The following is a 230,686-nucleotide window of genomic DNA, read 5'->3' on the forward strand; positions in this document are numbered from 1 at the left end:
CGGCGTGGAGTTCCCGACCTTCGCGATGCCGACGGTCGTCGGCGAGATCAAGCGGTTCTTCCGCGACACCTCGTGGTCGGTCCGCGTACCGCGCCGCCTCCAGGAGCTGCGGCTGGCCCTCACCAAGGCCAGCGACGAGCTCTCGCAGAAGCTGGACCGCTCCCCGACGGTCGGCGAACTCGCTGCGGTCCTGGGCGTGTCCGAGGAGGACGTGGTCGACGGCCTCGCCGTCGGCAACGCGTACACGGCGTCGTCGCTCGACTCCCCCGCCCCCGAGGACGACGGCGGCGAGGGCTCCCTCGCGGACCGCCTCGGCTACGAGGACACGGCCCTGGAGGGCGTCGAGTACCGCGAGTCGCTCAAGCCGCTGCTCGCCAAACTGCCGCCCCGCGAGCGCCGGATCATCATGCTCCGCTTCTTCGCGAACATGACCCAGTCGCAGATCGGCGAGGAGGTCGGCATCTCGCAGATGCATGTCTCCCGGCTGCTGACCCGCACGCTGGCGCAGCTGCGGGAAGGGCTCATCTCCGACTGACCGTCCCACGCAGGGTTCATAATTGACGGAGCGTCAGCCACACTGGCGCGATGCGTCGAGAGTCGATACGTGGTCGCCGAGGTGCCCTTGTGGGTGCCTCGGCGGCTGTGCTGTGTCTGGGTGGCGTGCTGGCCGCGTGCGGGAGTGGCGGGGGTGGGGACGGATACGTCGCCGTCGGGGCCGCCGGCGGTTCGCCCGGGGCGCCGGGGGCGGTGGTGGCCCCCTCGGGAGACGTGTCGCTGATGCCGCTGGAGGGCGGGGGCGACGCTGCTGCCGGCTCCAAGGGGGCGGGGACTTCGGGGAGTTCGGGCCCGGCTTCGGATCCCGGCTCAGGCTCGACCTCCGACTCGACTTCCGGAGAGACGGCTTCGGGATCCGGTGATCCGGCCGACGGGAGTGGTACGTCGACGCCCTCGTCCGGTGGCGGCAACTCCGGGCGTACGAGCGGAGGTTCTGACGGTGGTTCGGGGCACGCGTCCGCGTCGCCGGCTCCGACGGCACCCGGGTCCACGGCGAGCCCCCGGCCCGCCGTGCTCAGCGTGGGCGCCCCCGCGCGCGCGGCCACCGATCAGCGGTGGTGCGAGAAGGTGACCGTCTCCTTCCGCAACACCGGTGGTACGGCGGTGCGTTCGGGCACGGTGACCTTCGGGACGCACATCATCGGGGCGCTCGGGATCGACTGGGCGACGATCGAGTCCACCGAGGACCTTCCCGCGCCGATCGCCGCCGGCGCGAAGAAGGACAAGACCTGGACGGTGTGCGTCGACGCGTGGCGCGTGCCACTGGGCATGCACATCGAGACGCGGGACGTGTCCGTCCAGTGGAAGTAGGGCTTCGCCCCACGCCCGTAGCCGTAAGGTTTCGCCCCGCCGGTGCTACTTGAGCGCGAGCCAAGCCACCGCGGCCACGACCACCACGGCGACGACGAAGCCGACGATCAGACCGATACGGGGCCCCGCCGGGGCGGCCGCCTGCTGCTGTCGGCCCTGGGGGGCCTCGTCCACGAACGCACGGAACATCTGGGTGCTACCCGCGGGGTCGTAGTTGCCCTCGGGGCCCTGGGTGTTTGCCATGGAGCAGGACACTAGCGAATGCGCCGGGGCTGCCCAAGTGCGGGGCCCACGGGGACTCGGTGATCCCGGCCATGGCTTCCCAGCGATCTCCCAGCCAGGCCACCCCTCCCACCTGCAAGTTTACGTTTGCCAATACTTGCCTTTGCCAAGTTTTTAGCCCTTCACACCCTTTTTAGTTTGCCTGCGGCAACCAACTTATTTATGGTTGCCCTAAGCAACGAATACGGGAGGTGCGATGGCCGAGCAGGCGCAGTACGAGGAATTGGCTCGTCAGCTCAGCGCCATCGGTGCCGTGAAGAGGGGCATGGGGCGGATCCTGCCGCCAGACTGCCCCGGGGGCTCCGCCGCCGTGCTGACACTGCTGGGCCGGTACGGCGAGATGCGGATGAGCAGGCTCGCGGAGCTGCTCTCCGTGGACATGTCCGTGACCAGCCGCCATGTCGCGCACGTCGCGGACCGGGGCTGGATCGAACGGTCCCCCGACCCGGCCGACAAGCGCTCACGCATCCTGCGTCTCACCGCCGCGGGCCAGGAGCAGCTCGACGAGCTCTCCCGGCGCACGTCGCGGCTCCTCGCCGACCGGCTGAGCGACTGGTCCGACCACGAGGTCGGGCTGCTCATCGCACTCATGGACCGGCTGCGCGAGAGCTTCGGCGACTGCCGTGCCACACCGCGACCGCCCCACCCGCACCCGTATGCGGCAGCGCAACCCGAACCGACCACCCGTACACCCGCGTAAGCACGTAAGAAAAGGAAGCCCATGCCAACGACCACACCAGCCGGTGTGCGGGGCTCTCACGCCAAGCACGGAGGCGCCGCCGACGGCGCTCCGATGACGCACCGGCAGATCATGGAGGCGCTCTCCGGGCTGCTGCTCGGCATGTTCGTCGCGATCCTGTCGTCGACGATCGTCACCAACGCACTCCCCGAGATCATCGGCGACCTGGGCGGCGGCCAGTCCGCCTACACCTGGGTCGTCACGGCCTCGCTGCTGGCCATGACCGCGACCACGCCCCTGTGGGGCAAGCTCTCCGACCTGTACAGCAAGAAGGCGCTCGTACAGATAGCCCTCGTCGTCTACGTGCTGGGATCGGCCGCCGCCGGTCTGTCCCAGAACCCCGGAATGCTCATCGCATGCCGTGTGGTCCAGGGCATCGGCGTCGGCGGTCTGTCCGCCCTCGCGCAGATCGTGATGGCCGCGATGATCTCCCCGCGTGAGCGCGGGCGCTACTCCGGCTACCTTGGCGCGACCTTCGCCGTCGCGACCGTCGGCGGTCCGCTGCTCGGCGGTGTCATCACCGACACCTCGTGGCTCGGCTGGCGCTGGTGCTTCTACGTCGGTGTGCCGTTCGCGATCATCGCGCTGATCGTGCTGCAGAAGACCCTGCACCTGCCCGTCGTGAAGCGGGACGTGAAGGTCGACTGGGGCGGCGCGTTCTTCATCTCCGCCGCGGTCTCGCTGCTGCTCCTGTGGGTCACCTTCGCCGGTGACAAGTACGACTGGATCTCGTGGCAGACGTACGCGATGGTCGGCGGCGCGGTCGTCCTCGGGCTGCTGTTCATCCTGGTCGAGTCCAAGGCGAGCGAGCCGATCATCCCGCTGCGGCTGTTCCGCAACCGCACCATCACCCTCTCCTCCCTCGCGTCGCTCTTCGTGGGTGTCGCGATGTTCACCGGCACGGTCTTCTTCAGCCAGTACTTCCAGCTGGCCCGCGACAAGTCCCCGACGATGTCGGGCGTCATGACCATCCCGATGATCGGTGGCCTGTTCATCTCCTCCACGGTCTCCGGGCAGATCATCACCAAGACCGGACGGTGGAAGTACTGGCTGGTCTCCGGTGGCTTCCTGATCACCGCGGGCCTGGGCCTGCTCGGCACGATCCGCTACGACACGGCCTACTGGCACATCGCGATCTTCATGGCGCTGCTGGGTCTCGGCGTCGGCATGATGATGCAGAACCTGGTGCTGTCCACGCAGAACCAGGTGGCCCCGGCCGACCTCGGCGCGGCCAGCTCCACCGTGACGTTCTTCCGTTCCCTCGGCGGTGCGATCGGCGTCTCCGCGCTCGGCGCGGTCATGGCCAACCGGATCACCGACTACGTCAAGGACGGTCTGGCCGATCTCGGCCCCAAGTACGCCAAGTTGGCGTCCGGTTCCAGCTCCGGCATCCCGGACATGGACAAGCTGCCCAAGCCGCTGCGCACCGTGATGGAGAGCGCGTACGGCCACGGCATCGCGGACGTCTTCCTGATCGCCGCCGGCATGGCACTGATCGCCTTCCTCATCGTGCTGTTCATCAAGGAGGTCCCGCTGCGCACCTCGGGCGCGCTGGCCCAGGCCGCGGAGGCCAAGGCGGAGGCCGCGGCTCCGGCCGTCGCCGAGACCCCGGCCGCCGTCGAGGAGAAGGTCCCGAGCTGGGCCGTCGCCGTGACCGAGCCCGGTCCCCAGGGAACGCAGCCGCTGGCGGCAGTCGCCACGGCGACGAAGGAGAGCGTCCCGATGCCCTCGTCCGGCGGAATCCCGGTACGCGGCTACGTCCGCGGCGCCGAGAGCGCGCCCGTGCCGCAGGCCGCGGTCACGCTGATCTCGCTCGCGGGACGGCAGCTGGGCCGCTCGGTCGCGCAGGCCGACGGTTCCTACGCGCTGGACGCGCCCGGCGTCGGGTCGTACGTCCTGATCGCCTCCGCCGACGGCTTCCAGCCGCAGGCCTCGACGGTCGTCGTGAACGACGAGCCGGTCGCGTACGACATCCTGCTGAGCGGCACGAGCGGGCTGAGCGGTGTCGTCCGGGCCGCCGGGACCGGCATCCCGGTCAAGGACGCCATGGTCATCGTGACCGATGTACGCGGCGATGTGCTGGCCACCGGAACCACCGGTGAGCAGGGCGAGTTCACCTTCGCCGAGCTGGTGCCGGGGGTCATGACGGTCGCGGTGAACGCCGCGGGTCACCGGCCGCGGGCCCTGCCCGTCGAGGTCGGCGGCGCCGGAGTCACCCGCGTCGAGGTCGAACTCGACTCGGGCGCCCAGCTCCAGGGTGTCGTACGGGCACCGCACGGCCCCCTCGCGGACGCCCGCGTGACGCTGGTGGACGCGGCGGGCAACGTGATCGGCACGGCCAGGACCGGCACGGACGGGGCGTACGCCTTCACCGACCTGGACACCGGCGAGTACACGGTCATCGCGACGGGCTACGCGCCGGTGGCGACGGCCCTGACCGTGGGCGCTCGCGGAGTCGACGACCACGACATCGAACTCGCCCACCCCGGCGAGTAGTTCGAGCCCCGGCCCGTGGGACGCGCGCACTCTGAGCGGAGGTGCGCCCCCACGGGCCGGTTTCATTGCGACCAATTTTTCATGCATTGCAGGGAGAAAACGGGATGGGACTGACCGCACGCATCCGCACGCGGGACGGGTGGGCCGTGTCGCACGCGGTCGTCACGGTGACCGACATGACCGGTACGCAGGTGGTGCGCGCCGAGGCGGACAGCGAAGGAGCCGTGCACGACACGACCGCCCTCGCGCCCGGCGCGTACACCGTGATCGTCACCGCGGTCGGGTACGCCCCCGCCGCGTCCAGCGCGATCGTCACCGCGAGCGGCCGCGCCGAGATCGGCAATGTGACCCTCGCCCGCCAGGGCGGCACCGAGCTTCCGCCGCCCGGCCCCTGGACCATCGACCCGGCGCACTCCTCCGTGGGCGCGGTGGCCCAGCACCTGGGCATCTCCAGCGTGCACGGCCGCTTCACGGACTTCGCGGGCTCGATCGAGATCGCCCCGGACGAGGCGTCCAAGTCCCGCGTGGCGGCGGTGATCCAGGCCGCCTCCATCGACACCGGCAACGGGATGCGCGACGGGCACCTGAAGTCCCCGGACTTCCTGGACGTGGAGACGTACCCGCAGATCACCTACCGCTCGACGGGCCTGACCCCGGCCGGTTCCGACCGCTGGACGGTCCACGGCGAGCTGACCATGCACGGGGTGGTGCGGCCGGTCGACCTGGATCTTGCCTACCTCGGCACCGGCGCCGACCCCTGGGGCGGCACTCGCGCCGCGTTCCGCGCGACCGCCGAACTCCACCGCGAGGACTTCGCCATGAACTACAACCAGGTGGTCCAGGCGGGCATCGCGGCCATCGGTACGACGCTGAAGGTGGAGCTGGACATTCAGGCGGTGCAGGGGGAGTCGTTGCCGACGGCGTAGGCGTAGGCACGGCAGGGTCAGTCGGGGCGGGCCGCCGTGCCCCTAGGCTGCACCCATGGCACCGAATATCGCGACGAACACCTCCGTATCCCGCGACGATCTGCTGGACTTCGTACGCCCCCGGCACCGCGCCATCCTCCTCACCCGCCGTGCCGACGGCAGCCCCCAGGGCTCGCCCCTGACCTGCGGAGTCGACGACTCGGGGCGCATCGTGGTCTCGACCTATCCCGAGCGCGCCAAGACCCGCAACGCCAAGCGGGACGAGCGTGTCAGCCTGATCGTGCTGAGCGACGAGTGGAACGGTCCCTGGGTCCAGATCGACGGTACGGCGGAGGTCATCGACTCCCCCGACTCGGTCGAGCCGCTCGTCGAGTACTACCGCAACATCGCGGGCGAGCATCCGGACTGGGACGAGTACCGCGAGGCGATGCTCAAGCAGGGCAAGTCGATCATCCGGGTCACACCGGAGCGGTGGGGCCCGGTGGCAACCGGGGGCTTCCCGGCCCGGCTCGCTCCGCAGGAGTAGGCGGTCGCCTCGCGGCTGCGGGCCGGTGGGGGCTTGTCGCGCAGTTCCCCGCGCCCCTTCAGGGGCGCGGGGAACTGCGCAGTCTTTTAGGGGGGTCTGGGGGCGCAGCCCCCAGAAACGGGACGGGCAGGGGCGGAGGGGGCGAGAAACCGCTCCTCAGCCGCGCTCCACCATCGTCTCGATCCCCGCGATCAGCATCTCCAGGGCGAAGCCGAAGTCGCGCTCGCGCATCTCCTCGACGGTGTCGCCGCCCCGCGCCGCCATCAGATCCGCCGCGCTCTCAAGATTCGCGGCGAACTGCGGCTGCTCGCTGATCGTGCTCATCGCCTGGCGGAAGTACTCGTCCTGGGACATGCCCGCGGAGGCACACCGCTGCACGAAGTGCCCCTCGATCGTGCCGAAGCCGTACACGAACTGGAAGACGGCGGAGAGCGCGCCCATCTGGCCGTGCGGCGGCAGCCCCGTGTTGCGGACCACCTGCTGCACGCGGAGCGAGAAGGCCATGGAGTGCGGGCCGATGTTGAGAAAGTTGCCGATGAGCGGTGACACCCAGGGGTGGCGCACCAGCAGCGCCCGGTAGCCGACTGCCAGGGAGCGCAGTTGGTCGCGCCAGTCCTCGCCGGACTCCGGGTCCGGCAGCTCCAGTTCGCCGAAGACCGCGTCGAGGGCCAGCTCGAGCAGGTCGTCCTTGGTGTCGACGTACCAGTACACGGACATCGCGGTGACGTTCAGTTCGGCGGCCAGCCGGCGCATGGAGAACTTCGCCAGCCCCTCCGCGTCCAGCAGCCGCACCGTGACCTCGGTGATCCGCTCCCGGTCGAGCCCCGACGGCTGGCCGCCACCACGGGCCGCACCGCCCCGGGGGGCCTTGCCCTCCAGCCAGACACTGGTCCGCGCCGGACGCTTGGCCCGGTCGGCTGCCCTCACCATGGCGCACCTTCCTCGGAATTCGGACTGCGGGGCGGGCCGGAATTCCCCGGTCCGCCTCCCTGATGATGCTAAGCGGGCGCTACACGGAAACCGCCATCGCGGAGTCTGCCCTCTCCGCCCGCCGCAGCAACGCCGCCGCGACCAGTCCACCGAGAAGCACCGCCACCGCACCCACCAACTGGCTGGTCTCCAGGCCCGACGAGAACGCGTCCGTGATCCGTCCCCGCTCCTCGTCCGAGCCCGCCGAGGCGAGCGCCGCGGGAAGCGAGCTCGCCGCCATCGGAATCAGCGCCGCGAACCGGGAGTTGGGGACCGCGCCGAGGACCGCCACGCCCAGCCCGTTGCCGAACTCGGCGAGCGTGCCGTTGATGCCCGCGCCGACGCCCGCCTTCTCCCGCGCTATCGCGCTCATGATGGCGTGCGCCATGGCGAGGTTGGCCACGGCACACCCCGCGCCGATCAGCAGCAGCCCGAGCAGCGTGCCGGCGTACCCGTGCGCGGCGAGCGTCGCGATCGACACAAGGCCGGCAGACATCAACACCATCCCCAGCGCGATCGACACCGGCGTCCCCAGTCTCGCCGTCCACTTCGCCGACAGGCCGGAGAAGTTCAGCGCCACGACCGACAGCGCGAGCGGCGCCGTACGCAGTCCGGCCTCCAACGGGCCGTACCCCAGCACGAATTGGAGGTGCTGGGTGAGGAGGAAGAGTGCGCCGCCCATCCCGAAGGTGATGAGCACCGCGCCCGCGACCGCGCCCGTGAAACGCCGGTCCCGGAAGAAGTGCAGGTCGAGCATCGGGTACGGAATCCGGCTCTCCCAGTAGGCGAACGCGGCCAGCACCACCAGCGCGACCGCCGCCGTGAGCAGGACCCGTCCCGACGTCCACCCGTGCTCGGGGCCCGAGATGATCGCGTACACGAGCGCGGTCATACCGATCGTGGAGAGCAGCGCGCCGAGGAGATCCGGACGGTCACTTCGCGGATTTTTCGACTCCGGTACGAGGGCCACGACCGCGCCCAGTCCCAGCGCCGCCACCGGCAGATTGACCAGGAAGATCGCGCCCCACCAGAAGTGGTTCAGCATGAAGCCGCCGAGCAGCGGACCGGCCGCGAACCCGAGCGCGTTCACGGCGCTCCAGATACCGATCGCCTTCGGGTGCTCGTCGGGCGTGAAGATCTGCATCGCGACGGCGAGGGTCGTGGTGAGCAGCAGCGCACCGCCCACCCCCATGCCCGCCCGCGCGGCGATCAACTGCCCAGTGGAGTCGGCGAGTCCGGCGACCAGCGATCCGAGCCCGAAGAGCACGAGTCCCGCGATCAGCATTTTCTTGCGGCCGATGAGGGTCCCCCCGAGCCCTTCAGGCGTGGGGGAGGTCGGCCGCGCTGCCCGCCGTCAGCAGCAGCCCCGACTGCACCAGCGAGTACGCGTTGATCATCCACTGGACATCCGAGGTGGCCGCGCCCAGCTCCCGGGTGAGGGAGGGGATCGCGACGTTCAGAACGGTGTTGTCGAGCAGCACGGTGAGCTGCGCCAGACAGATGACGCCGAGGATCAGCCAGCGCTGGGGGTGTCCTTGGGGAGCTTGGGGAGCTTGGGTGAGCTGCGCCAGACAGATGACGCCGAGGATCAGCCAGCGCTGGGGGTGTCCTTGGGGAGCTTGGGGAGCTTGAGGGGTCGACATGCTTGGCATGTTGTACACCGTAGAACAGTTCCTATACGGCGTACAACGCGGTAGTCGGCATCGCACGAACGCGGTATTCGACACCGCACGAAAAGGGCGGTGGCCCGGAACGGGATCGCCCCGGGCCACCGCCCTGTGAAAGGAACCGTCAGCTGCCGCTCGTCGGCTGCGTCAGGTCGTAGAAGGTGGCCGAACCGACCGTCACCTTCTTGAAGTTGGCCGTGACCCACGAGCTGATCTGCGACGAGGTGCCGGTGTTGCCGCCACCGCCCATGCCGCCGCCCGAGATGAAGTAGTGGATCTTGCCGTCCTCCACGTACTTCTTGAACTGGGCCAGCGTCGGAGACGGGTCGCTGCCGTTGAAGCCGCCGATCGCCATCACCGGGTCGCCTGTGGAGAGCTGGTAGCTCGCGGCGTTCTGGGCGCCGATGGCCGCGGCGACCCAGGTGTACTTGCCGGAGTCCTTCTCCAGCAGCTTCTTGGCCTCGGAGCCGACGGTCGCGCCGTTGAGCAGACCGCCGACGCCGCCACCGCCCATGCCGCCCTCGCCCTGGGTCATACCGCCGGGCATTCCGCCCTGCTGTCCGTTCTGGCTCTGGCCGTTGCCCTGCTGGTTGGTGCCGCCGCCGGGGAAGCCACCGGTGCCGCCGGTCGGAGGCTGGCCCATGCCACCACCCTGCTGAGTGTTGCCATTGCCGTTCTGCTGGTTCTGGCCGGGCATTGCGCCGCCCATGCCGCCTCGCATGCCACCGCCACCGCCGGGCCCGCCGCCCCGGCCGCCCATCATGCCGGCGCCCGCCGGACCGGCCGTCACGATGGAGCCGGTGTGCCCGGTGTTCACGGTGGACAGCGTGTACGCGGTCGGACCCGCGATCGCGGCCACAAAGCTCAACCCGACAGCCGCGAGAGCCAGTTGGCGCCCCAGCCTGGCCGCGAAGATCAGGCCGAGCGCGCCGACAAGGCCGCCGATGAGGACCAGCCACTTCAGCCAGGGCAGGTAGTCGGGGGTGCGGTTGAGGAGGACGTAACCCCAGGCAGCGGTCGCGGTGACCGAGGCGGCGAGGGTGAGCGAGGCCCAGATCTTGGACCGCTCCTCCCACAGGACCGTCGCGCCCATGCCGACCACGGCCGCGATGTAGGGGGCCAGGGCGATCGTGTAGTACTGGTGGAAGATGCCGGCCATGTAGCTGAAGATGACCGCGGTCATCAGCAGCGCGCCGCCCCAGGCGAGGAACGAACCGCGGGCCAGATCGGTCCGCTTGGCCTTCCGGGTGAGTACGAGCCCCGCGACGAACAGGATCAGCGCGGCCGGCAGCAGCCACGAGATCTGGCTGCCGATCTCGGAGTTGAACATCCGGTCCCAGCCGGTCTCGCCCCACTGGCCGGTGCCACCGGCGCCGCCACCCCCGCCGACGCTGCCGGTCTCGTCGCCGTTGATGCGGCCGAGCCCGTTGTAGCCGAAGGTCAGCTCCAGGAAGGAGTTGTTCTGCGAGCCGCCGATGTACGGGCGGGACGACGCGGGCCACAGCTCCACGATCGCGACCCACCAGCCGCCGGCGACGACCATCGCGACCGCCGACAGGGCCAGCTGGCCGAACCGCTTCTTCAGCTTCACCGGCGCGCAGACCGCGTAGAGGACCGCGAGCGGCGGCAGGATCAGGAAGGCCTGCAGGGTCTTGGCGAGGAAGGCGAAGCCGACCGCGACACCCGCCCAGACCAGCCACTTCGTCCGGCCGTCCGCCAGGGCGCGGATCACGCAGTAGACGGTGACGGTCATCAGCAGCGCGAGCATCGCGTCCGGGTTGTTGAACCGGAACATCAGCGCGGCGACGGGAGTGAGCGCGAGCACGGCGCCCGCGATCAGACCGGCCGCTGGGCTGAAGCGGCGCCGGACGGCCGCGTACAGGACGCCGACCGTGGCCACGCCCATGAGCACCTCGGGGACGAGGATCGCCCACGAGTTGAGGCCGAAGATCCGCACCGACAGGGCCATCGGCCACAGTGAGGCCGGGGGCTTGTCGACGGTGATCGCGTTGGCCGAGTCGAGCGAGCCGAAGAACATCGCCTTCCAGCTCTGACTGCCGGCCTGCACGGCCGCCGAGTAGAACGAGTTGGCGTACCCGGAGGCGCTCAGGTTGTACAGGTACAGCACCGCGGTGGCGAGCAGCAGACCGAGGAAGGCGGGGCGCGCCCAGCGCGGGTCCTCGGGCCGGCCGCGCCAGACCCGGCGGGCGAAGGGCTGCCTGGGCTCACCGGACCGCGGGGCCGCGGCGGGCAGGACCGGCTCCCGCACGGGCGCCGATGTCGGCGGCCCCCAGGAAGGACTCCCGCCCCCCTGATAGCTCGTATCGGACTGAGTCGTCATCGTGCGTTCCTCGGATCGTGATCGTATGGGCGCACCGCCTGCAACTGCATGGTCGAGTCCCCCCAGGTGCGGTCCGCGGCTTCACCGGCGCGGAACTGGGCTGTGTCGTAGGAAGAGGTGTCGTACGAGGAGGTGTCGTACGAGGACGGGGGCGCCGTCGGGCGCTGGGGCAGCGGCGGGTGCGGGTGCTGGTGCCGGTCCTGGTACTGATGGGCCGCCGTCGAGTAGGTGGGCGAGGCCGGGTTGTGCGAGGCCACGACCTGCGAGGGCGTCTCGCCCTGCCGGTCCGGGAAGACCCAGGCCCGGAAGAGCAGGAACCGCAGCACCGTCGCCGCGAGGTTGGCGGCGATGAGGACCGCCAGCTCGGTGGAGTGCGAGGGGTCGGTCGTCGCCGCGTTCAGGGCGGCGAGCGAGCCGCTGGTGAGGGCGAGACCGATGCCGAAGACGACCAGGCCCTGCGCCTGGTGCCGGACGGCGCCGCCCCGGCCGCGTACGCCGAAGGTCAGCCGCCGGTTGGCCGCCGTGTTGGCGACCGCCGACACGAGCAGGGCGAGCGCGTTGGCGACCTGCGACCCCGAGAACGAGCGGAAGGCGCTGTAGAGCAGCAGGTAGAAGAGCGTGGACAGAGCGCCCACCACACAGAAGCCGACCAGCTGACGGGCGAGGCCCTTGGGTACGTCCGTCAGGTCGCGGTCGCGCGGGTCGTCCCCGAAGGGCCGGGCGAGCCGGTCGAGCGGCAGCGAACCGGTGGCGAGAGCGCGTCCCACCCTCCACACCCCCTTGAGGTCGTCGGTCGCGGTCTTCACGATGTGCACCGTCGAGTCCGGGTCGTCGACCCAGTCGACCGGCACTTCATGGATCCGCAGTCCGGCGCGCTCGGCGAGCACCAGCATCTCGGTGTCGAAGAACCAGCCGGTGTCCTCGACCAGGGGCAGCAGCACCTGGGCGACATCACGGCGGATCGCCTTGAAGCCGCACTGCGCGTCCGAGAAGCGGGCCTGCAGCGAACCGCGCAGGATCAGGTTGTACGTGCGGCTGATGAACTCCCGCTTGGCGCCGCGCACGACGCGCGAGGAGCGGGACAGCCGGGAGCCGATCGCGAGGTCCGAGTGACCGGAGATCAGCGGCGCCACCAGGGGCAGCAGCGCGTTGAGGTCGGTGGACAGATCCACGTCCATGTACGCGAGGATCGGCGCGTCCGAGGCCGACCACACGGTCCGCAGCGCCCGGCCGCGGCCCTTCTGCTCGAGCCGGAAGGAGGTGACCTCCGGGATCTCCGCCTCCAGCCGCGCGGCCACCTGTGGGGTGGTGTCCGTGGACGCGTTGTCCGCGACGGTGATGCGGAACGCGTACGGGAACGTGCGCTTGAGGTGCTCGTGCAATCTGAGCACACATGGCTGGAGGTCCTTCTCCTCGTTGTAGACGGGGATCACTACGTCCAGGACAGGCGTACCGGCGTCTCCGGCCGGGAGGTGCTCCCGCGCCGGCAGGTTGCCGGGAGAAGAGTCGGTTCGCATGCGAACGACTCTCGTCAAGCGCCCTGTTGCACCCATGTGGTGGCGCTGTGCTGTGCCTGTGAGTGCGATTGCCAGTTTGTTTCGAGGGCGAGCGCCGGCAAATGGAGCGTGAACACGGTCCTGCCGGGCACGCTGTCCACGGTCACGGCACCCCCGTGCGCGGCAGCGACGGCCTGCACGATGGCGAGCCCGAGTCCGGTCGAACCGGAGGCACGCGAGCGCGACGAATCACCGCGCGCGAACCGCTCGAAGACGCGCGGGAGCAGATCGGCGGGAATGCCGGGCCCGTCGTCCTGGACGTCCACGCAGAGCCACGGCCCGTGCCGGTGCACACGCGCCGTGACGGTCGTACCCGGTGGTGTGTGCGTGCGTGCGTTCGCGAACAGATTGACCATGACCTGTTGCAGGCGCGCGGCGTCGGCCGACACCAGGGCCGGCTCGTCCGGCAGTTCCAGCCGCCAGTTGTGGTCGCGTCCGGCCGCCCGGGCGTCGCTCACGGCGTCGATGACGAGCGGTACGAGGTCGGTCTGCTCGTACTGCAGCGGTCGCCCGGCGTCGAGCCGCGCGAGCAGCAGCAGATCCTCCACGAGCAGGGTCATCCGCCCGGCCTCGGACTCGATCCGCCCGAGGGCGTGCCGGGTGTCGGGCCCGGTCTCCTCGCGTCCGCGTCTGGTGAGCTCGGCGTATCCGCGAATGGACGCCAGCGGCGTACGCAGCTCATGGCTCGCGTCCGCGACGAACTGCCGTACGCGCATCTCGCTCTGCTGCCGCGCGTGCAGGGCGCCATGGATGTGGTCGAGCATCCGGTTGAGCGCCGCGCCGACCTGCCCGACCTCGGTGTGCGGATCGGACTCCGACTCGGGGACCCTCTCGTAGAGGGTGACCTCGCCGGTGTGCAGGGGGAGTTCGGAGACACGGGTGGCGGTGGCGGCGACCTTGCGCAGGGGGCGCAGGGCGAGGGTCACGATGGCGGCACCCGCGAGGGAGGCGGCCACGAGACCGGCGCCGGTGACGCTGATCTCGACGTAGATCAGCGTGGTGAGGGTGTTGGTGACGTCGCTGGTCGGGAGCGCCACGTAGAAGGTGCCGTTCTTGCCTTCCTGGTACTGCACGCGGTACTCGCCCCGGCCGGGGATCTCCACGGTGTGCGGGCGCTTGTCCTTCGCGACGGAGGCGAGGACGGCCAGCTGACTGTCGCTGAGCTGGACCGCGGTGGGTTGCCTGACCCCGCTGGAGTCCTTCTTCCCCACGCTGACGATGCCCTTGGTGACCTCGCCGTTCTTGACGATCGCGCCGATGGCGCCCATGCCCTGCGGGCCCCGGGTGACGAATTCGAGGGGATCCTTGACGATTGCGTCGTTCGGGAGGTGCACGGGCCCGTCGTCGCCGCCCACCGGGCCGCCCGCCGCGCGCATCGACGCCTCGCGCAGGTTGCCGTCCAGCTGGGCGTACAGGTGCGAGCGCAACGCGATCGTGGTCACGGTGCCGATCACCGCGCACACGACCGCGATCAGCACCACGGACGCGACGACGAGCCGCGTCCGCAGCGTGCGCGGCTGTCGTCCTCGCCTCTTCTGCGTACGCGGTCGTCGTCGCCCGCTCATGACGCCGCGGGCTTGATCAGATAACCGGCCCCACGGCGGGTGTGGATCATCGGCTCACGACCGGCGTCGATCTTCCGCCGCAGATACGAGATGTACAGCTCGACCACGTTGGCCTGGCCACCGAAGTCGTACGACCACACGCGGTCGAGTATCTGCGCCTTGCTCAGCACCCGGCGCGGATTGCGCATCAGGAAGCGCAGCAGCTCGAACTCGGTCGCCGTGAGGTGGATGTTCTCGCCGCCCCGCGACACTTCGTGGCTGTCCTCGTCGAGGGTGAGGTCCCCGACGACCAGCACGGAGTCGGAGCGCCGGTCGGCGGCACCGGAACGGCGGATCAGCCCGCGCAGCCGGGCCACGACCTCTTCGAGGCTGAACGGCTTGGTGACGTAGTCGTCGCCACCGGCGGTGAGCCCGGCGATCCGGTCCTCGACGGCGTCCTTCGCGGTCAGGAACAGCACCGGCACGTCGGGCAGCTCACGACGCAGTCGGCCGAGGACGGTCAGCCCGTCCATGTCGGGCAGCATCATGTCGAGAACGACGGCGTCGGGCCGGAACTCGCGGGCGGTCTGCACCGCACCCTGTCCGTCTCCCGCGCTGCGGATCTGCCAGCCTTCATAGCGAAGGGCCATGGACAGCAGCTCGGTGATCGACAGCTCGTCGTCCACCACCAGCACTCGGACGGGGCTCCCGTCCGGCCTCAGCAGTTCGGTGCGCCCCTGGGGCGAGGTCGTGGTCATAGCGGACACCTTGATAGGCGCCGCTGAGAGCATCCTTTCGGGAACCTGTGTTTTTCCTGAGAAACACACAGGCGCCTCTCAGGGAACTCCTTGGAAGATCACGCGGGCGCGGAGCCGGGTGCGGTCTCGGAGCGGGTCTCGGAGCCGGTCGCGGAGCCGGTTTCGGAGACGATCTTGAACAGGCGTGCCCCGTTCTCGTAGCAGACCGCCCGGAGCCAGTCGTCTCCCAGCCCGAGCCGTCCCAGCGCGTGCAGCTGGTGGACGTACGGGTACGGGATGTTCGGGAAGTCGGTGCCGAGGAGAACGCGGTCGCCGAGGTCGGCGAGCCGGGGAAGCGCCACGCGCGGGAACGGGGCGAGGCGCTCGCTGAAGTCCGTGAACGCCATCGTCGTGTCGAGCCGCACCTCCCCGTACCGCTCGGCGAGGTCGAGGAAGTCCTCGTACTCGGGCATCCCCATGTGCGCGACGACGAGCCGCAGCCGGGGATGCCGGGCGAGTACGTGCGCGATCGGCCCGGGGCCGGTGTGCTTGCCCGGCGAGGGACCGGACCCGCAGTGGATCACGACGGGGACCCCGGCCTCGGCGAGCAGCCCCCACACCGGGTCGAGGAGTTGGTCCCCCGGGTCGTACGCCCCCACCTGCACATGCGCCTTGAAGACCCGTGCCCCGGCCTCCACGGCCCCCCGTACGTACGTCTCGACGCCGGGCTCGGGGAAGAGGGTCGCGGTGTGCAGACAGTCGGGGGTCCGGGCGGCGAAGTCGACGGCCCAGGAGTTGAGCCACTGGGCCATGCCGGCCTTGTGCGGGTAGAGCATGGCCGTGAAGGCCCGCACCCCGAACTCCCTGATCACCGCGAGCCGTTCGTCCTCGTCCGCGCGATAGGTGATCGGCCACTCGACGCCGCCCGTCAGCGGTCCGAGCCCGTCGAAGTAGTCCCACACCTTGCGCAGCACGCGCTCGGGCATGAAGTGCGTGTGCACGTCGACGAGCCCGGGGAGCCCGAGCCGCTCCCAGAACGCCTGGCCCTCCGCCGCCTCAGCCAGGTCCGCCCGCTCAGCCACGTTCACGCTCGAAACCGTGGCTGCGCTCGACCTTCGCGATGTGCAGGGTGTAGCGCTCGTACCACTCGGCGCGGCCGCGCTTCTGCGCCGCGCGGTGCTCGGCATGCGCGCTCCACTCCTTGATCGCGTCCTCGTCCCTGAAGTACCCGACCGTGATGGACAGCCCGCCCGGCGTACGCGCGTGATCCATGCCCAGGTAGCCCGGGATGTCCTTCACCAGCTCCTCCATCCGCTCGGCGGTCTCGCCGTACCCTCCGTCGTCCTCGGTCCTCATGGAGGTGAACACGGCGGCGTAGTACGGGGGTTCATGGGCTGCGACGGGTGCGACAGGCGCAATGGGGTGATCGCTCATGTCCGCCACTCTCGACTCGGGCCCACGGGTCCGTCCAGCACCTTTCCCAACGGGATCCGAAAGGGATCCAAGTCTTGACCATCCTGGAGACGATTCCCCCTCGTCAGAAGACCCCTTGAGACGTGCTCTCCAGACGTGCTCTTCAAAAGAGCCCGTCCTGCACGTTGCTGTTGCTGTCTCTCAACTCCCTTACTGGAACGGTGAGTCCGGGATCCCCGTCCCCGGCGGCGGCCAGGTCCCACCCGGTCATCAGCCGTGTATCGAGTACGACGACTCCACGCCCGGTGAGGAGATGGAGATCGGGACCGGCGGCGGCGCACAGCTCCCCGCTCACCACGCCACCGGCGACGAGCTCGCTCACGACGCCCACCGCGGGCGGCAGCCCGGCGAGCCCGAACACCTCGGTGTGGTCGACGGGTTCGAACGGCGCGCGCCGCAGCGACTCGGGCCAGGCATCGAGCCGCCCGACGCGCGCGTGCAGCTCCGCGATCTCGGCCACCCGCTCACCGGGCCCCGGCAGGTCGGCCCGCACGACCCGCTTGTCGGCGTACGGAATCCGATCCGGCACCTTGAGCGCGGCCCGCAGCAACTCCTCGGCCCGCCGCGCGGCCATCAGCGGCCCCTGCCCCAGCCAGCTGAAGGTGACGGCACCCTGCTCCAGGAGCCGCGCGGACCCCCGCTCGACCGCGGTGATCCCGACCTTCACCATCCCGGGCCCGAACCACGCCAGATACACGTGGTACGGCCGCGGGTCGTCGGCCATCGTGTCGGCGGCCACGGAGTGCGCCCGGTCCAGCCGCGCGCACTCTTCGCACCGCGCGCCCGTACTCCGCCCCGACACGACCGCCTGCACGGCACACGCATGCCCCCGAGCCCCCACACATGTCCGCACACCCCCGTTCACAACCCCGAACACCACCCGCTTCCCCCCGGCCAGCGAGCTGCCCCGCCCGTCACCCCACACCAACACGGGGCCGTCGACCGACCACCGCAGCCCCGAACATCTCCAGACCCGCCGCACACCAATGACATTAAAGGGCGGCACGGACAACCCGGTCTGACCAGCGATGTTGCACGAACCGTCGCCAGGATCGACGGTTCGTGCAAGATCGCCCCACTAAGCCAAGTGGTCCGGTACCGTACGGCGAGGCCCGAAGCCGCAACTTGGATTTGCGACTTCGGGCCTCTCTCACTGCGTTCCTAAGGCACTACGGCAGCACGTACACCGGCGCCCCCTCCGAAGTGCAGCCCTCCTGTCGCATACAACCCCGCTTGAGCAGCATCCGTACGCAGTCGTGGACGCGCGCCTGCGCCAGTCCCGTACGGGCAGCGATCTCTTCCAGTCGGTACTGAGCCCCGCCCCGCAGCAGCGCCGGGGCCAGGTAGGCCGCGACGGCGTGGACATCCTCTGTGACGACGAGGTTCTTCGCCTTCCAGGTGGTGAGGAGTTCCTGGGGCGTCTCCTCCGGTACCGCAGTGGGGCGGGGCCGGGCGGCGGGGCGATTCAGCGCGTTGGCGATCTGCTGCAGAGCCTCGGCGATGACCCTCTGGCTATTGCTGATCTCCCGCTGACTGAGACTGATCTCCTGCTGGCTGCGGCTGATCTCCCGCAACAGCTCGCCGCGCTCCTCCTGGAAGGCGAGCAGCATCTCGTCGGCCCGGACGTTCCGCTCTTCGAGCCGCACGATGGCGTCGGCGACCTGCTGAGGCATGACGTACGCGGTGCCGCCGCTGGGGGCGGGCTGGACGGGAGCCGGCGCAAGGGAGTACGAGCCATCGCGCTGGACGGTCTCGATGACCTCGGAGACCCAGTTCTTGAACGGAGCGCACTCGGGCTTAGTGCAACCGTTGACAAGCCTGATGAGCCCCCTGAGGCTCACCATCTTCATCGACTTCTTAAGCCCGTGACCTGCAATCTTGCTCAAGGCGTCTACTCCATAGACGCTTCGCGCAAGATCACCCAAGTTCCGCTGGCAATCTGCTGCAACATGCCAGAGCAGTGCCTGGCGTGTGTTCGCGTAGCCGAGATCCGAGGCCACGTCCGCCGCCGGGAACCAGTGCTCCCCACCCGGCAACGTAAGCCTCCGCACCCGCGCCCCCGTGGCCGCGAACACGAAATCGTTGATGTCGATCGCGTCCTGCCGCTGTCCCGCCGACTCGTCCGGCGGCGTGTTCTGCTCGTACATCGAGCATCACCTCCGCTCCGGAAAATAGGCACGCGGAAGGTCAACTCCGTTCGATGGCAAGGATGTTCACCCGATAGGTGACGGAGGTATCGATTCTGCCGCTTTCGGGCCGCTGACGAGGAAGAACGGACCCGAAGAGCTCAGCCGACGGACTCGGTCACCGGCTCGCCCGTGCCCGACTCCGCGGTCACCCGTACCGGAAGCTCGGCAGGCCGCCCCCGCCCCGCCAGCCGGCAGCCGAGGCACCCGGGGTGCCCCTCTCGGGCGGTGAGGTCCTTGACCCGCATGCCCCACTGTCCGACGGGCCGGCGCCCGGGCGGCTTGCCCCAGCCGGCGAGGTGCAGCACCCAGGTGACCAGGGCGCTGATCACCACGACACCCAGCCCACCCCACACCGCGAGCGCGTTCCCGGCGCAGACGCCCAGTCCGATCCCCGTCACTCCGACGGTGGCGATCCCGAACCCGGTCCACCCCGCGACGGTGTGCCCTTCGTCGTACAGGCTCATGTACGGCCCCCTCCTGTGCTGACGACTAGACTTCTCCCAACCCCTCACTACCTAAGAAATTAAGCACCGAAACCTCTCACGTACTAAGGGAAAACGATGCAGCAGGGCGGCCCACCACGCTCACGCGCCCACCCGCCCGTGACGTCGGCCCAGGTGATCTCCACCATGGACCATCTGATCGCGACGAACATGCGGGCCCAGCAGGAGATGGCTCAGCGGCTGAACCTGAACCTCACCGACCTCATGTGCTTCACCTGTGTCCTGAAGGCGGGCGACAACCTGCTCACCGCCGGGGACCTCGCGGAGCACGCACGCGTGACGACCGGCGCCGTCACGGGCATCCTCAACCGCCTCGAACGCGCGGGCTACGTCACCCGCCGCCCCGACCCCACGGACCGCCGCCGCGTTCGCATCGCGGCGCAACCGGCCGCGGTCACCCGCGTCCTGGCCCTCTACGAGCCGTACTACGCGCGCCTGACCGAACTCCTCGCCGGCTACACCCCCACCGAAGTCGCCGTCCTGCACGACTGGTTCACCCGCACGGGCAAGCTGACGAGCGACTATTTGGAAGAGCTGCGCGAGAGGAGCCAGGCCTCGAGGAAGTCGACGTAGGTCACGCAGGCCTGTCCCCATGACACGAACGCCTCGCCCCGATGCCGTACTCCCCTACTGCACAGCACGAAAGAGCCCCGTTCCGAAGATCGAAACGGGGCTCTTGACCGTGTGCACTCGGCAGGATTCGAACCTGCAACCTTCTGATCCGTAGTCAGATGCTCTATCCGTTAAGCTACGAGTGCTTGTTTTGTTTTTGTCCCGCTCCTGGGCTTTCGGCCCGCTCGCGGCGACAGGAAGAACATTACATGACTGCCGCCGCCATGTGAAATCCGTTTGCCGTACCCCTTGTGAGCTGGGCAAACGCGCTACAGCGCCCCGAAACGCCGAAGCCCCGGTCCTGGTGGACCGGGGCTTCGGATCTTGGCGCGGAGGCGGAGGGATTTGAACCCTCGATGGGCTTTAAGGCCCAAACCGCATTAGCAGTGCGGCGCCATAGACCGGACTAGGCGACGCCTCCCGCACAGCCGCCCGCGCGAGCGCGAGTGGTGCGTGCAGATGATGACACAGCCGAGCGTGGTGTCACCAATCGCCCCCCACGGTACTAGGCAGGCGGGCCGCAGAGCAAAGTTCATCGGCCGCGTCGCAACCAGGCGGGGCGCCTGGCGTTAGTCAGGTCATGCTGCACCGTCTCGTTCTCACCGCCGCCGCGTCCGCCACGGCCGCGCTGTCCGCCGTACCGAGCGCGTCCGCCGCGCCCGCCGGCCCCGTGTCCGCCGTACCCGCCACCGCGTCGGCCACCGGGCTCGCCGCCACCACCGCGTACGGCGAACCGGTTCTCCGGAGCCTGCCGCGGATGCCCCCGCCGGCCTCCGTCGAGGACTCCGGGGACCGGCTGACCGTGACCGTCCACCACACGGGAGGCGATGCGGACGGGACGTACGAACTGCGATGTCATCCCGATGGCGGCGGTCACCCCGATGTCAGCGGGGCCTGCCAGAAGCTGGACCGGAGCACCACCTGGGGCAAGGACCCCTTCGCTCCGATGCCGCCGGGCACCATGTGCACGATGCTGTACGGCGGTCCGGCCACCGCGCATGTCACGGGGACCTGGGCGGGGCGACCCGTCGACGCGACGTTCGACCGCGCGGACGGGTGCGAGATCGCGCGATGGGACGCGCTGGTGCCGCTGCTGCCGGACACCTACGCATAGCGAAGACAGAGAAGACATGGTGGAGTCACGGCGACCCCGTTCCGGGGTGGAGGCGACCCCATGGTTCGGCGATGGAGGCGACCCCATGGTTGCGCGATGGATCCGAGGGCGAAATGCGCGGTCACAGGTTCTACGTCTCTTCTGCGTCCTTTCCGCGTCACTTCCGCGTGCGACCTCCCTCTCATCCGGCGTCGCGAGCGCAACCACTGCCCGTAGACTCCCTCGCGTGACACGCTGCGGACCGATTGGCAAGATGGCATCCGCGGTCGGCAAGGTGCGGTAACAGGGAGGAAGCGTCTCGTGAGCAGCAGGCCATCCCGAGGCGCTGCTCGCCTCGCAGCCATACTGGACGCGCTGCCCGATGCGTTGGTGCTGGTCAACGCCAATGGGACCGTCGTCAACGCCAACACCATCGCCCTGGAGGCCTTCGAGGCCCCGGGCACGGCTCTGGTGGGCCGGGGGCTGCTCGATCTGCTGCCGCAGTTCGACTCCCGGCTGATCCCCGGGTCGATGCGGCGGCCCGACACCATCGACGAGCGCGGGCGGACCAAGCCGACCAGGATGATCGCGCGGCGGACCGACGGCACCGAATTCCCGGTCGAAGTCACCAGTGCGAATCTGGAGAACGGCCAGCAGGCCTACGACAGCTACGGCCCCACCCCTGACGAGCTGCTCATGCTCGTCGTACGCGATCTGTCGGGCACCGTCGACACCGAGGCCGAACTCGCGCGTTCGCAACGACAGACCGAAATGATTCTGCGGGCCGCCGCCGAGGGTGTCGTCGGGACGGACACGGAGGGGCGGGTCGTTCTCGTCAATCCCGCCGCCGCTCAGATACTCGGTTACCGGGCCAGCGATCTCGGCGGCCAGGATCTGCACGCGCTCATCCTTCACTCGCGCGCGGACGGCGAGCCCTTCGCGTACGAGGAGTCGCCGCTCGCCGACACCCTGCGCTCCGGGCGCAAGCACCGGGTGCGCGGGCAGGTGCTGTGGTCGAAGTCCGGGAACAAGGTTCCGGTCGACCTCACGACCGCGCCGGTGCGGGACGGCGACCAGCTCGTCGGCGCCGTGATGACCTTCACCGACCGGCGGCCGTACGACACCCTCGCCGAGGAGAAGGACGCCGAGGCCACCCGGCACGCCGAGGAGCTCGCACGCCTCGCCGACGAGCACGCCGAGGAGCTCAAGACGCTGCGCGAGCGGCACGCGGCCGAGCTGGCCGAGCTGAGCGAGCGGCACGAGGAGGAACTCGCCGCCGGCGACGAGCGGTACGCGGCGCTCGGCGAGCGGGAGAAGGACCGGTACGAGGCGCTGACCGCGCGGCACGAGCAGCTGCTCGCGGTGCTCGGCCAGTCCCTGCGCGGGCCCCTCGACCAGCTGCGCGCCGAACTCTCCAAGCTCGCGGCCGACGACGCCGGTCAGCTGTGGCCCGAGGCCAACCAGGTCCTCCATCACCTCGCGGCCGGCTACTCGCGGATCACGACGCTCGTCGACAACGTCCTCGGCTATCAGCGGCTCGACTCCGGGGCCGAGCAGATCTCCCGTACGAAGGTGATGCTCGACGCGGTCGTCGCGGCCGGTGTCGACGGTGCCGTCGAGCTGATCGGGCCCGGACGCGTCCAGTTCGCCGTGCACGCGCCGCCGATCGAGGCCGAGGTCGACCCGACGCGGCTCGCCAACGCCCTCGCGCATCTCATCGCGGACGTCGCCGGAGTCGACGCGACCGGCAACGCGCCGGTGTCGGCGGGCGGTTACATGGACAACACCGTCGTCGTGGCGGCGGCGCAGCGCGGTGAGGGCGTCCGTATCGAGGTGCGCGGCCCGTACGCCGGGGGAGACCCGGTGCACGAGCCGATCGTGCGCGGGATCGTGCGCGCGCACGGCGGTGTTCTGCAGACGCACGAGGTGCCGGGGATGAGCGGCAGCGCGTTCGTGCTCGAGGTGCCGATCGGGGGTGGGGCCGGGACGGTTCCCGCTCCCGAGAGCACCCCCGGTACCGAGGTCGCCCTTTCCGAGCAGGGCTCGCACCAGAGCGGTGGCAGGCGGCGGGCCCGGCGGTCCTCCGTGGACGCCTTCCTGGAGAGCGAGGTCGCGGGGGAGTCCGACACCACGGCTGTCGAGACGGGCGGGGCCGCTCCCACGGGGCGGCGCCGCCGGCGTGCGGGGGACGGCGAAGTGTCGGTTCCCGCGCAGGCGTCGGGAGTCGAGGGTCCCGGTGACGGCGGTGCCTCCGGTTCCGGTGGCACCGGACGGCGGCGGGGACGGCCGAGTCCGGCCGAAGACACGGCCTCCGACGCGAGTGGCGGTGTCTCCGAGGGCGCGGTCGTCATGGCGGGCGAGCACGCGGCCGGGACCGCGGCCGTGGGTACGGGGCTTGGCGGGACGGTGCCTCCGCAGGGGGTGCCGGTGCCCTCCGGCCGGCGCGCGCGGCGGGACGGCGAACAGCATGCGCTGCCGCCCGCGTTGCCCGCGACGCCCAGTGCGCCCGTCGCACCGGATGCGCCGGACGCCAGTGGCTCCGCCGACGCGGGGCAGCCGACCGGGCGGCGTCGCCGTGCGCTGGCCGCCGCGGCCGAGCGTGCCGCCGCGCAGGAGGCGGGCGCCCGTACGGTGTTCGCTTTGCCGCCCGCGGAGGCGGACCGTTCACCCGAGTACGTCCAGGCACAGGCGCAGGCTCAGGCCCATCAGGCCCAGGCGCAGGTCCAGGTTCAGCAGGCCGACGGCGGTCTCGTCGGGCACGACCAGGGCGACGGCGGCCGTCATGACGTCATGCTCCACGACCCGGCCGACGATCACACCCCGCCGCAGCCGCACCCCGTTTCCGCCCCGACGGGACGGCGGCGCGCTCGCCGTACTCCGGGTGCTCCGGGTCAGCCGGACGCGGTGGGGACGCCCGCACAGGGGGTTCCGGCGCAGGGGGTTCCGGCGCAGGGGGTTCCGGCGCAGGGGGTTCCCGGCCAGACCGTGCCCGCGCAGGGTGTTCCCGCGCAGGGCGTTCCGGGTGCGGCCGTCGCCGGTCAGCCGGTTCCCGCGCAGTTGACGCAGACAGCGCAGGCACCACAGACGCCGCAGACCGCTGCCGCCGCCCAGGCCGCCCAGGCCACGCCGGCCGCCGGCACCCCGGCCCAGCCCCAGCCGACCACCGCTGCCCCGGCACCGGTCCCGGCCGCGGCTCCGGCGCCGCAGCCGTGGCCGAACGCGAACACCGCCGCCAACGCCAACGACACCTCGGGCGCGGGCACTCCGACCCCCGTACCTCCCGGAGCTGCGCCCGCACAGCCCGGAGCCCCGGCGCAGAGCGCGCCCCCCGCCGCCGGTCGGCCGACCCCCGCCCCGGGCACCCCGCTCCCCCCTGAACTCCCGGCGCAGCCGCGGGTCGCGCAGCCCCTGCCCGCCGAGGCCGCGACCCCCGTCGACCCCAACTCGACGCAGGGACGCGCGATCAGTGTGCGGACGCTCGGCCAGGGCGTCCCGTTCGCCCGCCAGCCCGCGCCGAACCAGCCCGCGCTCAACCAGTCCGCGCCGAGTCGGCCCGCACCGCAGGCCCAGCCCCAGGCCCCCACACCTCCGCCGCATCCGACGAACGGCGGCGGCCGTCGCCGCAAGCTCGGTACGCCCCCCGAGCCCGCCGCCGAGCGTCCGGAGACGGCGGCCCGTCCGCACCCGCAGGCGGGGCAGGCCCCCACGGCTTCCGGGCCCCGGCTGCCCGGAGCCACCGAGGGCGCCGGCCGGTCGTACGCCATAGGAGCACCGGACGAGAACGCCGACGAGGGCCCCGAGCCGCTCGACGGTCCCGGCGGTGCCGTCGAGGTCGCCGACCAGCCGCAGCCGCGGCCCCTGGACGACGAATTGCCCCCGGAGCCGCTGGACAACCCGCGGCGGCTGCTCGTCTGGCCCGCGCCGGACGTGACGACCCAGCAGGCGCTGAGCGACCGCGGCTACCGGCCCGTCATCGTGCACTCGCGCGAGGAGGTCGACGCGCAGATCGCCGCCTTCCCGGCCGCGCTGTTCGTGGACCCCCTGACCGGACCGATCACGCGCACGGCGCTCCAGTCGCTGCGCCAGGCCGCCGTCGCCGCCGAGGTGCCCGTCCTCGTGACAGCGGGACTCGGCCAGGCGACGCGCGAGGCGGCGTACGGCGCCGACCCCGCCGTACTCCTGAAGGCGCTGGCGCCGCGGGACTCCGAGCAGCACCCGCCGCGCGTGCTGCTCATCGAGGAGCACGCGGAGATCGCGCTGGCGCTGACCGCGACGCTGGAGCGGCGCGGGATGCAGGTCGCGCGGGCGTCGACCGACGAGGACGCCGTCACGCTGGCCTCGCAGATGCGGCCGAACCTGGTCGTGATGGACCTGATGCAGGTACGCCGTCGGCGCGCCGGAATCGTGGACTGGCTGCGCGCGAACGGCCAGTTGAACCGCACGCCGCTGGTCGTCTACACCGCCGCCGTCGACCACACCGAACTGCCGCGCCTGGCCGCGGGGGAGACGGTGCTGTTCCTCGCCGAGCGCTCGACCAGCGCCGAGGTGCAGGACCGGATCGTCGACCTGCTGGCACGCATCGGCACGAACTAGTCGGCACGCACCGGCACGAACTAGTCGGCACACACCGGGACGAACTGGTTGGCACGCACAGGTGCCAACCAGCCGTACGTCACTTGGCGGTGAGCCGTCGTGCCGCCGCCAGGATCGATGCCCGTACCCGCTCCCTGCCCGGGTCCTCGCCGCCGACCAGGATGCGGCGCATCTGCGGTACGAACGTGGACCACGTCCGTACGGCGGTCATCGGCGTCCGTACGGCGGTGACGTGAGGTACGTCGGGGATGTGCGCGTACGCCGGGTGGGGAGCCGTGGGGCGCCCCACCCGGCGTACCTCTGTGCCGGTGTTGATGCTGTTGTTGGTGACGGTGTTGGTGTCGGTCAGAGCTTCGTCACGTCCAGCTCGCCCTCCGCGTACTGCCTGCGGAGCACCTTCTTGTCGAACTTGCCGACGCTCGTCTTCGGGACCGACTCGATGATCGTCCAGCGCTCGGGGAGCTGCCACTTGGCGATCTTGCCCTCGCCGGCGAGGAAGGCGCGCAGTGACTCGAAGTCGGCGGTGGAGCCCGCCTTCAGGACGACGGTGGCCAGCGGCCGCTCGCCCCACTTCTCGTCGGGGACGGCGACGACGGCGGCCTCGGTGACGTCCGGGTGGGACATGAGGGCGTTCTCCAGGTCGACGGACGAGATCCACTCGCCGCCCGACTTGATGACGTCCTTGGCCCGGTCGGTGAGCGTCAGGAAGCCGTCTGCGCTTATCGTGCCGACGTCACCGGTCTTGAGCCAGCCGTCCTCGCTGAACTTGTCGGCGGGGCGCAGCGGTTCGGCGCCCTGGCCGCCGTAGTAGGCGCCCGCGATCCAGGGGCCGCGGACTTCCAGCTCGCCCGCGGACTCGCCGTCCCAGGGGAGCCGCTCGCCGCCGGGGCCGGTGAGGCGGGCCTCGACGCCGGCCGGGAAGCGGCCCTGCGTCAGCCGGTACGCGAACTCCTCGTCCGTGCCCACGGCGTGGGCCGGCGGCCGGGCGATCGTGCCGAGCGGCGAGGTCTCGGTCATGCCCCAGGCGTGACAGACCCGCATGCCCAGCTCGTCGAAGGCCGCCATGAGCGAGGGCGGGCAGGCCGAGCCGCCGATGGTGACCTGAGTGAGAGAGGAGACATCACGGGGCTTGGCATGCAGCTCGGCGAGCAGTCCCTGCCAGATGGTGGGGACGGCGGCGGCGTGCGTCGGGCGCTCGCTCTCGATCATCTCGGCGAGCGGCGCGGGCTGCAGGAAACGGTCCGGCATCAGCATGTTGATGCCGGACATGAAGGTCGCGTGCGGCAGACCCCAGGCGTTGACGTGGAACTGCGGGACCACCACGAGGGAGGTGTCGCGGTCGGTCAGCCCCATCGACTGGGCCATGTTGACCTGCATGGAGTGCAGGTAGATCGAACGGTGGGAGTACACCACGCCCTTGGGGTCGCCGGTGGTGCCGGAGGTGTAGCACATGGCCGCGGCCTGACGCTCGTCGATCTCCGGCCAGTCATACGTCGTCGGCTTCCCGGCAAGCAGCTCCTCGTACTCGTGCACCCGCACGGCCGTGCCGTCGAGCAGCGAACGGTCACCGGGGCCCGAGACCACCACATGCTCGACGGTCGGCAGATGGGGGAGGAGCGGCGCGAGCAGCGGAAGCAGCGATCCGTTGACGATGACCACGCGGTCGGCGGCGTGGTTGACGATGAAGACGAGCTGCTCCGCAGGGAGGCGGAGGTTGAGCGTGTGCAGGACCGCGCCCATGGAGGGAATCGCGAAGTACGCCTCGACATGCTCGGCGTTGTTCCACATCAGCGTCGCGACCCGCTCGTCGCCCGTCACCCCGAGGTCGTCGCGCAGGGCGTGGGCGAGCTGGACGGCGCGCACCCCGGCCTCCCGGAAACTGCGCCGCTGCGGCTCGCCCTCCCCGGTCCAGGTCGTGATCTGCGACGAACCGTGCACGAGCGCTCCGTGCACGAGAATGCGGGTCACAGTCAGCGGTACGTCCTGCATCGTGCTCAGCACAGCGTCCTCCCGGGGCGACATTGCCTACGCGGCAGTAATGGGCTGCGCTGATTCTGCGCACATACCGCTCGGTATGTCACTAGGGACCGAGATGATCGATCAGGTCAGGACGCGCATTCCACTCCGGCCGACCTGAGAGCCGAGCCGGAGTTCGGCGCGAGCCGGGCGTGAGCTTGGCCTGTGTGGGGCGTGCGTGGCGGAAGGGGGGCGCAGGGCAGGTGTGCTTGGGGTGGGAAGCAGGGCGTGAGCCGGGCGAGAGGCGGTGCGACCTACCTCACAGGGCTCAGCTCAGGATCCTCACGCAGCTTGCTCAGCGCACGCGACACCGCCGACTTGACCGTCCCGATGGAGACCCCGAGCACCTCCGCCGTCTGAGCCTCGCTCAGGTCCTCGTAATACCGCAGGACGACCATCGCCCGCTGCCGCGCCGGCAACTTCGTGATCGCTCGCCACATCGCGTCGTGCAGCGCCTGCTGCTCGGCGGGGTCCGAGGCGGGCAGCCCCTCCGGCTCCGGCAGCTCGTCGCACGCGAACTCGTCGACCTTGCGCTTGCGCCACTGCGACGTACGCGTGTTCAGCAGCGCCCGGCGTACGTAGCCGTCCAGCGCCCGGTGGTCCTCGATCCGGTCCCATGCGACATACGTCTTCGTCAGCGCGGTCTGCAGCAGGTCCTCGGCGTCGCTCGGGTTCGCGGTGAGCGACCGGGCGGTACGCAGCAGCACCGGTTGGCGGGCCTTCACATACGACGCGAACGATGAGTACGGCGCGTACGGAAGGGTCCGCGTCGCGACGTTCGAAGCGCTGGTGCAGACGGGTGTGGTCATGGCTCCACGCTAGGTTCGCCCCCTACTCTCGCGGATCGGCCGCAGGTCCCGAAGCGATGTCCCCCTCAGGTTGTAGGAGGGGGGTTGCCCCCACCTCCTGAGGGTGGACGAGCAGCGCCTGCACCCTGAGGGTTCATCCCTGAGGGACGACTACCGGGGTAGTACGCGGGGACAGTAGACGGGACCTGGGGACAGTGGACGAGACCTCGGGGGCGGCACACACGGGACCTCGGGGAGGTACACGGGACCTCCTCGGAGAGGTACAGGAGGTACAGGGGGCCTTGGGGCAAGTGGGCGGGACCCCGAGGGCGGTACACCGGACCTCGGGGCACTGAGCTGTACCCCGGACCCACTCGGACACCCTCACCCGTCCGTCCCGAGAATCAACCCCGAGGTAGGAACCCCGGTGCCCGCGGTGACGAGGACGCGGCCGGCCCCCTGTATCTGGTTCACGGACGTGCCCCGCAGCTGCCGTACCGCCTCCGCGATCCCGTTCATCCCGTGCAGATACGCCTCCCCCAGTTGCCCTCCGTGCGTGTTGAGCGGCAGCCGCTCCTCGGCGACGAAGTCCGCGGCCTCCCCGGGCTTGCAGAACCCGAACTCCTCCAGCTGCATCAGCACGAACGGCGTGAAGTGGTCGTACAGGATCCCCACGTCGATCTCCGCCGGGGTCAGCCCGGCCGTCCGCCACAGCTGCCGGGCCACCACGCCCATCTCCGGAAGCCCCGTCAGATCGTCCCGGTAGAAGCTGGTCATCTGCTCCTGCGCCCGGCCCGCGCCCTGGGCGGCGGCCGTGATCACCGCGGGGGGACGCGGCAGATCGCGGGCCCGCTCCACCGAGGTGACCACCAGTGCCTGGCCGCCGTCGGTCTCCTGGCAGCAATCCAGCAACCGCAGCGGCTCGACGATCCACCGCGAGGCCGCGTGCTCGGCGAGGGTGATCGGTCTGCCGTGGAAGTACGCCGCAGGGTTCGTCGCCGCGTACTTCCGGTCGACCACGGCGACATGGCCGAACGCCTCGGGCGTCAGTCCGTAGGTGTGCAGATACCGCTGGGCCGCCATCGCCACCCAGGACGCGGGCGTGAGCAGCCCGAACGGCAGGGACCAGCCCAGCGCCGCCCCTTCCGCCGACGGCTCCCGCTGCTGCACGCCCGAACCGAATCTCCTGCCCGACCTCTCGTTGAACGCCCGATAGCAGACCACCACCTCGGCCACCCCGGTCGCCACCGCGAGTGCCGCCTGCTGGACGGTCGCGCACGCAGCCCCGCCCCCGTAGTGGATCCGCGAGAAGAAGGACAGCTCCCCCATGCCGGCGGCCTGGGCGACCGTGATCTCCGGGCTGGTGTCCATCGTGAACGTGACCATCCCGTCCACGTCCCCCGGCGTCAGCCCGGCGTCGTCGAGCGCGGCCCGCACCGCCTCCACCGCCAGCCGCAGCTCACTGCGCCCCGAGGCCTTGGAGAACTCGGTGGCCCCGATCCCGACGACCGCCGCCCTTCCGCCGAGGCGGTCCCTCGTCCGTACGCTCATCGGGCACCTCCGGGCGGCAGGGTGACCGTCACCGTCCCGGTCACATGTCTGCCGATGCCGTTCGCCCCGACCACCCGCACCGTCGCCGTGTCGCCCGCGATCTCCTCGACCGAGCCGGTCAACACCATCGTGTCGCCAGGGTAGTTGGGCGCGCCGAGCCGTATGGCCACCTTGCGCAGCACCGCGCCGGGTCCGAGGCAGTCCGTGATGTACCTCCCGACCAGGCCGTTGGTGGTCAGGATGTTCATGAAGATGTCGGGTGAACCCTTCTGCCGCGCCAGCTCCGCGTCGTGGTGCACGTCCTGATAGTCCCGTGACGCGATCGCCCCGGCCACGATCAGCGTGCGCGTGACCTCGATCTCCAGCGGCGGCAGTGCGTCGCCGACTCTCATGTCTCCACCTCCCCGCTCACGATCAACTCCCCTAATTCCTGCAGCACTTCGCTCCCGCACCCCAGATACGCGTCCAGCTGCCGCCCCCACAGAAAGTGCCGGTGCACGGGGTGCTCCAGGTCGGCCCCCGTCCCGCCGTGCAGATGCTGGCCCGTGTGCACGACCCGCTGTCCCCCTTCAGACGCCCACCAGGCGGCGGTCAGGGCGTGCGTCGCGTACGCCAGCCCCTCGTCGCGACGCCACGCCGCCTCGTATGTCGTCACCCGTATCGCCTCGGTGTCCATGTACGCGTCGGCTGCCCGGAGTTGAACCCCCTGCTTGGCGGCGAGCGGACGCCCGAACTGCTCCCGTGCGTTGGTGTGCTCCACGGCCCGCGCCAGCGACCCCGCGCACACCCCGGCCTGCAGCCCCGCGAAGGCGGTACGCGCGAGAGCGAGCACGTCGTCGTACGCATCCACGGAGGCCTCCTCCCTCCCGGCTGACGTGCCCGCGAAAGCCTCCCCCCGCCCAGCCGACGCGCCCGCAGAAGCCTCTTCCTGCCCAGCCCCCGCACCCAGCCGCTCGCCCGGCGTCCCGTCGAGCGTCAGCCGTCCCGCCGACCAGGGCGCCGTCAGCTCCACCGGATCGCACCCCGCCTCGGCTGTCCGCAGAAGCCAGAGCCGGCGTCGGTCGTCCGCGACGAGCACATGGGTGGCGTCGCGCAGCCAGGGCACCACGGGGACCACACCGCTCAGCCGCCCCGCCGCTTCCTCCCGCACGGCCCCCGGCTCGGAGATGGCCCCGCTCACCACCACCGTGCCGTCCCCGATCCCCGGCAACAGCCGCTCCCGCTGTTCTCGTGAACCGTGCGCCGCCACCGCCAGCAGCCCGTACACACAGCTCGCCGCGAACGGCACCTGGGCCGTGGTGCGCCCCTGCTCCTCCAGGACGAGCACCAGGCCGAGGAGTCCTATGTCCGCCACGGCCGCCACGAGCCCGGCCGCGCAGAGCTCCTTCCACAGCTCGGCGTCGCTGCCGGTCCCGGCCGCCGCGAGCCGCTCGTGCGTGGAGAGGTCGCCGAAGATCCGCGCGGCCAGATCACGGGCGGCCGCCTGCTCCTCGGTCGGCGTGAAGTCCATGTCAGCTCCCCCCGCCATCGATCTCACCGGCCCGGAAGACCGGAAGCACCAACTCCTCGTCGTAACGCTCGAATTGGAGTCGTACGGGCATCCCGATCCGCACCTTGTCGTACGGCACCCCGACCACGTTGCTCACGATCCGCACGCCCTCCGCCAGCTCGATCAGCCCGACCGCATAGGGAGGGTCGAAGGCCGGGAAGGGCGGGTGGTGCATGACGACGTACGAGTAGACCGCCCCCTCGCCGCTCGCCTCGACCGTGTCCCACTCCAGGCAGCCGCACGCGCCGCACCCCGGCAGCCAGGGAAACCGCAGGGTCCCGCACGCGCCGCAGCGCTGGATGAGCAGCTTGTGCCGCCCTACGCCCTCCCAGAACCCGGCGTTGTCCCGGTTGATGACCGGCCTGGGTCGCCTGGCCTTCGGCTTCCCGCGTGCCGGCGCGTACTTGAGGATCCGGAACCGGTGCGTCCCGGCGAGTTCCCCTCCCGAGCGCACATTCATCCGCGTCGTGACGAAGTGCCCCGTCCCCAGCTTGGTCGTCTTGCGCTCGGAGACCGACTCGATCACAGCGTCGAAGGTGATCTCGTCGCCGGGGCGCAGGGGGCGTACGTACTCCTGCTCGCAGTCGGTGGCGACCACCGAGATGTACCCGGCGTCGTCGAGCAGCCCCAGCAGCTCGTCGTACGCGTCGGAGCGGCCCGCGTGGCCGGAGAGACCGCCCATGGTCCACACCTGGAGCATGGTGGGCGGCGCTATGGCATCGGGCCCCGCGTACGCCGGATTCGTGTCGGCCATCGCCTCGCACCAGTGCCGGATCATCGGCTCGTTGACCGGGTCCTTGCCCACGCCCGCGACGGCGGCGGGCTGCCCCTCGTACGCCTTCAACCGCACTGCCAGTTCGTCCAATTCGTCGCTCACCGCCGCCCCCTTTTCATCCCGAGCCGCATCGTCGCCACGATCTCCCGCTGCACCTCGCTCACCCCGCCCCCGAACGTGTTGATCTGCGCCGCCCTGTTCATCCGCTCCAGCTCGCCGTCCCCGAACACCCCCGGCGAACCGGAGCGGACCAGTGCGTCCGCTCCCACAATTTCCTGACACATTCGGTACACCGCGACCGCGGATTCGGTTCCCACGACTTTCACGCCGCTCGCGTCGCCGGGTGCCGGCCGACCGGCCCCCACATCCCCCACCAAACGCCAGTTGAGCAGGCGTGATGCCGCCAGCCGGGCATGCGCTTCGGCCAGCCGGAACCGCACCCACGGCTCGTCAATCCGGCGCCGACCCGTCACTGGATCAGGTGTACGCACCGCCTCCAGCGCGGCCGCGTAGAAGTCCTCGGCCTGCATCCCGATCGCAGCGAGCGCGACCCGTTCATGGTTGAGCTGGTTGGTGATGAGACCCCAGCCGCCGTTCTCCTCGCCGACGAGGTTCGCGGCCGGGACGCGGATCCCGTCGTAGTACGTGGCCGTGGTCGTCAGCCCGCCCACCGTCTCGATCGGCGTCCATGAGAAGCCCGGTGCGTCCGTGGGCACGAGGAGGATCGAGATGCCCTGGTGCTTGGGCGCGTCCGGGTCGGTGCGGCAGGCGAGCCAGATCCAGTCGGCGTTCTGGGCGTTGGAGGTGAAGACCTTCTGCCCGTCGATGAGCCAATCGCCGCCACCCTCCCGCACGGCGCGCGTCCGCAGGGAGGCGAGGTCCGTCCCCGCGGAGGGCTCCGAGTACCCGATGGCGAAGACGAGGTCCCCGCTCAGGATGCGCGGCAGGAAGAAGTCCTTCTGCTCCTGGCTCCCGTACTTCATGAGCGTCGGCCCGACGGTGTTCAGCGTGACCATGGACACCGGTGCGCCGGCCCGGTACGCCTCGTCGAAGAACACGAACTGCTCGTCCGCGCCGCGCCCTTGGCCCCCGTACGCGACCGGCCAGCCGAGCCCGAGCAGCCCGTCGGCGCCGATGCGGTGCAGCAGGGCGCGCTGAGTTCCGTGGTCGCCGGTTGGCGGCGGGCCGTCGGGCATCAGGTCCCGGAAGTACCTGCGGAGCTCGGCGCGCAGCCGCTGCTGGCGCTCGGTGGGGGCGAGGTGCACGGCGGCGGCCCTCCCGGACCTCGTACGAACAAGGGTTTCTGACTGTCCGTCAGATACCTTCGACTGTCAAGGTCGTCGGAGCCACCCCGCGCCACCTGCCCGCAAGCACGTGAGCCCGTCTCGCGAACACGTCTGCGCGGCGGCACCGAAGTACCGCCGCGCAGACGCGTTACCACCCCACAGAGCACAACCCCGCACGGGAGTTTCCGGGCCGATGTGAGCGCATCGGCCCCCGGCTCACCAGAGGTTGGTGAAGTTGACGACGGTGTTCGACTGGTCGATGGCCGTGAAGGCGGAGCCGTTCACCTGAGCCGTGTTGCTCTGGTTCGAGGCACCGGAGCCGACCGCCTGCTGCTGAGTGGTGGAGGAGTTGCCGTAGTTGTCGTGTCCGACCCCGCTGCCGCGGCTGGTCGCCACGCCCGCGTTCGATCCGTCGTCCGCGAAGGCGCCGTTGTCCGCTGCCGCGACACCCGTGAAGAGGGTAGCCGCGAGGGGCAGGGCTGCGACGGCGGCGAGAACGCGGGCGGTACGGATGCTTGCCATGTGAATTCCTCCATAACCGGTTGTACGCACCGGCGGTGAACCGGGATGTACGTGAAATACGGCTTGTTCCAAGGCAGTTGGCCGACCGCCTCGGAGTTGTTCACGACGTCGCGAGTCCAGAGTTGCCCACCGAATCCCCGGCGAACCACCCCGGAAGCCGTGATTCGCCCTCAAGCGTGAGGACATGTCGATAAACCCCCTTCACGCCCACTTCGCCCCCACAAACCCCCTGGTCAGTCCCCGGCGGGCGACTCAACCCAGGCGCCGCAAGGGCTGAAGCGTTCCGGCACATTTTCGGCCAATCTCACCCGCCGCCCACCCCGCACCCTCGCATGTCCGGTGGGCCCTTCCTTTTTTCGAACACTCGTACGAACATAGATGCATGGCCACCATCGACCGGCAGGCCACGACCCTGGCCCTGGCCCACGCCCTGTCCGCAGCCGAGCGCGGACTGGCGGTGATCCCGCTGTCCCGAACGAAGCTCCCGGCTCTGCGCTCCCCCCACCGCGACGACCCCGATCCCTCCCCCTGCCACGGCGAATGCGGCCGCTTCGGACACGGTGTGTACGACGCCTCGACCGACCCCCGGCGCATCCGCGAACTCTTCACCGCCGCCCCCTGGGCCACCGGCTACGGCATCGCCTGCGGACTGCATCCGCACCACCTCATCGGCATCGACCTCGACACCAAATCCGGTACGGACTCCTCGGCGGCCCTCCGCGAACTCGCGCTCCGCCACCTCTTCACGATCCCGGCCACGGTCGTCGTCATGACCCCCAGCGGCGGCCGCCACCTCTGGCTGAGCGGACCGCCGGACGTGGTCGTGCCCAACTCGGCGGGCCGCCTGGCCCCCGGCATCGACATCCGCGGCGCCGGCGGCTACCTCGTCGGCCCCGGCTCACGCACCGAGCACGGCGTGTACGCCACGGCTCCCGGCACCGCGCATCTGGCACCGGCACGCTGCCCTCGCGAACTGCTGCGCCTGCTCATGCCCCCGCCCCGTTCGCACCACCCCACGCCCCCCGCGACCGGCCAACAGGGCCAGGGGCTGGTCCAGTTCGTGCTCGCCGCCCACGAGGGTCAGCGCAACACCCGCCTCTTCTGGGCCGCCTGCCGCGCCTACGAGAACGGCATCGGCCCTCAACTGACCGACCCCCTTGTCGAAGCCGCCGTCCAGACGGGCCTCACCGAACGCGAGGCACGCTCGACGATCGCCTCGGCGGCCCGGATGACGACCCCATCGCCCCGGCACCGCGCATGACCGACCACCGGCCGGGGCCGGCGCGGCTCAGTGCCGTGTCGGCCCCGGCCGGTGCCATGGGCCGGCCGGTGATTCAGCCAGTGGGTCAGCCTGCGAAGCGGTAGCCGAAGTTGCCGCCGCCGGCGGGGCCGCCGAGGGTGCCCAGGTGGAAGCTGGTGGCACCGGTACCTGTGACACCCGACGCGCCGGTCGCCAGTTTCCAGACGCGGCCCTTGTAGCCGTCCTCGCCGTTGCCGCCCACGTAAACCTCGGGGGCGCCGTTCCCATCGGTGTCGATCACGGCCGTCGCGGCACCGAAGTGGTCCTCGTTCTCAGAGGTGCTGGGTATGCCCTTGGCGTTCTGAGTGAACGACATGGCACCGCTCGTGGTGACCCCGGAGGCACTGCCCCGCAGCACGGTGATCGCACCCGACTGCGCGGTGGTCGCCGCGTCGGAACCGGTCTCGTACGCGGCACCGATGACCACATCGGGGTATCCGTCCTGATCGGTGTCGCCGATCGCCACCGCCGAACCGAACTTGTCGCCCGCCTCGTCCGTGCCCGGAACTCCGGCGCTCGCCTGGGTGTACGAACGGGATCCCACCGTGTCGCTGACGCCGTTCGGGCCGCCGTAGGTCACGTAGATCTTGCTCGCCTTCGGCCCGCCGGTGACCAGGTCCTGGTAACCGTCCTTGTTCAGGTCGCCGAAGGCGGCGGGGTGGTTGTTGTCGCTGTACTCGTACGGGCCCGGGTATGCGCTGCCCTTGACGAAGCCGGCGGCGGAGCCCTTGAGGACCACGCCGTCTGTCGCGCCGTTGCCCAGCACGCGGTAGCCGCTCACCACGACGTCGGGGGTCCCGTCCCCCGTCATGTCGCCCACGTAGAGCGTGGAGGTCGAGACGCCGTCCAGACCCGGGGTGTCACGGTGCCACACCCCGGCCGGCTTGCCCGTGGACCGGTCGAGCGGGCCGAGCAGAACGGAAACCCCGTAGGAGCGGCCGTTGTTGCCGCGGCTCACGAAGTCGTCGATCCCGTCGCCGTTGACGTCCCCCACACCGGCCCCGCCGCCGAGCAGCTTCGGGTCGGTGGCGGTGTAATTGCCGGTGGGCAGGGTGGTGCCCGCGCCCGTGATGCCGTTCGCGCTGCCCCAGAGAATGGTGTTCTTCTCGATCCAGTGGAGCACCAGATCGTCGTACTCGTCCCCGTCCAGGTCGCCGAAGCTACTGGCTTCCCGCCATCTGTCGTCCTCCACGGGGTCACCGGGAACGCCGTCCGTGGCCTTGCTGACGACCGAGGCGGTGTCGTACTTCAGACCCGTCGCGGAGCCGTAGGCGATGCTCACGACGCCGGCCCGCTTGACGTCGCCCACCGTCGCGGTGTGCGCCCCGATGGCGAGGTCCGCGTACCCGTCGCCGTTGAAGTCGGCGGCCCTGCCCGTCACGGCCTGCGGCGCGGCGACCGCGGCCGGGCCGACGACGCCAAGCAGGGTGGCCGCGCAGACGGCAGCCGTGATCAGCGCTCTCTCACGCATGAGAACCCCCCCAGGTTCACAGGCGGCCCCTGGGACCGCGTGAAGATCGTGCTCCTGGAGGATACGGGTCAGCAGTGACAGAAGGGATGGATGCGACCCCCGACGAATCGCCCCTACCCCGGCCGGCCCTCGGTCACAGGCGCGGAAACGGCGAGGCCCCTGACCGGTCTTGCTGGTCAGAGCGGTGGTGCAGGTGAATCATCGGCTGCGGGAGTCGGCAAGCCATGCGCGCCAGACGTATCCGGTGTTGGGTATCTGAGGACGGTCGAGCAGCCAAAGCACGTAACTTGCGTGAAGCCGTGCCCACGGGTTGTCCGAGCGGTGAGCCGTGTCGAGTCTGCCGCGCAGGTCGTCTCCGTCTACGGCCCGTGCCACACGCACATACTCACGGTCCTTGCACCGGTAAGCACGCTGGACAACGAGATCGACAAGATCAACGAGTTTGGCTCTGCCCACTTCCCCAGGGTCGCCGGCGGCCAGCTCCCGTATGAGCCTCTGCTTCGTACCCCACGCTTTGGCGTGTTGTGTCCACTCCTGCGGATATCGGGCCTCCCACTCCAGGAACAGCAGCGCGAAGGGCAGCCCCGGCCACCTGCTGATGCCCCCAGAGATCGGCGTATTCCACAGCGCTTCCGGCAGACAATGACTCGCGGCTTCGTCGTAAGCCCCTCGAGCGGCTACGAACACCGGCTCCCGGTACTGTGCCTCGTGCCCCAAAGCTGAGGTCAGGTGCCAGGCCTCGTTGAACCGAGCACGAGCACTCCGAACCTCGACGCGAGCGCTGGCCAGGCGGACAAGCGCAGCAGATCGTTCGACAGGTTCCGCTGCTACCAAGCCGTAAGCCCACGCCAAACGATCAGCCCACCCCTGGTCGTCGTCGGCGCCCGAGCCTGCCACCTTTGTCATGGGCCAGATCATCCCTTGCTCGGTACACCGGAGGCGATCCGAATACAGCGGCTCCAAGGGGTGCGATACAGCATCGAAGTACAGCAACCCCCAGGTGTGCGCCCCCGTCCGGCGTCGTGGATCGAACTCCTGAAGCGGTGCTCCTCTTCTAAGGGGTTCAGTGACCGGTTCTAAGGGGTTCAGTGACCGGCCCGTGTGAACGCGGCCCCCGGCGTGTCCCGAGGACACGCCGGGGGCCGCTCAGCAACGGTCCGCCGTCAGCCGAAGAGGTTGTACTGCTGCCAGCCGGTGCCGATCGTCACAGGGGTGCTGAAGATGTCGGACGTGGCCTTGCCCGTGCCCGGGTACAGATAGAGCGTGCCGGCCGAGGTGCGGGCGACAAGGTCGGCCCTGCCGTCCCCGGTGATGTCGCCGACGGTGTCGAACGCGTTGAACTGGCTCCACGTACGGACCTGGATCCGGGCGCCGAACGCCCCTGAACCGGACTTGCCGGTGCCCGGGTAGAGGTAGACGTAGGAGTTGCTGCTGCTGCGGGCGATCAGGTCGGCCTTGCCGTCGCCGGTGAAGTCGCCGTGGCCGAGCAGCTGGTTGTACTGGTTCCAGCCGCTCCCGACCGCGACCGGCGAGCCGAAGGTGCCATTGCCAAGGCCCGGGTAGATGTAGAGGATTCCGCTCGCCGTCACCGACAGCAGGTCGGGCAGCGCGTCGCCGGTGACATCGCCCGGTGCGACGATCTTCGTACGGGTGGACCAGTTGCCGAAGACCAGGGTGGTGGTCCAGCTGTCGCTCGCCGGTATGTAGTGCCGCCAGTAGACGGCGCCGGTGGAGGCGCGGCGGATGATCTGGTCCTGGTAGCCGTCCCGGTTGAGGTCGGTCTGCAGGACGACGTTCTTGTCGCTGTAGGAGCCCCAGGAGATCCGCGTGGCGAAGGACGTGCCCTTGGAGTCGTACTCGAAGCCGGTGTTGTCGGACGCGCGGCGCACGAACGGGTCGGCCATGGCGTCGCCGCTCAGGTTGGTGTCGTCGAGGCGCGGGTAGGTCGCGCCGACGTACGTGCTGACCTTCGTGAAGACGCTGTACGAGCCGGAGGCCACGCAGTCCTCGACACCCCAGGAGACCACGCCGACGATCTTGCCGCCGACGATCAGCGGGCCGCCCGAGTCACCGTTGCAGGCAGCGACGGTGCCGCTGTCCGAGCCGGTGGCCGGGGTGCCTGCGCAGACCATGTGGCCGGCGACGAAGTTGGTGGTGTAGGTGCTGGAGCAGGTGGCGTCAGCTGCCATGGGCAGGGTCGCGGTGCGCAGCGTCTGCGCGATGTCGCCGCTGGTGGAGCTGGTGCGGCCCCAGCCGTACAGGGTGGCGTTGGTGCCCGCCGTGTAGGAGGAGGTGTCGTTCGACGTGGTGATGTTGATGGGCTTGGCGCTGACCGGGTTCGGCAGCGTCAGGACCGCGATGTCGTTGTCGACCGTGGTCGTGTTGAACGAGGGGTGGTTCCACTGCCGCCATACGCTGGAGACGGTGCCTCCGTGCAGGTCGACCGAACCGTCGCTGTTGTCGGTCGGCAGCTGGTCGGTGCCGGTGACGATGGTGCCGTTGGCGTACCAGTCGTAGCCCTTGACGCAGTGCGCGGCGGTGAGGATCTTCGTCGGCGATACGACCGAGCCGCCGCAGAAGAAGCCGGTGTCGTCCGAGGTATCGCTGGTGCCCTTGTCGTCGTAGTACCAGAGCTGCGCCATCCACGGAGCCTTGGCGATCGTGGTCTCCGTACCACCGATGATCTTCGGGTCGACGGTGGACGTCGCGGAGGCGGAGGACGTGGCGGTCGGCGTCGCGGTGGTCGGCGTCGCGGTGGTCGCGGACGGCTTGGACCGCGTCTGCGAGGCCTGGTCGGTCCGCAGTGCGCCCTTCACACGGGCCGTCAGCTGGGCCTGTGAGGGGACCGCCGCCCTCGTCGGCGCGGGAGCGGCAGCGGAAGCGGGGGAAGCGTGGGCGGACGCCAAGGTGAGGGCGCCGGCGAGGGCGGCGGCAAGCGCCACGGCGGCGGGAACGACTCTCCGCGCCCGTCGCCTGCGTCTTACGCCCCCGTTGGCCCTGTGGGCAGAGAACACTCAGGTCTCCCGTCGGTGAAAGGGGTTTTCTCGCACGCGGACGGGAGAGAGCCGCCGGCCGACGGCGGCTCGCGGATACCGCCAACTGGTTCGGTACCAACACGTTCCCGAAAGTCTGTTCCCCGCCCGGCGGCCGCCCGATCGTACGACCGATCAGGAATTAACCCCGGGACCAGCCAGGAAACGAACGCGGAACAACCGCACATGAATTCGCAAAGTCGCCGAAGTCTGCGTCGCCGTGGACCGCCCTGCCCGTTCCCCTCCGGCAGGGGTGGCGACAGCGCCGTCGGCGCCCGGTGGAAGGTGGATTCCGGTACGGCTGTCCGTGCGCTGGGAGCAGGGCTACGGGCTCTGCACGAACGGCCACCTCCCGCCACTGACAACGGCCTTGTGGCCACGGTTGGCGCCGACGACGGACGTCCCAGATCCGTGCCAGGTCGTGCGGGGAACAGAGCGCGAGTTCGGCGTGGACGCCGGATGACTCGTCTTGATCCAATGGCGGATGACTTCGTTCTGGAAGAGCAAGCGGATACGCCTGCGTGGTGTCGAGCCCGACGACTGGACCGCGTTCATGCGCTTCGCCGCTGATGAGGAGCGGTTGGGGGACCTGCTGCACCCACCCCGTTCCGCCGAGAGCTACCGCGCCTGGGCGAAGGAGCAGGCGGCCGCCAAGTCCGACGGCGACCGCTTCCAGTTGGGAATCGAAGCCACCGACACAGGAGAACTGGTCGGCTCTGTCGGCTCTCACCGCGCTGACCCACATGCGGGCTGGTTCGAATACGGCATCACGATCGGTGCTGATCACCGGCGGAAGGGCTACGCAGCCGAAGCCGTGGTGCTGCTGCTTCGCTTCATGTTCACCGAGCGGCGCTATCACAAGTGCGAAGCGAGGGTCTTCGCACACAACGAGGCATCACTGGCTCTCCACCGGGGGCTCGGTTTCGTTGAAGAGGGCCGCCTCCGCGATCACGTGTACCTCGCCGGCCGACACCACGATCTTGTGATTCTGGGGATGCTCGCAGACGAGTTCGCCCGGCTGCACCCTCTGAACGAGCTCTGATCGCTGGCCCCGTCGGGCACTGCAAGGCTGGCGGCGTACAGCAGCGAAATACAGCAACCACAGCAACCGACCATGACCGTCAGTCGCTCTGAGAGACCTCACAGCGACCCCGATGGCCCCTGTCGACCGATCTCTGTAGAGCTACGGATCAGGATCTCTGTAGAGCTACGGATCAGAAGGTCCCCGTGCCCCTGCCGTGCCCGATCTACCGGGAACTGACGGGGAACCACGGTGGTTGACGGACAGCACGGACGAGAACGACCCCCGACCGATCTACCTGGTCAGGGGCCGTTCATCTGCGGTGGGTGTGGGATTTGAACCCACGGTGACTCGCGCCACGACGGTTTTCAAGACCGTTCCCTTAGGCCGCTCGGGCAACCCACCTTCGCCCCGCTCACCTGGGGCGGGGCGGGTACAGCGTACCGGCACCGAATGTTTCGCGGGGGCCGTGGTCCACACGGGGTCCACTGGCTCTGCTTTCGCTCGCCGACGCCTTCGCCCCGCTCAGCACCCCATCGCCACTCCGAGCCGGCGCGCGGAAGTTATTACCTGCAGAGTTCTTAACTGACTTCCGGTGCGGCACACGAGAAGTCGTACGCGGCCCAGTCGGTGAGCGTGCGATAGCCGAGGCGCTGGTAGAGGGCGTTGCTGGTGGGGTTGGACAGGTCCGCGAACAGCACGACCTCCCTCGCGCCCGCGGCCAGCGCGGCCCGGCTCACCTCCGCCGTCACGGCGCCCGCGTAGCCGCGACCGCGCAGGTGGGCCGGGGTGTAGACGATGTCCACCTGGACCTGGCCGCCGACCATCGGGTTCATGCCCGCGATGGAGACGGGAGTGCCGTCCGGGGTCTCCCAGAGCGTATAGCGCTTGTCGGCGAAGCGTGTGTCGGCCCACGAGTCGGCGTCCATGGAGACGACTTCCCCGACGGCCTTGGCGAACTCGCCGCACCAGAACATGACTTGATCGAGGTCCTGCTCGCCCAGGATGCGGCCCCGGCCCGCCGGCAGCGGCTCCGGTGGGGTGAGCGTGCCGAGGCGGTACAGACGGAGCCGCGTGTCGCGGAGTCTCGGCGTCGCGCCGGTGTGCCGCTGCCAGGCCTCGGCGAAAGCGGTGGCGGTGCTGTGGTCAGCGCTGACGGAGGGAAGGGAGTGCCCGACGGCGGCCAGGTGGGCAGCGAGGGTGTCGGCCTGCCCAGGCGTGAGCGGGGTGAGGCCCAGAGCACGGGGTGGGAGGCGGTAGAAGGTGGCGTGGACCTCACCCGCTCGCTCCAGCACGCCGAAGACGGGAGCTTCGGTGCCGAACGCGTCCGCCCCACGTGCCCGCAGTCTCGCGGCCCACGTCAGCGGCATGACGTGCAGGCCGGGCCGCGAGCGCAGGAAGTCTCCGGCTCGGGCCAGGAAGTCGTCGACGTCTTCGGTGAGGTGCCAGTCATCCGGTCGCATGCTTCATGTTTTCCCATGCTGCAGGCGTGCGCCCATGGTTCTTCTTCAACGGACCTGCGGCGTAGGACACTCGTCCATATCCAGGCGACAGAGGATCGCTGACCAGCAAGTATGCGGGTCCATTTCGCCGAATCCTGGTCCACGCCCGGTCCACACGCAGGGATCCACAACGCGACAGATCCGGATCAAGGTGAGACGGGCTCCATGCAGAAGGGGTGCCGCTCATGGAGCGGCACCCCTTCTGACCAGCACGTCTGTGACCTGCGGACGTGGTGGGATTCGAGCCCACGGAGACGCCTTCACGTCCTCACGTTTTCAAGACCGTTCCCTTGGCCGCTCGGGCAACCCGCCCGCGCCGCCCACGACCGCCGGCGGCGCGGGGACAGGACCAACCGGTCAGCTGTCGCCCTTGCGCTCTCCCAGGGTGACGTCAACGGTGTGGGTCTTGCCGTCGCGCGTGTAGGTGAGCTTGACGGTGTCGCCGGGCTGGTGGGTCCAGATCTCGCCGATCAGGGTCGGGCCACTGTCGATCACGTGGTCGTCGAGCTTGGTGATGACGTCGCCGGGCTTGAGGCCGGCCTTGTCGGCGGGCCCGTTCGGGGTGACCGCGTCGGAGCCGCTCGCGCCCTGCTCGGTGATCTTCGCGCCGCCGGTGCCCTCTTCGAGAGAGACCGACGCGCCGATCACCGGGTAGACCGGCTCGCCCGTCTTGATCAGCTGCTGGGCGACGTGCTTGGCCTGGTTGATCGGGATCGCGAAGCCGAGGCCGATGGAGCCGGACTGGCTGGTGCCGCCGAGGCCGCCGCCGCTCGACGACTGAATCGCCGAGTTAATGCCGATGACCGCGCCCTGCGCGTCAAGAAGAGGGCCACCGGAGTTGCCCGGGTTGATCGAGGCGTCGGTCTGCAGGGCGCTCATGTACGAGGCCTTGCTGCTGGCGCTGCCGTCGCTGGAGGCCACCGGGCGGTCCTTGGCGCTGATGATGCCGGTGGTCACCGTGTTGGAGAGACCGAAGGGCGCGCCGATCGCGATGGTGGAGTCGCCGACGGCCACCTTGTCGGAGTCGCCGAGGGCGAGCGGCTTCAGGTCCGACGGGGCGTTCTTGAGCTTGATGACCGCGACGTCGTAACCCTGCGCGTGGCCGACCACCTCGGCGTTGTACTTCTTGCCGTTGGGGAAGGTCGCGGTGAGCTTGCCGCCGTCGACCGCGTCCGCCACGACGTGGTTGTTGGTGAGGATGTGGCCCTGAGTGTCGAACACGAAGCCGGTGCCGGTGCCGCCCTCGCCGCTGGTGCTCTCGGCCTCGATGGTGACGGTGCTCGGCAGCGCCTTGGCGGCCACGTTCGCGACCGTGCCCGAGGCGCGCTTCACATCGCCGCTGTTGCTCGGGGCGGAAACCGTCGTCGAGTCGGTGGAGTTGTTGTCGTTGTTCCTGGCCAGCGAGTAGCCGATGCCGCCGCCGACGCCGCCCGCGACCAGCGCGGCCACCAGGATCGCGGCGACCAGGCCCCCGCGACCGTTCTTCGGCTTCGGCGCGGGCTGCTGGTAGGAGGAACCCCAGCCGCCGGCCCCCGAGCCGCCACCGTCCGCGTACGACGGAACGGCGGGCGGCGGAGGCGGCCAGCCCGCCTCGGCGGCGGAGCCGGGGGCTCCGGTGCCCTGTCCGTGCGGATCGGCGCCCTGTCCTGCTCCGACGGACGCGTACGCCGGCTGCTCCGCGAGCGCCGGTGCCTGCTCCGGGGCGCCGGGGGCGCTCGGAGGCACCGCCGGGATCGGGGCGGTCGGTGCGCCCCCCTCGGGCGCAACGTTCTGCGCGGAAGCAGCGGGAGTTTCCACCGGCACAGGAGGTGCGGACGGGGCCGGGGGTACTGCAGTGCCCTCGTTCTCGGTGCTCACAGCTCTTCTCCTCGATCCACGGCTGTTGTTCTCGGTCGCACTCGGTCACGCTCATTCACGCTTGTCGACGGTCCGGCGCGATTCAGCTGTGCATGTGCTTTTGTACGCCGTCAGCTTTTCCCACCGGACGTCAGAGCACCATAAGCGGTGGCTGTGGGTCCGGGGCCATCCTTTATAACGGACCTATCCGGCGCAACAGATGAATTCCTGACGTCTCCGACCTCACGTCTGCCCCGCGACGGTGGCACCATGACGCGGTGACCCTCGCACGACAGCACCCGATTCAGGTCGTCGCCCACCGAGGTGCCTCCGAAGAGGCCCCCGAGCACACCCTGGCCGCGTACAAGAAGGCGATCGAGGACGGTGCGGACGCCCTCGAGTGCGATGTACGGCTGACCGCGGACGGCCATCTCGTCTGCGTTCACGACCGCCGCGTCAACCGTACGTCCAACGGCCGCGGAGCGGTCTCGGCCCTGGAGCTCGCCGAGCTCGCCGCACTGGACTTCGGCGCCTGGAAGAACCGCGACGAGTCCCCCGACTGGGAGTACGGCCCCGGGGACCCGGAGGACACCTCCGTCCTCACCCTGGAGCGCCTGCTCGAACTCGTCGCCGACGCGGGCCGCCGCGTCGAGCTGGCCATCGAGACGAAGCACCCGACCCGCTGGGCGGGCCAGGTCGAGGAGCGACTGCTGCTCCTGCTGAAGCGTTTCGGCCTGGACGCCCCGGAGTCCGCCGCCGAGTCGCCCGTACGCGTCATGAGTTTCTCGGCGCGCTCGCTGCACCGCGTCCGCGCCGCGTCCCCGACTTTGCCCACGGTCTATCTGCTGCAGTTCATCTCGCCCCGGCTGCGCGACGGGCGGCTGCCGGCGGGTGTCCGGATCGCGGGCCCCTCGATGCGGATCGTACGCAGTCACCCCGCGTACATCGAACGGCTGAAACGAGCCGGACACCAGGTGCACGTCTGGACCGTGAACGAACCCGAGGACGTCGATCTCTGCGTTGAGCTGGGCATCGACGCCATCATCACCAACCGCCCGCGCGCGGTGCTGGACCAGCTGGGCCGCTGACTTCGGGGCACCCCTTCCGGGAAGCCACCTTCGGAACCCCCGAATCCACCGGGCCCCGGCGTCGAATTCAGGCCACACGATTACAGGGAGTGCACCGGCGCGTTCGTTCCGTATTCGATCGTTACGAGTGCGTCAGCAGACGTGGATTGGCCGGTTTCCGGTCCAGTCCAGAGGGGCATCCACACCGTGGCGTGGGGCAAAGGAGGTCTCGGGGGTGGCGTTGGTGGTGGCACAGGAGGTGCCCACGTCGTCGAGCATGGCCGTACCCCATGGCCCTGCGGGCGTGGGGACAGCAAGACACCGGATGCGTGATCAGCTGCGTTCCGGTGGCGTGGCGGAATCGGTCATCGACGATGCCGTACTGATCCTTTCCGAACTGCTCAGCAACGCGTGCAGGCACGGCAGGCCGCTGGGCGACGCCCTGGCCGGGGACGGCGACGTCCGGGCCGCGTGGCGCGTCGATCCGTCCGGAAGACTCACCGTCGAGGTGACGGACGGCGGTGGTCCGACCCGCCCGGTTCCGGCCACGCCCTCGGTCACCGCACACGGTGGCCGCGGGCTGAACATCATCACGGCGCTGGCCAAGGACTGGGGTGTGCGGGACGACGCCCGCGGCGAGGTCACGGTGTGGGTCGTCGTCCAGGAAGACGTGGACGACACGGCAACCGCGCGTCGGCGTGACGATTTCGCTACGCGCGTCGCGTCACCGACCGTATCGGGGATACCCGACCTGGACTTCGCGGACGCCTTCGACGACCTGGACTGAACCCGACCGCGCCGCACCGAGCGGGCTCCGCCGGCTGCGACACCGACCTGGACCGACGCGTCCGTTCCGGGACGACTCGGTGCGTTGTCCACAGGGTCCCGTCGGCTCTCGTACGAACGGCTAGGCTCGCGCCCGTACGAGACGAGCCGTGATCGGGAGACACCCACGATGGCCAAGAAGCGACCCCAGACGAAGGCCAAGCAGCCGCAGCTGAAGGACGGCGGCGAGATCCCGGTTGTCGGCGCTCGCGAGCCCTGCCCCTGCGGCAGTGGCCGCCGCTACAAGGCCTGTCACGGCCGAGCGGCCGCGCACGCCGTGACCGAGCTGGTGCACCGCCCCTTCGAGGGCCTGCCGGGCGAGGGCGACTGGGTCGCACTGCGCGAGCTGGTGCCCGCGGCGACGGTCGAGCTGAAGCTCAAGGAGAAGCTCCCCGAGGGCGTCCCCTCGGTCACGCTCGCCACCGTCCTGCCGATGGCATGGCCCGCGCTGCGCCGCGACGACGGCTCGGTCCTGCTCGGCCTGCAGAACGACACGGCGTCCGGTGACATCAGCCGCGACCTGGCCGACACGCTCCAGCGCGCGCTCGTCGCGCAGCCCGGCACTCCGGTCGAGGGCCGGCGCGCCCCGGCCGACGGTCCGCGCCTGCAGGACCTGCTCGACCCCGAAGGCGCCTTCGAGCCAGTTGTCCACGCGGGCTTCGAATTCTGGGTCCCGGACGCGGAGAACGCGACGCCGGAGGTGACCGCTTCCCTGGAGCGGGCCAACGCCGCCGCCATCCCGACCGTGAAGCTCTCCGGGGTCGACGCCGCCTACTGGTGCGAGACCCCCGACAAGAACCACCTCCGGTGGGTCATGCCACACCCGGAGGAGCAGCTTCTGGACGCGCTGGCGCGGCTGCACGCGGCCGGGCGGTCGAGCCTCGGGGAGGGCACCCGGCTGGTCGGCTCCTTCCGTGCGCACGGGCTCACGGTGCCGGTCTGGGACCTGCCGACGGGCGTCACGGCGGACGACATCGAGAAGCCGGCGGCCGAGTTCGCCGAGCGCCTCGCCACCGCTCTGGCCACGGACTCACCGCTCACCGCGGACGAGCGGCGCGCGCGCGGCGGCCTCACCAACCGACAGGTGACTCTCAGCTGACGCACAGACGGGGAAACTGACCGACTGGTCAGCTCGTCAGGACCTCACAAACGGGTGACTCCTGTCACAACTCCCCGTCATGACAGGTAAATCCGTGTCCGAATAGCCGAGATCGAATTTGCGAACCGCCGATCTCTTGTTACCGTTCGAGTAGCCCGGTTGCTGGTGCATCCCCCGTCGCCAGCAACCGGGTCTTTCCATGCGCGGAACCCCGTGAGACGTCAACGGCCTTGCTACAGGCCCGAGTTGCTCCCCGAGCGCAGCAACAGCGGCCCATGGACCCCGGCGCCTTTCGCGAACTCCGCGACCGCCGTGTAGGCCCCCGCATCGCCCGTCGCACGCTCCCTGGGCGTCTCGCACACCCCTGGATCGTCCTCCGCGCCCACCGCGCAGTTCATCTGCACCGCGCGGCCACCGGGCCCCATGAGGCTCAGTACGGAGCTCAACTCGTCACCGGTCGCATTGCGGTAGTAGGTGCGCGCCCAGGTGTCCTCACCCTGCGTGAGGACACAGGTCTGCGCCTCGATACCGTCGGGCGAGGAGAGTTCGGGTCCGCACCGGACGGCGGTGGAGAGGCCGAGACCGAGCAGCAGGGGGGAGCGTGTGGGTTCGGGAGCCTGCGGTCGGCCATCGGCACGCGCGGACCTGCGTACGCCTCCGGGGTCCGCGTCGCCCACAGGGCCGGCGGACGCCACAGCAAGCGGCAGGGCGACGATGAACGCCACGACGCCTGCCAGCGCCACAAGGCGAATTCTTCGGGGGTCTGGGGGGTTCCCCCCAGAATGACGCAGCATAGGGCGGACGATAACGAGCGGGAGCGGGCGTACGGTTCGCCGCGCGCCCGACACCCCTACAACTCGGGCGCGCTCACACCCGTACGAGTGAGGGCCTCCACCACGGCGTCCACGACGGCCTCGACATCGGGCACCCAGGGGGCGGCCGAGCCGGGCAGCGGGGCGCGCTCCCAGCGGATCTGGCCCTGGCCGGTCTCGGACGGCGGCAGCGCGATGTAGCCGCCCTCGCCGTGGAAGCGGAGGGAACCGGGAACGAAGTCCTTGGCGTAGAGCAGCTCGCCGAGCTGCTCCATGGAGTAGGGCGCGACGAGGATCGACCAGCGCGTGGGGGACGCGACGACGGGGCCGAGGCGCATGCCCTTGCGGTCGAGGGCGTCGAGGGCGCGGGCCGCCGCGAGGGCGGGCAGGCTCACCGCGCAGGGGGCCATGCCGCCGGTGGCCAGCACGATGGGTGCCGACGGTCGGTTGGTCCACCACCAGCGCACCATGCGCTCGTCGGTGGTGGCCGCGAGGAGACCGGGGTCGAAGGGATGGGCGCCGGGCACCGTGCACTCCGGGTCGGGGCATCCGCAGCGGGCGCGCCCCTGCGGGTCCGCCGCCACACCCGGGAGTACGGGCCACCGCCATTCGGCAGCGAAGGTCAGGGCCGCGCCGAGCACCTCAGGCCTCCCGTTGTTCCGCCGGGACAGGAGCCTGCGTCGCCTTCCGAGGATCTCGCGCATGAGCGCTCGTTCCTTTCCGTTGCACGCCTGGCAACACCGAGGACCACATCACACCATGTGTCGATCACTTCACTGTGCGTACCTGCTGGCGCATCACACCCCTGCTGGAGGCAAGGGGAACCCATCTGGGCCGAGCGTTTGGCTGCGTCCGCGTCCATACTGCGTCTATCTAAAGCATGGGCATGGCGTGGGGTGGCGGCGCCTGGCGTTTTGCTGTCCCGCGTATTTCTTGCCGCCTCCACCACGGGAGGATGGGGCACGGTCGTCGGTGGTTAAGACGCCCGGGTCCATTGCCAGGTTCCGGGCTGATCTCAACCACCCCTGGCCTTCTCCGAGTACGTACCCATCACGACCGCTGTGACGCTCCGTCGAACTAGGCCAGTCGACCTCAATAAGCCGTTGCCCGAGTCAGTTTTAAGCCAACTTTGCTTTCCCGCAAGGGTTACCGACAGTCTCACGGACACCAGGAATCCCAGCAGGACAATGCTGGACATCCCCTCACGAGTGCGTGTACATGTGGAGACACTGCTAGCGGCGCAGAACGACATGGGGGTTTGCGATGCTATTGAGCAATACGCACCGGTCGGAAAGCCGGACGCCATGAACGCCCCTCACCTTCCGAAAGTGGCTGGAATCGATTCAACGGTTCCCTCGCCCGCACACACTGTCGCGCCGACGCCTGCAGCCACGGGTGTCTCTTCGGCCACCTCTTCCACCGGCCCCGGAGCCGTTCTCCAGGATCGGCTCGCCGGCTGGGTCTCGGATCTCACCACGCTCCACGAACTCACCGAGCGCCTGGCGCGCACCGCCACACTGAGCGACGCGCTCCAGGAACTGCTGCGCGCCGGAGCCGCCCTCGTCGGCGCCCGGCGCGGCCTTGTCGTCATGGAACCGGGCGACGGACTCGGCCCCGAGACCACGATCGGCCTCGGCCTCGCCCGGGCGGATCTCGGCCACATCGAGACCGTGCCGCGCAGCTCCATGTCGTACGGGAAGATCCTGGACGGGCTGCCGGGCGGCGAGGGTGAGATCGCCCAGCCGGATCTCTTCTCCGAGGACGGGCTCGACCCCCGCCACCGCGAGGTGGCCGCCCGTCTCGGCTACGCCGCGAGCTACGCACTCCCCCTGGCCACCGAGGCGGCGGGCCGCCTGGGCGCCGCCGTGTGGCTCTACGACGAGCCCGCCGAACCGGTCGAGCGCCAGCGCCACCTCATCGGCCTCTACGCCCGGTACGCCACCGAGCACTTGGCACGGCTGGTGGACCTGGAGCGCACGCGCGCGTGCATGACGACGATCTCCGAGGAGCTGCTCCCCCCACGGCTTCCCCGGGTCTCCGGCGTCCAGCTCGCCGCACGGCACCGCACAGGCCCGCGCGGCGGCGGCGACTGGTACGACGCACTGCCGCTGCCCGACGCCGCGCTCGGCCTCGCGGTCGGCTCGGTCACCGGGTCCGGGCCCAGCGCGATCGCCGCGATGGGCCGGCTCAGGGCGTCCCTGAGGGCGTACGCCGTGATGGAGGGCGAGGACCCCGTCGCCGTCCTGTCCGATCTCGAACTGCTGCTGCGGCTGACCGAGCCCGCCCGTTCCGCGACCGCCCTCTTCGCGTACTGCGAGCCCGCGCTGCGCAAGCTCACGCTCGCCGGTGCCGGACACAGCCCGCCCCTGGTGATCGGCGCGCGCCGCACGGAGTTCGTGGAGACCTCCCTGTCGGCCCCCCTGGGCATGCTCGCCTGCTGGGAGGCGCCGAGCGTCGAACTGACCGCCGGCCCCGGCGAGACCGTGCTGCTCTACACCGACGGCCTGCTGCACCGCACCGGTGACCCCATGGACCGCGCCTTCGCCCGACTGCACGCGGCGGCGGCGAGCGTCCCCAGGGCGCTGCGCGAGGACCCCGGCGCGATCGCCGATCACGTCCTGCGGAGCGTGCTGCCGGACGGACTCGACGAGGCCGACAGCGAGGAGGACGTCGTACTCCTGGCGGCGCGTTTCGAGTGAGCTGTACGTAACAGGTCTTCCGGCCCTGGGCCCCCTTCAGTACGACCGTACGATGGTGGGGGTCCAGAGTCGTATCTAGGAGGCAGACCGTGTCGGAGGCGCTCAACCCGGAGACCCCGGAAGCCGTACTCGACGACGCCGCTGACGAAGCGGGCGAAGAGGAGCCGATCAAGCAGCGCAAGAACGGCCTGTACCCGGGCGTGTCCGACGAGCTGGCCGAGAGCATGAAGTCCGGCTGGGCCGACACCGAGCTGCGCGGCCTGGAGCCGATCGCACAGGCCGAGTACACCGCCGCCCGCCGCGCCGCGCTCTCCGCGCGCTTCCCGGGCGAGCGCCTGGTGATCCCCGCGGGCAACCTGAAGACCCGCTCGAACGACACGGAGTACCCCTTCCGCGCCTCGGTCGAGTACGCGTACCTCACCGGCAACCTGACCGAGGACGGCGTCCTGGTCCTGGAGCCGATCGCCGAGGGCCACAAGGCGACGATCTACCTGCTGCCGCGCTCCGACCGCGAGAACGGCGAGTTCTGGCTGTCCGGCCAGGGCGAGCTGTGGGTCGGCCGCCGCCACTCCCTCACCGAGGCCGAGCAGCTGTACGGCATCCCGGCCTCGGACGTGCGCGAACTGGCCGACAAGCTGAGGGAAGCCACCGGACCGGTGCGTGTCGTGCGCGGCTACGACGCCGGTATCCAGGCGGCCCTGACCGACAAGGTGACCGCCGAGCGCGACGAGGAGCTTCGGGTCTTCCTCTCCGAGGCGCGGTTGGTCAAGGACGAGTTCGAGGCCGGCGAGCTGCAGAAGGCCGTCGACTCGACGGTGCGCGGCTTCGAGGACGTCGTACGGGTCCTGGACAAGGCCGAGGCGACCAGCGAGCGCTACATCGAGGGCACCTTCTTCCTGCGCGCGCGGGTCGAGGGCAACGACATCGGCTACGGCTCGATCTGCGCCGCGGGGCCGCACGCCTGCACCCTGCACTGGGTGCGCAACGACGGCCCGGTCCGCTCCGGCGACCTGCTGCTGCTCGACGCGGGCGTCGAGACGCACACGCTCTACACCGCCGACGTCACGCGCACGCTGCCGATCAGCGGCACGTACACGGAGATCCAGAAGAAGATCTACGACGCCGTGTACGAGGCCCAGGAGGCCGGTATCGAGGCCGTGCAGCCGGGCGCCAAGTACCGCGACTTCCACGACGCCGCGCAGCGCGTGCTGGCCGAGAAGCTCGTCGAGTGGGGTCTGGTCGAGGGCCCGGTCGAGCGTGTCCTGGAGCTGGGCCTGCAGCGCCGCTGGACCCTGCACGGCACGGGCCACATGCTCGGCATGGACGTCCACGACTGCGCCGCCGCGCGGACCGAGACGTACGTCGAGGGCACGCTGGAGCCGGGCATGTGCCTCACCGTCGAGCCGGGCCTGTACTTCCAGGCGGACGATCTGACGGTGCCGGAGGAGTACCGCGGCATCGGCGTCCGCATCGAGGACGACATTCTGGTCACCGAGGACGGCAACCGGAACCTGTCGGCGGGGCTTCCGCGCCGCTCCGACGAGGTCGAGGCCTGGATGGCATCCCTGAAGGGCTGACATAGTGCCCCGCGAGGGCTGATACGAGACTCATGGCCGGGTGCCCTTCTGGGCACCCGGCCATTGGTGTGTCCAGGGGTGTCCGGTGGCCCCCGGGTTTTTGGTTTGCCCAGGGAGCTTCCGGTGGCTCCTGGGGTTCTGGTGTGCCTAGGGGGGCGGCTTTTCGTGGACGGCTTGGACGACTTCTGGTCCGGCGTCGGAGTGGACCTGCATCTGGAACCGGACGCCGCGGCGGGGCGCAGGGCCGGGCTCGAGCGTGCCCTGCGCGACGCCGTGCGCGACGGACGGCTCGCTCCGGGCACCCGACTGCCCGCGACCCGGCGGCTGGCAGCCGAGCTGGGCGTCTCGCGAGGCACCGCGAAGGGGGCGTACGACCAGCTGATCGCCGAGGGGTATTTGACGGCGCGGCAGGGGTCGGGCACCGAGGTCGCCCGATTGCCGGCCACTTCTTTGGAGGCGCCGGACGGGCGGGCACGCGCGCGTGCACCCCGTTTCGATCTGCGCCCCGGCAGCCCGGACGTCGGTACGTTCCCGGCGGCGGCCTGGTTGCGGTCCCTGCGCCGCGCGATCGCGACGGCGCCCTCCTTGGCGTACGACTACGGGGATCCGCGTGGCCGGATCGAACTGCGCACGGCGCTGTCGGGCTACCTGGGGCGGGCGCGGGGGGTGATCGCGCCGCCCGAGCGGATCGTCATCACATCGGGGTACGTGCAGGGGCTCGCGCTGCTCACGCGGGTGCTGGACGGCGGGACGGTCGCCATGGAGGACCCGGGGCTGCCGTTCCACCGGGATGTGGTGCGCAAGAGCGGCGGAACCGTGGCGCCACTGCCGGTCGACGAACGCGGCGCCTTTGCGGACGAGTTGGATTCCGCCCGCGCGGACGCGGTCGTCGTCACGCCCGCGCACCAGTACCCGACCGGCGTGACCCTGCACCCCGAGCGGCGGCGGGCGCTCACCGACTGGGCACGCGCGCGTGACGGGCTGATCGTCGAGGACGACTACGACGGGGAGTTCCGCTACGACCGGCAGCCGGTCGGCGCCCTCCAGGGGATGGCGCCGGGCCACGTCGTGTACCTGGGCACGGCCTCCAAGACGCTCGGGCCGGCGCTGCGCCTCGGCTGGATGGTGCTGCCGCCGCACCTGGTCGACGCGGTGGCCGACATCAAACTGCACAGCGACCATCAAACCGAGTCCATCGGCCAGTTGGCGCTCGCCGAGATGATCGACAGCCACGCCTACGACCGCCATGTGCGCGCGTGCCGTCTGCGGTACCGGCGGCGCAGGGACCAGCTCCTTGACCGGCTGGGGGCGCGCAGGAGCGTACGAGGGATCGCCGCGGGACTGCACGCGTTGGTGGAGGTGGCGGACGAGGCGGAGGTACTGGCGCGGGCGGAGGAGGAGGGGCTCGCGGTCGGGCATCTCGGGGACCACTGGCACGCGCCCGGTGAGGGGCGGCCGCAGGGGCTGGTCGTGGGGTACGGGACGCCTCGGGAGCGGCTGTATCCCGAGGCGTTGGAGATGTTGGGGCGGGTGCTGGACGCGGTGTGAGCCTGGGCCGGCGCTGACAGATGTCATGGGACGACCATGAATTGGGTCATGAAAAGGCGTGAGGAATGGTCCTGTTGAGCGGTCCACCCGGCCCGTAGCGTCGAAGACATGACGAACCCGGCAGCACCTCTCGAGTCGAGCCGCCTTGTCCCGCCCGCCGGCCCGCAGCGCGTCCTCGCCCTCGCCCAGCTGGGCAACTCCGTGGGGGACGGCGCCTATTACGTGACGTCCGCTCTGTATTTCACCCACGTCGTGGGACTTGCCCCCGCGCGCGTGGGGCTCGGGCTGACGATCGCGTGGGCGATCGGCTCGCTGGTCGGCGTGCCGCTGGGCCGGCTTGCCGACCGGCGCGGGCCGCGCGGCACGGCGGTGCTGCTGGCGCTGGCGACCGCGGCGGCGGTGGCGTCCTTCCTGGTCGTCCGCGGCTTCGTCCCCTTCGTCCTCGCCGCGTGCGCATACGCGTCCGCGCAGTCGGGGCTGGCGGCGACCCGGCAGGCACTGCTCGCGGGGCTGGTGCCGGCCGGGGAGCGGACCGGGCTGCTCGCCCATCTCCAGTCGACGCTCAACGCCGGTCTGGCGGTGGGCGCGGGCCTCGGCGGGCTCGCGCTGCACGCCGGGACACGGGCCGCGTATCTCGGGGTGTTCGCGCTGGACTCGGTGAGCTTTCTGCTGTGCGCGGCGCTGCTGCTGCGGCTGCCGTCGGTGCCGGCCGTGGCACCCGTGGCCGTGCGCCGGGGACAAGGACTCGGCGTCCTGCGCGACCGCCCGTACGTACTGGTCACGTTCCTCAACACCGTGCTGCTGCTGCGGATGCCGCTGCTCAGCCTCGGCATCCCGCTGTGGATCACCGAGCGCACCGAGGCGCCCGCCTGGCTGGTCTCCGCGCTGTTCGTGCTCAACACGGGTGCGGTGATGGTCTTCCAGGTACGGATGGCCCGCGGTGTCACCGGCCTCGCGACCGCCACGCGCGCGATACGCCGCTCCGGACTCGTCATGCTGGCGTCCTGCGCGGTCTTCGCCCTGTCGTCCGGCGCATCCCCGTTCGTCGCCGCCGGGATCCTCGTGATGGGCGCGATCCTCCAAGTCGTCGCCGAGATGCAGCAGTCCGCGGGCTCCTGGCAACTGGCCTTCGACCTCGCCCCGACCGACCGGATGGGCGAATACCAGGGTTTCTTCGGCACCGGCGTCACCGTGGCCCGCACGATGGGGCCACTCGTCCTGACGACCCTGCTGGTGAGCTGGGGGACTCCGGGGTGGCTGCTGCTGGGAGGCTTGATGGTGGGGGCGTCGTACGGAATGGGACCGGCGACGCGGTGGGCGACCACGAGGCGCGTCGATGAACTGCCGTACATGGGCGCGGGCATGCGTGCCGCCGAGGCGGCAACCCACCCGCTCTGACTGCGGGCAATCGTGCCGCTGGGGCGGCACCCGTCCCAAAGAAAGCGGCACCCTGCAAGCGTCGGTAAGCGCACCCAGCCCGAGCTCGGCACCGTCGCCGGGTTCCTCAGGCAACCCGCGCCACAGAGTTGACCACCACCGGCAGCGAGTCCACGAACAGCGCCCCCGCAAGAAGCACGCCGCTGCCCCGCGGGCTCCACGCGCACGCGTGAAGGTCGTCGTCGAGGGCGGACAGCGCCTCGCGCCCCGCCTCCGTGAAAGTCCCGCCCGCTTCCAGCACCCCACGGGCGCCCGCCTGAACATGGCGAAGCCCGAGGGGGCCGACGGTGTACAGCAACTCCGTGTCCTGGAGGGTCGACATGACGGTGAGAAGGGCGTCGAGCCGTGCGTACGGTTCGGGCGCACCGGCCTGGCGGGCGCGGGCGAGCGCGTCCAACGCCCGCCGCACGTGCGGAAATCCCGCTCGCGCCTCGCCTCGCGCCCCCGCGGCACCGTACTTCGCCGACACGGACGACCCCCGCGAGGGCCGCCGCGGCGCCCGCCGGTCGGCGTGCGCCGCGATCCGCTTGGCGGCCGCGGCGACGTCGTTCCCGGTGGCCCGGGGATTCAGGGCCGCGCCCGCGACCAGGAGCCCGAGGGCCCACAGGGCGCCGCGGTGGCCGCCGCCCGCCAGGGCCACCGAGTGCTCGGTGCACCGGCCGATCGCGCCCAGCTCCGCACGGAGTTCGGGCGTGGGATGACCGGTGCGGCGGGCGGCGGCCGCCATGGCCGCGAGTCCGGGCGCCAGCGCCTTGGCCGACCAGCGCAGGGAACAGTGGTCCTGGCGGGTGGTCCGGGCGCCGAGATCGCGCGGGTCGGGCAGTCCGGGCTTGGGGGCCAGCTCCAGCTGCCACGTCAGCGCGGCCACGGCGGCCTGCGCCAGCGTCTCGTCCTCGCGGCTGCTCATCGGCGTACCTTACGAGGACGCCGAGGCGGACGGGGAGGCGCTGTCGCTCGGGGCGTCGCTCGGCGGCGTACCGGTCGGAGCGCCGCTCGGAGCGCCGCTCGGGGGCGTGCCGCCACCGCCGCTGCCCGCGCCGGTGTTCTCCGCGTCCGGGTCGATGCCGAGGGTGATGAACCCCTTGTAGCCCTTGGACGGGTCCTTCTTGTGCACGGCCTTGAGGGTGAGCAGATCGCTGGCGGCGCCACCGCCGTCGTACACCATGTCGTCGGCGAGCTTGGTGTAGCTGCCGCTGTGCTTGGAGTAGGGCTCCAGCGCGAAGATCTCCTCGGCGACGTCGTCGTCGAAGAAGAGCTGGCCGGTGTAGTTGACCGTGCCGCCCTCGTAGGTGCCGTCCTCCTTCTCGCCGCCGGTGTGCACCTTGACGTGGATGTGGCAGGTGCGCGGCGTGTACCAGCCGGGGAAGATCGTCTCGAACTTGACGACCCCGTTGGCGTTGGCGATCTGGTAACCGCGCAGGTAGGTCTGGTCGTTGGCGGTGGAGCCGTCCTCGCTCTCGGCGGGCGCGGAGCCACCGGGGTTGGCGGTGGTGTAGCCGGAGTAGTAGCCCCAGGCGTCGCAGTGCCAGATCTCCACGGCGGCGCCGGAGACCGGGTTGCAGGAGTCGGTGGTGTCCTGAACGGTGATGCGCAGCGTCAGTGGAACGCCGCTCTTGCCCTCGGTGATGTCCTTCCGCACCAGGGCGCCATCCAGGTAGTACGGGCCCTCGGTGACGCTGGACATCAGCACGCAGGTGCCGCTGCTCGAGCTCGCCGAGGCCGACGCCTCGGCGTCGGTGGTCGTGGTCTCGTCGGCGAAAGCCGCCTGGTATCCGGCGACCGCGAGGCCTCCGGCGGCGACCGTGCCTCCGGTCACCGCGATCGCGCGGCGCCGGGTGATCGACTTGTCTTTGTGGCTTCCCGTCATGCTGGGAAAATTAGGAACGTCAGCCCTCAAAGACATGGGGGTGCACTGTGATTGACCTGTGGACTCTGAGAAAGCTGAGGTAGGCGGGAGACCGTCCCAAGGCCTGTCCTAGAACTCCAGGCCGTTCGACAGCAGCGGCAGATGTCGTTCGTACAGCTCCGCCAGGTCCTCCGTGCCGCCGCCCTCGACCCAGTGCCGTACGAGGGTCGTGAAGACGGCGATGATCGCCGCGGCCGCGCACTTCACATCGAGGTCCGAGGCGTTCCGGCCGCTGCGCTCCGCGATGATCGCGGCGATCTCCTGCTCGCTGCGCTCCTGCTCGCCGACCGAGCGGGCCCGGATCGCGGGGTCCGTGAAGGTGATCCGGGTGCGCAGCAGCAGTTCCTCGCGGTCGTGGTCCAGCATCTGGCCCAGGGGGCCCCTCAGGGCCTGCAGGATCGCGTCGACGATCGGTTCGTCGGCCGGGCGGGCGCGCAGTGCCTCGGCGAGCGCGGGGTCGTACTCGTCCTGGATGACCACGTCCTCTTTGGTGGGGAAGTACCGGAAGAACGTGCTGGGGGAGATCTCGGCCGCCTCCGCGATCTGGTCGACCGTGGTCGCCTCGTACCCGTGTTCGGCGAACAGGCGGTACGCCTCGCGCCGGACCCGGTCGCGGGTCTTCTGCTTCTTGCGCTCCCGCAGACCGAGTGGCGCGGCCGAGGTCTCCTGCGTCGTCATGCCGTTTTCTCCTGCGTCGTCATGCCATCGATTCTGCGTGCTCGGGCTCGGCCTCGGCCACCTTCCGGGACGCCGTGGACCGGCTCGGCAGATAGATCGCGGCCAGTACGGCGGCCAGCAGGGAGATGATCCCGCAGGCCGTCAGGACCAGGTTCATGCCGTGGACGAAGGCCTCGTGCGCGCTGCCGGCGAGGCCCGTGTCGTGCAGCCGGCGGGCGACCTCGTCCGCGCCGGACACCGAGTCGCGGGCCGCGTTTGCCGCCGTCGCCGGGAGCCCGTCGGTGGTGAGCCGGGCCAGGTAGCCGTAGCCGAGCAGGCTGCCGAGGCCGGCCACGCCGAGGACGCCGCCGAGCTGTTGGACGGTCTCCAGGAGGCTGGTCCCCTGCCCCGTGTTGCCGTCCGGCAGTGAGCCCATCACCAGGCTGGTCGCGGGCACGACGGCGAGGCCGAAGCCCAGTCCGGTGAGGGAGAGCCAGAGCGCGGTGAAGCCGTAGCCGCTGGAAAGGTCCGTGGTCGCCCCGAGGAAGACCCCGCCGGCGAGGATGGCCATGCCGAGCGGGACGACGGTGCGGGCGCCGAGCCGGGGCACGAGGGCCTCGCTCGCCGTGGCGGCGGCCATCAGCCCGCCGATCAGGGGCAGTACGCGGATGCCGGTGCCGAAGGAGTCGTGGCCGAGCACGGCCTGCAGGTACTGCGGGACGACGAACAGGATGCCCATCACCGCGAAGTTGACGAAGACCGCGATCAGCGTGCCCCACAGGAAGCGGCGGTCGGCGAACAGTTTCAGGTCGACGAGCGGGTGCGGGTGGCGTCGCTCGCGCACCACGAACCCGGTGAGCAGGGCGGCCGCGGCGACGAGGGTGGCGAGGACGGCCGGGTCGGTCCAGCCGTCGCGCGGGATCAGGATCGTGCCGTAGACGAGTGCGGTGATACCGAGGGCGCTCAGTACGGTGCCGAGGGCGTCGAAGGGGGTGGCGGCGCGCTCCTTGTCGGCGGGCGAGCGCTGCTTGTCGGCCGCCGCGTACTCCTTGTCGGCGGCCGTGCGCTTCTTCTCGGCGGCCGTGCTCTTCTTCTCGCTCGGCAGCAGCCACAGCCCGGCGGCCAGGGCGAGGACCGTGACCGGCACGTTGAAGAGGAAGACCGAACCCCACCAGAAGTGGTCGAGCAGCCAGCCGCCGACGAGCGGGCCGACCGGCATACCCAGGGCGGTGGCGGCGGTCCAGACGGCGATGGCCTTCGGCAGCTCCTCCTTGGCGAAGACGCGCGGCAGGATCGCCATCGACAGCGGCATGATCGTGGCGGCGCCGAGGCCGAGGACCGCCCGGGCAGCGATGACCGTCGCGGGCGACCCGGCGAACGCGCCGCCCAGCGAGGCGAGTCCGAACAGCGCGATCCCCCAGAGCAGCAGCCGTTTGTGGCCGTACCGGTCGCCGAGCAGCCCGACGGGAAGCATCGCCACGGACAGGGCCAGCAGATAGCCGCCGCCGATCCACTGCAACTGCGCGCTGTCGGCATGCAGATCACCGGCGAGGGTCGGCAGGGCGACATTGATGATCGTGCCGTCGAGCCCGACGATCAGCACGCTCAGCGTGAGGGCGGCCAGGGCCAGCCAACGGCGGGGCGACACGGAAGAGTACGAAGGCAGGGCAGGCAGGTTGGGCAAAGACATGCGGACCTCCAAGAGGGGGCAACCTGATGAGAGGCTACCCCCAAATGAGAGTCCACTACCAATATAAAGTTCGCTTCCATTTTGAGCAGCGGCGCCGGTGAGGGTTCCGCCGCTGCTCAGAGCCCTAGGCCGTCAGCAAAGAGGGGTCCTTCTTCCACTTGAGGATCTTGTCGAAGCTGACCACGGCGCCGCCCCGCCCCGGCTCGTTGCCGATGTGGACGTGGTCGGCGAGCTCCTGGATCAGACACAGGCCACGCCCGTGCTCGGCATCGCCGCGTGCCGGACGCAGCGGGGTGCGGGCACGGCCGGCCGGGAAACCGGGGCCGGAATCGATGACTTCGATGCGGCACTTCTCGCCGTCGAGGTAGGCGGTCACCCGGTAGGCCTCGGACGATGCGCCGTGCATCGCGTCCCCGCCGTGCTCGACGGCGTTCGCACAGGCCTCACTGAGGGCGACGGAGAGGTCGTAGGAGACGTCCGGGTCGACGCCCGCGCTCTCCATCGTGCCGAGCAGCAGGCGTCTGGCGAGCGGAACGCTCGCAGCTTCGCGCCGCAAATGGAGTGACCACCAGATGCTCATGCTCCAGCCTCCTGGCCGCGGCTCGACATACCGTTACGTATTGCCGCAAGGACCCGTGCGCAATCGCCCACTTGACGTGATACCGCCCATACGGCGGATGCGCGCGCGACAAAGATCGGTGTATGTGCGTTCGGCTTGCCCCAAATGGTGATCTTGTGGGTCGTACGTCACCTTGCGGACCTGCCGTAAGAAGCGGGTAGGGCCAGTGCGATGATGAGCCCGCCATGACTGCCCCCCACCAGCGCGCGGCGCGCTCCGGACTCGGTCTCCGGATGGTGCCCTCCGGATGCGATCTCCGGATCCTGCGGGCCGCGGTGTTCGCCGCGGTCTGCGTCGTGCTGGCCGCGGCCGGTCATGGGCTCGCCTCCTGCACCACGGTCCCGCTGTGGACACTGGGCGCCGGATTCCTCGCGGTCTTCGCCGTCGCCGCCGCGCTGGCGGGGCGTGAACGCGCGCTGCCGGGCATCGTGGCGCTTCTCGCGGTCGGGCAGACCGTGCTGCACACACTCTTCGGGCTCGGCCTGTACGGCGGTACGTCGTCCATGGGGTCCATGGCCTCGGGCATGTCGATGTCCGACGCCTCGCTCGTCGAGCGGGCCGCACGCCTCGTGTGCGGCACGACCGCGGCGGCCATCAGCCCCGCGCAGGCCCAGAAGATCCTCGCCGACGCGCGGATCGACACGGGCATGGCACAGTCCATGCACCACCCCGCGGACGCCATGTCGGCCACCGCGGGCTCCTCGATGCCGGTGCTGCCCTCCCTGCCGATGCTGCTCGCACACGTCGTCGCGGCCGTCGCCGCCGGATGGGTGCTGCGCCGCGGGGACATGGCGCTGCTGCGTCTCATGCGGCTGTCCGCGCACGGGGTTGCGGAAGGGGCGCTCGTACGGTCTTTGCGCGCCGCGTTCGCTCTCGTACGCGCCCTGCGCACGGGACTTCCGGGTGCGCCCGACGTGGCACGCACCCCGCGCACCGCGCTCCTCGCGCCCCCGAAGCCGCGTACGACCGCGCTTCAACACACCGTCATCCGGCGCGGGCCGCCCTCCTCCACCGCACTCGTCCTCGCCGCCTGACACGACGCGCCACTCCACCGAGGGGCTGCCGTCGTGCGGCACGCGCGCGTGCCTGGCTTTTTCGGTGCCCCGCTCAGGGAGCGTTTCCGTACGCCCCAGAGGCACCGTTTCGCACGCGCACCCCTCTTTCTCACCGGACTCATCGCTCAAAGTGGAGTGTTCCCTGCCATGAAGGCTTCCCGTATCGCCGCCGCCGGTGTCGTCGCCGCCTCGACCGTGTTCGTCCTGTCCGCCCCCGCCTTCGCGCACGTCAGCGTGCAGCCGGAGGGCACGGCCGCCAAGGGCGACTACGCGGTCATCGACTTCAAGGTCCCGAACGAGCGCGACAACGCCTCGACCACCAAGCTCGAGGTGAACTTCCCGACGGACCACCCGCTGGCCTCGGTGATGCCGCAGCCGATCAACGGCTGGACCGTCGAGGTCACCAAGTCCAAGCTGGACAAGCCGCTGGAGATGCACGGCGAGAAGATCTCCGAGGCCGTCACCAAGGTCACCTGGACCGCCGACGGCAAGGGCGTCGAGCCCGGCTACTTCCAGAAGTTCCCGCTCTCCGTCGGCGCGCTCCCCGAAGACACCGACGAGCTCGTCTTCAAGGCGATCCAGACGTACTCCAACAAGGAGGTCGTGCGCTGGATCGAGCCGCAGAAGGAAGGCGCCGAGGAGCCCGAGAACCCCGCTCCGGTGCTGACCCTGTCCGACGCCTCCGAGGGCGGCCACTCGCACGGCTCGTCGACCGCCGAGGACACCGCCGACGACTCCAAGGCGGCCGCCAAGGACACCACGGAGGCCGCGTCCTCCTCCGACAGCAGTGACACCACCGCACGCGTACTCGGCGTCGTGGGCATCGTCGTCGGCGTGGCGGGCGTGGCGTTCGGCGTCGTGGCCGGCCGTCGGCGCACCAACACCTGAGGCCCTACCGCTTTCGGTGCGCACCGGGACGTCGTACGACATCTCCGCGACTCGCGGCGTACGACCTCGCCGTTCGGGCGTCGTACGACCCCGGTGCGCACCGGAGTTCTCACATCTGGGACATTTTTCTATGCGCAAGAAGACGTATGCCGCGGCCGCCCTGTTCGCCGCCGCCGCTCTGACCCTCTCCGCCTGCGGCAGCGGCGACGACAGCAACAAGCCGATCGCCGACGTGTCCGCCGAGGCCGACTCGGGCAAGGCCGCGACGATCCTCGACAAGCCGTTCGAGAAGCCGGACCTCGTGCTGACCGACACGAACGGCAAGAAGTACGACCTGCGCGCGCAGACCAAGGGCCGGCCCACGCTGATCTACTTCGGCTACACCCACTGCCCCGACGTCTGCCCGCTGACGATGAACAACCTCGCCGTGGCCAAGAAGCAGCTGCCCAAGGTCCAGCAGGACAAGCTCCGCGTCGTGTTCGTCACCACCGACCCGGGCCGTGACACGCCCTCCGCGCTCGGCAAGTGGCTCAAGGGCATCGACTCCGACTTCGTCGGCCTGACCGGCGACTTCGCCACGATCCAGGCCGGTGCCCGCACCCTGGGCATCTCGATCGAGCCGACGTCGAAGGACAAGAACGGCAAGCTCGTCTCCGTGCACGGCACCCAGGTCATCGCGTTCTCGCCGAAGACCGACGGGGGCTATGCGCTGTACGGCGAGGACGCCACCGTCGACGACTACACCAAGGACCTCCCCAAGATCATCAAGGGGGAGAACCCGTGAGGCGTCCCGGCCGTGCTTCGCGGTCTGTCGCCGGATGCGCGGCGGTCATGGCCGCGGCGGTGACACTGGCGGGCTGCGGCTCGGACGACAAGGACTCCTCGGCCAAGCCCGAACTGAAGGTCACCGGCGCCTACATGCCCGCCCCGAGCATGGACTCCATGGCGGCCGGCTTCTTCACCGTCACCAACTCCGGTGGCGCCGACACTCTGACCTCGGTCACCAGCGACCTCTCGAACGACGTCACACTGCACTCCACCAAGGGCGGCGCGATGGAGGAGGAGAAGTCCTTCGCGATACCCGCGGACGGCGCGCTCGACTTCGCCAGCGGCGGCAACCATCTCATGTTCGAAAAGCTCACCCACAAGCCGAAGCAGGGCGAGAAGGTGTCCGTGGAGCTGCACTTCGCCAAGTCCGGCACGGTGAAGATCTCCATGCCGGTGAAGTCCGCGACGTACACCCCGAAGACCGGGCACTGAGGGAGGGATCACCTTGACGCAGACCACCGCCTCCCGCATCCGGAACTTCCAGAGCTTCAGGAACCTCCGGACCCTCTTGCTGCTGTTCCTCGCCGTCTCCGGCGCGCTTCTGGCCGGCGCGGCGCCCGCCTCCGCGCACGCCGCGCTGACCGGCAGCGACCCGAAGCAGGGGTCGGTGGTCGACAAGGCGCCCACCCAGGTCTCGCTCACCTTCTCCGAGAAGGTCGCGATGAACGACGGCTCGCTCCGCGTGCTCGACCCCAAGGGCAAGCGGGTCGACACCGGCAGGGCGACCAACCTGAGCGGCACCACGTACGGCGTGAAGCTGCACTCGGGGCTGCCCGACGGCACGTTCACCGTCACCTACCAGGTGGTGTCGGCGGACAGCCACCCCGTCTCGGGCGCCTTCACCTTCTCCATCGGCGCGCCCTCGCAGACCTCCGTCTCGCTGTCCGGCCAGGCGGTGGGCGGCGGAGTCGTCGGCGTGCTCTACGGGACCGCGCGCTACGTCTCGTACGCGGGATTCATCCTCCTCGTCGGCGGCGCGGCCTTCGTGCTGGCCTGCTGGCAGCGCGGCGCCGGGGTCCGGCCGGTGCAGCGGCTCGTGGTCGCCGGATGGCTCGCGCTGACCGGCGCCACGCTCGCGCTGCTGCTCCTGCGCGGTTCGTACGTCGGTTCCGGCAAGGTCGGTGACATCTTCGACCTGACGCTGCTCGGGCAGGTGTTGCAGACCAAGTCGGGCGCGGCCCTGGTGTCGCGACTGCTGCTGCTCGCCGCGGCGGCGCTGTTCATCGCTGTGCTCTTCGGGGCGTATGTGAAGCGGGACGAGGCCGATGCGTCCGGCGGCTCCGACGGGTCTCACGAGTCCGCCGAGGACGCCGCCGAGGCCGCCGCCGCTGAAAAGAAGGACCTCACCTTCGGGCTCGCGATCGGCGGTGCCGTCGTCGCGGCGGGCCTGGCCGCGACCTGGGCGATGGCCGAGCACGCCTCGACCGGCCTTCAGCCGGGCGTCGCGATGCCCGTCGACGTGCTGCACCTGCTGGCCGTCGCGATCTGGCTGGGCGGTCTTTCGGCGCTGCTGACGGCCCTGTTCCGGGCGCCGGTGGAAGCGCAGATCGACGCGGCGGCCGTACGCCGTTTCTCGCGCCTCGCGTTCGGCAGCGTCCTCGCGCTGGTCGCGACCGGGATCTACCAGTCGTGGCGCCAGCTCGGCTCCTGGTCGGCGTTCACCGACACGACGTACGGGCAGCTGCTGCTCGTCAAGATCTGCCTGGCGGCGGTGCTGGTCGGCATCGCGTCGATCTCGCGCCGCTGGACCGCGCGGTTGTCGGAGGTCGCCGCTCCGGAGTCCGTGGCGGCGGCCGTGGTCGCACGGCGCGAGAAGGCACGGACGACCGTTCCGGCGGACTCCCGGCGCGCCGCCCAGCTCGCCCGGCAGCGGGCCGCCGTGGCCACCGCCCGCGAGAAGCGCGTCCGCGACGCCGACCCGCACCGCGCGGGGCTGCGCCGCTCGGTGCTCGCCGAGGCGGGCGTCGCCATCGTCCTGCTGGCGGTCACGACCGTGCTGACGACCACCGAGCCGGGGCGTACGGAGGAGGCCGCCCAGCAGGCCACCGCGACTGCCTCCCAGCGCTCCGGACCGCTGTCCCTGAAGATGCCGTTCGACACGGGCGGCGAGGACGGCAAGGGCACCGTGGAGCTCACCCTCGACCCGGCCCGTGTCGGCGGCAACGAGATGCACGTCTTCGTGGAGCGGCCGAACGGCAAGGCCTTCGACGTCCCCGAGGTGAAGGTCGCCTTCACGCTCGCCGCGAAGGACATCGGTCCGCTGCCCGTCACCCCCGACCGCATCGCGACCGGACACTGGTCCGCGAGCGGGGTGCAGATCCCCATGGCGGGCGACTGGAAGATCGCGGTGACCGTGCGCACCTCCGACATCGACCAGACGACCGTGAACAAGAACGCGCAGATCGGCTGAACCTCACGATGGCTGACCACTCCACTCCGGAGACGTCCTCTCCGGAAGCGTCTTCTCCGGAGACACCCTCTTCGGAGACGTCCTCTCGGAGGGCGTCCTCTCGGGAAACCTCTCCCAAGGTGGCCTCTCCTAGGGAGGCCGGTTCGGAAAGCGCCTCTCCCAGGGACGACGTTTCCCAGGCCCCCTCCCCCAAAGGCGTCTTTTCGCGGCGCCGACTGCTCGGCACCGCGGGTGCCACCGGTCTCGCCCTGGGCGCGGCGGGAGGCGCCGCGGGATACGCGGCGGCGCCCTCCGCGGAGAAGGCCACACCGTTGACCTCGCTCGGCGCGGACGCGGTGATGTTTCACGGGAAACATCAGCCCGGCATCACCACCGCTCTCCAGGCCCGTGGCCACCTCGTCGCCTTCGACCTGGCGGCGGGCGCGGGCCGCAAGGAGGCCGCCGCGCTGCTGCGCCGCTGGTCGGCGACCGCTCGGCGGCTGATGGCGGGCGAGGCGGCCGCGCAGGACGACACGGACGTCGCCCGCGACGCGGGCCCCTCGTCCCTGACGGTCACCTTCGGCTTCGGGCACAGCTTCTTCGCGCGTACGGGTCTGGAGAAGCAGCGCCCGGTCTCCCTGGACCCGCTGCCCGATTTCTCCTCCGACCACCTCGACAAGGCGCGCAGCAATGGCGACCTGTGGGTGCAGATCGGCGCCAACGACTCCCTGGTCGCCTTCCACGCCCTGCGCGCGATCCAGAAGGACGCGGGCAGCGCGGCCCGCGTGCGCTGGCAGATGAACGGCTTCAATCGCTCGCCGGGCGCCACGGCGCAGCCGATGACGGCTCGCAACCTGATGGGCCAGATCGACGGCACTCGCAATCCGAAGCCGACCGACTCCGACTTCGACAAGCAAATCTTCGTGCCCGCGTCGGGTTCGGCCGACCCGGCGTGGATGGCGAACGGCTCGTACGCCGTCGTACGCCGTATTCGCATGCTCCTCGACGACTGGGAGAAGCTCTCGGTCAAGGCCCAGGAGGACGTCATCGGGCGGAAGAAGTCCAGCGGGGCACCGCTGTCCGGCGGCACCGAGACGACCGCGATGAACCTGGACAAGACCGACGCCGACGGCAATCTGGTCGTCCCCATCAACGCGCACGCCCGGATCACCCGGCCCGACCAGAACGGCGGCGCCGCGATGCTGCGCCGCCCGTTCTCCTTCCACGACGGCATCGACACGGACGGGGTGCCCGACGCCGGCCTGCTCTTCGTCTGCTGGCAGGCCGATCCGCTGCGCGGCTTCGTCCCCGTCCAGCGCAAGCTCGACCGCGGCGACGCGCTCTCCACGTTCATCCGCCACGAGTCGAGCGGACTGTTCGCGGTGCCGGGCGGGGCGGCGGAGGGGGAGTACGTGGGGCAGCGGTTGCTGGAGGGCTGAGGGTCACCTTGCGAAGCCGGGGTTGCCGGTCGGCCGAGGGTCACCCTGTGGGGGCAGCGGTTGCCGGTCGTCCGGGGGGCATCCTGCGGGGCAGCGGTTGCCGGTCGTCCGAGGGGCGCCTTTCGGGACCTCGGTTTCCACAGGCGTGAGCCGGGTTGTGCAAGGCCCATTAGGGTGAGGTCATGCCAGCCAGCTATGCGTATCTCGGTCCCGAAGGCACCTTCACCGAAGTCGCCCTGCGCACGCTTCCGGAGGCCGCCACCCGGGAGCTCGTCCCGATGGTGTCGGTTCCCGCAGCGCTGGACGCCGTCCGTAACGGCGAGGCGGAGGCCGCGTTCGTACCGATCGAGAACTCGGTGGAGGGCGGAATCACCACGACCCTCGATGAGCTGGTCGCGGGCGCGCCGCTGATGATCTACCGCGAGGTGCTGCTGTCGATCACCTTCGCGCTGCTGGTCAGGCCCGGCACCAAGCTGTCGGAGATCAAGACGGTGACCGCGCACCCCGCCGCACAGCCGCAGGTGCGCAACTGGCTGAAGAACAATCTGCCGGACGCGCTCTGGGAGTCCGCCGCCTCGAACGCGGACGGCGCACGGCTGGTGCAGGAGGGCCGGTACGACGCCGCTTTCGCGGGCGAGTTCGCGGCGGCCAAGTACGGGCTGGAGCCGCTGGAGACCGGGATCCACGACGCGGAGAACGCGCAGACGCGCTTCGTACTGGTGGGCCGCCCCGCCCGGCCCGCGGCGCCGACCGGCGCGGACAAGACGTCCGTGGTCATCTGGCAGCGCGACGACCACCCGGGCGCCCTGCTGGAGCTGCTCCAGGAATTCGCGGTGCGCGGCGTCAACCTGATGCTGCTGCAGTCCCGTCCGACCGGCGAGGGCATCGGCAACTACTGCTTCGCCATTGACGCCGAGGGCCACATCTCGGACCGCCGCGTGGGCGAGGCGCTCATGGGGCTCAAGAGGGTCTGCCCACAGGTGCGCTTCCTCGGCTCGTACCCCCGCGCGGAGGTCGACCCGAAGGACGTACGCGCGCCTCGGGCCGGCACCTCGGACAGTGAGTTCTCCGCCGCGTCGGACTGGCTGGCGCGCTGCCAGGACGGCCGATTCTGAGCAGGCGGCTTGTCTGAGTGGCCCGGCCGGTTCTGAGCAGGCGACTCGTCCGACTAGCTCGGCCGGTTCTGAGCGGCCGGTCCGAGTCGCACGGCCGGTTCGAGTCGCACGGCCGGTTGCCAGCAGGTCTCACGCTGCTGACGCCGCCGATTTCCACCAGTCCTACCTGCTGATTTTCGTCATCCACAGGCGTTATCCACAGGTGTGCTTCTCGACCTGGGGACAAGTCGACAACGAAGCACTACATCGTCGACAAATCGGCCTACAGGCCCCAACTTCGTCCACAGCCGCGCACGTCACCCCTCGTCCACTCTTTTCCCTTGATCAATCCTTTGGAGCGAAGCATTTCCACTCGAACGTGGGTGTAGGGATGGTTTGATCCGGGAATTCTTCGCCCCACATGCCGCTTTCGGAATGATCACTTCCGAAGTCCACAGATCTTCCGCACAGCCTGTGGATAACTTTGCGAGGGTGTGGATCCCTGTGGACAACCCCTTCTCAAGTCCCGCTCTCCACAAGGAAATCAAGTCAACCCGTAGACTCCCCTCTGCCCCGTTTCAGGGAGTAGCGCCCTTTTTATTGACGCCTCTCGGCCGCCCGCCCAGGCTTGATTGGTGATCAAGAGATTCACTCCGGCATTTCACTCATAACGTGACAGAACCGACGGACCGGAATATCGAGTCGTTGGCCGGAACCGCGCACCGGTAGCCTTGAGGGGTGATTGACCTTCGCCTGCTCCGTGAGGACCCCGACCGTGTTCGCGCCTCCCAGCGCGCCCGTGGAGAGGACGTCGGCCTTGTCGACTCCCTCCTCTCCGCCGACGAGCGGCGCAGGTCGTCCGGCGTCCGCTTCGACGAGCTGCGTTCCGAGCAGAAGGCGCTCGGCAAGCTGATCCCCAAGGCCTCGGGTGACGAGAAGGCCGAGCTGCTGAAGAAGGCGAGCCAGCTGGCCGCCGACGTCAAGGCGGCCGACGCCGAGCAGCACGAGGCGGACGAGGAGACCAAGCGCCTCCTCCTCCAGCTCGGCAATCTCGTGCACCCCGACGTCCCGGTCGGCGGCGAGGAGGACTTCGTCGTCCTGGAGACGCACGGCACGATCCGCGACTTCGGTGCCGAGGGCTTCGAGCCCAAGGACCACCTGGAGCTCGGTGAGGCGCTCGGCGCCATCGACGTCGAGCGCGGCGCCAAGGTGTCCGGCTCGCGCTTCTACTACCTGACGGGCGTCGGCGCGCTCCTGGAGCTCGCCCTCGTCAACGCGGCGATCGCGCAGGCCACCGAGGCCGGCTTCATCCCGATGCTGACCCCGGCGCTGGTCCGCCCGCGCGCCATGGAGGGCACCGGCTTCCTCGGCCAGGCCGCGGAGAACGTGTACCACCTGGAGAAGGACGACTACTACCTGGTCGGCACCTCCGAGGTCCCGCTCGCGGCGTACCACATGGACGAGATCCTCGACGCCGACAAGCTGCCGCTGCGCTACGCCGGCTTCTCGCCGTGCTTCCGCCGCGAGGCCGGCACGTACGGCAAGGACACCCGCGGCATCTTCCGGGTGCACCAGTTCGACAAGGTCGAGATGTTCTCGTACGTCGCTCCCGAGGACGCGGAGAACGAGCACAAGCGGCTCCTGGAATGGGAGAAGCAGTGGCTGACCGGCCTCGAGCTGCCCTTCCAGGTCATCGACGTGGCCTCGGGCGACCTCGGCGCCTCCGCGATCCGCAAGTTCGACTGCGAGGCGTGGATCCCGACCCAGGGCAAGTATCGCGAGCTGACCTCGGCCTCGAACTGCGAAGGCTTCCAGGCCCGCCGTCTGTCCGTGCGCATGCGCGACGGCAAGAAGGTCCAGCCGCTCGCGACGCTGAACGGCACGCTGTGCGCCGTCCCGCGCACGATCGTGGCGATCCTGGAGAACCACCAGCTGGCCGACGGCTCCGTGCGGGTACCGGAGGTGCTGCGTCCGTACCTGGGCGGTCGTGAGGTCCTGGAGCCGATCTCCAAGTGACCGGCACCGCAGAGCCGGCCGGGTCGACTGGGCCGACCGGGTCGTTCCCCTACAAGCTCATCGCGACCGATCTCGACGGAACGCTGCTGCGCTCCGACGAGACCGTCTCGGAGCGTACGCGTGAGGCGCTCGCCGCGGTCACCGCGGCGGGCGCGGCACACATCGTCGTGACCGGGCGCGCGGTGCCCTGGACCCGGCACATCCTCGACGATCTCGGCTACGAGGGCCTCGCGGTGTGCGGCCAGGGTGCGCAGGTGTACGACGCGGGGGAGCACCGGCTGCTCACCTCGGTGACCCTGGACCGGCAGCTGGCCGGTCTGGCGCTCGCCAAGATCGAGGCGGAGGTCGGCCCGCTGCTGCTCGCCGCCAGCCGCGACGGGCTCGACGGCGAGGTGCTGGTCGGGCCCGGTTACCGGCGGCTGGACGGCTCGCTCCCGGTCGTCCAGATCAGGGACGCGGCGGACCTCTGGTCGGCGCCCCTGAACAAGGTGTATGTACAGCACCCGACGCTCTCCGACGACGAACTGGCCGCGGTGGCCATGGAGGTCGCGGGCGGGCTCGTCGGCGTCACGATGGCCGGCGCGGGGATAGTGGAACTCCTCCCCCTCGGCCTCTCCAAGGCGACGGGGCTGTCCCTGGCCGCCCGCCGCCTCGGCGCGAAGGCCGCGGACACCATCGCCTTCGGCGACATGCCGAACGACATCCCGATGTTCGCCTGGGCCGCCCACGGCGTGGCCATGTCCAACGCCCACGACGACCTCAAGACGGTCGCGGACGAGGTGACTTCCTCGAACGAGGAGGACGGCATCGCGGTCGTGCTGGAGCGGTTGCTCGGTTAGGCGCCTGAGCTGCCGGCCTTCCGGGGTGCGGCAACTTGGCCATATGTATCTTGGGCTCGGACATACGTGTCTTGAGGAGGATGCGCGGATCGAACGCGCGCGGGGTTTCACCCCCGACCGCGGCTTAGCAAGCCGGTGCCTTACCTCTCGGCCAATCCTCCGGGTGGGCGGCCCGCGCGAGATGCGCGCTCGAAGCGGCCGCCCCGGGCAGCCCCCCCGTGCGGGCGGGTTCGACGGAGGAGTAACTACTCCGGAACCCGCTGCGGGCTGCCCTGTCGGGAGCTCGACGGACTGCTACTGATGGGCATCGTCGCGCTCCTCTCCCAGAACGTGGCGCCGGCTCGATGCGGCGGCGTGGACAGAACTACTGTGCCCGTACGCCCACTTGGGCGCCACTGATTAAAAGCCGCCTCCGTAGGCGTTCACCGGCGGCGCCACCTGCGCCGACGTCCCTTGCTGAAGAACCACCCCGCGGGCGGCTCGTCGGACCGCCAGGGCTGCGGATCGGGTCCACCCTCGCGCCAGCGGGCGGCGAGCATGCGCGCACGGGCCGACGGCTCGGTCGTCTCCGCGGAGCGTATGAAGTTCTCGTCCAGTACGAGCTCGTCCCAGGCGTCCCCGACGTCCCCGGACTGCTCGCGACCGTCACCTCGTGGTTCCTCGGATGCCATCCCCGTTCCTCCTGGCCGTGCGTCCCCGTTTGCCCAGTGTGCCCCGACACACGTGAAGCCGCTGTCAAGAAAGAGGGGCTCCACGCGCGCGTGCGTGGCGACGACCGGCACGTGCGCGTGGAGCCCCCGCTCACTCCTCGCCCGCCAGCGTCAGCGACCGCAGCCGCTGTCCGGCGTACCAGGTGGCGAGCACGGTGACCGCGGCCAGCAGCACCGTCGCGGTCGGCAGGCCCACGTCCGAGGTGACGAGGTCGCCGCCGGTGACCTTGTGTCCCACCGCGAGCGCCCACTGCTGGACGCTCAGCGTGCGCGCGCCGGACACCAGGGACCCGAAGAGGGCCTCCCAGACCAGCGCGTAGACGAGCCCGAAGACCACCGCGTGCCGGGTGACCGTCCCCAGGAGCAGGAACAGCGCGGCGTACGCGATCGAGGCGACCAGCGCGGCGACGGTGTAGGCGACGGCGATCTGCTGCCCGTTGCCGTTCAGGATCATGCCCGCGATAAAGGTGGGCACCGCCGAGAAGGCCATGGTGACGGCGACCGCGACGATCAGCTTGGTGAAGATGATCGTCGGCCGCCTCAGGGGCTTGGCGAGCAGATACACCACCGAGCCGTCGTCGATCTCGGGCCCGATCGCGCCCGTTCCGGCGATGACGCCGATGATCGGGACCATCGTGGCGAGCGCGAATCCGCCGAGTACGTCCGAGGCCACCTGGTCGTCGGCTCCGGAGAAGCTGCGGACGGCCGCCGAGATCACGATGAGCAGAACGGGCAGGGCGCCGAGGATGAGAGCCCGGCGGCGGCCGAGCAGGCCCCGATAGGTGAGCCGGGCGACTGTGGGGTCGTACATCTTGGGCCTCCTACGCCGCGACGAGATACGAGAAGACGGACTCGAGGGACTCGTCTGACGGCGAGACCGTGAGCAGCCGGATGCCGTGCTCGCGCGCGACGCGCGGGAGCAGGGCGGTGAAGCGGCCGAAGTCGACCGCCTGGATGCGCAGCGCGCCCTCCGCCAGGTCGACCTCGATGCCGGACGTCGACGGGTCGGCGATCAGCGCGGCGGCCAGCGTCCGGTCGTCACTGGAGCGCACGAGGTAGCGGTGCGGGCGGTCGGTCATCAGGCGGCGGATGCGCCGGAAGTCGCCGCTCGCCGCGTGCCGTCCGGCGACGATCACCTCGATGTGCGCCGCGAGTTGCTCGACCTCTTCGAGGATGTGGGACGAGAACAGCACCGTGCGGCCCTCGTCGCCCATGCGCCGCAACAGATCCATGAGCTGCATGCGCTGGCGCGGATCCATGCCGTTGAAGGGCTCGTCGAGCAGCAGCAGGGAGGGGTCGTGGACGAGCGCGGACGCCATCTTCACGCGCTGCCGCATGCCCTTGGAGTACGTCGAGATCTTGCGGTCCTGCGCGTACTCCATCTCGACCGTGGCGAGCGCCTTCTGGGCCGCCTTCTTGCCGAGGCCGTGCAACTCGGCGTTGGCGACGACGAATTCGCGGCCCGTGAGGAAGTCGTACATCGCCTCGCGCTCGGGGACGATGCCGATGTGCCGGTAGATCTGCTCGTTGCGCCAGACCTGCCGGCCGTCGAGGGTGACGGTGCCCGTGGAGGGGGCGAGGAAGCCGCCCATCATGTTGATCAGGGTGGACTTGCCGGCGCCGTTCGGGCCCAGCAGGCCGGTGACGCCGGGGCCGATCGTCATCGTGATGTCGTTGACCGCCACCACGTTGCCGAACCAGCGCGAGACGTGGTCGATGTTGAGCGTGGTCACAGCCCGACCTTTCGGTAGCGGCGCATCAGCAGGCCGTAGCAGCCCGCGATGAGACCCAGGACGACGATGAGGTAGACGACGCCCTGCCCGGACGAGGGGCCTTCCCCTCCGGGGAAGGCGGAGGTGGCGCCGAGGAAGGCCGTCTGCACTCCGTCGATGAGCGTGATCGGCGAGAAGAGGCCGAGCCACGGGACGGCTCCCGTACTGGACTGATCGAAGGCGATGGCCTGGACGGTGGAGACCGCTCCGTAGGAGATGGTCAGGGCGGCGATGACGGCCGCGATACCGAAGCCGCGGCGCGGCGTGACCGCCGAGATGACCAGGCCGATGCCTGCGAAGAGGAGCGACAGCAGTGCCACGGAGACGAGCCCCTGTCCGAATCCCTTCGTCTGGTCGGCGAAGTCGAGCTTGGCCAGCAGCGCGCCTACGTAGAGCACGATCAGCGGCGCTGCCGTGAGGACGAACAGCGCCGAGGCCAGGGCCGCGTACTTGGCGCGTACGTAGTCGACGGTCTCGATGGGCCGCGAGAAGTACAGCGGTACGGTCTTGAAGCGCAGGTCGCGCGAGACGGACTGGGGTCCCTGGGAGGCGACGTACAGGCCGATGACGGCCTGCATGATGACCGCGTAGCGCGTGTAGTCGACGGGCAGGTCCTTCGCCTTGGTGGCGACCGCGACCGCCACCATGATCAGCGCGGGGACGCACATCACCACGAAGAGCAGCATCGGCAGCACCTTGGACTTGACCGAGCGGCCGAGTCCGTAGGCGCCGCGCAGGGACTGCGAGTACAGCGAGCGGCGGGCGTAGGCGCGGCCCAGGCGCGGGCCGTCGTAGTTGCGGTAGCCGATGTTGTGGATACGGGTCTGCTCACCGGGCTGGGTGAGGGGCTGCTCAATTGCCATGACCGACGGCCTCCTTCCGCTGTGCTTCGCTTTGCGCGTCGCTGTCCTTGAAGACCTCCGCGATGTGGTGCCGGCGCTGTTCCATCCGGACCAGGCCGAGGCCGAGGTCGGCGACGACGTCGCGGACGAGGTCGTACATCTCTTCGCCTTCGGCGGTGAGCAGGAGGATGTGTCCGGCGCCGGGCAGGCCACTGCCGTCGTGGGTCTCGATCCCGCGCGCGTGGAGCACGTCGCGCACCGCGCCGGTGCCGTCCGGGTGCTCGTCGGTGTCGGTGACCTCGATGGCGAGGGTCGTGGTGGTCTGGGTGAAGTCCGTGGTGGAGCTGGAGCGCAGCAGCTTGCCGCCGTCGATGACGACGACGTGGTCGCAGGTGCGCTCCAGTTCACCCAGGAGGTGCGAGGTGACCAGGACCGAGATGCCGAAGTCGGTGTGGATGCGGCGGATCAGGCCGAGCATCTCGTCGCGGCCGACCGGGTCGAGGCCGTTGGTCGGCTCGTCCAGGAAGACCAGCTGGGGGTCGTGGACCAGGGCCTGCGCAAGCTTCACGCGTTGCTTCATGCCCGTCGAGTAGCCGCCGATGGGGCGGTAGCGCTCCTCGTACAGGCCGACGTGGCGCAGCGTGTCCGCGGTGCGCTCGCGGGCCGCGGCAGGCGGGAGCCCGGCCATGCGCGCCATGTGGACGACGAACTCGGTGGCCGAGACGTCGGGCGGCAGGCAGTCGTGCTCCGGCATGTACCCGACGCGCTCACGGATGGCGCCGCCCTCGGTGGCGACGTCGAGGCCGAGCACTTGTGCGCGGCCCTCGGTGGCGGGGGACAGACCCAGCAGGATCTTGATCAGTGTGGACTTGCCGGCTCCATTGGCTCCGACGAGTCCGGTCACACCGGGCCCGACGTCCACGGAGAGCCGGTCAAGAGCGGTCACCCTGGGGAACCGCTTGCTCAGGCTTTCGGTCGCGATCACAGTCACGCTTCGAAGGTAGTGGCGCACGCCACAGCGGTCGTCAGACCAGGGAGCTGTATCGGTGTCCCTCTCCAGTCGTACGGGCCCGTAGGGGTCCCCCTGAGGTCGAACAACCGGCCGCGGTTCATCCACGTCGGTTCGGTCGCCTCATCCACATCGGCTCGGTTGTCCACAGGCGTCATGCGGGTCTATTGACGCAGCCTCTAACAACTGTCACATTCACCAGTGTCAAGTTACGAGCACGTACCGCAGTCAGCGTGGACACAGGGTGGGGCGGTGGCATGACGACGGCAGTGGCAGGCGAACTCTCCGCGGAACTGCGGGGGTTCAGAGAGGTCCAGCGTCTCGCGTACGAGTGCGCGGAGGCCGTGGCCGCGCAGCTGAGGCCCGGCGTGACCGAGCGCGAGGCGGCACGCATGCAGCGCGAGTGGCTGCGCGAGCGCGGGGTGCGGGACTGGTTCCATCTGCCCTTCGCCTGGTTCGGGGACCGCACGGCGTTCGTGAACTTCCGGATCCCGCTGCAGTTCTTCCCCACCAACCGCCGCCTGGAGCCGGGGATGCCGTTCATCCTCGACATGGCCCCGGTCCTCAAGGGCTTTACGGCGGACATCGGTTACTCGGGCTCGCTCGGGCTGAACCCCGTGCAGGACAAGCTGCTCGCCGACCTGGAGGCGCACCGCGAGCTGATCCTGCGCGAGGTGCGCGAGCGGCGGCCGCTGCGCGAGATCTACGAGGACGTGGACCGGCTCATGGTCCGCCAGGGCTATGCGAACCGCCACCGCGCGTATCCCTTCGGCGTGATCGCCCACAAGGTGGACCGCGTGAAGGAACGCCCCTGGTCGCCGCATCTGTTCGGGTTCGGCACCCAGTCCCTGAAGGGGCTGGCGAGCGACGCGATCCACGGGCACCGCGACGGCTGGTCGCCGCTGTGGTCGCCGTACAGGTTCTCCGACCATCCGCCCCAGCCGGGACTGTGGGCGGTCGAACCGCACCTCGGCTTCCGGGGTACGGGCGCGAAGTTCGAGGAGATCCTGGTCGTCACCGACTCCAAGGACCCTGAGGCGAGCGCGTTCTGGCTGGACGACGATCTGCCGCATGTGCGGCGCTGGGCGGAGGACAAGTGAGTCTCGAAGGCGCGCGCGAGCGCTGGGTACGGACGGGCGGAGTCGAGCTGTGCGTAGCCGAGTTGGGCGACGAGACGCAGCCCACGGTGGTGCTCGTGCACGGCTATCCGGACTCCAAGGAGGTGTGGTCCGAGGTCGCGAAGCGCCTTGCCGGCCACTTCCATGTCGTGCTGTACGACGTACGGGGACACGGCAGGTCGACGGCGCCGCAGCCGCTGCGCGGCGGGTTCACCCTGGAGAAGCTGACCGACGACTTCCTGGCCGTCGTGGACGCGGTCAGCCCCGACAAGCCGGTGCACCTGGTGGGGCACGACTGGGGTTCGGTGCAGTCGTGGGAGTTCGTCACCGTCCAGCGCACCGAGGGCCGGATCGCGTCCTTCACGTCGATGTCCGGGCCGTCCCTGGACCACTTCGGGCACTGGATCAAGCAGCGTATGAAGCGGCCGACCCCGCGCAAGGTCGGCCAGCTCCTGGGCCAGGGCGCCAAGTCCTGGTACGTGTACCTGCTGCACACGCCCTTCCTGCCCGAGCTGGCCTGGCGCGGCCCCCTCGGCAAGCAGTGGCCGAAGATCCTCCAGCGGGTCGAGAAGGTGCCCGCGGGCGACTACCCGACCCCGTCGCTGCCGACCGACGCGGCGCACGGCGCCTGGCTGTACCGGGACAACGTACGGGCCCGGCTGAACCGGCCGCGCGAGGACGCGTACGCGCACGCGCCCGTGCAGCTCGTCACGCCCCTGGGCGACGCGTTTCTCTCCGAGCGGCTCTACGACGAGCTGGAGCAGTGGGCCCCACAGCTGGTGCGCCGTACGCTCCCGGCCAAGCACTGGATTCCGCGCACACGCCCGGATCAGCTCGCCGCCTGGATCACTGAGTTCGTCCACGCCAACGAGGACGGAGTGCCCCTGCAGGACATTGTGGCCACCGGCAAGTACGCGGACCGCTTCGGCGGGCAGCTGGTGCTGGTCACCGGAGCGGGCAGCGGTATCGGACGGGCCACCGCCTTCGCGTTCGCCGAGGCCGGCGCGCGTGTGATCGCCGTCGACCGGGACGCCGAGAGCGCGGCTCGCACCGCGGAGATGTCCCGGTTGATCGGCTCCCCCGAAGCCTGGGCCGAGACGGTCGACGTCTCCGACGAGCAGGCCATGGAGAAGCTCGCCGAGAAGGTCGCCACCGAGTACGGCGTGGTGGACGTGCTGGTGAACAACGCCGGGATCGGCCTGTCGGGGTCCTTCTTCGACACGACCGCCGAGGACTGGAAGAAGGTCCTCGACGTCAATCTGTGGGGCGTGATCCACGGCTGCCGGCTCTTCGGGAAGCAGATGGCCGAGCGCGGTCAGGGCGGCCACATCGTCAACACCGCGTCGGCGGCGGCGTACCAGCCCTCCAAGGCGCTGCCCGCCTACAGCACCTCCAAGGCGGCCGTCCTGATGCTCAGCGAGTGCCTGCGCGCGGAGCTGGCGGGGCAAGGCATCGGCGTCTCGGCGATCTGCCCGGGCTTCGTCAACACGAACATCACCTCGACCGCGCGCTTCGCCGGGGTCGACGCCCTGGAGGAGAAGCGGCGCCAGAAGAAGTCGGCGCGGCTGTACGGGCTGCGCAACTACCCGCCGGAGAAGGTGGCCGACGCGATCCTGCGCGCGGTGGTCCGCAACCAGGCGGTCGTGCCGGTCACCCCGGAGGCACGCGGCGCCCACCTCATGTCGCGCTTCACGCCGAAGGCGCTGCGCGCGATCGCGCGATTGGAGCCACCGTTGTGAGCGAGACGCCGAGTGACTCGACGGGCGCCTCCTTGGGCGACGGCCACTACACGATCAACCCGAGGCGCGTGTCCTTCGACTGGGAGGAGACCCCGCTCCACTGGATACCGGACGAGCCCACCGCCACCCACGTCATCAACGTGCTGCATCTGCTGCTGCCCGCGGGGGAGCGGTGGTTCGTGAAGGTCTTCAAGGAGGCGCTGCCGCTCGTCGGCGACCCCGAACTCCTCAAGGACGTCAAGGGATTCATGGGCCAGGAGGCGACGCACAGCGTGCAGCACGCGTACGTCCTCGACCACCTCGCGGCGCAGCACCTCGAGACCGCGGACTTCACGAAGTACGTCGACTTCCTCTTCGAGAGGCTGCTGGGCGAGAAGCCGCCCCTGGGGGCGCCGATACCGGCCCAGGAGTGGCTGCGCTTCCGGCTGTCGGTGATCGCGGCGATCGAGCAGTTCACGGCGGTGCTCGGCGACTGGGTATTGGCGGCCGAGGGCCTGGACCTCGCCGACGCCGACGAGGTCATGCTCGATCTGCTGCGCTGGCACGGCGCGGAGGAGGTCGAGCACCGCGCGGTCGCCTTCGACATGTACCAGCACTGCGGCGGCGCGGGCCTGCCACGCTACGCGCGCCGGATCGCGGGCATGGCGGTCACCGCGCCCATGATGCTGTACCTGTGGGCGTGGGGCGCCGCCTATCTGCTGCGCCACGACCCCCAGGTCGCCGGCCGCCCGCGCTACTCGCTCGCCGCCCACAACAGGGCCGTACGCAAGGGGCTGTTGCCCACCTGGAAGGAACTCGGCGCGGCCATACCCCGCTATCTGCGGCGGTCGTACCATCCGTCGCAGGAGGGATCACTGCGCAGGGCCGTGGAGTATCTGGCGCAGTCGCCGGCGGCGCGGTCGGCAGCGGGGGCGATCGGTCGGGCGGCGATCGCGTAGCGATGTCGCCCGACGCTGCAGGAGGGCAGGAAGCGTGAACGACGAATCGGTCGGTGTCGCCTACCGGATCGAGGATCTGGCACACCACAGCGGTGCCACGGTCCGGACGATCCGCGCCTATCAGGACCGCGGGCTGCTCCCCCGCCCGGAGCGGCGCGGCCGCGCCAACGTGTACGCGGACGCCCATCTGGCCCGGCTGCGGCAGATCGCCGATCTCCTCGACCGCGGCTACACGCTGGCCTCCATCAAGGAGCTCCTGGAGGCCTGGGACACGGGCCGGGGCCTCGGCGGCATCCTTGGCCTGGTCGCGGAGGTCGACGGGCCCTGGACCGACGAGGAGGCCGCCCGGATCTCGCGGGCCGAGCTCGACGAGCGGTTCGGCGGCAGCCCGGACGACGCCGCGGTCGCCGACGCCGTGGAGCTCGGCGTGCTGGAGCCGATTCCCGGCGACGAGGACTCCTTCCTCGTCCCGAGCCCTCAAGAGCTGGCCGTAGCCGCCGAGTTGCACGCGGCGGGCGTTCCGCTGTCCGCGATCTCCGGTCATTTGCGGGAGTTGAGGGGCCAGGTCGAGCACATCGCCTCCCGTTTCCTGGAGTTCACGACCGAGCACGTCTTCGCGCGGTATCTGGGGGAGCACCCGCCGACCGACGCGGACGCGGCCGAAGCGGCCTCGCTCGTACGACGGCTGCGACCGCTCGCGCAGCAGACGGTCGACGCCGAACTGGCCCGTGCCATGCGGCTGTTCGCCAACCGGTACCTGCATCATCACCTTGGCGCGGGGCAACCGATGGAGCGCAGGGACGAGACGCATACCGTGGAGATTCCTCTGGACACAATGCGGGCTGTGGAGCGGCTGGTTGGCGCGGAGCAGGTGGCAGTCTTCATCACGGCCGCCGCTGAACGGGAAGTACAGGCCCGGACCTTGGACCGTCTCACCTCAAACCACAGCAATACCAGCAAGATTGACGAAACAGCATAAATCGCCTGCGAGTTGTCCACAGAATCGCCAATTCCCCTGTGGATAACAGGACTTGGCTGTGGATCAAACCTCCGAATCAAAATCAAATGCGTGATCCGTCTCTCGCCAGGCACGCTGGAGAGATGAACGAACAGATGGATGAAAGACGCACCGTCAAGGTGTCGAAGTACCTCTCGAAGCATCTGCGGCACCAGCCCGAGCGGATCGGGCTCACGCTCGGCGAGGGCGGCTGGGTCGAGATCGAGACGCTGATGGCCGCGGCGGCCGCGCACGGATTCCGGTTCACGCGCGAGGAGCTCGATCATGTAGTGGCGCACAACGACAAGCGGCGCTTCGCGATCGAGGGGACCCGGATCCGCGCAAGCCAGGGCCACTCCGTCGAGGTCGACCTCGGACTGCCCCCGGCGACCCCGCCCGCGTACCTCTACCACGGGACCGTGGCCCGCAACCTGGACGCGATCCGCGCCGAGGGCCTGCGGCCCATGAACCGGCACGACGTGCACCTCTCGCCGGACCGGGAGACCGCGACCCGCGTCGGCGCCCGCCGCGGCCGGCCGGTCGTGCTCTGCGTGGACGCCGCCGCCATGCACCGCGACGGCCATGTCTTCCGGGTCAGCGCGAACGGAGTCTGGCTCACCCAGGCCGTACCCCCGCAGTACCTGCGGTTTCCCTCGGCGCACTGACCGGGCAGGCAAGAGGGGGTGATCACAGGCAGGCAGCGCGGGTGATCACGCGGTGGCCGCGACCACTCCGCGGCTCCCCTTACGCTCGATGCATGAGTCTGCGTCTGAGCACCGTGATCCTGCCGTACGTCCGCTGGCACGAGGGCGGGCGTTCCGCCTGGCAGCGTGCGGAGCAGCTCGGCTTCCACACCGCGTTCACGTACGACCATCTGTCGTGGCGGACCTTCCGCGACGGCCCCTGGTTCGGGGCGGTCCCGACGCTGACCGCCGCGGCCACCGTCACCGAGCGCCTCCGCCTCGGCACGCTCGTGACCTCGCCGAACTTCCGGCACCCGGTGACCCTCGCCAAGGAACTGATCTCCCTCGACGACGTCTCGAACGGCCGGATCACCCTGGGCATCGGCGCGGGCGGCACCGGCTTCGACGCCACCGCGCTCGGCCAGGACCCATGGACCCCGCGCGAGCGCGCCAACCGCTTCGGCGAGTTCGTGCCGCTGCTCGACCGGCTGCTCACCGAGGACTCCGTTTCGTACGGCGGTGACTACTACTCGGCGCACGAGGCGCGCAACATCCCTGGCTGTGTCCAGCGCCCCCGGCTGCCATTCGCGGTGGCCGCCACCGGTCCGCGTGGACTGAAGCTCGCAGCTCAGTACGGGCAGGCGTGGGTGACGACCGGCGACCCGAAGCTGTACGAAACGGGCACCCCCGCCCAGTCGGTTCAGGCCATTCGCGAGCAGGCCGACAAGCTGGCCGACGCATGCGCCGCGATCGGCCGGGACGCGAACGAGCTCGACAAGATCCTGCTCACCGGCTTCACCCCGGACCGCGGCCGTCCGCTGGAGTCCCTGGACGCATTCGTTGATTTCGCGGGCAGGCACGCGGAGCTGGGCTTCACCGACATCGTGATCCACTGGCCGATCCCCGACTCGGATTTCGCGGCCGATGTGAAGGTCTTCGAGCGCATCGCCATGGATGCGTTGGCACAGCTGCCTTGAGATACGGCACGGCTCACCCGAGATCCGGTACAGCTGTCCTGAGCCCATGGCCGAGCCGTCCTGAGTGTTCGGCCCAGCAGTCTCTGGTTCGACGGGGTGTAACGGTGCTGGTGAGGACGGTAACCACTCAAGTGTGCGGACCGCCGCACGGCCGTGCGCGCATATGCGGGAGAATGGGCCCGTGACCTCAGCGACTCGACGGCCCGAGACCCCGGCCTCCACCGTTCCGCCGCGGCTGATCGCCACGGATCTCGACGGCACCCTGTTGCGCGACGACAAGTCGGTGTCCGAGCGCACGATCGCCGCGCTCGCCGCCGCCGAGGAGGCGGGCGTCGAGGTCTTCTTCGTCACCGGCCGCCCGGCCCGCTGGATGGACGTCGTCAGCGACCATGTCCACGGGCACGGCCTGGCGATCTGCGGCAACGGCGCCGCCGTGGTCGACCTGCACGGCGGCCCCGGCGCCCACCGCTTCGTCAAGATCCGGGAGTTGGCGCCCGACATCGCGCTCCGCGTCGTCCAATCGCTGCGCGCCGCCGCACCCGGCACCGTGTGCGCCGTCGAACGGACGTACGGCCTGCATCTCGAACCGGGCTACCCCTCGCTGCACATGGAGCCCCCGGAGACCGTCGCGCCCGCCGAGAAGCTCCTCTCCGAGGACGCCCTGGACGCCGATCAGCCGGTGCTCAAGGTGCTCGCGTACCACCCCGAGATGGACCCGGACGACTTCCTCACCGTCGCCCGTCACGCCATCCTCGACCGGGCCAACGTCACCCGCTCCAGCCCCAGCGCGCTCCTTGAGATCAGCGGCCCCGGCGTCTCCAAGGCCAGCACCCTCGCACTGTGCTGCGCCGAACGCGGCATCTCCCACGAGGAGGTCGTCGCCTTCGGTGACATGCCGAACGACGTCGAGATGCTCACCTGGGCCGGCCAGTCGTACGCCATGGGCAACGCCCACCCCGAGGTGATCGCGGCGGCCTCCGGGCGCACGGTCGCCAACAACGACGACGGGGTGGCGGTCGTGATCGAGCGGATACTCGCGGAGCGGTTGTAGGAGCAGGGGCTGCCGGGTGCTTGTACGGGAGTAGCTGCCGCTGGTGCTCGTGCAGGAGTGCCTGCTGGGGTGCTGGTGCGGAAGGCGGTGCTTGTAAGAGGCGGTCTCCAGGAACGTAGGGGGCGGTCTCCAGGAGCGCGCCTCTTACTGGGCGACCCCGCCCACCGACCGCTGGACGTCCACCCTGTGCTCCGCGGGCCATAGCACAGGGTCCAGGGGCTGCCCGCGAGCAGAATCTCCGCGGTGTATGGGAGGTCGCCGCCCTGCCGGTACTGTTCGCGCGCGATCCGGCCCAGGTCCTCGCGCCGTGCCACGACCTCCCGCCGCTCACGCGCGAGGAGTTGCTCGGCCCGCCGCGCCTTGGTCCGCTGCGCCTCGGCCTCCCGCCGTCCCGCCTCGTACTGCCGCGTCGCCACGGAGACGTCCGCGTACAGCCGCCCTACTGGGCGCCGATGCCGGGGTCCTCGCCACGGCCGCGGTGGGCCGGGCCGCGAGGACGCGAGCGCGCACAACAGCACCGATACGAGCAGCGGACGGCGGCGGGATGAGCGCATGACGGCGATCGTGTCGCGCGCCGTCGGGCACGGTCTTGTTCATGTCGTACCCCTGGGGACCGGTGGCCATGGATGGGTCACTCGGCTGGGCCGAACAGGTGCCTGGCCTCGGCGCGTCGGCCACGCCACTCGGCGGACTTGGGGGACCCGCGCGACTTGGGCAATTTGGGCGACTCGGGGACCCCAGGGACTCAGTGGGGCGCCTGCCACACCACCGTCGTGCCGCCGCCGATCCCCGGCCCGTACCAGCTGTCGCCGCCCAGGGACTCGGCGCGCCGCTTGAGGTTCCGCAGACCGCTGCGCCGGCCGCCGTCGGGGATGCCGACGCCGTCGTCCGCGACAGTGAGCCGTACGGCCTGCCGCCCGTCCGGCAGTTGGACGGTCGCGTCGACGACGACGTCGATGCGGGAGGCCCCTGAGTGCCGGAAGGCATTGGAGAGGGCCTCGCGCAGGGCGGCGATGAGGTTCTTGCCGGCGAGTTCGCCGACCACCGTGTCGACGGGGCCGATGAAGCGGTGGCCCGGCTTGAAACCGAGAGGTACTGCGGCCATGTTGATCTCGCGCAGCACGCGAGTGCGCAGCCCGGACGGCACTTCGGCGGGGCCCTGGCGGAGCGCGAAGATGGCGGTGCGGATCTCCTGGATGGTGACGTCGAGTTCGTCGACCGCCTTGCCGACGCCCTCCTGAACCTCGGGCACGACCGACCGCCGCTGCGCGCTCTCCAGCAGCATTCCCGTCGCGAACAGCCGCTGGATGACGAGGTCGTGCAGGTCACGGGCGATCCGGTCGCGGTCCTCGTACACCGCGAGCCGCTCCCGGTCCCGTTGGGCCTCGGCCATCATCAGCGCGAGCGCGGCCTGGGAGGCGAACTGCGCGGCCAGGGTGCGCTCGGCCTCCGTGAACGAACGCTCTCCTTGGGCGCGCGGCAGGACGAGGGCTCCGAGCAGTCGGCCGTCGCTCTGCAGCGGCAGCATCATGACCGGCCCGTAGTCGCGCGCGAGATCTGTGAGCATGCGCGCGTCGGTGGTCGCGTCCTCGACGAACACCGGCTCTCCGTCGAGGAGTTCGGCGACGACCTCGCTCTCCGGCGGGATCACGAAGCCGAGCGCCTTCGACCGGCGTTCCGATGCGACGGCGACGATCTCCAGGCCGCCCTCCTCCGCGGGAAGCAGCACGATCCCGGCCGCTGAGCCGGAGAGCCGACGGGCCTGTTCGGCGACAACCTGAAGGGCGTCCTCGGCATCGCTGCCCGACAACAGCGCCCTCGTGACGGCCACCGAGCCGTCGATCCAGCGCTCGCGCTGGTGGGCGGCCTCGTACAGGCGGGCGTTGCCGATGGCGATACCCGCCTCCGCTGCCAGCACCCGGACCATGTTGAGGTCGTCGTCGTTGAACGGGCCGCCGCCGCGCTTCTCGGTCAGGTAGAGATTCCCGAAGATCTCCCCATGCACCCGGATCGGAACCCCGAGGAAGCTCCGCATCGGCGGATGGTGCTCGGGGAATCCGCAGGAGCGCGGATCGTCGGCCACGTTCGCGAGCTGCACCGGCTCCGGATCGTGGATGAGCGCCCCGAGCAGACCCTTGTGCCCGTCGGGCAGCCGCCCGATCAGCCGGGCGGTCCCCTCGTCGACCCCGTGGTAGACCAGGTCTGCTATGCCCTTCCCGTCCTCCGCCACGACCCCGACGGCCGCGTACCGGGCGTCTGCCAGCTCGGCCGCCGTCTCGCAGATCCGGTTCAGCGTGGAGTGCAGTTCCAGCCCCGTCCCGACCGACCGCATCGCCTCCAGCAGCTGCGGCACCCGCGCGGTCACCTCGGTGGACAGCCCGTGCAGGCCCCGGGTCGTCCGAGTCGCCGCGTCCGGACTGCCGACCGGGTCGGGCGAGGCAGGAGCTACTGACATGCCTTGAGCGTAGTTAGTCCTATTTGCCAGGGAAAGTCGGACTATGCAGCCTGGACCAGCAGATCCCCCGCCGCCTCACGCTCCACCATCTCCCGCAGCGGACCTGCGACAGCCGCCAGCTCCGCGTACGCGCCTCGCTGGACCACACGCCCCTGCGCGAGCACGATCACCTCGTCCACCGCGTCGAGCCCGGCCAGCCGGTGCGTGATCAGCAGCGTCGTACGGCCCTCGGTCGCGGCCAGCAGATCCTCCGTGAGGGCGTCGGCCGTCGGCAGGTCGAGGTGTTCCGCGGGCTCGTCGAGGACGAGGACGGGGAAGTCGGCGAGCAATGCCCGGGCCAGTGCGAGCCGCTGGCGCTGGCCGCCGGACAGCCGGGCCCCGTGCTCCCCGATCAGCGTGTCGAGCCCGTCGGGCAGCCCGTCCGCCCAGTCGAGGAGCCGGGCCCGCGCGAGCGCGTCGCGCAGCTCGGCCTCGGGCGCCTCCTTCCGGGCCAGCAGCAGGTTCTCGCGGACCGTGCTGTCGAAGAGGTGGGCGTCCTGGGCGCAGAGCCCGACCAGGCGGCGTACGGCGTCTCCGTCCATCGCGTACGCGTCCACACCGCCCAGCGTGTACGACCCGGCGCCCGCGTCCAGGAATCGCAGCAGCACCTGTGCCAGCGTGGTCTTGCCGGACCCGGAGGCGCCGACGACGGCGATCCTGCGGCCCTGTTCGAGGGTCAGGTCGAGCCCGGCGAGCGCGTCCCGGTCCTGTCCGGTGTGACGGGCCCGGAGCCCTTGCACACGCAGCGGGAACGGCGAGGCGGGGGCCGACTGCGGAAACTCCGGTTCGCGTACGGGATCGGGGGCGTCCAGCACCTCGTACACGCGCTCCGCGCTCTTGCGCACCCGCTGCCGGTACTGCACGGCGAGTGGCAGCCCCATGACGGCCTCGAACGCGGCCAGCGGGGTGAGGACCACGACGGCCATCGCCACGCCGCCCAGCCGTCCCGCGGCGACCGCCTGGGCGCCCACGAGGGCGGTGGCCGCGACGGTCAGCCCGGACGCGAGTGCCGTGAGCCCGTCGCCGAGCGCGGTCGCGGTGGCGGCCCGGGAGGCGATGCGGGTGAGTACCGTGTCGGCCCGCCGTGTCTCGGCGGTACGGGCGGGCAGGGCGCCCGCGACGGTCAACTCGGCCGTTCCCGTGAGCAGGTCGGTCACCCGGGTCGCCAGGACGCCGCGCGCGGGAGCCAGCCGCCGCTCGGCGCGGCGCGCCACGGCGCCGGTGACGAGCGGGACGCCGACCCCGGCCGCCAGCAGTCCGGCGGCGAGTGCGGCACCGGCCTCGGGCAGCAGCCAGGCCGTGAAGCCGACGGAGGCGGCGGACACCACGACCGCGGCACCCGCGGGCAGCAGCCACCGCAGCCAGTAGTCCTGCATCGCGTCCACGTCGGCGACGAGCCGCGACAGCAGATCGCCGCGCCGGGTCGTCCGCAGCCCCGCGGGCGCGAGGCGTTCGAGGCGCCGGTACACGGCGACCCGGGCGTCGGCCAGCATCCGCAGCACCGCGTCGTGCGACACGAGCCGCTCCGCGTACCGGAACACGGCCCGGCCGATCCCGAACGCCCGCGTGGCCGTCACGGCCACCATCAGATACAGCACCGGCGGCTGCTGGGACGCCCGCGAAATGAGCCACCCGGAGGTGGCCATCAGGCCGACGGCACTGCCGAGCGCGAGGCTGCCGAGGAGCAGAGCGAGCGCGAGCGGCCCGCGCCGGGGAGCAGCCATGGCCCGGACTCGGGCGAGCACGCCGCCGCGCTGCCGCGGAGCCGGAGGAGGCTCTTCCCCCTCGGTCAGGGGCACGCCTTCCGGCTCGGCCGACGGCCGGAGCGGCTGGGTGGGGCCGGGTTCGGAAGGGCTGGACACCTCGTCGGGCACCCTGAGTTCCAGTCGCACCACCCGGTCCGCCACCCCCAGCAACGCCGGCCGGTGCACCACCAGCAGCACCGTCCGCCCCACGGCGAGCCGCCGTACCGCCTCCACGACCTCCGCCTCCGTCGCTCCGTCCAACGAGGCCGTCGGCTCGTCGAGGAGCATCACGGGCCGGTCCGCGAGGAACGCCCGGGCGAGGGCGAGGCGTTGGCGCTGGCCGGCCGACAGCCCGGCACCGTCCTCGCCGAGGACCGTGTCGACCCCGTCGGGCAGCGCGTCGACGAAGCCGGCCGCACCCGCGTCGACGAGCGCCCGGCGCAGCGCCGCGTCGTCCGCGTCGGGCCGCGCCAGCCGTACGTTCTCGGCGATGGACCCGGCGTAGAGGTGGGGTCGCTGCGGCACCCAGGCCACCTGTGAGCGCCACTCCGCCAGGTCGGCCTCGGCAAGATCGACTCCCCCGACCCGTACGCGGCCCGCGGCGGGCTTCACGAAACCCAGCAGGACGTTCAGCAGGGTCGACTTGCCCACGCCGCTCGGCCCGACCAGCGCCACCGTCTCACCGGGCTCGACCGCGAAGGAGACGTCCGAGACCGCGGCACCGGAGCGCCCCGGGTACCGCACGCTCACACCCTCGAAGCCGATCTTCCCCGTCGGCGCGTGCAGCGAGCCGGAGGTCGGCACCGGGGCTTCCAGCACGGAGAAGATTTCCTCGGCCGCCGCGAGCCCCTCGGCGGCGGCGTGATACTGCGCCCCCACCTGCCGCAGCGGCAGATACGCCTCGGGCGCGAGGACGAGGATGACGAGCCCCACGTACAGATCCATCTCGCCGTGCACGAGCCGCATCCCGATGGTCACCGCGACCAGCGCGACCGAGATGGTGGCGAGCAGTTCCAGCGCGAAGGAGGACAGGAAGGCGATCCGCAGCGTCCGCATGGTCGCCTGCCGGTACTCGCCGGTGATCTTCCGGATCGACTCGGCCTGCGCCTTGGCCCGCCCGAACACCTTGAGCGTGGGCAGTCCCGCTACGACATCGAGGAAGTGCCCCGAAAGACGGGACAGCAACCGCCACTGCCGGTCCATCTGGGTCCGCGTGGCCCAGCCGATCAGAATCATGAAGAGCGGGATCAACGGCAGCGTGCCGACGATGATCGCCGCCGACACCCAGTCCTCGGTGACGACCCGGGCGAGGACGGCCACCGGAACCACCACCGCGAGCCCCAGCTGGGGCAGATAGCGCGAGAAGTAGTCGTCGAGTGCGTCAACTCCGCGCGTGGCGAGGGACACCAGCGAGCCCGTCCGCTGCCCGCTCAGCCACCCGGGGCCGAGCAGCGCGGCCCGCTCCAGCAGCCGCCCCCGCAACTCCGACTTGACCGCCGCGCTCGCCCGGTGCGCGGCAAGCTCGGTGAGCCAGGAGATGACCGCGCGTCCGATCGCGACCATCGCCAGCAGCACCAGCGGCGTACGGAGTTCGCCGGCCGAAAGACCGTGCTGGAAGGCGCCGACCACGACTTCGGCAATGAGCATCGCCTGAGCAATGACCAGGGCCGCCCCAGCAACCCCTAGCCCAACGATGGCCGCGAGAAAGAGGCGAGTGGCGCGGGCGTACCGAAGCAGACGCGGATCGATCGGTTTCACGTGAAACACACCCTTGACTCATCCGGCGTGTTTCACGTGAAACGACCGTTTCACGTGAAACATGCCCTGCGATTCAGCGGACCTCAGTGCGCAGCGCGCACCCTCGGCCCAGCGGACTCAGTGCGCCACATCCGGGGCGATGTGATGCGTGCCGATCCGCTTGCGGAACACCCAGTACGTCCACGACTGGTACAGCAGAACGATCGGCGTGGCGATCCCCGCGCACCAGGTCATGATCTTCAGGGTGTACGGGCTCGACGACGCGTTGGTGACCGTCAGGCTCCAGTCGTCGTTGAGCGAGGACGGCATGACGTTCGGGAAGAGCGTCAGGAAGAGCATCGCGACAGCGGCCACGATGGTGATCCCGGACAGCGTGAACGCCCAGCCCTCACGGCTGCCGTTGACCGCCACGAGCGCCGCGACCAGCGCGACCACCGCGACGACCAGCGCGACCAGCGACGTGCCGTCGCCGTTTTCGACCTGGGTCCAGAGCAGGAAGATCAGCGCCAACACTGCTGTCGCCAGCCCGAGTTGCAGCGCCAGCTTCCGTGCTCGCTCCCGGATGTCCCCGACGGTCTTGAGCCCGACGAACACCGTCCCATGGAAGGTGAACAGCGTCAGTGTGACCAGGCCGCCGAGGAGCGCGTACGGGTTGAGCAGGTCCCAGACGTTGCCGACGTACTCGAAGTTCTGGTTGATCTTCACTCCGCGCACGATGTTGCCGAAGGCCACACCCCACAGGAATGCCGGGATCAGCGACGTCCAGAAGATCGCGGTCTCCCAGTTGCGCTGCCAGTTCTCCTCGGGCCGCTTCGCCCGGTACTCGAAGGCGACACCGCGCACGATCAGGCAGACCAGGATGATCAGCAGTGGCAGATAGAAGCCGGAGAAGAGCGTGGCGTACCACTCGGGGAAGGCGGCGAAGGTCGCACCGCCCGCCGAGAGCAGCCACACCTCATTGCCGTCCCAGACGGGACCGATCGTGTTGATCAGCACCCGCTTCTCCGTACGGTCCCGGGCCAGCAACTTGGTGAGGATGCCGACTCCGAAGTCGAAGCCCTCCAGGAAGAAGTAGCCGGTCCAGAGGACCGCGATGAGTACGAACCAGACGTCGTGAAGTTCCATGACTCAGCAGCTCCCTGGGCCTAGTAGGAGAAGGCCATCGGCTTGTCGGCGTCACGGGAGTCGCCGCCGATCTTGGTGGGCGGGTTGAGGTCGGCCTCGGTGAGCTCGGGCGGTCCGGCCTTGACGTACTTCACGAGCAGCTTGACCTCGATGACGGCGAGGATCGCGTAGAGCGCCGTGAAGACGATCATCGACGTGAGGACCTCACCCTGCGAGACGCCGGGGGAGACCGCGTGCCGGGTCTGCAGCACGCCGTAGACGACCCACGGCTGGCGGCCCATCTCGGTGAAGATCCAGCCCCAGGAGTTGGCGATCAGCGGGAAGCCAAGGGTCCAGATCGTGATGAGCCAGTACCACTTGGTGAGCTTCGGGCCGAGCGCCTTGTTCTTGAAGAGCACGAGATGCGGCACTTCGTCGTCACCGACCCTCAAGTGCTGCGGCAGCATGAACTTCTTGCGGGTCAGCCAGAGTCCGACCAGGCCGATGGCGAAGGACGCCATGCCGAAGCCGATCATCCAGCGGAATGCCCAGAAGGTGACGGGAATGATGGGCCGGTAGTCGCCGGGACCGAACTTCGCCTGCTCGGCCTTGTTGGTGTCGTTGATGCCGGGGACGTACGAGCTGAAGTCGTCGTCGGCGAGGAACGAGAGTATTCCGGGGATGGACAGCTCGACGGTGTTGTGCCCCTTGCTGACGTCCCCGTACGCGAAGACCGAGAACGGCGCGGAGTCCTGGCCGTCCCACAGCGCCTCGGCGGCGGCCATCTTCATCGGCTGCTGCTTGAACATGACCTTGCCGAGGGTGTCACCGCTGATCGCGGTGAGCAGGCCGGCAATGACGACAGTGACCAGCCCCAGCCGCAGCGAGGTCTTCATCACGGGGATGTGCTTCTTGCGGACCAGGTGGAAGGCGGCGATACCGACCATGAAGGCGCCGCCGGTCAGGAAGGACGCGGAGAGCGTGTGGAACGCCTGGGCCAGGGCGGTGTTCTGGGTCAGCACGTGCCAGAAGTCGGTGAGTTCGGCACGCCCCTTCACCTTGTTGATCTTGTAGCCGACGGGGTGCTGCATCCACGAGTTGGCCGCGAGGATGAAGTACGCCGACAGGACCGTGCCGATCGAGACCATCCAGATGCAGGCCAGGTGGATCTTCTTGGGCAGCTTGTCCCAGCCGAAGATCCACAGGCCGATGAAGGTCGACTCGAAGAAGAAGGCGATCAGGGCCTCGAAGGCGAGCGGGGCACCGAAGATGTCACCGACGAACCGCGAGTAGTCCGACCAGTTCATGCCGAACTGGAACTCCTGCACGATGCCGGTGACCACACCCATCGCGATGTTGATCAGGAAGAGCTTGCCCCAGAACTTGGTGGCCCTGAGGTACTTCTCCTTCTCCGTGCGCACCCAGGCCGTCTGCAGGCCGGCGGTGAGCGCGGCGAGCGAGATCGTCAGGGGGACGAAGAGGAAGTGGTAGACGGTGGTGATACCGAACTGCCATCGCGCCAGAGTCTCCGGCGCCAAAGCCAATTCCACGTCGTCAGTCTCCTTACGTCGCCGTGGTACAGCGGCAGTTTGCCCCCTTTGTCACGTACATCACGGGAGCAACCGGGACACGTTTGTGAACGCGTTCACATTCACAAGCAATTATGACGCATGGCCGTTCGAGGGTTGACGGGCGGGGGTGCCTAAGCGTGGCCCGACGGGTCCCGGGCGCGACTGTCTCCAGAGAGAGACCGGGCGAACCCCTTGGCAAGAACTTCAACATCTTGTTGAATTCGCGGCATGCAGATACGGATCTCCTGGCCCGCGGGGCATCTCACCGCGACCCTCGACGACACCCCGACCGCCCAGGCCCTCGCCAAGGCGCTGCCGCTCGCCTCCACCGCCCGCACCTGGGGCGAGGAGGTCTACTTCGACACGGGCGTCTCCGTCGCCCTCGAGGAGAGCGCCCAACAGGTCGTCGAGTCCGGCACAGTGGCCTTCTGGACCGACGGCGACGCCCTCGCGCTCCCCTACGGACCCACACCGATCTCGCGGGGCGACGAGTGCCGCCTCGCCAGCCCGTGCAACGTCCTCGGCCACCTCGACGGGGACCCCCGCACGCTCGCCACCGTGCGGGACGGCGACCCGGTACGCGTAGAACTCGTGGCGGACTAGAGCTCCTTGCGGAACGTCTCCGTCGCCTTCAGGAAGATGTCGTTCGCCTCGGTCTCGCCGATCGTCACCCGGACGCCCTCGCCGGCGAAGGGGCGTACGACGACCCCGGCCTGCTCGCAGTGGGCGGCGAAGTCGAGCGTGCGCTCCCCCAGTCGCAGCCACACGAAGTTGGCCTGCGTCTCGGGCACCGTCCAGCCCTGACCGTGCAGCGTCTCGACCACGCGCTGGCGCTCGCAGACCAGCGAGCCGACCCGGCCGAGCAGCTCGTCCTCGGCGCGCAGGCTCGCGACCGCGGCGTCCTGGGCCAGCTGGCTCACGCCGAAGGGCACCGCCGTCTTGCGCAGCGCGGCGGCGATCGGCTCATGGGCGATCGCGAAGCCGACGCGGAGACCGGCGAGCCCATACGCCTTGGAGAAGGTGCGCAGCACGCAGACGTTGGGCCGGTCGCGGTAGATCGCCACGCCGTCCGGCACCTCGACGTCACGGATGAACTCGCGGTACGCCTCGTCCAGCACGACCAGCACATCACTGGGCACTCGGTCGAGGAAGCGCTCCAGCTCGGCCCGGCGCACCACGGTGCCCGTCGGGTTGTTGGGGTTGCAGACGAAGATCAGCCGGGTCCGGTCGGTGATCGCGTCCGCCATCGCGTCGAGGTCGTGCACCTCGCCCGGCGTCAGCGGCACCTTCACCGAGGTCGCCCCGCTGATCTGCGTGATGATCGGGTACGCCTCGAAGGACCGCCAGGCGTAGATGACCTCGTCGCCGGGGCCGCTCGTGGCCTGCAGCAGCTGCTGGGCGACCCCGACCGAGCCGGTGCCGGTCGCCAGATGTGCGAGGGGGACGCCGAAACGGTCCGACAGCTCGCTCATCAGCCCGGTGCACGCCATGTCCGGGTAGCGGTTGAAGGATCCGGTCGCGGCGGTCACGCTCTCGATCACACCGGGCAGCGGCGGATACGGGTTCTCGTTGGAGGACAACTTGTACGCCACCGGACCGGCGGCCGCGGCAGGCTTGCCGGGCTTGTAGGTGGGGATACCCTCCAGCTCGGCACGCAGCTTGGGGCTCGTCTCGCTCACCGCAGTCCTCCTCGTGACCACCAGCGGCTCATGACCACCACCGGCTACCAATGCTTCTCACCTTATGAGGATTCGGCGCCGCTGCGAATGGCCTGTGGACAACCGAACGGCAACCGGGCCGATACCGGCCGCGCCCCAGCGATCACTCACGTGCGGCCCGGCGGTGATCCTCGTACGTCCCGGTGATCATCCTCGTACCGCCCGACGGTCATCCTCGTACGAAGGCGTACGAATTGGGGGGCGCGCCATCCGGCCGCGCACGCGCCGGTGGCTCACGCCGTAGCGCGCATCCCTCGTGAAGGTGAGTTGAGACCTCTTCGAAACATGGCCCACTTGGCAGGCCCATGCGTGCCGACAAGTCACGTACTACCGTAGAATCCTTCAACTGCCTTTATTTCCAAGGACGTTGACCGTCTTCGACCATGCAGAAACGTGCCTGTCAACGAGTGCATATGCGTCCGCACTACCCCACCGCATGAGCCCTACTATCGGCTCGCCATGACAGCAGCAGGGAAGCACCAGGTGAGCCGGGCGGAGACCTCCCGCCGAGGCGGTCGACCGGGCCGGGCGGGTATCAGAGACGTGGCTGCGGCCGCAGGGGTCTCCATCACGACTGTGTCAGATGCCCTCAACGGCAAGGGCCGGCTCCCGGACGCCACCCGACGCCACGTCCGCGAGGTCGCCGACCGACTGGGTTATCGCCCGTCGGCCGCGGCCCGAACCCTCCGTACCGGCAAGTCGGGCCTCATCGGCCTGACCGTGACGACGTACGGGGATGAACCTTTCACCTTCACGGAGTTCGCGTACTTCGCGGAGATGGCCAGAGCCGCCACTTCGGCCGCGCTCGCCCGGGGCTACGCCCTGGTCATCCTCCCCGCGACCTCGCGCCACGACGTGTGGTCGAACGTCGCCCTGGACGGAACCGTGGTCATCGACCCGTCCGACCAGGACCCGGTCGTCAGCGAGCTGGTCCGGCAGGGATTACCGGTCGTCTCCGACGGCCGCCCGGCCGGCTCGCTCCCGGTCACCGCCTGGGTGGACAACGACCACGAGGCCGCGGTCCTGGGCATCCTCGACCACCTGGCCGCCGCCGGCGCCCGCCGGATCGGCCTCCTCACCGGCACCACCACCGACACGTACACCCACCTCTCCACCACCGCATACCTGCGCTGGTGCGAACGAGTGGGCCAGGATCCGGTGTACGAGGCCTACCCCGCGCACGATCCGTGCGCGGGAGCCGTCGCCGCCGACCGGCTCCTCGCCCGGCCAGACCGCCCTGACGCCGTCTACGGTCTCTTCGACCCGAACGGCACCGACCTGCTCGCCGCGGCCCGGCGCTACGGCCTGCGCGTACCGGACGACCTGCTGCTGGTCTGCTGCAGCGAGTCCACCGTCTACGCCAACACCGAGCCGCCCATCACGACGCTCTCCCTCAAACCGCGCAGGATCGGCACAGCCGTGGTCCAGCTCCTCATCGACGCCATCGAGGGGGTCGAATCGGACCAACCGGTCGAGCAGGTGATACCGACGGAGCTGATCGTGCGGACGTCTTCCGAACGCCGTCCGCCCCGTACGACAGTCAGCCCGCCCCGATCACCCGAGGAGGGTTGACGCCCGGTGCAGAAAGGGCGGGGAAAGCCCCGCCCAATTCGGGCGAAAACCGCGGTGAACCGGTCTCCTCCTCCGATTCACCACCCCTGGGTCATCACATGGCGCGATCCGCATTCCTATGATGGGCGCACGACACCGCGGGCCGCTGCGACCAGGCAGTCCGATCCGGTGCAGATGCGGCGCGATGGTGGTGGAGGGGTCGATGACTCAGGGGGCCGGTCAGGGACCCGAGGCGGTGCGGACGGCGACGTTGCGCGACTTCCGGGTGCCCGCGTACGTCCATGAGACCGGTCCGTATGCGCAGAGCACGCCCCCCGGTGGGGGCACCAGACCCGCCGAGGAGTCCCCTGCCTACTCGGCGGACTCTTCGGAGGCGTACACCCCCACCCAGCGCGATCTGCCCGTCATCAACCGGGGTGACACGCTTCAGGTCGCTGTTGACCCCGCCGCCGTGGCCGCCCCGCAGCCGATCGACGGGCCCGGTCCGCTGTACGTCGTCGGTGACGTGCACGGCTATCTCGACCAGCTGGTCGCCGCGCTCCAGGAGCAGGGCCTCATCGACGCCGCGGGCAACTGGTCCGCCGGGACCGCGCGTCTGTGGTTCCTCGGCGACTTCACCGACCGCGGCCCGGACGGCATCGGCGTGATCGACCTCGTGATGCGGCTGTCCGCCGAGGCTGCCGCGGCCGGCGGCTACTGCAAGGCGCTCATGGGCAACCACGAGCTGCTCCTGCTCGGCGCCAAGCGATTCGGCGACACCCCCGTCAACTCCGGGGCGGGCACCGCCACCTTCCAGGCGGCCTGGCTTCTCAACGGCGGCCAGAAGACCGACATGGACCGCCTGCAGGACCACCACTTGCAGTGGATGGCCCGCCTCGACGCCATGGAACTGGTCGACGGACACCTCCTGGTGCACTCCGACACCACCGCCTACCTCGACTACGGCGACTCCATCGAAGCGGTCAACGACACCGTCCGCGAGACACTCACCCGCAACGACGCGGACGAGTGCTGGGACCTCTTTCGCAAGTTCACCAAGCGCTTCGCCTTCCGCGACGACGGGGGCGCCGAGGCCGTCCGCGAACTGCTGGGAGCGTACGGCGGCGCCCGCATCGTCCATGGTCACAGCCCCATTCCGTATCTCCTGGGGGAGGTCGGCTCGGAGGACGACGAGGACGGCGCGGGCCCGGTGGTCGAGGGGCCGCATCTGTACGCCGACGGGCTGGCCATCGCGATGGACGGCGGCGTGACCATGGCCGGAAAGCTGCTGGTCCAGCAATTGCCCCTGGATACCTGAGCGTTCATCGGGCAGGCGTCCCCCACGGAGGACTGCGCTGGCCAGGGGGCAATTTCTGGAAACCCCCTGTCACGGCGTGCCGTCACCGCTCTACCATCGGCTTATCCGTAGCAGGCTCCCCTCCGTTTCTGCCCGACGGCTCGTCAGCGTGCGAGCCACCAGCCCTACGGAGCATCGGGGGATGCACATGAACAGCGTTCCGCAGCACCTGCTGAGCGAGGACCGCCAGGAATACGAGCGGATCCTCGATGAGGCGCTGCGCTCCGCACCACACCGTCCGGAACTCGCCGCTGTCGGCCAGCGGCTCAACCCCGAACAACTGCGCACCATGGCGCTCAACGCCACCGCACTCATCACGGCGGCCGCGGCGAGCGAATACCAGCATTATGTGAGGGTCCGCGAGGAGCTGCGCCAGCCGGCGCCGTCCACCCCGGTCGTGAGCGAGGAAGCCGGCTCCGCGGAGCCGGGCGCGACCGCGATGGGGCTCGCCGCCACCGTGGGGGAGGTGTCCGAGACCGCCGGGGCCGGCGCCATCGCCGTCGTCGCGGTGCTCGCCCCCGTCCTCGCCGGGACAGCGGCGGCGATCTTCCTGCTCGTGGGGTACCTCCTGAAGATGCTCGACCCCGAGCAGACGTTCGCCAAGACCCTCCTCACCACCGGATGGGTCTTCGGCGCGGTCACGGCGGCCGCGATTCTGGTCGCCGCGGTCGGGCTGCTGCTGACCGCACTGCGCAACAGTTCCTCCTCGCTCCAGGCCGGAGCGCGCGGCGAGCTGAACGAGCAGGTGGCCCGGGCCAGGGAAGCCTGGCGCGAGGCCCTGCTGGAACGCGGCATCCTGCCGTTCCTCCGGGAGGCCCTCGCCGATCCGGGCTCCGCGGCACTGGGCCGTCCGGCACCGGCGCCCAGCCGCATCCCGCAACTCGGCTACAACCGACCGGGGTTCAGCAGCCCTGACGGCGGACCCGCGGCCGGCCCGCGCCCGAGCTTCTCCAGCCCGGACTTCACGAGCCCGGACTTCGGAGGGCCCGAGCACCAGCCGGAGTGACGCCCGGGCCGACCGGGTGCTTCATGTCCGGGGGCGACGGCCTGATGCGGAAAGGAAACCGGGGCCCGCGCTGATGGGGCGCGGGCCCGAACCGGTGGGTGGTGTACGCCCGTACGCTCTCCGGCAGGGCGCGTCCGAACGCCCCCCTGGCCGGGCTCCGTCCGCCGATGCCCGGCCCGACAGGGCCCCGTGTCGGGTCCGGCCGCGCCAGCAGGGCCCGGTCAGATGATGCCGAGCTGGCGGGCCGCGGTCATCCAGGCCGGGAACTCGGACAGCAGCCGGTCGTAAAGCTCCGGGTCCGGGATGCTGCTGATGTCGTCGACGGCGAAGAAGCCGACGTTGTCGACGCGTCGGCCCGGCAGCGTGTCGAACCGCTCCAGCACGCCGTAGTTGGACCGTCCCAGGCCCACGAACTGCCAGAAGATCGGCTCCTCCACCGCCTCCCGCAGCTCCTTCTCGATCTCCTTGTTGCGATAGACACCTCCGTCGGAGAAGAACAGCACCAGGGTGGGATCGGCGGCCGGGTGCTCACGCACATATGTCCGGACCTCGGCGATCACCTTCTGCTCCTCGTTCTGGATCCCGACCGCGCGCATGTCCACCTGCCCCGGCCGCAGGCCCTTCCGCGGCTTCTTGCTCCGACGGAACAGGCTCAGCTCACCGACCCGGACATGGAGCTCCAGCCACTCGGGCAGTTCCCCCAGACCGAGATCCGGCAGCCGGGCCGCATGGGACGCGAACGTCCAGGCCTGCATCACTCCGTCGTCGTCCAACTGCGCGGCCACCGCGGCCATCCGCTCCACCACATCGGCCACGACACCCTTCGAGTACAGGAAGGACATCGACCCGGAGGCATCTAGAACCAGGACGACACGCGCTGTGACCCCCTCCGCCCCGCGCTTTCGCAGACTGACCGCCACCTGCTCCTTGCGCAGGGAGAGCCGCTTGCGCATGTCCACGGGCAACTGCTCCTCGCCCTTGGTGAGGCGAGGCGCGGAGCCTGGGGGCGCCGGCGGAACCTGCGGGGCGGGCGGGGCCACAGGCGGCGCGATGGGCGGGCCCGCGGACGGCACCACCGGTGGGCCCGCGGCGGTCACCGCAGGCGGCACCGCCGACGCGGCACCGGTCCCGGGCGCGGAGCCGGCGGCAGACGCGGAGCCCCCGGCCTCGTCGTCCACGCTGATCCCGAAGTCGGTCGCCAGGCCAGCGAGCCCGGACGCGTAGCCCTGTCCGACCGCGCGGAACTTCCACTGGCCGCCGCGCAGATACAGCTCACCACCGATGAACGCCGTCTCCGTCGTGGCCTCCATCTCGAAGCGCGCGAGCTCCTGCCGCGTCCCGGCGTCGAGCAACGTGAGCGTCAGGCCGGACAGCTCGCCGAAGGTGCCGCCGTCGGCCGAGGCGCACAGGACAACCCGCTCGATGCCCGGCTCCAGGGCGCGCAGGTCCACTCCGACCGTGTCCGTCGTGGCTCCGCCGTCCCGCCGCTTCCCGAGGTGCCGCACGGCCCCGGAGGCATGCTGCGGCTGGTTGTAGAAGACGAAGTCCCCGTCGTCCCGCACCCGTCCACCCGCACCCAGCAGCAGCGCCGAGGCATCGGCGTCCGGCGCACCGGACCCACCGGACCCACCGGACCCACCGGACCCACCGGACCCACCGGACCAGCTCAGCACGACCTGCACGGCCTCGGCGGCCACGGGAAGGTTGGCGCCCTTGCTCATGGATGTCGCTGTCATGCGCCCAGTCTGCCGACAGAACCCGGCCCTGAAGCCGTCCGATGCACATATACGAGCCTCGGACGGCTCCGAACACCACGCACTCGTGCGCGCCTCAGTCCGCCAACGGCAGATAGACCCGGTTGCCCGCCGCCGCGAACTCCTTGGACTTCTGCGCCATACCCTCCTCGATCTCCGCCTGCGAACCGCCGTGCTCACGCCGGATGTCCTGCGAGATCTTCATCGAGCAGAACTTCGGCCCGCACATGGAGCAGAAGTGGGCCGTCTTGGCGGGCTCGGCCGGCAGTGTCTCGTCGTGGAACTCCCGTGCCGTGTCCGGGTCGAGGGCCAGGTTGAACTGGTCCTCCCACCGGAATTCGAAGCGGGCGTCGGACAGCGCGTCGTCCCATTCCTGCGCACCTGGGTGCCCCTTGGCGAGGTCGGCTGCGTGGGCGGCGATCTTGTAGGTGATGACGCCGGTCTTGACGTCGTCACGGTTGGGCAGGCCCAAGTGCTCCTTGGGCGTGACGTAGCAGAGCATGGCCGTGCCCCACCAGGCGATCATCGCGGCACCGATGCCGGAGGTGATGTGGTCGTACGCCGGCGCGACGTCCGTCGTCAGCGGGCCGAGCGTATAGAACGGAGCTTCATCGCAGATCTCCTGCTGAAGGTCGATGTTCTCCTTGATCTTGTGCATCGGGACATGTCCCGGGCCTTCGATCATGGTCTGTACGTTGAAACGCTTGGCGATCGTGTTGAGTTCCCCGAGCGTCCTCAACTCCGCGAACTGGGCGGCGTCGTTGGCGTCCGCGATGGAGCCGGGCCGCAGGCCGTCGCCGAGCGAGTACGTGACGTCGTACGCCGCGAGGATCTCGCAGAGCTCCTCGAAGTTCTCGTACAGGAACGACTCCTTGTGGTGCGCGAGGCACCAGGCCGCCATGATCGAGCCGCCGCGCGAGACGATGCCGGTCTTGCGGTTCGCGGTGAGCGGCACGTACGGCAGGCGTACGCCCGCGTGGACCGTCATGTAGTCCACGCCCTGCTCGGCCTGCTCGATGACCGTGTCCTTGTAGATCTCCCAGGTCAGCTCCTCGGCGCGGCCGTCGACCTTCTCCAGTGCCTGGTAGAGCGGCACCGTGCCGATGGGGACGGGGGAGTTGCGCAGCACCCACTCGCGGGTCGTGTGGATGTTGCGGCCGGTGGACAGGTCCATGACCGTGTCGGCGCCCCAGCGGGTCGCCCAGGTCATCTTCTCGACCTCCTCCTCGATGGAGGACGTCACAGCCGAGTTGCCGATGTTGGCGTTGACCTTCACCAGGAACCGCTTGCCGATGATCATCGGCTCGATTTCCGGGTGGTTCACATTCGCGGGCAGCACCGCACGGCCCGCGGCGATCTCCTCGCGTACGACCTCGGGGTCGACGTTCTCGCGGACCGCCACGAACTCCATCTCGGGCGTGATCTCACCGCGGCGGGCGTACGCGAGCTGCGTCACCGCCTGTCCGGGGCGGCCCCGGCGCGGCTGGCGCGGCCGTCCAGGGAAGACCGCGTCGAGGTTGCGCAGCCCCCCGCGCGGTGAGGTGTGCTTGATCCCGTCGTCCTCGGGGCGGACCGGACGGCCCGCGTACTCCTCGGTGTCGCCGCGAGCGATGATCCAGTTCTCGCGCAGTGGTGCCAGACCCCTGCGTACATCGGTATCGACGGTCGGATCGGTGTACGGGCCGGAGGTGTCGTACAGCGTGACGGACTGCCCGTTGGTGAGGTGCACCTGACGGACCGGCACTCGTAGATCGGGGCGAGAACCGCCGACATACGCCTTGTGCCAGCCGATGGACTTCCCGGCCTCGCCGTTCTCGGTCGGGGCGGATGCCCCACCGTTCTCGGCCGGAGCAAGCGCCCCGTCCGTCTGGCTGGAGGCAGGCGTGCGTACGTCCTTGTTGGTCATGAGACCTACTCCCTACGCCGGCATTACCCGGTAACAGGTTCGGCGGTCGACGCAGCGGCTTCCGTCCGTCGATGTTTCATGTGAAACATCGCTGAGACGAAGGTCAGCGCCCTCTCAGCCCGGTGCTCCGAGCTCCCGCGTGTGCAAAGGTGCCTCCACGCTAGCGTCATATCTGGCGCGCTGAACAGAGGGCCCCCTCCGTTCTTGCGATGATCGGTCGGTGACCACAATGCAGCAGCCCCCATATCCACCGTCCGAGCCGCCTCGCGGACCCGGCTCCGGTGAGGGCCATGGACATGGTTCCGGCGACGGCCGCGGACATGGACCGGGCGGTGGTGGCCATGGCCCCGGACCAGGCGACGGCCCTGGCGGCGGGCACGGCCACTCGCACAGCCACGGCCCCGCAGTCCCCGTATCCAAGCACCTGCGCAAGGTCATCGCCGCGGTGCTGATCCCCTTCACCACGGCGGTCGTCGTGGGTCTCGTGGTGCTCTGGCCCGGCGGCGCCCCGTCCCACGAGCGCACCGGCGTCGGCTTCGACCGGCAGACCCAGCAGGCGACGGTGACCAAGGTCGACAAGGTGGACTGCAAGTCCGTGAACGCCTCGGGGGAGACCCCGACCGGCGACACCTCCACCGCCGAGGGCTCCTCCGCGCAGCAGCAGGCGACGGGCGACTGCAAGAAGGCGACGATCCGGATCGATACCGGCAAGGACAAGGGCCGTACGTTCACCGAGATCGTCCAGCCGGACCAGTCGCGGCAGTTGCATCAGGGCGAGAAGGTCGTGGTCGCGTATGAGCCCTCCGCGCCCAAGGATTTGCAGTACTCGGTAACCGACGTGAACCGGAAGTTCCCCCTGGCCCTGCTCGCCGGGATCTTCGCACTGGTTGTCGTGGTGGTGGGCCGGATGCGCGGCGTCATGGCGCTCATCGCGCTGGCCATCAGCTTCCTGATCCTGAATTTCTTCATCCTGCCCGCGATCCTGCATGGCTCGGACCCACTGATCGTGGCGGTCGTCGGGGCCAGCGCCATCATGCTGATCGCGCTCTACATGTGCCATGGCCTCTCGGCCCGCACGTCGGTGGCCGTCATCGGCACACTGCTCTCGCTGGTGCTGATCGGTGTGCTCGGCTCCGTCTTCATCGGCTGGGCGGCGCTGACCGGGAACACCGACGACAACACTGGCCTGATCCACGGCTTGTATCCGTCCATCGACATGAGCGGTCTGCTGCTCGCGGGCGTCATCATCGGTTCGCTCGGTGTGCTCGACGATGTGACGGTGACGCAGACGTCCGCGGTCTGGGAGCTGCACGAGGCGAATCCCACGATGGGCTGGCGTAGCCTGTACCGCGCGGGAATCCGCATCGGCCGCGACCACATCGCATCCGTCGTCAACACCCTCGTCCTGGCGTACGCGGGCGCTGCGCTGCCGCTGCTGCTGCTCTTCTCGATCGCGCAGAGCAGTGTGGGCACGGTCGCCAACAGCGAATTGGTCGCCGAAGAGATCGTGCGCACCCTGATCGGCTCGATCGGCCTGGTCGCCTCGGTGCCGGTGACCACCGCGCTGGCCGCTCTCGTGGTCTCCGCGGACCGTCCGGAGACCGCGGCCGGCCCTGTGGAGCCCACGGGAGCCAGGACGCCTGTACGCAGCGGAAAGGGCCGCCGCCGCAAGCGCTGAAACCATCCGGCACCCGCGCCCCTTGTGAGGAAGCGTTACTCCACTTGGGGGGTAGCGGTGCGTCAGCCCGCGCTCTGCTCCTCCGCCAGAATGCGGTCCAGCGCCTCGTCGAGGTGCGTGTCGAAGTCGGCGAGGGAACGCTCCTGCCCCAGCGGCACGAGCTTGTCCGTGCGGTCGAGGAAGGCCACGAGCGGCGCCGCCCCGGACCGGAACAGCGCGTGGTCGCCGCCCACCTGAAGCCGGATCAGCACCTCGCCGAACGCCTCCGGGTCGGCGGGCGCGATGTGCACATCGCCGTCACCGCACGGCCTGCCCACGCCGTCGATCAGCAACTCCCGCCCGAACGCCCAGGTCACAGGAGCGTCGCCGGGCAAATGAAAGGTCAGCCGCACGGCGTACGGATCACAGGTCTCGTATCGCAGCTCCACCGGAATGCGGAAGGACAACTCCTCCGACACGAGGAAGCTCATCATGACCTCGGCCTGTACCGACTCGCGCATCGCCTACCCCGTCGTTTGCCGTCGACTGGCCAGGAATCGTCCCCCTGACACTGCTGAAATCTTGCTCAAAGTGCACACGAGATCACAAGGAGTGAGTTTTCAGATACTGATAGAGATGGCGAGTGTCCCTAGCAGCCTGCCGATTTCGCCCTGCAATTGGCGTGCGGCGGGCAGCAGTCGCTCGGCCTGGTGAGAAGGCAGAGAAATGGCCATCGTCCCGGCAGTTGTGCCTGCCGTGATGGGGATCGCGGCGCAGACGGTGCCCAGCGCGTACTCCTGGCGTTCGATGACGGGCTCCATCCGTCCCGTCCGCTCCAGGCGCCGCAGCAGGCTGTCGTTGTCACGCACCGTGTACGGAGTGATCGACTGCACCGGGTAGCGGTCGAGGTGGTCCCGGCGGGCCTTCTCGTCCAGCTGGGACAGCAGACACTGGCCGATCGCGTGGGCGTGCCCGGTCTCCCGGAAGTCGGCCCACTCCTCGACCGCCGGATTGCCCGGGGTGTCGGCGATGCACATGACCTCGATCTCGCCGTCGCGGTAGATCGCGTAGTACACCGGTACGCCGATCGAATCGCGCCAGTGCGCGAGCGCGTCGCTCACGGTGCTGCGACGTTTCTGCTGTGCTCCGCTGCTGCTCAGCCGCTCGGCGGCCTCACCAAGGAAGAACAGCCCCTTGTCGCGGCGCAGATAGCCCTCATGGACCAGGGTGCGCAGCAGGTGGTACGCCGTCGGCAGCGCGAGCCCGGCCTCGCGGGCGAGCTGCTTGGCGGGCGCACCGTGCTCGCGCGCAGCGACAGCCTCCAGAAGGCGCATTGCCCGCTGCACGGAGCCGATCAGGGTCGTGGCGTGCGGCTCCAGGGACGCAGCCTCCGCGGGAGGGGTGCGCGGAGCACATGTCTCCCCGGGCGTGGTGCGCGGCTGGGCGGGCGGGACGCGTGATCCCGCGGGCACGCCCGATCGCTGGAGGGGTGGAGTGGGGGAATCTGTGGGTGCGGTGTCAACCGTGGCCAAGGGGCACTCCCGAAGCGCGAGGGGGACCGCCCGTGCGGGGGAACACGGGAGGGGGCTGTGCGCTGCCCGCGCGGGGTCGACCCCGCGTCGAATTCCGGACTTTAACCGCCTGCCACCGCTCGCAGACGGCCTCGCCGGAAAACTTCCCTCGCCCGAGGGAACCTCAGGTTCCCTTTACCGGCCTGCCCGTTACCGATCGCTCACCCTCATGCGCCCCACCCGTCACTGCGGGACCGCCTCACCAGTCGCTGCGCGACGACGAGTTCGACATGAACTTCCGCACGATGTAGATCAGTCCGCCGACCAGCGCGACGAAGACCAGGCCCTTGAAGAGCAGGCTGATGACCACACTGAGCACGCTGACTATCACCGTGCCGAAGACGACCAGGGCGATGACCGGCACCGCGACCCACTTCACCCACCACGGCATACCGTTGAAGATCTCTCGCATCGCCCTCGTCCTTACCTCTCCGCCCGTTGCCCCAAGTACGGGGCGTTGACTACGGGTTCTCTGATGTCCTGCATTGATGTCCTGCATTCGATGCTAGGGCCGAGAGGGGCCCGGCGGGGTCCTGGCACCCCTTGTCCTCCCCTGACCGTTCCCCTAGGGAACCCTGAGGCGGAGGTCAGCTCTCCGGCGGAGAGAACACCACCAGAACCCTGAGGTCCTCCGTGATGTGGTGGAACTTGTGGGCGACGCCCGCCGGTACGTAGACGACGCTGCCTCGTGCAACCTGGGTGGTCTCCAGACCAACGGTGATCGATGCGCGCCCACTCACCACGAAGTACACCTCGTCCTGCTGGTGCGGCTTCTGCGGGTCGAGTTCGCCCGCGCCGAGCGCGTAGAGGCCGACCGACATGTTCCGCTCACGCAGAAACTGCAGGTAGGCGCCGTCGTTGGCGGCGCGTTCCGCCTCCAGTTCATCCAGCCGGAATGCCTTCATCGCCCTCGTCCGCTCTCGTACGCCGCAGGCTGTATCCACAGCCTGGTCCGCTATTCGATCTCTTCTGCCACGATCAGACACATGAAGAATTTCGTAGTCAAGACGATCGCCAACGCGGGGGCCCTCGCCGTCGCCGTGTGGCTGCTCGACAAGATCACCCTGACGGGCGACAGCACCGGCAAGAAGGTCGGCACTCTGCTGATTGTGGCGCTGGTCTTCGGCCTGGTGAACTTCCTGGTCAAGCCGGTCGTGAAGGTGCTGACCTTCCCGCTCTTCATCCTCACGCTCGGCCTGATCACCCTGGTGGTCAATGCGCTGATGCTGCTGCTCACCTCGTGGCTGGCCGACAAGCTCGACCTGAGTTTCCACGTCGAGGGTTTCTGGACCGCGGTCCTCGGCGGCCTGATCATCTCCATCGTGTCCTGGGCACTCAACGTCGTGCTCCCCGACGGCAAGGACTGAGTCCACCCATGCCCTATCGCGTCTGCTTCGTCTGCACCGGCAACATCTGCCGCTCCCCAATGGCCGAGTCCGTCTTCCGCGCCCACATAGAAGAGGCCGGGCTCGACGGCCTGGTAGAGGTCGACAGCGCGGGCACGGGCGGCTGGCACGAGGGCGACGGCGCCGACTCCCGCACCGTCGCCGTGCTGGAGGCGGGCGGCTACGAGAGCGACCACGCGGCCCGGCAGTTCCAGGTCTCGTGGTTCTCCCGCCTCGACCTCGTCATCGCCCTCGACTCCGGCCATCTGAAGGCGCTGCGCCGGCTCGCACCCACTTCGGAGGATGCGGCCAAGGTCCAGCTCCTGCGGTCGTACGACCCCTCCGCGGGCGACGATCTGGACGTCCCCGATCCGTATTACGGACATATGGAAGGCTTCGAGGAGTGTCTTGAGATGGTGGAAGCGGCGAGCCTCGGACTGCTCGCCGCGATACAGGAGCAAGTGGAGGGACGGGCGGCATGACATCAGGGGATTTCGTCACGGGAACAGGTGACGGCACCCGCGCGGTGCGGGCCGGACTGCCCGAACCCGTCAAGTACGAGCCGACGCTCCCGGGCCCGGTCTTCGCCGCGCACTTCCATCTGCCGGGCGAGCCCACCGGCCCGTACACCTACGGCCGTGACGAGAACCCGACGTGGACGCTCCTGGAGCGTGCCATCGGCGAGCTGGAGGCCCCTGGACAGGATGGCATCGAGACGCTCGCCTTCCCTTCGGGCATGGCTGCCATCTCGGCGGTGCTCTTCTCCCAGCTGCGCGCCAGCGACGTCGTGGTCCTGCCCGACGACGGCTATCAGGTGCTGCCGCTGGTGCGCGAACAGCTGACCGCGTACGGCATCGAGGTGCGCACCGCCCCGACCGGCGGCGACGGCCAGCTGGAGGTGCTCGACGGCGCGAAGCTGCTGTGGATCGAGACTCCGTCGAACCCGGGCCTCGATGTGTGCGACGTACGGCGACTCGTCGCGGCGGCACACGCGCAGGGCACCCTCGTCGCGGTCGACAACACTCTGGCGACCCCGCTCGGCCAGCGCCCGCTGGAGCTAGGCGCCGACTTCTCCGTGGCCAGCGGCACCAAGATGCTCACCGGGCACGGCGACATCCTCCTGGGATACGTCACCGCACGCGACGCCTCCCTGATGGCTCCCGTACGACGCTGGCGGAAGATCGTCGGTGCGATCCCCGGCCCCATGGAGGCCTGGCTGGCACACCGCTCGCTCGCCACACTCCAGCTGCGAGCCGACCGGCAGACGGCCAACGCCCTGGCGATCGCCGAGGCGTTGCGGGAGCGGCCCGAGGTCACCGGACTGCGCTATCCGGGACTGGCCGAAGACCCCTCGTACAAGATCGCTTCACGGCAGATGCGGCGCTTCGGATGCGTGGTGTCCTTCACGCTGCCCACGCGCGCGCGTGCCGACCGTTTTCTCGACGCGCTGCGTCTGGTGGACGACGCGACGAGCTTCGGCGGCGTGCGGTCCACGGCCGAGCGGCGCGGCCGGTGGGGTGGGGACGCGGTACCGGAAGGCTTCATTCGATTCTCGGCCGGCGCGGAGGATCCCGAGGACCTGGTGGCGGACGTGCTGCGGGCACTCGACGAATCCGCTGAGTGAATGCCTCCTGAGCGACCGGTGAGTAGGCGACGGCGCGCGTCCGCGCCGCCGGTTTAGTACCCCGCTACGTACAACGGACGGTCCGAGCCTCCCCCCTCGTGGCTCGGACCGTCCCGGTTCTGCGCGCGAAGAACCGCGCAAACAAGGCTAGTTGACTCTGTGTCAGTGTCCAATCACGGTAGCGACAGAGACCTATCGACTTATTTATAGTTGAGGCTCGCGCGGGGGTGCTGGGAGGGGAGGGGCACCATGGACTTGGCCTTGCTGCGCACCTTTGTGACTGTGCACCGGGCCGGTTCCTTCACCCGCGCCGCCGCGCTGCTCGGACTCTCACAGCCCGCCGTCACCTCGCAGATCCGCACGCTGGAGCGGCAGTTGGGGCGTCCCCTGTTTCTGCGCCAGGCCCGCGGCGTGACTCCGACCACCATCGGCGACGAGCTCGCCCACAAGGCCGCTCCGCATCTCGACGCCCTGGTGGAGATCGCCGAGGCCGGGCTCGACGAGGACTCGTCCTTACGCACCCTGCACCTCGCAGGGCCGCCGGAGTTCACCGCCGAACGGGCCCTGCCCGCGCTGACGGAGCTGACGGGCGACGGCGGCCAGGGCTTCGCACTGCGCGCATCCTTCGGAAACGCCGAGGAGACGCTGGAGGGGCTGGCTGCCGGACATCATGATCTGGCCATTACGACGGCCCGCCCACGGGGTGCGCTGCTCACCGCGACTCCGCTCTGCGACGAAGAGCACGTCCTGGTCGCCGCCCCGCGCTGGGCCGCCCGCGTCGGCCCGGGCAAGCTGCGCCGCAAGGGCGCCCACGCGCTGGAGAACTTTCCCGTGGTCGAGGTACACGAGTCGCTACCGCTCGTCGCCCGCTACTGGGCCTCCGTCTTCGACTGCCGCCCGGCCGCCTCGGGCACCGTCGTCGTCCCCGATCTGCGCGCGGTCCTCGCCTGCGCCGCCGCGGGCGCCGGCCTGGCCGTGCTGCCCCGGTATCTGTGCACCGACGCCCTGGAGCGCGGCGACGTCGTGGCGCTCCTCGACCCGGCGGTGCCTCCCCTGCGTACGTACTTCCTGGTGGTCCGCACCGGAACGCTGGCGATGCCGCATATAGCGCGGGCGCACGAGTGGCTGCTGAGGGCGGCCACCGACTGGAGCTGAGGCCACCGAGGCGTCGACTGGAGCCAAGGCCGGGAGGCCTCGGCCGGTGTTGAGGCCCGTTCTGAAGCTCTTGGGGCTTTGCGATGTTTCACGTGGAACCAGCCGGGCCACATTTCTCCCATGACCGTCCGACCCGTGGTCAAGCGCACCGCCCGCGCCATCCTGCTCGATGGCGACGACCTGATCTTGATCAAGCGCACCAAGCCCGGCGTCGATCCCTACTGGCTCACACCGGGTGGCGGGGTCGAACCGGAGGACACGACTGTCGTCGACGCACTCCACCGTGAAGTGCACGAGGAGCTCGGCGCAAAGATCACCGATGTGGTGCCCTGCTTCGTTGACACCGTCGAGCACATCGGCGACGACGGCGGCGCGACCGGCGTGAAGGTGCAGCACTTCTTCGTCTGCCGCCTCGAGTCCATGGACCCGGCCCTGCGGCATGGTCCCGAGGTGGACGAACCGTGCGGCGAGTACGAGATCGTCCGCGTGCCGTTCACGCGGGTCGGGATCGCGTCCGTCCACCTCGTACCGCTGTCCCTGCGGCACTACCTCGACGGGAACATCGAGGGCGTACGGGCGATGCACGCGCCCGACCTGGGCTGACTTACGCGGCTGGGGCTTGTCCGCAGGAGCCTTGGGCCCAGGTCAGTCCCCGGCCGCGACGAGTTCCTCCACCGAGTCGTGGCGTATGCGATCCGACGGAATGCCGATGTCTCGCAGCGCGTCCACACCGCTGCGGATCATCCCGGGCGGACCCGAGAGATACGCGTCGTACTCATTCCACGGCCCGTATTCGCGTACGACGTCCGGCAGCTGGAGATGGGCCTGCTGGTCGACGACCGGACGCACCGCGAGCCACGGGTGGCTCTGCTGGAGCCGCAGCATCGTGTCGATGTCGTACAGGTCGTGATCGGTGCGAGCACCATAGAAGACCTCGACCGGGCGGCGCTCCCCGTGCTCGGCGACATCCTCGACCAGGGCCTTGATGGGCGCTATGCCGGTGCCACCGCCCAGACAGAGCAGTCCGCTGTCGGTGGTGTGGTCGACGATCATCGAGCCGGCCGGCGGTCCGAGCCGGATGATGTCGCCGGGCCGGGCTCGGTGCACCAGCGCGTTGGACACCCAGCCCGCCGGAACCGCCTTCACGTGGAACGACAGCAGCCCGTCGGAGCGGGGCGCCGAGGCGAACGAGTAGTGCCGCCAGATCCGCGGCCACCACGGGGTCTCCAAGCTCGTGTACTGCCCGGCGAGGAAGGGGTACGGCTGGTCGGGGCGGACGGTGATGACCGCGACGTCCGGGGTCCTGAGGTCGTGCGAGACCACCTCGGCGTACCACCAGGCCGGCGCTCGCAGCTCGTCGGCGGCCGCCGCGTCGATCATGACCTGGGAGATGGTCGTGTACGCCCGCACCCAGGCCGCCTCCATCTCGGGGTCCCAGATCGCCGAGGCGTACCGGCTGAGCGAGCCGATGAGGCACTCACCGACGGCCGGGTAGTGCTCGGGCCGCGTGCCGTACTTGCGGTGTCCACGACCGAGGTTCTGGAGATACGCGACGAGGACCTTGGTGTTGTCGATGTGCTCGGCAGCCGTCAGCAGCGCCTTGAGCAGCCGGTCCCGCTGGGTGTCCATCGCGGCGGGGAACAGTGAGCGCAGTTCCGGGTGGCGCACGAAGAGCAGCGCGTAGAAGTAGGAGGTGACCTTGTCGGCGACGGGACCGACCTCGGCCATGGTCCGGCGGATCAGCACGGCGTCGGGGGACGCCTTTGGAGCAGGGGGTGTTTCAGGAGCGGGCCTTTGGGCGGGCACACGCGGCTGCGGGCCGGGATCAGGCTGCGGAGAGCCGTACGGGGGCCGCTCGGGGCCCGACTGCGGTCGTGCGGCTTCGTGGGCGCCGTGGGCGGGGTCGGGCTCCGGATGTCGCGCCTCGGGCTGTGGTGCCTGGTGCAGGCGCGCCTGAGCCGGTGCGGGCTCGTGGGGTCGTATCTCAGTGGGCGCCGCATCGTGGGGTCGCGTCGCAGCCTGTGGCGTCTCGTGGGGTCGCGTCCCAGGCGAAGGCGCGTCGTGCGACGTCGGCGCCGCATCGTGCGGGGCGGGTGGCCCTTCCACGGCCGGGGATATTCGTTCCTGCGCCGACGCTCCCTGCTCCGGCGCTCCGTGCCCCGTGGCGGACCGTCCGACCGGACGCATCGCGGCCAGTCGACGGCCGTCGGCTGCCCCCTGGTCCCCGCCGGAAGGCGCCGGCTCCTTGCGCGGCGTGAACCAGCCGCCCCCGCCGTTGCCGCCGGAAGTACCGTTGTCGGCCGACGTGGTGGTCGGAGCGTCCATGGTGTGCCTCGCCTCGAACATCTTTCGGTCGGTCTGCGCACTTCCGCGGTCGGAAAGTGCCTGCTTTCCCCCGCAGACGGCTTGCTTGCTTTCCCCGTTCAGTCCCCGTCGGGCAATGCGGCCACATTGAACCCGGATTCCCGCTCCGTACGGACAAGTAAGGCGAGAATGTGACATTGGCCGCAGTACTCTCACCGCAGCATCCCACCCCGAGCCAACGCCCGGCCGCGTAACGGAAAATGCGGGTCTTCGATCTCTCCGTCCCGTTAGGCTGCATTGGCCTGCGTTCGTGCCCCCACGGGACATGCGCACATCTCGGCGGACGCGAACCGGACTCGACCATACCGGCAGTGGCTGCATGCACAAGTCCCCCCTCGCGTCACCACGAATTGGCAGGGGGCCGCTCCATCAATTGCCTCAATTACCGGGCGCGACGGACCAATTCATAGGCATCCCACAGATCCCGGCCCACGTAGGCGTGGGTGGCGAGACCCCGCAGATGCCGATCCGCATTGACCGCGACGGATACCGGCACGGCACCGAACAGGTCCTTGTCCGACAATGAGTCGCCATACGCCACGCAGTCAGCCCGGCTCACCTCGAACTTTTCACAGAGCCGGTCCGCGATCTGCACCTTGGCTGCACTGCTGAGAATCCCCGCCGGATCGACCGGCTCGGTGAACGGCACGGCGGGAAAGCGCGAGCCATGTGCCTCATGCGCCCCCCACGCCGTCAGCCGTTCCACGAAGAAGGAGGGTGACAGCGAGATGACGGCGCAGTAGTCGCCGTCCCCCCGGATCTCCGCCCAGACGTCCTCGATGCCGGACATCCAGGGCGCCCCCTCGAAAGCCGCCATCACATGGGCCTCGGTGAGTTCCGTCCACAGGGCGTGCACCCGCGTCGCATACTCCGGCGGGCCTATGCGCCCCGCGAAGATCGCCTGATCGAGCGCGACGGTCTCGGCTTCCAGTCCGAGCTGTCGCGAGATCTCCACCGGTGCGGTGCTCCCGTGCAGCAACGTCCCGTCGAGATCGAAGAGATGAAGTCGTGCCATGCCCGCCGAGGCTAGCGGTGCCGGCTGTCCCTCCATCGGTGCGCCCAGCGGTTGATCGGCGCCGTTTCACGTGAAACATCTGTCCGGGCGCTGTGCGGTTGTGCACGACATGGCCAAAAGCGCGTACGTGTGCCCGCAAACCGGTGGACGTCAGTGGTGCGTGTCAGACAGCCTGACGTGCGTGTCGACATCTTCCCCCGCCGCTCTGCCAGTCCGCCGTCTGACGCCTCGCGATCTCACCGCCTGCGCCGACTTGTCCGAGAATCGGGGCTGGCCCCGTGAGGAACACAAGTGGGGTCTGCTCCTCGCGGCGGGAACCGGTTACGGCATCGATGACCCCGACGGAGGTCTTGTCACCGCCTGCGTCGTGACCGAGTACGGACCGCGGGAGTGCCCTGATCTGGGTGCGATCGGCATGGTGCTCGTCGCCGAGCGGCATGCCCGCCAGGGCCTCGGCCGCCGACTGATGCGCCACGTGGTCGCGGAGATGGGGACCACCCCGCTGACTCTGCACGCGACTCCGAACGGCCGCCCGCTCTACGAGGAACTGGGATTCAAGGTCACCGGCCGGGCCGAGATGGTCCGTGGGCACTTCGTCCCCGGCGGGGTGGAGCCCGGGATCTTCACCCGTCCGGCCACCGCGGAAGACCTCGCGGCCATCCTCCGGCTCGACGAGGAGATCTTCGGGGTCGATCGCACCCACGTGATCACGCGGCTGCCCGCCTTCTCCGACCAACTGCGTGTCGCCGAGGAGAACGGCCGGATCATCGGATACGCCTGCGCCTGGCCCAACATGGACAACCATGTCGTGGGTCCGCTGATCGCCCGTGACACGGAGACCGCGAAGGCGCTCATCGCCTCGCTGGCCGACCACACCGACCGCCTGCTGCGCACTGACATCGACGTACGACACGAGGAGCTGCTGTCCTGGCTGAAGGACCGTGGCCTGGCGTCCATCGCCTTCAACTCGGTCATGATGTACGGAATCTCGGAGCTGCCTGGAGACTGGACACGACGGTTCGCTCCACTGACGGTGGCGGCGGGGTGAGACACCTGTAGACGCCGTAGACGTCCGTCGACGCCCGTAGACGCCCGTCGCGATGCCCGTTGACGCCGTAGACGAAGGTAAGCGCCTGTAGAAAAGCGCCGGACCCCCAGGGGCCGGCGCTTCTCTACTGAAGTGCACTCAGGCGAGCGACTCCACAGCGGCGACAGCGAAGCCGTGGTCCTGGTCCGGCGCACCGCCGCCGACCCCGATCGCTCCGATCAGGCGGCCGTCGCGGTGGACCGGCACGCCGCCCGCGATGAACAGCAGGGGCCGGTCGAGCGCGGTGGGCAGGGTGTGGAAGAGGCCGCCGGGCTGGACCGCGTCGACGAGGTCGGCGGTGGCGGAGTCCAGCTGGAGCGCCGTGTAGGCCTTGCGGGTGCTGGTCTCGCCGGAGATCAGCACGGCCTGGTCGTCGCGCCGGAAGGCAAGCAGGTGACCGCCCGCGTCGAGGACGGTGACGCTGACCCTGACTCCGGCGGTCGTGGCGGCGCGGCGGGCCGCGGTGACCAGAACTTCGGCGTCCTCGGTGGTCAGCGGGGCGACGGCGGTGGTGGTGCTCATGAGGGGGTTTCTCCTTGTGAGGGTGCGTGCTGAGTCGGTTGCAGGTGGCGCCGAGTCCAGACGGTGCGGGGACGGCCCTGGCCCCGCGCCGTCTCGACCCCGGTCAGTGGTGGACGGCCGTCCGCTGTTCCACGGGCGCGCCGCCGGTGACGACGGTGCTGGGGGCATCCGCGCGGCGCTCCAGGGCGGCCGAGAGGACAGCGAGGACGAGCGCGCTCGCGGCGAGGACGGCGCCGACCCAGTTGGGGGCGGTGTAGCCCAGGCCCGCGGCGATGACGATGCCGCCGAGCCAGGCCGAGAGGGCGTTGCCGAGGTTGAAGGCGCCGATGTTCACGGCCGACGCCAGTGTGGGGGCGCCGTGCGCCTGGTCGAGGACCCGCTTCTGCAGCGGCGGCACGGTCGCGAAGCCCAGAGCGCCGATGAGGGCGATCGTGACGGCCGCGAGGATCTTGTTGTGCGCGGTCACGGTGAACAGGGCGAGCACGACGGCGAGGCCGCCCAAGGACACGTACAGCATCGGCATCAGCGCGCGGTCGGCGAACTTGCCGCCGATGAGGTTCCCGCCGACCATGCCGAGGCCGAAGAGGACGAGCAGCCAGGTGACGGAGCCGTCGGCGAAGCCCGCGACGTGCGTCATCATCGGTGCGATGTAGGTGATGGCCGCGAAGACGCCTCCGAAGCCGAGCACGGTCATCGCCATGGCCAGCAGCACCTGGACGTTCTTGAAGGCGGCCAGCTCGTGACGGAGGTGTACGCCTTCGGGCTTCGGCAGCTCGGGCACCAGCTTGGCGATGCCCAGCAGCCCGATCAGGCCGAGCACGGCGACGCCCGCGAAGGTGACACGCCAGCCCGCGGACTGCCCGATCAGCGTGCCCAAGGGAACTCCGACGACATTGGCGATGGTGAGCCCGCTGAACATCATGGCGATGGCACCGGCCTTCTTCTCGGGCGCGACCAGCTCGGCGGCGACCACCGAACCGATGCCGAAGAAGGCGCCGTGGGCGAGGGAGGCGACCACTCGGCCCGCCAGCATCAGCCCGAAGACCGGAGCGACGGCGGAGAGCAGGTTGCCGAGGACGAACAGCCCCATCAGAAGCATCAGCATCCGCTTGCGGGACACCTTTGTGCCGAGTGCCGTCATGATCGGAGCACCGATCACCACGCCGAGGGCATAGCCGGTCACCAGCAGTCCGGCGGTAGGGATGGAGACACCGAAGTCACCGGCGACCTCAGGCAGCACACCCATGATCACAAACTCGGTGGTTCCGATTCCGAAGGCCCCGATCGCGAGGGCCAGAAGCGCGAGAGGCATGGTGGGGTACACCTTCCCAGACGATTGCAGGAGCGCTTTGCGTGCGTCCACAATAGTTGCAGACGCGGGCTATATGCAAGAGCAGGCTATTGCGCTCGTGCTCTATCCTGGTCTCAGCCGCTCCGGGACGGAGGAAAACGCCATGACAGCCACGGACCCCGCGCTCACCGCCCTCGCTCAGGGCTGGTGTGCTCTCTCCCTTTTGCACGGGAGGATCGAGGCCCACATCGAGCGCGAGCTGCAGGCCAAGCACGGCCTGAGCGTGCGCGAGTACTCCCTGCTCGACGTGCTCAGCCGACAGCACGACGGCGAGGGTGGTCATCTGCAGATGAAGCAGGTCGCGGACGCGGTCGTCCTCAGTCAGAGCGCCACCACGCGACTTGTCACCCGCCTCGAGGACCGCGGGCTGCTCTCCCGGTATCTCTGCCCGACCGACCGTCGCGGCATCTACACGAACGTCAGCGAAGCGGGCCTCAAGCTCCTCGAAGAGGCACGGCCCACCAATGACGCCGCCCTGCGCGAAGCCCTCGACGAAGCGGCCAAGAACCCGGAGCTGGCCCCGCTGGTCCGGGTCGTGGAATCGGCGAGCGTGCCCGTTTAGACCGTGCGCCCCATGAGCGTGCCCTCATAGGGTGCGGTCATGGGAGATCTTGAAATACGAGCCGCTGTCGCCGAAGACGTGCCCGCCATCGTCGCGATGCTCGCGGACGATCCGCTGGGCGCCCAACGCGAGTCGCAGGACGACCTGACCCCGTATCTGGCCGCCCTGGAGCGCCTGAGCGCCGACCCGAACCAGCATCTGGTCGTCGCCGTGCGCGAAGGCCGCGTCGTCGGCACCCTTCAGCTCACGGTGATTCCCGGGCTGTCCCGCAAGGGAGCGACTCGCTCCATCATCGAAGGCGTACGCATCCATGCCGACGAGCGCGGCAGCGGCCTCGGCACCCAGCTCATCGAGTGGGCGATCGACGAATCCCGGCGCCTGGACTGCCAACTGGTCCAACTGACCTCCGACGTCACCCGCACCGACGCCCATCGCTTCTACGAGCGGCTCGGCTTCACGGCCTCTCACGTGGGCTTCAAGCTGCCGCTCTGAGGCGTGCCACCCTGCACGGGGCGAGGGGCGGCCTGTTTCACGTGAAACAGGCCGCCCCTCACGCTGACGCGGTCTACTGAATCCCCCGCCAGCCCTCCGGATCCACCCCACCCGGCACAGGAGCCCCGTCGTCGTAGGGCTGGCGCGTGAAGACGAACGACCCGAGGTCGAGATGGCTCACGGAGCCGTCCTGGCGCCGTACGGCCCGCAGCAACTCCCCCGCGTAGTAGCCGTCGAGCCCCGTCCAGGTCCCGTCACCGTTCGCCCGGAACCGGGCGCCCCGACCGATGCCGGACAGCGGCCCCAACGCCACGTCCCTGCCGGCCACCAACCGCAACCCGAACGCCTGAGTCCCCCAATACCACTGCCCCACCAACTCCAGTACGGAGCTGTCGGCTTCAGTCATGGGACGCCAGGGTTCGGGGATCCTGGGCTCGGCCTCCGCAACGATCCGTACGAGATCGGCGGCGACGGTCAACACGGGTGGCCCCGAGGTGCAGTTGGACAGCACGACCGCCGCCACGTCGTCCTCCACACCGATCACCAGGCCGGCCAGGAAGCCCGGCAGGGAGCCGGAGTGTCCGACGAGCATCCGACCGTCTCGGTGCAGGATCTGCATGCCGAGGCCGTAGGCGGAACCGGCGGCCAGCTCTGCCGCCTCGGGCGGCGCGGCAGGCGTACGCATCTCCCGTACGGACTCCGCGCTCAGCACCCGGTCGTCACCCCGGGCCAGGAAGACGGCGAAGCGCGCCAAGTCCGCGGTGGTGGACCACAGTTGTCCGGCCGGAGCCATTCGGCCGAGATCCTGCGTGGGTTCGGACATCATCACGTCCGCCCAGGGGTGGACGGCCCAGCCTCCCGCGTGCGGAGCCTGCGGCCGACCGCTCGTACGGTGCAGGCCCAGCGGTTCGAGCACCTCGCACCGCAGCACCTCCTCCCAGGGGGCGCCCCGCAACTCCTCGACCAGCGCGCCCAAGAGCGTGTAGCCGGGGTTCGAGTAGTGGTGCCGGCGCCCTACCGGGTGCCGGAAGGGCTGCTCGCCCAGGACGTCGGACAGCTCGGGGCGGAGCGAGCCGGGCGTGCGCTCCCACCAGGGTGCGGGAGACTCGGCGGCCAAACCGCCGGTGTGCGCGAGCAGTTCGGCAATGGTGATCTCCCCCGCGCCGGTACCGGGCAGATGCTTCTCCAGCGGGTCACCGAGGTCCAGCACGCCCTCGTCACGCAACCGCAGTACGAGTACGGCGGTGAAGGTCTTGGTAATGGAGCCGATCCGGTACTGCACGTTCTCGTCGGGCCCGTGCCCGTCCACCGAGGTCCGTGCCCCGTTCCACACCGTCTGCCCGCCCCGGACGACCGCCGCGACCAGCGACGGCGCCCGCCCTTCGGTCTGTGCGACGGCGATACGGTGCAGCAGACCCCGGCGCGTGGCGGGAAGGAGATCATCCTGAGGTGTCGTCATGACACCAGTCCACCCGGCCCGGCACCGCACGTCGAGCGCATTAACCCGAGGCCACCCCGCAGGGCGTCGGATCAGGTCTGCGCCATGTCCACGAAGCGCGAGTAGTGGCCCTGGAAGGCCACCGTGATCGTGGCCGTCGGGCCGTTACGGTGCTTGCCGACGATGATGTCCGCCTCGCCCGCGCGCGGTGACTCCTTCTCGTACGCATCCTCGCGGTGCAGCAGGATCACCATGTCCGCATCCTGCTCGATCGATCCGGACTCACGCAGGTCGGAAACCATCGGCTTCTTGTCCGTACGCTGCTCGGGACCACGGTTGAGCTGCGACAGCGCGATCACCGGCAGCTCCAGCTCCTTGGCGAGCAGCTTCAGGTTTCGCGACATGTCGGAGACTTCCTGCTGGCGGCTCTCGGACCGCTTGCCGCCCGACTGCATCAGCTGCAGATAGTCGATGACCACGAGCTTCAGGTCGTTGCGCTGCTTGAGGCGACGGCACTTGGCGCGGATCTCCATCATCGACAGGTTCGGAGAGTCGTCGATGTAGAGCGGGGCGGCCGAGACGTCTGGCATGCGGCGCGCGAGCCGGGTCCAGTCCTCGTCGGTCATCGTGCCGGACCTCATGTGGTGCAGGGCCACGCGCGCCTCGGCCGACAGCAGACGCATCGCGATCTCGTTGCGGCCCATTTCGAGCGAGAAGATCACGCTGGGCATGTTGTGCTTGATCGAGCAGGCCCGGGCGAAGTCCAGGGCCAGCGTCGACTTACCCATGGCGGGACGGGCCGCGATGATGATCATCTGGCCCGGGTGCAGACCGTTGGTGAGTGAGTCGAGGTCGGTGAAGCCGGTCGGCACGCCGGTCATCTCCCCCGACCGCGAACCGATCGCCTCGATCTCGTCGAGCGCGCCCTCCATGATGTCGCCGAGCGGCAGATAGTCCTCGGTGGTGCGCTGCTCGGTGACGGCATAGATCTCCGCCTGGGCGCTGTTCACGATCTCGTCGACGTCGCCGTCGGCCGCGTATCCCATCTGAGTGATGCGCGTACCCGCCTCGACCAGGCGGCGCAGGACCGCCCGCTCGTGCACGATCTCCGCGTAGTACTCGGCATTCGCCGCGGTCGGGACGGTCTGCACCAGGGTGTGGAGATACGGTGCGCCGCCGACCTTCGTGATCTCGCCGCGCTTGGTGAGCTCGGCCGCGACCGTGATGGGGTCGGCCGGCTCGCCCTTCGCGTACAGGTCGAGGATCGCCCCGTAGATGGTCTCGTGCGCGGGCCGGTAGAAATCGTGGCCCTTGAGTACTTCGACGACATCGGCGATGGCGTCCTTGGACAGGAGCATGCCGCCGAGGACGGACTGCTCGGCGTCCAGGTCCTGGGGCGGCACGCGCTCGAAGGACGAACCTCCGCCCTCCCACGAGCCACTGTCCCGGTCGCGGTCGTGCTGTTCGTCTCGGCCGCGGCCACCGTTGCTGTGCCGGCGGGAAGAGGGCAGACGATCACTGGGACCGCTGTCGGCCCAGGGGTCGTCCAAGGGCTCGGAAATACTCACCGAGCCACCTCCTCCCGTCCGCCGAGCGGACCTAACCGTGCCCCTCATTTCTACGGCACGGCACTGACAATTGAGATGCCCAACTCCGGTTCTGACGCGTCGGTTTTGCCAGGTTTCCGAGGACGGAGGAGAGAGCGGGTGCCGCACCACGTTAGGCCCGCGGGCACCGTCAGCCAATCTGGTTATCCACAGGCCATGTGGACGACGGCCCGGATGCTGTGGAGAACCCCACAAAACCTGTGCACGACCCGGTGGACAGCCCTGTGAACAAGCCCTCAGACCCTCCGGCGAACCGGCTCTGACCTGCTACTTTCCCGTCCACCGGCTGTGCAGAAGAAAAACTTTCCCGGTCGGACCAAGATCGCTGCAAACGGTACGCGTCGGCACACCCCACCAGAGAGTGAGTAAGGGTCCTTTTGACATTGCATCTCTTACCTGTGGAAGATTAGATTGGTGCTCATGACACAGGCTCCCGCGGCACCCCAGGCCGCCCGACGCCGGCACGACCGAGAGATCGTCGCGCTGGCCGTTCCGGCCTTCGGCGCACTCGTCGCCGAGCCTCTCTTCGTAATGGCCGACAGCGCCATCGTCGGCCATCTCGGCACCGCGCAGCTGGCCGGTCTCGGCGTCGCCTCGGCGCTCCTCATGACCGCCGTCGGCGTCTTCGTGTTCCTCGCCTACGCCACCACGGCCGCCGTCGCCCGCCGTGTCGGCGCGGGCGATCTGCGGGCCGCGATTCGCCAAGGCATGGACGGCATCTGGCTCGCCCTGCTGATCGGCGCAGCCGTCATCGCCGTCGTCCTGCCCACGGCACCCGCCCTCATGGAACTGTTCGGCGCCTCCGACACCGCCGCTCCGTACGCCACCACCTATCTGCGGATCTCGACGCTCGGCATCCCTGCCATGCTCGTCGTGCTCGCCGCCACCGGCGTCCTGCGCGGACTGCAGGACACAAAGACCCCGCTCTACGTGGCCGTCGGGGGCTTCGTCGCCAACGCCGCCCTCAACGTGGGCCTCGTCTACGGCGCCGACCTGGGCATCGCGGGCTCCGCCTGGGGCACCGTCATCGCTCAGTGCGGCATGGCCGCCGTCTATCTGTACGTCGTCATCCGGGGAGCGCGGAAGCACGGTGCCTCGCTGCGGCCGGATGCCGCCGGGATACGGGCCTGCGCCCAGGCAGGCGCGCCTCTTCTCGTGCGCACGCTGTCGCTGCGGGCCATTCTCATGATCGCCACGGCGGTCGCCGCGCGGCTCGGGGACGCCGAGATGGCGGCGCACCAGATCGTCCTCTCGCTGTGGAGTCTGCTCGCCTTCGCGCTCGACGCGATCGCCATCGCCGGACAGGCCATCATCGGGCGCTATCTCGGCGCGGACGATGCCCGAGGCGCCCGCGAGGCCTGCCGCCGCATGGTGCAGTGGGGCATCGCCACTGGACTCGCACTCGGCCTCCTGGTCATCGCCGCTCGTCCCCTCTTCCTGCCTCTCTTCAGCAGCGATTCGACCGTGCGAGACGCTGCGCTGCCCGCCTTGTTGATGGTGGCCGTCTCGCAACCGATCTGCGGCATCGTCTTCGTCCTGGACGGTGTCCTGATGGGAGCGGGGGACGGGCCATACCTGGCGTGGGCCATGCTGCTCACCCTGGCGGCCTTCGCTCCCGTCGCACTACTCGTCCCCACACTCGGCGGCGGTCTCACCGCACTCTGGGGAGCCATGACGCTGATGATGACGATACGGATGCTGACCCTGTGGCTGCGTTCTCGCTCGGGCCGCTGGATCGTCACGGGCGCGACGCGCTGACCGTTTCACGTGAAACCCCGTTTCACGTGAAACAACGAGTGCCGGCATCCCCGTGAAACGCAGCCTCATGCTCGCGAAACGTAGAAGGGCCGCACCCCGAGGGGTGCGGCCCTTCTCTCAGCTATGCCGAGCGCTGCACTCAGGCAGCGACAACCTCGATGTTGACCTTGGCGGCAACCTCGGGGTGCAGACGCACGGACGTCTCGTGGGCGCCCAGAGTCTTGATCGGCGCGCCCAGCTCGATGCGGCGCTTGTCGACCTCGGGGCCACCGGAAGCCTTGATCGCCGAGGCGATGTCGGCCGGGGTGACGGAACCGAAGAGACGACCGGCGTCGCCGGAGCGAACGGCCAGGCGGACCTTGACGCCTTCGAGGCGGGCCTTGATCTCGTTGGCCTGCTCGATGGTCGCGATCTCGTGGATCTTGCGAGCGCGACGAATCTGCTCGACGTCCTTCTCGCCGCCCTTGGTCCAGCGGATCGCGAAGTTCCGCGGGATCAGGTAGTTGCGAGCGTAACCGTCCTTGACGTCGACGACGTCGCCCGCGGCACCGAGGCCGGAGACCTCGTGGGTGAGGATGATCTTCATGTGTCGGTCACCCTTCCCTTATCGCGCGGTGGAGGTGTAGGGCAGCAGCGCCATCTCACGGCTGTTCTTCACGGCCGTGGCGACGTCACGCTGGTGCTGCGTGCAGTTGCCGGTCACGCGGCGGGCACGGATCTTGCCGCGGTCGGAAATGAACTTCCGCAGCATGTTCGTGTCCTTGTAGTCCACGTACGTGACCTTGTCCTTGCAGAAAGCGCAGACCTTCTTCTTCGGCTTGCGCACAGGCGGCTTCGCCATGGTGTATCTCCTGTGTGATCAAGAAGTGGGGGTACGACCCACCCTCGGCCCAGGGGCCTAGAAGGGGGGCTCGTCCGAGTAGCCGCCGCCGGAGCCGCCGGAGCTTCCGCCCCAGCCGCCACCGCCACCGCCGCCGCCCTGGTTGCCACCGGCAGGGGCGCTGGTCGCCCAGGGGTCTTCGGCGGGAGCGCCGCCACCCTGCTGCTGACCGCCGCCGGAGCTTCCGCCCCAGCCGCCGCCCTGCTGGCCGCCGCCACCGCCGGCGTAACCGCCCTGGCCGCCTCGACCAGTGGTCTTGGTGACCTTGGCCGTGGCGTTCTTCAGGCTGGCGCCGACTTCCTCGACGTCCAGCTCGTAGACCGTGCGCTTGACGCCCTCACGGTCCTCGTAGGACCGCTGCTTCAGCCGGCCCTGCACGATGACGCGCATGCCTCGCTGGAGCGATTCGGCGACGTTCTCCGCCGCCTGACGCCAGACCGAGCAGGTCAGGAACAGGCTCTCGCCGTCCTTCCACTCATTGGTCTGACGGTCGAAGGTGCGGGGAGTGGACGCGACACGAAACTTCGCGACCGCCGCACCGGAAGGGGTGAAGCGCAGCTCGGGGTCGTCGACAAGATTGCCGACGACCGTGATGACGGTCTCGCCTGCCATGGGGGAACCTCTCGGCGGGTTTGCTGCTGGCTGCTTGTGCTACTCGATGCCCGAGATCAGCTGAGCAGAGCTCAGTGGGTCTCGGGACGGAGGACCTTGGTCCGGAGGACCGACTCGTTCAGGTTCATCTGGCGGTCGAGCTCCTTGACGACCGCAGGCTCGGCCTGCAGGTCGATGACCGAGTAGATGCCCTCGGGCTTCTTCTTGATCTCGTACGCGAGACGACGACGGCCCCAGGTGTCGACCTTCTCGACCTTTCCATTGCCCTCACGGACAACGGAGAGGAAGTTCTCGATCAGCGGAGAGACAGCGCGCTCCTCGAGATCGGGGTCGAGGATGACCATCACCTCGTAGTGACGCATGTGGAACCCACCTCCTTTGGACTCAGCGGCCACGGTCGTTCCGTGGCAGGAGGGTTGTGATGCGTACGCAACGGTATCGGCCGCCACTGACAATCGGGCTCCCCGTCGGTGGACCGAGCGGGAATCCCTGTCGTGACCTGGCCTTGGCCTGGGCAGACACCGGTGCAGACGGTACAGACTACCTGCACACCGGCTTCCGGTTGAAATCCGACCGGGTTGACCGTCAATCTGTACACATCGGGTGTGTATGGCGCTACGATGCGCCGCCTTCCGCAGGAGGTGCCTCATGGCACAGGTATTGCGACCCAACACCACAGGCTCCACCGGCTCCCTCTTCGCCACGGATGGCAAGGCCCATCCGCTCCAGGACACCTTGCTCGCGGTGACCCTGGTGCTCGGGATCATGGCCTTCGTCACGGCGATGTTCGACAGCCTGCATCTGATCAGCTCCTGGGCCGGCCTGGTGGGAATCCTCACCGGTGCGTACGGGCAGTTCATCTCCGAGACGACGCGTGAACGCTTCGGGCTGATTCTGGGGCTGGGCGCATCGGCCGTCGGCTTCTTCCTCGGCATGGCCCATGGGGGCCTCTTCGGCGGCCTCTTCTAACCCGAACACCCGTTTTCCCCTGCCTCCGGGACTCTTCTCCATCCGTCCCCGGCACGCAGGTTCCATACAGCCATTCGGGGCGCTCCCAGGGCGCAGTAGGCTTCGGCGCGAGAGCCGGAGCCCCTGTACCCATGGGGACACACCAGCCCGAGGAGCGCCCCGAATGAGTCTGACCCTGAGGACCATCAGCCGAGAGCAGCATCTGGCATACATCCAGAGCCTGCCCGCGGCGAGCCACATGCAGGTCCCGGCCTGGGCAGACGTCAAGGCGGAGTGGCGCTCCGAGAACCTCGGCTGGTTCGACGACAGGACCGGCGAGATGGTCGGCGCGGGTCTGGTGCTGTACCGCCAGCTGCCCAAGATCAAGCGCTATCTCGCCTATCTGCCCGAGGGTCCGGTCATCAACTGGTTCGCGCCGAACCTCGACGACTGGCTGCAGCCGATGCTCGCGCACCTCAAGCAGCAGGGCGCCTTCTCCGTGAAGATGGGCCCGCCGGTGATCATTCGGCGCTGGGAGGCCACGTCCATCAAGGGCGGCATCCAGAACCCGGACGTGAAGCGCCTGCGCGACATCGAGGCGGACTTCATCGAGCCGCGCGCCTTCGAGGTCGCCGACAAGCTGCGCCGCATGGGCTGGCAGCAGGGCGAGGACGGCGGCGCCGGCTTCGGCGACGTGCAGCCCCGCTACGTCTTCCAGGTGCCGCTGGCCAACCGCTCCCTGGAAGAGGTCCACAAGAACTTCAACCAGCTGTGGCGCCGCAATATCAAGAAGGCCGAGAAGGCGGGCGTCGAGGTCGTCCAGGGCGGCTACCAGGACCTGGAGGAGTGGCAGCGGCTGTACGAGATCACCGCCGTCCGCGACCACTTCCGGCCCCGCCCGCTGTCGTACTTCCAGCGCATGTGGACGGCCCTCAACACCGAGGACCCCAACCGCATGCGGCTGTACTTCGCGCGCCACGACGGCGTGAACCTGTCGGCCGCGACGATGCTGGTCGTCGGCGGGCACGTCTGGTACTCGTACGGCGCCTCGGACAACATCGGCCGCGAGGTCCGGCCCTCGAACGCGATGCAGTGGCGGATGCTGCGCGACGCGTACGCCCTGGGGGCGACCGTCTACGACCTGCGCGGCATCTCCGACTCGCTGGACGAGACCGATCACCTCTTCGGCCTGATCCAGTTCAAGGTGGGCACGGGTGGGCAGGCCGCCGAGTACCTCGGCGAGTGGGACTTCCCGCTGAACAAGCTGCTCCACAAGGCGCTCGACATCTACATGTCTCGCCGCTGAGCCAGCCCGAACCGCATGCCAAGCCGCTGATCCGGCACGGCGTCGCCCCGTCGGTCCGGCGAATCCGCCACAATTTCCTTTCATACCTCTGATACACCGCAGCCACGAGAAAGGTTCCGGGACCGGCCATGGCGCTCACGCTCTACGTCGACACCGCGCGCTGGCGGGCACACCACAAGCACGTGTCCGAGCAGTTTCCGGGGCTGGTCCCCGTCTGCAAGGGCAACGGCTATGGCTTCGGCCACGAGCGGCTCGCGGACGAGGCCACCCGCCTGGGCTCGGACGTCCTCGCCGTCGGCACCACCTACGAAGCCGCCCGGATCAAGGACTGGTTCGGCGGCGACCTGCTGGTCCTGACGCCGTTCAGGCGGGGCGAGGAGCCCGTGCCGCTGCCTGACCGCGTCATCCGCTCCGTGTCGTCCGTGGACGGCGTGTACGGCCTTGTGGGGGCCCGTGTCGTCATCGAGGTGATGTCCTCGATGAAGCGGCACGGCGTGAGCGAGCAGGATCTGCCCCACCTGCACTCCGCCATAGAGAACGTCCGGCTGGAGGGCTTCGCCATCCACCTGCCGCTGGACCGCACCGACGGCTCGGACGCCGTCGAGGAGGTCATCGGCTGGATGGACCGCCTGCGCGCCGCCCGCCTGCCGCTGCACACGATGTTCGTCAGCCACCTCAAGGCCGAGGAACTGGCCCGTCTCCAGCAGCAGTTCCCGCAGACCCGCTTCCGCGCCCGTATCGGCACGCGGCTGTGGCTGGGGGACCACGAGGCGACCGAGTACCGCGGAGCCGTCCTGGACGTCACACGCGTCTCCAAGGGCGACCGCTTCGGCTACCGGCAGCAGAAGGCGGCCTCCGACGGCTGGCTGGTCGTCGTCGCGGGCGGTACGTCGCACGGAGTGGGTCTGGAGGCCCCGAAGGCGCTGCACGGCGTCATGCCGCGCGCCAAGGGCGTCGCCCGCGCCGGCCTCGCGACGGTCAACCGGAACCTTTCGCCGTTCGTCTGGGCGGGCAAGCAGCGCTGGTTCGCGGAACCCCCGCACATGCAGGTCTCGATCCTCTTCGTGCCCGCGGACGCCACGGAGCCGAGGGTCGGCGACGAGTTGGTGGCCCATCTGCGGCACACCACCACGCAGTTCGACCGCATCGTCGAACGCTGACCCCCCAGGGCTCGCCCCGCTCGGACACAGCAGAAAGGCCGTACACGGACAGCGTGTACGGCCTTTTGCGTGGCTTCCCTACGCCCTGTTCGCTCAGGGCGAACTGTCTCCGGCTGCCGCGCTCCGGCTGCCCCACTCGACCTGCGACCCGTCGAAGTGCGCCGCGTGCCGCGGCGGATGGGCTGCGGCACCGAGTACGAAGACGTCCTCGGCACCGTCCAGGACACCCCCCGATGGATCGTCGTCACCGGCTCGGCGCACCATGTCGCGCTCCGGCATGAAGATGTCGCGTACGACCACGGCGCACAGGTACAGCGTCCCCAGCAGGTGGACGGCGATGGCGACTTGGTACCCGTCGGTGGGCAGACCCTTGTGGGCGTCCCCACTGGTCGTGTACGCGAGGTACGTCCAGATGCCCAGGAAGTACGCGACCTCGCACGCCTGCCAGATCAGGAAGTCCCGCCAGCGCGGGCGGGCCAGCGCGGCGAGGGGAACCAGCCACAGGACGTACTGGGGCGAGTAGACCTTGTTGGTGAGGATGAAGGCCGCGACGATCAGGAAAGCGAGCTGGGCGAAGCGGGGGCGGCGCGGGGCGGTGAGCGTGAGCGCGGTCAGGCCCACGCAGATGAGCAGCATCATGATCAGCGCCCAGTTGTTCGCCGTCTCGAAGGTGATCGTGATCTTCAGCCACTGCGAGATGAACAGGAACACCGATCCGAAGTCGACGCCGCGGTCGTGGCTGAAGCTGTAGAACTTCGCCCAGCCTTCCGGCGCGAAGTACATCACCGGAAGGTTCACGGCGAGCCAGGCGCCGACGGCGCCGAGCAGCGCGGTTCCGAACTCGCGCCACTTGCCGGCCCGCCAGCACAGCAGGAAGAGCGGTCCGAGCACCAGGAACGGGTAGAACTTGGCGGCCGTGGCAAGCCCGATCAGCACCCCGAACGCCAGAACCCGGCCCCGCGACCACATGAGCATCGCGGCGGCCAGCAGGGCCACGGCGAGAAGATCCCAGTTGATGGTGGCCGTGAGCGCGAAGGCGGGCGCGAGGGCGACCAGGAGGCCGTCCCAGGGGCGCCGGCGGTGGGTGCGCGCGGTGCACACGGCGATGACCGCCGCGCACACCATCAGCATCCCGGCGTTGACCATCCAGTAGATCTGCTCCTGGTCCTGGATGCTCCCGCTGCCCGGGGTGAGCCAGGCCGCGACCTCCATGAACACACCGGTCAGCACCGGGTACTCGAGGTAGTCCATGTCGCCGGGGATCTTGTCGAAGTACGGCACAAGACCGTCGGCGAAGCCGCGACCCTGGTAGAGGTGCGGGATGTCGGAGTAGCAGGCGTGCGTGTACTGCGAGCTGGCTCCGAAGAACCAGCCACCGTCGTAGCACGGCAGCTTCTGCACCATGCCGAGGGCGAACATGCCGATAGCGACGAGCGCGACGACCCGCACGGGCGTCCACCAGGACGTCCCGAGCAGGGCTCGCCGCCCGATGGGGCCACCGATCAGCTCACTGCCGCTCGCGGCGACCTCGTCCTCCTTGGTCGGCCGTACCAGCTCCGGCTCGTGCGCGCTCGCTCGCGTCGTCTCTGCACTGGGCATGCCGCACATCCTGCCGTACGCAGCTAGGAATACGACGAGGGCCGCCGCACCTGGTCGGTGCAGCGGCCCTTGTTTCACGTGAAACGGCGTGTTTCACGTGAAACACGCACGGAGGCGGCTATCCGTTCGGCCCGCCGAAGATTCCTCCGTTGCCGTTGCCTCTGGAGTTCCCGGTGGTCGTGGTCTCCGTCGGTGTGGCGCTCACCCCTCCGTCGGTTCCACCGGTGTCCGTGCCACCCGTGTCCGTCCCGCCGGTACTGCCGCAGTTCAAGTCCCACTTCTTGCAGGTCTCGCTCACCGAGGGTGAGGGAGACGTCAGACTCTCGCTGGGGGTCGGAGTCGGCGTCGCACTCTCCGTGGCACTCTCGGTGGGCGAGGGGGTCACGCTCGGGCTCGGGGTGTCGTTGAGGACCTCGCCGATCGGCTCGGGGGTCGGGAAGTCCTTCACGGGCTGGTCCTTGAGCGCCTGCTCCATGTAGTCCCGCCAGATCTGGGACGGGAACGAGGCACCGTGGATGGTCTTCTCGCCACCAGTGCCGTACATCTGCAAGAACTCGCGGTTCTTCTTGGTCTCGTCGTCGTCCATGCGGTACATGCCGATCGCGGTCGACAGCTGAGGGGTGTATCCGACGAACCAGGCGGACTTGTTGCCGTCGGTGGTACCGGTCTTACCGGCCACTTCACGACCGGTCAGCTGGGCGTTGGTACCGGTTCCCTTCTCGACAACTGTCTTCAGGACGTCGGTGACGTTGTCGGCGACCTGCTCGGTGAAGGCGATCTTGGTCTTCTCGATGTCGGTGTGCTGGAAGACCGTGCCGTCCTTGTCGGTGACCTTGTCGACCGAGTACGGGTCACGCTGCTTGCCACTGGCCGCGAAGGTCGCGTACGCGCCGGCCATACGGATCGCGCTCGGGGAGGAGGTACCAAGGGAGAAGGAGGGATAGTTGGCGCTGGCGAGACTCGACTCCTTGATGCCGGCGCTCAGGACGGCATCCTTCACCTTGTCCAGACCGACGTCCATGCCCAGCTGGACATAGGCGGAGTTGACGGACTCGCGCATCGCCTCACGCAGGTCGATCTTGTAGCTGGGCGGGTTGTACGACTGCTCACCGTCGTTCTTCTGCAGCCACTCCTTGCCCTTGTCGTCCTTCCAGTCGGTGCCGTCGTAGTCCTTGATCTTCAGCTCGTTCTTGCCGCTGTACAGGCTCTTCGGCGAGACGATGGTGCGTTCGTCCTGCGCCTGGACCGGGTCGCCGTCGGGATCACGGGCACCCCACGACATGGCTGCCGCGAGCACGAAGGGCTTGAACGTCGAACCCACCTGAGCACCGGTCTGGTCGGCATTGTTGGTGAAGTGCTTGGTCGCGTCCTCACCGCCGTAGATGGCCTTGATCGCGCCGGTGTCCGGGTCGACGGAGGCCCCGCCGAACTGGACGTACTTGTCCGTCTTCGGGCGCAGCTTGGGCTTGATGTTGGCCTTCTGGACCTTCTTCACGGCGGACTGGAGCGCGTCGACCTTCGTCTTGTCGAAGGTCGTGTGGATCTCGTAACCGCCCTGCTGGAGCTTGTCCGCGGTGATGCCGGTCTTGTCGCTGTTGTTGATGAGGTACGAATTGGCCAGGTCGACGAGGTAGCCGATCTGTCCGCTCAGCGCGACGTTCGACCGCGGGGGCTGAACCGTGGGGAACGTGGTGTACTTGCTCCGCTCCGCGGCGGTCAGGCGCTTGTCCTTGACCTCTTCGTCGAGGATCCACTTCCAGCGGGCCTCGGCGCGCTTGCGGTTGGCCTGCGGAGTGGCGTTCACCGGGTCTATCGACTGGGCGCCCGCCGGGTCGTAGTACGTGGCGCCCTTGAGCACCGCCGCCAGGAAGGCGCACTCGCTCGGGCTCAGATTCGTGGCGTCCTTGTTGAAGTAGGCGCGCGCCGCCGCCTGGATGCCGTAGGCGTTGCGACCGTAGTAGGCGGAGTTCAGGTAGCCGGCCATGATGTCCTCCTTGGGCACAGAGGCACCGACCTTTATGGAGACGAACAGCTCCTTGAACTTCCGGGAGATCGTCTGCGACTGGTCGTCCAGCATCGCGTTCTTCACGTACTGCTGGGTGATGGTGGAGCCACCCTGCGTCTGGCCGCCCTTGGCCATGTTGACGAAGGCGCGGGCGATACCCATCGGGTCGATGCCGCTGTCGGTCTCGAACGTCTTGTTCTCGGCCGACATGACCGCGTACCGCATCTCCTTGGGGATCTGCGCGTAGCTGATGATCTGGCGGTTCGTCTCACCGCCGGTGGCGACCATCGGCTTGTTGTTGGCCCAGTAGTAGACGTTGTTCTGCGCCTTGGCGGTTTTCGCGAGGTCCGGGACGCCCACCATCGCGTACGCGACACCCGCGATCGCCACCAGGCTGCCGAAGAAGCCGATGAACACTCCCGTCACGAGCTTCCAGGACGGGACCCAGCGCGCGGCTCCGTACTTGCCCGCGCGCGGGTAGTCGATGAAGCGCTTCTTGGCAGGCCCGGAGGCACGGCCTCGACCGCGCCCCGGCCCGTTCGGGCCCGGGGGGCCACCGCGTCGGCCGCCTCCGGCGCCACCTCGGCCCGCGCCGTCGGCCGCTCTGCGTCGGCTTCCGCCACTACTTCTCTGTGCCGCCCGCCGGGCCTCGGCACGGCCACCGTACGGGCGCTCTTCACCCCCCGACCCATAGGAGTCGGAAGGAGACCCGGTGGCGCCTCGCGGTGCCGCACGGCGACCGGAGGACGCGCCGGGCTGGCCGCGTCGGGCCGCGGCACGTCCGCCTTCCTGCGGCTGCGGCAGTTTGCGACGGTGCTCGCTCATCGAACGATTACTCCTCGGGCAGGCGCACCCATGCGCGCCTGGAAACGGCGGCTGGTTTCCGGTCCCCCCGAAGTACGGATGCGGTCGTTTGCGCATTCACCCGTACTGCACCAAAGACGATGACGCCCTCAGGCGTCACTCGGTTCCCGGTGGTGTGCATGCCGCACAGACTACGCACCGTCAAAACCCACCTAGGGCCGAAGTTCACCCCAAATCAGGCAACTCGCTTCGTATGAATCGGTGATGTGACGCCGTTCACCGTGACCCCTCTTGTCGCATCCGAAGGACCGTTCTATCGTGCTGATGTATCGAGTCGATACATCAGCGCGGCATAAAGGCCGTGCCGACGAGGCAGCGACAGGGAGGAGGCGACGATGAGCCGGCGTTCCGGGATCCTCGAGTTCGCCGTACTCGGCCTGCTCCGCGAGTCACCGATGCACGGCTATGAGCTGCGCAAACGACTCAATACGTCACTGGGTGTGTTCCGTGCCTTCAGCTACGGGACGCTCTACCCCTGCCTCAAGACGCTGGTCGCCAACGGCTGGTTGATCGAGGAAGCGGGGTCCGCACCCGAGGACGCCCTCGCCGCTACACTCGCCGGGCGCCGCGCCAAGATCGTCTATCGGTTGACGGCGGAAGGTAAGGAGCACTTCGAGGAACTGCTCTCGCAGACGGGTCCCGACGCGTACGAGGACGAGCACTTCGCCGCTCGCTTCGCCTTCTTCGGGCAGACGTCACGCGATGTACGCATGCGCGTACTGGAGGGCCGCCGCAGCCGGCTCGAGGAGCGTCTGGAGAAGATGCGCGCCTCTCTGGCGCGCACCCGAGAGCGCCTCGACGACTACACGCTTGAGCTCCAGCGCCACGGAATGGAGTCCGTGGAGCGCGAAGTGCGCTGGCTGAACGAGCTCATCGAGAGCGAGCGGGCCGGACGGGACCTGAAGGGTTCCGCCTCCGAAGGCTCCGCTCAGCAGGACAGCACATCTGGAGAGACGGGCGGCCTGCCCCGGCACCGGGACAGCACCCGGCCGGATCCGTCCGACGACACCACCACGTGAGACCCATTCGGGGTTTCACCGATACACACAGGGAGCAACCGGAATGGGTTCGGTTCGCGTAGCCATCGTCGGCGTGGGCAACTGCGCCGCCTCGCTGGTGCAGGGCGTCGAGTACTACAAGGACGCCGACCCGGCGTCCAAGGTGCCCGGCCTGATGCACGTCCAGTTCGGCGACTACCACGTCGGCGACGTCGAGTTCGTCGCCGCCTTCGACGTCGACGCGAAGAAGGTCGGCCTCGACCTCTCCGACGCCATCGGTGCCAGCGAGAACAACACCATCAAGATCTGTGACGTCCCGAACAAGGGCATCACGGTCCAGCGCGGTCACACGCTCGACGGTCTCGGCAAGTACTACCGCCAGACCATCGAGGAGTCCGACGCGGCTCCGGTCGACGTCGTCCAGATCCTCAAGGACAAGCAGGTCGACGTCCTCGTCTGCTACCTGCCGGTCGGTTCCGAGGACGCGGCGAAGTTCTACGCCCAGTGCGCCATCGACGCCAAGGTCGCCTTCGTCAACGCTCTCCCGGTCTTCATCGCCGGCACCAAGGAGTGGGCGGACAAGTTCACCGAGGCGGGCGTCCCGATCGTCGGTGACGACATCAAGTCGCAGGTCGGCGCCACCATCACGCACCGCGTAATGGCGAAGCTGTTCGAGGACCGCGGTGTCCGTCTTGAGCGCACCATGCAGCTCAACGTCGGCGGCAACATGGACTTCAAGAACATGCTGGAGCGCGACCGCCTCGAGTCCAAGAAGATCTCGAAGACGCAGGCCGTCACCTCGCAGATCCCCGACCGCGACATGGGCGAGAAGAACGTCCACATCGGCCCGTCGGACTACGTGGCCTGGCTGGACGACCGCAAGTGGGCGTACGTGCGCCTCGAGGGCCGCGCCTTCGGCGACGTCCCGCTGAACCTGGAGTACAAGCTCGAGGTCTGGGACTCCCCGAACTCCGCGGGTGTCATCATCGACGCCCTGCGCGCCGCGAAGATCGCCAAGGACCGCGGTATCGGCGGCCCGATCCTGTCGGCGTCTTCGTACTTCATGAAGTCCCCGCCGGTCCAGTACTTCGACGACGAGGCCTACGACAACGTCGAGAAGTTCATCAAGGGCGAGGTCGAGCGCTAAGCGAGACACGGCGCTCTGCGCTAAAACTCGTCTCGTTGAAGGCTGTTGAGGGTCCCTGGGCATTCCGCCCCGGGACCCTCCTCGTATGTGAGGGTCAGCAGCAGTGCCTCGATTGACCTGCTTCTCCTGGGTGTTGCTGTGATTCTTGCGGGTTGCGTCCGGTCGGGTGTGACTTTGTGGGGTTGGGTTCGTTGGGTATGTCAGTCCGATCGTCGGACAGATGAGTCATCGGGGCAGGGGTGGGTGGTGTGCGGCGGAAGATCGTGGTGGGGGAAGGGGAGACGGAGCGGGTCGCGTGTGCTACCGCGTCCGCTTTCCGGGGCCTGGACACGGTCACCGGTGAGGTGCTGAACACGACGCGGCTCGCGGTGCGGGTGGGCTGGCTGACCGGTCTGGTGGAGTCGATGGCCGCCGCCGTGATCGCCGGGCATTGGTCGCGGCCGGAGATCGAGCAGCTCGCTTCCGGGCGCGCCCCGTCGGGAGAGAAACTGCCGCCGAACGCATGGATGGCGTTGCGCACGCTGGGCTGGACCGCTGCTGTGCCCGAGGGGCGGTATGTGCCGGACCGGGTGCGCAGGATCGCCGAGGAACAGGCCGGAAGAGTACTGCGCTCGGCCCACTGGCGTTCCCGCATCGTGGACGCCGTCCTGGCCACCTGGCCTGCTGACAATCCTGATCCGCTGCGGCGTACCGATGCGGAGTGGCAGGCGCTGCGGGAGACATGTCCGGACGGCGCTGCGGTGCCCGTGTCGGTCCTGCGGGGACGCACCCGCCAGGTGCAGCGCTTCATCGCCGCCCGTCACCGGATGCCTGCGGATGTGTCCGAACTGGAGGCCGCTCCGGGCGCAGGCCGTCAGGTGGTCCTGGCCGCCGCGGACAAGCAGCTGACCACGCTGACCCGCTGCGAGGACGACCCCGCCCACTACGGGGTGCTGACGGTACGCCTCCCTGTGCGTCCCGACCCGCGCTCGCGTACCGACTGGCGTCCGGTGGTCCTGCGCTTCCGGCTGCCCCCGACCGTCGACGCGACGGCCGCCCTGCACGCCCCCACCCTGCGCCTGCGTGACGGCCAGATACGCATCGATCTCGCGTACACCGCCGCTGCCCCGAAGAGCCGACGGGACGGCCACACCCGTGCGGTGGCCTTCGACTACGGGCTGAACACCCTCCTCACCGGCGGCACCCTCACCCTCACCGGCGGCACCCAGCCCGCTGTCCTCACCGACGGTAGGCCCGTGTTCCTCCGCGTGGACGGGGCCTTGGCGAAAGCCGACCGGCTACGCATCGAAGCCGAACAGCTGTGGACCAAGACCGCCCACCTGGACATCCTCATCGAGGGCCACCACACCCAAGGCTCCCGCCCCGACCCGATGGACGTGGCCAAACTGGCCGTGCTGCGGACCGAGCACCGGTGGGTCAGCCGACGGCGTGAACGGCTGAACCGGGCACTCGCCCAGGCAGCGGCCCGCTTCATGGTGGACCACGCGCGGGCCGCCAAGGCAAGCGTCATCTACCTCGAAGATTTGCGGGACATGGAGGCCCGGGGCAAGGGCCGCACCCTCAACACCCGCCTGTCCTCCAGTGTCCGCGGCCAGATCGTCACCGCCACCGTCCACGCCGCAGCCCGGCACGGCATCGCGGTGGTCATCGTGCCCGCGCGGGGGACGTCGAAGTACTGCCCCCGCTGCCTGACCGCCTTCCGCCACCACGCCGCCCCCGACCGTCCCGAACGCGGCTGGAAATGGGCCACCTGCCCGAACCCGGCCTGCCGTTACAGCGCTGACCGCGATGTCGCGGCCTGGCAGCGGATCGGCGCCCGCGGCCTCCAACACCAACCCCACACCGTCCTTAACCGCACCGACGGCAGCTATACGCTCCGCCGCACGGTTGAGGAACTGGACCAGCCGGTCCGGCACTCCCCCCACCCGGTCCCACCCCCGTCCGGTCCGCAAGTTCGGCCTGTGGACCGGACGAAGGCGGGGCCGACGAGAAGATGCCCTGTGCCCAGGAAGCGACGCAGGGTCCCCGCCCCACCCGGACCACCACCGGCGCCGATTCCGGCCGTCGGCAGTGGTCCAGGTGGAGAGCGTCCGGCGGGGCGGACGCCCCAGCCACCCACCCACCGCACCCGGCGGTGGCGCAGGCGGCAGGCACCGCACACGATGAGCACCCCCACCCGGCACGAGCCGTATGGGGCCAGACTCGGCGCAGGCTTCCGCCTGCACGCCCACGCCACCTCCTGGGGGCCGAGACACCGGCAGCCGAGATCTCTTTTCCACCGGGGCGAAAACCCAGCCCCACCCAGGAAAACCTAAGCTCATCTGAGACGCTGTGCCCCATGGCTGTCGTACGTGACCTGCGCGTACTCCTGCGCTTCCAGGGCTTCAGACGCCTGCTGGGCGTACGGCTGTTGTCCCAGGGCGCCGACGGCGTCTATCAGGTCGCGCTCGCCACGTACGTCGTCTTCTCACCGGAGAAGCAGACCTCCGCGGCCTCGATCGCGTCCGCGATGGCGGTACTCCTGCTCCCTTACTCCCTCATCGGCCCCTTCGCCGGCGTCCTGCTGGACCGCTGGCGGCGCCGCCAGGTCCTCCTCTACGGCAATCTGCTGCGGGCGGCGCTGGCCTGCGTGACGGCCGTCCTGATGCTGAGCCATGTCCCCGACTGGCTCTTCTACGTCTCCGCGCTGTGCGTCACCGCGGTCAACCGCTTCGTCCTGGCGGGCCTGTCGGCGGCACTGCCGCGCGTCGTCGACTCCGAACGCCTGGTGATGGCCAACTCCCTGTCGCCGACCGCGGGGACACTCGCCGCGACCACGGGCGGCGGTCTTGCATTCGTCGTACGGCTGGTCGCCTCGGACTCCGACGCGGCGGTCGTCCTCCTCGGAGCGGCCCTGTATCTGTGCGCGGCGCTCGCCTCCCTGCGCATCGCCCCGGAACTGCTGGGCCCCGACATGGAGTTGGTGGAGTCACGCCTTGCCACGGCGCTCGTCGGCACGGCACGTGGCCTAGCGGCGGGTGTACGCCATCTCGCCGAGCCCGGGCGCCGGGAAGCGGCCTGGGCACTCGCGTCGATGACGCTGATGCGCTTCTGCTACGGCGCCCTGTTGGTCATGGTGCTGATGCTCTGCCGGTACGCCTGGTCGTCCGACTCGGACGGTGGCCTCGCCCTGCTCGGGCTGGCCGTGGCCAGCTCCGGGGCGGGCTTCTTCGTGGCGGCCGTTGTCACCCCCTGGGCAGTGGGGCGCCTCGGCCCCGGCGGCTGGATCGTCACATGCGCGGGCGCCGCCGCGATCCTGGAGCCGGCGCTCGGCCTCCCCTTCGCCCCCACGCCGATGCTGGTCGCCGCCTTCTTCCTGGGCCTGACCACCCAGGGCGCGAAGATCGCCACGGACACGATCGTGCAGTCATCGGTCGACGACGGCTTCCGCGGCCGAATCTTCTCCGTCTACGACGTCCTGTTCAACGTCGCCTTCGTCGGCGCGGCCGCAGTAGCCGCCCTAGTACTGCCTTCTGACGGACGCTCGGTTTCCCTCGTCGTCACTGTGGCAGCGCTCTACGCGGCAATTGCTGCCGCTATGGCCCACTTCGAACTGCAGTAAGTGTCACATCAGTGCCACAGAGCCCCTCCGGGCTACTGAGTTGTCACCGGGTCCCGATAACTTACGTGCGTCTTATTCGCGTCGCGCGCCTACGTTCTAGGGGGACCCCCAAGTGACCACTCCGCCGCCCCAGGGCCAGAACCCGTTCGCCCAGGGCCAGCAGCCCTACGGCCAGCCGCCCCAGGGTCAGGCCCCGTACGGCCAGCAGCCGACGCAGGGTTACCCGCAGCAGCCGGGCTACCCCCAGCAGCCCGGCCAGCCCGGCTTCCCGCAGCAGGGAGCCCCGTACGCCCCGGTCCCGCCGCAGCGGCCGAAGCGCGGCTTCAAGCAGTACCTGCGCATCGCGGTCATCGTCTGCGCCGTCATAGCCGCCGGCGTCGGCTATCTCGCGAGCCGCCACGACCCCGACACCGCCAAGGTCGGCGACTGCATGAGCATCAGCAACCCGGACAGCGCCACGGACCCGGGCCTCAAGGTCGTGGACTGCGGCAGTTCCAAAGCCAAGTACAAGGTCACGCAGAAGAAGACCGACGACTCCGGCTGCGACCGCACCAGGTACGCCGAGTACACCCAGAGCGGCAAGAACGACTTCACCCTCTGCCTGTCGCCGTACTCCGCCAAGTAAGCGCGCAAGGGGCGGTGTTTCACGTGAAACACCGCCCTTCGGTCGCATCCGATGCAGGTCGCCCAGGGGCCATGTTTCACGTGACATGACCTCGTTTCATGAACCTCAGCCCTGTGTGACCCGCCACTCCTTGAAGCACCACTACCGCCGCATCGTGCTCCGTGGGCCAGCTCTCCAGGCGAAGCTCCAGCAGGAACTTGTACACCTAACCGATGACGGCACGGCGGGAGGCTGCCTGAGCACACACTGCGAGGACGCTGAAGCGCTTCTACTACCGCCCTGACCGTCATGGTGCTGATGCTCTGCCGGTACGCCTGGGCGTCCGGCTCAGACGACGACGGGCACGCACTGCTGGGACTGGCCGTGGGCGTCTCCGGGGCGGGGTTCTTCGTCGCGGTCGTCGTGACGCCCTGGGCGGCGGAGCGACTTGGCTCCGGCGGCTGGATCGTCGCGTGCTCCGGCGCCGCCGCGGTCCTGGAGCCCGCGCTCCGCCTCCCCTTCGCCCCCGCGCCCGTGCTGGTCGCCGCCTTCTTCCTGGGCCTGACCACCCAGGGCGCGAAGATCGCCACGGACACGATCGTGCAGTCATCGGTCGACGACGGCTTCCGCGGCCGAATCTTCTCCGTCTACGACGTCCTGTTCAACGTCGCCTTCGTCGGCGCGGCCGCAGTAGCCGCCCTGATGTTGCCTCCTGACGGACGGTCGGTTCCGCTAGTGGTCACAGTGGCCACTGCTACGGGTCGATTGCCGCCTGTTTGATCACGCTCACGCGCTTATGACCAGCGGGTTCGGGCCAATCTCTAACGAGATTCACCTCTCCAACTCGAACGTTCGCTTGAATATCCCTGTGGCCAATGGGCCGCTTGGAAAGAGAGGCGAGCACATGAACAAAACCTTGCGCGTTATCACGCTCACTGCAGCCACCCTAGGAGCATTCGTAGTGGCGCCGACCAGCGCCAGCGCGAAGCCCACCACCTGCACCGTCGACGACCACTACGACACCCCCGGGTGGGCAAAGAGCTTCTGCAGCGGTGGCAGCGGATATCAGCGGGTGGTTATTGGCTGCAAGGGGAGCCCGACTTCCAGCTGGACGAACATCTACCGAGGCGCCTGGAAGCCCAAGAATGAATGGTCGAAGGTCGCTTGTACCACGGATTACCCGTATCTCAGTGACGCCTACATAGACAAGAAGGACTAGACCGCGTTCAGCAACTCACCATCGACACTGGTGAGTGGAGTTGACGTCGGTGCGTTCGCGCCTGAAGGGCCCGCCACGCTGCACTAGCAACAGGCAGCAGGGGTGACGCTCCTTCGCGTTTGCCGGTGCCGAGTCATCCGGCGTCATGTTTCACGTGAAACATGACGCCGGTCCCCTGGCCGTCAGCCCTATGCCTGGCCGTCCGGCTGTGAGGCCCACCACCCCTTAAGTACCTTGGCCGCTGCTTCATCGCCCATCGGCCCGTTCTCCAGGCGCAGCTCCAGCAGGAACTTGTACGCCTGGCCGATCGCCGGGCCCGGGCCGATGCCCAGGATGTCCATGATCTGGTTGCCGTCGAGGTCCGGGCGGATCGCGTCGAGCTCTTCCTGCTCCTTGAGCTGGGCGATGCGCTCCTCCAGGCCGTCGTACGCGCGGGAGAGCGCTGCCGCCTTCCGCTTGTTCCGCGTGGTGCAGTCGGAGCGCGTCAGCTTGTGGAGGCGGTCGAGGAGTGGGCCCGCGTCACGCACATAGCGACGAACTGCGGAGTCCGTCCACTCGCCGGTGCCGTACCCGTGGAAGCGCAGGTGAAGTTCGACCAGACGTGAGACGTCCTTCACGAGATCGTTGGGGTATTTGAGCGCCGTCATCCGCTTCTTGGTCATCTTGGCGCCCACCACCTCGTGGTGATGGAAGGAGACCCGCCCGTCCTTCTCGAAGCGACGCGTCCGCGGCTTGCCGATGTCGTGCAGCAGCGCGGCGAGTCGCAGGGTCAGGTCGGGACCTTCCTCCTCCAGGGCCATCGCCTGCTCCAGGACGATCAGCGTGTGGTCGTAGACGTCCTTGTGCCGGTGGTGTTCGTCACGCTCCAGCCGGAGAGCGGGAAGCTCCGGCATCACATGGTCGGCGAGCCCGGTGTCGACAAGCAGCGTCAGGCCCGTGCGCGGGTTCGGGGAGAGGATCAGCTTGTTCAGCTCGTCCCGCACCCGCTCGGCCGAGACGATCTCGATACGGCCGGCCATGTCCGTCATCGCCGCGACGACCTCGGGGGCCACCTCGAAGTCGAGCTGCGCCGCGAACCGCGCGGCCCGCATCATCCGCAGAGGATCATCGGAGAAGGACTCCTCCGGGGTCCCCGGGGTGCGCAGAATGCGAGCGGACAGGTCGTCCAGGCCGCCGTGCGGATCGATGAACTCCTTCTCCGGCAGCGCCACGGCCATCGCGTTCACCGTGAAGTCGCGACGCACGAGGTCTTCCTCGATGGAGTCGCCGTAGGACACCTCGGGCTTGCGCGAGGTCCGGTCGTACGCCTCGGAGCGGTACGTCGTGATCTCGATCTGGAACGACTGCTGTACGTCGCCCACGCGGGCGTCCTTCTGCGCGCCCACCGTGCCGAAGGCGATCCCGACCTCCCACACGGCGTCCGCCCAGGGCCGCACGATCTTCAGGACGTCCTCGGGACGGGCGTCTGTCGTGAAGTCCAGGTCATTGCCGAGTCGGCCAAGGAGCGCGTCCCGGACCGAGCCGCCGACCAGGGCGAGCGAGAACCCGGCCTCCTGGAAAAGGCGGGCGAGGTCGTCGGCGACAGGGGACACCCGCAGCAGTTCACTCACCGCGCGGTGCTGCACCTGACTCAGGGCACTGGGGTTGTCTTCGTTGGCGTTCGGCACAACAGAAAAGGGTACGTGGCCGAGGCGCCCGCGAGCGCCTCCATAAAACGTGCACAGGCGTCCGCTCTTTGTACGGGCATCAATACGCGCACATACAGGACAGTCGGCCCTGTCCCCCGATCTTGTGGAGCACTCCGCGGCACTTACCCTCAGCGCGCATCGTTACCATGCGTGGACGCACATTCCGACGACCACTGACGACGACGAGGGACGGGCGAGCGCGTGGCCGAGGCGGCAGACTTCCAGGGGACGAGTCCCTCACCTGCCCGCCGGTGGCTCCGGCGCAGCGGCGCACTGCTGGCCGGGGTACCCCTGCTGGCCGGGCTGCTCCAGCTGCCCATCAGCACGCCCGCGTCCGCCGCTGAGAAGACGTCCGTGGCCGACGCCACCGGGTCCAGCACGGTCGACGTCTCCCTCGACTCGCTCAGCCCCACCGCTCCCACGGACGGCGACACACTCACCGTCTCCGGCTCGGTCACCAACAACGGCAAGCAGACGGTCACGGATGCCCATGTGGGCCTGCGCGTGGGACCGTCCCTGAGCAGCCGCTCCGCCATCGACAGCGCCGCACAGCGCAGCGGATTCCAGCCGGGCCTGGACGCCCAGGAGGTCGGCGGCAAGTACGTCGCAAAGTTCTCCAAGCTCGCGGCGGGCGTCTCTCAGCACTTCAGCATCTCGGTGCCGGTCAAGGAGCTGGACCTGGGCTCCGACGGGGTCTACCAGCTCGGCGTCTCGCTCACAGGCCGGACCGCCGCCCAGCCGTGGGACCAGATCCTCGGCATCCAGCGAACGTTCCTGCCCTGGCAGCCCGAGGCGGCGGACACCAAGACGAAGACGACGTACCTCTGGCCGCTCATCTCCACGGTCCACCTCACGGCGGAAACCGGCTCGGACGAGCGCCAGACGCCCGTATTCAAGAACGACGACCTGGCCAAGGAGATCTCCCCGGGCGGCCGCCTGGACCAGCTCCTGTCCCTGGGCAGTGACCTCGACGTCACCTGGGTGCTCGACCCGGACCTGCTGGCCTCCGTCGACGCGATGAGGGACGGCTACCAGATCCGGACCGAGGACGGCAGAACCACGGCGGGCAAGAGCCAGGCGGTGGCCAAGGCCTGGCTCGACAAGCTGGAGAAGACGGTCCAGGACAAGAAGGTCGTCGCCCTCCCCTTCGCCGACCCCGATCTCGCGTCGCTGGCCCACAACGGCAAGGACGTCACCGGTTCCCTGAGCCACCTGAAGGACGCCACCGATGTGGCCTCCGGCACGGTGGACACAATCCTTCATGTGAAGCCGAGCACCGATTTCGCCTGGCCCGCTGACGGTGCCGTCGACCCGTCGATCGTCAAGGTGGCCACCTCGGCCGGCGCAGACAAGGTGATCGCCCGCAGCGACAGCCTGCGCGAGACGGGCGGACTGCCGTACACGCCGAGCGCGGCGCGCCCCATCGGCGGCGGAACGACGGCGGTCGTCGCCGACGCCCGGCTGTCGACCGCGTTCCAGGGCGACATGACGAAGGCCGACACCTCCACGCTCGCGGTACAGAAATTCCTGGCCCAGAGCCTGATGATCAACCTGCAGGAGCCGGACGAGCAGCGCAGCATCGTGGTCGCCCCACAACGCATGCCGTCCGCGAGCCAGGCCCAGACGATGGCGCAGGCGCTCAAGGCTCTCCAGGACGGAAACTGGTCCGAGTCCCAGGACCTGTCCGCAGCCGCCAAGGCCGAGCCGGACCCGGGCGCCACCACGAAGGTGCCCCCCGTGTCCGCCTACCCGTCCTCGCTGCGCAAGCAGGAGCTGCCGCGGTCGGCCTTCGAGGACATCCAGGACACGCAGACCAAACTCGACAACTTCCAGGTGATCCTCACCGACAAGTCCCGGGTGGTCACCCCGTTCGGTCGGGCCATAGACCGCGGGATGTCCACGTCCTGGCGGGGCCGTGCCTCGCAGGCGGAGACCTTCCGCAACGGCGTCAAGTCGTATCTCGAAGACCTCACCGGACTTGTCCATCTGATCGAGAAGTCCGACGCGAAGCTCTCCGGACGCAGCGCCACGATCCCCGTGACCGTGCAGAACAACCTCGTGCAGGGCGTCGACAATCTCGTGCTGCGCCTCACCTCGCGGCAGCCCACCCGCCTCAAGATCGGTGACGGCCCCTACGACGAGCAGCCGATCCAGGTCGCGGGCGAGCACAGCCAGTCCGTGAAGTTCACCACCTCGACCAAGGCCAACGGTCCGGTGGAGGTGGTCGCCCAGCTGTACACGAAGGACGGCCAGGCGTACGGCCCCGAGATCCCCTTCGAAGTGAAGGTCACCGAGATCACGTCCACGGTGATGCTGGTCATCGGCGGTGGCGTCCTGCTGCTCGTGCTCGCCGGATTCCGGATGTACACGCAGCGCAAGCGCGCCGCCGCCCGACAGGCCGAGGAAGAGCCGGAGGACGGTCCCGAGGCCGAGGGCGTGAACAAGGACACGGACGGCACCGTAGACACTGAGGACACCGAAGACTCCGAGAACGGCCCCGAAGGGGAGTCCGCCGAGGAGTCCGGGGCAGACGACCCGGAGCACCCGAGTGACCCGACACCGGACACCGCACCGGAAAGCACCGACCCGTCCGGCACGGGTGAGAGAGTGGACCGTTGAGCGATGTCGTGGCCGGTGGGCCCGGGGACGATGAGGTGGGGTAACCATGAACGCGCCGTACAACGGTGACCGTGGCCAGGGCGCCGGCAGCTCGGGCCACCCCGAGGGCTACCCGGACCAGGGCGCGGGTCACTCCGGCTACCCCGAGGGCTACCCGGAGGGCCCGCCGCCCGAGCACGGCCAGATGCCGCCGGGATCTCCCGCGGACATGTATTTCCAGGACGCCTACGACCAGGATCCCTACCGGGCACAGGACCTCTCTGCCCAGGACCCGGTGACCGAGGCGCTCTACGACCGTGCCGCGCACCCCCCGCCGCCACCCGGCACGTACTACCCGCAGCAGCCCCTCTACACCCAGCCGCCCACACCGCAGCACGCCCCCGACCCGCGTGTGTGGGCCCAGACTCCCCCTCCCGAACCGGCCGGCCCGACACGGCACCTCCCGTACGGCGAGGACGCGCGTACGACCCAGTTCGTGGGCGTCGACGACCTGGTCACCCAGGCCGGTGAGGAGCGCCACGAGCCCGACGCGTTCGCCCACCTCTTCCGCGACCAGCAGCAGGCCGGCGGTACTCCTCCCGCGGAGGGCGCGTCCGTCCCCGCCCCGTCCCCGGCGCCATCCATGAACCATGGCCCGGCGACACAGCCTCCCGGCCCGGCGTCCGACCAGACGATGACGCTCACCCCCACGTCCGCGGCCGCGTCGAAGAAGGGCGGACGTGCGTCGGGTCTGCTGAAATCGAGCGCGGTGATGGCCGCGGGCACGCTGGTGTCCCGGCTCACCGGTTTCGTCCGGACTATGATCATTACGGCGGCCCTGGGTGCCGCGACACTCGGCGACGTATGGAGCGTGGCGTACACACTGCCGACGATGATCTACATCCTGACGGTCGGCGGCGGCCTCAACTCCGTGTTCGTGCCGCAACTGGTGCGGTCCATGAAGGAGGACGAGGACGGCGGTGAGGCCTACGCCAACCGCCTGCTGACCCTCGTCATGGTCGCCCTCGGCGTGATCGTCACGATCGTCGTCTTCGCCGCGCCGCTGTTGATCCGGCTGATGTCGGACGCCGTCGCCAGCGACCCGGCGTCGAACAACGTCGCCGTCACCTTTGCCCGTTACTGCCTGCCCACGATCTTCTTCATGGGCATCCACGTGGTGATGGGCCAGATCCTCAACGCCCGCGGGAAGTTCGGCGCGATGATGTGGACCCCGGTCCTCAACAACATCGTCATGATCGCCACCTTCGGCCTGTTCCTGTGGGTGTACGGGACCGCCGCGGACTCCGGCATGTCGGTGCACAACATCCCCCCCGACGGAGTCCGTCTCCTGGGCATCGGCACCTTGCTCGGCCTGGTCGTGCAAGCCGTGGCGATGGTGCCTTACCTGCGCGAGACCGGCTTCCGCTTCCGCTTGAGGTTCGACTGGAAGGGCCACGGCCTCGGGAAGGCGGTCAAGCTCGCGAAGTGGACCGTGCTGTTCGTCCTCGCCAACCAGGCAGGCGTCCTCGTCGTCACCCAGCTCGCCACGGCTGCGGGCAAGGCCTCCGGCAAGAGCGGCGCGGGCATCATGGCCTACTCCAACGCGCAGCTGATCTGGGGCATGCCGCAGGCAATCATCACCGTCTCGGTCATGGCCGCGATGCTGCCCCGCATCTCGCGCGCGGCCCACGACGGCGACCCCGGTGCAGTGCGCGACGACATCTCCCAGGGGCTGCGCACCTCGGCCGTCGCGATCGTCCCCGTGGCCTTCATGTTCGTCGCCCTCGGCATCCCGATGTGCACCCTGCTCTTCGGCTCCAGCGGTATCGGAGCCGCCCAGTCCCAGGGCTATGTTCTGATGGCCTTCGGCCTCGGCCTCATCCCGTTCTCCGTGCAGTACGTGGTCCTGCGCGGCTTCTACGCGTACGAGGACACCCGCACGCCCTTCTACAACACGGTCATCGTGGCCGCGGTCAACGCGGCCGCCTCGGCCGTGTGTTACGTGATCCTTCCCGCGCAGTGGGCGGTCGTCGGCATGGCCGGCGCGTACGGGCTGGCGTACGCCGTGGGCGTCGGAGTGGCCTGGCAGCGTCTGCGCAGGCGGCTCGGCGGCGATCTGGACGGCGCGCGCGTCCTGCGGACGTATGCGCGTCTCTGCCTCGCGGCCGTCCCTGGAGCCGTGGTCGGCGGCGTGGTCGGGTTCGCCATCACCGGGGCCCTGGGACACGGGGCCCTCGGGTCGATCGCTGCCCTGCTGGTCGGCTCGATCGCCCTGCTCGGCGTCTTCTACATCGCTGCGCGCAAGATGCGCATCGAAGAACTCAACTCAATGGTCGGAATGGTCCGCGGGCGCCTGGGGCGCTGAGGCGGGGGTAGGCGCACAACCATCGTCCGTCGCCGTGTGTCGTGCATAGCGCCGGACTGTGGGCACAATTGGTTTCTGCGTCGAACAGCGCGCAACGGATGGGGAGGCAGGAACGACGGTGGCGGAACGGAGCACGGCTGCCGTCGACGTGGCAGACAACAGCGGTGACGAGCCGCTGACCGCCAAGGCGGACCAGTCCACGGCCGACGGGGTGGCCCAGAACCGGGAGCGGGACACGGAGAGCGAAGAGGCACAGGGGAGCGGCGGGACGGAGCGTCCCGGAAAGGCCTCACCGCCCGAGCTGCACAGCGGTCACAAGCTCGCCAGACGCTACCGCCTTGAGGAGTGCGTCACCCGTCTGGACGGTTTCAGCAGTTGGCGTGCGGTGGACGAGAAACTCCGCCGCGCCGTCGGCGTGCACCTGCTGCCCGCCGACCATCCGCGGGCCCGCTCGGTACTGGCGGCGGCCCGTTCTTCCGCCCTGCTGGGCGATCCGCGTTTCGTCCAGGTCCTGGACGCGGTCGAGGAGAACGACCTCGTCTATGTCGTGCACGAGTGGCTTCCGGACGCCACGGAGCTGACGACGCTCCTGGCTCCTGGCCCGCTCGAAGTGCACGACGCCTACCAGATGGTCAGCCAGGTCTCCCAGGCCATGGCCGCGGCGCACCGCGAGGGCCTCGCACATCTGCGGCTGACCCCGGGCGCCGTGCTGCGCACCTCGTCCGGCCAGTGGCGCATCCGAGGACTCGCCGTGAACGCCGCGCTGCGCGGCATCAGCTCCGACACCCCCCAGCGCACCGACACGGAGGCGATCGGCGCGCTCCTGTACGCCGCGCTCACCCAGCGCTGGCCGTACGAGAACGACGCGTACGGCCTCTCCGGGCTGCCCAAGGCCGTCGGTCTCATCGCCCCCGACCAGGTACGGGCCGGTGTCCACAGGGGCCTGTCGGAGCTCGCCATGCGCGCGCTCGCCAACGACGGCGCCACCGCCTCCCGCCATGAATCCCCGTGCACCACGCCTGAGGAACTGGTGAAGGCGATCAGCGAGATGCCCCGCATCCGCCCGCCGGAGCCGGCGTTCACCGCACCGCCCGAGTACCAGCGCACGACGTACCAGCAGGGCACGTACGGCCGTCAGGCCCCGCGTCCGGGGGCCGCTCAGCCCGTACCGACCCCGCCGCCCCCGCTGCAGAGCCGCACCGGCAAGGCCCTCAAGTGGGCCGTGTCGGCTCTCCTCATCGCCGCGCTGGGCCTTGGTAGCTGGCAGCTCGCGGACGCGCTGATGGACCGCGGCAAGCCGGACGACAACACCAACCAGACCCAGACGAACGACGGCAACGACAAGAACGGCGGCAAGACCAAACCGGTCAAGCTGATCAAGATCGAGAGTGCCCAGGAGTACGTCGCGAAGGGGGACGCCCAGGCGCCTGAGGACGTGGGCAACACGTACGACGGCAACGGCTCGACGTATTGGCGGACCAAGAGCTTCATAGACGGTCCGGAGATGAAGCCGTCCTTCAAACCCGGTGTCGGTATCGTCTACGACCTCGGTTCGCAGCAGACGGTCTCGGCCGCCTCCATAGGGCTCCTGTACCCCGGTGACCACACGACGATCACCCTCTACGCGACGGACTCGGCGAGCTCCTCGACGCCGCTGGAGTCGATGACGAAGATCGGGACCGTGACGACGACCGGCACCACCGCGAAAATCACGATCAGCAAAAAGGTGAAGAGCCAGTACGTGCTGCTGTGGGTCACCGCGATGCCACGTGCGGCCGGTGACCAGTACAGCGGCGACGGCTACAAGCAGGCCATCACGGACGTGAAGTTCACCGGCTGACGGATCAGCGGCGAAGGGGAGGGGGTCCGATGGCCGATGAAGCCGGATACGGCGAAGCAAGCGATCAGGATCTCCTCGCCCGCCACGTAGAGGGTGATCCCGACGCCTTCGGTGAGCTCGTACGGCGTCACCGCGACCGGCTGTGGGCGGTGGCGCTGCGAACGCTGGGAGACCGCGAGGAGGCCGCTGACGCCGTCCAGGACGCGTTGGTCTCGGCCTACCGGGCCGCCCACACCTTCCGCGGCCAGGCGGCCGTCACGACCTGGCTGCACCGCATCACGGTGAACGCCTGCCTGGACCGCGCCCGCAAGGCCGCCTCCAGGAAGACCTCGCCGGTCGATGACACCGAACGCCTGGAACAGCTCCTCGAACCCCACGAGTCCGCCTCCGCTCCGGCCGAGCGCAACGATCTGCACCGCGAACTCCTCCAGGCGCTGGGCACGCTCCCGGCCGACCAGCGCGCCGCCCTCGTACTGGTGGACATGCAGGGCTACCCCGTGGCGGAAGCGGCCCGCATCCTCGATGTGCCGACCGGCACCGTGAAAAGCCGCTGCGCGCGTGGCAGAGCCAGACTGCTCCCGCTGCTCACCCATCTCCGTACGGAGAACGGGAGCGGCGAGGACAGCAAGAAGTCGAGCGGCGGAAGGAACCGGACGCAGGGGACATCCGTCCCACCGGCAGCAGGACCACACGATGCAGGGCCAAGCGATTCAGCTGCTGTGAAGGGCGGAGGTGGGCGAGCGTGACATCCACGACGGATACGGCCGGGCACCCGGACGTCGCGGAGCTCTCCGACCTCACCGAAGGGCTCCTCCCGCCTACCCGTACCGCGGACGTGCGACAGCACCTCGAAGGCTGTGTGCTCTGCGCCGACGTGTACGACTCATTGGAGGAGATCCGGGGTCTGCTCGGCACCCTGCCGGGCCCGACACGCATGCCAGACGACGTGACCGGACGCATCGATGCCGCTCTTGCCGCCGAAGCCTTGTTGAGTGCCACGTCGCCCGATCACGCATCCGGCGCCGAGGACGACCGGGCGAGTGTTTCACGTGAAACATCCACCGCCGATCTCTCCGTCGCAGCGGCCGACCCGGGCTCCGCTTCGTCCGCCGACCGCCCCTCGGGACATCCTCGTGCGGCCACCGGCCCCGGCCGTGCCCACCAGGTACGCCGTGGGCGCCGCAGGGCGGCGGTTCTCGGCACGGTCTTCACCGCGGCCGCACTGGGGCTGGGCGCGATCCTCGTACAGTCGATGGGCGGCGACAGCAAGAGCCCCGAGACGACGACGCGGCAGGAATCAGGCTCGACGGTCACCTTCTCCGAGGGACAGCTGAAGCATCACGTCGCGGATCTCCTCGCGAAGAACAAGAGCACGGACAGCCGTTCCGGCAGCGCGAAGCCCTGGGGCCTCGAATCCAATGGCGCAGAGACCGACTCCGGCGGGGTCAGCACCTTGATCACACCCACCGTTCCCATCCCTGACTGCGTCCAGCAGGGGACAGGCAACAGTGGAGTGGTCCTCGCTGCCGAGAAGGGCACCTACAAGGGGACGACCGTCTATCTCGTCGTCCAGCCCAACGCCTCCGACAGCACTAAGGTCATGGCCTACATCGTCGACGCCGCCTGCGGGAAACAGGACTCGGCATCCCCCGGCAAGCTGCTGCTGACCCAGTCGTACGCCAAGCCCTGAGGACGTCTGTACCCAACGGTCTGCTCCCCGGATATCGCATGGCATCTCTGTGCGGTAGCGCGTCTCCGTGTGCCCGGACACACCGGGAATTGAAGCCCCTTAGGATCCGTTGGGTGGGGTGAGAGTACTGAGAGCCTCCCACCGGTACGCAGCAGTCTCCAGAGACGAGGAATCAAGCCGTGAGCGACGTCCGTAACGTGATCATCATCGGCTCCGGGCCCGCCGGCTACACGGCGGCGCTCTACACCGCGCGCGCGTCGCTGAAGCCGCTGGTGTTCGAGGGCGCCGTCACCGCAGGCGGTGCCCTGATGAACACCACCGAGGTGGAGAATTTCCCCGGCTTCCAGGACGGCGTCATGGGCCCCGAGCTCATGGACAACATGCGCGCCCAGGCCGAGCGCTTCGGTGCCGAGCTGGTTCCGGACGACGTCGTCGCGGTCGACCTGACGGGCGAGATCAAGACCGTCACGGACACCGCGGGCACCGTGCACCGCGCCAAGGCCGTCATCGTCACGACGGGTTCGCAGCACCGCAAGCTCGGCCTGCCGAACGAGGACGCCCTCTCCGGTCGCGGCGTCTCCTGGTGCGCGACCTGTGACGGCTTCTTCTTCAAGGACCAGGACATCGCCGTGATCGGCGGCGGTGACACCGCGATGGAGGAGGCCACCTTCCTCTCGCGCTTCGGCAAGTCCGTGACGATCGTCCACCGCCGGGACAGCCTGCGAGCCTCGAAGGCGATGCAGGAGCGCGCGTTCGCCGACCCGAAGATCAAGTTCGTCTGGGACAGCGAAGTCGCCGAGATCAAGGGCAACCCCAAGCTCGAGGGCCTGACGCTGCGCAACCTGAAGACCGGCGAGACCTCCGAGCTGCCGGTGACCGGTCTGTTCATCGCGATCGGTCACGACCCGCGCACCGAGCTCTTCAAGGGCCAGCTCGACCTGGACGACGAGGGCTACCTGAAGGTCGAGGCACCTTCGACCCGGACGAACCTGACCGGTGTCTTCGGCGCCGGCGACGTGGTCGACCACACGTACCGCCAGGCGATCACCGCGGCCGGCACCGGTTGCTCCTCCGCCCTCGACGCCGAGCGCTACCTCGCCGCTCTGGCGGACAGCGAGACCGCTGCCGCGACCGCCACCGTCTGATCCCCCATCCGCCCCACCGCAGAAACAAGTTAAGGAGCCCGCCGTGGCCGGCACCCTGAAGAATGTGACCGACGACTCCTTCGAGCAGGACGTCCTCAAGAGCGACAAGCCCGTCCTGGTGGACTTCTGGGCCGCCTGGTGCGGTCCGTGCCGCCAGATCGCTCCGTCCCTCGAGGCGATCGCCGCCGAGTACGGCGACAAGATCGAGGTCGTCAAGCTCAACATCGACGAGAACCCGGGCACGGCCGCCAAGTATGGCGTCATGTCGATCCCGACCCTGAACGTCTACCAGGGTGGCGAGGTCGCCAAGACCATCGTCGGTGCGAAGCCGAAGGCCGCGATCGTCCGCGACCTCGAGGACTTCATCGCCGAGTAGTCGGTGACGGCCGCATGCGCGGCGTGTGTTTCACGTGAAACACGAATGGGCCAACCCTTCTGGGTTGGCCCATTTGCTTTGCAGGAGCAGAGCGCCGACTAGAGAGGACGGAGCGCCGGTTCCTTCTGTACCGCTCCCAGGAGCCGGTCCAGCGCCAGCTCGACGTCTTCCTTCCAGGAGAGCGTCGTGCGCAGTTCCAGCCTCAGCCGCGGATAGGTCGGGTGCGGGCGGACGGTCTTGAAGCCGACGGCCAGCAGATGGTCGGCGGGCAGCACACAGGCCGGTTCCTTCCATCGCGCGTCCCCGAAGGCCTCGATCGCTTTGAAGCCGCGGCGCAGGAGATCCTTGGCGACCGTCTGGACCATCACCCGGCCGAGTCCCTGCCCCTGATAGCCCGGCATGATGAAGGCGGTCATCAGCTGAACCGCGTCCGGCGACACCGGGCTCGTGGGGAATGCCGTAGAGCGGGGGACATAGGCAGGAGGCGCATACAGCACGAAGCCCACCGGCACGTCGTCCACGTAGACGACACGGCCGCAGGATCCCCAGTCCAGCAGGACCGCGGAGATCCAGGCTTCCTTTTCCAGTGCGGGCGTGCCCGCCTTTACCGCGGCCTCGCCGCTGACTGGATCCAGCTCCCAGAAGACACACGCGCGACAGCGCTTGGGAAGGTCCTGAAGGTTGTCCAGCGTGAGCGGTACGAGCCGGCGCCCCATGAAGGATGTTCCTCGCTTCCTTCGCCCGCAGCGTCGCGGGCGGCTGTCAGAGCGCTCCGCTCCCTGAGCAGGCTGCCAACGAAGCCGCCGACCGCTCCCAGGCCCAGGCCCGCGGTCACCAATCCGGTACGGCTCACGGTTTGCATGGCCCCCGCCTCCCCAATGAAGGTGCCGCCAGGTGGATGCGCCATACCCGAACGCATCGTATCCACGATGCGATTCGATCGATACCGTCAGAAAGCAAAGAGCGGGCCGTGTTCCGGTACACACCGGACACGGCCCGCTCTGCAGGTCGGCCTGCTGAAGACCGTCCCCGCCGTTGGGCGGGTCAGTCTTCCGTGTCCTCCGAGTCACCGTCCAGGAGGCTCTTCTGAAGGACTGGACCCTCGCCCGGGGCCAGGGTGCCCAGGATGCGCTCAAGGTCGTCCATCGAGGCGAACTCGACGGTGATCTTGCCCTTCTTCTGCCCCAGGTCGACCTTCACTCGCGTCTCGAAGCGGTCCGAGAGTCGCGTCGCCAGATCGCTCAGCGCCGGGGAGAGCCGCGCGCCGGCCCGCGGCCCCTTGGAACGCGGAGCGGTCTGAGGCCGCGATCCCATGAGAGTGACGATCTCCTCGACGGCCCGCACCGAAAGCCCCTCAGCCACGATGCGATGAGCGAGCCGATCCTGCTCCTCCGAGTCATCGACGGAGAGCAGAGCTCGCGCATGCCCCGCGGAAAGGACTCCGGCCGCGACACGGCGCTGGACCGCCGGCGAGAGCTTCAGCAGACGCAGGGTGTTGGAGACCTGCGGGCGCGAGCGGCCGATACGGTCCGCCAGCTGGTCGTGCGTGCAGTTGAAGTCCTTGAGCAGCTGGTCGTAGGCGGCCGCCTCTTCCAGCGGGTTCAGCTGGGCGCGGTGCAGGTTCTCCAGCAGTGCGTCCAGGAGGAGCTTCTCGTCCTCCGTGGCCCGGACGATCGCCGGAATGGCCTCCAGCCCCGCTTCACGGCACGCCCGGAAGCGCCGCTCGCCCATGATGAGCTCGTAACGCGCCGGGCCCACCTGCCGAACGACGACCGGCTGGAGCAGCCCGACCTCCTTGATGGAGGTGACGAGCTCAGCAAGAGCGTCCTCGTCGAACACCTCACGGGGCTGGCGCGGGTTGGGGGTGATGAAGTCGAGCGGCAACTCGGCGAAGTGAGCGCCGACAGGCGCAGAGGGAGCCTCCAGGGCTCCGTTCGCCGAAGGCTCCTCTGTTTCATGTGAAACAGGCGGCAGTGTGGCCACCTTCGCCGCCGCCACCCCGCGCTCCGCGGTGAGCACAGGTACGGCCGTCGGCGAGGTGGAGGCTCCACCCGCCGCAGAGGAAGCCGCCTTCTCTCCGGTCGGAGCCGCGGGGATCAGTGCGCCGAGCCCCCGCCCCAGCCCTCGTCGTCGCTCACTCACTGGATCCCCTCCACCATGCTCTGATCATTCTGTGCGCCCAGGTGGGCGTGTTGCGCGTCGTACGCCACACCGACTCCGCGGAGGGCGATTTCTCGCGCGGCCTCAAGATACGAGAGAGCACCGCTCGACCCTGGATCGTAGGTCAATACCGTCTGCCCGTAGCTCGGGGCCTCGGAGATACGGACCGAGCGAGGAATGCTCGTCCGCAGCACCTCGTCGCCGAAGTGGTTGCGCACCTCGTCCGCGACCTGCGACGCGAGGCGCGTCCGGCCGTCGTACATGGTGAGCAGGATCGTCGAGACATGGAGGTTGGGGTTGAGGTGCCCCCGGACCAGGTCGACGTTGCGCAGGAGCTGACCCAGGCCCTCCAGGGCGTAGTACTCGCACTGGATGGGGATGAGGACCTCCGCACCGGCAACCAGCGCATTGACCGTCAGGAGGCCGAGCGACGGCGGGCAGTCGATGAGGATGTAGTCCAGCGGCTGCTCGTACGCCTGGATCGCTCGCTCCAGTCGGCTCTCCCGTGCCACCAGGGACACCAGCTCGATCTCCGCACCGGCGAGATCGATCGTGGCGGGGGCGCAGAAGAGACCCTCGACATCAGGCACCGGCTGAACGACTTCGGAGAGCGGCTTGCTGTCGATCAACACGTCGTAGATGGATGGGACTTCGGCGTGATGGTCGATGCCCAGCGCGGTGGAGGCGTTGCCCTGAGGGTCGAGGTCGATCACCAGGACACGACCGCCGTGCAGGGCCAGCGAGGCAGCAAGGTTGACCGTGGTCGTGGTCTTACCCACCCCACCCTTCTGGTTGGCGACCACCATGACGCGGGTCTGCTCGGGCCGTGGCAGGCCCTCACCGGCGCGACCTAGCGCCTCCACAGCCAGTTGGGCAGCACGACCAATGGGAGTGTCGTCCATTGGGGGCGGTGTTTCACGTGAAACATCCTCCCCCATCGACTCGGTACGGGGACCGGGGACCGGATCGGTCATCGGTCCCGCGATGTTGGCGTCGGACCGCAAGGATTCACTCTCCTCGACTTCAGGCTCGCAATGAACAGAGCCTCCCATGTCTTCGGGGTCGTGAACCAGCGAGGCCCGTTCTTCTGTGGAGAAATCCACCTCTGTGGACAACTCCGCACCCTCTCCGAGCGAACCGAGAGGCCTCCGGTCGCGGGGTTCGGCCGCGGCGCGGCCGCGACTGATGATGCCGTGCAACAGTGAGCGACGTTTCACGTGAAACACGATGCATAGCCGCCACGGCCATCACGGCGCGACACTCCGAGATGCGTAGGTTTGGCAGCTTGTGTGGAGTACGGCTCGTCGTCAGGACGGATCAGCGGGAGTGACGAAGAACTCGTGGCCCCGTACAGAAAAACTCTCGGCTCCACACATGGCGGAGCCGAGAGTTCACCGACCACCGGAAACCTTGCGGGTCAGCGGCGGCGCCGTGTCCGCCCTGTCCGGGCCGCCTTGGCCCGCTTCGCCGCGAAGCGCACCCCGCCGGGGCTCTCCCCGACCTCGACCCGCACCACAGTGGACAGCGGGTCCACGACGCCCTCACCGACGTGCAGGATGGACGTCTCCACGGCGCCGAGCTTGCTCAGAGCCGTGGCGGCGGCCTTCAGCTCCTCCTCGGCGGTGTCACCCTTGAGCGCGAGCATTTCGCCGTACGGACGAAGCAGTGGGATTCCCCACGTCGCCAGCCGGTCCAGCGGAGCGACCGCCCTGGCCGTCACCACGTGGACCGGTTGCAGCTTCCCCATGACCTCCTCGGCGCGGCCGCGCACGACAGTGACATGGTCGAGGCCGAGCAGCTCGACGACCTCGGTCAGGAAGTTGGTCCTGCGCAGGAGCGGTTCGAGCAGCGTGATCTTGAGGTCCTCGCGGAGGAGGGCCAGCGGGATGCCCGGCAACCCGGCGCCGGAGCCGACGTCGCACACGGTGACGCCCTCTGGCACGACCTCGGAGAGCACCGCGCAGTTCAGGATGTGCCGCTCCCACAGCCGGGGCACTTCGCGGGGGCCGATCAGCCCTCGCTGCACTCCCGCCTCGGCAAGCAGCTCCGCGTACCGGACCGCGTCCGCGAAGCGATCGCCGAATACCTCGCGCGCCTGCTCGGGCGCAGGGGGAAGCTCCGCTGCCTCCGTCACGGGGACCGTCCTTCCGTACCGCATGAGCGCACTGAGCGCTGAGTTCCAGGACTATCAGGGACCACAGCTGCCCGGGACCAAAGCTGTCGGGGACTTCTACAGCTGCCGGGGACTACCAGCTGTCAGGGACTACCAGGCTGACAAAGTTCGGCCCCGCCTGCGCAACAGACGGGGCCGGAGGAACGTACGTACCGATCAGGCGGGAAGCACGACGACGAAGCGCTCCGGCTCCTCGCCCTCGGACTCGCTGCGCAGTCCGGCGGCCTTGACCGCGTCGTGCACCACCTTGCGCTCGAAGGGCGTCATCGGCTTCATCTTCACAGGCTCGCCGGAGCTCTTGACCTCGGCCGCGGCCTTGGCGCCCAGCTCGGAGAGCTCCTCGCGCTTCTTGGCGCGGTAGCCCGCGATGTCGAGCATCAGGCGGCTGCGGTCGCCGGTCTCCCGGTGCACGGCCAGGCGCGTGAGCTCCTGGAGGGCCTCCAGTACCTCGCCGTCCCGGCCGACCAGCTTCTGCAGATCGCGGCTGCTCGTGTCGCTGACGATCGAGACAGCGGCGCGGTCGGCCTCGACGTCCATGTCGATGTCGCCGTCGAGATCGGCGATGTCCAGCAGACCCTCGAGGTAGTCCGCCGCGATCTCGCCTTCCTGCTCAAGGCGGGTCAGGGTGTCGCCCTCAGCGGCGGCGGAGGTGGTGCCTTCCGTCACGGGATGGACTCCTTCTTACTTCTTGGACGGGGACTTGGGCCGCTGCGGGCCCTTGCGCTGTCCGGACTGGGCTTTGCTGCGGGTACCGGTGCCGGGCTTGTTTCCGCCGCCCGCCTGCTTGGGGGCGGGCTTGGCGTCCTCCGGCTCGTCGGACTTGGTCAGCGAGGTCTTCGGCTCGGACTCGCCCGCCGCCTTGGCCGCGCCGGCCTGGCGCTGCGACTTGGACTGCCGCTTCGGCTGCTGGCGCTTGGGTGCGCCGCCGGCGGTGGCAGTCGTCGGGGTGCCGTCCTCCGTCTCCACAACGGCCGTGCCCTCGCTCTTCATCACAGCGCCGTCGGCCTGGGCCGCCAGGCCCGCCTTCGTCAGGCTGTTGATGAACTTGCGCTCGAACTCGTTGCGGTCGCGGCCCTTGGCGACGATGGCCTTGACGATGGCCTTCTCACCGCGCTTGCGGGTCTTGCCGTGGTGCGTGACGTGCTTGGTCAGACGCTCCAGGTACGCGGCCTGGGCCTTGGAACCCGGGGTCGGGTTGTTGTGGATGACGTACATCTGCTGGCCCATGGTCCACACGTTGGTGGTCAGCCAGTAGACGAGGACACCGACCGGGAAGTTGATGCCGAAGACGGCGAACATGACCGGGAAGACGTACATCAGCATCTTCTGCTGCTGCATGAAGGGCGTCTTCACCGTGGTGTCGACGTTCTTCGTCATCAGCTGGCGCTGCGTGTAGAACTGCGACGCCGACATCAGGACGATCATGATCGCGGTGACGACACGGACGTCGGTGAGCGTGGCGCCGAGCTGGGCGACCTTGTCGGCGCTGTCGGTGAACTTCGCCGCGAGCGGGGCGCCGAAGATGTGCGCCTTACGGGCGCTGGCGAGCAGCGGATCGTCGATGACGCCGATCGTCTTGCCGGTCGCGATGCCGTTGAGCACGTGGTACAGGGCGAAGAAGAACGGGGACTGCGCCAGGATGGGAAGGCACGAGGAGAGCGGGTTGGTACCCGCCTCCTTGTACATCTTCATCATCTCTTCGGACTGGCGCTGCTTGTCGTTCTTATAGCGCTCCTGGATCTTCTTCATCTCGGGCTGCAGCGTCTGCATGGCCCGAGTGGCCTTGATCTGCTTCACGAAGAGCGGGATCAGGCAGATACGGATCAGGATCACCAGGGACACGATGGACAGGCCCCAGGCCCAGCCCGTATCGGGACCGAAGATCTTCCCGTACACGGCGTGGAACTGGACGATGACCCAGGAAACGGGTGTCGTGATGAAGCTGAAAAGACTGGCAATCGTGTCCACTAATCAGGCTCCTTGAGCATGGGACGGGGTCTCGGCGGCCGGGCTCGAGGGATGGTCGGACATACCGTGCCCCTCGATGGCCGGTTCGGCGGCGGAGTTCCCGCCCTTGCGTGCACGCCAGGCGTTACGCAGCGTTTCGTGCCACCGCGGACGCTTGCGCGGCGGAACATGGTCCACGCCGCCCAGCGACCACGGATTGCACCGGAGGATGCGCCAGGCGGTCAGTGCCGTTCCCTTGATCGCACCGTGCCGGTCGATGGCCGTGTAGCCGTAGTGGGAGCACGACGGGTAGTACTTGCAGACCGGCCCGAGCAACGGGCTGATCGTCCACTGGTACAGCTTGATAAGAGCCAGCAGCGGGTACTTCATCGCGCGCCCCCTCCCAGCAGCCGCTGAAGGGCGGCGTCCAGGTCTCGGGCCAGCTGTTCATGGTCGGCGTCGCCCGCACCGGGCAGCGCTCGTACGACTACCAGGCTACCGGGGGGCAACTGGGCCACTCGGTCACGCATCAGATGGCGAAGTCTGCGCTTCACCTTGTTGCGTACGACCGCTCCACCCACGGCCTTGCTCACGACGAAACCCGCACGCGTCGGGGGAGCGCTCTCCCCAGGCGCGTGCGGGTCCGTTGCACCGCTACGTAGATGGACGACGAGAAGCGGGCGTCCGGCCCGACGTCCTCGGCGTACCGCGGTCGCGAAGTCTTCGCGCCGCCTCAGCCGATGCTCGGTAGGCAGCACGACATCCTGACCTGTGCGATCAGGCGGAAAGGCGGGCGCGACCCTTGCCACGGCGGGACGCGAGAATCGCGCGGCCGGCACGGGTGCGCATGCGCAGCCGGAAGCCGTGGGTCTTGGCGCGACGACGGTTGTTCGGCTGGAAGGTGCGCTTGCTCACTCGGGGGCTCCAGAAAGAATCGGTAGTGGCGGGGTGCCGTCCTGGCTGTCACCGTGCGCCCACGAGGTAGCTCGTATTACGCCCGAGTGCACCGCTTCCCGATCACTCTTCGCGATCTGTGCCCATCGGAGGCAGGCGGCAGCAGCCATCGACAACTCGACCTGGTTACGGTACGCGCGGCTACGCCATCCGGTCAAACCAACCCCGGGCAAGAGACACTATCCACAGGCTGGGGACAACAACTTGAACCGCACCGGTCGCCCTGACTACCGTGGCTGAACTCCGATTCGTTCCCTTCCCACCGCCCCAGCGGTTTTGTTCCCCCCGCCCCACCCGACTGACTTCCCAACCAGTTCCCAGAACCACACGTTCGTGGGACCCATGAGAGAGCGTGCCCTGTGGCTGACGTACCTGCCGATCTTGCCGCAGTGTGGCCACGAGTACTCGAACAACTCCTCGGGGAGGGCCGGGGTCAAGGTGTCGAGGCGAAGGACGAGCACTGGATCAAGCGCTGCCAGCCGTTGGCGTTGGTCGCGGACACCGCGCTCCTCGCTGTCCCGAACGAGTTCGCGAAGGGCGTACTCGAAGGTCGCCTCGCGCCGATCGTCAGCGAAACCCTGAGCCGTGAGTGCGGTCGCCCGATCCGGATCGCGATCACTGTCGACGACTCCGCCGGAGAGCCCACGGCCCCGGCGCCCCCCGCCCAGTCCCGATACGAGGAGCCCGAGCTCCCCTCCGGGGCCGGCCAGGGCCGCGACGCTTACGACAGCCAGGGACGCGACGAGCGCAACGGCTACGACGGCCAGGGACGCGACGAGCGCAGCGCCTACGAGTCCGAGGGACGCGGCGAACGCAACGCCTACGAGCCCCAAGGACGCGACGAGCGCAGCCCGTACGACACCCAGCGCCGCGACGGCTACGAGGGTTACGGCCGCCACCGCGCCGACGACCACAGGAACGGCCGCTCCGACCAGCTCCCGGGCGCCCCCGGCGACCAGCTGCCGTCCGGCCGCCCGGACCAGCACTCCTCGGGCCGCCCGGACCAGCTCCCGACCGCCCGTCCCGCGTACCCGGACTACCAACGTCCGCAGCCGGGCGCCTGGCCGCGGCACTCCCAGGACGACTACGGCTGGCAACAGCAGCGCCTCGGCTTCCCGGAGCGCGACCCGTACGCCTCGCCGTCGCAGGACTACCGGCCGCAGTCCATGGAGCGCCCGCCGTACGAGCAGCAGCGCCCGGACTACGACCAGCCGCGCTCCGACTACGACCAGCGCCCGGACCGCCGCGATCTTCAGGAACCACCGTCGGGCAGCGGCCAGGTGCACCGCGGCGGCCCCACACTGCCTTCCTCCAGTGGTGCCCCCGGCCCGCTGGCCGCGCAGCCCGCGCCGGCGACCGGTCCGGGCGAGCCCACCGCGCGCCTCAACCCGAAGTACCTCTTCGACACCTTCGTCATCGGCGCCTCCAACCGCTTCGCACACGCCGCCGCGGTCGCTGTCGCCGAGGCGCCGGCGAAGGCGTACAACCCCCTCTTCATCTATGGGGAGTCGGGTCTCGGCAAGACGCACCTGCTGCACGCGATCGGGCACTACGCCCGCAGCCTCTACCCGGGCACACGCGTGCGCTATGTGAGCTCGGAGGAGTTCACCAACGAGTTCATCAACTCCATCCGGGACGGCAAGGGCGACAGCTTCCGCAAGCGGTACCGGGAGATGGACATCCTGCTGGTCGACGACATCCAGTTCCTGGCGGACAAGGAGTCGACGCAGGAGGAGTTCTTCCACACGTTCAATACGCTCCACAACGCGAACAAGCAGATCGTGCTGTCCTCCGACCGGCCGCCCAAGCAGCTGGTGACCCTGGAGGACCGGCTGCGGAACCGTTTCGAGTGGGGTCTGATCACGGACGTCCAGCCGCCCGAGCTGGAGACCCGTATCGCGATCCTTCGCAAGAAGGCGGTGCAGGAGCAGCTCAACGCCCCGCCGGAGGTGCTGGAGTTCATCGCGTCCCGGATCTCGCGGAACATCCGCGAGCTGGAGGGCGCGCTGATCCGGGTGACGGCGTTCGCGTCGCTCAACCGGCAGCCGGTGGACCTCGGTCTGACGGAGATCGTCCTCAAGGACCTGATCCCCGGGGGCGAGGACTCGGCCCCCGAGATCACCGCGACCGCGATCATGGCGGCCACCGCCGACTACTTCGGCCTGACGGTGGACGACCTGTGCGGATCCTCGCGCAGCCGCGTCCTGGTGACGGCGCGGCAGATCGCCATGTATCTGTGCCGCGAGCTCACCGACCTGTCGCTGCCGAAGATCGGCGCGCAGTTCGGCGGCCGCGACCACACGACCGTCATGCACGCCGACCGCAAGATCCGCGCACTGATGGCCGAGCGCCGCTCCATCTACAACCAGGTCACCGAGCTCACGAACCGCATCAAGAACGGCTGACGGGCACGGCGGTACGCCGCTGAGGGCGCCCCGGGACACGTTCCCGAGGGCGCCTTTCGCCGTTCCCGCACGCGCGTCGAGGGCGCCCGTCGCCGTGCTCGTGTGCACCGAAGCCGTCCTTTCGCCGTGCTCGTGCGCGCGCCGAAGCCGCTTTCGCCGTGCTCGTGCGCGCACCGAAGGTGCCTTTCGCGGTTCTCCTGCGCGTTCTGAGGGCGCCTTTCGCCGTTCTCGGACGTGTACCGGAGACTTCCGCCCTCTCGCCGCCGCTACCGACCCGACACCTGTTGTTCGAATACGAGCCCGGTTACGGCCACTCTCCACAGATTCGGTGACTTTCCCGCGTCCACACCCTGGGGACTGGGAAGTTGTCCCGATCGTGTCCACAGGGGGCACTGTTGAAAGACGATCAGACCAGGTCAACCCCCTGTGGATTCGTGGACGAAGACTCTCCACAGACTGTGGACGAAGGAAAGATCCACAGGGTGTGTACGGAGTTGTCCACCGGCGACCCACAGGCCCGAGCCGGTTGTCCCCAGTGATCACCAGCTTCTCCACACCTCTGTCCACTGTTCGGCAACGCGACGCGCCCTCTCACCGTGTCGAGTGAAAGGCGTCACACCAAGGTGTCCGGTTGGGCTGTGGGGAACGTGGGCAAAGCTGGGGACGGCGCTGGGGAGAAGTGGCCCGAGGCTGTGCATCGAGTGTGCAGAACTTTTCGTCGTCCACAGAGACCCCCGGTTGTCCACCGCCTCCACCCACAGGGTCAGTGGACAAAAAATCGCCTCTGAGCTGCGAAAACACGGTTATCCACGGTTTCCACAGGGCCTACTACTAAGACCAACTAGAGAGAGCCTGGGAATCGTTTCGAAGACGGGGCTGTGCACAACTCGCTCTCGGAGGCTCAGGTGCCGCTCGGCACGACTTGACCCCGAGGGGCACCGACTGTCAGTGCGGTGCGTCAGACTGGTCCCCGGTGTCCTTCCCCTCACAGGACCGAGCGACACCGAGTCAGACGACGAAGGCCAGCAGGGCGAGAGCGCCGGCAACAGACGGAGGCGGCAACGGTGAAGATCCGGGTGGAACGCGACGTACTCGCGGAGGCAGTGGCCTGGGCGGCACGCAGCCTCCCGGCCCGTCCGCCGGCGCCTGTGCTCGCCGGCCTCCTTCTGAAGGCCGAGGACGGCTCTCTGAGCCTCTCCAGCTTCGACTACGAGGTCTCGGCGCGTGTCTCCGTGGATGCGGAGGTCGACGAAGAGGGCACGGTCCTCGTCTCCGGCCGCCTCCTCGCGGACATCTGCCGCGCCCTCCCCAACCGGCCGGTGGAGATTTCCACAGACGGTGTACGGGCGACCGTGGTCTGCGGCTCCTCGCGATTCACACTCCACACCCTGCCTGTGGAGGAGTACCCGGCGCTGCCGCAGATGCCGTCGGCGACGGGCACCGTCCCGGGCGAGGTCTTCGCCTCGGCGGCCGCCCAGGTGGCCATCGCGGCAGGGCGTGACGACACCCTCCCCGTCCTCACCGGCGTGCGCATCGAGATCGAGGGCGACACGGTCACCCTCGCCTCCACCGACCGCTACCGCTTCGCGGTCCGCGAGTTCCTGTGGAAGCCGGAGAACCCGGACGCGTCCGCGGTCGCCCTGGTGCCCGCCAAGACCCTCCTGGACACCGCCAAGGCCCTCACGAGCGGCGACAGCGTGATCCTGGCGCTGTCCGGCTCGGGCGCGGGCGAAGGCTTGATCGGCTTCGAGGGCGCCGGGCGGCGTACGACCACCCGTCTGCTCGAAGGCGACCTCCCGAAGTACCGCACGCTGTTCCCGACGGAGTTCAACTCCGTGGCCGTGATCGAGACCGCCCCCTTCGTGGAGGCCGTCAAGCGTGTGGCCCTGGTCGCCGAGCGGAACACCCCGGTGCGGCTCAGCTTCGAGCAGGGCGTGCTGATCCTGGAGGCCGGCTCCAGTGACGACGCACAGGCTGTGGAAAGGGTCGACGCCCAGCTGGAGGGCGACGACATCTCGATCGCCTTCAACCCGACGTTCCTGCTGGATGGCCTGAGCGCCATCGACTCGCCGGTGGCCCAGCTCTCCTTCACGACGTCCACCAAGCCCGCGCTGCTGAGCGGCAAGCCCGCCGTGGACGCCGAGGCGGACGAGGCATACAAGTACTTGATCATGCCGGTGCGGCTGAGCGGCTGAGCGCGCTGCGAGCCCGCCGGTCCGCATGGCCCGGCGGGCGAATCCGCAGGTGGGGCGTTCGCCTGAGCGGCTATGCCCACAGGTGTGCGTGAGCGTCCGGGTTTAGGCTCAGACACAGGTACGAGAGTGCCCTCACGCCACGTCGCAACCCCTAAGGAACAACTGATGGAGCTCGGTCTCGTCGGCCTCGGCAAGATGGGCGGCAACATGCGCGAGCGGATCCGCCGCGCAGGCCACACCGTCATCGGATACGACCGCAACCCGGACCTCGCCGATGTCCACAGCCTGGAAGAGCTTGTGGGCAAGCTCAAGGGCCCGCGTGTGGTGTGGGTCATGGTCCCGGCCGGTGCCGCGACCCAGTCCACCATCGACGAGCTGGCCGCCCTCCTGGAGCCGGGCGACGTTGTGGTGGACGGCGGAAACTCCCGCTGGACGGACGACGAGAGGCACGCCGTCGAGCTGGGTATCAAGGGCATCGGCTTCGTCGACTGCGGCGTCTCCGGCGGCGTCTGGGGCCTGGAGAACGGCTACGCGCTGATGTACGGCGGCACCGCCGAGAACGTCGCCAAGGTGCAGCCGATCTTCGACGCGCTCAAGCCCGAGGGCGACTTCGGGTCGGTGCATGCCGGCAAGGTCGGCGCGGGCCACTTCGCGAAGATGGTCCACAACGGCATCGAGTACGCCATGATGCAGGCCTATGCCGAGGGCTGGGAGCTCCTGGAGAAGGTCGACTCCGTCACGGACGTGCGCGAGGTCTTCCGCTCCTGGCAGGAGGGCACGGTCATCCGCTCCTGGCTGCTCGACCTCGCGGTCAACGCGCTGGACGAGGACGAGCACCTGGGGAAGCTCAAGGGTTACGCGGAGGACTCGGGCGAGGGCCGGTGGACCGTGGAGGCGGCCATCAACCACTCGGTGCCGCTCCCCGCGATCACCGCGTCGCTCTTCGCGCGCTTCGCCTCGCGGCAGGACGACTCGCCGCAGATGAAGATGATCGCGGCGCTGCGCAACCAGTTCGGCGGCCACGCGGTCGAGAAGGCCTGATCCGCGCCCCGGGTGCGCCACCCGGGGTGACCCGGTTGTCCACAGCCGGGGGAAAGACCTGAGGGCCGGGGCAGACCCGGCCGTTGGGAAGAACCGAAACACCACGCTGGGGGAGGTCGGCGAACGACCATGCACGTCACGCATCTGTCGCTGGCCGACTTCCGCTCGTACGCCCGGGTAGAGGTTCCGCTCGACCCGGGCGTCTCCGCGTTCGTGGGCCCCAATGGACAGGGCAAGACGAACCTGGTCGAGGCGGTCGGCTATCTGGCGAGCCTCGGCAGCCACCGCGTCTCCTCCGACGCTCCGCTCGTGCGCATGGGCGCCGACCGGGCGATCATCCGGGCCAATGTCCGCCAGGGCGAGCGCCAGCAGCTCGTCGAGCTGGAGCTGAACCCGGGCAAGGCCAACCGCGCCCGCATCAACAGGTCCTCGCAGGTCAGACCCCGTGACGTACTCGGCATCGTACGAACCGTGCTGTTCGCCCCGGAGGACCTCGCCCTGGTCAAGGGCGACCCCGGTGAGCGGCGCCGCTTCCTCGACGAGCTGATCACCGCCCGCTCCCCGCGGATGGCGGGTGTCCGCTCCGACTACGACCGGGTTCTCAAGCAGCGCAACACCCTGCTGAAGTCTGCCGCGCTGGCCCGGCGGCACGGCGGCCGCACCATGGACCTGTCCACGCTCGACGTGTGGGACCAGCACCTCGCGCGCGTGGGCGCCGAGCTGCTCGCCCAGCGGCTCGACCTGATCTCCGCGATCCAGCCGCTGACCGACAAGGCGTACGAGCAGCTGGCGCCCGGCGGCGGGCCGATCGCCCTGGAGTACAAGCCGTCCGCACCTGGCGAGGCGCACACGCGCGAGGACCTGTACGAGCAGCTGATGGCGGCGCTCGCCGAGGTCCGCAAGCAGGAGATCGAGCGGGGTGTGACCCTGGTAGGACCTCATCGAGACGATTTGCTTCTCAAACTCGGTCAGCTGCCCGCCAAGGGATACGCCTCCCACGGGGAGTCCTGGTCCTACGCGCTGGCGCTGCGCCTGGCCTCGTACGACCTGCTCAGGGCCGAGGGAAATGAGCCGGTGCTGGTCCTGGACGACGTGTTCGCGGAGCTGGACACGCGCAGGAGGGAGCGCCTCGCGGAACTCGTCGCGTCGGGCGAGCAGGTGCTGGTGACCGCAGCGGTCGACGACGACGTACCGGATGTACTGGCGGGGACGCGGTACGCCGTGTCCGAGGGCACTGTGGAGCGCGTATGACGGAGAACACACCCGGAAAAGACGCTCCCGAAGGCGCATCCGGTGAAGCCCCCGGGAAGAAGACCCCCGAGCCCTCCGGCGTCGACCTCGCGCGCGTGGCCCTGCGCGCCGCGAAGGAGCAGGCACGCGCGCGTGGAGACTCTGCGCAGCAGAAGAAGCAGGCGCGGCGCGGCGGCCTGCGCTCCGGCGCGCATGCCGACGGGCGCGACCCCATGGCGCTCGGCGCCGCCATCAACCGGCTGCTCACCGAGCGTGGCTGGGAGACCCCGGCCGCGGTGGGCGGTGTGATGGGCCGCTGGCCGCAGATCGTCGGCGAGAACCTGGCCAAGCACTGTGTGCCGCAGCGCTACGACGAGGACGAGCGGGTGCTGACGGTGCAGTGCGACTCGACCGCCTGGGCGACCCAGCTGCGCCTGCTCGCCCCGCAGTTGGTCGCGCGGCTGAATCAGGACCTCGGGCACGGCACGGTGCGGCTGATCAAGGTGCAGGGCCCCGGAGGCCCCGCGCGCCGCTACGGGCCCCTGCGCGCCCCCGGGAGCACGGGTCCCGGCGACACCTACGGGTGACCGCGGCCCGCGGGAACCGTCCGTCACCGCTGATCATGACCGGCCCCGCCCTTCGGTACAGCCGACCGTGAAGCGGTCCCGCACGTAGGCCGCAGCCGATCATGAAGCGGCCCCGGCCGTTGGTCGCGGGCAACCGCATGCGGTTGCGAACACCGACCTGACTCCGCAGTAGCCAAGGGTTGACACCCGGAAGCGCTGAGTGCCGCTGTGAGCCTCTTTGGGCCCGGGTCCGCATATGGGGAGTCGGCCGAGACCGGTTCAGGGCGGCACATGCGGACTCAGGTACCGGCAAACCCCCATCACTGTCGGCGCTACCGGTAGACTGGAAGCTAATCCCGCCCCACTTGTGGGACACACCGAGCAACGCTGACTCAGGCTTACCAACGCAACACGCCGCAGCCGCTCCGGCCACCCGCCGGGAGCTTGGCTTGTGCTGTGCCAGAAAGGGCGCTTCGTGGCCGATTCCGGCAACCCCAACGAGAACATCCCGTCCACCGACGCCGGCGCCAACGGCGAGGTCACAGCCTCGTACGACGCCAGCGCCATCACCGTCCTCGAGGGTCTGGACGCGGTCCGCAAGCGACCCGGCATGTACATCGGCTCGACCGGTGAGCGCGGACTGCATCACCTCGTGTACGAGGTCGTCGACAACTCCGTCGACGAGGCGCTGGCCGGCCACGCGGACACGATCGACATCACGATCCTCGCCGACGGTGGCGTGCGCGTCGTCGACAACGGCCGCGGCATCCCGGTGGGCATCGTCCCCTCCGAGAACAAGCCGGCCCTCGAGGTCGTGCTGACGGTCCTGCACGCGGGCGGCAAGTTCGGCGGCGGCGGCTACGCGGTCTCCGGCGGTCTGCACGGCGTCGGCGTATCCGTCGTGAACGCCCTGTCGAGCAAGGTCTCCGTCGAGGTCAAGACCGACGGCAACCGCTGGACGCAGGACTACAAGATGGGCGTTCCGACGGCCCCGCTCGCCAAGCATGAGGCCATTGACGAGACCGGCACCTCGGTCACCTTCTGGGCCGACGCGGACATCTTCGAGACCACCGACTACTCCTTCGAGACGCTCTCGCGGCGCTTCCAGGAGATGGCGTTCCTCAACAAGGGTTTGACGATCAAACTCACTGATGAGCGCGAGTCGGCGAAGGCCACCGCCGGGGCGGACGAGGCGGGTGCGGACGAGAAGGACGAGGTCAAGACCGTCACGTACCACTACGAGGGCGGCATCGTCGACTTCGTGAAGTACCTCAACTCCCGCAAGGGAGACGCGGTGCACCCCACCGTCATCGACCTCGAGGCCGAGGACAAGGACAAGAGCCTGTCCCTCGAGGTCGCGATGCAGTGGAACAGCGGCTACAGCGAGGGCGTGTACTCCTTCGCCAACATCATCCACACGCACGAGGGCGGCACGCACGAGGAGGGCTTCCGTGCGGCGCTGACCTCGCTGATCAACAAGTACGCGCGCGACAAGAAGCTGCTGCGTGAGAAGGACGACAACCTCACGGGCGACGACATCCGCGAGGGTCTGACCGCGATCATCTCGGTCAAGCTGAGCGAGCCCCAGTTCGAGGGCCAGACCAAGACCAAGCTGGGCAACACGGAGGCGAAGACCTTCGTCCAGAAGGCGGTCTACGAGCACCTGAACGACTGGCTGGACCGCAACCCGAACGAGGCCGCGGACATCATCCGCAAGTCGATCCAGGCGGCCACCGCGCGCGTGGCGGCCCGCAAGGCGCGTGACCTCACCCGCCGCAAGGGGCTCCTCGAGTCGGCGTCCCTGCCGGGCAAGCTCTCCGACTGCCAGTCGAACGACCCCACCAAGTGCGAGATCTTCATCGTCGAGGGTGACTCCGCCGGCGGCTCGGCCAAGTCCGGCCGCAACCCGCAGTACCAGGCGATCCTCCCGATCCGAGGAAAGATCCTCAACGTCGAGAAGGCGCGGATCGACAAGATCCTGCAGAACCAGGAGATCCAGGCGCTGATCTCCGCCTTCGGCACCGGAGTCCACGAGGACTTCGACATCGAGAAGCTCCGCTATCACAAGATCATCCTGATGGCGGACGCCGACGTCGACGGCCAGCACATCAACACCCTGCTGCTGACCTTCCTGTTCCGCTTCATGCGGCCGCTGGTCGAGGCCGGGCACGTGTTCCTCTCCCGCCCGCCGCTCTACAAGATCAAGTGGGGCCGGGACGACTTCGAGTACGCGTACTCGGACCGCGAGCGCGACGCACTGATCGAGCTGGGCCGGCAGAACGGCAAGCGCATTCGCGACGACTCGGTGCAGCGCTTCAAGGGTCTCGGCGAGATGAACGCCGAGGAACTGCGCATCACGACCATGGACCAGGAGCACCGCGTCCTCGGCCAGGTCACCCTCGACGACGCCGCCCAGGCCGACGACCTGTTCTCGGTCCTCATGGGCGAGGACGTCGAGGCGCGCCGCGCGTTCATCCAGCGCAACGCCAAGGACGTCCGCTTCCTCGACATCTGAGTCGGTCTCAGCTGACCGCACCAGGAAGGATCTTCACCAGCAATGGCCGACGAGAGCATTCCGAGCACTCCTGAAGAAGAGGGCGAGATCGCCCTGCGTGTCGAGCCCGTCGGGCTCGAGACCGAGATGCAGCGCTCGTACCTCGACTACGCGATGTCCGTCATCGTGTCGCGTGCGCTGCCCGACGTACGGGACGGTCTCAAGCCCGTCCACCGCCGTGTTCTGTACGCCATGTACGACGGCGGCTACCGGCCCGAGAAGGGCTTCTACAAGTGCGCCCGTGTCGTCGGCGACGTCATGGGCAACTACCACCCGCACGGCGACTCCTCGATCTACGACGCGCTGGTCCGCCTCGCGCAGCCGTGGTCGATGCGGATGCCGCTGGTGGACTCCAACGGCAACTTCGGTTCCCCGGGCAACGACCCGGCCGCCGCCATGCGGTACACCGAGTGCAAGTTGATGCCGCAGTCCATGGAGATGGTCCGCGACATCGACGAGGAGACCGTCGACTTCACGGACAACTACGACGGCCGCTCCCAGGAGCCGACCGTCCTGCCGGCCCGCTTCCCGAACCTGCTGATCAACGGCTCCGCCGGTATCGCGGTCGGCATGGCCACCAACATCCCGCCGCACAACCTGCGCGAGGTCGCGGCCGGCGCCCAGTGGTACCTGGAGAACCCCGAGGCCTCCCACGAGGAGCTCCTGGACGCGCTGATCGAGCGCATCAAGGGCCCCGACTTCCCAAGTGGTGCCCTGGTGGTGGGCCGAAAGGGCATCGAGGAGGCGTACCGCACGGGCCGTGGCTCCATCACGATGCGCGCTGTCGTCGAGGTCGAGGAGATCCAGAACCGCCAGTGCCTGGTGGTCACCGAGCTCCCCTACCAGGTGAACCCCGACAACCTCGCACAGAAGATCGCCGACCTGGTCAAGGACGGCAAGGTCGGCGGCATCGCCGACGTCCGCGATGAGACGTCCTCGCGTACGGGCCAGCGCCTGGTCATCGTCCTGAAGCGCGACGCGGTCGCCAAGGTCGTCCTGAACAACCTCTACAAGCACACCGATCTGCAGACGAACTTCGGCGCCAACATGCTGGCGCTGGTGGACGGCGTGCCGCGCACGCTGTCGCTCGACGCGTTCATCCGCCACTGGGTGACGCACCAGATCGAGGTCATCGTCCGCCGTACGAAGTTCCGGCTGCGCAAGGCCGAGGAGCGCGCGCACATCCTGCGCGGCCTCCTGAAGGCCCTGGACGCCATCGACGAGGTCATCGCGCTGATCCGGCGCAGTGACACCGTCGAGATCGCGCGCGAGGGCCTGATGGGCCTCCTGGAGATCGACGAGATCCAGGCCAACGCGATCCTCGAGATGCAGCTGCGCCGCCTGGCCGCCCTGGAGCGTCAGAAGATCATCCAGGAGCACGACGAGCTCCAGGCGAAGATCACCGAGTACAACGCGATCCTCGCCTCGCCCGTGCGTCAGCGCGGCATCATCAGCGAGGAACTCGCCGCGATCGTCGAGAAGTTCGGCGACGACCGCCGCTCCAAGCTGGTGCCCTTCGACGGCGACATGTCCATCGAGGACCTGATCGCCGAAGAGGACATCGTCGTCACCATCACGCGCGGTGGCTACATCAAGCGGACCAAGACCGAGGACTACCGCTCGCAGAAGCGCGGCGGCAAGGGCGTACGCGGTACGAAGCTGAAGCAGGACGACATCGTCGACCACTTCTTCGTGTCGACGACACACCACTGGCTGCTGTTCTTCACCAACAAGGGTCGCGTCTACCGGGCGAAGGCGTACGAGCTCCCGGACGCCGGCCGTGACGCGCGCGGCCAGCACGTCGCCAACCTGCTGGCCTTCCAGCCGGACGAGGCGATCGCCGAGATCCTCGCGATCCGCGACTACGAAGCGGCGCCTTACCTGGTTCTCGCCACCAAGGGCGGTCTTGTGAAGAAGACGCCCCTGAAGGATTACGATTCCCCGCGCGCGGGCGGTGTCATCGCGATCAACCTTCGTGAAACGGAGGACGGTTCCGATGACGAATTGATCGGAGCCGAGCTGGTTTCGGCAGAGGATGACCTGCTTCTGATCAGCAAGAAGGCGCAATCGATCAGGTTCACCGCTACGGACGACGCGCTGCGCCCCATGGGCCGTGCCACCTCGGGTGTCAAGGGGATGAGCTTCCGTGAGGGAGACCAGCTCCTCTCGATGAATGTTGTTCGACCCGGTACGTTCGTGTTCACTGCCACAGACGGTGGGTACGCGAAGCGGACCGTCGTCGACGAGTACCGCGTCCAGGGTCGCGGCGGCCTCGGTATCAAGGCCGCCAAGATCGTTGAGGACCGTGGATCGCTCGTCGGCGCGCTGGTGGTCGAGGAGACGGATGAAATCCTCGCCATCACACTGTCCGGCGGTGTGATTCGTACGCGAGTCAACGAGGTCAGGGAGACAGGCCGTGACACCATGGGCGTCCAACTGATCAACCTGGGCAAGCGCGATGCCGTGGTCGGTATCGCTCGTAACGCCGAGGCCGGACGCGAGGCGGAGGAAGTCGACGGCGAGGTCGCCGTGGACGAGACCGCCGAGGACGTCGAGGCCGTCGGTACGGACGAGGGCGAGCCGTCCTCGGCCGAGTAGCGCGAGGAGTGAGTCATCGTGAGCGGAGCCACGGGCGCCGGATCGACCGGTACGGAAACGGACGGCGGCCGTGGCCCCGCCACGGATGCGACTGACTCCCATGACTCTCATGGATCCCAGGGGGGAACTGTGACGGACACCCGAGGCCCGCAGGCCCAGCAGTACGCGGGCGGGCACGCGGCCCCGGCCGCGGCGCCACCGGCGCCCGGCTCGCCGCCGCCGGGTTCGCCGCTTCCGGGGGAACGGCAGCCGCAGGCGGCCCAGCCGTATCACCCGCCGCAGGCGTACCCGGCTCAGCAGCCGCCGACGGGCGCGGTCCGTCGGCCGCGCACCGGGGCGCGTACGACACCGCGCACCCGCAAGGCACGGCTGCGGGTTGCCAAGGCCGACCCGTGGTCGGTGATGAAGGTCAGCTTCCTGCTCTCCATCGCGCTCGGCATCTGCACGATCGTGGCGTCCGCGGTGCTGTGGATGGTCATGGACGCGATGGGCGTCTTCTCGACGGTCGGCGGCACGATCTCGGAGGCGACGGGCTCGAACGAATCCAACGGATTCGACCTCCAGTCCTTCCTCTCGCTGCCGCACGTCCTGATGTTCACCTCGGTCATCGCGGTCATCGATGTGGTCCTCGCCACCGCGCTGGCCACCCTCGGCGCGTTCATCTACAACCTCTCCGCGGGCTTTGTCGGAGGCGTCGAGCTGACGCTGGCCGAGGACGAGTAGACGCCGGCAGGCGCCCTCTCAAACGTCCGTCGACTATCGATTTTGGGACTGGCCACGTCGTGCGCTAATCTTCAGAGGTCAGCGCGCGGGACACACACCGCAAAGCGCGGCGGGGCTATAGCTCAGTTGGTTAGAGCGCATCCCTGATAAGGATGAGGCCACAGGTTCAAATCCTGTTAGCCCCACCAGCACGAAGACCCCCAGCCGATCATGGCTGGGGGTCTTTGCGTTGAGGGCGCCGAAAGGTCCCTGTACCGACCCATACCCAGAAGATCAGCACGAGCGTGGCCAGAAGCAAGAACCTCGGCAGGGCGTAGGGCATGGCGGTGGCGAATTGATCGACTTGCTGGCCCTGAAGCACTCCTGGTGGAGGCATGCTCGGGCTGTACGGCGCGGCATGCTCGGGCTGTACGGCAGAGAAGTACGGCAACCTTGCCGATTGCAGCAACCGTCCAGCCGGTGGCGCCTTGGCATGCAGAAGGCCCGGCAACTCATACGAGTTGCCGGGCCTTCGCCCTGTGTGGCTTTGTACGCAAGTTCGCCGCTACGTCAGGGGTGCCGTGGGGTGGTGGCGCGCGCTCAGCGCTGGAGGGGCGTGATGTGCTCCGTGACGAGTTCCGTGTCGGCCTCGGTGAGGGCTTGGGGGCCGCAGAGAGCTGTGAGGTCCGCCATGGCGTCGTCGGCCGGCGGGCGGTGGCGGCAGCTCGGTGAGGAGCCGTGGGCCTCGGCGCGGATGCGTTGCTTCATCGTGGGGGGCAGGGCCCGGCTGTAGGACCAGGTCCCGTAGGACACTGTCGGCACCTTCAGGGAGGGCTCGCTGTTGCGCGTCGCCCCGGCTTGCGGTACCGCGGCGGCCGCGGTGGTCGTGATGAGTCCGAGCGCCGTGCACAGAGCCAGGAAGGCGGTGACGAAGGCGGTCCACAGCTTCATGACCTTGTTCTGGGTCATGGCCCCTCACTTTCGGGTCAGGCGATTTGCGTACTTTCCTCATGATGTGTATGTGGGCCGCGAAGTGGTGGACCGACGCCCGTGGCGCGGCGATGTTCAGATGAACACCACCCGGATGGCCGCAAGAGACCCGAAAAGTCGGAGATCACGGCGAATGTCACTATCTGTGAGGTGTGATCACCCTGTGATCGCTCTTCGATCGGAGTGATCGCGTCCGGTTCTATTGCTCTGTTCCGGGCGGGAGTTGAGGGCCGATCCAGGTCACCGATCGATATCGGTCGGTGTGTATAGTCGGGCGCCAGAGGTCCCCTAACGTCAAGGAAAGACGAGGTCGCGCGGTGAAGAAGCTTCTCCTGGTCGCACTGGCCGCCATCGGCGGGCTCCTCGTGTACCGCCAGATCCAGGCGGATCGCGCCGAGCAGGATCTGTGGACGGAGGCGACTGACTCCGTGCCCACGGGTTCGTGAGTATCGACAACAGTCTCAGAGCAGACCCCGGCCGCCCTCGCGGTCGGGGTTTTGTGTTGTCCGGGGACACCTTGATTCACCTGCGCAAATGAATTGATTGCGTTGGCAACGCAGGGGTGTGGGTGAGGGCTTCGTAGAAGCTCCCTTTCGGCCGCTCGTACGGATAGCACGGGTAGCGCGGTGGCCGACGAGGCAGGATGGGCCATGGTCCGGGGCTTTGACGAGGGACGAGGGGTGGCGCGTGATGGGGCGGCGCACGGTGAGGTGGTACGGCCGGGCGCTCGTGGCCGCCGCAGCGGCGCTGTGTGCGGCCTTCGCGGGGGCGGGGCAGGCCGCCGCGGACGGAACACCGACGCCGTACGCCTTCGCCCAGGACGCCACCACGGTCAAAGGCACGACGGACACCACCAACTCCCTCCGGCTCGAGCCGGGCAAGACATACAAGAGCTCCATAGGCAGGGACGGCAAGCTCTACTACCGCCTCGAACTCGACACCACGTCCAACGCGTACGTCTCGGCCACCGCCGTCCCCAGGCCGGGGACGACGGTCTCGTACTCGGACGGCATCAAGGTGTCCGTGCAGGACGCCAACAGCCGCCACTGCTCCTTCTCCGGAACCGCCCACTTCGGCGCCACCCAGAGCCCCCACCCCATCGCCGCCTGGGCGTCACGCGAAACGGGCGGCGACCAGTACGCCTGCCAGACGGCGGGGACGTACTACCTGGTCGTCGAGCGCAGCGGCACGGCGAGTTCCCCGCCCGGCGACTGGGACCTGGAGCTGAGTTATGTGACGGAGCCTCGTCTGAAGAAGTCGGCCGATTCGACGAGCGCTCCCGAGGTCTGGAACTCCGCGTCGCCCGACTCCCTCGCGGGGAATCCGAAGCACCGCAGGGGCGGCGCGGGGTTCACCACGGCGAGCCCTCTGAAGCAGGGAATCTGGCAGGACGGGATCAGCCCCGGGCAGACGCTCTTCTACAAGGTGCCGGTCGACTGGGGGCAACAGCTCTACGCCACGGCCGACCTGGGCAGTTCGAGCCGCGGCAACGGCTATGTCGGCACCGCTCTCGTCATGTCCCTCTACAACCCCGTACGCGGCTTCGTCGACGACGTCGGCGCCGGCTACGACGGCAGCCAGCGCTCCGCCGCGCTCGATCCACTGCCCCCCGTCGCGTACGAGAACCGCTACGCCCTCAACGACCGCGTGAGCGGGATGCGGTTCGCGGGCTCGTACTATCTCGTGGTCCATCTCTCCGCGCAGGTCGCCGACAAGATCGGCGACGGACCGTTCGGGATGACACTGCGCCTACGCGTGAGCGGGACGGCGCGGACGGGTCCGGCGTACGCGGGGCGGCCAGAGCCCCGTGACGCGTTCGCCGTCCCGGCGGGGGACTCCGACGAAGCGGCCGACGGCGCGGTGGGCGGTGCTGCCGGTACCGGAGGCGGTGGCAGCAGCGGAAGTAGCAGCGGCACGATGAGGCTGGTCGCCGCGGGCGGGATCGGTACGGGGAGCGCGCTGGTGCTGGGGCTCGCGGTGTGGACGGTGGTCGCGCGGCGGCGGGCGGCCGTGCCGCCGGAGGACGCGGATACGGCTTCGGCTCCGGTGTCCGCACCCTGGGAGCGCGGGGCGCCTCGGGGCTGGTGACTTCGGCCGGCCCCGCTCAGATCTGGGCCAGCGCCCAGAAACCCACAGCGAAACAGGCCAGCGCGAGCAGCAGGACCGGGACGGCCACCTTCGCGGGCGGCCCCGGACGCGGTCGTGCGCGCCTGGCACGGTGCCCCGGAATTGCCCCCGCCTGAGGCGGAACCTGCGCGGACCGAGCGGTGTATGAAGCAGTAGAGGCGTACGCGTGCTGCTGCATCGCGGCGGACGGAGCAGCGGGCCGATGGGGGGAGGGCACTTGCGTGGGCGTAGGTGTGGGGGAGGCCGTGGGAGTCGGCGTGGGTTCGAAGGGCGGGGTGTAGAGGGGAGTTTGCGCCGGGAGGGCGACCGCGGTGGGGGGAGTGGGCGGTTGCTCGGGCCGGTGTCGCGGATGGTGGGGCGCGAGGTTCAGCTGCGTGTCTTGCCATGCCTGCTGAGGCTGTGGCTCGGGCTGCGATTGGCTTGGGGGCTGCGACTGCGACTGCGTGTCGGGAGCAGCAGGCTGCGGTGGCGGCAGGTGGAAGCTACCGGTGTCCGACATCGTGGACGGCTGAGGGGGGACGGTGTCGAGGTCGGAGGCGCGTTGCGGTGGGACGTCGTCGGGAGCGGGCTTCGGCCGTACGTTGCTGGGGACGGACTCCGGCGGTACGACACTGGCAGCGGGCTCGGGGTGTACGCGATCGGGGATGGACTCCGGGCGTGCGCGATTTCCGGCGGACTCGGGGCGTACGTGACCGGAGCCGGACTCTGGTCGTACGTGCCCCGTGCGGTCCGGGTGTACGTCACCGGTGCCGGACCCCGACCGGACACTCCCCGAAACGGCCTCCTGGGACAGCGTCCCCGAGCCGTGATGCCATGGCTCGGAGCCGGAGCCGGAGCCGGAGCCGGAGCCGGAACCCGAGCCCGAGCCGGAACCCGAGCCGGGCCCAGGACCGAAGGCAGGGCCACGACCGGAGTCAGAGGCAGAGTCCGGACCAGAGACAGACGTAGAGCCCGGACCAGAGCCAGGGTTGGAGCTGGGCATCGAGCGGGCGTTGGACCCGGAGTGGGCTTCTGGGCCGGACCAAGACGGTGTGGCCTCGTGTTCGGGGCCGGACGGTGTCTTGTGGGGGCCGGGTCGGGACGGTGTGTTGTGGGGCCCGGGCCAGGACGGTGTGTCGTCGGGCCCAAGCCAGGACGACGTGTCGTCGGGGCCGAGTTCTGCCGCTGTGGGTGCGCCCGGACGCGCCCCGGACGACGAGCTCCCGGTGCTCGGCCCCGGCGATCCCCGCAGCGGTCCCTTCGGGCCGAACCCCTCAGGGAGCGGGCCGAGTTGGTCGAAGACCTCGACCAGCTCGTCGTCGGGGCCGGGCTCGGGCAGCAGCTCGGCGGCCGAGGCGAGCGCCTTCCGCGCCCCGGTGGCGGTGCGGAACCGCGCGTGCGGGTCGGGTTGCACCAGCGTGGCCACGACCTGCCAGAGCGGCTCGGGTATGCCCCGCGGAGCGGACGGCGTGCCGTTCTCGGCGAAGTACTCGATCAGCGCCTTGGCGTCGGGCTTGGCGCCCTCCAGTAGATAGAGGGCGACCAGACCGACGGCGAACAGGTCGGCGGGGAAGTCAGGTTCGGCGCCCAGCATCTGCTCGGGGGCGAAGTAACCGGGCGTTCCCACCACGTAGTTGGTCTCTGTCAGTCGTGGTTCGCCCAGCCGCATCGCGATGCCGAAGTCGGACAGGCGCAACCGTGGCCGAGCCGTGCCGGTCGCTTCGAGCAGCACATTGGCGGGCTTGATGTCACGGTGCACGACGCCCTCCGCGTGCACGGCGGCGAGGCCCGCCAGCAACTGGTCGAGCAGAACGCAGACGAAGGGGGGAGGCAGGGGGCCGTAGTCATTGACCAGGTGGACCAGGGAGCCCCCGGCGACCAGGTCCATGGTGAACAGGACCTTGTCGTCGTCGGCGGCCCAGCTGGCGGGAGCGAGCACATGTGGATGGTCGATCCGCAGCGCCTGCTCCCGCACGAAGCGCAGCAGCGCGTGCGCGTCGCTCTGCTGCAGCACCTTGGCGGCCACATACCGGCGCCGCCGGTGGTCCCAGGCGCGCCAGACCGCACCGACTCCCCCACGTCCGATCGGGTCGACCAGTTCGTACCGGCCTGCGAAGACCTCACCCATGGTCGTGCGTCGCTCCCCTTCGGCGGTCGGTCCGGAGACCTCTTCCGAGGTGCCCGGCTGCCTGACTTGCGGCGGCTGGAAGGTGTAACGGGCCTTCAGCGGCCGGGCGTTCGGCGGCCGGGCGGCGTGCTCAGCTCTGGTGGGACTGGTAGTGCGCGACCGCGTCGGAGGTACGGCCGGCGCCGTACACCCGGAGGAACTCTGCCAGTTCCGGGTGGGTCGGGGCGAGGGTGTCCGCCGCCTCGATGATGTCCCCGGCGGCCGCCACCGAGCGCAGCAGCGACTGGATCTCGCGGACCACCCGCTTGACCGTCGGCGCGCCCGAACTGGTCGTCGACTGCGTGGTGTTGCTGAGCACCGATCCCCCCTGCGACTTCTTGATCTCGTCCATGCGCTCGGTCGCCTCGGCGGCGCTGACGCTGCCGTCCGCGACCTGCCCCGCCAGGTCCTGCAGCAGCTGCACTCGCTGGACCACCGCGGGATTGCCGATCTTGGCGCGCTGACCGCTCATCAGCTGCGACAGCATGGGCGCGGACAGGCCCAGCACCCCGGCAAGACGCGCCTGGTTGAGCCCCAGATCGTCTATGAGCCTACGGAAGAGCGCCCCCAACGGCTCCCCGTACCAGTTCCGCTGCAGCTCCCGGGCTCTTGCGGTTGCTTCCTGCTGTGCGGCGTCCATTGCGTCTCCCCATCGCTTCCCCAAATACCGCGGTTCGCTGTAGCGAACCACGTCGAGCATCTTACGGAGAGTGGTCGTCCACGGGGACCCCCAATATTTTTGCGAGATCCCGGGGGTGACCCGGTACTCTGGTCTGCGGCGCCCGTCGACAGGTGGTTCCTGCGGCCGGACGCTCCTCTTCCGGGGCCTTAGCTCAGTTGGTAGAGCGCTGTCTTTGCATGGCAGATGTCAGGGGTTCGACTCCCCTAGGCTCCACACCTCGGACCGGTCAGGCGCCCCTCGCGGCGGCCTGGCCGGTTTTTGTATGTCCCATTTTCTTCCCTCGGCGGGCCCGATGCGGGCGGCCGTGGGGCGGCGGCGACTGTGACGCGTGTATCAGTAGTGACCTGTGTCACAAGTGAGGCTTTGCAGGCGTTGCAGTCCTTTGCGCAAATAGATGCGGGGAGTGATGCCTGCGCATCCGCCGCACCGGCGTTCCAGGTGGTGCATGTGGGAGCGCCGCTCGGTGCGGGAACCTTGCGTGAGCTGGCGCGGGCAGACGGGAGTAGCCGGAGCATCGCACTCCGTCAACAAGATCTGCACGGATACTGCACACCTAGGGCGTTGCAAACGTCATCACGGGCAGTATGCGTAAATCCGCCTCACCGGCGTTCGCGTGCCGGTCTCGCGCCTGTTCCACGTGAAACAACGCCGTGGGGCAGGAGACCCTCAAGTCTCCTGCCCCACGGCGATGTTGAGGTCGCGCTCAGCGGCGGTCGTCGCGATCCACCGCCTGCTCCTCGGCCTCCTTGGCCTGGACCTCGGGGTCCAAGTCGGACTGACCGGTGCCGTCGACCGACCTCAGGCGATCGCTCGCCGGAACCTCGGTCGCAGCGGGCGGCTCGACCAGCCAGTCGGGGTTGGCCTGCTTGTCCCACCACTTCCATGCGGCGAAGGCGCCGGCCGCCAGAATCCCCACAACGGCCAGTCCCTTGGCGAGACGGCCGGCCTTCGCCCGCCGCCGCTGCCTACGGGCCAGCTTCTGGATCTCCTTCGGCGAGACCTGACCGCGCAGCGCGGCCAGCGCCGCCACACCGCGCGATGCGGCCTCCTCCCGAACGGGCTGGGCCGCGGCCACCGCCTGCTCGATCCGAGGCTTGGAATAGTCGGCGGCCTGACGAGCCGCCTTGCGCGTACGGACGGCGGCCTCATGGGCAGCCTGATCTACCTTCGGCGGTACATGGGTACGGGCCTGCTCAAGGCGCGGCGCGAGATGGGCGTCGTACTGCACGCGAGCCTGTTCGGCGGCCTGCGACACTTTCGGCGCGAGCCGTACGCGTGCCTCTTGCGCATAGTGCGAGGCCCTGTCCTTGGCCGTGTCGGCGTAAGGCGCCACCACTTCCGCGGCGTGCAGCACGCTGTCCTTCGCCGAGCCGGTCGCGGCGCGCACGCTGTCGATGCGGGTCACGGGTTTTCCTCCTCCTCGGTGGCGTACGTCGGGGGTTCGGGTACCCCCAATGACACACAGTTCACCTTTCCACCCTTATCCGGATCATGCCCGCCCACGAGGTCCGGGGCATGTGAGGACGGGCATCCGGGTCACGCGTACTGACTACGGGTGACTCCGGAACGAGACCCGGTCGGGTGTCGATCACGTGCAATAGCGGATTAATACGGGGCAACGGGAGCTTGTCGTCGACAATGCCACGGATCGACGCGACGCGCCCCCGTCCCGGGGGGACTCGCCCGGTTTTCTGCAACCGCGACGCACGGATGCTCGCCAAGAGGTTGTGGCCGGGCGACGCGCGGCCAGGTCCGTGCGAGGATCGGGGAGTCAAAAGAAGGCAACGGAAGGCAGATCGTGGCTGAGCAGCTTTACGCCACCCTGAAGACCAACCAAGGCGACATCGAAGTCCGGCTTCTGCCGAACCACGCGCCCAAGACGGTCCGGAACTTCGTCGAACTCGCCAAGGGCGAGCGTGAGTGGGTCAACCCGGAGACGGGTGCGAAGTCCACGGACAAGCTGTACGACGGCACGGTCTTCCACCGGGTGATCAGCGGCTTCATGATTCAGGGCGGTGACCCGCTGGGCAACGGCACCGGCGGCCCCGGCTACCAGTTCGAGGACGAGTTCCACCCGGACCTCGCCTTCGACAGGCCGTACCTGCTCGCCATGGCCAACGCCGGCCCGGGCACCAATGGCTCACAGTTCTTCATCACCGTCTCCCCGACGGCCTGGCTGACCCGCAAGCACACCATCTTCGGCGAGGTCACCAACCCGGCAAGCCAGAAGGTCGTGGACGCCATCGCGAGCACCCAGACCAACCCGCGCACCGACCGCCCGGTCAACGACGTCGTCATCGAGTCGGTGGTCGTCGAGACCCGCGAGAGCTGAGCCCCCACGGCACGCCAGGGCTCGCACCGACGAGTCCGAAGGCTCCCAGAGGGAACCAAACGCCCCGTTCATCCGTAAGGATGGACGGGGCGGTGCGTTGCGCACACGAACCCGGTGTGCCCGCGCGCGAATCGTCGTACGGAGATTGAGGGGACCCCATGGACCAGCCGCCAGGCAGCCCGCAGGGCCCGCGGGATCAGGGACCGCAGGACGCTCGAAGCCTGCCCACCTGCTACCGGCACCCGGACCGCGAGACCGGCATCCGCTGCACCCGCTGCGAGCGCCCGATCTGCCCCGAGTGCATGGTCAGCGCGTCCGTCGGCTTCCAGTGCCCCGACTGCGTGCGCAGTGGTTCCGGCACCGGCCACTCCCCGGCGGCCACCCAGCCCCGCACCCTCGCAGGCGGCACCGTCACCGCGGACCCCAGACTCGTCACCAAGATCCTGATCGGCATCAACCTCGCCGTCTACCTGGTCCAACTGTCGGTCGGCGACGCCTTCACCGACCGCTTCGACCTCTTCGGACGCGCGCTGCTCTCCGGGCAGCTCCAGGGCGTCGCCGAGGGCCAGTGGTACCGAATGCTGACGTCGATGTTCCTGCACGGCAGCTACGTCCACATCCTGTTCAACATGCTCAGCCTGTGGTGGATCGGCGGCCCCCTGGAGGCCGCCCTCGGCCGCGCCCGCTATCTCACCCTCTACTTCGTCTCGGGCCTCGCGGGCAGCGCGCTCAGCTACCTGCTCGCCGCGCCCAACCAGCCGTCGCTCGGCGCCTCCGGCGCGATCTTCGGCCTCTTCGGCGCGACCGCCGTCCTCATGCGCCGGCTCAACTACGACATGCGCCCGGTGATCGCCCTGCTGGTGATCAACCTGATCTTCACCTTCAGCCCCGGATTCAACATCGCCTGGCAGGCGCACGTGGGCGGCCTCATCGGCGGCGTGCTCGTCGGCTACGCCATGATCCACGCGCCGCGCGAGCGCCGGAACCTCACTCAGTACGGGGTGAGCGCCCTGGTCCTGGTCGCCGTGGTGGTCGCGACGCTGGTCAGGACCGCTCAGCTCACCTGAGGAAGCCCACAGCTCACCTGAGAGAGCGCCCGGCTCACCTGAGGAACCGATGTTGTCCACAGATCGTGGCGGATCTTGTGCACGCTGTGTGGGAACAGCTGTGCCCCCTGTCGCTGACCCGAGTTTTCCCAGGTCGGACAGGGGGCGAACAGATTTGCGGATCCCGGTAGGTCAGTCACACCGGCGTCAACCCCGGATGAGTTATCCACAGATCGTCGTTCTTTTTCCACCTGTGGAAAACCGCTGTGGATAACTCAGTGGATATCCCTGGGCAGAGCTACTTCCCGGGGCCTTCCGGGGCTCTTCCCAGGGCCTTCCGAGGCGCTACTTCCACTGCGTGGAGACGCCGAACCCCGCCGCGATGAAGCCGAAGCCGACCACGATGTTCCAGTTGTCCAGGGCGTCGATCGGCAGGGATCCGTCCGTCACATAGAAGACGACGATCCAGGCGAGGCCGATCACGAACATGGCCAGCATGACCGGTGCGACCCAGCCGCGGCTGGTCAGTTTGATGTTGGTCGCCTGCTTCGCCGGAGGCGGCGTGTAGTCGGCCTTCTTGCGGATACGTGACTTCGGCACGAGGGTCTCTCCTGTCGATGCGCTGCGTGGCCGCGCAGGGAACTGGGGCGGGCTCCGGGGCAGCGTACAAGGGGACACTTAGTGCTCCCCCGGGCGTCCGTTAGCGTAGTGCTTCCGCGGCGCCGAAGGAGATAAGGGTACGTTGAGCAATTCTGCCGACACCCCCGGGACGGGTTCCAGTCCTGCCGGTACGCGCCGTTTCCGGCCCGTACGCGTGCTTACCGCGGCCGTGTTCGCTCTCGCCGGCCTCATTTTCTTCACCAGCTTCAATACGGCCAAGGGCACCAATATCCGCACGGACACGTCCTTGCTGAAGCTGTCCGACCTGATCCAGGAGCGCAGCCACAAGAACGCGTCGCTGGACGAGTCCAACGGCGCCCTGCGCGACGACGTCGACGCCCTCGCCGGGCGCGAGGACGGCAGCAGCAAGGCCGAGGACGCCAAGCTCGCCGCCCTGGAGAAGAACGCCGGCACCCAGAAGCTCAAGGGCAAGGCCGTCACGGTCACGCTCAACGACGCCCCGCCGAACGCCACGGCCAAGCTGCCCGGCTACCCCGAGCCGCAGCCGGACTACCTGGTCATCCACCAGCAGGACCTGCAGGCTGTGGTGAACGCCCTGTGGCAGGGCGGTGCGAAGGGCATCAAGGTGATGGACCAGCGGCTGATCTCCACGAGTGCCGTGCGCTGCGTCGGAAACACCCTGATCCTTCAGGGCCGGGTCTACTCACCTCCGTACAAGATCACCGCCGTCGGTGACCCGCAGAAGCTCCAGGACGCGCTCGCCGCCTCGAAGGCGATCCAGAACTACATGGTGTACGTCAACGTCTATGGGCTCGGCTGGAAAGTCGAGGAGGACGGGACGGTGACTCTTCCCGGCTACTCGGGCACAGTGGATCTCCACTACGCGAAGCCTGTGGAGTAGCTGAAGCAGCTGCCGCTGGGGGGGACCTTGTGTCGGTGCGAGTGGTCGTCAGGACGATCAGCGAACTGTGCATCACCGTCGGCACGCTGATCGTGCTCTTCGTGGTCTACGTGTTGTTCTGGACCGGCGTGAAGGCCGACAGTGCGATGGACCACCAGATCGATGTGCTCCAGAAGCAGTGGTCGAAGGGCTCGGTGGGGCACGCGTCGAAGGCCCCCACGGATGCCTCCGTCACCGAGAGCCCGAAGGCGCCCGGTCCCTACAAGTACGGCGGGCCCTTCGCGGTGATGTACATCCCGCGGCTTGGTTTCACGTGGAACAAGCCGGTGCTCGAGGGCACCGCCACGAGCGTCCTGAAGAAGGGGCTCGGCCACTACAGGGGCACGGCCCAGCTGGGGCAGACGGGGAACTTCGCGGTGGCCGGCCACCGGCGTACGTACGGCGATCCCTTCAAGGACTTTCCGAAGCTGCGCCGGGGCGACGCGGTGGTGCTGACCGACGGGACGACCTGGTTCACGTACCGGATCGACAAAGGTCCTTACAAAACCGTGCCCTCGGACATTGAGGTGATCGACCCTGTGCCACGTAAGTCCGGGTACACGCGGCCGGGCCGCTATCTCACGCTGACCACGTGCGACCCGGAGTGGGGACACAGCCACCGACTGATCGTCTGGGCACACCTTGATTCCACGCAGCCCGTGGAGGCAGGGAAACCCGGGGCTCTACGCCGTTAGTCTGGTGCAGTACGGCATGAGTCCGGTGGTGTGGGATGTGACTCCGGTGCCGTGATGCGACGGAAGGGACGGCATGTACGGCTGGATCTGGCGGCATCTGCCGGGGAGTGTGTGGGTGAGGGCGCTGATCTCACTCGTACTGGTCCTCGCGGTGGTCTACGTGCTCTTCCAGTACGTCTTCCCGTGGGCCGAACCGCTGCTTCCTTTCAACGACGTGACGGTGGACAACCAGTGAGCGCGCGCATTCTCGTCGTGGACAACTACGACAGTTTCGTCTTCAACCTGGTCCAGTACCTGTACCAGTTGGGCGCCGAGTGCGAGGTGCTGCGCAACGACGAGGTGTCGACGGCGCACGCCCAGGACGGCTTCGACGGGGTGCTGCTGTCACCGGGCCCGGGCGCTCCCGAACAGGCCGGGGTCTGCATCGACATGGTCCGGCACTGCGCCGCGACCGGCGTCCCCGTCTTCGGTGTCTGTCTCGGCATGCAGTCGATGCAGGTGGCGTACGGCGGTGTGGTGGACCGCGCGCCCGAGTTGCTGCACGGCAAGACCTCGCTCGTGGAGCACCAGGGCAAGGGCGTCTTCGAGGGGCTGCCGTCGCCCTTCACGGCCACGCGCTACCACTCACTGGCGGCCGAGCCGGAGACCGTCCCGGACGAGCTGGAGGTCACGGCCCGCACCCATGACGGAATCATCATGGGCCTCAGACACCGCGAACTTCCCGTCGAGGGCGTGCAGTTCCACCCCGAGTCGGTGCTGACCGAGCACGGCCACCGGATGCTCGCCAACTGGCTGATGGAGTGCGGCGACAAGGTGGCCGTGGCGAGGTCGGCGGGGCTCGCCCCGGTGGTGGGCAGGGCCACGGCGTGACCGCGCTGCGCCCCGAGCGCGACAGCTCCCCCTACGGCGGCGAGGCCGCGTACGGGGGCGCAGACGCGTTCGAGGGTGCGGGCGCCTTGGAGGGCACCGGTGCTTTCGAGGCGGCGGTCGAGCGGCTCGCGGACCCCCTGACGGATCCGCTGCCCGGGCAGCGGCCGACGGGTCGGCAGGAGGAGTGGTACGACCCGGAGGGGTACGCGCGCGACTGGTACGCGGGGCAGGACCTTGCGCAGCCGCAGCCGCAGCCGCAGCCGCAGCCGCAGGTGCAGGTGCGTCAGGTGCAGCAGCCGCTGCAGCCGTCTCCGCCGTCGTACGAGGAGACGTACTCCCCGCCGTACGAGGAGCCGGTGGCGGTCCCGTACGAGGAGCCGGTCGTCGCTCCCTACGAGGAACCCGGCGTCGTGCCGTTGCCGTTGGACGACGAGACGGTGGCGCTGCGGATCTCGGAAGCGCCCCGCATAGCCGGGAGTACCGCGGGCGCGGCCGGGAGTGCGGCAGGGAGCGGGTCCACGCCCGAGCCAGGGGGCCGCGCGGCGCGGCGAAAGGCGGCACGGCGTAATGGGCGGCGTGGGGGCGCTCAGGAGCCCCAGGAGTCGCAGGCGTCCCAGGAGTCGGCGGAGAAGGCCACTGAGGCGCCTCTCAGCCGTCTGGAGGCCCGGCGGGCGGCGCGGGCGCGGAAGCCCAGCGCGGGCGTCATCGTGAGCCGGGCGATCGGCGAGGTGTTCATCACCACCGGCGTGGTGATGCTGCTGTTCGTGACCTACCAGTTGTGGTGGTCGAACGTGCGGGCGCATCAACAGGCCGGCAGCGCCGCGCACCACCTCCAGCAGGACTGGGCGAACGGCAAGCGGAATCCGGGGACCTTCGCGCCCGGGCAGGGGTTCGCCATTCTGCACATCCCGAAGCTGGACGTGGTCGCGCCGATCGCGGAGGGCACGAGCAAGACGAAGGTGCTCGACCGCGGGATGGTGGGCCACTACGGCGAGGGCGCCACCAAGACCGCGATGCCGGATGCCAAGACGGGCAACTTCGGGCTCGCGGGGCATCGCAACACGCACGGCGAGCCGTTCCGGTACATCAACCGGCTCAAGCCGGGCGACGAGATCGTGGTCGAGACGCAGGACGACTACTACGTCTACGAGATGGCGTCGATCCTGCCGGTGACGAGTCCGAGCAACACGAGCGTGCTCGATCCGATCCCCAAGGGCTCGACTTTCACCAAGCCGGGCCGCTACATCACACTGACCACCTGCACGCCGGAATTCACCAGCAAGTACCGGATGATCGTCTGGGGCAAGATGGTCGAGGACCGGCCGCGCAGCAAGGGCAAGCCGGACGCGCTTGTCAACTGAGAGCACGACAGCACGTCGTCGGCTGAGAGCACGACGGCACGTGAGACAACCTGAGACAGACCAGACGGGGCAGATGCACAGTGGCAGCGAGGACCGACCACGACGAGCGCGCCGGATTCGGGGCCGGGGCTGAATCGGCTGCGCCCGCACCGCGCCGCCGCGGCTCCGGCCGCATCGCGATGGCGGTCAGCGTCTTCGGTGAACTCCTCATCACCGCGGGTCTGGTGCTCGGCCTGTTCGTCGCCTACTCCCTGTGGTGGACGAACGTCGTCGCGGACCGCGAGGCGCACAAGCAGGGCGACAAGGTCCGCGACAACTGGGCGCAGGACAGGGGCGGCCCGGGGGCGCTGGACACCAAGGCCGGCATCGGCTTCCTGCATGTCCCGGCGATGAAGAACGGCGAGGTGCTCGTGGAGAAGGGCACGTCGACCAAGGTCCTCAACAACGGCGTCGCCGGCTACTACACGGACCCCGTCAAGGCGGCCCTGCCGATGACCGGCAAGGACGGCAACTTCACCCTCGCCGCCCACCGCGACGGCCACGGCGCCAAGTTCCACAACATCGACAAGCTCAAAAAGGGCGACCCGATCGTCTTCGAGACCAAGGACAAGTGGTACGTCTACAAGGTCTACAACATCCTCCCGGAGACCTCGAAGTACAACGTCAAGGTCCTCCAGCAGGTCCCCAAACAGTCCGGCAAGAAGAAGCCCGGCCACTACATCACCTTGACGACCTGCACGCCCGTCTACACCTCCCGCTACCGGTATGTGGTGTGGGGCGAACTGGAACGCGTGGACAAGGTGGACAGCGACCGGACTCCGCCGAAGGAACTGCGTTAGCGGTACGTCTTGTCACGCCTAAGGTGAGTGGGACCCGAAGCCGCAACCAATCCTTGCGGCTTCGGGCCTTTCCACGCCAGGTGTGGTTATGCCAAAACCGCGAGTGCGGCTCCGGCACTCCACTCCTCAAGCAGTCCTCGATGTACGGCGGTGACGCCGCCGTCGGTGGCGACGGTCACGGCGTCAGGGGTGAAGGGGCATGTTGCCACGAAGAGGGCTACCTCCGAGGTGTGCAGAACCTTGGCCGCCCCGACGAACTTCTGCACGTCAGGGCTGGTGACAGAGAGGTAGGGCGCGAACCTCTTGCACTGAACGGCGACGTGCCGCCCGTCTGCCGTACGTCCGGTGATGTCGATGCCGCGGTCTCCACGGCCGCCTCGTAGGACCACACAGGTGCAGCCGTCGCGTCGCAGCAGTTCCGCGACGTACTCCTCGAACTCGCGACCGTTCATAGCGTCGATGGACGCCATCACTCCGGCTAGGGGGCGGTCCTCCCGTGGTCCTTCCAGCCGCTGCAGCCGGGCGTGGTGTTGGCGCAGCTTCCTCTCGACCGTCTGGACCCCTGCTCGCAGTGCGATCAGTTCCCTGCGGTGCTCGCCCGACGTTTCGATCAGGGCGTTGAACATCGGGACGACGGTCTTACCGAGGATGTGGGTGATGCGCTGATCGATGCGGTCGTCGAGGGAGTCGGCGTCCCTGTGGACAGGGTTATCCACAGGTTGGGTGCGGGCCATGTACTCCATGTCGAGGAGGTACGTGCGCACTTGACGTGCAACTTTGCTGTCCCGGAGCAGCATGGCGACGTTGAGGACGGCGCGGCGGGAGAAGAGAGCGAGAGAGGCCGTGTGTGACTGGATCCCACTGAGCTCCTTGAAGGAGCTCAGTTCTGTACCTGTCAGAACCCGATATCCGTTGGTCTCCAGCTCTGCTCGGTGGTCGACCACTAGGGAACGGATGGTCTTGACGCCCACCTGGAAGTACGCCGCGACCATCGCCGTCGTCACATGCATGCCGTCAGGCAGCAGCGACAGGGCCTTCACTCTGTCGAGCACCTCCGTGCGCTCCAGCACGCTGTCCCGTAGAGCTTTCGATTCCAGTAGAGCCGCTTCGTTGATCACGCTCTGTCCCTTCTGCTCGTCTACTCGTTCGGTGCCTGGCAGCGTGGGGCCGAGCTCCGATTCCCCACCCCATGCCCTCAACGAGGTGAGGAGTATGAAGATGCGGTCGAATGTCGTACTGAAGGTCGGAACAGAAGGTCAGACGCGGGGCTCCGTCAGTTTGCGTGACCAACTGTCGCGCGGGCGGCCAAGAGCAAGGCGCCGCGGATAGCCTTCGGTTTCCCCGAGCCCGGCGGGCTGGGCACGAATCCGCCCTCGCTGAACAGAAGATGCCGCCGTTGTCGAAACTGACGACCTGCGCACGGGTCTTTCCCGGTACCGGCACGGGTCGACAAGGTGGACAACAAGCGGACACCGCCGAAGGAGCTGCGCTGAAACGACCGAGCTCCCGTGCGGGAGGCCCGCACGGGAGCTCGGTCATGAGTGGACCGGGTCAGCAGCGCGTGCTGCTCTGACCGGTGCCCTGGTGGTCGCCGTCCGAGGAGCTGCCGCTGGAGTTGGTCACGTCGAGGAAGCCGTAGCCCGCCGTGCACACGCCGACGGTGGAGGCCGCGCCCGACCAGATCTCCGTGACGTCCCAGTCGCCCTGACTGGCATGGCTGATGTGGTCGCTCGTCGTCGAGACGCTGGCCGAGACGAACCAGTGCGCGTGCGCGCTGCGGAAGCTCTGCCACACGTACACGTAGCCGTAGTTCTTGTTGCAGCTCGGCGAGTAGTACTGCTTGACCGAGGCGGCGGTCGCGCCGTCCACGGTGATGTAGCCGGTGCTGCCGATCTGGTACGCGTCGCTGCAGCTGGGGCCAGTGGCGGCGGACGCGCTGCCCGTCATGCCGACGACCGTCGCGGCGGTCAGCGCGAACGTGGTGAGAGCGGCCGAAGCAATACGCTTCATTCGTGTCCCCTGTGTGAAGCCTGTAGAGGCAATCAATGGAGATCGCATTCAATCGGCCAGAAGTTCGAATTTCAAGATCCTTGATCTTGAAATATCGGACATGGCGATCACAGGGGAAGTGTGATTTGACTCACAGGGCCCGGAGCGGCAAAAGCCCCCGGCGCCACGCGACACCGGGGGACTTTCGCCGTTTCAGGAGGGGCCGCCTCAACCGCTTGTACCACCGAAGATGTTGGTGCCGCCGTTGTTGTTGCCGTTATTGCCGGAGTCGACCGCGACGAGATCGACCGTGTCGCCTGCCTTGACTTCCTTGCCCTCTTGGGGGTTCTGGCCGAGCACGATGGCATTGTCGTCCGCTGCGCCCTGGACATTGCCGAGCTGGAGCCCGTTCTGGGCGATGATCAGCTTGGCTTGGGCGACGGTCATCTGGGTCAGTTTGGGCATCGCAAACTTCTTTTCCTCGGCCGACTTGCCGATCTGGATCGACACCTTGGACTGGGGGTCGACCGAGCGGCCGAGCGGCGGGACGGTCTGGATGACCTTGTCGACCTGGTTGGGGTCGTTGGTCGGCACCTCGGTGCACTCGCCGACGAGGTTGTTGGCCGTCATCAGCTGGATGGCCTCGTCACAGGTCTTGCCGGTGACGTCGGGGACGGTGACCTGCTTCTTCGCCTTGGCGACGGTGAGGTTGATCGTCGAGCCCTTCTGTACCTCGTCGCCCAGCTTCGGGTCCTGCTTCAGGACGGTGTCCGGCTCCTCAGTGGACTCCTGGTACGTCGTCTCGACCTTGAACTGGTACTTGTCGTCCTCGAGGATCTGCTTGGCCTTGTCCAGTTTCTCGCCGAGAACGCTCGGCACCGCCACCTTCGGCGCCCCGGTCGACACCACCAGAGTGATCGTGTCGCCCTTCTTCACCTCTGTCCCCGCGACCGGATCCTGGGAGCAGACATTGCCCTTGGGTTCCTTCTCGCAGGGCTTCCTGGTGGGATTCAGCTTCAGATCGCGGTTGTCCGCCATCTTCTGGGCGTCGGTCAGCGTCTGGCTGACGAAGTTGGGCGCCTTGAAGGAGTCGTCGGTCACACCCCCGCCCCCGAAGGCCCACTTCCCGATCAGGATCGCTCCGACCAGGACCAGGATGCCCGCCACGACCAGCAGGATTGTGGAGGTGTTGTTCTTCTTCTGGCGGCGGCGGTCGGGGCGGTCGTCGTAGCCGTAGCCGCCGTCGTCCGGGTTCATCGGGGGGAGCATGGACGTGGCGCCCGCGTCCGTGGAGCGCAGGGCCGTGGTCGGCTGGTCGTCGGGGTAGCCGCCGTAGCCGACCGAGCCCATGGCGGCGGTGGCCGCGACGGGCTGGCCGTCGAGGCAGGCCTCGATGTCGGCGCGCATCTCGTCGGCCGACTGGTAGCGGTAGTCCGGGTCCTTGACCAGGGCCTTGAGGACGATCGCGTCCATCTCGGGCGTGATCTCGGGGTCGAAGACGGAAGGCGGCTGTGCCTCCTCCCGTACGTGCTGGTACGCGACCGCGACCGGCGAGTCCCCGATGAAGGGGGGCCGGACCGTCAGCAGCTCGTACAGCAGGCAGCCGGTCGAGTAGAGGTCGGAGCGGGCGTCGACCTGCTCGCCCTTCGCCTGCTCCGGCGACAGGTACTGGGCCGTGCCGATGACCGCGGCCGTCTGCGTCATCGTCATGCCGGAGTCGCCCATGGCGCGGGCGATGCCGAAGTCCATCACCTTGACCTGGCCGTTGCGCGTCAGCATGACGTTCGCCGGCTTGATGTCGCGGTGGACGATGCCGTTGCGGTGCGAGTACTCGAGCGCCTGGAGGATGCCGATGGTCATCTCCATGGCGCGTTCGGGCAGCAGCTTGCGGCCCGAGTGCAGCAGCTCGCGCAGCGTTGACCCGTCGACGTACTCCATCACGATGTACGGAATGGAGGTCCCGTCGATGTAGTCCTCACCCGTGTCGTACACGGCGACGATCGCGGGATGGTTGAGCGAGGCGGCCGACTGGGCCTCCCGGCGGAACCGGGCCTGGAACGACGGGTCGCGTGCGAGGTCCGCCCGCAGCGTCTTCACCGCCACGGTGCGGCCGAGCCGGGTGTCATGCGCGAGGTAGACCTCCGCCATGCCACCACGGCCGAGCACCTGGCCCAGCTCGTACCGGCCGCCGAGGCGACGCGGCTCTTCCATAGCTACCTACCAGCCCTCTCCGTCGGTCCCGACCGCACCTTTGTGTGGTCCGGCGGTGTGCTGTCCGGGCATACCGTACCCGGCTCCGCTTCTGTGACCTGGCCAGAACCGTCACCCGATACAGGACCGGTATCGCAACGTGCACCGATGTGAAGGGGACGTGAGCGGGGTCACTTCTTGCTGTCGATGACTGCCTTCATCACGTCCCTTGCGATGGGGGCGGCGAGACCGCCACCCGAGATGTCGTCACGGTTGGCACTGCCGTCCTCGACCACCACGGCCACGGCGACCGGCGAGCTGCCGTCGCTGAGCTTGGCGTACGAGATGAACCAGGCGTACGGCTTCTCGCTGTTGTCGATGCCGTGCTGGGCGGTGCCCGTCTTGCCGCCGACGGTCACACCGGGGATCGCTGCCTTGGTGCCGGTGCCGCCCGGCTTGATGACCGTCTCCATCATCGACTGGAGGACCTGGGCGTTCTTCTCGGACAGCGGCTGGCTCAGCTTCTGCGGGTCGGTGTGCTCGATGACGTCCAGGTTGTGGGTGCTCAGCTCGCTGACCATGTACGGCTTCATGAGCGTGCCGTCATTGGCGACGGCGGAGGCCACCATGGCCATCTGCAGCGGGGTCGCCGCGGTGTTGTACTGGCCGATCGAGGACAGCGCGGTCTGCGACTTGTTCATGCCGTCGGAGAAGACCGAGGCGTTGGAGCGGACCGGCGTGAACTGCTCGGAGCCGAAGCCGAACTTCTTGGCCTCCTCCAGCATCTTGTCGTTGCCGAGGTCCGCGCCGACCTTGCCGAAGACGCTGTTGCAGGAGACCTGAAGCGCGACCCGCAGGGTGGCGTTCTTGCAGGGGAGGTTGCCCTCGTTGGGCAGCACGGTGGTGGTGCCCGGCATGGTCCACGGGTCCGGCGAGTCCGTCTTGGTGTCCGCGTCGGGGACCAGCCCGTTCTCCAGGGCCGCGGCGGCCGTGACGACCTTGAAGGTGGAGCCGGGCGGGTAGGTCTCGCGCAGTGCCCGGTTCAGCATCGGGTCGTCGGGGTTGTTCTTCTTCTGGAGCTTGTTCCAGGCCTTCCCGTCCGTGTCGATGCTGTTGCCGGCGAACGTCGACGGGTCGTACGAGGGGGTGGAGGCCAGCGCCAGGATCGCGCCGGTCTTCGGGTCGATCGCGGCGACGGCGCCCTTCTTGTTGCCCAGACCCTCGAAGGCGGCCTTCTGGGCGGCGCCGTTGAGGGTGGTGACGACGTTGCCGCCCTGCTTCTTCTTGCCCGTGATCATGTCGAGGGTGTTGCGGAAGAAGAGCCGGTCGTCGTTGCCGGTGAGGATGCCGTCGTCGATGTTCTCCAGCTGGCTGGCACCGAAGGCCTGTGAGACGTACCCGGTGACGGGTGCCCACATCGGGCCGTTCTTGTACGTCCGCTTGTACTCGAAGTCGCTGTTCGTGGACTTCTTGGAACCGGTGATCGGGTTGCCGTCCACGATGATGTCGCCGCGCGGTGTGGCGTATCGCTCGATGGTGACGCGGCGGTTCTTGGGGTCGGTCCTCAGCTCGTCCGCCTGGACGTACTGGAGCCAGTTGTCGCGTATGAGCAGGGCGAGGACGAGGAGTCCGCAGAAGAGTGCGATCCGGCGCAGGGGCTTGTTCACGGGCGGACCACCTGGGTCATCTCGGCGTCGGGGTTGGGGGCGGGAGCGGGTGCCGGGCGGCGTGCGGTGTCGCTGATGCGGATCAGGATGCCGATGAGGGCCCAGTTGGCGATGACGGAGGAGCCGCCGTACGCCAGGAACGGCATCGTCATACCGGTGAGCGGGATCAGGCCCATGACGCCGCCCGCGACGACGAAGACCTGGAGGCCGAAGGCACCGGAGAGACCCACGGCGAGGAGCTTGCCGAAGGGGTCGCGGGCCGCGAGCGCCGTACGGATGCCCCGCTCGACGATCAGGCCATAGAGCAGCAGGATCGCCATGACTCCGGCGAGGCCCAGTTCCTCGCCGAAGGTGGCGAGGATGAAGTCGGAGTTGGCGGCGAACCGGATGAGTTCGGAGTGACCCTGCCCCCATCCGGTGCCGAGGGTGCCGCCGGAACCGAACGCCCACAGGGCCTGCATGGCCTGCTCGGAGTGGATTCCGGGGGCGCCCGACTGGCTGAGCTTGTACTCGCGCATGGGGTCGAGCCAGGCCTGGACACGCTGCTGGACGTGCGATTCGAAGGACGCCACGCCGACGGCGCCAGCGGCGGACATCAGCAGACCGAAGACGATCCAGCTGGTCCGCTCGGTGGCGACGTACAGCATGATGACGAACATTCCGAAGAACAGCAGCGAGGTGCCGAGGTCGGTCTCGAAGACCAGGATCAGGATCGAGATGAGCCAGACGACGATGATCGGACCGAGGTCGCGGCCGCGCGGCAGGTACAGGCCCATGAAGCGGCGGCTGGCGAGCGCGAGCGCGTCGCGCTTCACCATCAGGTAGCCGGCGAAGAAGATCGCCAGCACGATCTTCGCGAACTCACCGGGCTGGATGGTGAATCCGCCGATCGAGATCCAGATCTTGGCGCCGTAGACGTTGAGGCCGAGGCCTGGGACCAGCGGAAGCAGCAGCAGGACCAGCGCGGCGGCCATGGAGATGTAGGTGTAGCGCTGCAGGACGCGGTGGTCCTTGAGGAAGATCAGTACGACGACGAACAGCGCGATGCCCATGGCCGTGTACAGCAGCTGGTTGGTCGCCTTGCCGCCGGCCACATGGATGGACTGCAGCAGCTTGGACTGGTCCAGTCGCCAGATGGCGACGAGCCCTAGCCCGTTCAGCAGAGTGGCCAGGGGCAGCAGCAGCGGGTCCGCGTACGGGGCGAACTTCCGTACGACGAGATGGGCGACTCCGGCCAGCAGTCCAAGGCCCAGGCCGTAGCCCAGCAGTCCGGACGGCACCTGGTCGTCGATGGCGAGGCCCACGTTGGCGTAGGCGAATACCGGGATGAGGACGGCGAACACCAGGAGCGCCAGCTCGGTGTTGCGCCGACTCGGTGTGCCGATCGAGCCGATCGTGGACGTGTGGTGCGTCGGCGTGTTCGTACTACTCATCGTGTGACAGGGCCCCTCACGGCTGCTTACTGCTTACCGCACAGCGAGACCAGCTTCTGCTCTTCGTCGGAGAGGCTGGGGCCGGGTGTGGGAGTGGGTGCGGTCGTGGACTTGGAGGACGACGGTGCCGAGTTCGACGGGGTCGGCGTCGGGCTGGACGTGGCCTTGGACGTCAGGGAGGTCTTTGTGGTTCCCGTGGTTCCGCCGGCCTGGCCTTCACCGGTCTTGGCGTTGTTCTCGCTCTCGGCGGCGCGGCGCTCGGCGTCCTTCTTGCAGGCGGAGGCCTGCACGGAGAGCTCGTCGATCTTCGACTGCGCGTCGCTCAGGCCGCCTTCGGCGATGGTCGCCTCGACCTGCTTCTGCTGGTAGGGCGGCAGGTACTTGAGTTCGATCTCCGGGTGGTCCTTCTCCACCTTCGAGAGCGAGACCCAGGCCAGGTCCTGGCTGATGCCCCGGTACAGCGCGACGTGCTCGTCCTTGGTGCCGACGTAGTACTGCGTCTGCGTCCAGCGGTAGCCGCCGTACAGGCCGCCGCCGATGACGGCGAGCGCGAGCGTGATGTAGAGGGATCTCTTCAGCCACTTGCGTCCGGCGCGCGGTTTGACGAAGTCCTCGTCGGAGTAGTCGCCGAAGCCGCCCGTGGGCACATACCCGGTGGTGTCGCCGCTGCCGGGCGGGCCGAACTCGCCGCCGCCGCCCTGTCCGGGTACCGGACGGCCGAGGCTGGAGGCGCGGCCCGCGGGCGTCTGCATGGCGCCGTTGTCATGCAGCTGGTGCTGGTTCTCGGCGACCGCGCCGACCACGACCGGGGTGTCGGAGAGCTGCCCGGCGAGGGTGTCTCCGGAGTCGATGTCGAGGACGTCGGCCACGATGACCGTGATGTTGTCGGGACCGCCGCCGCGCAGCGCGAGCTGGATGAGCTCCTGCACGGTCTCCTGCGGGCCCTGGTAGCTGGCGAGGGTGTCCTCCATCGTCTGATGGGAGACGACTCCGGACAGCCCGTCGGAGCAGATCAGGTACCGGTCGCCGGCGCGCACCTCACGGATCGAGAGGTCGGGCTCGACGTGGTCGCCACTGCCCAGCGCGCGCATGAGGAGCGACCGCTGCGGGTGGGTGGTGGCCTCTTCCTCGGTGATGCGTCCTTCGTCGACGAGACGCTGCACCCAGGTGTGGTCCTGCGTGATCTGCGTCAGTACGCCATCACGCAGCAGGTACGCGCGGGAGTCCCCGACGTGTACGAGACCGAGCCGCTGGCCGGTCCACAGGAGCGCGGTGAGGGTCGTCCCCATGCCTTCGAGCTGGGGGTCCTCCTCGACCATCATTCTGAGCTGGTCGTTGGCACGCTGTACGGCGGTGCCGAGCGAGGTGAGGATGTCGGAGCCGGGCACGTCGTCGTCGAGCGCGACGATCGTGGAGATCACCTCGGAGCTGGCGACCTCACCGGCGGCCTGGCCGCCCATCCCGTCGGCGATCGCGAGCAGGCGCGGACCGGCGTAGCCCGAGTCCTCGTTGCCCTCGCGGATCATGCCTTTGTGCGATCCGGCGGCGAAGCGCAGTGACAGACTCATGCGCACCTCGCCCGTCGGCTCCGGGTACATCCGCACGGTGCCCACCCTCCGGTCGGGAGCGCGCCGGGGCCCGTCGTGTGGACCGCCGCTGCGTGCTCGCTCCGCTCGCTCATTGTCGTACTACTTCCGCAGCTCGATGACGGTCTTGCCGATGCGGATCGGCGCGCCCAGCGGAATGGGCGTGGGGGTCGTCAGTCGGCTCCGGTCGAGATACGTGCCGTTGGTGGAGCCGAGGTCTTCGACGATCCACTGGCCGTCCCGGTCCGGGTAGATCCTGGCATGCCTGCTGGACGCGTAGTCGTCGTCCAGCACGATGGTGCTGTCGTGCGCGCGGCCCAGCGTGATGGTCTGCCCCTGCAGCGCCACTGTCGTGCCCGTCAGGGTGCCCTCGGAGACGACCAGCTTGGTGGGGGCGCCGCGGCGCTGACGGCCGCCGCCGCTCGGTGCCGCCTGCTGCTGGCGCTGCTGCGGCGGCGCGGCCGCCTGGCGCGCGGCCTGCTGCGGCCTGCCTGCGTCCCGGCGCGAGCCGCGCTGTGTGACGCGCGTTCCGAACAGGTCGCTGCGGATGACCTGCACGGCCACGATCACGAACAGCCACAGTACGGCCAGGAAACCTAGCCGCATGACCGTGAGGGTCAGCTCTGACATTGCCCCCGCTTCACCCTTCGGCTTGCCGGTAAATGATGGTGGTGCTGCCCACGACGATCCGCGAGCCGTCGCGGAGCGTAGCGCGGGTGGTGTGCTGCCCGTCCACCACGATGCCGTTGGTGGACCCGAGATCCTGGATCGTCGAGGGCGTTCCGGTCCGGATCTCACAGTGCCGGCGCGAGACGCCGGGGTCGTCGATCCGCACGTCGGCTTCGGTGCTGCGGCCCAGCACCAGCGTCGGGCGGGAGATCTGATGGCGGGTGCCATTGACCTCGATCCAGTGCCGCATGCGAGCGCCCGGCTGCGGGCCGGCCGGGGGGCGTGCGCCCGCCGGCTGTCCCATCGGGGCGGGGCCCGGCCGGCCGCCGGGTGGCGGCGCGGACGGCATGGGGGGAGCGGCCGCGGGCGGGTAGCCGTAGCCACCCTGGCCGCGCGGGGCCGCCGGGGCGGGGCCCGCGGGGGCGCGCTCGGGAGCCTGCTGGTTGCTGGAGGAGGCGAGCGTACGGCTGCGCACCCGGTACAGACCGGTGTCGAGGTCGTCCGCCTTCTCCAGGTGGACCTTGATGGGGCCCATGAAGGTGTAGCGCTGCTGCTTCGCGTAGTCGCGCACCATGCCGGCGAGCTCGTCGCCGAGCTGGCCGGAGTAGGGGCTGAGGCGCTCGAAGTCCGGCGCGCTCAGCTCCACGATGAAGTCATTGGGGACGACGGTCCGGTCCCGGTTCCAGATGGTCGCGTTGTTGTCGCACTCCCGCTGGAGCGCTCCCGCGATCTCCACGGGCTGGACCTCGGACTTGAACACCTTGGCGAAGGTGCCGTTGACCAGACCTTCGAGACGCTGCTCGAACTTCTTCAGGACTCCCATGGGGCACCTCCTCCTTCGTAGCCGTCCTGGTACAGCTTGCTGTTGTCTTCCTGCTCCTGCGGGTCGTGCCGACCCCGCTGGTCGTGCGGGTCTTGCTGGTACTGCTTACTGATCGTATCCACGCGTCGGGAAATCGGCTGGTTCCCCCTGTCGGCCCGGTCGACGGGTTGTCGACGCCTTCTGGAGTCCCCTCCCGAGGTTCCCTCCGGGACACCTCTTCGAACTCCTCCCGGCACTACTCCTGCCAAGGATCGTAGAGGCGCCCCGTGACCAGTGTCCCGCACCTGACTGTGCGGGCCGTCCTGCTCCTGGGGAGATGCACGGGACCGGTACGAGGTTGATACGTGAACCGGTTCTGACAGAGACGTACGACGTGCGCCGACGCCGGTATGGACGTGCGCCGACGCCGGTATGGGGGACGTGGCCTGCGCGGGAGCCCCGGCGGGCGGGCGTGCGTGGCCGCGGGAAAGGGATGTGATTCCACCCCTGGCAGCGTGCTAATCTTCTCGATGTCGGCAGGCGCTCACACCACTTGGTGGGAGACGGACGACACACCCAATGCGCGGGTGGCGGAATAGGCAGACGCGCTGGATTCAGGTTCCAGTGCCCGCAAGGGCGTGGGGGTTCAACTCCCCCCTCGCGCACAGCTGAAAGCCCCGCAGGTCTTCGGACCTGCGGGGCTTTTGCGTTGTCCGTGGGCCGCGCGGGTGCGCCGTGTGATCACCGGGGTGAGGACAATCACACGGCGCGGGTGGGGTGCTGACGGACCCTGAGGGGTCAGGCGGCGAGGCGCTCCGCGAGCTCCTTGGCCTTGGCGGCCGCGTCGTCGAGGGCCTTGCTGCGGGACGCCTCGAAGAGCGGGACCAGCTCGGACATCGCCGGGTTCTGCGGCGCCATCGTGAGCTCCGGAACGATGAAGTCGAGGTCCAGGGCGAGCATGTCGCGCAGGACGGCCTCCAGGTAGTTCTGCACGTACTCGTAGCCCTCGCGCGGGGTGCCCGGCGCGTAGGAGCCGCCGCGGCTGGCGACCACGGTGACCGGGGTGCCCTTCACCTTCGACTCCTCCGCCATGGCGGTGCGGCCCATGAGGACCACGTTGTCCAGCCACGCCTTGAGGGTCGAGGGGATCGCGAAGTTGTACATGGGCGCGCCGATCAGGATCGCGTCCGCCCGCTCCAGCTCCTCGATGAGCCGCACGCGCTCGGCGAAAGCGGCCGCCTGCTCGGGAGTGTGGGTGTCCGGGGTGGCGAAACCGGCGGTGTGGGCGTCGGCGGTGATGTGGGGCACGGGGTTCGCGGCGAGGTCGCGGTAGATCACCGTGCCCTCGGGGTGCTGCTCCTCCCAGGCCTTGCGGAAGGCGTCCGTCACCGCGCGGGAGGCGGAGGCGGAGCCCGGGAACACGGACGAGTCGATGTGAAGGAGGGTGGCCATGGGGTACTCCAAGCAAGTAGGGCTTCTGTTTCGTACTCGACTAGAGATAACACAGCTACTTACTTTTTTTCATCCCCGCACGTGGACACAGTACTCTGAACCCATGGCGGAACGGGGAAGCCACGAAGCAGGGCCGTGTCAGAAGGTCGACGACGGCATGACGCGCGTCTTCCAACTGCTCGGGAAACGCTGGACGGGCCTGGTTGTGGCCGTTCTGCTGCCACGCCCTGTCCACTTCGCCGAGCTGCGCAGGGCGATCCCCGGCATCAGCGAACGGATGCTCTCGGACCGGCTCACCGAACTCGGCGCGGCCGGACTGGTCGTGCGCGAGGTCGACGAAGGGCCTCCGCTGCGGGTCTCGTACCGGCTGACGGAGGCGGGGGCGGCGCTGGAGCCCGCGCTCAAGGAGCTCGGGTCCTGGGCGGAGAGGTATCTGCCGGAGAGCGGGCCGTGCCCGGGGGAGCTCCGGAAGTAGTCCGGTGCTTCTGTGGCCGAGCAGTCGGGTACTTCTCCCGCCGAGTAGTCCGGACTTCTGTGGCTGTGGAGTTGTCCACAGGGTCTGACGCGTTTCGACGACCGGCTGTACGGTCAGCACGAGTTGATGTTCGTGCACGGGGGAGGCGGTCGGAATGACCGAGCTCGGGACAGCGGTTCCGGCGCAGCGGGCGCCCAGGGCTTTCGGACTACGGGAATTCGCGGTGCGCGGATTTGCCGCACGGCCCGTGCAGGGCTCGCCCAAAGAAGAGGGGAAGGCCCTGCGTGGGCAGGTGCCGCGCGGGGCGCACGCCGAGCTGACGGTGGACGCCGGCCGGCCGGACGCCGTGACCGCGGTCGAGGAGTCCAACCGCGGCCGGATTCCCGGGCTCACGCCGATACGGGTCGGCAGGATGGCGGCCACCCCTTTCGCCTTCCTGCGCGGTTCGGCGGGCCTCATGGCGTACGACCTCGCGCGCACCCCCGCGACCGGCATCGGCGCCCAGATATGCGGTGACGCGCACGCGGCGAACTTCGGTCTGTACGGAGACGCGCGCGGCGGCCTCGTCATCGACCTGAACGACTTCGACGAGACGGTGCACGGCCCCTGGGAGTGGGACCTCAAGCGGCTCGCCACCTCGCTCGTCCTCGCGGGCCGGGAGGCAGGGGCGGACGAGGACACCTGCCGGGCCGCCGCGCACGACACCGTGGGCGCGTACCGCCGCACCATGCGCCTGCTGGCCAAGCTGCCGGTGCTGGACGCGTGGAACGCGATCGCCGACGAGGAACTCGTCTCGCACACCGACGCCCACGATCTGCTCGGCACGCTGGAGCGGGTCTCGGAGAAGGCGCGGGCCAACACCAGCGGCCGGTTCGCCGCGAAGTCGACGGAGCCGGTGGAGGGCGGCGGCCGACGCTTCGTGGACGCGCCGCCCGTGCTGCGCCGGATACCCGAAGCGGAGGCGGCCGCGGTCGCCGTGTCTCTGGAGCACTATCTGACGACGCTCTCGGAGGACCGCCTCCCGCTCCTCGCGCGGTACGCCGTGCAGGACGTCGCCTTCCGCGTCGTCGGCACCGGCAGCGTGGGCACCCGCTCGTACGTCGTACTGCTCCTGGACCACCGCGGCGAAGCCCTCGTGCTCCAGGTGAAAGAGGCCCGTGCCTCGGCGCTGCTCCCGCACCTGGCGACCGCCGGGCACGCGATACCCGACGTGTCGCACGAGGGCCGCCGCGTGGTCCTCGGCCAGAAGCGCATGCAGGTCGTCAGCGACATCCTGCTCGGCTGGACCACGGTCGACGGGCGCCCCTTCCAGGTACGCCAGTTCCGCAACCGCAAGGGCAGCGTCGACCCCGCCGCCCTCGCCGCCGACCAGGTGGACGACTACGCCCGCATGACCGGCGCCCTCCTCGCCCGCGCCCACGCCCACAGCGCCGACCCACGCCTCATCGCCGGCTACTGCGGCAAGAACGAGGAGCTCGACGAGGCCGTCGCATCGTTCGCCTTGGCGTACGCGGACCGGACCGAGGCGGACCATGCGGAGTTGGTGGAGGCGGTGCGGGAGGGGCGGATCGCGGCGGAACTGGGGGTTTGAGGTCCGGCGCCCGATGCAGGCCACGGGGCTTGGCGCCGCTGAGGCACGAGGGCTGGCCAAGGAGTCCGCGGCCGCCGCTCCTGCCCGTGGCCTACGCTGGGCGGGTGACGACGCCGGAAGCCGAGCAGAGCCAGTCCGAGCCCACCGATGAGGGGGCACGGGAGCAGTCCGGTGCCCTGGAGGGCGGAGCGGACGCGTCCGCCGAGTCCGCGCAGTCCGACGTGACGGGGTCGTCGCAGGCGGTGCCCGAGGGCGGGACTTCCTCGGAGGCGGCGCCTGCGGGTGAGGCGTCCTCGGCGGCTGCTCCCGGGGGCGAGGCGCCCCAGCCCGCGGACACCGAAGGCACGGCGCGGCCCGAGGAGCGGTTGGAGCGGGCCGTGCGAGCGGCCGAGCAGGCGTTGATCGAGTTCGAGATCGCCGTGGAGACCTTCCGGGTCGAGGTCGAGAACTTCTCGCGGCTGCACCACCAAAGGCTCGGACCGATGTACTCCCGGCTCGACGAGCTGGACGCCCAGATCGCCGAGGCGCGGGCCGCGCGCACCGGCGACCCGGAGGACGTGCGCAAGGCGCACGAGGCGCGGGCCCGGGTCATGCCCATGCCCGGCGTCGAGGAGCTGCTCCACGGCTGGATGGACTCGGAGGGCCTGTTCCCGGAGGCCGTGGCGATGCTCACCGACCAGCCCGTACGGCCCCCGCAGCGAGTGCGCCCGAGCGACGAGGCCCGCAAGCTCTTCCGCGAACTGGTCCGCAAGGCCCACCCCGACCTGGCGCAGGACGAGGACGAGCGCAAGCGGCGCGACGAGTTCATCGCCCGGGTGAACGCCGCGTACGCCCGGGGCGACGAGGCGGTGCTGCGGGAGCTCTCCGAGGAGTGGGCCGCGGGTCCCGCGCCCGAGGAGTGGAAGCCGAGCCGCAGCGAGGAGCTCTACGCCCGCCTCGAATGGCTCGCCCAGCGCAAGGAAATGCTCACCTTCGTCGCCCACGAACTGGAGGAGAGCGCCATCGGCGCGATGCTCAAGCTGGCCCCGGACGACCCGGACCGCCTCCTGGAGGAGATCGCCGAGCAGCTGCTGACCCAGGTCGACGAGCGCGAGGCGGAGCTGGCCCAGCTGATCGCCCAGGCTCCCTGAGATCTCCGAGTTCCTGAAGGGGACCGTGCTCTCGACAGGGGATCGGGCTGTCGGTGCGGTCAGGTAGCGTCGGAGGCATGAGTTTCGGAGCTGGTGTGCCCACGGTCGAGGTCGGGAATCTCGCGGACGGCGACTTCCTGCTGGACGTCCGGGAGGACGACGAGTGGGAGGCAGGTCATGCCGAGGGGGCGCTGCACATCCCCATCAGTGAGTTCGTCGCCCGCTACGGCGAGTTGACCGAGGCGGCCCCGCAGGACGGCCGGGTCCATGTGATCTGCCGCTCCGGTGGCCGTTCGGCCCAGGTCACGCAGTACCTGGTTCAGCAGGGCATCGACGCCGTGAATGTCGACGGCGGCATGCAGGTCTGGGCAGCCGTCGGCCGCCCGGTCGTGGACGACAAGGGCCAGCCGGGCTTCGTGCTGTAGTCCTCGGTGACCGGGGGCGCCGGCCACCGGTTGCGGCGAGCGTGAGCCGGCGCGGTGGCGTGAGCCCGCCCGGTGGCGTGGGCTCGGCGCTGCCGGGGCTCGTGTTCAGCGCGGCTACCCTGCGCTGTCCGGCGGGTGCGCTGGGCGTGGCGCTCCAACCGGCAACTGCGCCGTCCGGCGGGCGCTGTGGCGTGGCGCTTGGCCTGGTGAGCGGCGGGTGCGCTGTGGCGTGGCGCTCGGCCCGGCCACTGCGTCAGCCGGCGGGTGCCCTGTGACGGGCGCTCGGTGCGGCGGATCTGCCACCGCCGGGTGATCACAGCAGCGGATGCACCGCCCCGACGATCACCCAGCGGGTGCACCGTGGCCCCGGTGTCCAGCCCACCGGATGCCCCTCGACCCTGATGATCAGCCCTGGGATGCCCCGTGAACCTGGTGCTCAGCCCAGCGGATGTGCCGCAACCCTGGTGCTCGTCCCAGCGGATGTGCCGCAGCCCTGGTGCTCGTCCCAGCGGACGCACCGCAGCCCTGATGCTCGTCCCAGCGGACGCACCGCAGCCCTGGTGCTCGACCCAGCGGATGCACCGTGGCCCCGACGATCACCCCAGCGGATGCGCCGCCAGCAGATCCCCCAGCGTCTCCTCGTGCGCCGCCGCCGGTCCGAGCGAGAGCTCCAGCTGCTTGGCCCAGGCGTGGTACCGGTGCAGTGGATAGTCGGTGTCGGCGCCGAACCCCCCGTGCAGGTGCTGCGCGGTCTGTACGACCCGCCGTACCCCTTCCGACGCCCAGATCTTGGCGACGGCCACGTCCCCGGAGGCCGGCAGCGCACCCCCCGCCCCCGTACTGATCCGCCAGGCGGCCTGCCACAGCGTCGCCTCCATGGCGCGCAGGTCGATATAGCGGTCGGCGGCCTGCACGGCGACCGCCTGGAACGTGGCGACCGGGAACCCGAACTGCTCCCGCTTGCTGGTGTACTCACTCGTCATCCCGAGCACGCCCTCCCCGAGCCCGAGCGCCAGCGCACACGTCCCGGTGGCGAGCAGCTCGCGCAGCCACTCCCACGCCCCCTCCGCGTCGATGACGTCCCGGGCGGAGATCCGCGCCGACTCCAGGCGCACTTCACCGAGCCGCTCACCGGTGGTGGAGATCTGCTCGGCGAGTACGACCCCCTCGTGGACGCGGGGGACGAGGGCGAGGACCGCCCGGTCGGCGTCCGTGTGCGCGGGTACGACGATGTAGTCGGCGTTGTGCGCCCAGGGAACAGCCGTCTGCACCCCGTCCAGCACCCACACGTCACCGTCCCGGCCGTCCTGCCGTGCGGTCACGGCGAGTTCGGCCGGGTCGTGGCCGGTGCGGCCGTTGGCTGCGACGGTCAGCACGAGCTCGCCCCGGCCCGCCCGGGCCAGCAGCTCCGCCTTCAACTCCGCGCCGCCGTATGTCTGCACGGCCACCGCCGCCGCACTGCTCTCCAGCAATGGCACCCGCGCCAGCACCTTCGCCGCCTCGCGCAGCACCAGACACAGCGCGACCGCGTCAAGGCCCGCCCCGCCGTACTCCGTGTCGAGCAGCAGGCTCAGCAGGTCCGCGTCGGCGAGCCTCGCCCACAACGCCCGGTCGAACTCCTCGGCGACGGCGCCCGCGGTGAGCGCGGGGCTGGGCACCCCGTCCGGCGCGACCCCGCCGAACACCGCCTTCGCCGCCTCGACCGCCGCCTGTTGCTCCTCGGTGAAGGTGAAGTCCACGGTCCTGTCCTCCCACGCGCCGGCCAACCGACCGGAGTTCCGGATCTCCGGACTCCTGATCTGACGGAGCGTCAAGATAGAACAGGTTCTACGAGAAGGGAACGGTCGGCCTCGGCCAACCGCCGGCCACACCTAGCCGCCGGACCCGTCCTAGCGGTCGAAGTCCAACTCCACCGTCTCCGTGGCCGGATGCGACTGACAGGCCAGTACGTACCCCGCCTCCGTCTCTTCCGGCTCCAGCGCGAAGTTGCGGTCCATCCGCACCTCGCCCGAGACCAGGAAGGCGCGGCAGGTCCCGCACACCCCTCCCTTGCAGGCGTAGGGCGCGTCCGGCCGGTTGCGCAGCACCGCCTCCAGGAGCGACTCGCCGTCCTGGACGGGCCAGGTCCCGCCGCGGCCGTCGAGCCGGGCGGTCACCGTGCTGTGCGCGGGGGCCGACACACGGGGAGCCGTCGCAGCCCCCTCGTCCACATGGAATATCTCCTCGTGGACACGCGTCCGGGCCACGCCGAGCCCGCGCAGCGCACGCTCCGCCCCCTGCACCAGACCGAACGGCCCGCACAGGAACCACCCCGCCACCCGGTCCACGGGCAGCAGCGCCGGAAGCAGCCCGGTGAGCCGCTCCTGGTCGAGCCGCCCGGTCGGCAGCCCCGCCTGCTGCTCCTCCCGGGAGAGCACCGTCACCAGCTGGAACCGCTCGGGAAAACGGTCCTTGAGGTCGGCGACCTCCTCCAGGAACATCGTCGAGGCCGCTGTCCGGTCGCTGCGTATCAGGCAGAACCTCGCCTCCGGCTCCCGCGTCAGCAGCGTCGCGGCGATCGACAGCACCGGGGTGATCCCGCTGCCGCCCACCACGGCGGCGTACAGCCCGGCCGCGGGTTCGAGCGTGAAGCGTCCCGCGGGCGTCATCACCTCCACCTCGTCGCCGACCGCGATCTCCTTGAGCGCGTACGTCGAGAACGCGCCGCCGTCGACCAGGCGTACCCCGACCCGCAGCGTTCGCGGACCCTCGTCGCCGGGGGCGGGCGCCGGTGAGCAGATCGAGTACGTACGGCGGATCTCTGTGCCGTCGACCGTGCGGCGCAGCGCGAGATGCTGGCCGGGCGCGTGCCGGTAGTCCTCGCGCAGGGCGGGCGGCACCGCGAAGGTCAGGGCCACCGAGTCGTCGGTGAGCCGCTCGACCGCGGCCACCGGGAGCGGGTGGAACCGGGCCATCACAACTCCTTGAAGTGGTCGAACGGTTCACGGCAGGACAGACAGCGGCGCAGCGCCTTGCACGCGGTGGACGAGAAACGGCTGAGCAGCTCGGTGTCGGCGGATCCGCAGTGCGGACAACGCACGGGTTCCAGCTCCGGCTCGCCGGTGACCGTCCGGGTGGGTCCCAGCGCGATCGTCACCGGACCCGTCGAACGCCCGCCGCGCGGCGGCGCTATCCCGAACTCCAGCAGCTTGCGGCGGCCTTCGTCCGAGATGTCGTCCGTCGACCAGGCCGGGCTGAGCACCGTACGGACCGACACCTCCCGTACGCCGTGCTCGTGCAGCACCCGCTCGATGTCCACGGACATCGCCTCGATGGCCGGGCAGCCGGTGTACGTCGGGGTCAGCTCGACTTCGACCGAGTCCGCGCCCCGGACATGTACGGCGCGCAGTACGCCGAGCTCCTCCAGGGTGAGCACGGGCAGCTCGGGGTCGGGAACCGACCCGGCCAGCCTGCGCAGTTCCTCCTCGAGAGCGGTGGTCGTCACCATGACGCCCCCGGATGACTGCGGTGCAGATGCTGCATCTCGGCGAGCATCCGCCCGAAGGGTTCGGTGTGCAGACCCTGGCGACCCGCGCCGGCCGTCCACGCCCCGGACTGCGGTCCCTCGGGGATGGGCAGGGTGGCGTGGCGCAGGATGGTCCCCACGGATTCGAGCCAGGCGGTCCGCATGCCGTCCCAGTCGACGTCCACGCCCTCGACCGGCTGGAACATCTCGCCCGTGAACCGCCACAGCGCCTCGCAGCCGCGTCGCATCCGCTCATGGCTGACGTCGGTGCCGTCGCCGAGCCGCAGCGTCCACTGCTCGGCGTGGTCCTGGTGGTAGGCGACTTCCTTGACGGCCTTCGCGGCGAGTGGCGCGAAGTCGCCCTCCCCGGCTGCCAGTTGCGCGTACAGGAGCCGCTGATAGGTGGAGAAGTACAGCTGGCGGGCGATGGTGTGGGCGAAGTCGCCGTTCGGCTGCTCGACGAGCTGGAGGTTGCGGAAGGCGCGCTCCTCGCGCAGATACGCCAGCTCGTCCTCGTCACCAGCCATGGACAGCAGGACTCGGGCCTGGCCCAGCAGGTCCAGGGCGATGTTGGCCAGGGCGACTTCCTCTTCGAGGACGGGCGCGTGGCCCGCCCACTCCCCCAGGCGGTGCGAGAGCACCAGGGCGTCGTCGCCGAGGGCCAGAGCGGCCGCGGTGTTCACGGTGGTCGTCACAGGTGCTTCACCCCTTCCGGGATCTCGTAGAACGTCGGGTGCCGGTAGGGCTTGTCCGCGGCCGGTTCGAAGAACGGGTCCTTCTCGTCGGGGGAGGAGGCGGTGATGGCGGCGGACGGGACGACCCAGATCGAGACGCCCTCGCCGCGGCGCGTGTACAGATCGCGTGCGTTGCGCAGGGCCAGCTCGGCGTCCGGCGCGTGCAGGCTGCCGGCGTGGGTGTGCGAGAGGCCGCGGCGCGAGCGCACGAAGACCTCCCACAGGGGCCAGTCGTTGGTCGTCATGCTCGCGCCTTCCCGTTCTCGCCGGCCGTGTCGCCGCTGTGTTCGTCCGCGTGTCCGCAGGCGTGCTCCGTCCGGTGGGCCTGCTTGTCCGCGTAGGCCGCGGCCGCCTCCCGGACCCACGCTCCCTCGTCGTGTGCGCGCTTGCGCTGCGTGATGCGCTGTTCGTTGCACGGGCCGTTGCCCTTGAGGACCTCCCAGAACTCCGTCCAGTCGATCGCGCCGAAGTCGTGCTGCCCCCGCTCCTCGTTCCACACCAGGTCCGGGTCCGGCAGGGTCAGGTCCAGCGATTCGGCCTGCGGGACGCAGATGTCCACGAAGCGCTGGCGCAGCTCGTCGTTCGAATGGCGCTTGATCTTCCACGCCATCGACTGTGCCGAGTGCGAGGACTCGTCGTCGGGCGGGCCGAACATCATCAGGGAAGGCCACCACCAGCGGTTCACCGCGTCCTGCGCCATCTCGTGCTGCTCGGGGGTGCCGCGGCTGAGGGACAGCAGCAGCTCGTACCCCTGGCGCTGGTGGAAGGACTCCTCCTTGCAGATGCGGACCATCGCGCGCGCGTACGGCCCGTACGAGCAGCGGCACAGGGGGACCTGGTTGGTGATCGCGGCGCCGTCCACCAGCCAGCCGATGGCGCCGACATCCGCCCAGGTCAGCGTCGGGTAGTTGAAGATCGACGAGTACTTCTGGCGGCCGGTGTGCAGCTTGTCGAGGAGCTCGTCGCGGGCGGTGCCGAGGGTTTCGGCCGCGCTGTACAGATACAGCCCGTGCCCGGCCTCGTCCTGGACCTTCGCCATCAGGATCGCCTTGCGGCGCAGGGAGGGCGCGCGCGTGATCCAGTTGGCCTCCGGCTGCATGCCGATGATCTCGGAGTGGGCGTGCTGCGCGATCTGCCGGACCAGGGTGGAGCGGTAGGCGTCGGGCATCCAGTCGCGGGGCTCGATGCGCTCGTCGGCCGCCACCGCGGCGTCGAAGACGGCCTCGTACGCCGCGGTGCGCGCCGCTTCGGCCGCCGGTCCGTCCGCCTCTACGCGGGCCGTGTGGTGCGCTGCTGCTGTCGCCATGCGGTCCCCCTCGACCTCTCACTCCCGACCGACCGATCGTTCGGTCCGCTCGAATCAATGGTCGGTCGAGCGCCGTAAGGTGTCAACCGCTGTGGATAACCTCATGGGCACTGGTGTGGCCGCTGTGTCCCATGGGGCTGTGCCGCGTGGCCCGGTCTGAGTACGGTGCCCGTGCGAACGTCGCGGTGCGGTGCGGCGTGGCGGTACGGTGCCCGCGGCCCGGCGGCCGGCATCGGATTCGGGATCGTGAATCGGGGCGGAATGGACGCGTACGACGAGAGCGCGAGGACCGGGCCATGGCCGGACGGTTCCACGCCGGACGCTTCCATGCCTGACGGTTCTATGCGTGGTGGGTCCGCGACTGACGGGGCCTCGCGTGACAGTTCGGTGCCTGACAGCGCCGTGACCGAGCCCCTCGCATCCGCTGCCGCGACATCCGAGCCCCTCACATCCGAGCCCCTCACATCCGAGCCCCTCACATCCGAGGCGCCCACATCCGAGGCGCCCGCCCGCCCCCAGACGGAGTCCGTCGTCGAACCCCCCGCCCCTACCGGTATAGCTGCCCTCCCCCTCCGCTCCCAGATCGCCGCCGCCCTCGCCGTCGCGGTCGTCGCGGTCGTCGCCTGTGTGCACCTCGGCATGGTGTTCCTGCACGTCGCGCCCTCGAACACGGTGACCAAGCAGCACGGCCGGGCGATCGACGAATGGATCTATCCCGAGTTCGAGCAGAACTGGAAGCTCTTCGCCCCCAACCCGCTGCAGCAGAACATTGGGATCCAGGTCCGCGCCCTGGTCCGCACCTCGGACGGCACCAGCCGCGAGACCGGCTGGTACGACCTGTCCGCACTCGACGGCCAGGCCATCGACGGCAACCTGCTGCCGAGCCACACCCAGCAGAACGAACTGCGCCGTGCCTGGGACTTCTATGTCAGTACCCACGACGGCCAGAACCGCCCCGCGGGCCTGCGCGGCGACCTCTCCGAACGCTATCTGCGCCGGATCGCCGTACTGCGCCTCGACCGTGAGCACGCGGGGGGCGCGGGCGCCGTCGTCGAACGCGTCCAGGTCCGCTCCCGCACCACCAACGTGCCGCCCCCCAAGTGGAGCGAGGAGAAGGTGTCCGACAAGCCCATCGTCCGCGAGCTGCCCTGGTGGTCCGTCCCCGACAGCGATCGCAAGGACGGGCTGACGGAGGCGAGCGCCCGATGAGCCGATTCGCCCTGTCGGTCTCGCGCGGCATCACCCGAGTCACCGAGAGCGCCCTCGGCCCGTACCAGAGCGCCGTGATCCGCATCGGCTTCGCCGCCACCTGGCTGCTGTTCCTGCTGCGCGAGTACCCGCACCGCCAGGAGATGTACGGGCCCGACGGGCCGTGGAGCTGGGACCTCGCCCAGCAGCTCATCGCGACCAATCACTCGTTCACGGCCCTGATGTGGTCCGACAGCCAGGTGTGGTTCGAGATCGTCTATGCCCTCGCCGTCCTCTCCAGTGCCCTGCTGCTGGTGGGCTGGCGGACCCGCACGATGTCCGTGCTCTTCATGGTGGGCGTGCTGTCCCTGCAGAACCGCAGCATCTTCATGGGGGACGGCGGCGACAACGTCATCCATCTGATGGCGATATACCTGGTGTTCACGCGCTGCGGGCAGGTGTGGTCGCTGGACGCGCGGCGGGCGCGGGCCGCGCGGGAGGCACGCGCGCGTGGCGAGCGGACGGGGCCCGACCGGGTCGGACCGGCCCTGTGGGGTGTGCTCGGCCTGGCGCTGGTCGGGGTGACGCTCACCGGGTGGGTCGGCCCCGGGTGGCTGCTGTTCTTCTGGGGACTGTGGGCGCTGCAGGCCCTGTGGTGGGTCGTCGGCCGCCGTGCGCGCACCGCGGAGCCACGGGTCCTGCTGGACGTCTTCGCCAACCTCGTGCACAACGGTGCGCTGCTCGTGATCATGGCGGAGGCGTGTCTGATCTACGCGACCGCCGGCTGGTACAAGATCCAGGGCTCGCGCTGGCAGGACGGCACCGCCGTCTACTACCCGCTCCACCTGGACTACTTCTCGCCCTGGCCCGCGCTGTCCGACCTGATGTCCGCGCACGGCACGATCGTGATGCTGGTGACGTACGGGACGGTCGCCGCGCAGGTTGCCTTCCCCTTCACTCTGTTCAACCGACGGGTCAAGAACGTCCTGCTGGCGGCCATGATGACCGAGCACGCCGTGATCGCCGTGGTCCTCGGGCTGCCGTTCTTCTCGCTCGCGATGATCGCCGCCGACGCGGTGTTCCTGCCGACGTCCTTCCTGCGGATCCTCGGCGGATGGGCGGCACGCGCGCGTGGAGGGCTCTTTCCGGTCCGCGGCCGTACGGTGCCGGGGCCGCGCGAGCGGCAGGCGCGCATCCCGGAGCAGGCCGAGGACACCCACGTAGGCTTCACGGCATGAACGAGACGGACGCCCGTACGCCGGACGAGGAGATCGGCGCCGGTGCGCCGGACGAGATCGGCGCCCGTACGCCGGACGGCAAGAGCGACGCCGGTACCCCGGACGGCGGGCGCGCTGCCGGTACTCCGGACGTCTCGGACGGCGCTCATGCCGTACGTGCCTGGCGGCGGCTCGCCGACGGCTCCGTCCTGCTCGACGGTTTCCACGCGCTCAAGCACGCGGTGCGCTTCCAGGCGCGTATCCCGGTGGCCGTCACGACCGACCGGCGGGCGGCGCTCGCGCTGGCCGCCGAGCTGGCCCCGGACGTACGCGAGGCCGTCGACGCGCTGCTGGTGGAGGTCCCGGCGGCGACGTTCACCTCGCTCGTGGCGCGCCCGCACCCCACCGCGATGGCGGCTCTCGCCGTACGTCCGTCCAGGGCGGCCAATCTGGAGACGCTGGCCCGCACGCCCCGCACCACGCCCGTCGTCGTCCTCGACAACCCCCGCAACCTGGGCAACGCCGGCGCCGTGATCCGGCTCGCGGCGGGGTTCGGTGCGACCGGTGTGGTCACCACGGGCACGCTCGACCCCTGGCACCCCACGGTCGTGCGCGGTGGGGCGGGCCTGCACTTCGCGACCGCCGTGGAGCGGCTGACGGTGGACGAGCTGCCGCCGGGCCCGGTGTTCGCCCTCGATCCGGAGGGCGAGGACATCCGCGGGCTGAAGCTTCCCGACGACGCCGTGCTCGCCTTCGGCTCCGAGCGCAGCGGTCTGTCCCCCGAACTCCGCGCCCGCGCCGACCACTTGGTGTCGCTGCCGATGCGCCCCCAGGTCTCCAGCTACAACCTCGCGACCAGTGTGGCCATGACGCTGTTCCACTGGAGTGCGACCGGGAGCGCATCGGCGTAGCCGCGGCACGGCACCGGCGTCGGGCCGTGGCGGCGCACACGCTTACGCCTCTCGGCGCACCTCGACCACCCGGAAGCGGCTGGCGACGAACGCGCCGTCGCACAGCGCGGCGTTGGCGGCCGCGTTGCCGCCCGAGCCGTGGAAGTCCGAGAACGCCGCCGTCTGGTTGACGTACACCCCGCCCGTGAGGTTCAGGGAGAGTTGGGCGCACTCCTCCAGGCAGGCCTCCTGCACGGCCTGCTCGACCTCCTCGTCGGTGGTGTACGCGCCGACTGTCATCGCGCCCTTGTCCCTGATGGTGCGGCGCAGCAGCTCGACGGCGTCCGCGGCCGAGTCGACCGCGACGGCGAAGGAGACGGGCCCGAAGCACTCGCTCATGTAGGCCGCTTCGTCGTCAGGCTTGGCGCCGTCGAGTTTCACGATCACCGGCGTACGGACGACCGCGTTCGGGAACTCCGGGTTGCTGATCTCCCGTGAGGGTAGGGCGACTTCGCCGAGACCGGTGGCGGCCTCCAGGCGGGCCTTCACGTCCGGGTTCACGATGGCGCCGAGCAGCGCGTTGGCCCGGGCGTCGTCGCCGAGGAGTCCGCCGACCGACTTCGCGAGGTCGGCGACCACCTCGTCGTACGACTTGGGGCCCTCCTCCGTGCGGATGCCGTCGCGGGGGATCAGCAGGTTCTGCGGGGTCGTGCACATCTGGCCGCTGTACAGGGACAGGGAGAAGGCCAGGTTGGACAGCATCCCCTTGTAGTCGTCGGTCGACTCCACGATCACCGTGTTGACGCCGGCCTTCTCCGTGTAGACCTGCGCCTGGCGGGCGTTGGTCTCCAGCCAGTCGCCGAACGCCGTCGAGCCCGTGTAGTCGATGACCCGGATCTCGGGTCGTACCGCCAGGGTCTTGGCGATGCCCTCTCCGGGGCGCTCGGCGGCCAGCGCCACCAGGTTCGGGTCGAAGCCCGCCTCGGCGAGCACCTCGCGCGCGACCTGGACGGTGAGCGCGAGCGGCAGCACCGCGCGCGGGTGGGGCTTCACCAGCACCGCGTTGCCCGTGGCGAGGGAGGCGAACAGGCCCGGGTAGCCGTTCCACGTCGGGAAGGTGTTGCAGCCGATCACCAGCGCGATGCCGCGCGGGACCGGCGTGAACTGCTTGGTCAGCGCGAGCGGGTCGCGCTTGCCCTGGGGCTTGGTCCACTCGGCGTTGTCCGGGGTGCGGACCTGCTCCACGTACGCGTACGCCACCGCTTCCAGGCCGCGGTCCTGCGCGTGCGGGCCGCCCGCCTGGAACGCCATCATGAAGGCCTGGCCGCTGGTGTGCATGACCGCGTGCGCGAACTCGTGCGTGCGGTCGCTGATGCGCTTGAGGATCTCCAGACAGACCACGGCGCGGATCTCCGCGCCCGCGTCGCGCCAGGCGCGCTGTCCGGCGCGCATGGCAGGCAGCAGTACGTCGATGTCCGCGTGCGGGTACGTGACGCCCAGATCGATCCCGTACGGCGACTTCTCACCGTCCACCCAGTCGTCGGTGCCGGGCTGGCCGAGGTCGAGGCGGGTGCCCAGGAGGGCGTCGAAGGCGGCCTTGCCTTCCGCCATGCCCAGGCTGCCGCTCTCGCCGTACGCCTTGGGGTGCTCGGGGTGCGGGGACCAGTACGCGCGCGTGCGGATCGCTTCCAGCGCCTGGTCGAGAGTGGGCCGGTGCTGGGCGATCAGCTGGTGCGCGGACAGTTCGGCGGCCATCAGGGACCAACTCCTCGTCTCAAGAGCTCTTCGTTGAACTCATGACCTGGGCAGAAACAGCCGGACAGAGTTAGAGTAACCGAACGATCGGTCGGGACAAGGGGGTCCGCCGCATCTGTGGAAAACCCCGTGCGGGAGGATCGCGCACATGACAGCACTCGACCTCAGCAGCCCCGTGGCCGTCGTCGGCACCGGCACCATGGGCCAGGGCATCGCCCAGGTCGCGCTGGTAGCGGGCCACCCCGTGCGGCTCTACGACGCCGTTCCCGGGCGTGCCGACGCGGCGGCCGAAGCGATCGGCGCCCGCCTCGACCGGCTCGTCGAGAAGGACCGGCTCACCGGCGCCGACCGGGACGCCGCCCGTGCGCGGCTCCAGCCGGCCGGGAGCCTCACCGACCTCGCGGACTGCGTCCTCGTCGTCGAGGCGGTGCTCGAACAACTCGACGTGAAGCAACAGCTGTTCCGCGATCTCGAGGACATCGTCGGAGACGACTGTCTGCTCGCCACCAACACCTCTTCCCTGTCCGTCACGGCCATCGGCGGCGCCCTGCGCAGCCCCGGCCGCCTGGTCGGACTGCACTTCTTCAACCCCGCGCCCCTGCTGCCCCTGGTGGAGGTCGTCTCCGGGTACGCGAGCGATTTTTCGTCGGCCACGCGCGCGTACGAGATGGCCCGCGCCTGGGGGAAGACCCCGGTCGCCTGTGCCGACACCCCCGGCTTCATCGTCAACCGCATCGCGCGGCCCTTCTACGCCGAGGCCTTCGCGGTGTACGAGGCCCAGGCCGCCGACCCGGCCACCATCGACGCGATCCTGCGGGAGTCCGGCGGCTTCAGGATGGGAGCCTTCGAGCTGACCGACCTGATCGGCCAGGACGTCAACGAGTCCGTCACGCACTCCGTGTGGCAGTCCTTCTTCCAGGACGTGCGGTTCACGCCCTCGCTCGCCCAGCGGCGGCTCGTCGAGTCCGGCCGGCTCGGCCGCAAGACGGGACACGGCTGGTACGACTACGCGGACGACGCCGAGCGCTCCGAGCCGCACACCGCGGAGAAGGCACAGGCGCCCGCGTACGTCGTCGCCGAGGGCGATCTGGGCCCGGCCTCCGAGCTGCTCCCCCTGATCCGCGAGGCGGGCATCCAGGTCCGTGCGGACGAGGAGGACCACGGCACGCGCTTCGTGCTGCCCAGCGGCGGCCAGCTGGTCCTCGCCGACGGCCAGACCTCGGTGGAGTTCCGCGACGTCGTCTACTTCGACCTGGCGCTGGACTACCGCAAGGCGACCCGGATCGCCGTGTCGGCCTCTCAGGACACCGCTCCCCAGACGCTCTCCGAGGCCGTCGGACTCTTCCAGGCCCTCGGCAAGGACGTCAGCGTCATCGGGGACGTCCCCGGCATGATCGTCGCCCGGACCGTGGCCCGGATCGTCGACCTGGCGCACGACGCCGTCGCCAAGGGAGTGGCCACCGAGGAGGACATCGACACCGCGATGCGGCTCGGCGTCAACTACCCCCTGGGGCCCTTCGAATGGAGCCGCAGGCTCGGCAGGAGCTGGGCGTGCTCCGTGCTGGACGATCTGCACCAGCGCGACCCCTCCGGGCGCTACGCGCCGTCCCTCGCGCTCTACCGCCACGCGTACGCCTCCGAGAAGCGGGAGGGCACCTCATGACCACCGCCAAGCGCGACACCTACACCCCGGAGACCCTGCTCTCCGTCGCCGTCCAGGTCTTCAACGAGCGCGGCTACGACGGCACCTCCATGGAGCACCTCTCCAAGGCGGCCGGCATCTCCAAGTCGTCCATATACCACCACGTCGCGGGCAAGGAGGAGCTGCTGCGTCGGGCGGTCAGCCGCGCCCTCGACGGCCTCTTCGGGATCCTCGACGAGGAGCACGCGCGCGTGGGGCGTGCCGTGGAGCGCCTGGAGTACGTCGTACGGCGCATGGTCGAGGTGCTCACCGCCGAACTTCCGTATGTGACGCTGCTGCTGCGGGTGCGCGGCAACACGGACGCCGAGCGCTGGGCCCTGGAGCGGCGCCGTGACTTCGACCACCAGGTGGCCGAGCTCCTGAAGGCCGCGGCCGCCGACGGGGACGTACGCGGCGATGTGGAGGTCCGGCTCGCGACCCGGCTTGTCTTCGGGATGATCAACTCGATCGTGGAGTGGTACCGGCCGGACGGGCGGGGCATGGGCGAGCGGGAAGTGGCCGACGCGGTGGTGCAGTTGGTCTTCGCGGGACTGCGCAGCGAGCGCTGAGACTCAGCCCTCCGGCTCCAGGTCCTCCTCCTCGAAGACCAGCAGGGTGCGCGTACTGAGAACCTCCGGGATGGCCTGCAGACGCGTGAGCACCAGCTCGCGCAGCGCCTTGTTGTCCGGCGTGTGCACGAGGAGCAGTACGTCGAAGTCGCCGCCCACCAGGGCGATGTGGTCGGCCCCTGGGAGCACCCTCAGCTGCTCGCGCACCGTGCGCCAGGAGTTCTGCACGATCTTGAGGGTGATGTACGCGGAGGTGCCCTGCCCGGCGCGCTCGTGGTTGACGCGTGCCCCGAAGCCGCGGATCACGCCGTCCTCGATGAGACGGTTGATCCGCGCGTAGGCGTTGGCACGCGACACATGGACGCGTTCGGCCACGGAGCGTATCGAGGCGCGGCCGTCCGCCTGGAGCATCTGCAGGATGTCTTGATCGATGGCGTCGAGCGGGCGGGCGGGCGCAAGGGCGGGGCCGGCCTCCGGTGGCTCGGCCATTTGTTCAGGTGCCATGTCCCCCCGCCTCCCTACCATGGACGTACTGCGTCCATCTCAGGCTGTGCAGAACCGTTTGTCCACAGCCTGGCGGTGCCTGTAGCCAAAATGTGCCGACGACCGAACAATCGGTAGGTGAGGCGCCTCACACCCGTGCAGCGCCTGAAGCCGCTCCCACGAGGAGGTGCCGTCATGACGGTCATGGAGCAGCGAGGCGCGTACCGGCCCACGCCGCCGCCCGCCTGGCAGCCCCGCACCGACCCCGCGCCGCTGCTGCCCGACGCGCTGCCGTACCGCGTCCTTGGCACCGAGGCAGCCGCGCAGGTCGACCCGGGCCTGCTGCGCCGTCTGTACGCGGAACTGGTGCGTGGCCGCCGCTACAACACGCAGGCCACGGCCCTCACCAAGCAGGGCCGCCTCGCCGTCTACCCCTCCAGCACCGGTCAGGAGGCCTGCGAGGTCGCCGCCGCGCTGGTCCTCGAGGACCGTGACTGGCTCTTCCCCAGCTACCGCGACACCCTCGCGGCCGTCGCCCGCGGCCTCGACCCCGTCCAGGCGCTCACCCTCCTGCGCGGGGACTGGCACACCGGGTACGACCCCCGCGAGCACCGCATCGCGCCGCTGTGCACCCCCCTCGCGACCCAGCTCCCGCACGCCGTGGGCCTCGCGCACGCCGCCCGCCTCAAGGGCGACGACGTGGTCGCGCTCGCCCTGGTCGGCGACGGCGGCACCAGTGAGGGCGACTTCCACGAGGCACTGAACTTCGCCGCCGTCTGGCAGGCCCCGGTCGTCTTCCTCGTCCAGAACAACGGCTTCGCCATCTCCGTCCCGCTCGCCAAGCAGACCGCCGCCCCGTCGCTGGCCCACAAGGCCGTCGGCTACGGGATGCCGGGCCGCCTGGTCGACGGCAACGACGCGGCGGCGGTGCACCAGGTGCTCGGCGAGGCCATCGCCCAAGCGCGCGCGGGAGGCGGTCCGACGCTCGTCGAGGCCGTCACGTACCGCATCGACGCCCACACCAACGCCGACGACGCGACCCGCTACCGCGGCGACGCCGAGGTCGAGACCTGGCGCGCGCACGACCCGATCGCGCTCCTGGAGCACGAGTTGACCGAGCGCGGGCTGCTCGACGACGAAGGCATCCGGGCCGCGCGCGAGGACGCCGAGACGATGGCCGCGGATCTGCGTGAGCGCATGAACCAGGACCCGGTGCTGGACCCCATGGATCTGTTCGCCCATGTGTATGCCCAGCCCACCACTCAACTGCTGGAGCAGGAGACCCAGTTGAGGGCCGAGCTCGATGCAGAGGCGGACGGTCCGCATCACCACGGGCCGGAAGGAGCCGGGCGATGACCACCGTTGCCCTCAAACCGGCGACCATGGCGCAGGCCCTCGGGCGGGCCCTGCGCGATGCCATGGCCGCCGACCCGACGGTCCACGTCATGGGCGAGGACGTCGGCACCCTGGGCGGTGTCTTCCGGGTCACCGACGGGCTCGCCAAGGAGTTCGGCGAGGACCGCTGCACGGACACACCGCTGGCCGAGGCGGGCATCCTCGGGACGGCCGTCGGCATGGCCATGTACGGCCTGAGGCCGGTCGTGGAGATGCAGTTCGACGCCTTCGCCTACCCCGCGTTCGAGCAGCTGATCAGCCATGTCGCGCGGATGCGCAACCGCACGCGGGGCGCCATGCCGCTCCCCATCACGATCCGTGTTCCGTACGGCGGCGGCATCGGGGGCGTCGAGCACCACAGCGACTCGTCCGAGGCGTACTACATGGCGACTCCGGGGCTCCATGTCGTCACGCCCGCGACGGTCGCCGACGCCTACGGACTGCTGCGTTCCGCCATCGCCTCCGACGACCCGGTCGTCTTCCTCGAGCCCAAGCGGCTGTACTGGTCGAAGGATTCCTGGAACCCGGACGAGCCGCCGGCCGTTGAACCGATAGGCCGCGCGGTGGTGCGGCGCTCGGGCCGGAGCGCCACGCTCATCACGTACGGGCCGTCCGTGCCCGTCTGCCTCGAAGCCGCCGAGGCGGCGCGGGCCGAGGGCTGGGACCTCGAAGTCGTCGATCTGCGCTCGCTGGTGCCGTTCGACGACGAGACGGTGTCGGCCTCCGTGCGGCGGACCGGGCGCGCGGTCGTCGTGCACGAGTCGGGCGGGTTCGGCGGCCCGGGCGGGGAGATCGCGGCCCGCGTGACCGAGCGCTGCTTCCACTACCTGGAGGCGCCGGTGCTGCGCGTGGCCGGGTTCGACATCCCGTATCCGCCGCCGATGCTGGAGCGGCACCATCTGCCCGGCGTCGACCGGATCCTGGACGCCGTGGGGCGTCTGCAATGGGAGGCGGACAGCTGATGGCGCAGGTGTTGGAGTTCAAGCTCCCCGACCTCGGGGAGGGGCTCACCGAGGCGGAGATCGTCCGCTGGCTGGTGGAGGTCGGTGACGTCGTCGCCGTCGACCAGCCCGTCGTCGAGGTCGAGACCGCCAAGGCGATGGTCGAGGTCCCCTGCCCCTACGGCGGTGTGGTCACCGCCCGCTTCGGCGAGGAGGGCACGGAACTGCCGGTGGGGGCGCCGCTGTTGACCGTCGCCGTGGGCGCGCCGGCATCCTCCGTCGACGGCGACGCGGGCGACGAGGGGTCCGGCAATGTGCTGGTGGGGTACGGCACGGGAGCGCCTCCGGCGCGGCGCAGGAGGGTGCGGCCGTCCGCCGGCGCGGTTCCGGTACGGCCGGCGGCGGGTCCGCCCGGCGGCGAGGAGCGCCGTACGGCCACCGCTCCCGTGGGGCCTGAGCCGGGGCAGGCAGGGCAGCGCGGCGGCGGTCACAGCGACTCCGCGCTGCTGCACGCCGACGGTCCCGTACCCGTCATCTCCCCGCTCGTGCGCAGGCTCGCCCGGGAAAACGGGGTGGATCTGCGGGAGCTGGAGGGATCGGGGCCCGACGGTCTGATCCTGCGGGCGGACGTCGAGTACGCGTTGCGTGCGGCGGCCGGGCAGATCCGGACGCCCGCGCCCGCGCATGCCCCCAGGTCGGCGCCGGCTGCTGCTTCCGCTTCCGGCGGGCTTCTGCAGGCCCCGCCTGCCGCCCGCGGCGTGGGAGCACCCGCCGCACCCGGGCTCACCGGGGCGCCGTCTCCCGCACACGGCATCCGCGTCCCCCTCCGGGGCGTCCGGGGCGCCGTCGCGGACAAGCTCTCCCGCAGCCGTCGCGAGATACCCGACGCAACCTGCTGGGTGGACGCCGACGCGACGGAGCTGATGCACGCGCGCGTGGCGATGAATTCCGCGGGCGGCCCGAAGATCTCCCTGCTCGCGCTGCTGGCCCGGATCTGCACCGCCGCGCTCGCGCGCTTCCCCGAGCTCAACTCGACCGTCGACATGGAGGCCCGCGAGGTTGTCCAGCTCGACCAGGTGCACCTCGGCTTCGCGGCACAGACCGAGCGGGGGCTCGTCGTACCCGTCGTAAGGGACGCGCACGCGCGCGACGCGGAGGGGCTGAGCGCGGAGTTCGCCCGGCTGACCGAGGCGGCGCGGACCGGGACGCTGACGCCCGCGGAACTGACGGGCGGCACCTTCACGTTGAACAACTACGGGGTGTTCGGCGTCGACGGCTCCACGCCGATCATCAACCATCCCGAGGCGGCCATGCTCGGCGTCGGCCGCATCGTCCCCAAGCCCTGGGTGTACGAAGGCGAGCTGGCGGTGCGACAGGTCGTCCAGCTCTCGCTCGCCTTCGACCACCGAGTGTGCGACGGCGGCACGGCGGGCGGCTTCCTGCGGTATGTGGCGGACTGTGTGGAACATCCGGCGGTGCTGTTGCGGACGCTGTAGCCGCGCCGCGGCCATCCCCGTCCACATGCTGTGCACGGGGGTGGCAATGATCCTTCGGACGCCCATACTCGGGGGATGACCGCGTACGAGTCACCGGGACCGCCCGAGTCGCCGGGTACGCCCGAGCCATCGGGCAGCCCCGAGCCACCAGGCACCCCCGGGGCCGATGTCCCGTACGACGCCGTCGTGCTCGCAGGCGGCGCCGCGCGGCGGCTGGGCGGCGCGGACAAGCCCGGCGTGCGCGTCGGCGGCCGGGCGCTGCTCGACCGGGTGCTGGCCGCCTGCGCCGACGCCGTCACCACGGTGGTCGTGGCCGGGCCAAGGGCGACCGCACGCCCCGTGGAGTGGGCCCGCGAGGACCCGCCCGGCGGAGGACCGCTGGCCGCGCTCGACGCCGGGCTTCGGCACACCGGCGCGGAGTACGTCGTCGTCCTCTCGGCCGATCTGCCGTTCCTGGACGAGGGGACGGTACGACGCCTGCTGGGCGCTCTGCAGACCAGCGACGCCCCGGCGAAACCCGAGGGCGTTGTGCTCACCGACCGCGACGGTCGCGATCAACCCCTCGTCGCCGCGTACCGCGTGGAGGCCCTGCGCCGTGAGCTGGCCGTTCTCGCCGCCGCCCACGGCGGACTCACCGGGCTGCCGCTGCGGCGGCTCATCGCCGCGCTCGACCTCACCCGCATCTCCGACCCCGTCGCGTCCTTCGACTGCGACACCTGGGACGACATCGCCGCCGCCCGGGCACGTATCAGGGAGCATGGGCACGTGTTGGATGAATGGATTTCCGCAGTCAAGGACGAGCTGGGCCTCGACCTGGACGTCGACACCGGCGTCCTGCTCGACCTGGCCCGCGACGCCGCTCACGGGGTGGCGCGGCCTGCCGCGCCGCTGACCACGTTCCTCGTGGGGTACGCGGCCGCGCGCGCCGGCGGGGGCCCGGAAGCCGTGGCCGAGGCCGCCCGCAAGGCCGCGGCGCTTGCGCTCCGCTGGGCCGACGAGGACGCCCCCGACGCCAAGCCGGACGCCGGAAGTGCCCCCCAAGCCGAGCCGGACGCAGGATGACGCCCGCCCACTCCACCCGGGACAGTCAGGACGCCGACGATCTCGACGTCGAGGAGGCGCTCGCCCTGGTCAAGGAAGACGGCGCGCCCGCCCCCGAGGGCCGTTCGGTGCCCGCGCCCGCCCCCGGCGCCGAGCGGCCCGGACGAGGGGCCGCGCACGCCCATCACCAGGCCACCCCCTGGCCCGAGGCCCGCGCCGTCGCCGAGCGAGCCGCCCGGTCCGTGCCGCGTCGGGCCCCCGTTTCCGTACCCCTCGACGCCTCCCTCGGCCTTGTCCTCGCCGCCCCCCTCACCGCGCTCACGGACCTGCCCTCCTTCGACACCTCCGCGATGGACGGCTGGGCGGTCGCGGGACCCGGGCCCTGGGAGGTACGGGAGGAAGGCGTGCTCGCCGGGCACGCGGAGCCGGAGGCGCTCACCGACGGCGAGGCCGCGCGTATCGCCACCGGGGCGAGAATCCCGCAGGACGTCACCGCCGTACTGCGCAGTGAGCACGGGCGGATCGACGACAAGGGGCGGCTGCACGCGACCCGGGACGTCGTGCACGGGCAGGACATCCGCCCGCGCGCCCAGGAGTGCCGCAGCGGTGATCAGCTGCTGCCGGTCGGCGTGCTGGTCACGCCCGCCGTGCTGGGCCTCGCCGCGGCCGCCGGGTACGACACGCTCGCCACCGTCCCCCGTCCGCGCGTCGAAGTCCTCGTGCTCGGCGACGAGTTGCTCACCGAGGGACTGCCCCAGGAGGGGCTCATCCGGGACGCGCTCGGCCCGATGCTGCCGCCGTGGCTGCGCGCGCTCGGCGCCGAGGTCGTCGCGGTGCGCAGGCTCGGCGACGACGCCAAGGTGCTGCACAAGGCGATCACCGGCTCGGACGCCGACCTGATCGTCACCACCGGCGGTACCGCGGCGGGTCCCGTCGACCACGTCCACCCCACCCTGAACCGTATCGGCGCCGAACTTCTCGTGGACGGCGTGAAGGTGCGCCCCGGGCACCCGATGCTCCTGGCCCGCACCAAGGAGAACCAGCACCTCGTCGGTCTGCCCGGCAACCCGCTGGCCGCCGTCTCCGGCCTGCTCACGCTCGCCGAGCCCCTGCTGCGCACCCTCGCCGCACGCACGGCCCCGGAGCCGTACACGCTGCCCCTCCAGGACGCGGTGCACGGGCACCCGCACGACACCCGGCTCGTTCCCGTGGTGCTGCGCGCCGACCGGGCCGTGCCGCTGCACTACAACGGTCCGGCGATGCTGCGTGGCATCGCGGCGTCCGACGCCCTCGTGGTCGTACCGCCGGGGGGCGCACGGGCCGGTCAGGAGCTGGAACTCCTCGACCTCCCGTGGGCCACCGCCGGGATCGACGTGTGCTTCACATGAGCGCGGACAGGCCGCGACTTGCATGAATCCAAGCGGGGGCGCGGTTCACATGGATCCAATCGGGGTGCGGTTCACATGAATCGGAACGGGGTGTGTTTCACGTGAAACTTCCGGGCCATGACGCGATCGCCCGCCAAGCGGACGAGCATCTCGTGACCCATCGGGTGAAACTCCCGAGGAAGGTCGTGGAACGCCCGATCCGTCAGGTCCTCAAACGGGTGGCGATGGCACTGCTGGTGCTCGTCGCCACCGCGCTCATCGTCTGGGCCGACAGCGATGGCTACAACGACAACTCGGACGGCACGGTCGACCCGCTCGACGCCTTCTACTACGCGACCGTCACCCTCTCCACCACCGGATACGGCGACATCACCCCGGTCAGCGATGCCGCCCGGCTCACCAACATCTTCGTCATCACGCCGCTGCGCGTGCTGTTCCTGATCATCCTGGTCGGCACCACGCTCGAGGTCCTCACGGAACGCACCCGGGAGGAGTGGCGGCTGAACCGCTGGAGGGCGGCCTTGAGGGATCACACCGTCGTTGTCGGCTTCGGGACCAAGGGCCGGTCGGCCATCGAGACCGTCTGCGCGACCGGGCTGAAGAAGGAGCAGGTCGTGGTCGTCGATCCCAGCTCCAAGGTCGTCGACGCGGCAACGGCCGAAGGGTATGCGGGGGTCGTCGGGGACGCGACGCGCAGCGATGTGCTGGTAAGGGCGGAGGTCCGCAGGGCCCGGCAGATCATCATCGCCACGCAGCGGGACGACACCGCCGTACTGGTCACACTCACCGCCCGCCAGCTCAACCGTGCGGCGAAGATCGTCGCCGCCGTACGGGAGGAGGAGAACGCGCCGCTGCTCAAGCAGTCCGGCGCCGACGCCGTCATCACCAGCGCCAGCGCCGCCGGCCGACTGCTCGGGCTCTCCGTGCTCAGCCCCGCCGCGGGCATGGTCATGGAGGACCTCATCCAGCAGGGCAGCGGGCTCGACATCGTCGAACGGCCGGTCATAAAGGCCGAGGTCGGCAAGGGCGTACGCGAGACGGACGACCTGGTGGTGAGTGTCGTACGAGGACACCGGGTCCTCGGCTACGACGATCCGGCCGTCGGGACGATCCAGCTGACGGACCGCCTCATCACGATCGTGCGGGCGACACCGGGCACGCAGGTGGCGCCCCACATGCGACCGCTTCCTCAGGACTAACTAAGGCCTGTCCGGCGGATCATGCCGGAGACACCCCGGCCGGGGCCGAGGAGTAGCGTCCCCCTCATGTACGCGATCACGATTCCAGAACCTGGTGGGCCCGAGGCGCTGGTGTGGGACGAGGTCCCGGATCCGGTGCCCGCCGAGGGCGAAGTGCTGGTCGAGGTGGTGGCCAGCGCCGTCAACCGCGCCGACCTGCTGCAGCGGCAGGGCCTCTACAACCCGCCGCCCGGCGCGTCCCCGTACCCCGGGCTCGAATGCTCGGGGCGCATCGTCGAGATCGGTCCCGGTGTGTCCGGGTGGGCGGTCGGTGACGAGGTGTGTGCGCTGCTCGCGGGCGGTGGATACGCCGAGAAGGTCGCCGTTCCGGCCGGGCAGCTGCTGCCCGTGCCGACGGGCCTGGACGCCAGGCAGGCGGCCGCGCTGCCCGAGGTGACCTGCACCGTCTGGTCCAACGTGTTCATGGTGTCCCACCTGCGCCCGGGCGAGACCCTGCTCGTGCACGGTGGCTCCAGCGGCATCGGCACCATGGCGATCCAGCTGGCCAAGGCCGTCGGCGCGAAGGTCGCGGTCACGGCTGGCAGCAAGGAGAAGCTCGACTTCTGCGCCGAGCTGGGCGCGGACATCCTGATCAACTACCGCGAGCAGGACTTCGTCGAGGAGATCAAGCAGGCCACGGACGGCGCCGGCGCCGATGTCATCCTCGACAACATGGGCGCCAAGTACCTGGACCGGAACGTGCGCGCCCTCGCCGTCAACGGGCGGCTCGCGATCATCGGCATGCAGGGCGGAATCAAGGCCGAGCTGAACATCGCCACTCTCCTCAACAAGCGTGCCGCCATCAGTGCGACCTCCCTGCGCGCCCGCCCGCTCGGCGAGAAGGCGGCGATCGTCGCTGCCGTACGCGAGCACGTGTGGCCGCTGATCGACTCCGGCCACGTACGCCCGATCATCGACCGCGAGCTCCCGATGAGCGACGCTGCGGCGGCGCACCGGGTCCTGGAGGAGAGCGGCCACATCGGCAAGGTGCTGCTCGTCGCTCCCTGACGAGCGCGCTGCCCGCGCGGCGCCGTACGCCTTCAGCGGCGCCGCACACGCAGGGCGAGGAAGGCCAGCCCGAGGCCCAGTCCCATCAGGATCAGTCCACTTCCGAGGGGCAGGATCTGGAGAACCGGTTCAGGGGTGTGCGCCGGGCCGACCACGTTCTGCTGGACGGGGATGACCGCGCCCCTGGACGGCTCGGGGGCGGCGCTGGCCTCCGGGCGGTCCGGGTCGGCGGCGGCGTCCGTCGGCTCCGCGTCCTCGGTGTCGGGGTCGTCCGGCGTCGTGGGCACCGCGCGCCCCGGCCGGACGCGTCCCTCACCCGCGACGCTCCCCGCGCGGGAGGCGTCGGCGGACGGGGCGGGCTCGGCGGCGTACGACAGTGGTACGGCGCCGGTCATGAGGACGAGCAGCAGTCCCGTCACGTGCAGCGTGCGAAGCCATGGAGTCACGCCGGTGACCCCCTCCTGGTGAGGAGTCCCGAGATCAACGGGACAAGCCTCACACGCTCCTTTTGACCCGGCATCCCGGCGGACGCCCAGAGAGGGACATACATGGTGGATCACCCCGCACAGGGGGCACCACCGAGGTGTGGTGTGGCGGTGCGAGAGAATGGCGGCATGGAGATGCCGAGGAACGAAAGGTCGCCGGAGAACCCTCAGATCCTGGTCGTAGGCCAGGACGGAATGGCTCTCGGTGGCACCGGAGACGAGGACTCCCGCGAGGTCCCGGTGACTGAGATGGTGGAACAGCCGGCCAAGGTGATGCGCATCGGCAGCATGATCAAGCAGCTGCTCGAGGAAGTGCGAGCCGCACCTCTCGACGAGGCGAGCCGCGTCCGGCTCAAGGAGATCCACGCGAGCTCGGTGAAGGAGCTGGAGGACGGCCTGGCCCCCGAGCTCGTCGAGGAACTGGAGCGGCTCTCCCTGCCCTTCACCGACGACGTGACGCCCAGCGACTCCGAACTGCGGATCGCGCAGGCCCAGTTGGTGGGCTGGCTCGAGGGACTCTTCCACGGGATCCAGACGACCCTGTTCGCCCAGCAGATGGCGGCCAGGGCCCAGCTGGAGTCGATGCGCCGCGCCCTCCCTCCGGGCGTCGGCGGCGCCGACGGCGACGAGGACCCCCGCGCGGGTGGCCGCTCGGGCGGGCCGTACCTGTAGCCACCGGAGCGAGACCCCCTACGAAAAGGGCCCGGCACGAAAGTGCCGGGCCCTTCGCTTGTCAGAGGCGTCAGAGGCGTCAGAGGCGTCAGAGGCGTCAGAGGCGTCAGAGGCGGGTCGGCCCGCGCCGAACGCGGATCAGGACGGATCGCCCGTCGAGACCTTGAGCTCGATCTCGGGCATGTCCTTGGGGTCGACGTCCGTTCCGGCGGTGGGGAACTGATCCATGATCGTGCCCTCGCCGTACGTGTTCTCGTCGACCTTGGTCTCCTTCATCTGCCAGCCCGCGGCCTGGAAGCAGGACTTGACCGACTTGATGTACTTGTAGGTGAAGTCGGGGACCTGGATCTTGTCCGGGTCGTCGTACGACTCCTGCGGCTCCGTGCACTTGGTCGTCTCGATCGTCTTCGTCGTGTCCGGACCCTTGTGCCCCGCCACCACGGTGGGCGACTTGCTGGCGTCGCTGCCGCCCTTGTCGTCGTCGCTGCCGCCGTTCAGCGTGAGCGCCGTGATCAGGCCGCCGATCGCGACGAGCGCGACCACGATCGACCCGACGACGACCCCCTTGTTGCTCTTCCGGCCGCCCGAACCGCTTGAGACAGGGGTCGTGGGCTGGGGCGTGAGGTTGTACGGCGGCGGAGTGGACGGCGCCTGCTGCGGGGAGTACGCCGCGGTCTGCGGCGGAGTCTGGTAGCCGCCCTGCTGCGGATAGCCGTACGCCGGGGCCTGGGGCGTGGGCGCCGGGGTCGGCGTGCCGTACGGGCCCGGCTGGTACGGCGTCTGTACGAGGCCCGGCGCCGGAGTGCCCTGCTCGACGGGCGGGAAGACGGCGGAACCGACGCCCGCGCCGCTCGACGTCTGGGCGCCCGGCACGATGCTCGGCGCGGCGGCCTGGAACGACTGGGCCACGCGCAGGCACTCGTCGCGCATGGTCTCGGCGCTCGGGAAACGCTCGTTCGGGTTCTTCTTCAGCGCGCGGGCGACCAGTGCGTCCACGGCCGGGGGGAGCGAGCGGTTGATCGAGGAGGGCGCGACCGGCTCCTCCTGGACATGCGCGTAGGCGATGGCCAGCGGCGAGTCCGCCTCGAACGGCAGCCGCCCGGTGACCAGTTGGAAGAGCATGATGCCGACCGAGTACAGGTCGGATCTCGCGTCCACGCCTCTGCCGAGGGCCTGCTCCGGGGAGAGGTACTGCGGAGTGCCGACGACCATGCCGGTCTGCGTCATCGAGGTGACACCGGACTGCATGGCACGGGCGATGCCGAAGTCCATCACCTTGACGACGCCGCGCTTGGTCATCATCACGTTGCCCGGCTTGATGTCCCGGTGGACCAGGCCCATCTCGTGGCTGATCTCCAAGGCCGCCAGCACGTCCGCGGTGATCTTCAGGGCCTTGTCGGCGGGCATGGCGCCGTACTGCGCTATGTCCTGGTCGAGCACGGAGCCGAGCGGGCGGCCCTCGACGTACTCCATGACGATGTACGGAGTCGTCATGCCGTCGAGGTCGTCCTCGCCGGTGTCGAAGACCGAGACGATGTTCGTGTGGGTGAGCTTCGCCACCGACTGGGCCTCGCGGCGGAAGCGCTCGCGGAAGGCCTGCTCGCGGCCGAGCTCGGTGTGCAGGGTCTTGATCGCCACCTGGCGGTCGAGCACCGAGTCGTACGCGAGATGCACCGAGGCCATGCCGCCCTCGCCGAGCAGATCGCGCAGCTGGTAGCGGCCGCCGGCGACCGCACGCCCCGCGTACCGGCCCTGTGCGCCGTCCTGGCTCATGTTCTGCGTCCCCCATCGGCGCGGCGGCAGCGGCTGGTGGCTCCCGCGGTCCGTGATCTATTGTGCGGCGCGCAACTGTCCGGTGCGCGGCCGGTCTTCGGTGATCGATTGGCTTATTCCCGGCCAAGTCTGCCCGAGGGCACTGACACGTCAAGCTCGGTGCCCGTTCCGTGACCGTCTGCGAAAGAAGCGTCGCGGAAGCGTTACAGGTGCCGTACGGCCGGTACACAGAATTTGCACGCGGGCCCCTGTGGCGGGTTTGATGGCCGGTCCATCTCACTTCCATCTCGGCTCGGCGCCTTGCGCCGAGCCTGTAGCGTGGCCCGACGGAGACCGTAACAACCACCGCGCAGACCGCGGGCAGAAACGACGGCGAGGACTGATGGCACAGCAGCAGCGCGCTCAGGGCCCGTCCGACCCCGAGGCGACTGGCGGCGGTATGTCAGATGCGCCGGAGATGTGGGGTAACGGCGGGCTGGTCGGCGACGGCCGATATCGGCTGACCCGCAGACTCGGCCGGGGCGGCATGGCCGAGGTGTTCGCCGCCGAGGACGTGCGCCTCGGGCGGACCGTCGCGGTCAAGCTGCTCCGTTCCGACCTGGCCGAGGACCCGGTGTCCAAGGCCCGCTTCACACGCGAGGCACAGTCGGTCGCCGGGCTCAACCACCACGCGGTCGTCGCCGTGTACGACTCCGGCGAGGACGTGGTCGGCCACGGCGTCGTCCCGTACATCGTGATGGAACTCGTCGAGGGCCGCACCATCCGCGATCTGCTGCTCAACGCCGAGGCCCCCGGGCCCGAGCAGGCGCTGATCATCGTCTCCGGTGTCCTGGAGGCGCTCGCCTACTCGCACCAGCACGGCATCGTGCACCGCGACATCAAGCCGGCGAACGTGATCATCACGCAGACCGGCGCGGTCAAGGTCATGGACTTCGGCATCGCGCGCGCCCTGCACGGCGCCCAGTCGACGATGACGCAGACCGGCATGGTCATGGGCACGCCGCAGTACCTCTCCCCGGAGCAGGCGCTCGGCAAGGCCGTCGACCACCGCTCCGACCTGTACGCGACCGGCTGTCTGCTCTACGAACTCCTCGCACTGCGGCCCCCGTTCACCGGCGAGACGCCGCTGTCGGTGGTCTACCAGCACGTCCAGGACACTCCGGTGCCCCCGTCCGAGGTCTCGGACGCGGCGCCGCCGGAGCTCGACGGGCTCGTCATGCGCTCGCTCGCGAAGGAGCCGGACGACCGGTTCCAGACCGCCGAGGAGATGCGCGGGCTCGTCCAGTACGGGTTGCAGATGCTGTACGACCAGGGCAGCCACACCGGCACCTGGAACACCGGCCCGGTCACCGTGCACGAGGGCCTGCACACCCCGGCGGCGGGCTTCGCGGGCACGACGGCGCTGCCGCACCCGGCCGACTCGGGCACCACGCAGATCCCGCAGCCGATCCTGCCCACCGGGTACGGCGGCGGGGACGACGGCGGCTTCGAGGGGCACGGCAACCGGGGCGGCGGCCGCGGCAAGCTGTGGATCCTCGCGGTCCTCGCGGTGATCGCGATCGCGGCGGGTGTCGCGCTCGCGCTGAACAACACCGGTGGCGGCAACGGCGGGGGCACCGATACGACGCAGTCGCCGACCACCACGCACTCCAGCACCGAAGACCAGTCCACCGAGACGCCCAGCGACGAGGCGACCGACGAGGCCACGGACGACTCCACGGACGACTCCACCAGCACCGGCACCGGCTCGGAGTACACGCCGTCGTACACGCCGTCCCCGAGCGACACCGGCGAGCCCACGGACGAGCCGACGGACGAGCCGACCAAGACGACACCGACCACCGAGGAGCCGACGGACGACCCGACGACGCCTACGGAGGAACCGTCAACGCCGCCGGGTCCGTCGGACCCCGGCGTCTCCCCCTTCGGTGGGGCCGTGGGCCGCTGACCGCCGCCGGTCGAAAACACACGCCACGCGCGCGTGGAGCCCGAAAGGGGCTCCACGCGCGCGTGCCGTTTGTGACGGCCGCCGAGCCGACGATCAGGTCGCTGTGACGGCGACCGGGGCGGCGGTCACCCCGCGGACTGTCACCAGGGCGGCGGTCACCCGGCGAACGCCTCGCACACCGACTCGTACTCCCGGGTCCACCACACCGCCAGCGCCGAGGCCGCCGGGAACTGCGGATCGGCGCGGGTGTCTCCGCGCTCGTAGTGCCAGCGCAGTATCCAGAAGTCGTTGAGGCGCTCCCACCACACGCGGTGCACGGCGGCCGTGAGTTCGGGCGGTGTGGCGCCCGCGGCGCGCCGGTACGCGCGCGTGTAGGCCCGTACCTTCGTGAGGTCGAGGGTGCCGACGGGGCGTACGAAGAAGATCACCGCGGCGCGGACCGCCTCCTCGGCGCGAGGGTGGATACCCAGCCGGTCCCAGTCGACGATCGCGGCCGGTTCGCCGTCGCGGTACAGCAGGTTGAACGGGTGGAAGTCGCCGTGCACCCAGCCCACCGAGCCTCCCCGCGGGGGCTGTCGGTCGGCGTGCCGCTCCAGGAGGGCACGCCGTTCCAGGAGCCGGTGCCGGGCCAGCTCGTCGAAGGCGTCGGAGGGACGGTGCCGGCGCACCTGGGCGAGCAGGCGGTCGATGAGCGCGAAGGTGTCGGCGGGGTCGGCGCCCCGGGCGGGATCGACGCCTTCCGCGGTGCCGGCGGTGGTCGGCTCGGCGCCTTCCACGGACTCGGCGGCGGCCGGATCGTCGCCCTCCGTGGACTCGGAGCCGTCGGCCGGCTCGGAGCCGTCGGCCGGTTTCGCCGCCGCGTGCCCCTCCGTCGGCATCACCCGTTCCAGACTCGCGTGTACGACGCCCAGGAGCGCCCCCAGGCGCGCGCACTGCTCCGTGGTGAGCTGGCCGCCGTGCCGGTGACGTCCGTCGATCCACGGGTGCAGCGCGTAGGCGTGCCCCCCGACGACGGCGACCGTGCGCCCGTCGGTGCCGGTCAGCGGTGGGGCGACCGGGACGCCGAGGTCCGCGAGGCGCTGGGTCGCCCGGTGCTGGCGGGCGATGGCGACGGGATCGGCGGTCTCGGGGTCGAAGTGGTGCTTGAGGAAGTACCGGCCACGGGTGGTGCACAGCCGGTAGCCGCGGTTGAGCAGCCCCTCGTCGACGGGTTCGCAGGTGAGCGCGGACCCGGCGGCGTACTGGCGGAGGAGGGCGCCCAGAGGGGGCGCGTGAGACACAGGGGGTGGTACAGATGAGCGCGGCACGCGCCAGATGCTAGGGCACGAGCCCGGGCCCTGACCTCTTGGTTGTCACAGACAGTCGTCTTCGATCACGGGAGAGTCACAGAACGTGCTGGAACTGCCGTTCCAGGCCACCGTCCGTGGAGTGCACGGTGGAGAACTGCGGCTCGATGGCCAGATAGACCGGCTCGAAGGGCTCGCCGTCGACGAAACGCGGCGCGGGGCCGAAGAGCTCACGTTCGGAGGCTGTCGGTTCCACGGACTCGCACTGACCCACGATCTGCACGGACCACAGGCTCTCGCCCGGCCGCGCGGTGCTCAGGTTGTCGGTGCCGTACGCGACGACGCTGCCGGCGCAGGCGTGGTGGTATCCGCAGTTCCGGGGCATCCGCAGCAGCACGCGGCCGTCGACCACGATGTGTCGGGCGAACGCCAGGAAGGGCAGTGCCCGCATGCTGGTGGCCACCCGGCCGTAATCGGCGCGGCCGATCAGTTCCACGGCGAGCTGTTCGTCGGCGGAGCACTCGGCGGCGGGCCGTTCGTCGGTGGGCATGCCACCCAATCTCCGGCATGCCGGAGCGCTGGAAAAGGGGCACCCGCCCCCCTGTGGGGGGCCGAAAGTCCCGAATCAATGGACGGCGTGCGCGAAAGGCCCGCTCAGCGGTGCTGCCTCTCCGCCTGTACCCGCGCCACAAACGCCGCCGCCTGGGAGCGCCGTTCCATTCCCAGTTTGGACAGCAGACTCGACACGTAATTCTTGATCGTTTTCTCGGCGAGGTGCAGCCGTTCCCCGATCGCGCGATTGGTGAGGCCCTCGCCGATCAGGTCGAGGATCTTGCGCTCCTGTTCGGTGAGGTGCGCGAGTTTGTCGTCGCTCTTGGCGCGGCCGCCGTCGCGCAGCCGTTCCAGGACGCGGGCGGTGGCCACCGGGTCGAGCAGGGACTTTCCGGCGGCGACGTCGCGTACGGCCGAGAGCAGTTCATTGCCGCGGATGGCCTTGAGGACATAGCCCGAGGCGCCCGCCATGATGGCGTCGAAGAGGGCCTCGTCGTCGGCGAACGAGGTCAGCATCAGGCACTTGATGTCCTCGTTCTGGGACCGGATCTCGCGGCAGACCTCCACGCCGCTGCCGTCCGGGAGCCGTACGTCCAGGACGGCCACGTCCGGTCGGGTGGCGGGAATCCGCACCAGCGCGTCGGCCGCCGTGCCGGCCTCGCCGACCACCTCGATGTCGTCCTCCACCGAGAGCAGCTCGTGAACGCCTCGGCGCACCACCTCATGATCGTCGAGGAGAAATACGGTGATTTTTCCTTCTTCGCGCACAAAGTCAGTGTCACACACCGCCATCGGCCGTGCCCGAAGTGAACTCTTCCCGAGCCCGGGGTGGCCGGGATAACGTGCCGGTGTTCCGGCCCCCTGCAAGGCTGCGACCAGTGCTGTGACCAGCGACTGTTCCCGACAACTGCGAATTACTTGGAAATCCGACTAAAAAGTACTTGGAAATCCAAGCAAAAACGCAGGTCAGGAGGGGTTTCACAGAATTGTGAAGCACTGGGTAACGTGACTGTTGCAGGGCGCTCGCCGGGGCACCTGTCACGCCTGTTCCCGGCCGAGTGCACCCACCCCGTGCACGGGTACTGGAACAGGCGAGCCGCACTGGCCACCCGGCAACCCCGGGGGCCGGACCGACGGAGGAGCACACGTGACCGTGGAGAGCACTGCCGCGCGCAAGCCGCGACGCAGCGCCGGTACGAAGAGCGCCGCGAGCGCTGGTGCCAAGCGCACCGGCCCGGCCGCCAAGAAGTCGCCGGGTACGACGGGCGCCGAGCCCGAGCTCGTTCAGCTGCTGACCCCGGAAGGCAAGCGGGTCAAGGACGCCACGTACGACCCGTACGTCGCCGACATCACCCCCGAAGAGCTGCGCGGCCTGTACCGGGACATGGTGCTGACCCGTCGCTTCGACGCCGAGGCCACCTCCCTGCAGCGCCAGGGCGAGCTGGGCCTGTGGGCCTCGCTGCTCGGCCAGGAGGCCGCCCAGATCGGTTCCGGGCGGGCCACCCGTGAGGACGACTACGTCTTCCCGACCTACCGCGAGCACGGCGTCGCCTGGTGCCGCGGGGTCGACCCGACCAACCTGCTCGGCATGTTCCGCGGCGTGAACAACGGCGGCTGGGACCCGAACAGCAACAACTTCCACCTGTACACGATCGTCATCGGTTCGCAGACGCTGCACGCCACCGGCTACGCCATGGGCGTCGCCAAGGACGGCGCCGACTCGGCCGTGATCGCGTACTTCGGAGACGGCGCCTCCAGCCAGGGCGACGTCGCCGAATCGTTCACCTTCTCCGCGGTCTACAACGCCCCCGTCGTGTTCTTCTGCCAGAACAACCAGTGGGCCATCTCCGAGCCGACCGAGAAGCAGACCCGCGTCCCGCTCTACCAGCGCGCGCAGGGCTACGGCTTCCCGGGCGTCCGCGTCGACGGCAATGACGTCCTCGCCTGCCTGGCCGTCACCAAGTGGGCTCTTGAGCGGGCCCGTCACGGCGAGGGACCCACGCTCATCGAGGCATTCACGTACCGCATGGGCGCGCACACCACCTCCGACGACCCGACGAAGTACCGGGCCGACGAGGAGCGCGAGTCCTGGGAGGCGAAGGACCCGATCCTGCGCCTGCGCACCTACCTCGAAGCCTCACACCACGCGGACGAGGGATTCTTCGCGGAACTCGAGGCCGAGAGCGAAGCGTTGGGCAAACGAGTACGCGAAGTCGTCCGTGCCATGCCGGACCCGGACCACTTCGCCATCTTCGAGAACGTGTACGCGGACGGGCACGCGCTCGTCGACGAGGAGCGGGCCCAGTTCGCCGCCTACCAGGCGTCGTTCGCGGATGAAGGGGAGGGCAAGTAGCGATGGCTGCGGAAAAGATGGCGCTGGCCAAGGCGATCAACGAGTCGCTGCGCACGGCCCTCGACGCCGACCCCAAGGTCCTCATCATGGGCGAGGACGTCGGCAAGCTCGGCGGTGTCTTCCGGGTCACCGACGGCCTCCAGAAGGACTTCGGCGAGGACCGGGTCATCGACACCCCGCTCGCAGAGTCGGGCATCGTCGGCACCGCGATCGGCCTCGCCCTGCGCGGCTACCGCCCGGTGGTGGAGATCCAGTTCGACGGTTTCGTCTTCCCGGCGTACGACCAGATCGTCACGCAGCTCGCGAAGATGCACGCGCGAGCGCTCGGCAAGATCAAGCTCCCCGTCGTGATCCGCATTCCGTACGGCGGCGGTATCGGCGCCGTCGAGCACCACTCCGAGTCCCCCGAGGCGCTGTTCGCC

At 69.4% G+C, this 230,686-nt stretch carries 200 protein-coding genes, 7 tRNA genes, 2 pseudogenes and 1 riboswitch (2 of these 210 running past the window's edge); of the genes and pseudogenes, 106 read left to right on the forward strand and 103 right to left on the reverse strand.

What is annotated here, in order from left to right:
- Both AB5J53_RS23750 and AB5J53_RS23755 read left to right on the forward strand, forming a co-directional pair.
- Window positions 1-535 carry the 3' portion of an RNA polymerase sigma factor SigF gene (locus AB5J53_RS23750; protein ID WP_369247673.1) on the forward strand. 383 nt of this gene lie to the left of the window's left edge, so only the last 535 of its 918 coding nucleotides appear in the window; the start codon falls outside the window, past its left edge; the stop codon is at window positions 533-535.
- A gap of 89 nt (window positions 536-624) precedes the next feature.
- On the forward strand, window positions 625-1,365 hold the full coding sequence (locus AB5J53_RS23755) for a hypothetical protein (protein ID WP_369247674.1): 741 nt from the start codon (window positions 625-627) through the stop codon (window positions 1,363-1,365).
- 45 nt (window positions 1,366-1,410) lie between these two features.
- On the opposite strand, the gene AB5J53_RS23760 is transcribed toward AB5J53_RS23755, so the two are convergent.
- Window positions 1,411-1,608 (reverse strand): hypothetical protein, encoded by a 198-nt coding sequence (locus AB5J53_RS23760; protein ID WP_369247675.1) that lies wholly within the window; start codon window positions 1,606-1,608, stop codon window positions 1,411-1,413.
- A 235-nt stretch (window positions 1,609-1,843) separates the two neighbouring features.
- On the opposite strand from AB5J53_RS23760, the gene AB5J53_RS23765 reads away from it, so the two are divergent.
- The 4 genes from AB5J53_RS23765 (at window position 1,844) to AB5J53_RS23780 (ending at window position 6,334) form a co-directional block, all read left to right on the forward strand.
- Complete coding sequence (locus tag AB5J53_RS23765) at window positions 1,844-2,347, forward strand: MarR family winged helix-turn-helix transcriptional regulator (RefSeq protein WP_369247676.1); 504 nt, start codon at window positions 1,844-1,846, stop codon at window positions 2,345-2,347.
- Window positions 2,348-2,368: 21 nt separating this feature from the next.
- On the forward strand, window positions 2,369-4,882 hold the full coding sequence (locus AB5J53_RS23770; protein ID WP_369247677.1) for an MFS transporter: 2,514 nt from the start codon (window positions 2,369-2,371) through the stop codon (window positions 4,880-4,882).
- 104 nt (window positions 4,883-4,986) lie between these two features.
- Window positions 4,987-5,808 carry a YceI family protein gene (locus AB5J53_RS23775; RefSeq protein WP_369247678.1) on the forward strand — a complete coding sequence of 274 codons (822 nt, stop codon included), beginning with the start codon at window positions 4,987-4,989 and terminating at the stop codon, window positions 5,806-5,808.
- Between the two features lie 55 nt (window positions 5,809-5,863).
- Window positions 5,864-6,334 (forward strand): PPOX class F420-dependent oxidoreductase, encoded by a 471-nt coding sequence (locus AB5J53_RS23780; RefSeq protein ID WP_369247679.1) that lies wholly within the window; start codon window positions 5,864-5,866, stop codon window positions 6,332-6,334.
- 156 nt (window positions 6,335-6,490) lie between these two features.
- Here AB5J53_RS23780 and AB5J53_RS23785 read toward each other — a convergent pair whose 3' ends face one another.
- The 11 genes and pseudogenes from AB5J53_RS23785 to AB5J53_RS23835 all read right to left on the reverse strand — a co-directional run bounded on the left by AB5J53_RS23785 (window position 6,491) and on the right by AB5J53_RS23835 (window position 19,274).
- A complete protein-coding gene (locus AB5J53_RS23785; protein ID WP_369247680.1) occupies window positions 6,491-7,264 on the reverse strand; it encodes a TetR/AcrR family transcriptional regulator in 774 nt (257 codons plus the stop codon).
- A gap of 79 nt (window positions 7,265-7,343) precedes the next feature.
- Window positions 7,344-8,946: pseudogene (locus AB5J53_RS23790) on the reverse strand (MFS transporter).
- Between the two features lie 148 nt (window positions 8,947-9,094).
- Complete coding sequence (locus AB5J53_RS23795; RefSeq protein ID WP_369247681.1) at window positions 9,095-11,311, reverse strand: ArnT family glycosyltransferase; 2,217 nt, start codon at window positions 11,309-11,311, stop codon at window positions 9,095-9,097.
- Entirely contained in the window at window positions 11,308-12,828 is a 1,521-nt protein-coding gene (locus tag AB5J53_RS23800; protein ID WP_369247682.1) for a glycosyltransferase, read from the reverse strand. The genes AB5J53_RS23795 and AB5J53_RS23800 overlap by 4 nt, the downstream gene beginning before the upstream one ends.
- A 14-nt stretch (window positions 12,829-12,842) precedes the next feature.
- Window positions 12,843-14,432 (reverse strand): sensor histidine kinase, encoded by a 1,590-nt coding sequence (locus AB5J53_RS23805; RefSeq protein ID WP_369247683.1) that lies wholly within the window; start codon window positions 14,430-14,432, stop codon window positions 12,843-12,845.
- Window positions 14,429-15,169 carry a response regulator transcription factor gene (locus AB5J53_RS23810; protein ID WP_369247684.1) on the reverse strand — a complete coding sequence of 247 codons (741 nt, stop codon included), beginning with the start codon at window positions 15,167-15,169 and terminating at the stop codon, window positions 14,429-14,431. The genes AB5J53_RS23805 and AB5J53_RS23810 overlap by 4 nt, the downstream gene beginning before the upstream one ends.
- A gap of 98 nt (window positions 15,170-15,267) precedes the next feature.
- Window positions 15,268-16,230, reverse strand: coding sequence for an amidohydrolase family protein (locus AB5J53_RS23815; protein WP_369252420.1), 963 nt, complete (start codon window positions 16,228-16,230; stop codon window positions 15,268-15,270).
- On the reverse strand, window positions 16,223-16,582 hold the full coding sequence (locus AB5J53_RS23820) for an antibiotic biosynthesis monooxygenase (protein WP_369247685.1): 360 nt from the start codon (window positions 16,580-16,582) through the stop codon (window positions 16,223-16,225). The genes AB5J53_RS23815 and AB5J53_RS23820 overlap by 8 nt, the downstream gene beginning before the upstream one ends.
- Window positions 16,583-16,724: 142 nt before the next feature.
- Window positions 16,725-17,603, reverse strand: coding sequence for a DUF2797 domain-containing protein (locus AB5J53_RS23825; protein ID WP_369247686.1), 879 nt, complete (start codon window positions 17,601-17,603; stop codon window positions 16,725-16,727).
- A 187-nt stretch (window positions 17,604-17,790) separates the two neighbouring features.
- Window positions 17,791-18,768 carry a Bro-N domain-containing protein gene (locus AB5J53_RS23830; RefSeq protein WP_369247687.1) on the reverse strand — a complete coding sequence of 326 codons (978 nt, stop codon included), beginning with the start codon at window positions 18,766-18,768 and terminating at the stop codon, window positions 17,791-17,793.
- A 140-nt stretch (window positions 18,769-18,908) separates the two neighbouring features.
- Window positions 18,909-19,274: an HGxxPAAW family protein gene (locus AB5J53_RS23835; protein WP_369247688.1), complete on the reverse strand. Its 366-nt coding sequence runs from the start codon at window positions 19,272-19,274 to the stop codon at window positions 18,909-18,911.
- A 165-nt stretch (window positions 19,275-19,439) separates the two neighbouring features.
- Between AB5J53_RS23835 and AB5J53_RS23840 the strand changes: the two genes are divergently transcribed.
- Window positions 19,440-19,886, forward strand: coding sequence for a MarR family winged helix-turn-helix transcriptional regulator (locus tag AB5J53_RS23840; protein ID WP_369247689.1), 447 nt, complete (start codon window positions 19,440-19,442; stop codon window positions 19,884-19,886).
- A 112-nt stretch (window positions 19,887-19,998) separates the two neighbouring features.
- Here the strand turns inward: AB5J53_RS23840 and AB5J53_RS23845 are convergent.
- Both AB5J53_RS23845 and AB5J53_RS23850 read right to left on the reverse strand, forming a co-directional pair.
- Window positions 19,999-20,071: transfer RNA gene (locus AB5J53_RS23845), tRNA-Arg, on the reverse strand.
- A gap of 184 nt (window positions 20,072-20,255) precedes the next feature.
- Window positions 20,256-20,346 (reverse strand) — tRNA-Ser (locus AB5J53_RS23850).
- Window positions 20,347-20,505: 159 nt separating this feature from the next.
- On the opposite strand from AB5J53_RS23850, the gene AB5J53_RS23855 reads away from it, so the two are divergent.
- Window positions 20,506-21,039, forward strand: a complete 534-nt coding sequence (locus AB5J53_RS23855; RefSeq protein ID WP_369247690.1) for an SSI family serine proteinase inhibitor — start codon at window positions 20,506-20,508, stop codon at window positions 21,037-21,039.
- A gap of 300 nt (window positions 21,040-21,339) precedes the next feature.
- Entirely contained in the window at window positions 21,340-25,611 is a 4,272-nt protein-coding gene (locus AB5J53_RS23860; protein ID WP_369247691.1) for a PAS domain-containing protein, read from the forward strand.
- 79 nt (window positions 25,612-25,690) lie between these two features.
- Here the strand turns inward: AB5J53_RS23860 and AB5J53_RS23865 are convergent, their stop codons facing one another.
- From AB5J53_RS23865 to AB5J53_RS23905, 9 genes are all read right to left on the reverse strand, one after another.
- Window positions 25,691-25,900, reverse strand: coding sequence for a hypothetical protein (locus tag AB5J53_RS23865; protein ID WP_369247692.1), 210 nt, complete (start codon window positions 25,898-25,900; stop codon window positions 25,691-25,693).
- A 56-nt stretch (window positions 25,901-25,956) separates the two neighbouring features.
- Window positions 25,957-27,633: a long-chain fatty acid--CoA ligase gene (locus AB5J53_RS23870; protein WP_369247693.1), complete on the reverse strand. Its 1,677-nt coding sequence runs from the start codon at window positions 27,631-27,633 to the stop codon at window positions 25,957-25,959.
- A gap of 248 nt (window positions 27,634-27,881) precedes the next feature.
- Window positions 27,882-28,436 (reverse strand): SigE family RNA polymerase sigma factor, encoded by a 555-nt coding sequence (locus AB5J53_RS23875; protein WP_369247694.1) that lies wholly within the window; start codon window positions 28,434-28,436, stop codon window positions 27,882-27,884.
- A gap of 363 nt (window positions 28,437-28,799) precedes the next feature.
- Window positions 28,800-29,966, reverse strand: a complete 1,167-nt coding sequence (locus AB5J53_RS23880) for a lipid-transfer protein (RefSeq protein WP_369247695.1) — start codon at window positions 29,964-29,966, stop codon at window positions 28,800-28,802.
- Window positions 29,963-30,358 (reverse strand): MaoC family dehydratase, encoded by a 396-nt coding sequence (locus AB5J53_RS23885; protein WP_369247696.1) that lies wholly within the window; start codon window positions 30,356-30,358, stop codon window positions 29,963-29,965. Before AB5J53_RS23885 ends, AB5J53_RS23880 begins: the two co-directional genes overlap by 4 nt.
- Entirely contained in the window at window positions 30,355-31,476 is a 1,122-nt protein-coding gene (locus AB5J53_RS23890) for an acyl-CoA dehydrogenase family protein (RefSeq protein WP_369247697.1), read from the reverse strand. The genes AB5J53_RS23885 and AB5J53_RS23890 overlap by 4 nt, the downstream gene beginning before the upstream one ends.
- A 1-nt stretch (window position 31,477) precedes the next feature.
- Window positions 31,478-32,392, reverse strand: coding sequence for a bifunctional MaoC family dehydratase N-terminal/OB-fold nucleic acid binding domain-containing protein (locus AB5J53_RS23895; RefSeq protein WP_369247698.1), 915 nt, complete (start codon window positions 32,390-32,392; stop codon window positions 31,478-31,480).
- Window positions 32,389-33,555, reverse strand: coding sequence for an acyl-CoA dehydrogenase family protein (locus tag AB5J53_RS23900; protein ID WP_369247699.1), 1,167 nt, complete (start codon window positions 33,553-33,555; stop codon window positions 32,389-32,391). Before AB5J53_RS23900 ends, AB5J53_RS23895 begins: the two co-directional genes overlap by 4 nt.
- 237 nt (window positions 33,556-33,792) lie before the next feature.
- Window positions 33,793-34,098 carry a hypothetical protein gene (locus tag AB5J53_RS23905; RefSeq protein WP_369247700.1) on the reverse strand — a complete coding sequence of 102 codons (306 nt, stop codon included), beginning with the start codon at window positions 34,096-34,098 and terminating at the stop codon, window positions 33,793-33,795.
- Between the two features lie 382 nt (window positions 34,099-34,480).
- On the opposite strand from AB5J53_RS23905, the gene AB5J53_RS23910 reads away from it, so the two are divergent.
- Complete coding sequence (locus AB5J53_RS23910) at window positions 34,481-35,359, forward strand: bifunctional DNA primase/polymerase (RefSeq protein ID WP_369247701.1); 879 nt, start codon at window positions 34,481-34,483, stop codon at window positions 35,357-35,359.
- 85 nt (window positions 35,360-35,444) lie between these two features.
- On the opposite strand, the gene AB5J53_RS23915 is transcribed toward AB5J53_RS23910, so the two are convergent.
- The 3 genes from AB5J53_RS23915 to AB5J53_RS23925 form a co-directional block, all read right to left on the reverse strand.
- Entirely contained in the window at window positions 35,445-36,869 is a 1,425-nt protein-coding gene (locus tag AB5J53_RS23915) for an FG-GAP and VCBS repeat-containing protein (protein WP_369247702.1), read from the reverse strand.
- A 198-nt stretch (window positions 36,870-37,067) separates the two neighbouring features.
- Window positions 37,068-37,775, reverse strand: coding sequence for a hypothetical protein (locus AB5J53_RS23920; protein WP_369247703.1), 708 nt, complete (start codon window positions 37,773-37,775; stop codon window positions 37,068-37,070).
- Between the two features lie 257 nt (window positions 37,776-38,032).
- Complete coding sequence (locus AB5J53_RS23925; protein ID WP_369247704.1) at window positions 38,033-39,811, reverse strand: trypsin-like serine protease; 1,779 nt, start codon at window positions 39,809-39,811, stop codon at window positions 38,033-38,035.
- Window positions 39,812-40,385: 574 nt separating this feature from the next.
- On the opposite strand from AB5J53_RS23925, the gene AB5J53_RS23930 reads away from it, so the two are divergent.
- Window positions 40,386-40,943, forward strand: coding sequence for a GNAT family N-acetyltransferase (locus AB5J53_RS23930; RefSeq protein WP_369252422.1), 558 nt, complete (start codon window positions 40,386-40,388; stop codon window positions 40,941-40,943).
- Window positions 40,944-41,242: 299 nt separating this feature from the next.
- Here the strand turns inward: AB5J53_RS23930 and AB5J53_RS23935 are convergent.
- The 3 genes from AB5J53_RS23935 to AB5J53_RS23945 all read right to left on the reverse strand — a co-directional run bounded on the left by AB5J53_RS23935 (window position 41,243) and on the right by AB5J53_RS23945 (window position 44,281).
- A tRNA-Ser gene (locus AB5J53_RS23935) sits at window positions 41,243-41,327 on the reverse strand.
- Between the two features lie 176 nt (window positions 41,328-41,503).
- Window positions 41,504-42,385, reverse strand: a complete 882-nt coding sequence (locus tag AB5J53_RS23940; RefSeq protein ID WP_369247705.1) for a GNAT family N-acetyltransferase — start codon at window positions 42,383-42,385, stop codon at window positions 41,504-41,506.
- Window positions 42,386-42,781: 396 nt separating this feature from the next.
- Window positions 42,782-44,281, reverse strand: a complete 1,500-nt coding sequence (locus tag AB5J53_RS23945; protein ID WP_369247706.1) for a trypsin-like peptidase domain-containing protein — start codon at window positions 44,279-44,281, stop codon at window positions 42,782-42,784.
- A 257-nt stretch (window positions 44,282-44,538) separates the two neighbouring features.
- Here AB5J53_RS23945 and AB5J53_RS23950 point away from each other — a divergent pair, with 257 nt between their 5' ends.
- The 3 genes from AB5J53_RS23950 to AB5J53_RS23960 all read left to right on the forward strand — a co-directional run bounded on the left by AB5J53_RS23950 (window position 44,539) and on the right by AB5J53_RS23960 (window position 47,251).
- A complete protein-coding gene (locus AB5J53_RS23950) occupies window positions 44,539-45,348 on the forward strand; it encodes a glycerophosphodiester phosphodiesterase (RefSeq protein ID WP_369247707.1) in 810 nt (269 codons plus the stop codon).
- Window positions 45,349-45,475: 127 nt separating this feature from the next.
- Window positions 45,476-46,114, forward strand: a complete 639-nt coding sequence (locus AB5J53_RS23955; RefSeq protein WP_369247708.1) for an ATP-binding protein — start codon at window positions 45,476-45,478, stop codon at window positions 46,112-46,114.
- 168 nt (window positions 46,115-46,282) lie between these two features.
- Window positions 46,283-47,251 carry a DUF5926 family protein gene (locus AB5J53_RS23960; RefSeq protein WP_369247709.1) on the forward strand — a complete coding sequence of 323 codons (969 nt, stop codon included), beginning with the start codon at window positions 46,283-46,285 and terminating at the stop codon, window positions 47,249-47,251.
- Window positions 47,252-47,484: 233 nt separating this feature from the next.
- Here the strand turns inward: AB5J53_RS23960 and AB5J53_RS23965 are convergent, their stop codons facing one another.
- Together AB5J53_RS23965 and AB5J53_RS23970 are read right to left on the reverse strand one after the other, a co-directional pair.
- A complete protein-coding gene (locus AB5J53_RS23965) occupies window positions 47,485-48,045 on the reverse strand; it encodes a hypothetical protein (protein ID WP_369247710.1) in 561 nt (186 codons plus the stop codon).
- Between the two features lie 56 nt (window positions 48,046-48,101).
- Window positions 48,102-48,767, reverse strand: coding sequence for a bifunctional DNA primase/polymerase (locus tag AB5J53_RS23970; protein WP_369247711.1), 666 nt, complete (start codon window positions 48,765-48,767; stop codon window positions 48,102-48,104).
- Between the two features lie 483 nt (window positions 48,768-49,250).
- On the opposite strand from AB5J53_RS23970, the gene AB5J53_RS23975 reads away from it, so the two are divergent.
- The 4 genes from AB5J53_RS23975 to AB5J53_RS23990 all read left to right on the forward strand — a co-directional run bounded on the left by AB5J53_RS23975 (window position 49,251) and on the right by AB5J53_RS23990 (window position 55,285).
- Entirely contained in the window at window positions 49,251-50,762 is a 1,512-nt protein-coding gene (locus AB5J53_RS23975) for a PP2C family protein-serine/threonine phosphatase (protein ID WP_369247712.1), read from the forward strand.
- An 89-nt stretch (window positions 50,763-50,851) separates the two neighbouring features.
- The gene (locus AB5J53_RS23980; protein ID WP_369247713.1) at window positions 50,852-52,339 is read left to right on the forward strand and encodes an aminopeptidase P family protein; all 1,488 of its coding nucleotides are present in this window, start codon (window positions 50,852-50,854) and stop codon (window positions 52,337-52,339) included.
- Between the two features lie 174 nt (window positions 52,340-52,513).
- Window positions 52,514-53,887 carry a PLP-dependent aminotransferase family protein gene (locus tag AB5J53_RS23985; RefSeq protein ID WP_369252424.1) on the forward strand — a complete coding sequence of 458 codons (1,374 nt, stop codon included), beginning with the start codon at window positions 52,514-52,516 and terminating at the stop codon, window positions 53,885-53,887.
- A gap of 108 nt (window positions 53,888-53,995) precedes the next feature.
- Window positions 53,996-55,285, forward strand: a complete 1,290-nt coding sequence (locus AB5J53_RS23990; RefSeq protein WP_369247714.1) for an MFS transporter — start codon at window positions 53,996-53,998, stop codon at window positions 55,283-55,285.
- 106 nt (window positions 55,286-55,391) lie between these two features.
- On the opposite strand, the gene AB5J53_RS23995 is transcribed toward AB5J53_RS23990, so the two are convergent.
- The 5 genes from AB5J53_RS23995 to AB5J53_RS24015 form a co-directional block, all read right to left on the reverse strand.
- Window positions 55,392-56,231 carry a triphosphoribosyl-dephospho-CoA synthase gene (locus AB5J53_RS23995; protein WP_369247715.1) on the reverse strand — a complete coding sequence of 280 codons (840 nt, stop codon included), beginning with the start codon at window positions 56,229-56,231 and terminating at the stop codon, window positions 55,392-55,394.
- Between the two features lie 9 nt (window positions 56,232-56,240).
- Window positions 56,241-57,191, reverse strand: coding sequence for an intradiol ring-cleavage dioxygenase (locus tag AB5J53_RS24000; RefSeq protein ID WP_369247716.1), 951 nt, complete (start codon window positions 57,189-57,191; stop codon window positions 56,241-56,243).
- A gap of 108 nt (window positions 57,192-57,299) precedes the next feature.
- Window positions 57,300-57,908: a TetR family transcriptional regulator gene (locus AB5J53_RS24005; protein ID WP_369247717.1), complete on the reverse strand. Its 609-nt coding sequence runs from the start codon at window positions 57,906-57,908 to the stop codon at window positions 57,300-57,302.
- Window positions 57,909-57,927: 19 nt separating this feature from the next.
- Entirely contained in the window at window positions 57,928-59,577 is a 1,650-nt protein-coding gene (locus AB5J53_RS24010; RefSeq protein ID WP_369247718.1) for an MFS transporter, read from the reverse strand.
- A 124-nt stretch (window positions 59,578-59,701) separates the two neighbouring features.
- Window positions 59,702-60,157 (reverse strand): ATP-binding protein, encoded by a 456-nt coding sequence (locus AB5J53_RS24015; RefSeq protein ID WP_369247719.1) that lies wholly within the window; start codon window positions 60,155-60,157, stop codon window positions 59,702-59,704.
- A 224-nt stretch (window positions 60,158-60,381) separates the two neighbouring features.
- On the opposite strand from AB5J53_RS24015, the gene AB5J53_RS24020 reads away from it, so the two are divergent.
- The 9 genes from AB5J53_RS24020 to AB5J53_RS24060 all read left to right on the forward strand — a co-directional run bounded on the left by AB5J53_RS24020 (window position 60,382) and on the right by AB5J53_RS24060 (window position 70,744).
- Window positions 60,382-61,230 carry a hypothetical protein gene (locus AB5J53_RS24020; RefSeq protein ID WP_369247720.1) on the forward strand — a complete coding sequence of 283 codons (849 nt, stop codon included), beginning with the start codon at window positions 60,382-60,384 and terminating at the stop codon, window positions 61,228-61,230.
- Between the two features lie 168 nt (window positions 61,231-61,398).
- Entirely contained in the window at window positions 61,399-62,139 is a 741-nt protein-coding gene (locus AB5J53_RS24025) for a YcnI family protein (RefSeq protein WP_369247721.1), read from the forward strand.
- A gap of 130 nt (window positions 62,140-62,269) precedes the next feature.
- Window positions 62,270-62,923, forward strand: coding sequence for an SCO family protein (locus tag AB5J53_RS24030; protein WP_369247722.1), 654 nt, complete (start codon window positions 62,270-62,272; stop codon window positions 62,921-62,923).
- A 47-nt stretch (window positions 62,924-62,970) separates the two neighbouring features.
- The gene (locus AB5J53_RS24035; RefSeq protein WP_369252426.1) at window positions 62,971-63,399 is read left to right on the forward strand and encodes a copper chaperone PCu(A)C; all 429 of its coding nucleotides are present in this window, start codon (window positions 62,971-62,973) and stop codon (window positions 63,397-63,399) included.
- A gap of 13 nt (window positions 63,400-63,412) precedes the next feature.
- Window positions 63,413-65,377 (forward strand): copper resistance CopC/CopD family protein, encoded by a 1,965-nt coding sequence (locus AB5J53_RS24040; RefSeq protein WP_369247723.1) that lies wholly within the window; start codon window positions 63,413-63,415, stop codon window positions 65,375-65,377.
- An 8-nt stretch (window positions 65,378-65,385) separates the two neighbouring features.
- Window positions 65,386-66,795, forward strand: a complete 1,410-nt coding sequence (gene efeB / locus AB5J53_RS24045; RefSeq protein WP_369247724.1) for an iron uptake transporter deferrochelatase/peroxidase subunit — start codon at window positions 65,386-65,388, stop codon at window positions 66,793-66,795.
- Between the two features lie 182 nt (window positions 66,796-66,977).
- Window positions 66,978-67,910 (forward strand): prephenate dehydratase, encoded by a 933-nt coding sequence (gene pheA, locus AB5J53_RS24050; protein WP_369247725.1) that lies wholly within the window; start codon window positions 66,978-66,980, stop codon window positions 67,908-67,910.
- Between the two features lie 717 nt (window positions 67,911-68,627).
- Window positions 68,628-69,905: a serine--tRNA ligase gene (gene serS / locus AB5J53_RS24055; protein ID WP_369247726.1), complete on the forward strand. Its 1,278-nt coding sequence runs from the start codon at window positions 68,628-68,630 to the stop codon at window positions 69,903-69,905.
- On the forward strand, window positions 69,902-70,744 hold the full coding sequence (locus tag AB5J53_RS24060) for an HAD family hydrolase (protein ID WP_369247727.1): 843 nt from the start codon (window positions 69,902-69,904) through the stop codon (window positions 70,742-70,744). The genes serS and AB5J53_RS24060 overlap by 4 nt, the downstream gene beginning before the upstream one ends.
- 74 nt (window positions 70,745-70,818) lie before the next feature.
- Here AB5J53_RS24060 and AB5J53_RS24065 read toward each other — a convergent pair.
- The 6 genes from AB5J53_RS24065 to AB5J53_RS24090 all read right to left on the reverse strand — a co-directional run bounded on the left by AB5J53_RS24065 (window position 70,819) and on the right by AB5J53_RS24090 (window position 75,053).
- A tRNA-Ser gene (locus tag AB5J53_RS24065) sits at window positions 70,819-70,905 on the reverse strand.
- A 261-nt stretch (window positions 70,906-71,166) separates the two neighbouring features.
- Window positions 71,167-71,415 (reverse strand): hypothetical protein, encoded by a 249-nt coding sequence (locus tag AB5J53_RS24070; protein ID WP_369247728.1) that lies wholly within the window; start codon window positions 71,413-71,415, stop codon window positions 71,167-71,169.
- 130 nt (window positions 71,416-71,545) lie between these two features.
- Entirely contained in the window at window positions 71,546-72,265 is a 720-nt protein-coding gene (locus AB5J53_RS24075) for an ABC transporter permease (RefSeq protein WP_369247729.1), read from the reverse strand.
- 10 nt (window positions 72,266-72,275) lie between these two features.
- Window positions 72,276-73,187, reverse strand: a complete 912-nt coding sequence (locus AB5J53_RS24080; RefSeq protein ID WP_369247730.1) for an ABC transporter ATP-binding protein — start codon at window positions 73,185-73,187, stop codon at window positions 72,276-72,278.
- Window positions 73,184-74,089, reverse strand: coding sequence for an ABC transporter permease (locus AB5J53_RS24085; protein ID WP_369247731.1), 906 nt, complete (start codon window positions 74,087-74,089; stop codon window positions 73,184-73,186). The genes AB5J53_RS24080 and AB5J53_RS24085 overlap by 4 nt, the downstream gene beginning before the upstream one ends.
- A complete protein-coding gene (locus AB5J53_RS24090) occupies window positions 74,079-75,053 on the reverse strand; it encodes an ABC transporter ATP-binding protein (protein WP_369252428.1) in 975 nt (324 codons plus the stop codon). The genes AB5J53_RS24085 and AB5J53_RS24090 overlap by 11 nt, the downstream gene beginning before the upstream one ends.
- A gap of 281 nt (window positions 75,054-75,334) precedes the next feature.
- Here AB5J53_RS24090 and AB5J53_RS24095 point away from each other — a divergent pair, with 281 nt between their 5' ends.
- From AB5J53_RS24095 to AB5J53_RS24125, 7 genes are all read left to right on the forward strand, one after another.
- Window positions 75,335-76,177, forward strand: a complete 843-nt coding sequence (locus tag AB5J53_RS24095) for a M24 family metallopeptidase (protein WP_369247732.1) — start codon at window positions 75,335-75,337, stop codon at window positions 76,175-76,177.
- Entirely contained in the window at window positions 76,174-77,934 is a 1,761-nt protein-coding gene (locus AB5J53_RS24100; RefSeq protein ID WP_369247733.1) for an SDR family oxidoreductase, read from the forward strand. The genes AB5J53_RS24095 and AB5J53_RS24100 overlap by 4 nt, the downstream gene beginning before the upstream one ends.
- 32 nt (window positions 77,935-77,966) lie before the next feature.
- Entirely contained in the window at window positions 77,967-78,872 is a 906-nt protein-coding gene (locus AB5J53_RS24105) for a metal-dependent hydrolase (protein ID WP_369252430.1), read from the forward strand.
- Window positions 78,873-78,906: 34 nt separating this feature from the next.
- The gene (locus tag AB5J53_RS24110) at window positions 78,907-79,851 is read left to right on the forward strand and encodes a MerR family transcriptional regulator (RefSeq protein WP_369247734.1); all 945 of its coding nucleotides are present in this window, start codon (window positions 78,907-78,909) and stop codon (window positions 79,849-79,851) included.
- Between the two features lie 134 nt (window positions 79,852-79,985).
- Window positions 79,986-80,534, forward strand: coding sequence for an RNA 2'-phosphotransferase (locus AB5J53_RS24115; RefSeq protein ID WP_369252432.1), 549 nt, complete (start codon window positions 79,986-79,988; stop codon window positions 80,532-80,534).
- A 92-nt stretch (window positions 80,535-80,626) separates the two neighbouring features.
- Complete coding sequence (locus AB5J53_RS24120) at window positions 80,627-81,529, forward strand: LLM class flavin-dependent oxidoreductase (RefSeq protein ID WP_369247735.1); 903 nt, start codon at window positions 80,627-80,629, stop codon at window positions 81,527-81,529.
- A gap of 163 nt (window positions 81,530-81,692) precedes the next feature.
- A complete protein-coding gene (locus AB5J53_RS24125) occupies window positions 81,693-82,580 on the forward strand; it encodes a Cof-type HAD-IIB family hydrolase (protein WP_369247736.1) in 888 nt (295 codons plus the stop codon).
- 745 nt (window positions 82,581-83,325) lie between these two features.
- Here the strand turns inward: AB5J53_RS24125 and AB5J53_RS24130 are convergent.
- The 4 genes from AB5J53_RS24130 to AB5J53_RS24145 all read right to left on the reverse strand — a co-directional run bounded on the left by AB5J53_RS24130 (window position 83,326) and on the right by AB5J53_RS24145 (window position 91,231).
- Entirely contained in the window at window positions 83,326-85,035 is a 1,710-nt protein-coding gene (locus tag AB5J53_RS24130) for a GAF domain-containing sensor histidine kinase (RefSeq protein WP_369247737.1), read from the reverse strand.
- Between the two features lie 41 nt (window positions 85,036-85,076).
- A complete protein-coding gene (gene cydD / locus AB5J53_RS24135; protein ID WP_369247738.1) occupies window positions 85,077-88,577 on the reverse strand; it encodes a thiol reductant ABC exporter subunit CydD in 3,501 nt (1,166 codons plus the stop codon).
- A 117-nt stretch (window positions 88,578-88,694) separates the two neighbouring features.
- Window positions 88,695-89,702, reverse strand: coding sequence for a cytochrome d ubiquinol oxidase subunit II (cydB, locus tag AB5J53_RS24140; protein ID WP_369247739.1), 1,008 nt, complete (start codon window positions 89,700-89,702; stop codon window positions 88,695-88,697).
- A 20-nt stretch (window positions 89,703-89,722) separates the two neighbouring features.
- Complete coding sequence (locus AB5J53_RS24145) at window positions 89,723-91,231, reverse strand: cytochrome ubiquinol oxidase subunit I (protein ID WP_369247740.1); 1,509 nt, start codon at window positions 91,229-91,231, stop codon at window positions 89,723-89,725.
- Window positions 91,232-91,480: 249 nt separating this feature from the next.
- On the opposite strand from AB5J53_RS24145, the gene AB5J53_RS24150 reads away from it, so the two are divergent.
- Complete coding sequence (locus AB5J53_RS24150; RefSeq protein WP_369247741.1) at window positions 91,481-91,855, forward strand: cyclophilin-like fold protein; 375 nt, start codon at window positions 91,481-91,483, stop codon at window positions 91,853-91,855.
- Here AB5J53_RS24150 and hisC read toward each other — a convergent pair.
- Entirely contained in the window at window positions 91,852-92,931 is a 1,080-nt protein-coding gene (gene hisC / locus AB5J53_RS24155) for a histidinol-phosphate transaminase (RefSeq protein ID WP_369247742.1), read from the reverse strand. The genes AB5J53_RS24150 and hisC overlap by 4 nt on opposite strands.
- 498 nt (window positions 92,932-93,429) lie before the next feature.
- On the opposite strand from hisC, the gene AB5J53_RS24160 reads away from it, so the two are divergent.
- The 3 genes from AB5J53_RS24160 (at window position 93,430) to AB5J53_RS24170 (ending at window position 96,884) form a co-directional block, all read left to right on the forward strand.
- Window positions 93,430-94,542: a LacI family DNA-binding transcriptional regulator gene (locus AB5J53_RS24160; RefSeq protein ID WP_369247743.1), complete on the forward strand. Its 1,113-nt coding sequence runs from the start codon at window positions 93,430-93,432 to the stop codon at window positions 94,540-94,542.
- A 202-nt stretch (window positions 94,543-94,744) separates the two neighbouring features.
- Complete coding sequence (locus tag AB5J53_RS24165) at window positions 94,745-95,839, forward strand: metallophosphoesterase (RefSeq protein WP_369247744.1); 1,095 nt, start codon at window positions 94,745-94,747, stop codon at window positions 95,837-95,839.
- Window positions 95,840-96,020: 181 nt separating this feature from the next.
- Window positions 96,021-96,884 (forward strand): hypothetical protein, encoded by an 864-nt coding sequence (locus AB5J53_RS24170; protein WP_369247745.1) that lies wholly within the window; start codon window positions 96,021-96,023, stop codon window positions 96,882-96,884.
- A 221-nt stretch (window positions 96,885-97,105) separates the two neighbouring features.
- Here the strand turns inward: AB5J53_RS24170 and AB5J53_RS24175 are convergent, their stop codons facing one another.
- Together AB5J53_RS24175 and thiC are read right to left on the reverse strand one after the other, a co-directional pair.
- On the reverse strand, window positions 97,106-98,620 hold the full coding sequence (locus AB5J53_RS24175) for a VWA domain-containing protein (protein WP_369247746.1): 1,515 nt from the start codon (window positions 98,618-98,620) through the stop codon (window positions 97,106-97,108).
- A 94-nt stretch (window positions 98,621-98,714) separates the two neighbouring features.
- The gene (gene thiC, locus AB5J53_RS24180) at window positions 98,715-100,544 is read right to left on the reverse strand and encodes a phosphomethylpyrimidine synthase ThiC (RefSeq protein ID WP_369247747.1); all 1,830 of its coding nucleotides are present in this window, start codon (window positions 100,542-100,544) and stop codon (window positions 98,715-98,717) included.
- Window positions 100,537-100,693: riboswitch (TPP riboswitch) on the reverse strand. Its footprint overlaps the gene before it by 8 nt.
- 71 nt (window positions 100,694-100,764) lie before the next feature.
- Here thiC and AB5J53_RS24185 point away from each other — a divergent pair.
- A complete protein-coding gene (locus AB5J53_RS24185) occupies window positions 100,765-102,222 on the forward strand; it encodes a YibE/F family protein (RefSeq protein WP_369247748.1) in 1,458 nt (485 codons plus the stop codon).
- Window positions 102,223-102,284: 62 nt separating this feature from the next.
- On the opposite strand, the gene AB5J53_RS24190 is transcribed toward AB5J53_RS24185, so the two are convergent.
- From AB5J53_RS24190 to AB5J53_RS24205, 4 genes are all read right to left on the reverse strand, one after another.
- Entirely contained in the window at window positions 102,285-102,722 is a 438-nt protein-coding gene (locus tag AB5J53_RS24190; RefSeq protein WP_356798107.1) for an SsgA family sporulation/cell division regulator, read from the reverse strand.
- Window positions 102,723-102,821: 99 nt separating this feature from the next.
- Complete coding sequence (locus tag AB5J53_RS24195; protein ID WP_369252434.1) at window positions 102,822-103,580, reverse strand: IclR family transcriptional regulator; 759 nt, start codon at window positions 103,578-103,580, stop codon at window positions 102,822-102,824.
- A 391-nt stretch (window positions 103,581-103,971) separates the two neighbouring features.
- Entirely contained in the window at window positions 103,972-104,184 is a 213-nt protein-coding gene (locus tag AB5J53_RS24200) for a DUF5326 family protein (RefSeq protein WP_369247749.1), read from the reverse strand.
- 175 nt (window positions 104,185-104,359) lie between these two features.
- Window positions 104,360-104,677, reverse strand: a complete 318-nt coding sequence (locus AB5J53_RS24205) for a cupin domain-containing protein (RefSeq protein ID WP_369247750.1) — start codon at window positions 104,675-104,677, stop codon at window positions 104,360-104,362.
- An 81-nt stretch (window positions 104,678-104,758) separates the two neighbouring features.
- Here AB5J53_RS24205 and AB5J53_RS24210 point away from each other — a divergent pair, with 81 nt between their 5' ends.
- From AB5J53_RS24210 to AB5J53_RS24230, 5 genes are all read left to right on the forward strand, one after another.
- Window positions 104,759-105,139, forward strand: a complete 381-nt coding sequence (locus AB5J53_RS24210; RefSeq protein WP_369247751.1) for a phage holin family protein — start codon at window positions 104,759-104,761, stop codon at window positions 105,137-105,139.
- Window positions 105,140-105,147: 8 nt separating this feature from the next.
- Window positions 105,148-105,639, forward strand: a complete 492-nt coding sequence (locus AB5J53_RS24215; RefSeq protein ID WP_369247752.1) for a low molecular weight protein-tyrosine-phosphatase — start codon at window positions 105,148-105,150, stop codon at window positions 105,637-105,639.
- Window positions 105,636-106,781, forward strand: a complete 1,146-nt coding sequence (locus tag AB5J53_RS24220) for a cystathionine gamma-lyase (protein ID WP_369247753.1) — start codon at window positions 105,636-105,638, stop codon at window positions 106,779-106,781. The genes AB5J53_RS24215 and AB5J53_RS24220 overlap by 4 nt, the downstream gene beginning before the upstream one ends.
- Before the next feature lie 249 nt (window positions 106,782-107,030).
- On the forward strand, window positions 107,031-107,936 hold the full coding sequence (locus tag AB5J53_RS24225) for a LysR family transcriptional regulator (RefSeq protein WP_369247754.1): 906 nt from the start codon (window positions 107,031-107,033) through the stop codon (window positions 107,934-107,936).
- Between the two features lie 120 nt (window positions 107,937-108,056).
- Window positions 108,057-108,539 carry an NUDIX domain-containing protein gene (locus tag AB5J53_RS24230; protein WP_369247755.1) on the forward strand — a complete coding sequence of 161 codons (483 nt, stop codon included), beginning with the start codon at window positions 108,057-108,059 and terminating at the stop codon, window positions 108,537-108,539.
- Between the two features lie 42 nt (window positions 108,540-108,581).
- On the opposite strand, the gene AB5J53_RS24235 is transcribed toward AB5J53_RS24230, so the two are convergent.
- Together AB5J53_RS24235 and AB5J53_RS24240 are read right to left on the reverse strand one after the other, a co-directional pair.
- On the reverse strand, window positions 108,582-110,282 hold the full coding sequence (locus tag AB5J53_RS24235; protein ID WP_369247756.1) for a globin domain-containing protein: 1,701 nt from the start codon (window positions 110,280-110,282) through the stop codon (window positions 108,582-108,584).
- 400 nt (window positions 110,283-110,682) lie between these two features.
- The gene (locus tag AB5J53_RS24240) at window positions 110,683-111,315 is read right to left on the reverse strand and encodes an HAD family hydrolase (protein WP_369252436.1); all 633 of its coding nucleotides are present in this window, start codon (window positions 111,313-111,315) and stop codon (window positions 110,683-110,685) included.
- 181 nt (window positions 111,316-111,496) lie between these two features.
- Here AB5J53_RS24240 and AB5J53_RS24245 point away from each other — a divergent pair, with 181 nt between their 5' ends.
- On the forward strand, window positions 111,497-112,363 hold the full coding sequence (locus AB5J53_RS24245) for a GNAT family N-acetyltransferase (RefSeq protein WP_369247757.1): 867 nt from the start codon (window positions 111,497-111,499) through the stop codon (window positions 112,361-112,363).
- Between the two features lie 138 nt (window positions 112,364-112,501).
- On the opposite strand, the gene AB5J53_RS24250 is transcribed toward AB5J53_RS24245, so the two are convergent.
- Window positions 112,502-112,924 (reverse strand): heme-binding protein, encoded by a 423-nt coding sequence (locus tag AB5J53_RS24250; RefSeq protein WP_369247758.1) that lies wholly within the window; start codon window positions 112,922-112,924, stop codon window positions 112,502-112,504.
- A 103-nt stretch (window positions 112,925-113,027) separates the two neighbouring features.
- Complete coding sequence (locus AB5J53_RS24255; protein ID WP_369247759.1) at window positions 113,028-114,236, reverse strand: MFS transporter; 1,209 nt, start codon at window positions 114,234-114,236, stop codon at window positions 113,028-113,030.
- A gap of 142 nt (window positions 114,237-114,378) precedes the next feature.
- Between AB5J53_RS24255 and AB5J53_RS24260 the strand changes: the two genes are divergently transcribed.
- Both AB5J53_RS24260 and AB5J53_RS24265 read left to right on the forward strand, forming a co-directional pair.
- Entirely contained in the window at window positions 114,379-114,837 is a 459-nt protein-coding gene (locus AB5J53_RS24260) for a MarR family winged helix-turn-helix transcriptional regulator (RefSeq protein ID WP_369247760.1), read from the forward strand.
- A gap of 39 nt (window positions 114,838-114,876) precedes the next feature.
- On the forward strand, window positions 114,877-115,329 hold the full coding sequence (locus AB5J53_RS24265; protein WP_369247761.1) for an N-acetyltransferase family protein: 453 nt from the start codon (window positions 114,877-114,879) through the stop codon (window positions 115,327-115,329).
- Between the two features lie 73 nt (window positions 115,330-115,402).
- Here the strand turns inward: AB5J53_RS24265 and AB5J53_RS24270 are convergent, their stop codons facing one another.
- Window positions 115,403-116,788, reverse strand: a complete 1,386-nt coding sequence (locus AB5J53_RS24270; protein WP_369247762.1) for a serine hydrolase domain-containing protein — start codon at window positions 116,786-116,788, stop codon at window positions 115,403-115,405.
- A 71-nt stretch (window positions 116,789-116,859) separates the two neighbouring features.
- Complete coding sequence (dnaB, locus tag AB5J53_RS24275; protein ID WP_369247763.1) at window positions 116,860-118,335, reverse strand: replicative DNA helicase; 1,476 nt, start codon at window positions 118,333-118,335, stop codon at window positions 116,860-116,862.
- Window positions 118,336-118,794: 459 nt separating this feature from the next.
- Between dnaB and AB5J53_RS24280 the strand changes: the two genes are divergently transcribed.
- A complete protein-coding gene (locus AB5J53_RS24280; RefSeq protein ID WP_369247764.1) occupies window positions 118,795-120,132 on the forward strand; it encodes an MATE family efflux transporter in 1,338 nt (445 codons plus the stop codon).
- Between the two features lie 139 nt (window positions 120,133-120,271).
- On the opposite strand, the gene rplI is transcribed toward AB5J53_RS24280, so the two are convergent.
- From rplI to rpsF, 4 genes are all read right to left on the reverse strand, one after another.
- Window positions 120,272-120,718 carry a 50S ribosomal protein L9 gene (gene rplI, locus AB5J53_RS24285; protein WP_189187153.1) on the reverse strand — a complete coding sequence of 149 codons (447 nt, stop codon included), beginning with the start codon at window positions 120,716-120,718 and terminating at the stop codon, window positions 120,272-120,274.
- A gap of 18 nt (window positions 120,719-120,736) precedes the next feature.
- Complete coding sequence (rpsR, locus tag AB5J53_RS24290; protein ID WP_003949403.1) at window positions 120,737-120,973, reverse strand: 30S ribosomal protein S18; 237 nt, start codon at window positions 120,971-120,973, stop codon at window positions 120,737-120,739.
- Between the two features lie 57 nt (window positions 120,974-121,030).
- A complete protein-coding gene (locus AB5J53_RS24295; RefSeq protein ID WP_369247765.1) occupies window positions 121,031-121,624 on the reverse strand; it encodes a single-stranded DNA-binding protein in 594 nt (197 codons plus the stop codon).
- A gap of 71 nt (window positions 121,625-121,695) precedes the next feature.
- Window positions 121,696-121,986 (reverse strand): 30S ribosomal protein S6, encoded by a 291-nt coding sequence (rpsF, locus tag AB5J53_RS24300; protein ID WP_004950685.1) that lies wholly within the window; start codon window positions 121,984-121,986, stop codon window positions 121,696-121,698.
- 286 nt (window positions 121,987-122,272) lie between these two features.
- Here rpsF and AB5J53_RS24305 point away from each other — a divergent pair, with 286 nt between their 5' ends.
- The 3 genes from AB5J53_RS24305 to AB5J53_RS24315 all read left to right on the forward strand — a co-directional run bounded on the left by AB5J53_RS24305 (window position 122,273) and on the right by AB5J53_RS24315 (window position 125,038).
- Window positions 122,273-122,593 (forward strand): hypothetical protein, encoded by a 321-nt coding sequence (locus AB5J53_RS24305; RefSeq protein WP_369247766.1) that lies wholly within the window; start codon window positions 122,273-122,275, stop codon window positions 122,591-122,593.
- Window positions 122,594-122,756: 163 nt separating this feature from the next.
- Window positions 122,757-123,878 (forward strand): peptidoglycan bridge formation glycyltransferase FemX, encoded by a 1,122-nt coding sequence (femX, locus tag AB5J53_RS24310; protein WP_369247767.1) that lies wholly within the window; start codon window positions 122,757-122,759, stop codon window positions 123,876-123,878.
- A gap of 128 nt (window positions 123,879-124,006) precedes the next feature.
- The gene (locus AB5J53_RS24315; protein ID WP_369247768.1) at window positions 124,007-125,038 is read left to right on the forward strand and encodes an alanine racemase; all 1,032 of its coding nucleotides are present in this window, start codon (window positions 124,007-124,009) and stop codon (window positions 125,036-125,038) included.
- Between the two features lie 93 nt (window positions 125,039-125,131).
- Here the strand turns inward: AB5J53_RS24315 and AB5J53_RS24320 are convergent, their stop codons facing one another.
- Both AB5J53_RS24320 and AB5J53_RS24325 read right to left on the reverse strand, forming a co-directional pair.
- Complete coding sequence (locus AB5J53_RS24320) at window positions 125,132-126,637, reverse strand: glycosyltransferase family 87 protein (protein ID WP_369247769.1); 1,506 nt, start codon at window positions 126,635-126,637, stop codon at window positions 125,132-125,134.
- A gap of 118 nt (window positions 126,638-126,755) precedes the next feature.
- Entirely contained in the window at window positions 126,756-129,467 is a 2,712-nt protein-coding gene (locus tag AB5J53_RS24325; protein WP_369247770.1) for a transglycosylase domain-containing protein, read from the reverse strand.
- A gap of 374 nt (window positions 129,468-129,841) precedes the next feature.
- Between AB5J53_RS24325 and AB5J53_RS24330 the strand changes: the two genes are divergently transcribed.
- The 7 genes and pseudogenes from AB5J53_RS24330 to AB5J53_RS24360 all read left to right on the forward strand — a co-directional run bounded on the left by AB5J53_RS24330 (window position 129,842) and on the right by AB5J53_RS24360 (window position 137,075).
- Complete coding sequence (locus AB5J53_RS24330; RefSeq protein WP_369247771.1) at window positions 129,842-130,525, forward strand: PadR family transcriptional regulator; 684 nt, start codon at window positions 129,842-129,844, stop codon at window positions 130,523-130,525.
- 43 nt (window positions 130,526-130,568) lie between these two features.
- Window positions 130,569-131,651, forward strand: coding sequence for an inositol-3-phosphate synthase (locus AB5J53_RS24335; protein WP_369247772.1), 1,083 nt, complete (start codon window positions 130,569-130,571; stop codon window positions 131,649-131,651).
- Window positions 131,652-131,899: 248 nt separating this feature from the next.
- Window positions 131,900-133,966 (forward strand): zinc ribbon domain-containing protein, encoded by a 2,067-nt coding sequence (locus AB5J53_RS24340; RefSeq protein ID WP_369247773.1) that lies wholly within the window; start codon window positions 131,900-131,902, stop codon window positions 133,964-133,966.
- A 23-nt stretch (window positions 133,967-133,989) separates the two neighbouring features.
- Complete coding sequence (locus AB5J53_RS24345) at window positions 133,990-135,252, forward strand: MFS transporter (protein ID WP_369247774.1); 1,263 nt, start codon at window positions 133,990-133,992, stop codon at window positions 135,250-135,252.
- Window positions 135,253-135,364: 112 nt separating this feature from the next.
- Complete coding sequence (locus AB5J53_RS24350; RefSeq protein ID WP_369247775.1) at window positions 135,365-135,877, forward strand: hypothetical protein; 513 nt, start codon at window positions 135,365-135,367, stop codon at window positions 135,875-135,877.
- 221 nt (window positions 135,878-136,098) lie between these two features.
- Window positions 136,099-136,636: pseudogene (locus AB5J53_RS24355) on the forward strand (MFS transporter); the annotation flags it as partial.
- 124 nt (window positions 136,637-136,760) lie between these two features.
- The gene (locus AB5J53_RS24360) at window positions 136,761-137,075 is read left to right on the forward strand and encodes a hypothetical protein (protein WP_369247776.1); all 315 of its coding nucleotides are present in this window, start codon (window positions 136,761-136,763) and stop codon (window positions 137,073-137,075) included.
- Window positions 137,076-137,263: 188 nt separating this feature from the next.
- Here the strand turns inward: AB5J53_RS24360 and AB5J53_RS24365 are convergent, their stop codons facing one another.
- Complete coding sequence (locus AB5J53_RS24365) at window positions 137,264-138,742, reverse strand: CCA tRNA nucleotidyltransferase (protein ID WP_369247777.1); 1,479 nt, start codon at window positions 138,740-138,742, stop codon at window positions 137,264-137,266.
- A gap of 222 nt (window positions 138,743-138,964) precedes the next feature.
- Between AB5J53_RS24365 and AB5J53_RS24370 the strand changes: the two genes are divergently transcribed.
- From AB5J53_RS24370 to trxA, 7 genes are all read left to right on the forward strand, one after another.
- Window positions 138,965-141,382: a DUF6049 family protein gene (locus AB5J53_RS24370; RefSeq protein WP_369247778.1), complete on the forward strand. Its 2,418-nt coding sequence runs from the start codon at window positions 138,965-138,967 to the stop codon at window positions 141,380-141,382.
- A gap of 46 nt (window positions 141,383-141,428) precedes the next feature.
- Window positions 141,429-143,726, forward strand: a complete 2,298-nt coding sequence (murJ, locus tag AB5J53_RS24375; protein ID WP_369247779.1) for a murein biosynthesis integral membrane protein MurJ — start codon at window positions 141,429-141,431, stop codon at window positions 143,724-143,726.
- Between the two features lie 118 nt (window positions 143,727-143,844).
- Window positions 143,845-145,566 (forward strand): serine/threonine protein kinase, encoded by a 1,722-nt coding sequence (locus tag AB5J53_RS24380; protein WP_369247780.1) that lies wholly within the window; start codon window positions 143,845-143,847, stop codon window positions 145,564-145,566.
- Between the two features lie 29 nt (window positions 145,567-145,595).
- Window positions 145,596-146,312 carry an RNA polymerase sigma factor SigM gene (sigM, locus tag AB5J53_RS24385; RefSeq protein ID WP_369247781.1) on the forward strand — a complete coding sequence of 239 codons (717 nt, stop codon included), beginning with the start codon at window positions 145,596-145,598 and terminating at the stop codon, window positions 146,310-146,312.
- Window positions 146,309-147,256: an anti-sigma factor gene (locus tag AB5J53_RS24390; RefSeq protein ID WP_369247782.1), complete on the forward strand. Its 948-nt coding sequence runs from the start codon at window positions 146,309-146,311 to the stop codon at window positions 147,254-147,256. The genes sigM and AB5J53_RS24390 overlap by 4 nt, the downstream gene beginning before the upstream one ends.
- A 179-nt stretch (window positions 147,257-147,435) precedes the next feature.
- Entirely contained in the window at window positions 147,436-148,401 is a 966-nt protein-coding gene (gene trxB / locus AB5J53_RS24395) for a thioredoxin-disulfide reductase (RefSeq protein WP_369247783.1), read from the forward strand.
- 43 nt (window positions 148,402-148,444) lie between these two features.
- The gene (trxA, locus tag AB5J53_RS24400) at window positions 148,445-148,777 is read left to right on the forward strand and encodes a thioredoxin (protein ID WP_003991504.1); all 333 of its coding nucleotides are present in this window, start codon (window positions 148,445-148,447) and stop codon (window positions 148,775-148,777) included.
- A gap of 98 nt (window positions 148,778-148,875) precedes the next feature.
- Here the strand turns inward: trxA and AB5J53_RS24405 are convergent, their stop codons facing one another.
- The 9 genes from AB5J53_RS24405 to rpmH all read right to left on the reverse strand — a co-directional run bounded on the left by AB5J53_RS24405 (window position 148,876) and on the right by rpmH (window position 155,972).
- Window positions 148,876-149,493: a GNAT family N-acetyltransferase gene (locus AB5J53_RS24405; protein WP_369247784.1), complete on the reverse strand. Its 618-nt coding sequence runs from the start codon at window positions 149,491-149,493 to the stop codon at window positions 148,876-148,878.
- 328 nt (window positions 149,494-149,821) lie between these two features.
- Window positions 149,822-150,919, reverse strand: coding sequence for a ParB/RepB/Spo0J family partition protein (locus AB5J53_RS24410; protein WP_369247785.1), 1,098 nt, complete (start codon window positions 150,917-150,919; stop codon window positions 149,822-149,824).
- Window positions 150,916-151,989 carry a ParA family protein gene (locus AB5J53_RS24415; RefSeq protein ID WP_369252438.1) on the reverse strand — a complete coding sequence of 358 codons (1,074 nt, stop codon included), beginning with the start codon at window positions 151,987-151,989 and terminating at the stop codon, window positions 150,916-150,918. Before AB5J53_RS24415 ends, AB5J53_RS24410 begins: the two co-directional genes overlap by 4 nt.
- A 365-nt stretch (window positions 151,990-152,354) precedes the next feature.
- Window positions 152,355-153,071: a 16S rRNA (guanine(527)-N(7))-methyltransferase RsmG gene (rsmG, locus tag AB5J53_RS24420; protein WP_369247786.1), complete on the reverse strand. Its 717-nt coding sequence runs from the start codon at window positions 153,069-153,071 to the stop codon at window positions 152,355-152,357.
- A 195-nt stretch (window positions 153,072-153,266) separates the two neighbouring features.
- Complete coding sequence (locus tag AB5J53_RS24425; protein ID WP_369247787.1) at window positions 153,267-153,776, reverse strand: protein jag; 510 nt, start codon at window positions 153,774-153,776, stop codon at window positions 153,267-153,269.
- Window positions 153,777-153,791: 15 nt separating this feature from the next.
- Window positions 153,792-155,078, reverse strand: coding sequence for a membrane protein insertase YidC (gene yidC / locus AB5J53_RS24430; protein ID WP_369247788.1), 1,287 nt, complete (start codon window positions 155,076-155,078; stop codon window positions 153,792-153,794).
- Window positions 155,079-155,081: 3 nt separating this feature from the next.
- Entirely contained in the window at window positions 155,082-155,447 is a 366-nt protein-coding gene (gene yidD, locus AB5J53_RS24435; protein ID WP_369247789.1) for a membrane protein insertion efficiency factor YidD, read from the reverse strand.
- On the reverse strand, window positions 155,444-155,815 hold the full coding sequence (gene rnpA, locus AB5J53_RS24440; protein ID WP_075031495.1) for a ribonuclease P protein component: 372 nt from the start codon (window positions 155,813-155,815) through the stop codon (window positions 155,444-155,446). The genes yidD and rnpA overlap by 4 nt, the downstream gene beginning before the upstream one ends.
- 19 nt (window positions 155,816-155,834) lie before the next feature.
- Window positions 155,835-155,972, reverse strand: coding sequence for a 50S ribosomal protein L34 (rpmH, locus tag AB5J53_RS24445; RefSeq protein WP_003949374.1), 138 nt, complete (start codon window positions 155,970-155,972; stop codon window positions 155,835-155,837).
- 398 nt (window positions 155,973-156,370) lie between these two features.
- On the opposite strand from rpmH, the gene dnaA reads away from it, so the two are divergent.
- From dnaA to AB5J53_RS24490, 9 genes are all read left to right on the forward strand, one after another.
- Window positions 156,371-158,416, forward strand: a complete 2,046-nt coding sequence (gene dnaA, locus AB5J53_RS24450) for a chromosomal replication initiator protein DnaA (protein WP_369247790.1) — start codon at window positions 156,371-156,373, stop codon at window positions 158,414-158,416.
- A 1,064-nt stretch (window positions 158,417-159,480) separates the two neighbouring features.
- Window positions 159,481-160,611 (forward strand): DNA polymerase III subunit beta, encoded by a 1,131-nt coding sequence (dnaN, locus tag AB5J53_RS24455; protein WP_369247791.1) that lies wholly within the window; start codon window positions 159,481-159,483, stop codon window positions 160,609-160,611.
- A gap of 165 nt (window positions 160,612-160,776) precedes the next feature.
- Window positions 160,777-161,652 (forward strand): phosphogluconate dehydrogenase (NAD(+)-dependent, decarboxylating), encoded by an 876-nt coding sequence (gene gnd / locus AB5J53_RS24460; RefSeq protein WP_369247792.1) that lies wholly within the window; start codon window positions 160,777-160,779, stop codon window positions 161,650-161,652.
- A 129-nt stretch (window positions 161,653-161,781) separates the two neighbouring features.
- Window positions 161,782-162,903, forward strand: a complete 1,122-nt coding sequence (gene recF, locus AB5J53_RS24465; RefSeq protein ID WP_369247793.1) for a DNA replication/repair protein RecF — start codon at window positions 161,782-161,784, stop codon at window positions 162,901-162,903.
- Complete coding sequence (locus AB5J53_RS24470) at window positions 162,900-163,469, forward strand: DUF721 domain-containing protein (protein WP_369247794.1); 570 nt, start codon at window positions 162,900-162,902, stop codon at window positions 163,467-163,469. Before recF ends, AB5J53_RS24470 begins: the two co-directional genes overlap by 4 nt.
- Before the next feature lie 430 nt (window positions 163,470-163,899).
- Window positions 163,900-165,963 carry a DNA topoisomerase (ATP-hydrolyzing) subunit B gene (gene gyrB, locus AB5J53_RS24475; RefSeq protein WP_369247795.1) on the forward strand — a complete coding sequence of 688 codons (2,064 nt, stop codon included), beginning with the start codon at window positions 163,900-163,902 and terminating at the stop codon, window positions 165,961-165,963.
- A 42-nt stretch (window positions 165,964-166,005) separates the two neighbouring features.
- Window positions 166,006-168,600 carry a DNA gyrase subunit A gene (gene gyrA, locus AB5J53_RS24480; protein WP_369247796.1) on the forward strand — a complete coding sequence of 865 codons (2,595 nt, stop codon included), beginning with the start codon at window positions 166,006-166,008 and terminating at the stop codon, window positions 168,598-168,600.
- Window positions 168,601-168,618: 18 nt separating this feature from the next.
- Entirely contained in the window at window positions 168,619-169,323 is a 705-nt protein-coding gene (locus tag AB5J53_RS24485; protein WP_369247797.1) for a DUF3566 domain-containing protein, read from the forward strand.
- A gap of 111 nt (window positions 169,324-169,434) precedes the next feature.
- A tRNA-Ile gene (locus AB5J53_RS24490) sits at window positions 169,435-169,511 on the forward strand.
- Between the two features lie 391 nt (window positions 169,512-169,902).
- Here the strand turns inward: AB5J53_RS24490 and AB5J53_RS24495 are convergent.
- Complete coding sequence (locus AB5J53_RS24495; protein WP_369247798.1) at window positions 169,903-170,271, reverse strand: DUF6344 domain-containing protein; 369 nt, start codon at window positions 170,269-170,271, stop codon at window positions 169,903-169,905.
- A 338-nt stretch (window positions 170,272-170,609) separates the two neighbouring features.
- Here AB5J53_RS24495 and AB5J53_RS24500 point away from each other — a divergent pair, with 338 nt between their 5' ends.
- The gene (locus AB5J53_RS24500; RefSeq protein WP_003999697.1) at window positions 170,610-170,738 is read left to right on the forward strand and encodes a DLW-39 family protein; all 129 of its coding nucleotides are present in this window, start codon (window positions 170,610-170,612) and stop codon (window positions 170,736-170,738) included.
- Between the two features lie 244 nt (window positions 170,739-170,982).
- A complete protein-coding gene (locus AB5J53_RS24505; protein ID WP_369247799.1) occupies window positions 170,983-172,380 on the forward strand; it encodes a hypothetical protein in 1,398 nt (465 codons plus the stop codon).
- Window positions 172,381-172,396: 16 nt separating this feature from the next.
- Here the strand turns inward: AB5J53_RS24505 and AB5J53_RS24510 are convergent, their stop codons facing one another.
- Together AB5J53_RS24510 and AB5J53_RS24515 are read right to left on the reverse strand one after the other, a co-directional pair.
- Window positions 172,397-174,526, reverse strand: a complete 2,130-nt coding sequence (locus AB5J53_RS24510) for a protein kinase (RefSeq protein WP_369247800.1) — start codon at window positions 174,524-174,526, stop codon at window positions 172,397-172,399.
- A gap of 130 nt (window positions 174,527-174,656) precedes the next feature.
- The gene (locus AB5J53_RS24515) at window positions 174,657-175,205 is read right to left on the reverse strand and encodes a DNA-binding protein (protein WP_362023614.1); all 549 of its coding nucleotides are present in this window, start codon (window positions 175,203-175,205) and stop codon (window positions 174,657-174,659) included.
- A gap of 182 nt (window positions 175,206-175,387) precedes the next feature.
- On the opposite strand from AB5J53_RS24515, the gene AB5J53_RS24520 reads away from it, so the two are divergent.
- A tRNA-Ala gene (locus tag AB5J53_RS24520) sits at window positions 175,388-175,460 on the forward strand.
- A gap of 490 nt (window positions 175,461-175,950) precedes the next feature.
- Here the strand turns inward: AB5J53_RS24520 and AB5J53_RS24525 are convergent.
- Window positions 175,951-176,652 carry a DUF5324 family protein gene (locus tag AB5J53_RS24525; protein WP_369247801.1) on the reverse strand — a complete coding sequence of 234 codons (702 nt, stop codon included), beginning with the start codon at window positions 176,650-176,652 and terminating at the stop codon, window positions 175,951-175,953.
- Between the two features lie 393 nt (window positions 176,653-177,045).
- On the opposite strand from AB5J53_RS24525, the gene AB5J53_RS24530 reads away from it, so the two are divergent.
- On the forward strand, window positions 177,046-177,579 hold the full coding sequence (locus AB5J53_RS24530) for a peptidylprolyl isomerase (protein WP_369247802.1): 534 nt from the start codon (window positions 177,046-177,048) through the stop codon (window positions 177,577-177,579).
- A 158-nt stretch (window positions 177,580-177,737) separates the two neighbouring features.
- Complete coding sequence (locus AB5J53_RS24535) at window positions 177,738-178,646, forward strand: rhomboid family intramembrane serine protease (RefSeq protein ID WP_369247803.1); 909 nt, start codon at window positions 177,738-177,740, stop codon at window positions 178,644-178,646.
- 324 nt (window positions 178,647-178,970) lie between these two features.
- Here the strand turns inward: AB5J53_RS24535 and crgA are convergent, their stop codons facing one another.
- Window positions 178,971-179,225, reverse strand: coding sequence for a cell division protein CrgA (gene crgA, locus AB5J53_RS24540; protein ID WP_369247804.1), 255 nt, complete (start codon window positions 179,223-179,225; stop codon window positions 178,971-178,973).
- A gap of 142 nt (window positions 179,226-179,367) precedes the next feature.
- On the opposite strand from crgA, the gene AB5J53_RS24545 reads away from it, so the two are divergent.
- The 6 genes from AB5J53_RS24545 (at window position 179,368) to AB5J53_RS24570 (ending at window position 183,951) form a co-directional block, all read left to right on the forward strand.
- Window positions 179,368-180,147 (forward strand): DUF881 domain-containing protein, encoded by a 780-nt coding sequence (locus AB5J53_RS24545; RefSeq protein WP_369247805.1) that lies wholly within the window; start codon window positions 179,368-179,370, stop codon window positions 180,145-180,147.
- A 35-nt stretch (window positions 180,148-180,182) separates the two neighbouring features.
- A complete protein-coding gene (locus AB5J53_RS24550; protein WP_369247806.1) occupies window positions 180,183-180,881 on the forward strand; it encodes a class E sortase in 699 nt (232 codons plus the stop codon).
- Between the two features lie 73 nt (window positions 180,882-180,954).
- Complete coding sequence (locus tag AB5J53_RS24555; RefSeq protein WP_339130468.1) at window positions 180,955-181,116, forward strand: hypothetical protein; 162 nt, start codon at window positions 180,955-180,957, stop codon at window positions 181,114-181,116.
- Window positions 181,113-181,751: an aminodeoxychorismate/anthranilate synthase component II gene (locus AB5J53_RS24560; protein ID WP_369247807.1), complete on the forward strand. Its 639-nt coding sequence runs from the start codon at window positions 181,113-181,115 to the stop codon at window positions 181,749-181,751. The genes AB5J53_RS24555 and AB5J53_RS24560 overlap by 4 nt, the downstream gene beginning before the upstream one ends.
- Entirely contained in the window at window positions 181,748-183,112 is a 1,365-nt protein-coding gene (locus AB5J53_RS24565; RefSeq protein WP_369247808.1) for a class E sortase, read from the forward strand. Before AB5J53_RS24560 ends, AB5J53_RS24565 begins: the two co-directional genes overlap by 4 nt.
- A gap of 80 nt (window positions 183,113-183,192) precedes the next feature.
- The gene (locus AB5J53_RS24570; protein WP_369247809.1) at window positions 183,193-183,951 is read left to right on the forward strand and encodes a class E sortase; all 759 of its coding nucleotides are present in this window, start codon (window positions 183,193-183,195) and stop codon (window positions 183,949-183,951) included.
- Window positions 183,952-184,037: 86 nt separating this feature from the next.
- Here AB5J53_RS24570 and AB5J53_RS24575 read toward each other — a convergent pair whose 3' ends face one another.
- The 9 genes from AB5J53_RS24575 to AB5J53_RS24615 form a co-directional block, all read right to left on the reverse strand.
- A complete protein-coding gene (locus AB5J53_RS24575; RefSeq protein ID WP_369247810.1) occupies window positions 184,038-185,069 on the reverse strand; it encodes a restriction endonuclease in 1,032 nt (343 codons plus the stop codon).
- A 433-nt stretch (window positions 185,070-185,502) separates the two neighbouring features.
- Complete coding sequence (locus tag AB5J53_RS24580) at window positions 185,503-185,961, reverse strand: hypothetical protein (RefSeq protein ID WP_369247811.1); 459 nt, start codon at window positions 185,959-185,961, stop codon at window positions 185,503-185,505.
- A gap of 207 nt (window positions 185,962-186,168) precedes the next feature.
- The gene (gene pknB, locus AB5J53_RS24585; RefSeq protein WP_369247812.1) at window positions 186,169-188,151 is read right to left on the reverse strand and encodes a Stk1 family PASTA domain-containing Ser/Thr kinase; all 1,983 of its coding nucleotides are present in this window, start codon (window positions 188,149-188,151) and stop codon (window positions 186,169-186,171) included.
- 170 nt (window positions 188,152-188,321) lie between these two features.
- The gene (locus tag AB5J53_RS24590; RefSeq protein WP_369247813.1) at window positions 188,322-189,797 is read right to left on the reverse strand and encodes a peptidoglycan D,D-transpeptidase FtsI family protein; all 1,476 of its coding nucleotides are present in this window, start codon (window positions 189,795-189,797) and stop codon (window positions 188,322-188,324) included.
- Window positions 189,794-191,230 (reverse strand): FtsW/RodA/SpoVE family cell cycle protein, encoded by a 1,437-nt coding sequence (locus tag AB5J53_RS24595; RefSeq protein WP_369247814.1) that lies wholly within the window; start codon window positions 191,228-191,230, stop codon window positions 189,794-189,796. Before AB5J53_RS24595 ends, AB5J53_RS24590 begins: the two co-directional genes overlap by 4 nt.
- Before the next feature lie 26 nt (window positions 191,231-191,256).
- Window positions 191,257-192,828 carry a Stp1/IreP family PP2C-type Ser/Thr phosphatase gene (locus tag AB5J53_RS24600; protein ID WP_369252440.1) on the reverse strand — a complete coding sequence of 524 codons (1,572 nt, stop codon included), beginning with the start codon at window positions 192,826-192,828 and terminating at the stop codon, window positions 191,257-191,259.
- 90 nt (window positions 192,829-192,918) lie between these two features.
- Window positions 192,919-193,446 (reverse strand): FHA domain-containing protein, encoded by a 528-nt coding sequence (locus tag AB5J53_RS24605; protein ID WP_369247815.1) that lies wholly within the window; start codon window positions 193,444-193,446, stop codon window positions 192,919-192,921.
- 10 nt (window positions 193,447-193,456) lie between these two features.
- Window positions 193,457-194,308: an FhaA domain-containing protein gene (locus AB5J53_RS24610; RefSeq protein WP_369247816.1), complete on the reverse strand. Its 852-nt coding sequence runs from the start codon at window positions 194,306-194,308 to the stop codon at window positions 193,457-193,459.
- Window positions 194,296-194,430, reverse strand: coding sequence for a hypothetical protein (locus AB5J53_RS24615; protein ID WP_369247817.1), 135 nt, complete (start codon window positions 194,428-194,430; stop codon window positions 194,296-194,298). Before AB5J53_RS24615 ends, AB5J53_RS24610 begins: the two co-directional genes overlap by 13 nt.
- A 438-nt stretch (window positions 194,431-194,868) precedes the next feature.
- Between AB5J53_RS24615 and AB5J53_RS24620 the strand changes: the two genes are divergently transcribed.
- Window positions 194,869-194,952, forward strand: a tRNA-Leu gene (locus tag AB5J53_RS24620).
- A 133-nt stretch (window positions 194,953-195,085) separates the two neighbouring features.
- Here AB5J53_RS24620 and AB5J53_RS24625 read toward each other — a convergent pair.
- The gene (locus tag AB5J53_RS24625; protein ID WP_369247818.1) at window positions 195,086-195,739 is read right to left on the reverse strand and encodes an FMN-dependent NADH-azoreductase; all 654 of its coding nucleotides are present in this window, start codon (window positions 195,737-195,739) and stop codon (window positions 195,086-195,088) included.
- Window positions 195,740-195,842: 103 nt separating this feature from the next.
- On the opposite strand from AB5J53_RS24625, the gene AB5J53_RS24630 reads away from it, so the two are divergent.
- From AB5J53_RS24630 to AB5J53_RS24645, 4 genes are all read left to right on the forward strand, one after another.
- Window positions 195,843-196,214, forward strand: a complete 372-nt coding sequence (locus AB5J53_RS24630) for a winged helix-turn-helix transcriptional regulator (RefSeq protein WP_369247819.1) — start codon at window positions 195,843-195,845, stop codon at window positions 196,212-196,214.
- 154 nt (window positions 196,215-196,368) lie between these two features.
- Window positions 196,369-197,805 carry a DUF2252 domain-containing protein gene (locus AB5J53_RS24635; protein WP_369247820.1) on the forward strand — a complete coding sequence of 479 codons (1,437 nt, stop codon included), beginning with the start codon at window positions 196,369-196,371 and terminating at the stop codon, window positions 197,803-197,805.
- Between the two features lie 104 nt (window positions 197,806-197,909).
- Window positions 197,910-198,935, forward strand: a complete 1,026-nt coding sequence (locus tag AB5J53_RS24640; RefSeq protein WP_369247821.1) for a hypothetical protein — start codon at window positions 197,910-197,912, stop codon at window positions 198,933-198,935.
- A 95-nt stretch (window positions 198,936-199,030) separates the two neighbouring features.
- On the forward strand, window positions 199,031-199,360 hold the full coding sequence (locus tag AB5J53_RS24645) for a rhodanese-like domain-containing protein (RefSeq protein ID WP_189187362.1): 330 nt from the start codon (window positions 199,031-199,033) through the stop codon (window positions 199,358-199,360).
- A 596-nt stretch (window positions 199,361-199,956) separates the two neighbouring features.
- Here the strand turns inward: AB5J53_RS24645 and AB5J53_RS24650 are convergent.
- From AB5J53_RS24650 to paaA, 6 genes are all read right to left on the reverse strand, one after another.
- Window positions 199,957-201,099: an acyl-CoA dehydrogenase family protein gene (locus tag AB5J53_RS24650; protein ID WP_369247822.1), complete on the reverse strand. Its 1,143-nt coding sequence runs from the start codon at window positions 201,097-201,099 to the stop codon at window positions 199,957-199,959.
- Window positions 201,100-201,249: 150 nt separating this feature from the next.
- Window positions 201,250-202,314, reverse strand: a complete 1,065-nt coding sequence (locus AB5J53_RS24655; RefSeq protein ID WP_369247823.1) for a 2Fe-2S iron-sulfur cluster-binding protein — start codon at window positions 202,312-202,314, stop codon at window positions 201,250-201,252.
- Window positions 202,314-202,847: a 1,2-phenylacetyl-CoA epoxidase subunit PaaD gene (gene paaD, locus AB5J53_RS24660; RefSeq protein WP_369247824.1), complete on the reverse strand. Its 534-nt coding sequence runs from the start codon at window positions 202,845-202,847 to the stop codon at window positions 202,314-202,316. The genes AB5J53_RS24655 and paaD overlap by 1 nt, the downstream gene beginning before the upstream one ends.
- Window positions 202,841-203,560, reverse strand: a complete 720-nt coding sequence (gene paaC / locus AB5J53_RS24665; protein ID WP_369247825.1) for a 1,2-phenylacetyl-CoA epoxidase subunit PaaC — start codon at window positions 203,558-203,560, stop codon at window positions 202,841-202,843. Before paaC ends, paaD begins: the two co-directional genes overlap by 7 nt.
- Window positions 203,557-203,844: a 1,2-phenylacetyl-CoA epoxidase subunit PaaB gene (gene paaB, locus AB5J53_RS24670; RefSeq protein ID WP_095935482.1), complete on the reverse strand. Its 288-nt coding sequence runs from the start codon at window positions 203,842-203,844 to the stop codon at window positions 203,557-203,559. Before paaB ends, paaC begins: the two co-directional genes overlap by 4 nt.
- Window positions 203,841-204,905 carry a 1,2-phenylacetyl-CoA epoxidase subunit PaaA gene (paaA, locus tag AB5J53_RS24675; protein ID WP_369247826.1) on the reverse strand — a complete coding sequence of 355 codons (1,065 nt, stop codon included), beginning with the start codon at window positions 204,903-204,905 and terminating at the stop codon, window positions 203,841-203,843. The genes paaB and paaA overlap by 4 nt, the downstream gene beginning before the upstream one ends.
- A gap of 261 nt (window positions 204,906-205,166) precedes the next feature.
- Here paaA and AB5J53_RS24680 point away from each other — a divergent pair, with 261 nt between their 5' ends.
- Genes AB5J53_RS24680 through AB5J53_RS24690 form a run of 3 tightly spaced genes read left to right on the forward strand, consistent with a single transcriptional unit; the run spans window position 205,167 to window position 208,221 of the window.
- On the forward strand, window positions 205,167-206,114 hold the full coding sequence (locus AB5J53_RS24680) for a DUF5819 family protein (protein WP_369252442.1): 948 nt from the start codon (window positions 205,167-205,169) through the stop codon (window positions 206,112-206,114).
- Window positions 206,111-207,331, forward strand: coding sequence for an HTTM domain-containing protein (locus AB5J53_RS24685; RefSeq protein WP_369247827.1), 1,221 nt, complete (start codon window positions 206,111-206,113; stop codon window positions 207,329-207,331). The genes AB5J53_RS24680 and AB5J53_RS24685 overlap by 4 nt, the downstream gene beginning before the upstream one ends.
- The gene (locus AB5J53_RS24690; protein WP_369247828.1) at window positions 207,328-208,221 is read left to right on the forward strand and encodes a TrmH family RNA methyltransferase; all 894 of its coding nucleotides are present in this window, start codon (window positions 207,328-207,330) and stop codon (window positions 208,219-208,221) included. Before AB5J53_RS24685 ends, AB5J53_RS24690 begins: the two co-directional genes overlap by 4 nt.
- A 42-nt stretch (window positions 208,222-208,263) precedes the next feature.
- Here the strand turns inward: AB5J53_RS24690 and paaN are convergent, their stop codons facing one another.
- Window positions 208,264-209,955: a phenylacetic acid degradation protein PaaN gene (paaN, locus tag AB5J53_RS24695; protein WP_369247829.1), complete on the reverse strand. Its 1,692-nt coding sequence runs from the start codon at window positions 209,953-209,955 to the stop codon at window positions 208,264-208,266.
- Window positions 209,956-210,103: 148 nt separating this feature from the next.
- Here paaN and AB5J53_RS24700 point away from each other — a divergent pair, with 148 nt between their 5' ends.
- Both AB5J53_RS24700 and AB5J53_RS24705 read left to right on the forward strand, forming a co-directional pair.
- Entirely contained in the window at window positions 210,104-211,618 is a 1,515-nt protein-coding gene (locus tag AB5J53_RS24700; RefSeq protein ID WP_369247830.1) for a 3-hydroxyacyl-CoA dehydrogenase, read from the forward strand.
- On the forward strand, window positions 211,615-212,205 hold the full coding sequence (locus AB5J53_RS24705) for a TetR/AcrR family transcriptional regulator (RefSeq protein ID WP_369247831.1): 591 nt from the start codon (window positions 211,615-211,617) through the stop codon (window positions 212,203-212,205). The genes AB5J53_RS24700 and AB5J53_RS24705 overlap by 4 nt, the downstream gene beginning before the upstream one ends.
- Before the next feature lie 3 nt (window positions 212,206-212,208).
- On the opposite strand, the gene AB5J53_RS24710 is transcribed toward AB5J53_RS24705, so the two are convergent.
- A complete protein-coding gene (locus AB5J53_RS24710; protein WP_369252444.1) occupies window positions 212,209-212,694 on the reverse strand; it encodes an Lrp/AsnC family transcriptional regulator in 486 nt (161 codons plus the stop codon).
- Between the two features lie 189 nt (window positions 212,695-212,883).
- Here AB5J53_RS24710 and pdhA (AB5J53_RS24715) point away from each other — a divergent pair, with 189 nt between their 5' ends.
- The 7 genes from pdhA (AB5J53_RS24715) to AB5J53_RS24745 all read left to right on the forward strand — a co-directional run bounded on the left by pdhA (AB5J53_RS24715) (window position 212,884) and on the right by AB5J53_RS24745 (window position 221,195).
- Complete coding sequence (gene pdhA, locus AB5J53_RS24715; protein WP_369247832.1) at window positions 212,884-214,044, forward strand: pyruvate dehydrogenase (acetyl-transferring) E1 component subunit alpha; 1,161 nt, start codon at window positions 212,884-212,886, stop codon at window positions 214,042-214,044.
- Window positions 214,041-215,045, forward strand: coding sequence for an alpha-ketoacid dehydrogenase subunit beta (locus tag AB5J53_RS24720; RefSeq protein WP_369247833.1), 1,005 nt, complete (start codon window positions 214,041-214,043; stop codon window positions 215,043-215,045). Before pdhA (AB5J53_RS24715) ends, AB5J53_RS24720 begins: the two co-directional genes overlap by 4 nt.
- A complete protein-coding gene (locus tag AB5J53_RS24725; protein ID WP_369247834.1) occupies window positions 215,045-216,520 on the forward strand; it encodes a dihydrolipoamide acetyltransferase family protein in 1,476 nt (491 codons plus the stop codon). The genes AB5J53_RS24720 and AB5J53_RS24725 overlap by 1 nt, the downstream gene beginning before the upstream one ends.
- A 75-nt stretch (window positions 216,521-216,595) precedes the next feature.
- Window positions 216,596-217,582 (forward strand): NTP transferase domain-containing protein, encoded by a 987-nt coding sequence (locus AB5J53_RS24730; protein WP_369247835.1) that lies wholly within the window; start codon window positions 216,596-216,598, stop codon window positions 217,580-217,582.
- Window positions 217,579-218,949: a molybdopterin molybdotransferase MoeA gene (locus AB5J53_RS24735; protein WP_369247836.1), complete on the forward strand. Its 1,371-nt coding sequence runs from the start codon at window positions 217,579-217,581 to the stop codon at window positions 218,947-218,949. The genes AB5J53_RS24730 and AB5J53_RS24735 overlap by 4 nt, the downstream gene beginning before the upstream one ends.
- Before the next feature lie 101 nt (window positions 218,950-219,050).
- Window positions 219,051-220,148 (forward strand): TrkA family potassium uptake protein, encoded by a 1,098-nt coding sequence (locus AB5J53_RS24740; RefSeq protein WP_369247837.1) that lies wholly within the window; start codon window positions 219,051-219,053, stop codon window positions 220,146-220,148.
- A gap of 66 nt (window positions 220,149-220,214) precedes the next feature.
- Entirely contained in the window at window positions 220,215-221,195 is a 981-nt protein-coding gene (locus AB5J53_RS24745; RefSeq protein WP_369247838.1) for an NAD(P)H-quinone oxidoreductase, read from the forward strand.
- A 32-nt stretch (window positions 221,196-221,227) separates the two neighbouring features.
- Here AB5J53_RS24745 and AB5J53_RS24750 read toward each other — a convergent pair whose 3' ends face one another.
- The gene (locus AB5J53_RS24750; protein WP_369247839.1) at window positions 221,228-221,641 is read right to left on the reverse strand and encodes a hypothetical protein; all 414 of its coding nucleotides are present in this window, start codon (window positions 221,639-221,641) and stop codon (window positions 221,228-221,230) included.
- Window positions 221,642-221,809: 168 nt separating this feature from the next.
- On the opposite strand from AB5J53_RS24750, the gene AB5J53_RS24755 reads away from it, so the two are divergent.
- Window positions 221,810-222,352 carry a bacterial proteasome activator family protein gene (locus tag AB5J53_RS24755; RefSeq protein WP_369247840.1) on the forward strand — a complete coding sequence of 181 codons (543 nt, stop codon included), beginning with the start codon at window positions 221,810-221,812 and terminating at the stop codon, window positions 222,350-222,352.
- 138 nt (window positions 222,353-222,490) lie between these two features.
- Here the strand turns inward: AB5J53_RS24755 and AB5J53_RS24760 are convergent, their stop codons facing one another.
- On the reverse strand, window positions 222,491-224,125 hold the full coding sequence (locus tag AB5J53_RS24760; RefSeq protein WP_369247841.1) for a protein kinase: 1,635 nt from the start codon (window positions 224,123-224,125) through the stop codon (window positions 222,491-222,493).
- A gap of 382 nt (window positions 224,126-224,507) precedes the next feature.
- Between AB5J53_RS24760 and AB5J53_RS24765 the strand changes: the two genes are divergently transcribed.
- A complete protein-coding gene (locus AB5J53_RS24765; RefSeq protein ID WP_369247842.1) occupies window positions 224,508-226,073 on the forward strand; it encodes a protein kinase in 1,566 nt (521 codons plus the stop codon).
- A gap of 155 nt (window positions 226,074-226,228) precedes the next feature.
- Here the strand turns inward: AB5J53_RS24765 and AB5J53_RS24770 are convergent, their stop codons facing one another.
- From AB5J53_RS24770 to AB5J53_RS24780, 3 genes are all read right to left on the reverse strand, one after another.
- Window positions 226,229-227,353: a phosphotransferase gene (locus AB5J53_RS24770; protein WP_369247843.1), complete on the reverse strand. Its 1,125-nt coding sequence runs from the start codon at window positions 227,351-227,353 to the stop codon at window positions 226,229-226,231.
- Window positions 227,354-227,456: 103 nt separating this feature from the next.
- A complete protein-coding gene (locus AB5J53_RS24775; RefSeq protein WP_369247844.1) occupies window positions 227,457-227,909 on the reverse strand; it encodes a pyridoxamine 5'-phosphate oxidase family protein in 453 nt (150 codons plus the stop codon).
- Between the two features lie 104 nt (window positions 227,910-228,013).
- On the reverse strand, window positions 228,014-228,679 hold the full coding sequence (locus tag AB5J53_RS24780) for a response regulator (protein WP_369247845.1): 666 nt from the start codon (window positions 228,677-228,679) through the stop codon (window positions 228,014-228,016).
- A gap of 379 nt (window positions 228,680-229,058) precedes the next feature.
- Here AB5J53_RS24780 and pdhA (AB5J53_RS24785) point away from each other — a divergent pair, with 379 nt between their 5' ends.
- Together pdhA (AB5J53_RS24785) and AB5J53_RS24790 are read left to right on the forward strand one after the other, a co-directional pair.
- Window positions 229,059-230,264 (forward strand): pyruvate dehydrogenase (acetyl-transferring) E1 component subunit alpha, encoded by a 1,206-nt coding sequence (gene pdhA / locus AB5J53_RS24785; protein ID WP_369247846.1) that lies wholly within the window; start codon window positions 229,059-229,061, stop codon window positions 230,262-230,264.
- 2 nt (window positions 230,265-230,266) lie between these two features.
- A protein-coding gene (locus tag AB5J53_RS24790) for an alpha-ketoacid dehydrogenase subunit beta (protein ID WP_369247847.1) crosses the window boundary here: on the forward strand, window positions 230,267-230,686 show its beginning. Its footprint extends 561 nt past the window's final position; only the first 420 of its 981 coding nucleotides appear in the window; it begins with the start codon at window positions 230,267-230,269; its stop codon lies beyond the right edge, outside the window.

Origin of the sequence: Streptomyces sp. R41 (genome assembly GCF_041053055.1) — a bacterium.
Classification (GTDB): Bacteria; Actinomycetota; Actinomycetes; order Streptomycetales; family Streptomycetaceae; genus Streptomyces.

Coding starts and splice junctions, on each gene's coding strand:
- cydB (WP_369247739.1), bottom strand. CDS start 89,702: ATGGAACTTCACGACGTCTGGTTCGTACTCATCGCGGTCCTCTGGACC.
- AB5J53_RS24710 (WP_369252444.1), bottom strand. CDS start 212,694: ATGGCCGAGCCACCGGAGGCCGGCCCCGCCCTTGCGCCCGCCCGCCCG.
- AB5J53_RS24015 (WP_369247719.1), bottom strand. CDS start 60,157: ATGAGCATCTGGTGGTCACTCCATTTGCGGCGCGAAGCTGCGAGCGTT.
- AB5J53_RS24775 (WP_369247844.1), bottom strand. CDS start 227,909: ATGCCCACCGACGAACGGCCCGCCGCCGAGTGCTCCGCCGACGAACAG.
- AB5J53_RS24335 (WP_369247772.1), top strand. CDS start 130,569: ATGGGTTCGGTTCGCGTAGCCATCGTCGGCGTGGGCAACTGCGCCGCC.
- AB5J53_RS24330 (WP_369247771.1), top strand. CDS start 129,842: ATGAGCCGGCGTTCCGGGATCCTCGAGTTCGCCGTACTCGGCCTGCTC.
- pknB (WP_369247812.1), bottom strand. CDS start 188,151: ATGGAAGAGCCGCGTCGCCTCGGCGGCCGGTACGAGCTGGGCCAGGTG.
- AB5J53_RS23875 (WP_369247694.1), bottom strand. CDS start 28,436: ATGACCACACCCGTCTGCACCAGCGCTTCGAACGTCGCGACGCGGACC.
- efeB (WP_369247724.1), top strand. CDS start 65,386: ATGGCTGACCACTCCACTCCGGAGACGTCCTCTCCGGAAGCGTCTTCT.
- AB5J53_RS24295 (WP_369247765.1), bottom strand. CDS start 121,624: ATGGCAGGCGAGACCGTCATCACGGTCGTCGGCAATCTTGTCGACGAC.
- AB5J53_RS24205 (WP_369247750.1), bottom strand. CDS start 104,677: ATGAAGGCATTCCGGCTGGATGAACTGGAGGCGGAACGCGCCGCCAAC.
- AB5J53_RS23940 (WP_369247705.1), bottom strand. CDS start 42,385: ATGCGACCGGATGACTGGCACCTCACCGAAGACGTCGACGACTTCCTG.
- recF (WP_369247793.1), top strand. CDS start 161,782: ATGCACGTCACGCATCTGTCGCTGGCCGACTTCCGCTCGTACGCCCGG.
- thiC (WP_369247747.1), bottom strand. CDS start 100,544: ATGACCAACAAGGACGTACGCACGCCTGCCTCCAGCCAGACGGACGGG.
- AB5J53_RS24305 (WP_369247766.1), top strand. CDS start 122,273: ATGGCACAGGTATTGCGACCCAACACCACAGGCTCCACCGGCTCCCTC.
- AB5J53_RS24260 (WP_369247760.1), top strand. CDS start 114,379: ATGACAGCCACGGACCCCGCGCTCACCGCCCTCGCTCAGGGCTGGTGT.
- AB5J53_RS24745 (WP_369247838.1), top strand. CDS start 220,215: ATGTACGCGATCACGATTCCAGAACCTGGTGGGCCCGAGGCGCTGGTG.
- AB5J53_RS23995 (WP_369247715.1), bottom strand. CDS start 56,231: ATGAGCAGCCGCGAGGACGAGACGCTGGCGCAGGCCGCCGTGGCCGCG.
- AB5J53_RS24265 (WP_369247761.1), top strand. CDS start 114,877: ATGGGAGATCTTGAAATACGAGCCGCTGTCGCCGAAGACGTGCCCGCC.
- AB5J53_RS23820 (WP_369247685.1), bottom strand. CDS start 16,582: ATGAGCGATCACCCCATTGCGCCTGTCGCACCCGTCGCAGCCCATGAA.
- AB5J53_RS24220 (WP_369247753.1), top strand. CDS start 105,636: ATGACATCAGGGGATTTCGTCACGGGAACAGGTGACGGCACCCGCGCG.
- AB5J53_RS23970 (WP_369247711.1), bottom strand. CDS start 48,767: ATGCGCGAGATCCTCGGAAGGCGACGCAGGCTCCTGTCCCGGCGGAAC.
- sigM (WP_369247781.1), top strand. CDS start 145,596: ATGGCCGATGAAGCCGGATACGGCGAAGCAAGCGATCAGGATCTCCTC.
- AB5J53_RS23930 (WP_369252422.1), top strand. CDS start 40,386: ATGACTTCGTTCTGGAAGAGCAAGCGGATACGCCTGCGTGGTGTCGAG.
- AB5J53_RS24315 (WP_369247768.1), top strand. CDS start 124,007: ATGGCGCTCACGCTCTACGTCGACACCGCGCGCTGGCGGGCACACCAC.
- AB5J53_RS23805 (WP_369247683.1), bottom strand. CDS start 14,432: ATGAGCGGGCGACGACGACCGCGTACGCAGAAGAGGCGAGGACGACAG.
- AB5J53_RS23785 (WP_369247680.1), bottom strand. CDS start 7,264: ATGGTGAGGGCAGCCGACCGGGCCAAGCGTCCGGCGCGGACCAGTGTC.
- AB5J53_RS24250 (WP_369247758.1), bottom strand. CDS start 112,924: ATGAGCACCACCACCGCCGTCGCCCCGCTGACCACCGAGGACGCCGAA.
- AB5J53_RS24505 (WP_369247799.1), top strand. CDS start 170,983: ATGGGGCGGCGCACGGTGAGGTGGTACGGCCGGGCGCTCGTGGCCGCC.
- AB5J53_RS23775 (WP_369247678.1), top strand. CDS start 4,987: ATGGGACTGACCGCACGCATCCGCACGCGGGACGGGTGGGCCGTGTCG.
- AB5J53_RS24705 (WP_369247831.1), top strand. CDS start 211,615: ATGACCACCGCCAAGCGCGACACCTACACCCCGGAGACCCTGCTCTCC.
- AB5J53_RS23780 (WP_369247679.1), top strand. CDS start 5,864: ATGGCACCGAATATCGCGACGAACACCTCCGTATCCCGCGACGATCTG.
- AB5J53_RS24070 (WP_369247728.1), bottom strand. CDS start 71,415: ATGGCATCCGAGGAACCACGAGGTGACGGTCGCGAGCAGTCCGGGGAC.
- AB5J53_RS23835 (WP_369247688.1), bottom strand. CDS start 19,274: ATGAGCCTGTACGACGAAGGGCACACCGTCGCGGGGTGGACCGGGTTC.
- AB5J53_RS24025 (WP_369247721.1), top strand. CDS start 61,399: ATGAAGGCTTCCCGTATCGCCGCCGCCGGTGTCGTCGCCGCCTCGACC.
- AB5J53_RS24700 (WP_369247830.1), top strand. CDS start 210,104: ATGACAGCACTCGACCTCAGCAGCCCCGTGGCCGTCGTCGGCACCGGC.
- AB5J53_RS24215 (WP_369247752.1), top strand. CDS start 105,148: ATGCCCTATCGCGTCTGCTTCGTCTGCACCGGCAACATCTGCCGCTCC.
- AB5J53_RS24515 (WP_362023614.1), bottom strand. CDS start 175,205: ATGGACGCCGCACAGCAGGAAGCAACCGCAAGAGCCCGGGAGCTGCAG.
- rplI (WP_189187153.1), bottom strand. CDS start 120,718: ATGAAGATCATCCTCACCCACGAGGTCTCCGGCCTCGGTGCCGCGGGC.
- AB5J53_RS24225 (WP_369247754.1), top strand. CDS start 107,031: ATGGACTTGGCCTTGCTGCGCACCTTTGTGACTGTGCACCGGGCCGGT.
- AB5J53_RS24535 (WP_369247803.1), top strand. CDS start 177,738: ATGGACCAGCCGCCAGGCAGCCCGCAGGGCCCGCGGGATCAGGGACCG.
- rpsR (WP_003949403.1), bottom strand. CDS start 120,973: ATGGCGAAGCCGCCTGTGCGCAAGCCGAAGAAGAAGGTCTGCGCTTTC.
- AB5J53_RS24360 (WP_369247776.1), top strand. CDS start 136,761: ATGAACAAAACCTTGCGCGTTATCACGCTCACTGCAGCCACCCTAGGA.
- AB5J53_RS24685 (WP_369247827.1), top strand. CDS start 206,111: ATGAGCCGATTCGCCCTGTCGGTCTCGCGCGGCATCACCCGAGTCACC.
- AB5J53_RS24470 (WP_369247794.1), top strand. CDS start 162,900: ATGACGGAGAACACACCCGGAAAAGACGCTCCCGAAGGCGCATCCGGT.
- AB5J53_RS24130 (WP_369247737.1), bottom strand. CDS start 85,035: ATGTCAGTAGCTCCTGCCTCGCCCGACCCGGTCGGCAGTCCGGACGCG.
- AB5J53_RS23880 (WP_369247695.1), bottom strand. CDS start 29,966: ATGAGCGTACGGACGAGGGACCGCCTCGGCGGAAGGGCGGCGGTCGTC.
- AB5J53_RS23960 (WP_369247709.1), top strand. CDS start 46,283: ATGGCCAAGAAGCGACCCCAGACGAAGGCCAAGCAGCCGCAGCTGAAG.
- AB5J53_RS24085 (WP_369247731.1), bottom strand. CDS start 74,089: ATGGCAATTGAGCAGCCCCTCACCCAGCCCGGTGAGCAGACCCGTATC.
- AB5J53_RS24010 (WP_369247718.1), bottom strand. CDS start 59,577: ATGTCTTTGCCCAACCTGCCTGCCCTGCCTTCGTACTCTTCCGTGTCG.
- AB5J53_RS24030 (WP_369247722.1), top strand. CDS start 62,270: ATGCGCAAGAAGACGTATGCCGCGGCCGCCCTGTTCGCCGCCGCCGCT.
- AB5J53_RS24735 (WP_369247836.1), top strand. CDS start 217,579: ATGACGCCCGCCCACTCCACCCGGGACAGTCAGGACGCCGACGATCTC.
- AB5J53_RS23990 (WP_369247714.1), top strand. CDS start 53,996: ATGACGAACCCGGCAGCACCTCTCGAGTCGAGCCGCCTTGTCCCGCCC.
- AB5J53_RS24755 (WP_369247840.1), top strand. CDS start 221,810: ATGGAGATGCCGAGGAACGAAAGGTCGCCGGAGAACCCTCAGATCCTG.
- AB5J53_RS24495 (WP_369247798.1), bottom strand. CDS start 170,271: ATGACCCAGAACAAGGTCATGAAGCTGTGGACCGCCTTCGTCACCGCC.
- AB5J53_RS23840 (WP_369247689.1), top strand. CDS start 19,440: ATGGACCATCTGATCGCGACGAACATGCGGGCCCAGCAGGAGATGGCT.
- AB5J53_RS23795 (WP_369247681.1), bottom strand. CDS start 11,311: ATGACGACTCAGTCCGATACGAGCTATCAGGGGGGCGGGAGTCCTTCC.
- AB5J53_RS23910 (WP_369247701.1), top strand. CDS start 34,481: ATGGCCACCATCGACCGGCAGGCCACGACCCTGGCCCTGGCCCACGCC.
- yidD (WP_369247789.1), bottom strand. CDS start 155,447: ATGAAGTACCCGCTGCTGGCTCTTATCAAGCTGTACCAGTGGACGATC.
- AB5J53_RS24000 (WP_369247716.1), bottom strand. CDS start 57,191: ATGACGGGAAGCCACAAAGACAAGTCGATCACCCGGCGCCGCGCGATC.
- AB5J53_RS23965 (WP_369247710.1), bottom strand. CDS start 48,045: ATGCTGCGTCATTCTGGGGGGAACCCCCCAGACCCCCGAAGAATTCGC.
- AB5J53_RS24325 (WP_369247770.1), bottom strand. CDS start 129,467: ATGAGCGAGCACCGTCGCAAACTGCCGCAGCCGCAGGAAGGCGGACGT.
- AB5J53_RS23760 (WP_369247675.1), bottom strand. CDS start 1,608: ATGGCAAACACCCAGGGCCCCGAGGGCAACTACGACCCCGCGGGTAGC.
- AB5J53_RS24680 (WP_369252442.1), top strand. CDS start 205,167: ATGGACGCGTACGACGAGAGCGCGAGGACCGGGCCATGGCCGGACGGT.
- AB5J53_RS24600 (WP_369252440.1), bottom strand. CDS start 192,828: ATGTACCCGGAGCCGACGGGCGAGGTGCGCATGAGTCTGTCACTGCGC.
- paaN (WP_369247829.1), bottom strand. CDS start 209,955: ATGGCCGCCGAACTGTCCGCGCACCAGCTGATCGCCCAGCACCGGCCC.
- AB5J53_RS24630 (WP_369247819.1), top strand. CDS start 195,843: ATGGCGGAACGGGGAAGCCACGAAGCAGGGCCGTGTCAGAAGGTCGAC.
- AB5J53_RS24760 (WP_369247841.1), bottom strand. CDS start 224,125: ATGAGCCAGGACGGCGCACAGGGCCGGTACGCGGGGCGTGCGGTCGCC.
- AB5J53_RS24415 (WP_369252438.1), bottom strand. CDS start 151,989: ATGGGAGGCTCTGTTCATTGCGAGCCTGAAGTCGAGGAGAGTGAATCC.
- AB5J53_RS24210 (WP_369247751.1), top strand. CDS start 104,759: ATGAAGAATTTCGTAGTCAAGACGATCGCCAACGCGGGGGCCCTCGCC.
- AB5J53_RS23885 (WP_369247696.1), bottom strand. CDS start 30,358: ATGAGAGTCGGCGACGCACTGCCGCCGCTGGAGATCGAGGTCACGCGC.
- AB5J53_RS24610 (WP_369247816.1), bottom strand. CDS start 194,308: ATGGGAGTCCTGAAGAAGTTCGAGCAGCGTCTCGAAGGTCTGGTCAAC.
- AB5J53_RS24150 (WP_369247741.1), top strand. CDS start 91,481: ATGCAGATACGGATCTCCTGGCCCGCGGGGCATCTCACCGCGACCCTC.
- AB5J53_RS24730 (WP_369247835.1), top strand. CDS start 216,596: ATGACCGCGTACGAGTCACCGGGACCGCCCGAGTCGCCGGGTACGCCC.
- gnd (WP_369247792.1), top strand. CDS start 160,777: ATGGAGCTCGGTCTCGTCGGCCTCGGCAAGATGGGCGGCAACATGCGC.
- AB5J53_RS24200 (WP_369247749.1), bottom strand. CDS start 104,184: ATGCGAGAGATCTTCAACGGTATGCCGTGGTGGGTGAAGTGGGTCGCG.
- AB5J53_RS24555 (WP_339130468.1), top strand. CDS start 180,955: ATGTACGGCTGGATCTGGCGGCATCTGCCGGGGAGTGTGTGGGTGAGG.
- AB5J53_RS24605 (WP_369247815.1), bottom strand. CDS start 193,446: ATGTCAGAGCTGACCCTCACGGTCATGCGGCTAGGTTTCCTGGCCGTA.
- AB5J53_RS24020 (WP_369247720.1), top strand. CDS start 60,382: ATGACTGCCCCCCACCAGCGCGCGGCGCGCTCCGGACTCGGTCTCCGG.
- AB5J53_RS24170 (WP_369247745.1), top strand. CDS start 96,021: ATGCACATGAACAGCGTTCCGCAGCACCTGCTGAGCGAGGACCGCCAG.
- AB5J53_RS24190 (WP_356798107.1), bottom strand. CDS start 102,722: ATGCGCGAGTCGGTACAGGCCGAGGTCATGATGAGCTTCCTCGTGTCG.
- AB5J53_RS23855 (WP_369247690.1), top strand. CDS start 20,506: ATGCTGCACCGTCTCGTTCTCACCGCCGCCGCGTCCGCCACGGCCGCG.
- AB5J53_RS24235 (WP_369247756.1), bottom strand. CDS start 110,282: ATGTTCGAGGCGAGGCACACCATGGACGCTCCGACCACCACGTCGGCC.
- AB5J53_RS24595 (WP_369247814.1), bottom strand. CDS start 191,230: ATGAGTAGTACGAACACGCCGACGCACCACACGTCCACGATCGGCTCG.
- pdhA (WP_369247832.1), top strand. CDS start 212,884: ATGACGGTCATGGAGCAGCGAGGCGCGTACCGGCCCACGCCGCCGCCC.
- AB5J53_RS23890 (WP_369247697.1), bottom strand. CDS start 31,476: ATGGACTTCACGCCGACCGAGGAGCAGGCGGCCGCCCGTGATCTGGCC.
- AB5J53_RS24125 (WP_369247736.1), top strand. CDS start 81,693: ATGCGGGAGAATGGGCCCGTGACCTCAGCGACTCGACGGCCCGAGACC.
- paaD (WP_369247824.1), bottom strand. CDS start 202,847: ATGGTGACGACCACCGCTCTCGAGGAGGAACTGCGCAGGCTGGCCGGG.
- AB5J53_RS24160 (WP_369247743.1), top strand. CDS start 93,430: ATGACAGCAGCAGGGAAGCACCAGGTGAGCCGGGCGGAGACCTCCCGC.
- paaA (WP_369247826.1), bottom strand. CDS start 204,905: ATGGCGACAGCAGCAGCGCACCACACGGCCCGCGTAGAGGCGGACGGA.
- AB5J53_RS24655 (WP_369247823.1), bottom strand. CDS start 202,314: ATGGCCCGGTTCCACCCGCTCCCGGTGGCCGCGGTCGAGCGGCTCACC.
- AB5J53_RS24345 (WP_369247774.1), top strand. CDS start 133,990: ATGGCTGTCGTACGTGACCTGCGCGTACTCCTGCGCTTCCAGGGCTTC.
- AB5J53_RS24115 (WP_369252432.1), top strand. CDS start 79,986: ATGGATGAAAGACGCACCGTCAAGGTGTCGAAGTACCTCTCGAAGCAT.
- AB5J53_RS24120 (WP_369247735.1), top strand. CDS start 80,627: ATGAGTCTGCGTCTGAGCACCGTGATCCTGCCGTACGTCCGCTGGCAC.
- femX (WP_369247767.1), top strand. CDS start 122,757: ATGAGTCTGACCCTGAGGACCATCAGCCGAGAGCAGCATCTGGCATAC.
- AB5J53_RS24405 (WP_369247784.1), bottom strand. CDS start 149,493: ATGGGGCGCCGGCTCGTACCGCTCACGCTGGACAACCTTCAGGACCTT.
- AB5J53_RS23920 (WP_369247703.1), bottom strand. CDS start 37,775: ATGACAAAGGTGGCAGGCTCGGGCGCCGACGACGACCAGGGGTGGGCT.
- murJ (WP_369247779.1), top strand. CDS start 141,429: ATGAACGCGCCGTACAACGGTGACCGTGGCCAGGGCGCCGGCAGCTCG.
- pheA (WP_369247725.1), top strand. CDS start 66,978: ATGCCAGCCAGCTATGCGTATCTCGGTCCCGAAGGCACCTTCACCGAA.
- AB5J53_RS23830 (WP_369247687.1), bottom strand. CDS start 18,768: ATGTACGAGCAGAACACGCCGCCGGACGAGTCGGCGGGACAGCGGCAG.
- AB5J53_RS23765 (WP_369247676.1), top strand. CDS start 1,844: ATGGCCGAGCAGGCGCAGTACGAGGAATTGGCTCGTCAGCTCAGCGCC.
- AB5J53_RS24255 (WP_369247759.1), bottom strand. CDS start 114,236: ATGCCTCTCGCGCTTCTGGCCCTCGCGATCGGGGCCTTCGGAATCGGA.
- AB5J53_RS24280 (WP_369247764.1), top strand. CDS start 118,795: ATGACACAGGCTCCCGCGGCACCCCAGGCCGCCCGACGCCGGCACGAC.
- AB5J53_RS24240 (WP_369252436.1), bottom strand. CDS start 111,315: ATGGCACGACTTCATCTCTTCGATCTCGACGGGACGTTGCTGCACGGG.
- AB5J53_RS23915 (WP_369247702.1), bottom strand. CDS start 36,869: ATGCGTGAGAGAGCGCTGATCACGGCTGCCGTCTGCGCGGCCACCCTG.
- AB5J53_RS24095 (WP_369247732.1), top strand. CDS start 75,335: ATGACGACGGCAGTGGCAGGCGAACTCTCCGCGGAACTGCGGGGGTTC.
- AB5J53_RS23800 (WP_369247682.1), bottom strand. CDS start 12,828: ATGCGAACCGACTCTTCTCCCGGCAACCTGCCGGCGCGGGAGCACCTC.
- AB5J53_RS24725 (WP_369247834.1), top strand. CDS start 215,045: ATGGCGCAGGTGTTGGAGTTCAAGCTCCCCGACCTCGGGGAGGGGCTC.
- AB5J53_RS24035 (WP_369252426.1), top strand. CDS start 62,971: ATGGCCGCGGCGGTGACACTGGCGGGCTGCGGCTCGGACGACAAGGAC.
- AB5J53_RS23770 (WP_369247677.1), top strand. CDS start 2,369: ATGCCAACGACCACACCAGCCGGTGTGCGGGGCTCTCACGCCAAGCAC.
- AB5J53_RS24165 (WP_369247744.1), top strand. CDS start 94,745: ATGACTCAGGGGGCCGGTCAGGGACCCGAGGCGGTGCGGACGGCGACG.
- AB5J53_RS23975 (WP_369247712.1), top strand. CDS start 49,251: ATGCTGGACATCCCCTCACGAGTGCGTGTACATGTGGAGACACTGCTA.
- AB5J53_RS24690 (WP_369247828.1), top strand. CDS start 207,328: ATGAACGAGACGGACGCCCGTACGCCGGACGAGGAGATCGGCGCCGGT.
- AB5J53_RS24510 (WP_369247800.1), bottom strand. CDS start 174,526: ATGGGTGAGGTCTTCGCAGGCCGGTACGAACTGGTCGACCCGATCGGA.
- gyrA (WP_369247796.1), top strand. CDS start 166,006: ATGGCCGACGAGAGCATTCCGAGCACTCCTGAAGAAGAGGGCGAGATC.
- AB5J53_RS24720 (WP_369247833.1), top strand. CDS start 214,041: ATGACCACCGTTGCCCTCAAACCGGCGACCATGGCGCAGGCCCTCGGG.
- AB5J53_RS24175 (WP_369247746.1), bottom strand. CDS start 98,620: ATGACAGCGACATCCATGAGCAAGGGCGCCAACCTTCCCGTGGCCGCC.
- AB5J53_RS24635 (WP_369247820.1), top strand. CDS start 196,369: ATGACCGAGCTCGGGACAGCGGTTCCGGCGCAGCGGGCGCCCAGGGCT.
- paaB (WP_095935482.1), bottom strand. CDS start 203,844: ATGACGACCAACGACTGGCCCCTGTGGGAGGTCTTCGTGCGCTCGCGC.
- AB5J53_RS24580 (WP_369247811.1), bottom strand. CDS start 185,961: ATGAAGCGTATTGCTTCGGCCGCTCTCACCACGTTCGCGCTGACCGCC.
- rpsF (WP_004950685.1), bottom strand. CDS start 121,986: ATGCGTCACTACGAGGTGATGGTCATCCTCGACCCCGATCTCGAGGAG.
- AB5J53_RS23905 (WP_369247700.1), bottom strand. CDS start 34,098: ATGGCAAGCATCCGTACCGCCCGCGTTCTCGCCGCCGTCGCAGCCCTG.
- AB5J53_RS24270 (WP_369247762.1), bottom strand. CDS start 116,788: ATGACGACACCTCAGGATGATCTCCTTCCCGCCACGCGCCGGGGTCTG.
- AB5J53_RS24765 (WP_369247842.1), top strand. CDS start 224,508: ATGGCACAGCAGCAGCGCGCTCAGGGCCCGTCCGACCCCGAGGCGACT.
- AB5J53_RS24230 (WP_369247755.1), top strand. CDS start 108,057: ATGACCGTCCGACCCGTGGTCAAGCGCACCGCCCGCGCCATCCTGCTC.
- AB5J53_RS23870 (WP_369247693.1), bottom strand. CDS start 27,633: ATGTCGCCCCGGGAGGACGCTGTGCTGAGCACGATGCAGGACGTACCG.
- AB5J53_RS24625 (WP_369247818.1), bottom strand. CDS start 195,739: ATGGCCACCCTCCTTCACATCGACTCGTCCGTGTTCCCGGGCTCCGCC.
- AB5J53_RS24005 (WP_369247717.1), bottom strand. CDS start 57,908: ATGACGACGCAGGAGACCTCGGCCGCGCCACTCGGTCTGCGGGAGCGC.
- AB5J53_RS24075 (WP_369247729.1), bottom strand. CDS start 72,265: ATGTACGACCCCACAGTCGCCCGGCTCACCTATCGGGGCCTGCTCGGC.
- AB5J53_RS23810 (WP_369247684.1), bottom strand. CDS start 15,169: ATGACCACGACCTCGCCCCAGGGGCGCACCGAACTGCTGAGGCCGGAC.
- AB5J53_RS24320 (WP_369247769.1), bottom strand. CDS start 126,637: ATGCCCAGTGCAGAGACGACGCGAGCGAGCGCGCACGAGCCGGAGCTG.